217 protein-coding genes, 9 tRNA genes, 3 pseudogenes and 1 riboswitch (2 of these 230 only partly in view) are annotated in these 225,858 nt (G+C 59.8%); of the genes and pseudogenes, 142 read left to right on the top strand and 87 right to left on the bottom strand.

All coding sequences use genetic code 11. The features are described from left to right. Positions 1–162, top strand: the 3' portion of a protein-coding gene (locus LRO94_RS20035; RefSeq protein ID WP_032887983.1) for an MbtH family protein. Its footprint begins 60 nt before the window's first position; 162 of the gene's 222 nt are visible here — the last part of the coding sequence; its start codon lies beyond the left edge, outside the window; it ends in the stop codon at positions 160–162. Positions 163–398: 236 nt separating this feature from the next. On the opposite strand, the gene LRO94_RS20030 is transcribed toward LRO94_RS20035, so the two are convergent. From LRO94_RS20030 to minC, 7 genes are all read right to left on the bottom strand, one after another. Beyond that, on the bottom strand, positions 399–2,567 hold the full coding sequence (locus LRO94_RS20030; protein ID WP_032887985.1) for a mechanosensitive ion channel family protein: 2,169 nt from the start codon (positions 2,565–2,567) through the stop codon (positions 399–401). A gap of 52 nt (positions 2,568–2,619) precedes the next feature. Continuing rightward, positions 2,620–2,796: a hypothetical protein gene (locus LRO94_RS20025; protein ID WP_010208820.1), complete on the bottom strand. Its 177-nt coding sequence runs from the start codon at positions 2,794–2,796 to the stop codon at positions 2,620–2,622. Positions 2,797–3,003: 207 nt separating this feature from the next. Next, positions 3,004–4,293, bottom strand: coding sequence for a M18 family aminopeptidase (locus LRO94_RS20020; protein WP_032887987.1), 1,290 nt, complete (start codon positions 4,291–4,293; stop codon positions 3,004–3,006). A 172-nt stretch (positions 4,294–4,465) separates the two neighbouring features. Then, the gene (locus LRO94_RS20015) at positions 4,466–5,101 is read right to left on the bottom strand and encodes an RluA family pseudouridine synthase (protein ID WP_032887988.1); all 636 of its coding nucleotides are present in this window, start codon (positions 5,099–5,101) and stop codon (positions 4,466–4,468) included. 96 nt (positions 5,102–5,197) lie between these two features. Next, positions 5,198–5,452: a cell division topological specificity factor MinE gene (gene minE / locus LRO94_RS20010; RefSeq protein ID WP_003175252.1), complete on the bottom strand. Its 255-nt coding sequence runs from the start codon at positions 5,450–5,452 to the stop codon at positions 5,198–5,200. Between the two features lie 3 nt (positions 5,453–5,455). Continuing rightward, positions 5,456–6,268 (bottom strand): septum site-determining protein MinD, encoded by an 813-nt coding sequence (gene minD, locus LRO94_RS20005; protein WP_017737535.1) that lies wholly within the window; start codon positions 6,266–6,268, stop codon positions 5,456–5,458. A gap of 200 nt (positions 6,269–6,468) precedes the next feature. Beyond that, the gene (gene minC, locus LRO94_RS20000; RefSeq protein ID WP_032888096.1) at positions 6,469–7,206 is read right to left on the bottom strand and encodes a septum site-determining protein MinC; all 738 of its coding nucleotides are present in this window, start codon (positions 7,204–7,206) and stop codon (positions 6,469–6,471) included. A 119-nt stretch (positions 7,207–7,325) separates the two neighbouring features. On the opposite strand from minC, the gene LRO94_RS19995 reads away from it, so the two are divergent. Together LRO94_RS19995 and LRO94_RS19990 are read left to right on the top strand one after the other, a co-directional pair. Continuing rightward, positions 7,326–8,261: a lipid A biosynthesis lauroyl acyltransferase gene (locus LRO94_RS19995; RefSeq protein ID WP_032887990.1), complete on the top strand. Its 936-nt coding sequence runs from the start codon at positions 7,326–7,328 to the stop codon at positions 8,259–8,261. Positions 8,262–8,291: 30 nt separating this feature from the next. Beyond that, positions 8,292–9,440 (top strand): patatin-like phospholipase family protein, encoded by a 1,149-nt coding sequence (locus LRO94_RS19990; RefSeq protein ID WP_032887992.1) that lies wholly within the window; start codon positions 8,292–8,294, stop codon positions 9,438–9,440. Positions 9,441–9,549: 109 nt separating this feature from the next. Here LRO94_RS19990 and LRO94_RS19985 read toward each other — a convergent pair whose 3' ends face one another. The 8 genes from LRO94_RS19985 to puuE form a co-directional block, all read right to left on the bottom strand. Next, positions 9,550–10,335, bottom strand: a complete 786-nt coding sequence (locus LRO94_RS19985) for an outer membrane protein OmpK (protein WP_032887994.1) — start codon at positions 10,333–10,335, stop codon at positions 9,550–9,552. Then, positions 10,332–10,727, bottom strand: a complete 396-nt coding sequence (locus tag LRO94_RS19980; protein ID WP_179178640.1) for a hypothetical protein — start codon at positions 10,725–10,727, stop codon at positions 10,332–10,334. Before LRO94_RS19980 ends, LRO94_RS19985 begins: the two co-directional genes overlap by 4 nt. Before the next feature lie 47 nt (positions 10,728–10,774). Continuing rightward, positions 10,775–12,121: a nucleobase:cation symporter-2 family protein gene (locus LRO94_RS19975; protein WP_179178641.1), complete on the bottom strand. Its 1,347-nt coding sequence runs from the start codon at positions 12,119–12,121 to the stop codon at positions 10,775–10,777. A 176-nt stretch (positions 12,122–12,297) separates the two neighbouring features. Further along, entirely contained in the window at positions 12,298–13,581 is a 1,284-nt protein-coding gene (locus LRO94_RS19970; protein WP_032887999.1) for a urate hydroxylase PuuD, read from the bottom strand. Positions 13,582–13,632: 51 nt separating this feature from the next. Next, complete coding sequence (locus tag LRO94_RS19965) at positions 13,633–14,136, bottom strand: ureidoglycolate lyase (RefSeq protein ID WP_027603915.1); 504 nt, start codon at positions 14,134–14,136, stop codon at positions 13,633–13,635. Between the two features lie 225 nt (positions 14,137–14,361). Further along, on the bottom strand, positions 14,362–15,357 hold the full coding sequence (gene alc, locus LRO94_RS19960) for an allantoicase (RefSeq protein ID WP_179178642.1): 996 nt from the start codon (positions 15,355–15,357) through the stop codon (positions 14,362–14,364). 41 nt (positions 15,358–15,398) lie between these two features. Next, the gene (uraD, locus tag LRO94_RS19955) at positions 15,399–15,914 is read right to left on the bottom strand and encodes a 2-oxo-4-hydroxy-4-carboxy-5-ureidoimidazoline decarboxylase (RefSeq protein WP_032888003.1); all 516 of its coding nucleotides are present in this window, start codon (positions 15,912–15,914) and stop codon (positions 15,399–15,401) included. Continuing rightward, positions 15,911–16,837 (bottom strand): allantoinase PuuE, encoded by a 927-nt coding sequence (gene puuE / locus LRO94_RS19950; RefSeq protein ID WP_179178643.1) that lies wholly within the window; start codon positions 16,835–16,837, stop codon positions 15,911–15,913. Before puuE ends, uraD begins: the two co-directional genes overlap by 4 nt. Positions 16,838–17,218: 381 nt before the next feature. On the opposite strand from puuE, the gene uraH reads away from it, so the two are divergent. Further along, positions 17,219–17,572 carry a hydroxyisourate hydrolase gene (uraH, locus tag LRO94_RS19945; protein ID WP_032888007.1) on the top strand — a complete coding sequence of 118 codons (354 nt, stop codon included), beginning with the start codon at positions 17,219–17,221 and terminating at the stop codon, positions 17,570–17,572. A gap of 154 nt (positions 17,573–17,726) precedes the next feature. After that, the gene (locus LRO94_RS19940) at positions 17,727–22,904 is read left to right on the top strand and encodes a dermonecrotic toxin domain-containing protein (protein WP_179178644.1); all 5,178 of its coding nucleotides are present in this window, start codon (positions 17,727–17,729) and stop codon (positions 22,902–22,904) included. Here LRO94_RS19940 and LRO94_RS19935 read toward each other — a convergent pair. The 3 genes from LRO94_RS19935 to LRO94_RS19925 all read right to left on the bottom strand — a co-directional run bounded on the left by LRO94_RS19935 (position 22,879) and on the right by LRO94_RS19925 (position 25,552). Then, positions 22,879–23,520, bottom strand: coding sequence for a LysE family translocator (locus LRO94_RS19935; protein ID WP_032888012.1), 642 nt, complete (start codon positions 23,518–23,520; stop codon positions 22,879–22,881). The genes LRO94_RS19940 and LRO94_RS19935 overlap by 26 nt on opposite strands. 13 nt (positions 23,521–23,533) lie before the next feature. Continuing rightward, on the bottom strand, positions 23,534–24,880 hold the full coding sequence (locus LRO94_RS19930) for an NCS2 family permease (RefSeq protein WP_032888014.1): 1,347 nt from the start codon (positions 24,878–24,880) through the stop codon (positions 23,534–23,536). A 237-nt stretch (positions 24,881–25,117) separates the two neighbouring features. Further along, a complete protein-coding gene (locus LRO94_RS19925; RefSeq protein WP_032888098.1) occupies positions 25,118–25,552 on the bottom strand; it encodes a MarR family winged helix-turn-helix transcriptional regulator in 435 nt (144 codons plus the stop codon). A gap of 82 nt (positions 25,553–25,634) precedes the next feature. Between LRO94_RS19925 and LRO94_RS19920 the strand changes: the two genes are divergently transcribed. Then, positions 25,635–26,801, top strand: coding sequence for an aminotransferase-like domain-containing protein (locus LRO94_RS19920; protein ID WP_179178645.1), 1,167 nt, complete (start codon positions 25,635–25,637; stop codon positions 26,799–26,801). 10 nt (positions 26,802–26,811) lie between these two features. Beyond that, on the top strand, positions 26,812–27,414 hold the full coding sequence (locus tag LRO94_RS19915; protein WP_032888018.1) for a glutathione S-transferase family protein: 603 nt from the start codon (positions 26,812–26,814) through the stop codon (positions 27,412–27,414). Here the strand turns inward: LRO94_RS19915 and idi are convergent. Both idi and LRO94_RS19905 read right to left on the bottom strand, forming a co-directional pair. Continuing rightward, positions 27,389–28,993: an isopentenyl-diphosphate Delta-isomerase gene (idi, locus tag LRO94_RS19910; protein ID WP_233896880.1), complete on the bottom strand. Its 1,605-nt coding sequence runs from the start codon at positions 28,991–28,993 to the stop codon at positions 27,389–27,391. The two genes, LRO94_RS19915 and idi, sit on opposite strands and share 26 nt — an antisense overlap. A gap of 100 nt (positions 28,994–29,093) precedes the next feature. After that, positions 29,094–29,978: a LysR family transcriptional regulator gene (locus tag LRO94_RS19905; RefSeq protein WP_032888020.1), complete on the bottom strand. Its 885-nt coding sequence runs from the start codon at positions 29,976–29,978 to the stop codon at positions 29,094–29,096. 125 nt (positions 29,979–30,103) lie between these two features. Here LRO94_RS19905 and LRO94_RS19900 point away from each other — a divergent pair, with 125 nt between their 5' ends. From LRO94_RS19900 to LRO94_RS19890, 3 genes are read left to right on the top strand one after another with little or no spacing between them, the layout of a single operon-like run. Further along, on the top strand, positions 30,104–31,396 hold the full coding sequence (locus tag LRO94_RS19900; protein ID WP_179178646.1) for a CitMHS family transporter: 1,293 nt from the start codon (positions 30,104–30,106) through the stop codon (positions 31,394–31,396). A gap of 1 nt (position 31,397) precedes the next feature. Continuing rightward, the gene (locus tag LRO94_RS19895) at positions 31,398–32,723 is read left to right on the top strand and encodes an acyclic terpene utilization AtuA family protein (RefSeq protein WP_179178647.1); all 1,326 of its coding nucleotides are present in this window, start codon (positions 31,398–31,400) and stop codon (positions 32,721–32,723) included. After that, a complete protein-coding gene (locus tag LRO94_RS19890) occupies positions 32,720–33,040 on the top strand; it encodes an AtuA-related protein (RefSeq protein ID WP_032888025.1) in 321 nt (106 codons plus the stop codon). Before LRO94_RS19895 ends, LRO94_RS19890 begins: the two co-directional genes overlap by 4 nt. Before the next feature lie 110 nt (positions 33,041–33,150). Here the strand turns inward: LRO94_RS19890 and LRO94_RS19885 are convergent, their stop codons facing one another. The 5 genes from LRO94_RS19885 to LRO94_RS19865 form a co-directional block, all read right to left on the bottom strand. Continuing rightward, the gene (locus LRO94_RS19885; protein ID WP_032888027.1) at positions 33,151–33,522 is read right to left on the bottom strand and encodes a glutathione S-transferase N-terminal domain-containing protein; all 372 of its coding nucleotides are present in this window, start codon (positions 33,520–33,522) and stop codon (positions 33,151–33,153) included. 101 nt (positions 33,523–33,623) lie between these two features. Further along, positions 33,624–34,169 carry a GTP cyclohydrolase I FolE gene (folE, locus tag LRO94_RS19880; protein ID WP_003442011.1) on the bottom strand — a complete coding sequence of 182 codons (546 nt, stop codon included), beginning with the start codon at positions 34,167–34,169 and terminating at the stop codon, positions 33,624–33,626. Between the two features lie 78 nt (positions 34,170–34,247). Continuing rightward, positions 34,248–34,805, bottom strand: a complete 558-nt coding sequence (locus LRO94_RS19875; protein WP_032888029.1) for a Smr/MutS family protein — start codon at positions 34,803–34,805, stop codon at positions 34,248–34,250. 74 nt (positions 34,806–34,879) lie between these two features. After that, positions 34,880–35,200, bottom strand: a complete 321-nt coding sequence (locus LRO94_RS19870; RefSeq protein ID WP_179178648.1) for a hypothetical protein — start codon at positions 35,198–35,200, stop codon at positions 34,880–34,882. A 142-nt stretch (positions 35,201–35,342) separates the two neighbouring features. Further along, positions 35,343–35,933 (bottom strand): cysteine hydrolase family protein, encoded by a 591-nt coding sequence (locus LRO94_RS19865; protein WP_095185465.1) that lies wholly within the window; start codon positions 35,931–35,933, stop codon positions 35,343–35,345. 239 nt (positions 35,934–36,172) lie between these two features. Between LRO94_RS19865 and prmB the strand changes: the two genes are divergently transcribed. Next, entirely contained in the window at positions 36,173–37,081 is a 909-nt protein-coding gene (gene prmB / locus LRO94_RS19860) for a 50S ribosomal protein L3 N(5)-glutamine methyltransferase (RefSeq protein ID WP_122681113.1), read from the top strand. Between the two features lie 128 nt (positions 37,082–37,209). On the opposite strand, the gene LRO94_RS19855 is transcribed toward prmB, so the two are convergent. Continuing rightward, entirely contained in the window at positions 37,210–38,016 is an 807-nt protein-coding gene (locus LRO94_RS19855) for a hypothetical protein (RefSeq protein WP_032888036.1), read from the bottom strand. A gap of 99 nt (positions 38,017–38,115) precedes the next feature. Next, complete coding sequence (locus LRO94_RS19850) at positions 38,116–39,078, bottom strand: alpha/beta hydrolase (protein ID WP_032888038.1); 963 nt, start codon at positions 39,076–39,078, stop codon at positions 38,116–38,118. A 142-nt stretch (positions 39,079–39,220) separates the two neighbouring features. On the opposite strand from LRO94_RS19850, the gene aroC reads away from it, so the two are divergent. The 4 genes from aroC (at position 39,221) to LRO94_RS19830 (ending at position 42,487) form a co-directional block, all read left to right on the top strand. Then, positions 39,221–40,312 carry a chorismate synthase gene (gene aroC / locus LRO94_RS19845; protein ID WP_179178649.1) on the top strand — a complete coding sequence of 364 codons (1,092 nt, stop codon included), beginning with the start codon at positions 39,221–39,223 and terminating at the stop codon, positions 40,310–40,312. Positions 40,313–40,316: 4 nt separating this feature from the next. Further along, positions 40,317–41,483, top strand: a complete 1,167-nt coding sequence (locus tag LRO94_RS19840) for an MFS transporter (RefSeq protein WP_179180048.1) — start codon at positions 40,317–40,319, stop codon at positions 41,481–41,483. Then, positions 41,480–42,010 (top strand): 1,2-dihydroxy-3-keto-5-methylthiopentene dioxygenase, encoded by a 531-nt coding sequence (locus LRO94_RS19835; RefSeq protein ID WP_179178650.1) that lies wholly within the window; start codon positions 41,480–41,482, stop codon positions 42,008–42,010. The genes LRO94_RS19840 and LRO94_RS19835 overlap by 4 nt, the downstream gene beginning before the upstream one ends. Before the next feature lie 207 nt (positions 42,011–42,217). Next, complete coding sequence (locus tag LRO94_RS19830) at positions 42,218–42,487, top strand: response regulator transcription factor (RefSeq protein ID WP_032888046.1); 270 nt, start codon at positions 42,218–42,220, stop codon at positions 42,485–42,487. A gap of 60 nt (positions 42,488–42,547) precedes the next feature. Here LRO94_RS19830 and LRO94_RS19825 read toward each other — a convergent pair whose 3' ends face one another. Then, a complete protein-coding gene (locus tag LRO94_RS19825; RefSeq protein WP_032888048.1) occupies positions 42,548–42,826 on the bottom strand; it encodes a DUF3509 domain-containing protein in 279 nt (92 codons plus the stop codon). 395 nt (positions 42,827–43,221) lie between these two features. On the opposite strand from LRO94_RS19825, the gene LRO94_RS19820 reads away from it, so the two are divergent. From LRO94_RS19820 to LRO94_RS19800, 5 genes are all read left to right on the top strand, one after another. Then, the gene (locus LRO94_RS19820) at positions 43,222–45,048 is read left to right on the top strand and encodes a long-chain-acyl-CoA synthetase (RefSeq protein WP_179178651.1); all 1,827 of its coding nucleotides are present in this window, start codon (positions 43,222–43,224) and stop codon (positions 45,046–45,048) included. 94 nt (positions 45,049–45,142) lie between these two features. Continuing rightward, positions 45,143–45,658, top strand: coding sequence for an ankyrin repeat domain-containing protein (locus tag LRO94_RS19815; protein ID WP_032888051.1), 516 nt, complete (start codon positions 45,143–45,145; stop codon positions 45,656–45,658). 41 nt (positions 45,659–45,699) lie between these two features. Next, positions 45,700–46,230 carry a hypothetical protein gene (locus tag LRO94_RS19810; protein WP_032888053.1) on the top strand — a complete coding sequence of 177 codons (531 nt, stop codon included), beginning with the start codon at positions 45,700–45,702 and terminating at the stop codon, positions 46,228–46,230. A 67-nt stretch (positions 46,231–46,297) separates the two neighbouring features. Next, on the top strand, positions 46,298–46,489 hold the full coding sequence (locus tag LRO94_RS19805) for a PLDc N-terminal domain-containing protein (RefSeq protein WP_003172956.1): 192 nt from the start codon (positions 46,298–46,300) through the stop codon (positions 46,487–46,489). A 339-nt stretch (positions 46,490–46,828) separates the two neighbouring features. Continuing rightward, positions 46,829–48,916, top strand: coding sequence for an LTA synthase family protein (locus LRO94_RS19800; RefSeq protein WP_179178652.1), 2,088 nt, complete (start codon positions 46,829–46,831; stop codon positions 48,914–48,916). 52 nt (positions 48,917–48,968) lie between these two features. Here LRO94_RS19800 and LRO94_RS19795 read toward each other — a convergent pair whose 3' ends face one another. After that, positions 48,969–49,121 (bottom strand): DUF3309 family protein, encoded by a 153-nt coding sequence (locus tag LRO94_RS19795; protein ID WP_015885095.1) that lies wholly within the window; start codon positions 49,119–49,121, stop codon positions 48,969–48,971. A 330-nt stretch (positions 49,122–49,451) separates the two neighbouring features. Here LRO94_RS19795 and LRO94_RS19790 point away from each other — a divergent pair, with 330 nt between their 5' ends. Next, complete coding sequence (locus LRO94_RS19790) at positions 49,452–50,267, top strand: SDR family oxidoreductase (protein ID WP_032888057.1); 816 nt, start codon at positions 49,452–49,454, stop codon at positions 50,265–50,267. Between the two features lie 127 nt (positions 50,268–50,394). Next, positions 50,395–50,592 (top strand): carbon storage regulator CsrA, encoded by a 198-nt coding sequence (csrA, locus tag LRO94_RS19785; RefSeq protein ID WP_179178653.1) that lies wholly within the window; start codon positions 50,395–50,397, stop codon positions 50,590–50,592. A gap of 7 nt (positions 50,593–50,599) precedes the next feature. On the opposite strand, the gene LRO94_RS19780 is transcribed toward csrA (LRO94_RS19785), so the two are convergent. The 4 genes from LRO94_RS19780 to LRO94_RS19765 form a co-directional block, all read right to left on the bottom strand. Next, positions 50,600–50,827, bottom strand: a complete 228-nt coding sequence (locus tag LRO94_RS19780) for a YheU family protein (RefSeq protein ID WP_003192759.1) — start codon at positions 50,825–50,827, stop codon at positions 50,600–50,602. Between the two features lie 66 nt (positions 50,828–50,893). Next, positions 50,894–52,087, bottom strand: a complete 1,194-nt coding sequence (locus LRO94_RS19775) for an osmoprotectant NAGGN system M42 family peptidase (RefSeq protein ID WP_032888060.1) — start codon at positions 52,085–52,087, stop codon at positions 50,894–50,896. 193 nt (positions 52,088–52,280) lie between these two features. Then, positions 52,281–54,029 carry an N-acetylglutaminylglutamine synthetase gene (gene ngg / locus LRO94_RS19770; RefSeq protein WP_032888062.1) on the bottom strand — a complete coding sequence of 583 codons (1,749 nt, stop codon included), beginning with the start codon at positions 54,027–54,029 and terminating at the stop codon, positions 52,281–52,283. Between the two features lie 3 nt (positions 54,030–54,032). Beyond that, positions 54,033–55,805: an N-acetylglutaminylglutamine amidotransferase gene (locus LRO94_RS19765; RefSeq protein WP_179178654.1), complete on the bottom strand. Its 1,773-nt coding sequence runs from the start codon at positions 55,803–55,805 to the stop codon at positions 54,033–54,035. A gap of 227 nt (positions 55,806–56,032) precedes the next feature. Between LRO94_RS19765 and LRO94_RS28120 the strand changes: the two are divergent. Continuing rightward, positions 56,033–56,263, top strand: a pseudogene (locus LRO94_RS28120) (NEL-type E3 ubiquitin ligase domain-containing protein); the annotation flags it as partial. Positions 56,264–56,294: 31 nt separating this feature from the next. Here the strand turns inward: LRO94_RS28120 and mnmC are convergent. Beyond that, a complete protein-coding gene (gene mnmC, locus LRO94_RS19760; RefSeq protein WP_179178655.1) occupies positions 56,295–58,292 on the bottom strand; it encodes a bifunctional tRNA (5-methylaminomethyl-2-thiouridine)(34)-methyltransferase MnmD/FAD-dependent 5-carboxymethylaminomethyl-2-thiouridine(34) oxidoreductase MnmC in 1,998 nt (665 codons plus the stop codon). Between the two features lie 208 nt (positions 58,293–58,500). Between mnmC and LRO94_RS19755 the strand changes: the two genes are divergently transcribed. From LRO94_RS19755 to LRO94_RS19695, 13 genes are all read left to right on the top strand, one after another. Next, complete coding sequence (locus LRO94_RS19755; RefSeq protein WP_179178656.1) at positions 58,501–63,339, top strand: NEL-type E3 ubiquitin ligase domain-containing protein; 4,839 nt, start codon at positions 58,501–58,503, stop codon at positions 63,337–63,339. Between the two features lie 102 nt (positions 63,340–63,441). Beyond that, entirely contained in the window at positions 63,442–64,956 is a 1,515-nt protein-coding gene (pap, locus tag LRO94_RS19750) for a polyphosphate:AMP phosphotransferase (RefSeq protein ID WP_032888070.1), read from the top strand. A 614-nt stretch (positions 64,957–65,570) separates the two neighbouring features. Continuing rightward, positions 65,571–66,755: a thiolase family protein gene (locus LRO94_RS19745; protein ID WP_095185477.1), complete on the top strand. Its 1,185-nt coding sequence runs from the start codon at positions 65,571–65,573 to the stop codon at positions 66,753–66,755. A gap of 504 nt (positions 66,756–67,259) precedes the next feature. Then, positions 67,260–67,781 carry a fimbrial protein gene (locus tag LRO94_RS19740; protein WP_032885959.1) on the top strand — a complete coding sequence of 174 codons (522 nt, stop codon included), beginning with the start codon at positions 67,260–67,262 and terminating at the stop codon, positions 67,779–67,781. A gap of 50 nt (positions 67,782–67,831) precedes the next feature. Further along, a complete protein-coding gene (locus LRO94_RS19735; protein WP_032885957.1) occupies positions 67,832–68,392 on the top strand; it encodes a fimbrial protein in 561 nt (186 codons plus the stop codon). Positions 68,393–68,412: 20 nt separating this feature from the next. Next, the gene (locus tag LRO94_RS19730; RefSeq protein WP_179178657.1) at positions 68,413–71,016 is read left to right on the top strand and encodes an outer membrane usher protein; all 2,604 of its coding nucleotides are present in this window, start codon (positions 68,413–68,415) and stop codon (positions 71,014–71,016) included. Then, entirely contained in the window at positions 71,013–71,774 is a 762-nt protein-coding gene (locus LRO94_RS19725) for a fimbria/pilus periplasmic chaperone (protein WP_122680445.1), read from the top strand. Before LRO94_RS19730 ends, LRO94_RS19725 begins: the two co-directional genes overlap by 4 nt. A 17-nt stretch (positions 71,775–71,791) precedes the next feature. After that, positions 71,792–72,373 (top strand): fimbrial protein, encoded by a 582-nt coding sequence (locus tag LRO94_RS19720; RefSeq protein ID WP_032885954.1) that lies wholly within the window; start codon positions 71,792–71,794, stop codon positions 72,371–72,373. A 10-nt stretch (positions 72,374–72,383) separates the two neighbouring features. After that, the gene (locus LRO94_RS19715) at positions 72,384–72,878 is read left to right on the top strand and encodes a fimbrial protein (protein ID WP_233896878.1); all 495 of its coding nucleotides are present in this window, start codon (positions 72,384–72,386) and stop codon (positions 72,876–72,878) included. A 25-nt stretch (positions 72,879–72,903) separates the two neighbouring features. After that, positions 72,904–73,383 (top strand): fimbrial protein, encoded by a 480-nt coding sequence (locus LRO94_RS19710; RefSeq protein ID WP_032885951.1) that lies wholly within the window; start codon positions 72,904–72,906, stop codon positions 73,381–73,383. An 11-nt stretch (positions 73,384–73,394) separates the two neighbouring features. Continuing rightward, positions 73,395–73,931, top strand: a complete 537-nt coding sequence (locus LRO94_RS19705; RefSeq protein WP_032885949.1) for a fimbrial protein — start codon at positions 73,395–73,397, stop codon at positions 73,929–73,931. 280 nt (positions 73,932–74,211) lie between these two features. Next, complete coding sequence (locus tag LRO94_RS19700; protein ID WP_032885948.1) at positions 74,212–75,171, top strand: fimbrial protein; 960 nt, start codon at positions 74,212–74,214, stop codon at positions 75,169–75,171. Positions 75,172–75,263: 92 nt separating this feature from the next. Further along, on the top strand, positions 75,264–76,220 hold the full coding sequence (locus LRO94_RS19695; protein ID WP_179178658.1) for a DMT family transporter: 957 nt from the start codon (positions 75,264–75,266) through the stop codon (positions 76,218–76,220). Here LRO94_RS19695 and LRO94_RS19690 read toward each other — a convergent pair. Next, positions 76,217–77,605: a class II fumarate hydratase gene (locus LRO94_RS19690; RefSeq protein WP_032885945.1), complete on the bottom strand. Its 1,389-nt coding sequence runs from the start codon at positions 77,603–77,605 to the stop codon at positions 76,217–76,219. The two genes, LRO94_RS19695 and LRO94_RS19690, sit on opposite strands and share 4 nt — an antisense overlap. A 179-nt stretch (positions 77,606–77,784) precedes the next feature. On the opposite strand from LRO94_RS19690, the gene LRO94_RS19685 reads away from it, so the two are divergent. The 7 genes from LRO94_RS19685 (at position 77,785) to LRO94_RS19655 (ending at position 85,457) form a co-directional block, all read left to right on the top strand. Then, complete coding sequence (locus tag LRO94_RS19685) at positions 77,785–78,300, top strand: DUF2059 domain-containing protein (protein ID WP_032885944.1); 516 nt, start codon at positions 77,785–77,787, stop codon at positions 78,298–78,300. 6 nt (positions 78,301–78,306) lie between these two features. After that, a complete protein-coding gene (locus LRO94_RS19680; RefSeq protein WP_032885943.1) occupies positions 78,307–78,600 on the top strand; it encodes a BolA family protein in 294 nt (97 codons plus the stop codon). 101 nt (positions 78,601–78,701) lie between these two features. Then, entirely contained in the window at positions 78,702–79,643 is a 942-nt protein-coding gene (gene trhO / locus LRO94_RS19675) for an oxygen-dependent tRNA uridine(34) hydroxylase TrhO (protein ID WP_032885941.1), read from the top strand. 36 nt (positions 79,644–79,679) lie between these two features. Beyond that, positions 79,680–80,285 (top strand): DsbA family protein, encoded by a 606-nt coding sequence (locus tag LRO94_RS19670; RefSeq protein ID WP_179180049.1) that lies wholly within the window; start codon positions 79,680–79,682, stop codon positions 80,283–80,285. Further along, entirely contained in the window at positions 80,275–82,077 is a 1,803-nt protein-coding gene (locus tag LRO94_RS19665) for an ABC transporter ATP-binding protein (protein ID WP_122680451.1), read from the top strand. The genes LRO94_RS19670 and LRO94_RS19665 overlap by 11 nt, the downstream gene beginning before the upstream one ends. Before the next feature lie 71 nt (positions 82,078–82,148). After that, positions 82,149–84,611, top strand: a complete 2,463-nt coding sequence (locus tag LRO94_RS19660) for an EAL domain-containing protein (protein ID WP_099603065.1) — start codon at positions 82,149–82,151, stop codon at positions 84,609–84,611. Positions 84,612–84,689: 78 nt separating this feature from the next. Further along, the gene (locus LRO94_RS19655) at positions 84,690–85,457 is read left to right on the top strand and encodes a TenA family transcriptional regulator (RefSeq protein WP_407692699.1); all 768 of its coding nucleotides are present in this window, start codon (positions 84,690–84,692) and stop codon (positions 85,455–85,457) included. 20 nt (positions 85,458–85,477) lie between these two features. Here LRO94_RS19655 and LRO94_RS19650 read toward each other — a convergent pair whose 3' ends face one another. Then, complete coding sequence (locus LRO94_RS19650; protein ID WP_032885934.1) at positions 85,478–86,404, bottom strand: GGDEF domain-containing protein; 927 nt, start codon at positions 86,402–86,404, stop codon at positions 85,478–85,480. A gap of 281 nt (positions 86,405–86,685) precedes the next feature. Further along, positions 86,686–87,828: an FMN-dependent L-lactate dehydrogenase LldD gene (gene lldD / locus LRO94_RS19645; protein WP_032885933.1), complete on the bottom strand. Its 1,143-nt coding sequence runs from the start codon at positions 87,826–87,828 to the stop codon at positions 86,686–86,688. A 101-nt stretch (positions 87,829–87,929) separates the two neighbouring features. On the opposite strand from lldD, the gene LRO94_RS19640 reads away from it, so the two are divergent. The 3 genes from LRO94_RS19640 (at position 87,930) to LRO94_RS19630 (ending at position 89,681) form a co-directional block, all read left to right on the top strand. After that, positions 87,930–88,826: a LysR family transcriptional regulator gene (locus LRO94_RS19640; RefSeq protein ID WP_122764617.1), complete on the top strand. Its 897-nt coding sequence runs from the start codon at positions 87,930–87,932 to the stop codon at positions 88,824–88,826. A gap of 60 nt (positions 88,827–88,886) precedes the next feature. After that, positions 88,887–88,962, top strand: a tRNA-Asn gene (locus LRO94_RS19635). A 260-nt stretch (positions 88,963–89,222) separates the two neighbouring features. After that, a complete protein-coding gene (locus LRO94_RS19630; protein ID WP_032885931.1) occupies positions 89,223–89,681 on the top strand; it encodes an Hsp20 family protein in 459 nt (152 codons plus the stop codon). A 92-nt stretch (positions 89,682–89,773) separates the two neighbouring features. Here LRO94_RS19630 and LRO94_RS19625 read toward each other — a convergent pair whose 3' ends face one another. After that, the gene (locus LRO94_RS19625) at positions 89,774–90,418 is read right to left on the bottom strand and encodes a TetR/AcrR family transcriptional regulator (protein WP_179178660.1); all 645 of its coding nucleotides are present in this window, start codon (positions 90,416–90,418) and stop codon (positions 89,774–89,776) included. A gap of 122 nt (positions 90,419–90,540) precedes the next feature. Here LRO94_RS19625 and LRO94_RS19620 point away from each other — a divergent pair, with 122 nt between their 5' ends. From LRO94_RS19620 to LRO94_RS19605, 4 genes are all read left to right on the top strand, one after another. Then, positions 90,541–91,752 carry an MFS transporter gene (locus tag LRO94_RS19620; protein WP_179178661.1) on the top strand — a complete coding sequence of 404 codons (1,212 nt, stop codon included), beginning with the start codon at positions 90,541–90,543 and terminating at the stop codon, positions 91,750–91,752. 61 nt (positions 91,753–91,813) lie between these two features. Further along, positions 91,814–92,248 carry a hypothetical protein gene (locus LRO94_RS19615; protein WP_032885926.1) on the top strand — a complete coding sequence of 145 codons (435 nt, stop codon included), beginning with the start codon at positions 91,814–91,816 and terminating at the stop codon, positions 92,246–92,248. Then, positions 92,245–93,699: an ATPase domain-containing protein gene (locus tag LRO94_RS19610; protein WP_032885925.1), complete on the top strand. Its 1,455-nt coding sequence runs from the start codon at positions 92,245–92,247 to the stop codon at positions 93,697–93,699. The genes LRO94_RS19615 and LRO94_RS19610 overlap by 4 nt, the downstream gene beginning before the upstream one ends. Positions 93,700–93,714: 15 nt before the next feature. Next, a complete protein-coding gene (locus LRO94_RS19605; RefSeq protein ID WP_122754093.1) occupies positions 93,715–94,731 on the top strand; it encodes a sensor histidine kinase in 1,017 nt (338 codons plus the stop codon). On the opposite strand, the gene LRO94_RS19600 is transcribed toward LRO94_RS19605, so the two are convergent. Continuing rightward, positions 94,728–95,789 carry an SDR family oxidoreductase gene (locus LRO94_RS19600; RefSeq protein WP_032885923.1) on the bottom strand — a complete coding sequence of 354 codons (1,062 nt, stop codon included), beginning with the start codon at positions 95,787–95,789 and terminating at the stop codon, positions 94,728–94,730. The genes LRO94_RS19605 and LRO94_RS19600 overlap by 4 nt on opposite strands. A gap of 156 nt (positions 95,790–95,945) precedes the next feature. On the opposite strand from LRO94_RS19600, the gene LRO94_RS19595 reads away from it, so the two are divergent. Further along, entirely contained in the window at positions 95,946–96,743 is a 798-nt protein-coding gene (locus LRO94_RS19595) for a DNA/RNA non-specific endonuclease (protein WP_179178662.1), read from the top strand. Between the two features lie 9 nt (positions 96,744–96,752). On the opposite strand, the gene LRO94_RS19590 is transcribed toward LRO94_RS19595, so the two are convergent. From LRO94_RS19590 to LRO94_RS19575, 4 genes are all read right to left on the bottom strand, one after another. Further along, on the bottom strand, positions 96,753–96,932 hold the full coding sequence (locus LRO94_RS19590; RefSeq protein ID WP_032885921.1) for a DUF1289 domain-containing protein: 180 nt from the start codon (positions 96,930–96,932) through the stop codon (positions 96,753–96,755). Positions 96,933–96,966: 34 nt separating this feature from the next. Next, on the bottom strand, positions 96,967–97,890 hold the full coding sequence (gene dmeF / locus LRO94_RS19585; RefSeq protein WP_122756954.1) for a CDF family Co(II)/Ni(II) efflux transporter DmeF: 924 nt from the start codon (positions 97,888–97,890) through the stop codon (positions 96,967–96,969). Then, positions 97,887–98,162, bottom strand: a complete 276-nt coding sequence (locus LRO94_RS19580) for a metal/formaldehyde-sensitive transcriptional repressor (RefSeq protein WP_032885919.1) — start codon at positions 98,160–98,162, stop codon at positions 97,887–97,889. The genes dmeF and LRO94_RS19580 overlap by 4 nt, the downstream gene beginning before the upstream one ends. A 76-nt stretch (positions 98,163–98,238) precedes the next feature. Further along, entirely contained in the window at positions 98,239–99,456 is a 1,218-nt protein-coding gene (locus tag LRO94_RS19575) for an MFS transporter (protein WP_032885918.1), read from the bottom strand. Positions 99,457–99,700: 244 nt separating this feature from the next. Between LRO94_RS19575 and LRO94_RS19570 the strand changes: the two genes are divergently transcribed. After that, positions 99,701–100,912: a YeeE/YedE family protein gene (locus LRO94_RS19570; RefSeq protein WP_095185511.1), complete on the top strand. Its 1,212-nt coding sequence runs from the start codon at positions 99,701–99,703 to the stop codon at positions 100,910–100,912. Position 100,913: 1 nt separating this feature from the next. On the opposite strand, the gene LRO94_RS19565 is transcribed toward LRO94_RS19570, so the two are convergent. The 3 genes from LRO94_RS19565 to LRO94_RS19555 all read right to left on the bottom strand — a co-directional run bounded on the left by LRO94_RS19565 (position 100,914) and on the right by LRO94_RS19555 (position 103,592). Then, positions 100,914–101,075: a DUF2986 domain-containing protein gene (locus tag LRO94_RS19565; RefSeq protein WP_081797666.1), complete on the bottom strand. Its 162-nt coding sequence runs from the start codon at positions 101,073–101,075 to the stop codon at positions 100,914–100,916. A 60-nt stretch (positions 101,076–101,135) separates the two neighbouring features. Further along, entirely contained in the window at positions 101,136–102,362 is a 1,227-nt protein-coding gene (locus LRO94_RS19560) for an MFS transporter (protein ID WP_179178663.1), read from the bottom strand. Between the two features lie 189 nt (positions 102,363–102,551). Next, the gene (locus LRO94_RS19555; protein ID WP_179178664.1) at positions 102,552–103,592 is read right to left on the bottom strand and encodes an alpha/beta hydrolase family protein; all 1,041 of its coding nucleotides are present in this window, start codon (positions 103,590–103,592) and stop codon (positions 102,552–102,554) included. A gap of 216 nt (positions 103,593–103,808) precedes the next feature. Between LRO94_RS19555 and LRO94_RS19550 the strand changes: the two genes are divergently transcribed. From LRO94_RS19550 to LRO94_RS19540, 3 genes are all read left to right on the top strand, one after another. Beyond that, positions 103,809–104,246 carry a hypothetical protein gene (locus tag LRO94_RS19550; protein ID WP_179178665.1) on the top strand — a complete coding sequence of 146 codons (438 nt, stop codon included), beginning with the start codon at positions 103,809–103,811 and terminating at the stop codon, positions 104,244–104,246. Between the two features lie 351 nt (positions 104,247–104,597). Then, positions 104,598–105,764 (top strand): hypothetical protein, encoded by a 1,167-nt coding sequence (locus LRO94_RS19545; protein ID WP_233896875.1) that lies wholly within the window; start codon positions 104,598–104,600, stop codon positions 105,762–105,764. An 826-nt stretch (positions 105,765–106,590) separates the two neighbouring features. Beyond that, positions 106,591–107,940, top strand: a complete 1,350-nt coding sequence (locus tag LRO94_RS19540) for a hypothetical protein (protein ID WP_179178667.1) — start codon at positions 106,591–106,593, stop codon at positions 107,938–107,940. Between the two features lie 87 nt (positions 107,941–108,027). On the opposite strand, the gene LRO94_RS27950 is transcribed toward LRO94_RS19540, so the two are convergent. Next, positions 108,028–110,049: an FIST N-terminal domain-containing protein gene (locus tag LRO94_RS27950; protein ID WP_179178668.1), complete on the bottom strand. Its 2,022-nt coding sequence runs from the start codon at positions 110,047–110,049 to the stop codon at positions 108,028–108,030. A gap of 282 nt (positions 110,050–110,331) precedes the next feature. Here LRO94_RS27950 and LRO94_RS19530 point away from each other — a divergent pair, with 282 nt between their 5' ends. From LRO94_RS19530 to LRO94_RS19510, 5 genes are all read left to right on the top strand, one after another. Further along, on the top strand, positions 110,332–111,324 hold the full coding sequence (locus LRO94_RS19530) for an SIR2 family protein (protein WP_179178669.1): 993 nt from the start codon (positions 110,332–110,334) through the stop codon (positions 111,322–111,324). Between the two features lie 66 nt (positions 111,325–111,390). Next, positions 111,391–111,954: a hypothetical protein gene (locus tag LRO94_RS19525; protein ID WP_179178670.1), complete on the top strand. Its 564-nt coding sequence runs from the start codon at positions 111,391–111,393 to the stop codon at positions 111,952–111,954. 261 nt (positions 111,955–112,215) lie between these two features. After that, positions 112,216–113,685 carry an RES domain-containing protein gene (locus LRO94_RS19520; RefSeq protein WP_179178671.1) on the top strand — a complete coding sequence of 490 codons (1,470 nt, stop codon included), beginning with the start codon at positions 112,216–112,218 and terminating at the stop codon, positions 113,683–113,685. A gap of 147 nt (positions 113,686–113,832) precedes the next feature. Beyond that, complete coding sequence (locus LRO94_RS19515; RefSeq protein WP_179178672.1) at positions 113,833–114,234, top strand: GFA family protein; 402 nt, start codon at positions 113,833–113,835, stop codon at positions 114,232–114,234. A gap of 115 nt (positions 114,235–114,349) precedes the next feature. Then, entirely contained in the window at positions 114,350–114,889 is a 540-nt protein-coding gene (locus tag LRO94_RS19510; RefSeq protein WP_179178673.1) for an AAA family ATPase, read from the top strand. 151 nt (positions 114,890–115,040) lie between these two features. Here the strand turns inward: LRO94_RS19510 and LRO94_RS19505 are convergent, their stop codons facing one another. Together LRO94_RS19505 and LRO94_RS19500 are read right to left on the bottom strand one after the other, a co-directional pair. Further along, the gene (locus tag LRO94_RS19505; RefSeq protein ID WP_233897082.1) at positions 115,041–115,346 is read right to left on the bottom strand and encodes a DUF6124 family protein; all 306 of its coding nucleotides are present in this window, start codon (positions 115,344–115,346) and stop codon (positions 115,041–115,043) included. Between the two features lie 14 nt (positions 115,347–115,360). Next, positions 115,361–115,906: a hypothetical protein gene (locus tag LRO94_RS19500; protein WP_179178674.1), complete on the bottom strand. Its 546-nt coding sequence runs from the start codon at positions 115,904–115,906 to the stop codon at positions 115,361–115,363. 154 nt (positions 115,907–116,060) lie between these two features. Here LRO94_RS19500 and msrA point away from each other — a divergent pair, with 154 nt between their 5' ends. Next, the gene (msrA, locus tag LRO94_RS19495) at positions 116,061–116,585 is read left to right on the top strand and encodes a peptide-methionine (S)-S-oxide reductase MsrA (RefSeq protein WP_099603095.1); all 525 of its coding nucleotides are present in this window, start codon (positions 116,061–116,063) and stop codon (positions 116,583–116,585) included. A gap of 185 nt (positions 116,586–116,770) precedes the next feature. Here msrA and LRO94_RS19490 read toward each other — a convergent pair whose 3' ends face one another. From LRO94_RS19490 to LRO94_RS19470, 5 genes are all read right to left on the bottom strand, one after another. Then, positions 116,771–117,277: a hypothetical protein gene (locus LRO94_RS19490; protein ID WP_179178675.1), complete on the bottom strand. Its 507-nt coding sequence runs from the start codon at positions 117,275–117,277 to the stop codon at positions 116,771–116,773. 128 nt (positions 117,278–117,405) lie between these two features. Beyond that, positions 117,406–118,659 carry a flavin-containing monooxygenase gene (locus tag LRO94_RS19485; protein WP_179178676.1) on the bottom strand — a complete coding sequence of 418 codons (1,254 nt, stop codon included), beginning with the start codon at positions 118,657–118,659 and terminating at the stop codon, positions 117,406–117,408. A 79-nt stretch (positions 118,660–118,738) separates the two neighbouring features. Further along, entirely contained in the window at positions 118,739–119,179 is a 441-nt protein-coding gene (locus tag LRO94_RS19480) for a type II 3-dehydroquinate dehydratase (RefSeq protein WP_032885898.1), read from the bottom strand. Positions 119,180–119,192: 13 nt separating this feature from the next. Continuing rightward, entirely contained in the window at positions 119,193–120,173 is a 981-nt protein-coding gene (locus LRO94_RS19475; RefSeq protein ID WP_179178677.1) for an NAD(P)H-quinone oxidoreductase, read from the bottom strand. After that, the gene (locus LRO94_RS19470) at positions 120,170–120,598 is read right to left on the bottom strand and encodes a RidA family protein (protein ID WP_179178678.1); all 429 of its coding nucleotides are present in this window, start codon (positions 120,596–120,598) and stop codon (positions 120,170–120,172) included. Before LRO94_RS19470 ends, LRO94_RS19475 begins: the two co-directional genes overlap by 4 nt. 183 nt (positions 120,599–120,781) lie before the next feature. Between LRO94_RS19470 and LRO94_RS19465 the strand changes: the two genes are divergently transcribed. The 8 genes and pseudogenes from LRO94_RS19465 to LRO94_RS19430 all read left to right on the top strand — a co-directional run. Next, the gene (locus tag LRO94_RS19465) at positions 120,782–121,756 is read left to right on the top strand and encodes a LysR family transcriptional regulator (RefSeq protein WP_032885896.1); all 975 of its coding nucleotides are present in this window, start codon (positions 120,782–120,784) and stop codon (positions 121,754–121,756) included. A gap of 263 nt (positions 121,757–122,019) precedes the next feature. Further along, positions 122,020–123,537, top strand: a complete 1,518-nt coding sequence (locus tag LRO94_RS19460) for an amino acid ABC transporter permease/ATP-binding protein (protein WP_179178679.1) — start codon at positions 122,020–122,022, stop codon at positions 123,535–123,537. A 27-nt stretch (positions 123,538–123,564) separates the two neighbouring features. Beyond that, the gene (locus LRO94_RS19455; protein ID WP_032885895.1) at positions 123,565–124,437 is read left to right on the top strand and encodes a phytanoyl-CoA dioxygenase family protein; all 873 of its coding nucleotides are present in this window, start codon (positions 123,565–123,567) and stop codon (positions 124,435–124,437) included. Positions 124,438–124,464: 27 nt separating this feature from the next. Then, positions 124,465–125,295, top strand: coding sequence for an ABC transporter substrate-binding protein (locus tag LRO94_RS19450; protein WP_095185651.1), 831 nt, complete (start codon positions 124,465–124,467; stop codon positions 125,293–125,295). Positions 125,296–125,345: 50 nt separating this feature from the next. After that, entirely contained in the window at positions 125,346–126,077 is a 732-nt protein-coding gene (locus LRO94_RS19445; RefSeq protein ID WP_099603098.1) for a class II aldolase and adducin N-terminal domain-containing protein, read from the top strand. Between the two features lie 10 nt (positions 126,078–126,087). Then, entirely contained in the window at positions 126,088–126,765 is a 678-nt protein-coding gene (locus LRO94_RS19440; protein ID WP_032885893.1) for a DUF1028 domain-containing protein, read from the top strand. Beyond that, entirely contained in the window at positions 126,762–127,913 is a 1,152-nt protein-coding gene (gene argE, locus LRO94_RS19435; protein WP_032885892.1) for an acetylornithine deacetylase, read from the top strand. The genes LRO94_RS19440 and argE overlap by 4 nt, the downstream gene beginning before the upstream one ends. Then, positions 127,914–128,105 (top strand): annotated as a pseudogene (locus LRO94_RS19430) (addiction module antidote protein); the annotation flags it as partial. A gap of 173 nt (positions 128,106–128,278) precedes the next feature. Here the strand turns inward: LRO94_RS19430 and gudD are convergent. Further along, positions 128,279–129,604, bottom strand: coding sequence for a glucarate dehydratase (gudD, locus tag LRO94_RS19425; protein ID WP_179178680.1), 1,326 nt, complete (start codon positions 129,602–129,604; stop codon positions 128,279–128,281). 19 nt (positions 129,605–129,623) lie between these two features. Continuing rightward, entirely contained in the window at positions 129,624–130,985 is a 1,362-nt protein-coding gene (locus tag LRO94_RS19420; RefSeq protein ID WP_179178681.1) for an MFS transporter, read from the bottom strand. A 337-nt stretch (positions 130,986–131,322) separates the two neighbouring features. On the opposite strand from LRO94_RS19420, the gene LRO94_RS19415 reads away from it, so the two are divergent. The 4 genes from LRO94_RS19415 to LRO94_RS19400 all read left to right on the top strand — a co-directional run bounded on the left by LRO94_RS19415 (position 131,323) and on the right by LRO94_RS19400 (position 135,462). Continuing rightward, entirely contained in the window at positions 131,323–132,033 is a 711-nt protein-coding gene (locus LRO94_RS19415; RefSeq protein WP_095185533.1) for a FadR/GntR family transcriptional regulator, read from the top strand. Positions 132,034–132,046: 13 nt separating this feature from the next. Next, the gene (locus LRO94_RS19410) at positions 132,047–132,739 is read left to right on the top strand and encodes a tRNA (adenine(22)-N(1))-methyltransferase (protein ID WP_032885887.1); all 693 of its coding nucleotides are present in this window, start codon (positions 132,047–132,049) and stop codon (positions 132,737–132,739) included. Between the two features lie 39 nt (positions 132,740–132,778). Continuing rightward, entirely contained in the window at positions 132,779–133,069 is a 291-nt protein-coding gene (locus LRO94_RS19405; RefSeq protein WP_032885886.1) for a DUF3144 domain-containing protein, read from the top strand. A gap of 335 nt (positions 133,070–133,404) precedes the next feature. Further along, a complete protein-coding gene (locus tag LRO94_RS19400; RefSeq protein ID WP_032885884.1) occupies positions 133,405–135,462 on the top strand; it encodes a methyl-accepting chemotaxis protein in 2,058 nt (685 codons plus the stop codon). Positions 135,463–135,465: 3 nt separating this feature from the next. Here LRO94_RS19400 and LRO94_RS19395 read toward each other — a convergent pair whose 3' ends face one another. Continuing rightward, on the bottom strand, positions 135,466–136,587 hold the full coding sequence (locus tag LRO94_RS19395) for a lactonase family protein (RefSeq protein ID WP_032885883.1): 1,122 nt from the start codon (positions 136,585–136,587) through the stop codon (positions 135,466–135,468). A gap of 214 nt (positions 136,588–136,801) precedes the next feature. Here LRO94_RS19395 and LRO94_RS19390 point away from each other — a divergent pair, with 214 nt between their 5' ends. The 3 genes and pseudogenes from LRO94_RS19390 to LRO94_RS19380 all read left to right on the top strand — a co-directional run bounded on the left by LRO94_RS19390 (position 136,802) and on the right by LRO94_RS19380 (position 139,912). Beyond that, a complete protein-coding gene (locus LRO94_RS19390) occupies positions 136,802–137,260 on the top strand; it encodes an REP-associated tyrosine transposase (protein WP_179178682.1) in 459 nt (152 codons plus the stop codon). Positions 137,261–137,625: 365 nt separating this feature from the next. Then, positions 137,626–137,718 (top strand): annotated as a pseudogene (locus LRO94_RS19385) (REP-associated tyrosine transposase); the annotation flags it as partial. Between the two features lie 457 nt (positions 137,719–138,175). Further along, positions 138,176–139,912: an OPT family oligopeptide transporter gene (locus LRO94_RS19380; RefSeq protein ID WP_179178683.1), complete on the top strand. Its 1,737-nt coding sequence runs from the start codon at positions 138,176–138,178 to the stop codon at positions 139,910–139,912. A gap of 27 nt (positions 139,913–139,939) precedes the next feature. On the opposite strand, the gene LRO94_RS19375 is transcribed toward LRO94_RS19380, so the two are convergent. From LRO94_RS19375 to LRO94_RS19365, 3 genes are all read right to left on the bottom strand, one after another. Beyond that, positions 139,940–140,566, bottom strand: a complete 627-nt coding sequence (locus tag LRO94_RS19375) for a glutathione S-transferase family protein (protein WP_032885879.1) — start codon at positions 140,564–140,566, stop codon at positions 139,940–139,942. Between the two features lie 89 nt (positions 140,567–140,655). Next, a complete protein-coding gene (locus tag LRO94_RS19370; RefSeq protein WP_095185537.1) occupies positions 140,656–141,900 on the bottom strand; it encodes a hypothetical protein in 1,245 nt (414 codons plus the stop codon). A gap of 61 nt (positions 141,901–141,961) precedes the next feature. Next, complete coding sequence (locus LRO94_RS19365) at positions 141,962–142,315, bottom strand: hypothetical protein (protein ID WP_179178684.1); 354 nt, start codon at positions 142,313–142,315, stop codon at positions 141,962–141,964. Positions 142,316–142,425: 110 nt separating this feature from the next. On the opposite strand from LRO94_RS19365, the gene LRO94_RS19360 reads away from it, so the two are divergent. Both LRO94_RS19360 and LRO94_RS19355 read left to right on the top strand, forming a co-directional pair. Then, entirely contained in the window at positions 142,426–142,785 is a 360-nt protein-coding gene (locus LRO94_RS19360; RefSeq protein ID WP_164440520.1) for a hypothetical protein, read from the top strand. A gap of 6 nt (positions 142,786–142,791) precedes the next feature. Further along, positions 142,792–143,100, top strand: coding sequence for a hypothetical protein (locus LRO94_RS19355; protein ID WP_179178685.1), 309 nt, complete (start codon positions 142,792–142,794; stop codon positions 143,098–143,100). On the opposite strand, the gene LRO94_RS19350 is transcribed toward LRO94_RS19355, so the two are convergent. After that, entirely contained in the window at positions 143,088–143,453 is a 366-nt protein-coding gene (locus tag LRO94_RS19350) for a cupin domain-containing protein (RefSeq protein ID WP_032885870.1), read from the bottom strand. The two genes, LRO94_RS19355 and LRO94_RS19350, sit on opposite strands and share 13 nt — an antisense overlap. A gap of 91 nt (positions 143,454–143,544) precedes the next feature. Further along, positions 143,545–144,153, bottom strand: coding sequence for a LysE family translocator (locus tag LRO94_RS19345; protein ID WP_179178686.1), 609 nt, complete (start codon positions 144,151–144,153; stop codon positions 143,545–143,547). A 112-nt stretch (positions 144,154–144,265) separates the two neighbouring features. Between LRO94_RS19345 and LRO94_RS19340 the strand changes: the two genes are divergently transcribed. The 3 genes from LRO94_RS19340 to LRO94_RS19330 all read left to right on the top strand — a co-directional run bounded on the left by LRO94_RS19340 (position 144,266) and on the right by LRO94_RS19330 (position 146,777). Continuing rightward, positions 144,266–145,123, top strand: coding sequence for a LysR family transcriptional regulator (locus LRO94_RS19340; RefSeq protein WP_122756933.1), 858 nt, complete (start codon positions 144,266–144,268; stop codon positions 145,121–145,123). A gap of 74 nt (positions 145,124–145,197) precedes the next feature. Continuing rightward, positions 145,198–145,926 (top strand): hypothetical protein, encoded by a 729-nt coding sequence (locus LRO94_RS19335; RefSeq protein WP_179178687.1) that lies wholly within the window; start codon positions 145,198–145,200, stop codon positions 145,924–145,926. 290 nt (positions 145,927–146,216) lie between these two features. Further along, positions 146,217–146,777 carry a hypothetical protein gene (locus LRO94_RS19330; RefSeq protein WP_179178688.1) on the top strand — a complete coding sequence of 187 codons (561 nt, stop codon included), beginning with the start codon at positions 146,217–146,219 and terminating at the stop codon, positions 146,775–146,777. An 8-nt stretch (positions 146,778–146,785) separates the two neighbouring features. Here LRO94_RS19330 and LRO94_RS19325 read toward each other — a convergent pair whose 3' ends face one another. From LRO94_RS19325 to LRO94_RS19315, 3 genes are all read right to left on the bottom strand, one after another. Beyond that, on the bottom strand, positions 146,786–147,409 hold the full coding sequence (locus LRO94_RS19325; protein ID WP_032885865.1) for an SMI1/KNR4 family protein: 624 nt from the start codon (positions 147,407–147,409) through the stop codon (positions 146,786–146,788). 17 nt (positions 147,410–147,426) lie between these two features. Next, a complete protein-coding gene (locus LRO94_RS19320) occupies positions 147,427–148,122 on the bottom strand; it encodes a DUF1963 domain-containing protein (RefSeq protein ID WP_179178689.1) in 696 nt (231 codons plus the stop codon). 81 nt (positions 148,123–148,203) lie between these two features. After that, positions 148,204–149,142 carry a hypothetical protein gene (locus tag LRO94_RS19315; protein WP_179180050.1) on the bottom strand — a complete coding sequence of 313 codons (939 nt, stop codon included), beginning with the start codon at positions 149,140–149,142 and terminating at the stop codon, positions 148,204–148,206. Between the two features lie 420 nt (positions 149,143–149,562). On the opposite strand from LRO94_RS19315, the gene LRO94_RS19310 reads away from it, so the two are divergent. The 4 genes from LRO94_RS19310 (at position 149,563) to LRO94_RS19295 (ending at position 151,892) form a co-directional block, all read left to right on the top strand. Next, positions 149,563–149,796, top strand: a complete 234-nt coding sequence (locus tag LRO94_RS19310) for a hypothetical protein (RefSeq protein WP_032885861.1) — start codon at positions 149,563–149,565, stop codon at positions 149,794–149,796. Between the two features lie 67 nt (positions 149,797–149,863). After that, positions 149,864–150,427, top strand: coding sequence for a nucleotidyltransferase family protein (locus tag LRO94_RS19305; protein WP_032885860.1), 564 nt, complete (start codon positions 149,864–149,866; stop codon positions 150,425–150,427). A 104-nt stretch (positions 150,428–150,531) separates the two neighbouring features. Further along, positions 150,532–150,972 carry a tryptophan-rich sensory protein TspO gene (gene tspO, locus LRO94_RS19300; protein WP_032885858.1) on the top strand — a complete coding sequence of 147 codons (441 nt, stop codon included), beginning with the start codon at positions 150,532–150,534 and terminating at the stop codon, positions 150,970–150,972. Beyond that, complete coding sequence (locus tag LRO94_RS19295) at positions 150,972–151,892, top strand: alpha/beta hydrolase fold domain-containing protein (RefSeq protein ID WP_179178690.1); 921 nt, start codon at positions 150,972–150,974, stop codon at positions 151,890–151,892. The genes tspO and LRO94_RS19295 overlap by 1 nt, the downstream gene beginning before the upstream one ends. An 89-nt stretch (positions 151,893–151,981) precedes the next feature. Here LRO94_RS19295 and LRO94_RS19290 read toward each other — a convergent pair whose 3' ends face one another. Beyond that, a complete protein-coding gene (locus LRO94_RS19290) occupies positions 151,982–153,034 on the bottom strand; it encodes an alkene reductase (protein WP_179178691.1) in 1,053 nt (350 codons plus the stop codon). A 100-nt stretch (positions 153,035–153,134) separates the two neighbouring features. Between LRO94_RS19290 and LRO94_RS19285 the strand changes: the two genes are divergently transcribed. The 3 genes from LRO94_RS19285 to LRO94_RS19275 all read left to right on the top strand — a co-directional run bounded on the left by LRO94_RS19285 (position 153,135) and on the right by LRO94_RS19275 (position 155,088). Next, on the top strand, positions 153,135–154,016 hold the full coding sequence (locus LRO94_RS19285) for a LysR family transcriptional regulator (RefSeq protein WP_179178692.1): 882 nt from the start codon (positions 153,135–153,137) through the stop codon (positions 154,014–154,016). A gap of 137 nt (positions 154,017–154,153) precedes the next feature. Continuing rightward, a complete protein-coding gene (locus LRO94_RS19280; protein WP_233896873.1) occupies positions 154,154–154,603 on the top strand; it encodes a GNAT family N-acetyltransferase in 450 nt (149 codons plus the stop codon). Beyond that, a complete protein-coding gene (locus LRO94_RS19275; RefSeq protein WP_099603115.1) occupies positions 154,600–155,088 on the top strand; it encodes a GNAT family N-acetyltransferase in 489 nt (162 codons plus the stop codon). Before LRO94_RS19280 ends, LRO94_RS19275 begins: the two co-directional genes overlap by 4 nt. Before the next feature lie 831 nt (positions 155,089–155,919). Here the strand turns inward: LRO94_RS19275 and LRO94_RS19270 are convergent. The 4 genes from LRO94_RS19270 to LRO94_RS19255 form a co-directional block, all read right to left on the bottom strand. Further along, a complete protein-coding gene (locus LRO94_RS19270; RefSeq protein WP_032885852.1) occupies positions 155,920–156,684 on the bottom strand; it encodes an ABC transporter ATP-binding protein in 765 nt (254 codons plus the stop codon). Then, on the bottom strand, positions 156,681–157,697 hold the full coding sequence (locus LRO94_RS19265) for an iron ABC transporter permease (RefSeq protein WP_122756925.1): 1,017 nt from the start codon (positions 157,695–157,697) through the stop codon (positions 156,681–156,683). Before LRO94_RS19265 ends, LRO94_RS19270 begins: the two co-directional genes overlap by 4 nt. After that, positions 157,694–158,704, bottom strand: a complete 1,011-nt coding sequence (locus LRO94_RS19260; RefSeq protein WP_122680513.1) for an ABC transporter substrate-binding protein — start codon at positions 158,702–158,704, stop codon at positions 157,694–157,696. The genes LRO94_RS19265 and LRO94_RS19260 overlap by 4 nt, the downstream gene beginning before the upstream one ends. A gap of 115 nt (positions 158,705–158,819) precedes the next feature. After that, positions 158,820–159,013: riboswitch (cobalamin riboswitch) on the bottom strand. 252 nt (positions 159,014–159,265) lie between these two features. Continuing rightward, entirely contained in the window at positions 159,266–160,648 is a 1,383-nt protein-coding gene (locus LRO94_RS19255) for an aldehyde dehydrogenase family protein (RefSeq protein WP_032885848.1), read from the bottom strand. Positions 160,649–160,753: 105 nt separating this feature from the next. Here LRO94_RS19255 and ptrR point away from each other — a divergent pair, with 105 nt between their 5' ends. Next, positions 160,754–161,626 (top strand): putrescine utilization regulator PtrR, encoded by an 873-nt coding sequence (ptrR, locus tag LRO94_RS19250; protein ID WP_032885963.1) that lies wholly within the window; start codon positions 160,754–160,756, stop codon positions 161,624–161,626. Positions 161,627–161,670: 44 nt separating this feature from the next. On the opposite strand, the gene LRO94_RS19245 is transcribed toward ptrR, so the two are convergent. Further along, positions 161,671–161,880: a hypothetical protein gene (locus LRO94_RS19245; RefSeq protein ID WP_032885847.1), complete on the bottom strand. Its 210-nt coding sequence runs from the start codon at positions 161,878–161,880 to the stop codon at positions 161,671–161,673. A 98-nt stretch (positions 161,881–161,978) separates the two neighbouring features. Next, complete coding sequence (locus LRO94_RS19240) at positions 161,979–163,175, bottom strand: amino acid aminotransferase (protein ID WP_032885846.1); 1,197 nt, start codon at positions 163,173–163,175, stop codon at positions 161,979–161,981. A 343-nt stretch (positions 163,176–163,518) separates the two neighbouring features. On the opposite strand from LRO94_RS19240, the gene uvrB reads away from it, so the two are divergent. From uvrB to LRO94_RS19190, 10 genes are all read left to right on the top strand, one after another. Next, complete coding sequence (gene uvrB, locus LRO94_RS19235) at positions 163,519–165,534, top strand: excinuclease ABC subunit UvrB (RefSeq protein WP_032885845.1); 2,016 nt, start codon at positions 163,519–163,521, stop codon at positions 165,532–165,534. Positions 165,535–165,735: 201 nt separating this feature from the next. Continuing rightward, positions 165,736–167,217: a glutamate--tRNA ligase gene (gltX, locus tag LRO94_RS19230; RefSeq protein WP_032885844.1), complete on the top strand. Its 1,482-nt coding sequence runs from the start codon at positions 165,736–165,738 to the stop codon at positions 167,215–167,217. A 147-nt stretch (positions 167,218–167,364) separates the two neighbouring features. Further along, positions 167,365–167,440 (top strand) — tRNA-Ala (locus tag LRO94_RS19225). Between the two features lie 78 nt (positions 167,441–167,518). Next, a tRNA-Glu gene (locus LRO94_RS19220) sits at positions 167,519–167,594 on the top strand. Positions 167,595–167,644: 50 nt separating this feature from the next. After that, positions 167,645–167,720 (top strand) — tRNA-Ala (locus LRO94_RS19215). A 78-nt stretch (positions 167,721–167,798) separates the two neighbouring features. Then, positions 167,799–167,874, top strand: a tRNA-Glu gene (locus tag LRO94_RS19210). 183 nt (positions 167,875–168,057) lie between these two features. After that, the gene (locus LRO94_RS19205; RefSeq protein ID WP_032888304.1) at positions 168,058–168,597 is read left to right on the top strand and encodes a TetR/AcrR family transcriptional regulator; all 540 of its coding nucleotides are present in this window, start codon (positions 168,058–168,060) and stop codon (positions 168,595–168,597) included. Between the two features lie 16 nt (positions 168,598–168,613). Beyond that, entirely contained in the window at positions 168,614–169,447 is an 834-nt protein-coding gene (locus LRO94_RS19200) for an alpha/beta hydrolase (RefSeq protein WP_179178693.1), read from the top strand. A 41-nt stretch (positions 169,448–169,488) separates the two neighbouring features. Then, positions 169,489–169,923 carry an acyl-CoA thioesterase gene (locus LRO94_RS19195; protein ID WP_032888298.1) on the top strand — a complete coding sequence of 145 codons (435 nt, stop codon included), beginning with the start codon at positions 169,489–169,491 and terminating at the stop codon, positions 169,921–169,923. Positions 169,924–169,978: 55 nt separating this feature from the next. Beyond that, entirely contained in the window at positions 169,979–170,938 is a 960-nt protein-coding gene (locus LRO94_RS19190; RefSeq protein WP_032888297.1) for a tRNA dihydrouridine synthase, read from the top strand. Positions 170,939–171,249: 311 nt separating this feature from the next. On the opposite strand, the gene LRO94_RS19185 is transcribed toward LRO94_RS19190, so the two are convergent. The 3 genes from LRO94_RS19185 to LRO94_RS19175 all read right to left on the bottom strand — a co-directional run bounded on the left by LRO94_RS19185 (position 171,250) and on the right by LRO94_RS19175 (position 175,923). Next, positions 171,250–171,564, bottom strand: a complete 315-nt coding sequence (locus LRO94_RS19185) for a hypothetical protein (RefSeq protein WP_163034994.1) — start codon at positions 171,562–171,564, stop codon at positions 171,250–171,252. 123 nt (positions 171,565–171,687) lie between these two features. Next, a complete protein-coding gene (locus LRO94_RS19180; protein ID WP_179178694.1) occupies positions 171,688–174,966 on the bottom strand; it encodes an EAL domain-containing protein in 3,279 nt (1,092 codons plus the stop codon). 66 nt (positions 174,967–175,032) lie between these two features. Beyond that, a complete protein-coding gene (locus LRO94_RS19175; protein ID WP_032888291.1) occupies positions 175,033–175,923 on the bottom strand; it encodes a LysR family transcriptional regulator in 891 nt (296 codons plus the stop codon). A gap of 139 nt (positions 175,924–176,062) precedes the next feature. Between LRO94_RS19175 and leuC the strand changes: the two genes are divergently transcribed. From leuC to LRO94_RS19080, 19 genes are all read left to right on the top strand, one after another. After that, positions 176,063–177,481, top strand: coding sequence for a 3-isopropylmalate dehydratase large subunit (leuC, locus tag LRO94_RS19170; protein WP_053128838.1), 1,419 nt, complete (start codon positions 176,063–176,065; stop codon positions 177,479–177,481). A 10-nt stretch (positions 177,482–177,491) separates the two neighbouring features. Beyond that, positions 177,492–178,136, top strand: a complete 645-nt coding sequence (gene leuD / locus LRO94_RS19165) for a 3-isopropylmalate dehydratase small subunit (protein WP_032888286.1) — start codon at positions 177,492–177,494, stop codon at positions 178,134–178,136. 129 nt (positions 178,137–178,265) lie between these two features. Further along, positions 178,266–179,030: a class I SAM-dependent methyltransferase gene (locus LRO94_RS19160; protein WP_032888283.1), complete on the top strand. Its 765-nt coding sequence runs from the start codon at positions 178,266–178,268 to the stop codon at positions 179,028–179,030. A gap of 52 nt (positions 179,031–179,082) precedes the next feature. Beyond that, entirely contained in the window at positions 179,083–180,165 is a 1,083-nt protein-coding gene (gene leuB / locus LRO94_RS19155; RefSeq protein WP_179178695.1) for a 3-isopropylmalate dehydrogenase, read from the top strand. Positions 180,166–180,229: 64 nt separating this feature from the next. Then, a complete protein-coding gene (asd, locus tag LRO94_RS19150; RefSeq protein ID WP_032888280.1) occupies positions 180,230–181,342 on the top strand; it encodes an aspartate-semialdehyde dehydrogenase in 1,113 nt (370 codons plus the stop codon). Positions 181,343–181,592: 250 nt separating this feature from the next. Next, a complete protein-coding gene (locus tag LRO94_RS19145) occupies positions 181,593–182,603 on the top strand; it encodes an aspartate-semialdehyde dehydrogenase (protein WP_179178696.1) in 1,011 nt (336 codons plus the stop codon). Positions 182,604–182,765: 162 nt separating this feature from the next. Further along, positions 182,766–185,351, top strand: coding sequence for a FimV family protein (locus LRO94_RS19140; RefSeq protein ID WP_179178697.1), 2,586 nt, complete (start codon positions 182,766–182,768; stop codon positions 185,349–185,351). A 230-nt stretch (positions 185,352–185,581) separates the two neighbouring features. Beyond that, positions 185,582–186,406, top strand: coding sequence for a tRNA pseudouridine(38-40) synthase TruA (gene truA / locus LRO94_RS19135; protein ID WP_053128844.1), 825 nt, complete (start codon positions 185,582–185,584; stop codon positions 186,404–186,406). A gap of 63 nt (positions 186,407–186,469) precedes the next feature. Further along, positions 186,470–187,090: a phosphoribosylanthranilate isomerase gene (locus LRO94_RS19130; protein ID WP_099603136.1), complete on the top strand. Its 621-nt coding sequence runs from the start codon at positions 186,470–186,472 to the stop codon at positions 187,088–187,090. Between the two features lie 244 nt (positions 187,091–187,334). After that, complete coding sequence (gene accD, locus LRO94_RS19125; protein WP_032888267.1) at positions 187,335–188,255, top strand: acetyl-CoA carboxylase, carboxyltransferase subunit beta; 921 nt, start codon at positions 187,335–187,337, stop codon at positions 188,253–188,255. Beyond that, complete coding sequence (gene folC, locus LRO94_RS19120; protein ID WP_179178698.1) at positions 188,252–189,559, top strand: bifunctional tetrahydrofolate synthase/dihydrofolate synthase; 1,308 nt, start codon at positions 188,252–188,254, stop codon at positions 189,557–189,559. Before accD ends, folC begins: the two co-directional genes overlap by 4 nt. Further along, a complete protein-coding gene (locus LRO94_RS19115; protein ID WP_122752901.1) occupies positions 189,543–190,193 on the top strand; it encodes an SPOR domain-containing protein in 651 nt (216 codons plus the stop codon). The genes folC and LRO94_RS19115 overlap by 17 nt, the downstream gene beginning before the upstream one ends. 257 nt (positions 190,194–190,450) lie before the next feature. Further along, positions 190,451–191,008, top strand: coding sequence for a CvpA family protein (locus LRO94_RS19110; protein ID WP_003192538.1), 558 nt, complete (start codon positions 190,451–190,453; stop codon positions 191,006–191,008). Between the two features lie 41 nt (positions 191,009–191,049). Further along, entirely contained in the window at positions 191,050–192,555 is a 1,506-nt protein-coding gene (purF, locus tag LRO94_RS19105; RefSeq protein WP_032888260.1) for an amidophosphoribosyltransferase, read from the top strand. A 65-nt stretch (positions 192,556–192,620) separates the two neighbouring features. Then, complete coding sequence (locus LRO94_RS19100; protein ID WP_032888258.1) at positions 192,621–193,832, top strand: O-succinylhomoserine sulfhydrylase; 1,212 nt, start codon at positions 192,621–192,623, stop codon at positions 193,830–193,832. 11 nt (positions 193,833–193,843) lie between these two features. Further along, positions 193,844–194,608, top strand: a complete 765-nt coding sequence (locus LRO94_RS19095) for an SDR family oxidoreductase (protein WP_032888256.1) — start codon at positions 193,844–193,846, stop codon at positions 194,606–194,608. Between the two features lie 99 nt (positions 194,609–194,707). Further along, positions 194,708–194,783: transfer RNA gene (locus LRO94_RS19090), tRNA-Val, on the top strand. A gap of 55 nt (positions 194,784–194,838) precedes the next feature. After that, positions 194,839–194,915 (top strand) — tRNA-Asp (locus tag LRO94_RS19085). 105 nt (positions 194,916–195,020) lie between these two features. Then, positions 195,021–195,097 (top strand) — tRNA-Asp (locus tag LRO94_RS19080). Positions 195,098–195,262: 165 nt separating this feature from the next. On the opposite strand, the gene LRO94_RS19075 is transcribed toward LRO94_RS19080, so the two are convergent. Continuing rightward, positions 195,263–196,546 carry an NAD(P)/FAD-dependent oxidoreductase gene (locus tag LRO94_RS19075; protein ID WP_032888253.1) on the bottom strand — a complete coding sequence of 428 codons (1,284 nt, stop codon included), beginning with the start codon at positions 196,544–196,546 and terminating at the stop codon, positions 195,263–195,265. Between the two features lie 184 nt (positions 196,547–196,730). On the opposite strand from LRO94_RS19075, the gene LRO94_RS19070 reads away from it, so the two are divergent. The 3 genes from LRO94_RS19070 to LRO94_RS19060 all read left to right on the top strand — a co-directional run bounded on the left by LRO94_RS19070 (position 196,731) and on the right by LRO94_RS19060 (position 198,385). After that, positions 196,731–196,807, top strand: a tRNA-Val gene (locus LRO94_RS19070). Positions 196,808–197,097: 290 nt separating this feature from the next. Next, a complete protein-coding gene (locus LRO94_RS19065; RefSeq protein ID WP_050442833.1) occupies positions 197,098–197,814 on the top strand; it encodes a DUF4339 domain-containing protein in 717 nt (238 codons plus the stop codon). Between the two features lie 139 nt (positions 197,815–197,953). Then, positions 197,954–198,385: a hypothetical protein gene (locus tag LRO94_RS19060; RefSeq protein ID WP_032887002.1), complete on the top strand. Its 432-nt coding sequence runs from the start codon at positions 197,954–197,956 to the stop codon at positions 198,383–198,385. Between the two features lie 29 nt (positions 198,386–198,414). Here the strand turns inward: LRO94_RS19060 and LRO94_RS19055 are convergent, their stop codons facing one another. Then, complete coding sequence (locus LRO94_RS19055) at positions 198,415–199,839, bottom strand: MFS transporter (RefSeq protein WP_155989964.1); 1,425 nt, start codon at positions 199,837–199,839, stop codon at positions 198,415–198,417. 357 nt (positions 199,840–200,196) lie between these two features. On the opposite strand from LRO94_RS19055, the gene LRO94_RS19050 reads away from it, so the two are divergent. Genes LRO94_RS19050 through pcp form a run of 3 tightly spaced genes read left to right on the top strand, consistent with a single transcriptional unit; the run spans position 200,197 to position 202,483 of the window. Beyond that, entirely contained in the window at positions 200,197–200,913 is a 717-nt protein-coding gene (locus LRO94_RS19050) for a DUF969 domain-containing protein (RefSeq protein WP_032887001.1), read from the top strand. Then, entirely contained in the window at positions 200,910–201,860 is a 951-nt protein-coding gene (locus LRO94_RS19045; protein WP_032887000.1) for a DUF979 domain-containing protein, read from the top strand. The genes LRO94_RS19050 and LRO94_RS19045 overlap by 4 nt, the downstream gene beginning before the upstream one ends. An 8-nt stretch (positions 201,861–201,868) precedes the next feature. Then, positions 201,869–202,483, top strand: coding sequence for a pyroglutamyl-peptidase I (gene pcp, locus LRO94_RS19040; RefSeq protein WP_032886999.1), 615 nt, complete (start codon positions 201,869–201,871; stop codon positions 202,481–202,483). A 53-nt stretch (positions 202,484–202,536) separates the two neighbouring features. Here pcp and LRO94_RS19035 read toward each other — a convergent pair whose 3' ends face one another. Both LRO94_RS19035 and LRO94_RS19030 read right to left on the bottom strand, forming a co-directional pair. After that, positions 202,537–203,937, bottom strand: a complete 1,401-nt coding sequence (locus LRO94_RS19035) for a heavy metal sensor histidine kinase (RefSeq protein WP_032886998.1) — start codon at positions 203,935–203,937, stop codon at positions 202,537–202,539. Further along, the gene (locus LRO94_RS19030; protein ID WP_179178699.1) at positions 203,934–204,605 is read right to left on the bottom strand and encodes a heavy metal response regulator transcription factor; all 672 of its coding nucleotides are present in this window, start codon (positions 204,603–204,605) and stop codon (positions 203,934–203,936) included. Before LRO94_RS19030 ends, LRO94_RS19035 begins: the two co-directional genes overlap by 4 nt. 257 nt (positions 204,606–204,862) lie before the next feature. On the opposite strand from LRO94_RS19030, the gene LRO94_RS19025 reads away from it, so the two are divergent. Next, positions 204,863–205,540 carry an HAD family hydrolase gene (locus LRO94_RS19025; protein WP_032886996.1) on the top strand — a complete coding sequence of 226 codons (678 nt, stop codon included), beginning with the start codon at positions 204,863–204,865 and terminating at the stop codon, positions 205,538–205,540. A 46-nt stretch (positions 205,541–205,586) separates the two neighbouring features. Here the strand turns inward: LRO94_RS19025 and LRO94_RS19020 are convergent, their stop codons facing one another. Together LRO94_RS19020 and csrA (LRO94_RS19015) are read right to left on the bottom strand one after the other, a co-directional pair. Then, complete coding sequence (locus tag LRO94_RS19020) at positions 205,587–205,838, bottom strand: hypothetical protein (protein ID WP_032886995.1); 252 nt, start codon at positions 205,836–205,838, stop codon at positions 205,587–205,589. Positions 205,839–206,045: 207 nt separating this feature from the next. Beyond that, the gene (gene csrA / locus LRO94_RS19015) at positions 206,046–206,240 is read right to left on the bottom strand and encodes a carbon storage regulator CsrA (protein WP_003192511.1); all 195 of its coding nucleotides are present in this window, start codon (positions 206,238–206,240) and stop codon (positions 206,046–206,048) included. Between the two features lie 261 nt (positions 206,241–206,501). On the opposite strand from csrA (LRO94_RS19015), the gene LRO94_RS19010 reads away from it, so the two are divergent. Beyond that, positions 206,502–206,867, top strand: a complete 366-nt coding sequence (locus LRO94_RS19010; RefSeq protein ID WP_081797711.1) for a penicillin-binding protein activator LpoB — start codon at positions 206,502–206,504, stop codon at positions 206,865–206,867. A gap of 31 nt (positions 206,868–206,898) precedes the next feature. On the opposite strand, the gene LRO94_RS19005 is transcribed toward LRO94_RS19010, so the two are convergent. The 3 genes from LRO94_RS19005 to LRO94_RS18995 all read right to left on the bottom strand — a co-directional run bounded on the left by LRO94_RS19005 (position 206,899) and on the right by LRO94_RS18995 (position 209,190). Further along, positions 206,899–207,588, bottom strand: a complete 690-nt coding sequence (locus tag LRO94_RS19005; RefSeq protein ID WP_095185574.1) for an endonuclease — start codon at positions 207,586–207,588, stop codon at positions 206,899–206,901. Between the two features lie 4 nt (positions 207,589–207,592). Then, positions 207,593–207,844 (bottom strand): DUF1654 domain-containing protein, encoded by a 252-nt coding sequence (locus tag LRO94_RS19000; RefSeq protein ID WP_179178700.1) that lies wholly within the window; start codon positions 207,842–207,844, stop codon positions 207,593–207,595. 257 nt (positions 207,845–208,101) lie between these two features. Further along, positions 208,102–209,190, bottom strand: coding sequence for an asparaginase (locus LRO94_RS18995; RefSeq protein ID WP_032886990.1), 1,089 nt, complete (start codon positions 209,188–209,190; stop codon positions 208,102–208,104). A 553-nt stretch (positions 209,191–209,743) separates the two neighbouring features. Here LRO94_RS18995 and LRO94_RS18990 point away from each other — a divergent pair. From LRO94_RS18990 to LRO94_RS18960, 7 genes are read left to right on the top strand one after another with little or no spacing between them, the layout of a single operon-like run. After that, entirely contained in the window at positions 209,744–210,703 is a 960-nt protein-coding gene (locus tag LRO94_RS18990) for a sugar ABC transporter substrate-binding protein (RefSeq protein WP_032886989.1), read from the top strand. Between the two features lie 57 nt (positions 210,704–210,760). Further along, complete coding sequence (locus LRO94_RS18985; RefSeq protein WP_095185576.1) at positions 210,761–212,314, top strand: sugar ABC transporter ATP-binding protein; 1,554 nt, start codon at positions 210,761–210,763, stop codon at positions 212,312–212,314. Continuing rightward, entirely contained in the window at positions 212,311–213,288 is a 978-nt protein-coding gene (locus tag LRO94_RS18980) for an ABC transporter permease (RefSeq protein ID WP_032886985.1), read from the top strand. Before LRO94_RS18985 ends, LRO94_RS18980 begins: the two co-directional genes overlap by 4 nt. Positions 213,289–213,291: 3 nt before the next feature. Further along, entirely contained in the window at positions 213,292–214,314 is a 1,023-nt protein-coding gene (locus LRO94_RS18975; protein WP_032886984.1) for a LacI family DNA-binding transcriptional regulator, read from the top strand. Between the two features lie 23 nt (positions 214,315–214,337). Next, positions 214,338–215,255: a ribokinase gene (rbsK, locus tag LRO94_RS18970; RefSeq protein ID WP_099602676.1), complete on the top strand. Its 918-nt coding sequence runs from the start codon at positions 214,338–214,340 to the stop codon at positions 215,253–215,255. After that, positions 215,252–215,656, top strand: coding sequence for a D-ribose pyranase (gene rbsD, locus LRO94_RS18965; protein ID WP_032886981.1), 405 nt, complete (start codon positions 215,252–215,254; stop codon positions 215,654–215,656). The genes rbsK and rbsD overlap by 4 nt, the downstream gene beginning before the upstream one ends. Positions 215,657–215,682: 26 nt before the next feature. After that, on the top strand, positions 215,683–216,711 hold the full coding sequence (locus LRO94_RS18960; RefSeq protein ID WP_032886980.1) for a nucleoside hydrolase: 1,029 nt from the start codon (positions 215,683–215,685) through the stop codon (positions 216,709–216,711). Positions 216,712–216,744: 33 nt separating this feature from the next. On the opposite strand, the gene LRO94_RS18955 is transcribed toward LRO94_RS18960, so the two are convergent. Next, entirely contained in the window at positions 216,745–216,957 is a 213-nt protein-coding gene (locus LRO94_RS18955) for a hypothetical protein (RefSeq protein ID WP_032886978.1), read from the bottom strand. Positions 216,958–217,111: 154 nt separating this feature from the next. On the opposite strand from LRO94_RS18955, the gene LRO94_RS18950 reads away from it, so the two are divergent. Together LRO94_RS18950 and LRO94_RS18945 are read left to right on the top strand one after the other, a co-directional pair. Further along, positions 217,112–217,417, top strand: coding sequence for a hypothetical protein (locus LRO94_RS18950; RefSeq protein WP_032886977.1), 306 nt, complete (start codon positions 217,112–217,114; stop codon positions 217,415–217,417). 143 nt (positions 217,418–217,560) lie between these two features. Further along, a complete protein-coding gene (locus LRO94_RS18945) occupies positions 217,561–217,881 on the top strand; it encodes an I78 family peptidase inhibitor (RefSeq protein ID WP_032886976.1) in 321 nt (106 codons plus the stop codon). A 68-nt stretch (positions 217,882–217,949) separates the two neighbouring features. On the opposite strand, the gene LRO94_RS18940 is transcribed toward LRO94_RS18945, so the two are convergent. Beyond that, positions 217,950–218,162, bottom strand: a complete 213-nt coding sequence (locus LRO94_RS18940; RefSeq protein ID WP_003234260.1) for a cold-shock protein — start codon at positions 218,160–218,162, stop codon at positions 217,950–217,952. Between the two features lie 289 nt (positions 218,163–218,451). Next, on the bottom strand, positions 218,452–218,766 hold the full coding sequence (locus tag LRO94_RS18935) for a hypothetical protein (protein ID WP_081797709.1): 315 nt from the start codon (positions 218,764–218,766) through the stop codon (positions 218,452–218,454). Between the two features lie 365 nt (positions 218,767–219,131). Between LRO94_RS18935 and thrS the strand changes: the two genes are divergently transcribed. The 7 genes from thrS to ihfA all read left to right on the top strand — a co-directional run. After that, entirely contained in the window at positions 219,132–221,054 is a 1,923-nt protein-coding gene (gene thrS / locus LRO94_RS18930; protein WP_032886975.1) for a threonine--tRNA ligase, read from the top strand. Beyond that, positions 221,054–221,605 (top strand): translation initiation factor IF-3, encoded by a 552-nt coding sequence (gene infC / locus LRO94_RS18925; RefSeq protein ID WP_015884933.1) that lies wholly within the window; start codon positions 221,054–221,056, stop codon positions 221,603–221,605. The genes thrS and infC overlap by 1 nt, the downstream gene beginning before the upstream one ends. A gap of 60 nt (positions 221,606–221,665) precedes the next feature. After that, entirely contained in the window at positions 221,666–221,860 is a 195-nt protein-coding gene (gene rpmI, locus LRO94_RS18920) for a 50S ribosomal protein L35 (protein ID WP_002553160.1), read from the top strand. A gap of 29 nt (positions 221,861–221,889) precedes the next feature. Further along, positions 221,890–222,246 (top strand): 50S ribosomal protein L20, encoded by a 357-nt coding sequence (gene rplT, locus LRO94_RS18915; protein WP_003192488.1) that lies wholly within the window; start codon positions 221,890–221,892, stop codon positions 222,244–222,246. Positions 222,247–222,355: 109 nt separating this feature from the next. After that, the gene (gene pheS / locus LRO94_RS18910) at positions 222,356–223,372 is read left to right on the top strand and encodes a phenylalanine--tRNA ligase subunit alpha (RefSeq protein ID WP_032886973.1); all 1,017 of its coding nucleotides are present in this window, start codon (positions 222,356–222,358) and stop codon (positions 223,370–223,372) included. A gap of 26 nt (positions 223,373–223,398) precedes the next feature. Continuing rightward, entirely contained in the window at positions 223,399–225,777 is a 2,379-nt protein-coding gene (gene pheT, locus LRO94_RS18905) for a phenylalanine--tRNA ligase subunit beta (RefSeq protein WP_032886972.1), read from the top strand. 3 nt (positions 225,778–225,780) lie between these two features. Beyond that, positions 225,781–225,858 carry the start of an integration host factor subunit alpha gene (gene ihfA, locus LRO94_RS18900; protein ID WP_002553164.1) on the top strand. 225 nt of this gene lie beyond the right edge of the window, so the window shows 78 of its 303 coding nt (coding positions 1–78); it begins with the start codon at positions 225,781–225,783; its stop codon lies off the right edge, out of view.

Below are 225,858 nucleotides of genomic sequence, written 5' to 3'. Positions count from 1 at the left end.
CAGTATTCCATCTGGCCAGACTACAAGGTCGTGCCGGAAGGCTGGCGCACCGTGGGCAAGAGCGGCATGAAGAAAGAGTGCCTGGCCTACATCGAAGAAACCTGGACTGATATGCGCCCGTTGAGCTTGCGCCAGAAGATGGATGGAGCAGCGCTCGTTTAAACATGGCGGTTTGTGTCTGGTAATCAGGCTCTATGGGGTGAGCGCGCTTATTGTGGCAAGCGGGCCTGGTGCGGTGAGCGGGCTTGCCCCGCGCTGGGCTGCAAAGCAGCCCCACTCCAGCCACTGAGTTGTATCAGATACACCGCATTCCACCCGTTCAGGACCGCTTCGCGCTCCAGCGCGCGGCAGGCCCGCTCACCACAACAAGCCGCTCGGCAAAGGTGGGTGCGGCTGCTTCAAGCGTCCTTCTCTTTCTCCAACCCACCCGAAGCTCCCGTCACCACCTGCACACTCAATCGAGGCGTGGCCAGATCCAACCCGGCCTCGTCCAGATGCCGTTTCAGCGACAGGTTGAACGCCCGTGACACTTCCCATTGCTTGATCGGCGCCGTCTTGAACCGGGCGCGCAGGATCGCGCTGCCTGACTCAAAGCTTTCCACCCCCTGGATCTCCAGCGGCGACCAGATATTGCGGCGCTGCAGCGGGTCATTGCGCATTTTTTGGCCGACATCACGGATCAGCTTGATCGCGTTATCAATGTCCATGTTGTACGGAATTGCCACCCGGAAGATCGCGTAGCCGAACTCTCGCGAGTAGTTCTTGATGCTCTTGATCTCGCTGAACGGAATGGTGTGCACAATCCCGTCGATGTCGCGCAGGCGCACGGTGCGGATGGTCAGGCCCTCGACGGTGCCGAGGTGGCCGCCTACATCCACGTAATCATCAATCGCCAGGGAATCTTCGATGATGATGAACAGGCCGGTGATCAAGTCTGCCACCAGCGACTGCGCACCAAAACCGATGGCCAGGCCGATCACACCGGCACCCGCCAGCAGCGGTGTGACGTTCATGCCCATATTCGCCAGGGCGACGATGGCGGCAATGATGAAGATCGTCACGAACAGCACGTTGCGGATCAACGGCATCATGGTCTGCGCCCGCGCATTGGCCAGGCCTTTGCGCGAGCGGGTGAGGGCGTGGTGGATCGCCGTGTCGCTGAGGATCCAGATCAGCCAGGCGAACAGCAGCGTACCGGCCAGGCCGAACAGTTTGACCGCGATTTCATGCCCCTCGCCTTCGGCAAAGCCAATCAGCGACAGGCCCCAGACCCGCAGGCCCAGCTCGATAAACACCAGCCATACCGCCAGGTGGGCCAGGGTGTAGATGAAGCTTTTCAGGCGCTCGGAGTACAGCGCATGGCGCTTGTGCCCGCGTTGCGGCTTGAGAGCATGGCGGCGTACCAGACCGTTGATGACCATGCACAACACCAGCAACACCGTGCACAGCAGCGATTGGCGCAGGGCGGTGCTGGTGTCGCCGGCAGAGACGAACGTGGCAAACAGCGAAATGCCCACCAGCAGCAAGGCCGGGAGGTACCAGAACGAACCGATGATCGAGAGGGTGTCGCTGAGGGCGCGACGGGTGAGGCGGCGCGACAGTGGTTGGTTGCGTATCAGGTGGGCGATCGGGCGGCGAAACCGCAGGATAAACACGCCGGTGGACAACGCCGCCATCACATTGGCGACGGTTGCGGCGGTGTGAGACAGGTGTTGGCCGAGTGCGGTTACCAGGCGTGGGTCGCTCAGGGCTTCACCAAAAGCGGCAAAGCTGCCGATCCACCACAGCGGACGAAAGGCCTGGTGCCGCAGGATATACAGCGCACGATGGCGGTGCGGGCCGTCGAGCAAAGAGAACGCGATCACGCAGATGGCTGAGAAACAGGTACCGACCACCAGCGCGTAAGCCAACACCATCGCCAGGGATTTACCCAGGGAAGAGGGCAGTGCGTAGCTCATGTACACGGTGATCACCAGCGCGATCAGCCACGGCCCCAGTTTGCGCAGGGCAAAGCGCACCATGTCCCAGGTGCGCGGGTGTTGCGGCAGTTCTTCAGGCAGGCCGAACCGTTCGCGGACGCGGTGGCTGAGCCATATCAGCACGTAGGCCAGCAGGCTCCACACCGCGAGAATAAGCGCAAAGCCAAAAATGATTGGCAGCCATTCGTTGGCTGGCAGCATCAAGGCGTCGAGTTCGTCCTTGGCCTGGTCGATCTCATCGGACCAACGCCCCAGCGGGCTGTCGTTGCCGGAGAACTGTTGCTCCAGGGTCGACAGCGTGCTGCCGATCAGCCCAAGCACGCCCTGTTCGGCGGCCGGCTGGGCTTTTTGTGTGGCGGCGCGGAGTTTTTTCAGATCGCTGAGCAGTTGGGTGCGCTGCTGGTCGTTTTCCAGGGTCTTGATCACCTCGTCCAGCGATTGGCCGAGGGGCACTTCTGCCTGGGGCTGGGACTTGTTAGTGCTGCCGAGCAGGCCGGGCAAACCGACTGCTTGGGCAGAAGTAAGCGGCAGCAGGGTGAACAGGGCGATCAGCAGGTAGCAGGGCAGGGCAAACAGACGGGAAAGCACGAGGCGGTCAACCTTGGAAACGACGGGTTGAGCGAGTGTACGAGTGCACGCGTCATTCGGCCAGTTTGGCGAGGATCTTGTACACCACGGTGCCCAGGATCAGCAGCATACCGATCCACATGCCGAACACGCCGAGGGGCTTGTCGCGAAAGTTGAAGCCGACCGCGAGCATGATCATGCCGATCAGAATAGGGATAAGCATGGCGTGGAAGGAGGACATGGAGATCATGGTGCGACGGCCTTGTCGGAGTGGGAATACTGACAAGTCTAGGTCGGATTGCGGGAAGTGCAGATGATGCAGATCAGGTGTACGCAAAACCAAATGCGGGAGGGGGCTTGCCCTCGATAGCGGTCTGTCAGTCAGCTTGTTTTTAGCTGACCCACCGCATCGGGGGCAAGCCCCCTCCCACATTTCTGGCTGTATTCAGCCTTTGGATCAGGGCAGGTCGCGACTGGCGTAGAACGCACCCAGTACCTTCACCAGATGCGCCAGGTCATGGCTGCCGCACAGTTCACGAATGGAGTGCATGGCAAACGTCGGCAGGCCGATGTCCACGGTACGCACGCCCAGGTGGCTGGCGGTGATCGGGCCGATGGTCGAGCCGCAGCCCATGTCGCTGCGCACCACAAAGCTCTGTACCGGCACTTCTTCGGCCATGCACAGGTGGCGGAAGAACCCGGCGGTTTCGCTGTTGGTCGCGTAGCGCTGGTTGCTGTTGACCTTGATTACCGGGCCGGCATTGAGCTTGGGGCCGTGGTTGGCGTCGTGCTTGTCGGCGTAGTTCGGGTGCACACCGTGGGCATTGTCCGCCGATACCAACAGGGATTTCTGAATGGTACGTACGAATTCATCACCTTCCGGCAACAGGCGTCGCAGGGTCTGTTCCAGCATCGGGCCATCGGCACCGCAGGCCGAGCAGGAACCGACTTCTTCGTGGTCGTTGCACACCAGTACGCAGGTTTCGTCGGTCTCGCTGGTAAGCAGGGCTTGCAGGCCGGCGTAGCACGACAATAGGTTGTCGAGGCGCGCGCCGGCGATGAAGTCGCCATTGAGGCCAATTACAGCTGCACTCTGGGTGTCGTAGAAGCTCAGCTCGTAATCGAGCACCACATCAGCGTTCAACCCGTGCTCGCGCGCCAGTTGCTCGGTGAGCACGGCTCGGAAGTCCACGCGCTCGTCACCGGCAAACTGCGCGAGGATCGGTGGCAGTTCGGTCTGGGCGTTGATTGCCCAGCCCTGGTTGGCTTCGCGGTTCAGGTGAATGGCCAGGTTCGGGATGATGGCGATGGGCAGCTTGAAGTCGATCAGTTGGCTTTCGACTTTGCCGTCGCGGCGGAACGTCACGCGGCCTGCCAGGGACAAGTCGCGGTCAAACCACGGCGCCAGCAAGGCGCCGCCGTAGACTTCCACTCCCAACTGCCAGAAGCCCTGGCGTTGCAGCTCGGGCTGGGGCTTGACCCGCAGGCACGGGCTGTCGGTATGGGCGCCCACCAGGCGAATCCCGCCCTGCAGCGGCGAGTGACGGCCGAGCTTGAAGGCGATGATCGAGGAGTCGTTGCGGGTCACGTAGTAGCGACCGTTGGCTTCGGTGGCCCAGGTTTCGCGCTCGTCGAGACGCTGGTAACCGGCCGCTTCCAGGCGCTGGGCCAGGGCGGCAGTGGCATGAAAAGGAGTAGGGGAGGCCTTGAGGAAGTCGATCAGGCCTTGATTCAACGCTTCGCGCATAAATAGCTCCAGACAGCAATGCGCGGAGTTTACCGTTCGGTGACGGGAAGTGCACAGTACAAATGTGGGAGGGGGCTTGCCCCCGATTGCAGTGGGTCAGTCAACAATACAGTGACTGATTCTCCGCCATCGGGGGCAAGCCCCCTCCCACATTTGTTCTGTGTTCACAGCTTTAGAAGGGCGCTGGGCACTCGAAGCGCAAACGCTCGCCACTCTGCGGATGAGTAAAGCTCAGCATGCTTGCGTGCAAGCACAGGCGCGGCCACGCAGCCAGGGCTTGCTCATGGGCATACAGGCCGTCGCCGAGCAATGGATGACCGATCGACAGCATGTGCACGCGCAACTGGTGTGAGCGCCCGGTGATCGGCGTCAGCTCCACACGGCACCAGTCGCCGCAACGTTCCAGCACCTTCCAGAAGGTCATCGCGTGTTTGCCGAACTCGTGATCCACCACATGCCGTGGTTTGGTCGGCGGGTCGTAGCGCAAGGGCAGATCAATGCTGCCGCTGTCGAGTTCCGGCTGGCCCCAGGCCAATGCGGTGTAGGCCTTCTCGGTTTCACGGTCGTGAAACTGGCGGGACAGTTCGCGATGGGTATCGGCATCCCGGGCGAGCAGGATGATCCCCGAGGTTTCCCAGTCCAGGCGATGGACGATGCGGGCTTCGGGGTAGCCGTTTTCCTGCAGGCGGGTGATCAGGCAGTCCTTGTTGTCGTCGGCGCGGCCAGGCACCGAGAGCAGCAGGGTCGGCTTGTTCACCACCAAGACAGCGTCGTCCTGATGCAGGATATGGATATTGGACAGCGGCATTAAACAGCCTCGTAACAAACGCCAACGGCGGCTCGCCCACCCGGTTCCCGCTATGGGATCAAGGTGTGCGAGCCGCCGTGGCGGCCGCCTGTTCGATCAACGATCAGGCAGGGTGATATTGAGTTCCAGAATCGAGCAGCTGCCGTCATTTTCCAGAGCGACATGCACGTCATCGTTGCCGATGTTGACGTACTTGCGGATCACCTCGACCAGTTCCTTCTGCAAGGCTGGCAGGTAGTCCGGGGTGCTGCGTTGGCCGCGTTCGTGCGCCACGATGATCTGTAGACGCTCTTTCGCGACCGACGCGGTGCTTGGCTTTTTGTTGGCGCGAAAGAAGTCGAGAAATTTCATTGTTTAGTTGCCTCCAAAGATACGCTCGAAGAATCCCTTCTTCTTAACATCGAGGAAGCGATGTTCCACGGTCTTGCCCAGCAAGCGATCAACCGCATCGCTGTACGCCTGGCCGGCGTCGCTCTGGTCGTCAAGAATAACCGGGACACCCTGGTTGGAAGCCTTCAGGACGGCCTGGGATTCCGGGATCACGCCCAGCAGGGTCACCGCGAGGATGTCCTTGACGTCCTCGACACCGAGCATTTCGCCGTTGCTGACGCGCTCAGGGTTGTAGCGGGTGAGCAGCAGGTGCTCCTTGATCGGGTCTTCACCTTTCTCTGCGCGCTGGGACTTGCTGGCCAGCAGGCCGAGCATGCGGTCCGAGTCACGTACGGAGGACACTTCCGGGTTGGTTACCACGATGGCTTCATCGGCGAAGTACATCGCCAAATGAGCACCGGTTTCGATGCCGGCCGGGGAGTCGCAGACGACGTATTCGAAGGTTTCCTTCAGTTCAGCGAGGACTTTGCCTACGCCTTCTTTGGTCAACGCATCTTTGTCACGGGTCTGGCTGGCGGCCAGTACGTACAGGTTCTCAAGGCGCTTGTCCTTGATCAGGGCCTGTTGCAGGTTGGCTTCGCCGTTCACCACGTTGACGAAGTCGTACACCACACGGCGTTCGCAGCCCATGATCAGGTCGAGGTTACGCAAACCGACGTCGAAGTCGACGATGACTGTCTTGTGGCCGCGCAGAGCGAGGCCGGTACCGATAGCGGCGCTGGTGGTGGTCTTACCCACACCACCCTTGCCGGATGTAACCACGAGAATCTTGGCCAAGGTGTTTCACCCCTAAGGAAAAAGGACTTTTCAGTCCCTGAAAAACATCTCTTGGAACTCGCTGCAGGCGGACGGTCTTTGTAGGAAAAAGACGGGTTAGCGTAGGAAAAACGCCAACCTTCAGATGTTCCTACACAAGTATTGCCGGTTTCGCTGTGCTATCAGAGTCTAGAGATGCTTGGAAAATGCGGCAGTATCCGTTAAAGACGGATGATGTTCAACACATCGCCCGACAGGCTGACCTGCACCCCGGCCCCCCACAGCGGATCACGGCGCAAATCTTCGGAAACCTTGTACTGGCCTGCGATGGACACTAGCTCAGCGGTCAACTGCTGGCAAAAAATACGGGCCTTGGTATCACCCTTGATGCCGGCGAGGGCACGTCCGCGCATCGGGCCGTATACATGGATGTTGCCATCGGCGAGAAGTTCCGCGCCGGGACTGACCGAGGAGATGACAACCAAGTCGCCGCCCTGGGCGTAAATTTGCTGCCCACCGCGTACGGGAGAGGTGATGATCTTTGTAGGCTTTATCGTCGGCTCCGGTGGTTTTTCCGGTTTTTTCTTCTCTTCACCGACCAATGGTTCGAGCGGACGCTCGCGTGCGCCGGACGGTGGCAGTACTGGCAGTTCAATGGCGATGGCCGCGGCAATGTCTTCGATACGGCTGGCACGAATGGCCAGAGTGCGCAGGCCATGGGAGCGGCACACGCGCATCAGGCCAGGCAGATCGACAGCGCCCTGGCCGGCCGGCAGTTTGTCCAGGGCCAGCACCAGCGGGGCGTTGTTGAAGAAGTTTGGCGCCAGGGCGACCTTGGCGGCGAGTTGGCGGTCCAGGGCGTCGAGGTCGTTACGGGCGAGTTCCAGCACGGTGATGGCGAGCATGCTGCCTTTCAGCTGGAACACGGGATCTTGGTCTAGCGGTTCGGTTTGGCTCATGGTCGGCATAAAGCGGCTTGTCACGAAAAGTGTCGAGACTTATAACGAGAACATCCACTGGCCGCAAGCCGGGTCGAACCGTTGTAGAATGCGCGGCCCTGTCTTTACCGGAATCTGTAATGGATCGCCCGCGTTTTCGAGCTGCATTTTTTCACCCGCGTTTCTGGCTGCTATGGCTTGGGCTCGGCCTGCTGTGGCTGGTCACCCAATTGCCATACCGCGCGCTGCTGGCCATTGGTCGGTTACTGGGCGCGGGTATGTACCGTGTGGCCAGCGAGCGTCGCCGCATCGCCGCGCGTAACCTGGAACTGTGCTTCCCGGAAAAAACCGCTAAAGAGCGTAAGCAGCTGCTCAAGGAAAACTTTGCCTCCACGGGCATCGCCTTCTTTGAAATGGCCATGAGTTGGTGGTGGTCGCGCCAGCGCCTGTCGCGTCTGGCCCATGTCGAAGGCCTGGAGCACCTCAAGCAGGCCCAACTCGATGGCAAGGGCGTGATCCTCATGGCCCTGCATTTCACCACCCTGGAAATCGGCGCGGCGCTGTTGGGCCAAAAGCACACCATTGATGGGATGTACCGCGAGCACGGCAATCCGTTGTTCGACTTTATCCAGCGCCGTGGCCGCGAGCGCCACAACCTTGATTCCCTGGCCATCGAGCGCGAAGACGTGCGCGGCATGCTTAAGCTGCTGCGCGCCGGCCGCGCCATCTGGTACGCACCTGACCAGGACTATGGCGCCAAGCAAAGTATTTTCGTACCGCTGTTCGGTATCCAGGCCGCCACCGTCACCGCCACCAGCAAGTTCGCCCGCCTGGGCAAGGCGCTGGTGGTGCCGTTCACCCAGGAGCGCCTGGCCGACGGCAGTGGTTACCGCCTGGTGATCCATCCGCCGTTGACCGACTTTCCCGGCGAAAGCGATGAGGTGGACTGCCTGCGCATCAACCAGTGGGTCGAAACCTCTGTACGCGAATGCCCCGAGCAATACCTGTGGACCCACCGCCGTTTCAAGAGCCGGCCACCGGGCGAACCCAAGTTGTACGAAAAAAGCCGCCGATAAGGTGAGATTTTCCCCACACGGAGTGATGCGATGCGCCCAGCTGAACCGGTAACAGGCTTGATTCTTTCCGGCGGCGGGGCGCGAGCGGCGTATCAGGTGGGTGTTTTGGCGGCGATTGCCGAGCTGTTGCCACCAGGGGCACCCAACCCGTTTCCGGTGATCGTCGGCACCTCGGCCGGGGCGATCAATGCGGTGACACTGGCCAGTGGCGCGATGGATTTCACGGCGGCGATCCAGCGTCTTACTGCCTTTTGGCAGGGCTTTCGCAGCCATCTGGTGTTGCGCAGTGATTGGCCGGGGGTTATTCGCCAGGCGAGTCGTTTCCTCATCCACAGCCTGTTGGGCCTGGGCGCGCAAGTGCCGGTAGCGTTGCTTAATAGCTCTCCGCTGCGGGACTTGTTGCAAGAGCGCCTGAACCTGGGCGGCATCGACGAAGCCATCCGAAACAAGCATTTGCACGCGGTGGCGGTCACCGCGTTCGGCTATGAATCCGGGCAGGCGGTGACCTTCTATCAAGGTGGCGGCACCATTGATGCGTGGTTGCGCCATCGGCGTATCGGCGTCCCGACGCAACTGACGGTTGAGCACCTGCTGGCCAGTTCAGCGATCCCTTTGCTGTTTGCCCCGGTGAAACTCGACCAGGAATATTTCGGTGACGGTGCGGTGCGCCAATCAGCCCCGATCAGCCCGGCGCTGCACCTGGGGGCGACCCGCGTGCTGGTGGTGGGCGTCAGCGGCAACCCGCGGGGCAACGAGCCGTCGGTGCAGCGCACCTACACCGGTCAGGAACCGACCCTGGCCCAGATCGGTGGGCACATGCTCAACAGCACGTTCATCGACAGCCTGGAAAGTGATATCGAATTGCTGGAGCGTCTGAACCAGTTCAGCCATCACCAGCCAGCCGACAGCGCGGCCCGAGGCCTGGCACCGGTGGAAGTGCTGGTGATTGCGCCAAGCCAGCCGATCGATGAAATCGCGGCAAGGCATCGGCAGGAATTGCCGGCGGCGTTGCGGTTGTTCTTGCGTGGGCCGGGGGCGACCAAGACGAGCGGGGCGGGGGTGCTGAGTTACTTGCTGTTCGAGGCGGGGTATTGCAGCGAGTTGATTGAGTTGGGCAGAAAAGATGCGCTGGCCAAGCGTGAGGAGATCATGCGGTTTTTGGGCCTGCCGCCTATCTGAATGTGGGAGGGAGCTTGCTCCCGATAGCAGTGTGTCAGTCAACAAATAGAGTGACTGACACTTCGCTATCGGGAGCAAGCCCCCTCCCACATTTGTATTGCATTGGCTTTTAGAAGTGATACTTGACCAGGAAGCTCGCCGTGTCCTGGGTGGTCTTGAATGCACCCGAATCTTCGATCCCGTACTTGTTCTTCCAGTAGTCGTACTCAAAACCCACATACAACTGCTTATCGCCCCAATGCAGCGCTTTACCCAGGTCGTATTTAACCTGCGGGTTGAAGTGCAGGTTGGCGTGGTAAGTGCCACGGGCGTTTTTGTCGTTATCCACCACCCAATCCATGAAGCCGTCGATCAGGATGTCGGAGCTGCCGACGGGAATGGTGTAGGCCCACACCGGGGTGATCTGCCAAACGCCATCACCCGCGCGATTGCCTTCGGTCTGGCGCTGATAGAAGTTCAGTTGGAAGTAGTCGAAACCAGGGATGTTCAAGTCGAACGCCGGGCCGAGCAGGTACGACTCGTTATCGCCTTCGCCGAACTCGTAAGTGAAGGCCAGCAGCACATCCTTGATCGGGCCGAAGGACAGGTCTTTGTCGAGGATTTTACCGAATGACAACCGTGGGCTGATCTCGCCGTAGTAGGTGCTTGGGCCGACGTTGCCGTCTTCCTTGCCGTTGTAGAAGATGCGGTCGACGAACACAAAGTTGTCGCCGTACTTCCACGCGTCGGCGTGTTCGAAGGTGACGGTTTGCTGGATCTGCGGGTTGACGGTAAAGCTCTTGCCCCACAGGTACGTCAGGCTGTTGTTCTGCCACTGCAACAAGTCACCGGCCACGGCCTGACCACCCGCAAGCAGGGATCCTGCCAGCATCAGGCCTTTGAACATAGGTTTCATTCGGTTGCTCCCGAGTTAAGGTTTTGTGGTTTTTCTTCTACGCAGGCGCTCTGGTGTGGCGCCTTTTGGTTCGCTGCAAAAATCGTCTGTTTGGTCAGCTTTAGTGCTTTTAGCAAGAGCTGCGCCAAGGTGTTTGAAACGCCAAAAAATCCCCATCGGCTGCAACAAATGCAGTCGAATACAGAGGCGTTTTGTGCACCGTGGCAGCAGACATTAGGCCGGGATAAGTTGGCCTTGCAGTCAGCTTTTACATTCGCTGTTTTTTTTTGAGTCGATTCGAGCGGGCGCGGAGAATACTGGCTCCCAACCCTTGGCTCAAGTGCGCTCTTACAGAGCGTGTCGGGCATAAATGGGGCACGGCTGATGGCCGCCCCCAGGTGGAGGGTGTGCATGGTGGGGTTCCTTGTTCGTTATTGTTTTTGTTGTTGTAACGAAGGAATCAATGCGTATGAGCGACGGCAGGGCGTTCTGAACCGCCGAGGATGTTGAACAGGATATTCAGTGACAACGCGCTGAGGGTGGCCATGGCGATGCCACTGTGGGTAATCGGGCTCATCCACAACGGCAGTTGGGCGAAGAACTCCGGGCGCACCACGGGGATCAGGCCCATGCCGATGCTCACCGCTACCAGCAACTGGTTACGGCGGTCGGCGATGTCAGCTTCCTGAAGGATCTTGATGCCGGTGGCTGCGACCATGCCGAACATGGCAATCGCCGCACCGCCGAGCACTGCCGGTGGAATCGATGCCACCAGGTACGCCGCTTTGGGCAACAGGCTGAGCACAATCAGGAACGCGCCGGCCATGATCGTCACCGAGCGGCAACGCACGCCGGTCATCTGCACCAGGCCGATGTTCTGGGCGAATGAGGAGTGGGTAAAGGTGTTGAAGAACCCGGCGAAGAACGACGCGCCGGCATCACACAGCAAGCCCCGACGCAGCATCTTGGGGGACACTTCCTGACCGGTGATCTTGCCCAGGGCGAGGAACATCCCGGTGGATTCGACAAAGATAATCACCACGACCAGGCACATCGACAGGATCGGTGCCAACTCGAACTTCGGCATGCCGAAGTGCAGCGGTGTCACCACCTGCACCCACGGCGCCTGGGCCAGGCCGCTGAGGTCGACCATGCCAATGATGCCGCACAAGCCGTAGCCAAGCCCCATACCGATCAGCACCGAAATGTTCACCCAGAAACCGCGCATGAAGCGGTTGATCAGCAGGATGGTAGCCAGTACCAGCGCGGCAATCGCCAGGTAGATCGGCGAGCCAAATGTGGCTGCCGCGCTGCCGCCGCCGGCCCAGTTCACGGCCACGGGGAATAGCGAAAGGCCGATGGCGGTGATCACGGTGCCAGTCACCAACGGAGGGAAAAAGCGCACCACCTTGGACATGAAGGGCGCAATGATTATCCCGAAGAACCCGGCCGCGATGGTCGCGCCGAAGATACCCTGCAAGCCGATACCCGGCATGCCGGCCATGGCGACCATGCTGCCGACGGCGGCAAAACTGGCGCCCATCATCACCGGCATACGAATGCCCACCGGGCCGATGCCGAATGACTGGATCATGGTGGCGATACCGGCCACCAGCAGGTCGGCATTGATCAGGAAAGCGATTTCTTCACGGCTCAAGCCCGCGGCCTGGCCAATGATGAGGGGTACGGCGACGGCGCCGCCGTACATCAGCAAGACGTGTTGCAGGCCTACCAGAATCAGTTGCAAGAGGGGCAGCCGCTCCATGGCAGGGGCGGCAGGAATCTGCGGTTCGACTAACTCGGTCATGCAACACCTCGGATCTTTTTTATTTTTGTGTTGTGTGGAACGCAATCTCTAAATCACTACAAGTCCCCTGTGGGATGGGGGCTTGCCCCCGATTGCGGTGGTTCAGTCACTGATGTTTTGAATGACACACGGCTATCGGGGCCGAGCCCCTCCCACATTGGAACTGTGTGAATCTGTCAGTTGGTACGCGCCCCCTGGTTGATCCACGTGCCAATCAAATCCCGCTCCTGCTGGGTCATCTGGGTGATGTTGCCCAGCGGCATGATCTGGCTCGCCACGGCCTGCGCCTGAATGCGTGCTGCCTGTTGCTGGATCTGCGCCGGGGTATCGAACATCACCCCAGCCGGAGCGGTGCTGAACAGCGGGCTGGTGGGCTTGGCCGAATGGCACACGGCGCAACGCTCCTGGATCACCCCATGCACCTTGTCGAAATCAATCGTCGCCTGGGCGGGTGCCGGCTCGGCGGCGGGAGCTGCTGGAGCCGCGGGTTTCAAACCACCACCCAACGCCGTTTCAGGCAGTGGCTGGTATTCGATGGCCGCAGGTGCCTTGGCAATCGGCTCTGCCGGTTTTGGCCCCGTGACGTATGCCAGGCTGATCATCGCCAACGCGCCGACCGGTAAGGTCCATGCATACTTCTGGCTGTTGTGACGGGTGTTGAAGTAGTGCCGTACCAACACCGCCGCCACCGCGATACCCGCCAGGATCAGCCAGTTGTATTGGCTGCCGTAGGTGCTCGGGAAGTGGTTGCTGATCATGATGAACAGCACCGGCAAGGTGAAGTAGTTGTTATGGCGCGAACGCAGCAATCCCTTGGCCGGCAGGGCCGGATCCGGTGTGCGGTTCTCAGCGATGGCCGCCACCAGCGCGCGCTGCGCCGGCATGATGATGCGGAACACGTTGCCCACCATGATGGTGCCGATCACCGCACCGACGTGCAGGTAGGCGCCACGGCCGCTGAACACTTTGCTGAAGCCATAGGCCGCCGCAATCAACAGCACAAACAGGATGAAACCGAGCAGGGCAGGGCGTTTGCCCAGGGCCGAGTCGCAGAGGAAGGAGTAGATGAACCAGCCGGCGAACAGTGAGCCAATGCCCAGCAATACGCCTTCGGTGCCGCTGAGGCTACTGCCAGGTGCGAGCAGGTACAGCGTCGGGTTGAGGTAGAACACGACGCACAGCAGCGCGACGCCCGACATCCAGGTGAAATAGGCTTCCCATTTGAACCAGTGCAGGTTGTCCGGCATGGTCGGCGGGGCCAGTTTGTATTTTTCCAGGTGGTAGATACCGCCACCGTGGATCGCCCACAAGTCACCGGCGAGGCCGCTCTTGGGGTTGACGCGGTTGAGGTTGTTTTCCAGCCAGACAAAGTAGAACGAAGCGCCGATCCAGGCGACGCCAGTGATCATGTGAACCCAGCGCACGCTAAGGTTCAGCCATTCCAACAGATGTGCTTCCACAGTCTTTACCTCTCGCCTGTCACCCTTGTTGTCGGGTGATCCGGCCTTCTCTTATTGGTGGGGGGCGAGGATCAACCGCTCATCCTCTTTGAAAAAATGCTCATCGCAGTTATTGCCTGTGCCACTGCGATCAACCACCAGGAAGTCATCCCGCTTTTCGATCGTCAGCACCGGGTGGTGCCAGACGCCGCGATGGTAATTAATGCCCTGCCTGCCGTTGGTGACGAAGGCGCGGACCAAGCCCGATACAGGTGCATCGCCAAGTGGCGCGACCACGATCAGAAAGGGGTTGCCGAGCAGCGGTATAAAAGCCTGGCTGCCCAGCGGGTGTCTTTCCAGCATGCACACGGTCAGCGGCATATCCAGCGCGTCGGCGCGGAAGATGCTGATGATGGCGTTGTCTTCAGGCTGTGCGGTTTCTACCGTTGCCAGCTTGTGAAAGCGCATGGTCGACCCGTTGTTGATCATGAAGTGATCGCTGCCGTCGGTTTCGATAACGTCTCCGAAGGGGGCGAAGGCTTCTTTGGTCAGGGGTTCGATCATCAGTGTGCGCATGGCTGTCTTCTTATCCGGATTCTGTGTTGGTTATGCGGTTGCTTGTGGGTGTGATGAACGTGTGTGGTGAGCGGGCTTACCCCGCGCTGGGCTGCGAAGCGGCCCCAACAAGATCACTGCGTTTCTTCTGTGAAAACGCGGTGTCTGCATCCAGGGTCGCTTCGCGCCCCAACGCGGGGCAAGCCCGCTCACCACAACAAGCTACTTTGCCACAGGATTCAGCGTTTACTTGGCGACTTTACCCAGTACACGCAGGCGGCTCACGCCCCCATCCGGGAACACGTTCAGGCGGATGTGAGTGATCGGGCCCAGTGCCTTGATCTGCTCGGCGAAGGTGTGTTCGGCGTGCATTTCCAACTTTTGCGCCGGTAGCAGTTCGCGCCAGAACAGCGATTGGGTTTCGATCTGGCTGTCGGTGCCGCCTTTCACGAAGGCGCCTTGGATCGAGCAGGTGTCCGGGTAGTTGCCCTTGAAGTGCAGGGTGTCGACGATGATCTTCTCGATCTCGCCCGGGTGGCCCAATGCGACGATCACCCAGTCATTGCCTGGTGTACGACGACGAGCGGTTTCCCAGCCATCGCCCATGTTGATGCCACGACCTGGGTTGAGAATGTTGCTCATGCGGCCGAAGTGTTCATCGGAGCACGCCAGTGCGCGGCCGCCGTTCAGGGCAGACGCCAGGTCGACCTGTTCGTTGTCGCCCACCGACGACCAGTCGCGGAACGGAATACCGTACACACGCAGACGGGCTACGCCGCCGTCCGGGTAGATGTTGAAACGCAGGTGGCTGAATGCCTGATCGTTGCTGATCTCGTGGTAGTGGTGGCTGTTGCCTTGCAACTCGACGGCCGACAGCACTTCGGTCCACTGGGTGTTGTCATCCGGGTCGCCCGAGGCCAGGAAGCAGGCTTCCAGGGACGCCGACGGCGGGAAGTTGCCGGTGAAGAATGAAGTGTCGATGTCCAAGCCCTTGATCGAACCCGGTACGCCCAGGCGGATCACTGCGCTGTCGTAGCCTTCGAAGCGCTTGCGGCGTGACTCCCAGCCGTCCATCCACTTGCCGTTGTCATCGAAAACGCCCTCCTTCCACACGGCCGGGGTCGGCTGGAACAGGCGGTTGGCGTCAGCGAACCAGTCATCGGTCACCGAAAGGATCTTGGTGCCCAGACGGGCGTCGGCCAGGTTGACGAACTTCTCGAAAGGTACGGCGTAAGCTTTCATTCTTCTTGTCTGCCTTATATAGAGTGGCTGGGGATGGTCGTTTAGAGGGTCAGTAAACGGAACAACGCGATCTTGTTGATCTCGGCCAGGGCGCATTTGAATTCGGCGTCCGCCGAGTTGTGAATGCGCGTCTCGAATGCGGCCAGGATCTGATGCCGGTTGCTGCCTTTTACCGCCATGATGAAGGGAAACTTGAACGTGGCTTTGTAGGCATCGTTCAGCTCGGTGAAGCGCGAGAACTCTTCGGCCGTGCATTGGTGAATCCCCGCGCCAGCTTGCTCATCAGTGCTGGCTTGGGTGAGTTGGCCCTGGACGGCAGCTTTGCCGGCCAGGTCCGGGTGGGCGTTGATCAGGGCCAGTTGACTGGTGTGATCAGCGCTCAACAGGATGTCGCTCATGCGCTGGTGCAGGGTTTCGATCTGGTCGATCGAAGGGTCCTGGCCCAGGTCGAAGGCCTTTTCGGCCACCCATGGCGAGTGTTCGTAGATATCGGCAAAGGCGGCGACAAACTCATCGCGGCTCAAGGTCGATGGCTTCAGGGTCTTGAATGCAGTCATTTGGCCGCTCCCGTGTACGGGTGGGTTTCATGCCAGTGACGGGCGATATCGACGCGGCGGGTGAACCACACGTGTTCATGGCCCTTGGCGTATTCGATAAAGCGCTTCAGCGCAGCCAGGCGCGCCGGGCGGCCAATCAAACGGCAATGCAGGCCGATGGACAACATCTTCGGCGCCTCGGCGCCTTCGGCGTACAGCACGTCGAACGCATCCTTCAGGTATTCGAAAAAGTCATCGCCCTTGTTGAAACCTTGCACCTGGGTGAAGCGCATGTCGTTGGTGTCCAAGGTGTAGGGGATCACCAGGTGCGGCTTGCCGGTGGAGTTGTTGGGTTCCCAGTAGGGCAGGTCGTCGTCGTAGGTGTCGCAGTCGTACAGGAAACCGCCTTCTTCCATCACCAGGCGACGGGTGTTCGGGCCGGTGCGGCCGGTGTACCAGCCCAGCGGGCGTTCGCCGGTCAGTTCGGTAAGGATGCGGATGGCTTCGAGCATATGCTCGCGCTCTTGGGCCTCGTCCATGTATTGGTAGTCGATCCAGCGGTAGCCGTGGCTGCAGATCTCATGGCCGGCCTCGACCATGGCGCGAATCACGTCCGGGTGGCGTTGGGCGGCCATGGCCACGGCGAAGATGGTCAGCGGGATATCGAATTCTTTGAACAGCTTGAGGATGCGCCACACGCCGGCACGGCTGCCGTATTCGTACAGCGACTCCATGCTCATGTTGCGTGCGCCTTGCAGCGGTTGGGCCGAGACCATTTCCGATAGGAAGGCTTCGGACTCTTTGTCGCCGTGCAAAATATTGCGCTCGCCGCCTTCTTCGTAATTGAGTACGAAAGACAACGCGATGCGTGCCTTGCCCGGCCAGTGGGGGTGAGGAGGGTTACTGCCGTAACCGATCAGGTCGCGTGGGTAGTCAGCGCTCACTGCAGTCTTCCTTCTTGTTCGTGGTAGCAAGTGCGTGGCGACCGGCAGAAAAACCTGGTGGCGTCACAGCGATGAGCTGATTGTATACAACTTGATGATCACTTTGTAAGCCTGTATTTCTGCATTTTTTCCAGGCGGTCGCCGCCGATTAGCTTTGCAAGAAACTTGCCTGGTTGGTCAGTAAATGGATGAAAGGGCGTTTAAAAGCAAGGCTTGCTGTGAATTTGCAGTGAGGATAGCTGCGCGAAGTGGTGAGTAAAACTTTGTAATTTTTATTGTGTACAATTTTTATTAAAAGTGTCTTAATCAGCGCATCGCCGGATTTTGCATGCCCTGTAAAGGTGCGGCCTATTTTCACTCTACTCAAGGGAGCTCCGTTCCATGGGACGACTGACCACACACGTACTCGATGCCGCCCACGGCTGCCCCGGCAGCGCCATCCAGGTTGAACTGTACCGCGTCGAAGGCACGCAGTTGGAGCTGGTCGCCAGCGCCCTGACCAACAGCGACGGTCGTTGCGATGCACCGCTGCTGCAAGGCGATGACTACCGCACGGGTGTTTACCAGCTGCAATTCAGCGCCGGCGATTACTACCGTGCCCGTGGCGTGCAGTTGCCGGAGCCGGCCTTCCTTGATGTCGTCGTACTGCGTTTTGGTATCAGTGCCGAACAGGATCACTACCACGTGCCTCTGCTGATTTCGCCTTACAGCTACTCTACCTATCGCGGTAGCTGAGTCGTCACCTCGCTTCACACCCCCAAAGCTCTTCGTTGGTTTCGCCCGCGCACACTGCGGGCTTTTTTTTGCGCGCAGAAACGTTCAATTATCTAGCGCCTTATTGGCGTGATTGCTCAATAGGCTAGGTGTTTTCCTCGACGAAGACACTGCCGTGACCTCACTTACCGACCCTGATGACGACGCGCTACAGGCCCTGCGTACCCAGCTCACGCTGCGTATCAACAGCAGCCTCCATCCCAGTCGCCTGGTCAATCGACTCGCGCTGGCGGACTTGGGCTGCGCCGAAGCGGCGACTACCCTCAGCCGTCTGATCAGCGCTGCGCCCCGGGTGCTGCGGGTGGTTCGTGCCGAGCTGCGCAAAGCATTCGAACTGGACCCGGATCGCCTGCTCTTTACCGAACCCAAGCCGCCCGCCGCCGCGCAGAAAACCGACAGCCTGACCGACCGCGCCTTGCGCCTGATGGTGTTGCCGTCGGTGTCGATCAACCTCAATCAGTTCACCGCCCTGAGCGACAAGGACGACCCGAACCGCCGCTTCACGTTCACGCCCCTGGAGGCGCTGCGCCGGGTGATCGCCCTCAACCTGTTTGACCGGCTCGCCCAGGCGCACAACGGTTATTGGCAGGGGGTGGCTGCCGGCACCTGGCTGACGCGTCAGGAGCGATGGGTGCAGGTGCATCAGCAACTGTTCGCCCACCAGGCCTTCATCGCCCGTCAATTGGACGAGCTGTCGAGCGCCGGGCGGGTCATGGTCCAGGCGTTGGTGGATGCGCCGACGGTGGAGGCGCGCCAGCGTGCGGGCGAGCGTTGGGCCAGTGTGCAGGCGTGCGAGTTGATGTGGCCTGGCGCCGGGCCGCGGTTGATGCCGATCCCTGGCGCCCTGCATATTTATCGTGAGGGCGACCCGATGGGCATGCCCCATGTGATGTATCTGCCGGGCGTGCAGCGCAACTTTTATGAGTACCCCTCGTTCGACCAATTGCAGTGCGCCCTGGTGGCGCTGATCAACGGCGCGCTGTTCGACGACCTGTGGCAATGCCTGCCCCTGCGACGTCGGCACGAGGTGTGTGAGCCGGCCTCGACCGCTGCCGCGGGTCGCGGCGTAAGGTTGTCGGGCGATGCATTGGCCTACAGCGCGCAGGCGGTACTGGACGCGCAATGGGAAAACGAACTGGCCTGCGCTGTGTCGATCAACCTCAAACAGGTGTTTTCCGCCACGCCCCAGCCTGCGGTGACGAACGCCACACGCTTTCTCGCCTACATTGAACGGGCACGCCGGCACTGGGTCGGTAAACCACGGCTGGAGCGGTTGCGCCGTGAGCTGCTGGATTGGGACCAGCATCGACGACGCCAGGAAATCATCTTCGCCAGCACCGCGTCGGGCCTGGCGATCAACACGGCACTGCGCCAGGTCAAGCGTTACGAAAAGGGCCTGATGGCGCTGCTCGATCACAGCGACCCGGTGGTGGACACGCCAGCCTGGCTGGAATATGTGGCGCTTGAAGCACAACTCAAGGCCCACGAGGACACCCTGGCCGCACAGGTGCAGGACGCGCAACTGCGGCTGTTCGAGGCGGCGTACTGGGGGGAACGCCCCAGCGGCCAACTCAAGCGCGCGAGCGCTTATATCCTCGGCCTGAAGGACCTGTTGCGCGTTGAAGTTCAACTGCAGCACCGGCTCAAGCGTCTGCGCGCGTCCCATCGGGACCTGCTGCTCGAAGTATTGGATGCACCGCTGGCCAGCAAGCGCGAGGGCAGTCTTACCCGTGTGCTGTCGGTGCGGGTGGGCGATGACTGGCCGCTGCACAGCGTGTTTGCGGTTACGCGCCAGGCTGCGCTGGATGCTCCCGAGCGGCGAGAACCGGTGGTGTTGTGTGCACTCGGGCGCGAGGGCGGTGTGGCTGGGTTTTCCTGCCTGGGGGAGTTGTCCCGGAGTGTTGAGGCCAGCCTCGGCAGTCGCGATACGTCGCTGTTATGGGGTTACGTCGAGCGGCAGCAGCGTCAAGCCGTGCGCGCACGAGTTGCCGCGCGCATGCTGAAAGTGAGCTATCACGCCATCGACGGCAACCCCCTGCTGCTGGCACTCAAAAGGCTGCTCAAGAGCTATGTTCTGCTGCAGCACAGCGAGAATATTTTCAATGGAATTGAAGACCCTCAACTCAGCCGCCAATTGCTGGCGGTCGAGCTGCATGAGCACCTGCTTGCCCCGGCCAACCAAGCGTTGATCCAAGCACGCGACCATGTTGATCTGGTCCGCAAAGCCGCAGAAGCGAAAAAAAAGCTGCCATCGTGGCTGACTGACGCGACGGCGGCGCAGGTCAACCGCTTCAAGCGTGTGCAAGGTCGTTACCTGAGCAGCGTATTTGCCTATGAAGAGCGCCTCCAGCAGCGCTTGCCCGATGTGCACGCTTTTGCCCGCGACCTGCTGATCGCGCGTTTGCGGGAAGACGGCCTGTACCCGGAGTTGAACATCGACACGCCATTTATCGAAATGCCCGATCAGGTCGATGGCAGGTTTTGTGGCTGGGAAAGCACCTGCACGGTGGGCGATCGCAACGAAGCCCTTACTCCCAGCGCGACGCGCACGCAGTTCAGTCTGCTGCAACTGGCGCTGCACAACCTGGACCCGAAGATGCGGCCCACCTATTGGCGCTTCCGGCACGCCACCTATCTGCAACCGGCATGGAAGCAACGCCTGAGCGTCAGCTACTTGGTCAATATGGTGTCCTCGCTGGACATCGGCGGCCAGTACGAGGCGTTGATCCAGCGCACGTTCCACTCGCCTGATCCGCGTGAGCACGGGCGCGTCCCGCCACTGTTGAGGCGCGCGTTGGGGGCGGGTATCGACGCCGACCGCTATTCGGCGCTCAGGCAGGGGGTAAGCGAGCAGGGGCTGAGTCTGTTCAATACGGCGATCGGCGCCCGCGCCCCCGAAGATCTGCGCAGAAACGGCCATCACGTGCAGCTCTATGTGGTGCATCTGGCCGGCCACACCCTCCTGCATGATCGCTACATCGCCGGGATCGTGGTCATCCATGACCAGATTTCCCAGGCCTGTGTGGTGTATTGGCCCACCGCGCCGCAGGCAGGCAGCCTTAGCGAATATGCCAGCCTGCAATTGGCGCGCGAGCATCTCAATGGCATGAGTTCGTTGCCCGCGAATGTCACGGCGTTGGCCCGGCACGTCGCGCCCGGTTGGGCGTTCGAAGCGATCGACCACCACGGCCGCAAACCGAGCAAGGGGTCACGGTTACCCGGCCCGTTGGATTTCGTGCCGACTTTCGTCATGTTGCAAGGGCTGTGGCACGTCGCCGAGTTCGTGCGTTCATTCAAGGTCAGGCACCTGGAACCCACGGCGCTTGTCGAGCTGATTGAGCAACAAATCCGTGAGCAGATCGACAGTGATCAGACGAACTGGCTGGTACTGGTGCCGACTGCACACTGGGACGCTCGCGCCCTGTTGTATCAGGCGCGGGTGCTTGAGCAGCAGCGCCGGGCGCAGGCCATCAGCAACTCCGGCAAGACCTTGGAGAAACACCGAGAGCAGCGACTGGAGGAGCGCAGCGATAGCCGTCGGCGTGCCTTGTTGTCGCTTGCCGTGCCGTTCTTCGGCCTGGGTAACCAGTTGTATGAATTGCTGCTGATGTCGCGGCGTTATCACCGCGAGGGCGACCCTCGGGACGCGGTGGCGGTGGCATTTGGTGCGGTGTTCCTGGCAGTTGACCTGCTGCTGACCTTTGTCCCTGGGCCCAAACTCAAACCGGGGAACCTGGCCCGTCCGGGGCTGCGCTCGATAGGCACGGGTCTGCACCGCCTGCATCGCGCAGCGTTCTCGGAGTTTGGCCAGGTCGCGCACGTGCCCAAGTTGCCCGGCGCGGGTACGGCGCTCAAACCCCTGGAACGCTTTCGCGTCCAGGGCCTGCCCCAAGGCGCGATCGCCTTGAAGGGGGCGGGTGAAAAAGGTGTCTACGTGAAGCGCGGCGAGCATTTCGTGGTGGACGGAACGCATCACTACCCGGTGTACCGCCGCGAGGGTGAAGGTTTTTTCCGCCTGAAGAGCAAGGACGCGGCGGGGCAGGATGAATTAATCCTGACGCTGCACGAACCCGGCGAGTGGCTGCTGGGGGCGGACGCGCCGGTCGCCGGTCCGAGCTCGGCAGTACTCAACCCGTGGCGCGCGGCTGCTACGCAGTCGGATTGGCAACCACCGGTGGTACCCACTGCGACCCGGGAACGGATTCACCGCTCAAGCGTGGCGTCCCGTCATTGGTTCGATTGGCGCCTGCATGGCGCCGATGATGTGGGCGTCGGGTCCTCGGTGAACGGCGTGTTTCATGTGCACATGGATCCTCCGGGATTCCCTTACGATGCCATCTATGTCGGGAGCCGCTATGACACGCCGACGCAATCGGCTATTGGCTACTACCGGTTGTTGCATCAGGGTGAGCACGTGCCCGTGAGCGACATGGCCTTTATTTCCAGGAACGAGCCGCTGGTGTCCAGGGCTCGCGTTGATATCGAACACTGGACCAGCAGCGGCCTTGATGAACAGCCGATTCCTGTGTCGCGTACGTCAACGGGCGAATGGCAGCTGCATGCGCCGCTGTTCGATGGGCCATTGGAGCCGTCGGTCGAAAGGGCGTTCCCGACGCTGACGAGCAGCAGCCGAACCTTTGCGGTGGCAAGGCTGATCGAGTTGGCGGACTCATCCCGTTCAGTCACCGCCAGCCATCTGCTTAACGTGCGCGCAACGCTGGACAGCTGGTTAACCCCAAGCCCCGTGCAACTTGGCCAGACCGATGACCTGCTGCGCATGTTGCGACCCACCGAACGGTACGGCGGCTATACCTATATCGGTTTCGAAGGCCGGGCGCCGGGCTTCACACGCGTTGACTTCACGCCCACCATCGCGCTTGACGAGGTGCTCAAGGCCGGCGGCGCGCAGCATTCGGCTCAGAGGCAGATTGCCCAGGGCGCAGCCACCCGCGCGACGCTGGAGCAGCAGGGCTTCAGGGTGCAGGAGTGGAGTGTAAAGCGCGGCACGGTCCGCAGTCCCGAGTGGCTGGTGACCCACCCCCAGTCAAACGCGCTGTACTACATCACCTTCCAGTGGTTGGATCGCGGCAGCATCTTGCTCAGGTCAAAGCTCACCCACGCATGGTTCAATCAAGCCATCAAACAACATCGGACTTCCGCCATGGCCGCGTCGGTCCGGGAGGCGCTGAGCGAACAGCGCCTCGTGCGGATGATGGCCGGCATTCAATGGCCGAGGCATGGCAATCGCCCGCCCACGGTGTATTTCGTCAAAGTGAGCCCGCGCGAGCGTTGACCAGTGAAATAACGCCGGCACCACCGAACAGGCTCGCGCTGATGCGGTTGAACCAGCTCTGGCCCGCGCCGCTGCGCAGGTACCGCGCGGCGCCATGGGCGCCGAGGCCGTAGGCGAGCTTGCAGGCCAGGTCGAGCAGAGTCCACGTGGCGATCATGATCAGCAGTTGCGGGAGGAAGGCGTGCTGGCTGCTGAGAAATTGCGGCAGGAAGGCGGCGAAAAACAGGATGTCCTTGGGGTTGCTGGCCCCGAGCACAAAGGCCCGGCCAAACAGCGCGCGAAAGCGCGGCACTGGCGCAGCCTGGGGCACTGTCGCGCCCTGGGAAGGCTGGCGCGATTGCTGCCAGCTCTGCCACGCCAGGTAGAACAGGTACAGCGCGCCGACGATCTTCAGCGCGTTGAACACCTTTTCCGACGCAAGCAGCAATGCGCCCAGGCCCAGCGCCGAAGCGCTCAGCAGACAGATCGAGGCAAACACCCCGCCCAGAAACGCCGGGTACGAGCGGCGCAGGCCGTAGTTGAGGCTGTTGCTGATCATCAGCAACGACAGCGGCCCCGGGATCAGGATCACTACCAGCGCAGCGCCGCTGAACAGCAGCCAGGTTTCCAGACTCATTGCTTGCTCCTTGTTATAGAAAGACGAACTTGGCGATAAAAATCACGCACAGCACCCAAAGGCTGGCGGAAATCTCGCGGTATTTTCCGGTGCCGGCCTTGAGCGCCACGTAGGTGATAAAGCCCAAGGCGATGCCGTCGGCCACCGAAAATGTCAGCGGCATCATGATCGCGGTGACGATCGCCGGAATGCTGTCGGTGGCCTCATCCCAATTGATGTGCGCCATGCTCGCCATCATCAGCATCGCCACGTAGATCAGCGCACCGGCGGTGGCGTAGGCCGGGATCATACCGGCCAGCGGCGCGAAGAACATCGCCGCCACGAAGAGGACGCCCACGGTCACGGCAGTCAGCCCGGTTCGACCACCTGCGGCCACCCCGGCGGCGCTTTCCACGTAGCTGGTTACCGGTGGCACACCGACCATGGCGCCGAACACGCTGGAGGCGCTGTCGGCCTTGAGGGCGCGGGACAGATTGTCGATCTTGCCGTCAGCCTTCACCAGCCCGGCCCGTTGCGCAACGCCCATCAGCGTGCCGGCGGTGTCGAACATGTGCACAAACAGGAAGGCGAACACCACGCTGATCATGCTCACATTGAACACACCCTTGATGTCCATCGCCATCCAGGTCGGCGCCAGGCTCGGCGGGGTGGAGAGGATGCCGTTGTAGTGCACCAGGCCCAGTCCCCAGCCGGCCAGGGTTACGGCGATGATGCTGATGAGGATCGCGCCGAACACACGGTGGTAACTGAGGATCGCGATGAGCAGGAAACACACGGCCGCCAACAGCGGCGCCGGCTCATGCAGCGAGCCGAGCTTGATCAGCGTGGCCGGGCTTTCGACGATGATGCCTGCGGTTTTCAGGCCGATCACACCGAGAAACAGGCCGACCCCGGCGCCCATGGCATGGCGCAGGCTGACCGGGATGCTGTTGAGCAGCCATTCCCGCACGCGTGAGAGGGTCAGGCCCATAAACAGCACCCCGGAAATAAACACCGCACCCAGCGCGGTTTCCCAGGTGTAGCCCATAGTGCCGACCACGGTGTAGGTGAAAAACGCATTCAAACCCATGCCGGGCGCCAGCCCAACCGGCCAGTTGGCGTACAGGCCCATCAGCAGGCAACCGAGTGCGGCGGCGATGCAGGTAGCAACGAACGCCGCGCCGTGATCGATGCCGGCGTCGGCCATGATGTTGGGGTTGACGAAGATGATGTAGGCCATGGTGATGAAGGTGGTGAGGCCGGCGATCAGCTCGGTCTTCACTGTGGTGCCATGCAGGCGCAGCTTGAACAGGCGTTCCAGCCAGCCGTTCGATGAGGGGGCAAGGTCCAGCGTCGGGGCTTCGGATTTGCGGCTATCCACAGCGAGTACTCCTCAAGAGTTTTATTGTTATTTCCAGCGCCGGTCACATGAGTGGGCAACAGCGCTTTGAGGTACTGGCGGGCTTTGTTGACCAATAGGTCAAGAACTCGCACGAAGCGAATTATGCTTTTGTATACAAAGAAAGCAAATAATGTTTTCTATTTTGTGTGCGAAAGAGATGAAAGGCAACTCGTGAGGCAAGCGGGCTCGCCACAACCGGCCTGTTCGCCACAGGGATTACGGCTGACCAGACAGTGCCTGGTTCACCGCCAACCATCCATTTACAGCCTCTTCCCCGGCTTCATTGAACGCTCGTTGCAACAGCTTCACCTGTTCACGGCGCAATGACTGCTCAAAACGCAGCCCTTCCTCGGTCAATTCCAGCAAGCGTTTGCGCTTGTCGGTCTCGGACGCGACGCTGTCGACCAAGTGCATTTCCTGCAATTGGCGCAGCGGAATGTTCAGCGCCTGTTTGCTCACACCGAGCAACTCCAGCAGCTCTTTCACGCTCAAGGCCGGGTAGCGCGAGATAAAAAACACGATGCGCTGGTGCACTCGACTCAGGCCTCGACGTTCGAGCATTTCGTCGGCCTTGGCGGTAAATGCCTGGTAGCCGAAGAAGAACGCTTCCATGGCCTGTTGCTGGCTGTTTTGGTTTTTAAGGTCAAGCATGTTGACGTATCCGCTCAAGCTGTCGTAATTTCGGTCAACCAGTTTGACGTATTTCCCACAGCCTTCGCTAGCGGTGACCTCCATGGCCTTCTCCGAACGTGTTACGCGCCTTAAAAGCTCCTTGATCCGTGAAATCCTCGCCGCAGCCCAGCGTCCGGAAGTGATGTCGTTCGCCGGTGGCCTGCCGGCCGAAGCCATGCTGCCTGCGCTGAACTGGGATGACATGCCGCTCAATATCGGCCAATACGGCATGAGCGAAGGCGAACCACACTTACGTGAATTACTGGCCGCCGAGGCGCGGGCACTGGGCGTGCCGTGCGAGGCCAGCCAGGTCATGGTGGTCAGTGGCTCCCAGCAAACCCTGGATCTGGCGGCCAAGCTGTATATCGACAAAGGCACGCAGGTTCTGCTGGAAGGCCCGACGTACCTCGCGGCGTTGCAGATCTTCCAACTGTTCGGCGCCGAATGCCTCACTGTCCAGTTGGAAGCCGACGGGCCGAACCTCAGCGCATTGCGCGCCAGCCTCGAACGCCATCGCCCGGCGTTTATCTACCTGATCCCCACGTTCCAGAACCCGTCGGCCGTGCGCTACAGCGAGGCCAAGCGCGAGGCGGTCGCCGCGTTGCTCGATGAGTTCGGTGTGACCCTGATCGAAGACGAGCCTTATCGCGAACTGACCTTCGACGGCGGCAGTGCGCGCCCCATCGTCAGTCGCCTGCAAAAGGCCAGTTGGATCTACACCGGCACCGTGTCCAAAACATTGTTGCCTGGCCTGCGGGTCGGCTACCTGATCGCCAGCCCGGACTTGTTCCCGCACCTGCTCAAGCTCAAGCAATCGGCGGACCTGCACACCAACCGCGTCGGCCAATGGCAGGCGATGCAATGGATCGGCAGCGAAAAATACCAACAACACCTGGTGGAGCTGCGCAGTTTTTACCGCCAGCGCCGCGATGCATTCCAGGCCGCGCTGGAGCGCCATTTTGGCGATCTTGCCGACTGGCAAGTGCCTCAGGGCGGATTATTCTTCTGGCTGACCTTGAAACAGCCGCTGGATACCCGCACCTTATTGGCCCAAGCGCTGGGCCAGAACGTTGCGTTCATGCCCGGTGAACCGTTCTTTTCCGAGCCGGACCAACACCTCGGCTCGTTGCGACTCAACTTCAGCCATATCGACCCGGCCCGCCTGGACGAAGGTCTCAAGCGCCTGGCCGCGGTGGTCCGTCAAGCACAGCACGCGCAAGCGGCATAAGGGGAGCCCCATGTATAAGGTTTATGGCGATTACAAGTCGGGCAACTGCTACAAGATCAAACTGATGCTTAACCTCTTGGGCGTCCCGTACCAATGGGTGGATGTGGACATCCTCAAGGGTGACACCGAAACCCCCGAATTCCTGGCCAAGAACCCCAACGGCAAAATCCCCGTGCTGGAACTGGAAGACGGTACTTGCTTGTGGGAATCCAACGCGATCCTCAACTTCCTCGCCGACGGCAGCGAGTTCTTGCCGATCGAACCGCGTTTGCGCACGCAAGTGTTGCAATGGCAGTTCTTCGAGCAGTACAGCCACGAGCCCTACATTGCGGTAGCGCGGTTTATTCAGCTTTACCTGAACATGCCAGAGGATCGCCTTGAGGAATACAAAACCACCCACAAAGGCGGCTACAAGGCATTGCGGGTGATGGAGCGTCAGCTGCAAACCACACCCTATCTGGTGGGCGAGCAGTATTCGATTGCCGATATCGCGCTGTATGCCTACACCCATGTGGCCCATGAAGGTGGTTTTGATTTAGCGCCGTACCCGGCTGTGCAGGCCTGGTTGAAGCGCGTGGCCAGCCATCCTAAGCACGTGGCAATGCTGGACTGACAGGCAATGGATTTGGGGGCGATGGCTGCTCGGGCGCAAGCGCGGTGAAAGGCAATTGGCGCGCAGCGAGTGTGTAAAGCCATCGCAGGCCTGTGTCAGAGCGCTGGGATAATCGAGTCAGGCCCATGATCCAGGCCACTTCTGCGCGGGATACCTTCGAGGGGGCCTCCGGGTGTGCCTGGACGTTGCGCAGTGTCAGCAACGCCAGGCCGATGGTCCAGACCATGAACCGACGAATACCTGGATGCCTGGCTGGGATCAGCAACGCGAACTGCAGCGCTCGCTGTAAGTGAGCGTTGGCGGTGCCAACCATTTGCCCTACAACTTGGACATGCTTGGGATCACGGGCTCCGGCCTGCAAAACGCAAAGCTGCAGATGATATTCGGCCAGTAGATCCTGCGGCAGCCAACAAACTCCCCGGGAACGATCCTCCCACTGATCCTTGAGAATATTGGTCAACTGCAACCCGGTGCCGAATGAGCGTGCCAGGTGTTTCAGGGTTTCGCGTTGCGTTGACAGTTGCGGCTCAAAGTCGATGAAAAACTCGGTTAGTGTTTCCCCGACAACGCCCGCTACGTAATAGCAGTAGCGGTCCAACTCCGTGCGTGTAGCCAATCCCTGTAGACCGGCCTTGTCCTGAAACTCGGCCATCCCTGCGGTCATTATGTTCAGGCAATCAAGGATCGCCCTTCGCTTGGCCGGATTGAGCGTGTCGTTAACGGCCAATATCAAAGGCATATGTCTGATCAGCTCGCGCTCGGCTGCAAGGGTTCGCTCCGTCAGGTGCTGAGTCAATTCATCGCTCAAGCATTTTGCGTCCCCCTGGCCACTGATCACCTCAAAATACCGACGTTGGTAATAGCGTTTTTGAGCGGACGTGAGACCGGGTTCGTCTTCTATCGTGTCTGCCATTCGGCACAGCAGATAGGCATTAGCTACTGCCGGGCGAAGTTCGGCCGGCAATTGAGGAATGGTCAAAGCAAACGTGCGCGATACCTGGGGAAGGATTTCATCCTGGTACGCGAGAGGCGCGTGGGGATTTTCCATCATGGCCTGCAGTCGCCAGTCTTCCAGCCGACAGGCCGGGTGAGCGAGGATGACGTTGAACCAGGCGGTCAACGCTTCGGGCGCGGTGTCGACCCACTGCTGCAAGGCCGGGATTTCTATCCAGCGCCATTCAGAGGCCTCGGTTGGGTTGGCCTGCGGTTCGCCATCAAACGTGCCGATATAAATATGATCGAACTCATGCTCGATCAATTTCCCTGGGACGCGGGCCTGGTAGGTCAGCGTCATGACCTCACGCAAAGGGCAGGCCAAACCCATCTCTTCACCGAGCCGTCGATGGGCGGCGTGTTCAGTCTCTTCGCCGGGGCGCGGATGCCCGCAGCACGTATTCGTCCATAGGTTCGCGGAGTGATATTTGCCGGCAGCGCGCCGTTGCAGGAGCAGCCGACCTTTGTGGTCGAATATGAAAATGGAAAACGCTCGGTGCAGCAGCCCTTCACGGTGCACCTGCAGCTTTAAACCAGTACCGATTTGACGATCGTTCCCGTCCACCAGTATCAGTGTTTCTTCCATGTCTTAAATCTCGTGTTGTGCGCCGGTGGGGGGCCGATTCAGTTTGCTGAAACGCGCCAGTGCCGGCAGGGAAAATACACGCCATAGCCGTGATAGTGCATCAGCCGGGCAGTGTCTGGCTCAGGAGCTCAAAACACCGCTGCGCCGCCGGGCTCAGCCCCATCCCGCTTCGACTGATCAACCCGATCTCCCTGTTCACTCCGGGATGATCGATGTTGATGCGTTTCAACCCTTCCAGACTGTCCGCCGCCGACTCCGGCAGCACACTGATTCCCAGCCCCTGGCGCACCAACGCCAGCACCGTCGACATGTAGTTGGCCTCCATGCCGGCGTTCAGCGTCAGCCGTGTTTCATCAAACAGCGCATCCACGTGCTCGCGCACACTGCTGTCGCGCCCGGTGAGGATGATCGGCTGGTCTGCCAATTGCTCCAGGGTCAGCTGGCGATGGTGGGCGAGGGGGTGATCCAGCGGTACAAACGCACACAACCGATCATTCAGCACCGGCAGAAAATCCAGTCCATGGCTGAGTCGTGCACGTACGCCGATGCCAAAATCCACTTCCCCTGCGCGCACCTGGGCATGAATGCGGTGGGCGACCAGGTCATGCAACCGTACTTCGATGCCGGCGAAGCGTTCGCGAAACAGGCGCAAGGCCGGCGGCAGGGCGCCAGCGCACACTGAGGGCAGGGCGGCGATGGTGACCACCCCTCGGCGCAGGGCGGCGAGGTCGCGCGAGCCGGTGACAATGTTGTCCAGGTCCAGCAGCAATTTTTCCATGGGGCCACGCGCCTCCTGGCCGGCAGCGGTGATGCTGACATGGCGCGGGCTGCGGTCGAGCAGGGTGACACCCAGCCAATCTTCCAATTGCTGAACTTGAACCGTGAGTGCCGAAGGCGACAGATGCAGCTCATTGGCCGCCTTGGTAAAGCTGCCGGTACGGGCGACTGCGAGGAAGGCTTGAATATGCTGGATGCTATTTTTCATAGGCGCGGCTTCATTTTGTTTTTCCGAACATACGGTGGTGAATATTCCAATTTACAAAGAGTAACGCGCTTCCAATACTCCAGGGAAAACAATAACCGGCCAAAAAGGCCGCTCTGGAGTAACCCATGCTCGCAACCCTGGGTGTCATTACCATCCTGTGCCTGCTCGCTGCCGTCATGAGCAAACGCCTCTCACCACTGGTGGCCCTGATCGCCTTGCCGATCATCGCCGCGCTGCTCGGCGGGTTCGGCCTGCAAACCAGTGCCTTCATCATTACGGGGATCAAGAACGTCGCCCCGGTGGTGGGCATGTTTGTGTTTGCGATTCTATTTTTCGGGATCATGACCGATGCCGGCATGCTCGACCCCATCATTGATCGCATCCTGCGTACGGTCGGGACGCGTCCAACACGCATCGTCGTCGGTACCGCGACCCTGGCCCTGCTGGTGCATCTGGACGGTTCCGGCGCGGTAACGTTTTTGGTCACGGTGCCCGCGATGCTGCCGCTGTACACGCGGCTGGGGATCGACAAACGCATCCTCGCCTGTGTGTGCGCTATGGCCGCCGGCGTCAACTTTTTGCCCTGGACCGGCCCGGTGCTGCGCTCTTCGGCAGCGTTGCATGTGCCCGTGGCGGACCTGTTCCAGCCGCTGATCCCGGTGCAGATCGTCGGCCTGATCTTTGTTTTCGCCTGTGCCTGGTGGCTCGGCCAGCGTGAAGAAAAACGCCTGGGCCTGGGCGTTGGCTCCAGCGTGGATGCGATGCCGCAACGGGTGCTCAGCGACGACGACATCAAGCTGCGTCGGCCGCGCCTGTTCTGGGTCAACCTGATCCTCACTGTGCTGGTGATGGTGGTGATGATTGCCGGTTGGGTCGACCCGGTGGTGATGTTCATGCTCGGCACCGTGGTGGCGCTGTGCATCAACTACCCGAATGTCGACGCCCAGCGCGCCCGCATCGACGCCCATGCGAAAACCGCCCTGACCATGGCCAGCATCCTGCTCGCCGCCGGGGTGTTCACCGGCATCATGCAAGGCACTGGCATGCTCAAGGCGATTGCCGAAGTGGCGGTGTCGCAGATTCCGGCCGGCCACGGAAAGCTGATCCCGGCAGTCGTGGGCTTTCTGTCGATGCCGCTGAGCATGTTGTTTGACCCCGATTCCTACTATTTCGGCGTGATGCCGGTGATCGCCGAAGTCGGCAAGGCCTTGGGCGTCGACCCGCTGCAAGTGGCCCAAGCCTCGTTGCTGGGCGTGCACACCACCGGTTTCCCGGTCAGCCCGTTGACCCCTGCGACCTTCCTGTTGGTGGGCCTGTGCAAGATCGAACTGGCCGATCACCAGCGCTTTACCATCCCTTTTCTGTTTGCCGCGTCAGTGTTGATGACCCTGACTGCGTTGCTCCTGGGAGTGATCTGAGATGAAAACCTTGCGTATCGGTTCCGGCGCCGGCTACTCCGGCGACCGTATCGAACCTGCCGTGGAACTGGCCGAACACGGTGACCTGGATTACCTCGTGTTCGAATGCCTGGCCGAACGCACCATCGCCTTGGCGCAACAGGCCCGTATCAGCGATCCACAGGGTGGCTACGATCCGTTGCTGAGTGAGCGCATGCGCCGCGTGTTGCCGTTTGTTGGAAGGCAGACCGCGCGTCGTCGCTTGCGCGTGATCACCAATATGGGCGCGGCCAACCCGGTGTCGGCGGCGCTTGAAGTGCGGCGGATTGCCAGTGAATTGGGGTTGAGCCTCAACGTTGTAGCTGTGGTGGGTGACGACGTGCTGTCAGTGTTGCAGCCCGATCACGTGCTCGATAACGGACAGACCGTTGGCTCACTGGGTGAGCGGTTGATTTCCGCGAATGCCTACCTGGGTGTCGACGGCATTATCGATGCGTTGCACGCCGAGGCGGACGTGGTGATTACCGGGCGCGTGGCAGATCCGTCGTTGTTCCTGGCCCCGCAGATGTTTGAGTTCGGTTGGGCGGCGGACGATTGGCTGCGCTTGGGCCGTGGCACATTGGTCGGGCATTTGCTGGAGTGTGCAGGGCAGGTCAGCGGTGGTTATTTTGCCGATCCTGGTTTCAAGGATGTGGACGATTTGGCGCGCCTGGGTTTCCCGTTGGCCGAGATCGATGCCGACGGTGAGGCCGTGATCACCAAGGTTGCGGGCTCCGGGGGGCGGGTCAGCCGCGCGACGTGTACCGAACAACTGATCTACGAAGTGCATGATCCGGCGGCGTACCTGACGCCGGACGTGACGGCGGATTTTTCCCAGGTGGGGTTCGTCGAAGAGGGGGTTGATCGCGTGCGTGCCCAAGGGGCCAATGGCCGTGCGCGACCCGAGCAACTGAAGGTCAGCGTCGGTTATCTCGACGGCTGGATCGGTGAGGGGCAGATGTCCTACGGCGGCCCGGGTGCAGTCGCACGGGCGCAACTGGCGCGGGATGTCGTACTCAAGCGTTTGGAACTGATGGGTGTGAAGATGCAAGACCTACGCGTCGAACTGATTGGCATGGACTCGCTCCACGGTCCACGCAGCAGCGTAGAGCCCTGGGAAGTGCGCCTGCGCGTGGCGGCGCGTTGTGAAGACCGAGGGGACGCGGTGCGCGTCGGTAATGAAGTGGAAACCCTTTACACCAACGGCCCGTCCGGCGGCGGCGGTGCCAGTAAAAGCGTACGGCAAGTGGTGGCAGTGGCCTCGTTGCTACTGCCCCGAGACGCGGTCAGCCCGAGGATCGAAGCATGAAACTGCACACGCTGGCCCATTCCCGCACCGGGGATAAGGGCGACACCTCAAACGTCTCAATCATTGCCTATCGCGCCGAGGATTATCCGTTGCTGCGTGAGCAGCTCACGGCCGAGCGTGTGGCTGCGTACTTCGCCGGGCTGTTGGAGCCGGGTGCGGCACCGGTTCGACGCTATGAATTGCCGAACGTGCAGGCGTTGAACTTTGTGCTGCCGGGGATTCTGCGTGGCGGGGTGACTCGCTCGCTGGCGCTGGATGCACACGGCAAGTGCCTGGGCTCGGCGCTGCTGGATCTGGAATTGATAACACTGGACTGAATGTGGGAGGGGGCTTGCCCCCCGATAGCGGAGTGTCAGCCGGCTAATCCAGTGACTGACACTCCCTCATCGGGGGCAAGCCCCCTCCCACATTAGTTTTGCGATGTTTGTCAGATCGCGGCAAACCGCTTATCGAGGTAATCGATGATCACCTTGGAGTCATACATCCAAGTGGTCTGGCCGTTTTCTTCGATGCGCAGGCACGGCACCTTGATCTTGCCGCCTTGCTCCAGCAGGGTCTGGCGGTCCTGCTCGTTGTTCTTCGCATCCTTCAGCGCCACCGGCACATTCAGGCGGTGCAGGGTGCGGCGGGTCTTCACGCAGAACGGGCAGGCGTGGAATTGATACAGGGTCAGGTCCTTGGCCGCTGCGTTCACCTGCGCCTGTTGTTCGGCAGGGCGCTGCTTTTTGCGCGGACGGGTAAGTAAGTCGCCGGCGATGATGACGTGGCCGAGGCCCACTCGAAGTGCTTTGACGAACATGGCTGAAACCTCTTGCCCATGAAGAAGGGGCCGCAGCTTACCTTAATTCTGCAGGCGAAAAAAAACCGGCGATGAACGCCGGTCTTTTTCTGCGCAGCCTATTACTTGATCAGGCTGAGGAACTCGCTGCGAGTGGCCGCGTTTTCGCGGAACTCACCCAGCATCACAGACGTGATCATCGACGAATTCTGTTTCTCCACACCGCGCATCATCATGCACATGTGCTTAGCTTCGATCACCACCGCCACGCCCAGGGCGCCGGTCACTTGCATCACGGCATCAGCGATCTGGCGGCTGAGGTTTTCCTGGATCTGCAGGCGGCGCGCATACATGTCGACAATCCGCGCGACCTTGGACAGGCCCAGCACTTTGCCACTCGGGATGTACGCGACGTGGGCCTTGCCGATAAACGGCAGCAGGTGGTGTTCGCACAGCGAGTACAACTCGATGTCCTTGACCAGCACCATTTCGCTGTTGTCGGAGCTGAACAAGGCACCGTTGGTGACTTCTTCCAGCGTCTGCTCATAACCGCGGCAGAGGTACTGCATCGCCTTGGCGGCACGTTTTGGCGTGTCGAGCAGGCCCTCGCGGGAGACGTCCTCGCCGAGTTGGCCGAGGATCGCGGTGTAATTCTGTTCCAGGGACATGAAACTACCTGTGGGATTTTCGCAAAGCGCAAGGTTACGGTGGCGGACACATCGCTGCAAGCCTGACGATGTCACTTGTTACTCGTCACGGCCTTCCATCATCGTACGCTTGAGCATCACATACACCGCCCCCGCGCCGCCGTGGCGGGCCTGGCAGGAGGTGAAGCCCAGCACTTGAGCGTGTTGGCGCAGCCAGGTGTTGACGTGGCTTTTGATCATCGGTCGCTTACCGTCCAGCCGCACGGCTTTGCCGTGGGTGACGCGTACACAGCGGATTTCGAATTTGGTGGCTTCAGCGAGAAAGGCCCACAGGGTTTCCCGGGCTTTCTCCACGGTCATGCCGTGCAGGTCGAGGCTACCTTCGAAGGGGATCTGGCCGACCTTGAGCTTGCGCATCTGGCTTTCCTGCACGCCATCGCGGGCCCACATCAGCTCGTCTTCGGGGCCGACGTCGATCACGAATTGGTCCGACAGGCCATCCACGGTGGTGGCGTCGGTGCGCACGGTCGCGGCCTGGCGCAGTTTGGCGATTTGCGCCCGATCAGCCTTGGGTTTGCCGGTATCGGCGCGGTCGTGCTTGATCGGCTTGACGCCGCGCAGCTCGTTTTTGAACAGGGAAAAATCGTCGTCTTGCATGTCGGCCTCCGCGAAGGGCGGGCAGTTTACCTAATTCGCGGCGGCCGGGCGCAGGAAACGCTATCCAAGCGCCATCAGTCGTGTTTTTTCATCAGGTGTGCAGCGATATTCAGTGATAACGGCTGGCGCATTTTCCGACGGCTACGACGACACAACCACACGCCCAGCCACAGCACCAGCACGCCGATGCCCAGCAGGAGGGCAGAGCCACCGGGGCTGGCATTCAGTTCGCCAAGGGCCGGTGAATGACCAAACAAGCCGGCGCCACCAGCGCCCGCAAGCAACAAACCTACAATCGCCAGCAACGCGGCAATGCCGGCCACCAGACGCAGACGCCAGTTACTCGGGCCCTTTGGGCGCAAGCGACGAGCGTCAAAACCATCGGATATCTTCATTCCGACCTTTCCTCCAGGGTATCGGCCCTTCGACCGGAAGATACGCGGCTTGTTCCTGTACCCGAGGCAAATGCGCCAAATCAAAAGGCTTAGCGGATGAGCGGGGCAATAAACATTGCCGCGCCGCTCATCAGAAGGGCGATCAGATCAGATCTTTGGTCAGCGCAAGGGTGGCGAAGTTGTCGGCCATGATGGCCATTTCGGTTTGCTGTACGTGCTCGGCAGTCAGGATGCCGCCTTTGTAAGGCAGGTCGCGGGTGGCGCAGGCGTCTTCCACCAGGGTGCAGCGAAAGCCCAGGTTCTTGGCTGCGCGCACGGTGGTGCTGACGCTGGAATGGCTCATGAAACCGCAGACGATCAGGTCCAGGGAACCGAGGTCTTGCAGGTGCTTTTCCAGGCCGGTGCCATGAAAGGCGCTGGGCAGAAGCTTGCCGATAATGGTTTCGTCGCCTTGAGGCTCAAGGCCGGGAATGAACTCACCGCGTTCGCCCTGAGGGTCGAACAGGCCACCGACGGTACCCAGGTGGCGCACATGCACGATCGGACGGCCAGCGTTGCGCGCTGAGGTCACAAGCTGCTTGATATGGTCGACCGCCGCGTCCATGCCCGAGAGGGCGAGTGGACCGCTGAGGTATTCCTTCTGGGCGTCGATGATCACGAGGGTCGCATGGTTCAGGTTGGCTGCTGCGTAACCGCGACCGCTGAGTTGAAACATCGTCTTTGGAACGGACATTCTGGGGCTCCTGTGAGGGGGGCTTTTGCGACATTGTCCACTGGCTGAGCAGTTCTGTGAATCGCTACCATCGTAAGCTACGCCGTTGCTGGCGTGCAGCCATGTCAAGAGGCGGGCTTGTTTAACACAATGCTGGCAAATTGGATGAAATCCGATGGGTGGCGCCAAGTTTTCGTACATCGTCGGTACAGGCGAAGGCTGTTAGAATCGCCAGTCGTTTTTTCCAGGAGTCTGCCCCCGTGATCACTTCCCGCCTGCGCACCTTGCGCGACCATATCCGTTGGGCTGTCAGCCGTTTCCATGGGGAAGACCTGTTTTTCGGCCATGGCACCGACAACGCCTGGGATGAAGCCCGGCAATTGGTGCTCGGCGCCTTGAGCCTGCCGTGGGAAATTGCCGACAGTTACCTGGACTGCAACCTGGAAGAAGAGGAAGTCTCCCATGTGCAACGCCTGCTTCACCGCCGTATCCATGAGCGCGTGCCGACCGCCTACCTGCTGGGTGAGGCCTGGTTCTGCGGCATGTCGTTTATCGTCGACAAGCGTGTGTTGATCCCGCGTTCCCCCATCGGCGAACTGATCGAAAACCGCTTCGAACCGTGGCTGGCCCAACCGCCGGCGCGCATCCTCGATCTGTGCACCGGCTCAGGTTGCATCGGCATCGCCTGCGCCTACGAGTTCCAGGACGCCGAGGTCGTGTTGGGTGACTTGTCCTTCGAAGCATTGGAAGTGGCCAACCAGAACATCGAGCGTCACGGCGTCGACGAGCGCGTATACACCGTGCAGGGTGATGGTTTCGACGGCCTGCCAGGCCAGCGTTTCGACCTGATCGTGTCAAACCCGCCGTATGTGGACGCTGAAGACTTCGCCGACATGCCGGACGAATACCAGCATGAGCCGGAGTTGGGACTGGCCTGTGGCGATGACGGTTTGAACCTGGTGCGCCGGATGCTCGCCGAAGCGGCGGACCATCTGACCGAGAAGGGTTTGCTGATCGTAGAAGTGGGCAACAGCCAGGTGCACGTTGAGGCGTTGTACCCAGAGGTGGACTTTGCTTGGCTGGAGTTCCAGCGGGGCGGGCACGGGGTGTTCATGCTCACGGCCGAGCAGTGCCGGGCGCATCAGGCCGTCTTTGCCGCCAGGGTCTGAGTGGGTCATGCGGTCAGTGTGGGAGGGGGCTTGCCCCCGATGGTAGTGTCTCAGTCAACACATTCATGACTGAATACACCGCTGTTGGGGGCAAGCCCCCTCCCACATTTTTATTGCAGTGCAACCTATTAGCGGTGTGTCGCAATCCAGATCAACAGCCCTGCCTGGAACACCGTAAACGCCACCAGACAGGTGATGGTGAAACGTAGCCCGCTGTCCTCGCGCTTGAACTTGGTGACTTTTTCCTCTTCCTTGCGCAGCTTCACTTCCTGTTCCAACAGGTTCTGTTCGGCCTGTTGCAGCATCTGCGCGGCTTCGAGGATCTCGACGAACTGCACCTTCTCAGTGTTCCAACTGTCCAGCACATCACCGACCTTGCCTGGCTGTACGTTGCCTTTGAGGTGCTGCACATCGGCATACGCCACATCAAAACCCTGAATGCGCAAGAAGTGGTCGCGGCGCAGGCGCGTGGCTTCGTTGAGTGCGTCCTTGTTGGCCAGGTCGACGCCGTCGACGCGGTAGTGCGACCACTTCTTCTTAGCCCAGGCAGCGCCTTGAGCCACGAGGAAACGGCCGATGCCCCGGTTGGCCGGCTCGATTTCCAGGCTGTTGCCCGGACCGAAATGCACGCGATGGGTGTCGTGGTCGACCCATATATCCAAGTGGTTTTGTTCGCGACGCACACGCTGGCCGGGCAACTGAATGACCATGCGCAACAGGCTGTGTTGCTTGTCATTGCGCTCGGCATAGCCGAACTGCACGAACCTCAACGGCCGCAGGCCAGTGGCGCGGTCGGTGGCCAGGGGGGCCAGGCGCAGCATCTTGAAATGTTCGGCCTGGACATCCGCCCACGGCAGAGGCGCCGCGTCGACGGCCTCGGTTTTTTCAGCCGGGGTGTCGGCGGTCGGTTCTGGTGTTGCTTCAGTGGTTGTCATGCGGCGCGATCCTGTCCAAGCCCAGCCAGCCGACAGTCTTTTTGCTGTCGACTCTTGGCTTATCGGCCGTTTTTGCGAGGACTGGAGGCAAATTGTCGCTTAACGGGGTTGAAGTCCGGCGATAAAGCGCACCACGCGGTTACCCAGCTCTGCGGCGAGGGGTAATTGCGGGTCATTGTAGGAGGCCAATTGCTGCTTCACGTCATTGGGCACGATGCGCATGACGTGGTTCATGCCTTCGATCACCGTCAGCTCGGCATCGGGCTTGGCCCTTTTCAGTTGCTGGGCGTCACCGACACCGACCTGTATATCGTTGGTGCCCTGGACGATCAGTGCCGGCATGCGCAGTTTGGCAAAGGCCGCGGACGGATCGGCGCGGAACAGGCTGATCAGGTAAGGCTGCACACTGGGTCGGAAAATAGCCTCCAGCGGGCCAGGTACATCGGCATCCACCTGACCGGCCTTGAGGTGATCGAGGATTTCATTACTGCGCAGCAGCAGGGCAGGGGGCAAGTGATCGGCCAGTTGCTGGCGGATGACCTGGTCCACCGGACGAGCGCTACCTGACAGGGAGATTACACCGGCCGGGTCGAGTTGCGGGGCGGCGAGGGCGGCGACCAGCGCGCCTTCGCTGTGGCCCAGCACAATCAGCGGGCCCATGCGTTTGTCGGCCTTGAGCATGTTGCCCCAGGCCACTGCGTCGGCCACGTAGGCGTCGAGGGTCAGGTTACGCTCGTCAGGTGTGGCGGCGAGGCTTGCCGCCACACCGCGCTTGTCGTAGCGCACGCTGGCGATGTTGTGTCGTGCCAGCACCCACGCCAGGCGCTTGAGACTGTCGTTGCGCGCGCCGTCGGCACTGTTGCCGTTGCGGTCGGTGGGACCGGAGCCCGCGATAATCAGCACCACGGGCACCGGATGGTCGGATTGGGGCAGCAGCAGCGAACCAAACAGCTCGCCGCTGCCGGTGTCCAGGCTGATGGGCCGTTGCAGTACGACGGGGGACGCGGCGTGGGCCACGGCGGTAAACAGGGTGAGGGTAAACAGCAAAACTCGCAGCATCATCGCGCCATCATTGGTGAAGTGTCGGTTGGACCTGTGCCGACCGGTAAGGTTTCGAGGATGAACTAGTCGGTTGGCCCGCGTATACTGGCGCGCTTGGTTATCACCCCCGAGTGATTACAACTGATTTCACGGAGCGCCCTGCATGTCCGGCAATACCTTCGGCAAGCTGTTCACTGTCACCACCGCAGGCGAAAGCCACGGCCCGGCGTTGGTCGCCATTGTCGACGGCTGCCCGCCCGGCCTGGAACTGTCCCTGGAGGACCTGCAGCGCGACCTCGATCGCCGCAAACCCGGTACCAGTCGCCACACTACCCAGCGCCAGGAGCCCGACGAAGTCGAGATCCTCTCCGGCGTCTTCGAAGGTCGTACCACCGGTTGCGCCATCGGCCTGCTGATCCGTAACACCGACCAGAAGTCCAAAGACTACTCGGCGATCAAGGACCTGTTCCGACCGGCCCACGCCGACTACACCTATCACCACAAATACGGCGAACGCGACTACCGTGGCGGTGGCCGCAGTTCCGCGCGCGAAACCGCCATGCGCGTGGCCGCTGGCGCCATCGCCAAGAAATACCTGGTCACCCAGGGCATCGTGATCCGTGGCTACATGAGCCAGTTGGGCCCGATTGAAATCCCGTTCAAGACCTGGGACAGCGTGGATGACAACGCTTTCTTCTGTCCTGACCCGGATAAAGTGCCGGAACTGGAAGCCTATATGGACCAGTTGCGCCGCGACCAGGACTCCGTCGGCGCCAAGATCACTGTGGTCGCCGAGGGCGTCAAGCCAGGCCTGGGCGAGCCGATCTTCGACCGTCTGGATGCAGAACTGGCCCATGCACTGATGAGCATCAACGCCGTAAAAGGCGTGGAAATCGGCGCAGGCTTCGCGTGTGTGTCCCAGCGCGGCACCGAGCACCGCGATGAGATGACCCCACAAGGTTTCCTCAGCAACAATGCCGGTGGCATCCTTGGGGGCATTTCTTCCGGTCAGCCAATCGTTGCGCACCTGGCGCTCAAGGCCACGTCGAGCATCACCACCCCAGGCCGCTCGATTGACGTCAACGGTAACCCGGTGGATGTGATCACCAAGGGCCGCCACGACCCGTGCGTTGGCATCCGGGCTACGCCCATTGCCGAGGCAATGATGGCCATCGTGTTAATGGACCACCTGCTGCGCAACCGTGGGCAAAATGCTGAGGTGCAGGTGAGCACTCCGGTACTGGGCCAGCTGTGACGGGCTGGTTGTGACAGCGCTCCCTTATTGGCGCCTCTCCAGCTTCTACCTGTTCTACTTCGCCCTGCTGGGGGCGACGGCGCCGTTCTTGGCGCTGTACTTCGATCACTTGGGCTTCTCCAGCGCGCGTATCGGCGAGCTGGTGGCCATCCCCATGCTGATGCGCTGCGTGGCGCCCAACCTGTGGGGCTGGCTGGGCGACTATACCGGCCGCCGCCTGGCCATCGTGCGTTTTGGCGCAGTGTGCACCCTGGTCGGTTTTTCGCTGATTTTCGTCAGTAAGACCTACGCCTGGCTGGCTTTGGTGATGGCCCTGCATGCGTTCTTCTGGCACGCGGTGCTGCCGCAGTTTGAAGTGATCACCCTCGCGCACCTGCAAAAACAGACGTCGCGCTACAGTCAGGTACGGTTGTGGGGCTCCATCGGCTTTATCCTCACCGTGGTGATCATGGGCCGGCTGTTCGACTGGCTGAGCCTGGATATCTACCCGGTGGTGGTCGTGGTGATCATGGCCGGGATTATTGGCGCGAGCCTGTGGGTGCCGAATGCGCAGCCTGCCAGCCAGGGTAATCGCCTTGCCGGTGAGGGTTTCCTCAAGCAGCTGCGTAGCCCTGGCGTGTTGGCGTTTTACGCGTGTGTTGCGCTGATGCAGATGAGCCATGGGCCGTATTACACCTTTCTCACGCTCCACCTTGAGCACTTGGGCTACAGCCGTGGCGTGATCGGCATGCTGTGGGCCTTGGGAGTAGTGGCCGAAGTGCTGATGTTCCTGGCCATGAGCCGTATCCTCACGCGCTTCTCGGTACGTCGGGTGTTGATGGCCAGTTTCCTGTTGGCGGCGCTGCGCTGGTTACTGCTGGGCTCGTTTGCCGAATTTCTTTGGGTGCTGCTATTGGCGCAGGTCATGCACGCGGCTACCTTCGGCAGCTTTCATGCAGCGGCGATTGCCTTTGTGCAACGCAGCTTCGGCGATAAACAACAAGGCCAGGGCCAGGCGCTGTACGCCGCTTTGGCCGGCACCGGCGGTGCGCTGGGCGCGCTGTATTCCGGTTATAGCTGGAACCTGTTGGGGCCGACCTTCACCTTTAGTATTGCCAGCGTCGCCGCCCTGGCCGCGGCCGTTATCATGGGTCTTCGATTGCACGAACAGAACCAAGGAACCCTTCAATGAGTTATGTCGCTGTCTACCACGTCGCTTCACCGGATACGCCGAACAAGGTCTTGACCCATGCCGAAGACATCGCTGCGACCCTGGCCGAGCACGGTGTGCGGTTCGAGCGCTGGCAGCCCAGCCCGATCGAGAAGGGCGCCAGCGAGGCTGAAATGATTGCCGCCTATCAGCCGCAGATCGACGCGCTGGGCGACGTTTCGGTGGAGGTGTTCAGTGTCACGAGCGACCACCCTCAGAAGGACGAGCTGCGGGCTCGGTTCCTCTCTGAGCGCCGTAACAGCGAAGATGAAGTGCGTTTTTTCATCGCGGGCCAGGGCCTTTTCAGCCTGCACATAGGCGACTACGTATATGCCGTGCGCTGCGAGAAAAACGACCTGCTGGCGATCCCGGCCGGCATGGCGCACTGGTTTGATATGGGCGAGAACCCCCACTTGGTCACACTGCACTTAGCTAAAACGGTGCAAGGGGCGGTCCCGGCATTCACCGGCGATGATATTGCCAGCCGTTTCCCAGGTTTGGATGATTGAAACCAGGCAGCTGGAATGTTCAATCCCGCCAAGTTGGAAGTTGTTGTGGGAAGAGGCTTAGTTGCTTGTAGGGCTTGGCTGTTTATCGCGGCCAATGCGCACTGAAACCATTCGTTATGTAACTCTTTGCGGCACCAGTTGTATCACCTGTCAATAGGAGGAATCCGAAGGGTGATAGGAGATCAGCCAAAAAGAAGGAGAAATGTAATGAATGGGCCAGAGGAGCCGTGTCCGCCGCCGTATTTCGTGCCCAACGCGCTCAGGAGACGCCTGAGTTTGTCCGGCAAGCCGCTGACCCCAGCGGAATTGGAGATCTTACGCTGGGCTTCCGAGGGCAAGACCGTCTGGGAAATCAGTCAGATCCGTGCGACGTCCGAGGCTACCGTCAAATTTCACCTGCGCAATATCTACGGAAAATTGGAAGTCACCAACCGTGTACAGGCGATGAACGAGGCCGCGCGCCAAGGCCTGTGCTGACCTCAACGAAAAAGGGCCGCGACGCTCAACGGCGTCGCGGCCCTTTTTTATGTGCAGTACTTAAGCCGAATGGTAAGTCGGCAGGGCAAAGCGGTTCTGGCTTTGCAGCATCGAAATTTGCGGCAGGTCACTGGCTTGCTCGGCCAGGTCGCGGCGAATGGCACTGATCACCCAGGTAAGTTGGTCGGCAGTGTGCAACTGCTGGTAGGAGATCGAACGCTTGACCTGTTTGCCCTCACCATTGCGCAGTGTCAGCAGGATGCCGCCGTCTGGACGTGGCTGGGTGGTGACGTCGTAGTTGGAGAATACTGAAGCGAATTTATCTTGGATCAGGCTCATGTCTATCAGCTCCGTTGGCTCAATTTGGCAAGCATGGAGTGATAGGTGCAGTGATTGTGCCAGCTCCTGATTTATTAAAATATCCTTGTAAATCAATGGCTTATAAAAAATTGAGATTTTCAGATTCGTGCAAATTGCATGAAGGGCCATCATGCATCCTGCATTTTGCGTTACTTGGCGCGGCCGGATGGGCATGCCGCTATCCATAAAGACTCCCTTTGCGGGGCTAAATTCCCTTTTTCAGTCGTCGTCTGTTGGGATACAAAACTTTTCAAATCCCGCGTGTACAGTCGAAGAAGGGCTGACGTATTTTCCTTCAATGCACTCGGCCTCCTTCTTACGGAGAAATGGGTGCTTTTGGATCATACGAACAATAAGAAAAAGGATGTTCCACCATGAGCCACCCGCAGAACGACATGATCACCTGGGGCAAGCTGTTGCGTAAGGTGCCCTCCATTGTTCGTGCCCTGCCACGCGTTGTGCGTGGCATGCGTGCCGCCAATGTCACAGACCCCGCGCAGCCTTGCGGATTGGGCTGGCACTTTGAGCAAGCCACCCTGCGCAATCCGGATGGCAACGCTTTGTTGTATGGCGATCAGGTGCTCAGCTATACCGAAGCCAACCAGCGTGCCAACCGTATCGCCCATCACCTGCACGCCCAGGGCATCGGCAAGGGTGACGTGGTGGCTCTGTTTGTTGAAAATCGCCCCGAATTACTTTTGAACGTGCTCGCCGTGGCCAAGCTGGGTGGCATCTGCGCGATGCTCAACACTGCGCAAACCCAGGCGGCGCTGGTGCACAGCCTGAACCTGGTGAGCCCAGTGGCCATTATTGTCGGTGCGGAACTGGTGGCCTCCTATGAAACCGTGCGGGATCAGGTCGCGATCAAGGCTGATCGAACCTGGTTCGTCGCCGATCAGCAATCCACCGAGGTGCCCGACGGTTATATCGACCTGATGGCGGTCAGTGCCGAGTGCCCGCTGGACAATCCGGCCAGCACCGCGCAGGTCTTCTTCAATGACCCGTGCTTCTATATCTACACCTCCGGCACCACCGGCCTGCCCAAGGCCGGGATCATGAAGCATGGCCGCTGGACCAAAACGGCCGTCAGCTTCGGCAGTATCGCCCTGGACATGGGGCCGGATGACGTCCTCTATTGCACCTTGCCGCTCTACCACGCCACCGGATTGTGCGTGTGCTGGGGCTCTGCAATTGTCGGCGCGTCAGGCTTTGCCATCCGCCGCAAGTTCAGCGCCAGCCAGTTCTGGGACGATGCGCGCAGATTCAAGGCAACCACCCTCGGTTATGTCGGCGAGTTGTGCCGTTACCTGCTCGACCAGCCGCCCAGTGGAAACGACCGTGATAACCGCGTCACCAAGATGGTCGGCAACGGCCTGCGCCCTGGCGTGTGGGCGCAGTTCAAGGCGCGCTACGGCGTTGAGCATATCTGCGAGCTGTACGCGGCCAGCGACGGCAATATCGGCTTTACCAACGTATTGAATTTCGACAACACCATCGGCTTTTGCCTGCAGCATTGGGCTCTGGTGGACTATGACCACGAAGGCGGCGAGCCGCTGCGCGGCAGCGATGGCTTTATGCGTAAGGTGCCCTCGGGCGGGCAGGGGCTGTTGCTGGCGAGGATCGATGAAAAATCGCCCTTCGACGGCTACACCGATCCGGAAAAAAATCGCCGGGTGGTGCTCACTGACGTGTTTGAAAAGGGCGATCGCTACTTCAATACCGGCGATTTGTTGCGCAGCATCGGCTTCGGCCATGCGCAATTTGTCGATCGCCTTGGGGACACTTACCGCTGGAAGGGTGAAAACGTCTCCACCACCGAGGTCGAGAATGTCCTGCTGCAACACCCCCAGATCGCCGAAGTGGTGGCGTATGGCGTTGAGATCGAGAACACCAACGGGCGCGCGGGCATGGTCGCCATCACCCCCAGCGAGTCCCTGGCCGCGCTGGACATGCGCGAGCTGCTGCAATTCGCCCACGGCCAGTTGCCAGCCTATGCGGTGCCATTGTTCCTGCGGATCAAGGTCAAGATGGAAACCACCGGTACCTTCAAGTACCAGAAGGTCAAGCTCAAGGAGGAGGCTTTCGATCCGGACAAGGCCGGCAATGACCCGGTGTATGCCTGGCTGCCGGGTTCGGACTGCTACGTGCCGGTCACCGGGCAATTACTCGCGCAGATCCAGGGCGGTCAGTTCCGCTATTGATTGTGGCTATGGGGGCTTTTGACAAAAAAGCCATGACAGGTGGGAACTCCCTCGCGACACTGGCGCCTATTCAGTACCAGATAAGGAGCCCCACATGTCCGACCAGCCTAAACAAATGACCGAAGACGAAGCCGCCGAATTTGCCGAGCAAGTCTTCGACGTGGCCCGCCGCGGCGACGCGGCCATGCTTGCCGCGCTGTTGGCCAAAGGCTTGCCGGCCAATTTCCGCAACCACAATGGCGACACCCTGCTGATGCTCTCGGCCTACCACGGCCACGCCGAGGCGGTGAAAGTGCTCCTGGAGTTCAAGGCCGATCCACTGATCGCGAACGACAAGAACCAACTGCCGATTGCCGGTGCAGCCTTCAAGGGCAACCTGCCGGTGGTCAAGGCGCTGATCGAGGGTGGGACGCCGGTAGAAGCCGCGTCCTCAGACGGTCGCACCGCGCTGATGATGGCGGCGATGTTCAACCGCGTCGACATGGTCGATTACCTGCTTGGTCAGGGCGCCAACCCCAAGGCCACAGATGCCCAGGGCGCGACGGCGCTGGCAGCGGCCCAGACCATGGGCGCGGTGGATACGGCGGCGCAGTTGCAGAAACTGGTGTAGGCTTTGCGCCCTCAAAAACCAGCCCGTTACAGGATCGCCCCATGAAAACCGCCCTCGTCGAACTTATCAGCAAAATCAGCGCCGGGGTCATGGGCGAGGACGAGGTCGCGCGCATCGCCGATGAGGCTGCCCAGGCCTACGCCGATCCTGCTGCATTTCTGGCAGCCAACCCAGACATCAACTACGACGACACCTTCCCGATTCCTTTGGGGGAGTGGGTGGTGGTCGGCAGCCTGCCAGAGACCGTGCTGTTCCAGGCCGACACCTATGGCGATCTGTTTGCGCAGATCGTCGCCTCGTTCGGTCCGGGTGTCGCGTTCAACCTCAAGCCCAAGCAACTGGCCAAGGCTGACGGCCTCACCGCGCTGAACCGCATCCAGATCCAGATGAGCGCCCTGAGCCCGGAGGATGGCGGCTATGTGCTGCTTGATTTCAGCCTGCCCTTGGATGACGAAATCCAGACCGTATTGGTGTTTGGCAACGACCTGCCACGGGTGCTTGAGCTGTGCGCCGAAGTCGGCATCAAGGCGGAGCCGTCCCTGGAAGCGCTGAAGGTGGCGGTCCACGTCTGAAATAAAACGGAACCCCTGCCAGGGCTGACTATCCTACAAGTGCATGCCCTCACTTAGGAGCGACACCATGGGTTCCACATTTAATGGCTTGATTGGGCTGATCATCCTCGCGCTGGATATCTGGGCGATCATCAATGTGTTTAAAAGCGGCGCGAGCACTGGCGCCAAGGTGTTGTGGATCCTGTTGATCCTGCTGCTGCCGGTACTGGGCCTGATCATCTGGGCGATTGCCGGGCCACGGGGTAACGTGCGGATTTGATCGCTTCACTCCGTCTGGAGTGGGCACAGTAAATGTGGGAGGGAGCTTCTCCCGATAGCGGTGTATCAGCCACTCATCTGGCATTGACACATTGCGATCGGGAGCCAGTCCCCTCCCACATTTCGTTTCAGGATGCCTGTGTGATTTTTGTATCGAAATATTCGCTGTACAGAATTTTCACAACCCATCCAAGACAATTCTCCGGCTTTTTCTGCCTGCTATTAAAGGCGGTGCAGCGGTGCACGTTCAGTAATTAATAGCCTTGCTGTGATTGATCGGGCACCATTCGCGCCACCGCGATATTTCGTCACTTAAACTTCCAATGGGTCCTGAAACGACATGGCAAACCCGGACGCCCTGAGTCAGCAGCGAGCTTCTAATCGCCTGCTGCAACCGACCGTCAAATCCCATCTGGCATACACGCTGCTCTGCGCACTGGTCATGATGGTGATGTTCTCCCTGCTGCGCCTGGCGCTGCTGGTGTACAACCGCGAGATGATCCTCGACACCCCGGCCTCGACCTTCCTGGAAGCGTTCGCCAACGGCCTGCGTTTTGACATACGCCTGGTGGTGTATCTGCTGATCCCGCTGCTGCTGGCACTGTTCAGCGTACGGGCCATGGCCGCGCGTGGGTTCTTCCGTTTCTGGCTGACCATTGCGTCCAGCATCGCCCTGTTCCTGGGCTTGATGGAGATGGACTTCTACCGCGAGTTCCACCAGCGCCTCAACGGCCTGGTTTTCCAGTACGTGAAGGAAGACCCGAAAACCGTGATGAGCATGCTCTGGTACGGTTTTCCGGTGGTGCGCTACCTGCTGGCCTGGGCCTTAGGCACGCTGATCCTGAGCATCGCCTTCAAAGGCGCTGATCGCGCGACGCGCCCACGCGGCCCATTCAGCGGTGGCAGTATCGGCACCCGCCAGGTCGCGCCGTGGTACAGCCGCATCGCGGTGTTCGTGGTCTGCCTGCTGATCGCTGTGGTTGCCGCCCGTGGCACTCTGCGTCAGGGCCCGCCGCTGCGCTGGGGCGACGTGTACACCACCGATTCGAACTTCGCCAACCAGTTGGGCCTCAATGGCACCTTGTCGCTGATCGCGGCGGCCAAGGCTCGGTTCGGTGAGGACCGCGCCAATATCTGGAAGGCCACTCTGGATCAGCCGTTGGCGACCCAGACCGTGCGCGACATGCTGGTATTGCCCCAAGAGAAACTGGTCGATACCGACACCGCCGCCGTGCGCCGTGACTACATGCCGCCGGCCGAGAAGACCCTGCCGATCAAGAACGTCGTGGTCATCCTGATGGAAAGCTTCGCCGGTCACTCGGTAGGCGCATTGGGCCGTCCGGGCAACATCACGCCATCCTTCGACAAACTGTCCAAGGAAGGCCTGCTGTTCGACCGCTTCTTCTCCAACGGCACTCACACCCACCAGGGTATGTTCGCCACCATGGCCTGCTTCCCGAACCTGCCAGGCTTTGAATACCTGATGCAGACACCGGAAGGCAGCCACAAGCTGTCGGGCCTGCCGCAGTTGCTCAGCGCGCGTCAGTTTGACGACGTGTATGTCTACAACGGCGACTTCGCCTGGGACAACCAGTCGGGCTTCTTCAGCAACCAGGGCATGACCAACTTCATTGGCCGCAACGACTTCGTCGACCCTGTGTTCTCTGATCCGACGTGGGGCGTGTCCGACCAGGACATGTTCAACCGTGGCCTGCAAGAGTTGAAAGCCCGCGAAGGCGGCAAGCCGTTCTACGCACTGCTGCAAACCCTGTCCAACCACACGCCGTACGCGTTGCCGACGCCATTGCCGGTCGAGAAAGTCACTGACCGTGGCAGCCTCAACGAGCATTTGACGGCCATGCGTTACTCCGACTGGGCCCTGGGCCAGTTCTTTGAAAAGGCCCGCAAGGAGCCGTACTTCAAGGAAACCCTGTTTGTAATCGTGGGCGACCACGGCTTCGGCAACGAACAGCAGATCACCGAGATGGACTTGGGCCGCTTCAACGTGCCAATGCTGATGATTGCACCGGGCATGCAGGAGAAGTTCGGCGAGCGTGACCACACCGTGGGCACCCAGATCGACATCGTGCCGACCATTATGGGCCGCCTCGGTGGCGACACCCTGCACCAATGCTGGGGTCGTGATCTGCTGAACCTGCCGGAAGGCGACAAAGGCTTTGGCGTGATCAAGCCTTCGGGCAGCGACCAGACCGTGGCCTTGGTCACCGCAGACCGCATCCTTGTTCTGCCTAAGGAGATGCCACCGAAGTTGTGGGAATACGAACTGGGCGCTAACCCGACCGGTAAGGTGATTCCTGAATCGCCGGACGAGGCTGCGTTGAAGCAGAAACTTGAGTCTTTCCTGCAGACGGCCACCAAGAGCCTGTTGGATAACACCGCCGGCGTAGTTGACGGCAAGCCGGACTAATTAACCGGCAATAAAAAAGAGGCCTTTTCAGGCCTCTTTTTTTATGCGGTTTTTATATCCGGCCGAGCAACAACAACACCAGCAGGACAACCAGAACAACACCCAGGATACCCGACGGGCCATAGCCCCAGTTGCGGGAGTGCGGGAAGACTGGCAGACCACCGACCAGCAGCAGGATCAGGATGATGATTAGAATGAGGCTCATGGTTTTATTTCCTTATAGGCCTTGTGCAAGGACTGATGATTTAACGTTACGACCGCAGGTTTAATTACGAGCGCCTTAACAACTCCGACTCCTGCGCTTCGCATAAAATTCCGTGTTTTTTTAAAGCATTTTGCAAACACGCTTATTTCTTTTAATGCGCTCGCAGCTGCGTCGTACTAGTTGAAAAAGATTGAACTTAGGCAATGCGCAAGCATCCGACCCGGCCCACGGTTTGCCTGGGGCATTCATCAATCTGATGGTGCGTGGGTGCAGGAAAAACCTTCGCTACACTGCCGATCACTTCTTCTGTGAACCACAAGGCAGCTTCCTATGCAAAATCGCATGATGATCACTGGCGCCGGGTCCGGCCTGGGTCGTGAAATCGCTCTGCGCTGGGCCCGCGAGGGTTGGCAATTGGCCTTGTCGGATGTCAGCGAGCCAGGCTTGCAGGAAACCCTCAAGCTCGTGCGCGAGGCCGGGGGCGATGGCTTTACCCAACGTTGCGACGTGCGCGACTACAGCCAGCTCACCGCGTTTGCCCAGGCGTGCGAAGTGAAGCTGGGGGGCATCGATGTGATCGTCAATAACGCTGGCGTCGCCTCGGGTGGTTTCTTTGCCGAACTGTCCCTGGAGGATTGGGACTGGCAGATTGCGATCAATCTGATGGGCGTGGTCAAAGGCTGCAAAGCGTTCCTGCCGCTGCTGGAAAAGAGCAAGGGCCGCATCATCAACATCGCCTCTATGGCGGCGCTGATGCAAGGGCCGGCCATGAGCAACTACAACGTAGCCAAGGCCGGTGTGGTGGCGCTGTCGGAAAGCCTGCTGGTGGAGCTCAAGCAGCAGGAAGTCGGCGTGCATGTGGTATGCCCGTCGTTCTTCCAGACCAACCTGCTGGACTCGTTCCGTGGGCCGACGCCGGCGATGAAGGCCCAGGTGGGCAAGTTGTTGGAGAGTTCGCCGATCTCGGCGGCGGATATTGCCGATTACATCTATCAGCGTGTCGCCGAAGGGGAATTCATGATCTTGCCCCACGAGCAGGGCCGGATGGCCTGGGCGTTGAAGCAGAAGAATCCGCAATTGCTCTACGACGAAATGACTACCATGGCCGACAAGATGCGCGCCAAGGCACAGGCTGTTAAAGGCTAATCAGGTGTTGGTCTGTCAGGCAAATTACCTACTGGTGTAGGTGTTGCCTGATTTAGCTGCGCGCCATTGTTGCATCAACCTTCTGCGCGCATGGTCGAGGTCCTGTCACTCCAAAAGGACAAACGCCATGCTGGTCTTAAGCCGCGCTGTAGGCGAAATCATCTCCATCGGTGATGAGATTACCGTGCGCATCCTGGAACTGAACGGCGACCAAGTGAAATTCGGCATCGCCGCGCCAGCGGGGATCAATGTGCACCGCGCCGAGGTGCATCAGAAAATGCTCGAACGCCAAGCCACTCAATCCCAACCCGCCACCAACCCCTAAAACACCCTCAGTCGAACAGATGCTTGGGCACATCGTGCTTGAGCATCAACTGGCATTGCTCGCTTTCCGGGTCGAACACGATCAGGGCCTGGCCCTTGGTCAGCGCTTGGCGCACGCGCAGCACGCGGGTTTCCAAGGGCGTGTCGTCGCCATTGTCGGTGCCGTCGCGGGTCACGAAGTCTTCGATCAGGCGGGTCAGGGTGTCGACTTCAAGAGCGTCGTAGGGAATCAGCATACAAGCCTCAGATAGAGAATCCCGGCGATGCTACTGTGCCGGGACCCGGGTTGCCAGCAGTGGCTGTTACTCGCCTGAGGACTTGTTGCCCACCAGACTGTCCACCGACGGCACGCGCGTGTCGCTCTCCATCTGTGTTTCATGCTCGATTTGATGACTGAAGCGGTCCAGTGAACCCTGGGCCGGCTGCGCGTCGCTGGCAAAGACCGGCGGGCTGAGGATGTACGCGCCGAGCAAGCGGCTCAGCGCCGCCAGGCTGTCGATATGGGTGCGCTCGTAGCCGTGGGTCGCGTCACAACCAAACGCCAGCAGCGCTGTACGGATATCGTGCCCGGCCGTCACCGCCGAGTGTGCATCGCTGAAGTAATAACGGAACAGATCGCGGCGCACTGGCAGGTCGTTTTCCGATGCGAGGCGCAGCAGGTGGCGGGACAGGTGATAGTCGTACGGCCCGCCGGAATCCTGCATCGCCACACTCACCGCATGTTCGCTGGAGTGCTGGCCGGGGGCGACCGGGGCGATGTCGATGCCGACAAACTCACTCACATCCCACGGCAGGGCTGCCGCCGCACCGCTGCCGGTTTCTTCGGTGATGGTGAACAGCGGATGGCAGTCGATCAGCAACGGCTCGCCGCTGTCGACGATGGCCTTGAGCGCGGCGAGCAGGGCGGCGACCCCCGCTTTATCGTCCAGGTGGCGTGCGCTGATATGCCCGCTCTCGGTGAACTCGGGCAGCGGGTCAAAGGCGACGTAGTCACCGACGCTGATCCCCAGGGAGTCGCAGTCGGCGCGGGTTGCGCAGTAAGCATCCAGGCGCAGCTCTACGTGGTCCCAGCTCACCGGCATTTCATCCACGGCGGTGTTGAACGCATGCCCGGAGGCCATCAGCGGCAACACGCTGCCGCGAATCACACCGTTGTCGGTGAACAGGCTGACGCGGCTGCCTTCGGCAAAACGGCTGGACCAGCAGCCTACTGGCGCCAGGGTCAGGCGGCCGTTGTCCTTGATCGCACGCACGGCGGCGCCAATGGTGTCCAAGTGCGCCGACACAGCACGGTCGGGGCTGTTTTTCTGGCCCTTGAGGGTTGCGCGGATGGTGCCGCGGCGGGTCATTTCAAACGGGATACCCAGCTCTTCGAGGCGCTCGGCGACGTAGCGCACGATGGTGTCGGTAAAGCCGGTAGGGCTGGGAATGGCGAGCATTTCCAACAGCACTTTTTGCAGGTAGTTGAGATCCGGTTCGGGGATGGTTCGGCTCATAAAGACTCCTGATGAAATAAGGGCAACCCGTGGGGCTGTCGTGGCGAGCGGGCTTTTTGTGGTGAGCGGGCTTGACCCGCGCTGGGCTGCGAAGCAGCCCCTAGTCCAGGCAACGCGCGCTTCGAGTCAACACTCATTGGCAGGTTTTGGGGCTGGTTCGCAGCCCCGCGCGGCAAGCCCGCTCACCACAGGGTTATTGAGCCGTCGGCTGGCTATGGGGAAATAACAGGTCCACAAACTTCTCTGCCGTCGGTTGCGGTTCATGGTTGGCCAATCCGGCCCGCTCGTTGGCTTCGATAAACACGTACTCAGGTTGATCGGCAGCGGGGACCATCAGGTCCAGACCGACCATGGGAATGTCGAGGGCACGGGCGGCGCGCACGGCGGCGTCGACCAGGGTCGGGTGCAGGATCGCGGTGACGTCTTCCAGGCAACCGCCGGTGTGCAGGTTGGCGGTGCGGCGCACGGCGAGTGTCTGGCCACGGGGCAGGACACTGCTGTAGTCATAACCGGCGGCGTGCAGGGTGCGTTCGGTTTCCGCGTCCAGCGGGATTTTGCTCTCGCCGTCGGTCGCCGCTTGACGTCGTCGGCTCTGCGCTTCAATCAGCGCGCCGATGGAGTGCTGGCCGTCACCGGTGACTTCAGCAGGGCGGCGGATAGCGGCGGCGACCACCTCGAAACCGATCACCAGGATGCGCAAATCCAGCCCTTCATGAAAACTTTCCAGCAGCACGCGGCTGTCAAATTGGCGCGCAGCCTCGATGGCCTGCTGCACTTCTTCGATACTGTGCAGATCCACCGCCACGCCCTGGCCTTGCTCGCCATCCAGGGGCTTGACGACGATGCGCTGGTGTTCATCCAGGAATTCCAGATTGTCATCAGCACTGCCCGCTAATTGTTGCGACGGCAGCTTCAAACCGGCGGCTTTAAGCGCCTTGTGGGTCAGGCTCTTGTCCTGGCACAACGTCATGCTGATCGCGCTGGTCAGGTCGCTCAAAGACTCACGACAACGCACGCGCCGCCCGCCATGGCTGAGGGTGAACAAACCGGCGTCGGCGTCATCCACCTGCACATCAATACCGCGCCGGTGTGCTTCTTCGACAATGATCCGCGCATAGGGATTGAACCCCGCCTGCGGGCCAGGGCCGAGGAACAGCGGCTGGTTGATGCCGTTCTTGCGTTTGATCGCAAAGGTGGTCAGCGCGCGGAACCCGAGCTTGGCATAGAGGCTCTTGGCCTGGCGGTTGTTGTGCAGCACCGACAGGTCGAGGTAGCTCAGGCCCCGGCTCATAAAGTGTTCCACCAAGTGGCGTACCAACACCTCGCCCACACCGGGGCGCGTGCACTGCGGGTCGACCGCCAGGCACCACAGGCTGCAGCCGTTTTCCGGGTCGTGAAAAGCCTTTTGATGGTTGAGGCCCATCACGCTGCCGATCACTGCGCCGCTGTCTTCGTCCTCGGCCAGCCAGTACACCGGGCCGCCTTGATGGCGCGGCGTCAGGCGCTCGGCGTCAACCGGCAACATGCCACGGCACTGGTACAACTGGTTGACCGCCAACCAGTCGGCCTCGGTCTGCACGCGGCGAATACGAAAGCCGCGAAACACCCGGGTGGCGGGGCGGTAGTCAGTGAACCACAGGCGCAAAGTGTCCGAGGGATCGAGGAACAACTGCTGCGGATCAATCCCGAGGATCTGCTGCGGCGCGGCCACATACAGCGCGATGTCGCGTTCGCCGGGTTGTTCGTTGAGCAGTTCCCCCGCCAGGCTCGCCGGGTCCGGAAACGTATGGCCGATCAATAGCCGGCCCCAGCCGCAATGCACGGCAATAGGCTCGGCGGCCAGCGGGCTGCCATCTTCGGCGAGTCGGGCTTGCAGGCGCTCGTAGGTTGGCGCCTGGCCCTTCAGCAAGCGTTGGCTGTAAGCCGCTGCGTGGGGTTTCATCAATCAGATTCCTTGTTCGCTGAGCCACAGGTTCAGCGCTGCCAATTGCCACAGCTTGGAGCCGCGCAACGGGGTCAATTGGCCTTGGGGGTCGGTCAGCAAGCGGTCAAGCATGGCCGGGTTGAACAGGCCGCGATCCTGGCTCGGGTCCAGCAGCAATTCACGCACCCAGTTGAGAGTGTCGCCTTGCAGATGCTTGAGGCCGGGCACCGGGAAGTAACCTTTCTTGCGGTCGATGACTTCGCTCGGGATCACCCGGCGTGCCGCCTCTTTGAGCACTTGCTTGCCGCCGTCGGGCAACTTGAACTTGCCCGGGACGCGTGCCGACAGTTCCACCAGGCGGTAATCCAAGAACGGCGTGCGTGCTTCGAGGCCCCAGGCCATGGTCATGTTGTCGACGCGTTTGACCGGGTCGTCCACCAGCATCACCGTGCTGTCCAGGCGTAAAGCCTTGTCCACTGCCGCATCGGCGCCGGGCATGGCGAAATGTTCGCGTACGAAGTCGCCGGCGGCGTCGTTGGCGGTCAGCCATTTGGGCGCGACGGTGGCGGCATAGTCGTCGTAGCTGCGGTCGAAGAACGCCTCGCGGTAGGCGGCATACGGGTCGCTGGCGCCGTCGACATGCGGGTACCAGTGGTAACCGGCGAACAGTTCGTCGGCGCCCTGGCCGCTCTGCACCACTTTGCAATGCTTGGCCACTTCCCGCGACAGCAGGTAGAAGGCGATACAGTCGTGGCTGACCATCGGTTCACTCATGGCGCGGAAGGCGGCCGGGAGTTGATCGATGATCTCGCTTTCGGCGATGCGCAATTGGTGATGACGGGTGCCGTAGTGCTTGGCGATCAGGTCGGAGTATTGGAACTCGTTGCCTGCCTCGCCACCGGCGTCTTCAAAACCGATGGAGAAGGTGGACAGATCCTGCACGCCGACTTCGCGCAGCAGGCCAACGAGCATGCTTGAATCCACACCACCGGAGAGCAATACGCCGACATCCACGGCAGCACGTTGACGGATCGCCACGGCTTCGCGGGTGCTGTCGAGTACGCGGTCGGTCCAGTCTTCCAGCGTGAGGTTTTTCTCGTCCTCATGGGGGCCGTAAAGCAGCGTCCACCAGGTTTTCTGTTCGGTGTTGCCATTGGCGTCGATGCGCATCCAGCTCGCTGGCGGCAGTTTTTCGATGCCTGCCAGCAAGGTGCGCGGCGCCGGCACCACGGCGTGGAAGTTCAGGTAGTGATTGAGCGCTACCGGATCGAGGATCGGGTTGATATCGCCGCCCTTGAGCAGCGCCGGCAATGCTGAGGCAAAGCGCAGGCGTTGACCGGTGCGCGACAGGTACAGGGGTTTTACGCCGAGACGGTCACGGGCGATGAACAGGCGCTGGGCGTCGCGTTCCCAGATGGCGAAGGCGAACATGCCATTGAGCTTGGGCAACAGCGCTTCGCCCCAGGCGTGGTAACCCTTGAGCAGCACTTCGGTGTCACCACCGGAATAGAAGGCGTAGCCAAGGGCTTCCAGCTCTTCACGCAATTCCGGAAAGTTATAAATCGCGCCGTTGAACGCCAGGGACAGGCCCAATTGGGCGTCGACCATCGGTTGGGCGGAGCCGTCCGACAGGTCCATGATTTTCAGGCGTCGATGGCCCAGGGCAATCGGCCCTTGGGCATGGAAGCCCCACGCGTCAGGGCCGCGTGGCGCCAAGTGATGGGTGATTCGCTCCACCGCTGCCAGGTCGGCAGGTTGGTGATCGAAACGTAACTCGCCAGCTAATCCGCACATAAATTCCTTACCGGTTTTTCCGTTGGGGAGAGAAAAGGTCACCGCGCACAAATGGCGGGTACCCAGAAACTGACCGGGGTGCATCGGCGGAGTTTTAGATCAATCTGTTATAAGGCAAAAGGCCGTAGGTCTTGTATCGGCCCGGTGTCTACCCAAAACCGCAGCGCAGCAAGCGGGGTTTTTATACCGCTTTCGTCCGACATCGTCGGTTTAGCGTGGGCGTGGGCATGGGCTACCTGGAAGGCGACATCACCCGCCTCAACGAGCAGAAAGCCCGCCAATTGTGGCTGGACGAGCGCTTGCCGCGCGATTCGCGCAGCACCTCCACCTGGCAGGGACTTAGGGATGAACCGGGTTCGGATGGCCTGTTCAAGCTGCTCTCGGAGCTGGGTGGCACGGCGGACTCCATGAATGCCCGTGAAGACATGACGCACAGGGTCCGGCGCGTGCTGCAGGCGGCCGTTGACGACACGCGCTTGCGCGCGGCGATCAGCGCGCGGGCGTGTTCACGTTGCTGCGCACCAGCGCGCGCACCGCGAAGCGATTGGGGTGACACGCCTCGGCCACGCTGCGCGGCAGTGGCAGCGGTTCGTCGTGCAGCCAGGCGGCGAGCAGCTCGCCGCATAGCGGTGCGGTGATCAACCCGCGCGAACCGTGGCCGCTGTTGACGTACAGGCCGTCGAGCCACGGGCACGGCGCCTGCGGCACGTGGCGGGCGTCCTTGCGCAGCGCGGCGTAGGTGTCGGCGAACGGCGCGCTGTCTGCCAGCGGGCCGACAATCGGCAGGTAGTCGGGGCTGGTGCAGCGGAAGGCGGCGCGACCCTCAAGGTCCTCGGCCGGGAGGGCGTCGGCGTGCAGGCGCTGTACCAGGTCTGGGGAGATCTCGTGCAGCAGCGCCAGGTTGCCCGCGTGCTCGGCGGCGGTGGGCGTGAGGTCCTGGCTTTTGAAATCAAAGCTGGCGCCTAGGGTATGTTCGCCCAGGCGAGCCGGTGCCACGTAGCCTTCGGCGCACACCACGCTGCTCAGCGCTGCGCTGGCGGCGGTTTGCGGCAGGCGTGTGATCTGCCCGCGGATGCGTTTGAGTGGCAGCTCCGCACAGGCGGCAAACCGCGTGACGTCGGCGGCGCCCGCCAGCACCACCACCGGCGCGCTGGCCAGCAGGGTTTCACCGTCCCAGGCCTGCCAGTGGCCGTCGACTTTGCGCAGTTGCAGTACGTCACGATGGGTCAGCAACTCAACACCCGGTTGTGTGGCTTGCCACTGGCACAGTGCGGGCGGATGCACCCAGCCACCTTCAGGGAAAAACAGCCCGCCGGTTTGCAACGCGATGCCGGCCCGGACCTGGGCCTGATCCTTGTCCAGCAGATGCAGCAGGTCTGGTGCAAACGCCTGCGCCAATTGTGCCTGGCGTTCGGCTTCCTTGGCATTGAAGGCCAGTTGCAGCACGCCGCAGCCGTCCCAATCCACCCCGCGTTGCAGCTGTTCCAACAGGCGCCGGGTGTGGCCGAAGCCACTGACGATCATCTGCGACAACGCTGTGCCGTGGGCCGATAGCTTTAGGTACAGCACGCCTTGCGGGTTACCCGATGCCTCTTCGGCCAAGCCGGCGTGGCGTTCCAGCAGGCTGACCTGCCAGCCGCGCGCCGCCAGGCTGGCCGCGCTGGCGCAACCGGCGAGGCCGCCGCCGATCACCAGGGCGCGGCGCTCGCCGTTAAATGCAGGTGGTCGCGCGAACCAGGGTTTGATGGCAGCCGGCGCGGGTGTCTCCGCCGGCCAGCCAAGGAACTCGCCGCGCAGGATTTCCCACTTGTGGCCAATCCCCGGCGTGCGCTTCATCTTGAACCCGGCGGCGTTGATCAGGCGCCGCACCCAGCCGGTGCTGGTGAAGGTGCTAATGGTCGAACCCGGCGCGGCCAGGCGTGCCAGCTCGGCAAACAGCTCGGCGGTCCACATGTCGGGGTTTTTCGCCGGGGCGAAACCGTCGAGAAACCACGCGTCGATCTGCGCATCCAGTTGCGGTAGCTGCTCCAGAGCATCACCGATCAACAGGGTCAGGGTGACGCGGCCATTGTCCAGCACCAGACGCTGGAAGCCCTGGTGGATGGCGACATACTGCGCCAGCAACTGCTCGGCCCAGGGCTTGAGTTCTGGCCACAGGGCCAGAGCACGTTGCAGGTCGGCGTGGCTCAGGGGGTACTTCTCCACGCTGACAAAGTGCAGGCGGGCGCCGGACACGGCGTGCTGATCAAACAACTGCCAGGCACACAGGAAATTCAACCCGGTACCAAAGCCGGTCTCGCCAATCACCAATCGTCCGCCCACGGGAAGCGCGGCAAAGCGCTGTTGCAGGTGGTTCTGTTCAAGGAACACATAACGGGTTTCGTCCAGGCCCGACTGATCGGAGAAGTACACGTCGTCGAAGACCCGCGAACGCGGGCGTCCCTGGTCGTCCCAGTCAAGTTGGGCATGTGGCGATACGGGGTTCATGGGCAACTCGGCAAAGGCAAGGCGGCCATTCTAGCCGATCGTGGCGGTGGCGACCGATCCGGGCTGGGCGGTGGTGGTAGCCCGCTGATACTTGCATGCAAAAAATGCCCGAATCGGTCCGGGTAACGATCAACTATCTGCGTAAATTCAAAGGCTTGCGTCGGGGTATGGTGAATGACTGATTAATGGGCAATAAGGGATATTGCAGATGCCGGACCAGGATGATTTGACCAAGACATGCACCCAATTGACGCAGCGCCAGTTGCAAGCCGCGCTACTGGAAATCACCAGCGACCTGCCCAAGGCCGAGGTCCTGCAAAAGCGCCTGCCGGGCTGGCTGATAAACGCCCCCAAAGGTGTACTGGAGGCACTGGAACGGGACGCGGCGCAGATTGATGAGGCCAGGGCCGCTGTCGCCGGACGCCTGCTCCCATTACGCTCCCTGGATGAGTTTTGCAGTGCGCAATTGAAGGCTTACTGCCAGAAGCACTGGCAGGTCACGATTGAACCGCAGAAGGACCTGTTCGTGCGGGCCTTCTATGAATACCAGAAAGAAGTCCTGCCGCTGGATTATGTCAGGACCATCAAGCTGGAACAGCAGACCCTGCTGCACATGGCCCTGCAGAACTTTACCGAGGACGAGACGCAAGAGGCGCATTTTCCACAGCAGTCGCGGCTGCAATTCGGCTCAGCCTCACGTGGGGTGATCCCCGTCTCCGTGCAGGCATTTGCCAAGGGCTGTCGCGACCTTGATGTAGGCGGCTTGTATCAGCAGCACATCAGTGACGTGTTCAACCTTGACGCTGGCGCGCCGGGCGATGACGCCTACCTCAATGGTGTAGCGCTCGACATCGGTTGGATGAAAACCCTGGATGTGAAAATCGACGCGCACATTGCCTGCATGCGTGGCGATATCACCGGCGAGACCTATGACCTGTTATGCACACTGCTGGATCGGAAGATGGATCCTGAGCAGGCCAGGGGCCTGTTGTTTCAAGGGCGCCAGGTTATCTGGCAGGGCTTGAATGCGCTGGATTGCTGCCTGTGGAGCGTGCTGGTGTTTTCCGGCTGGCCAATTGCCGATTACCCGCAGGAGCCCTGTGTGGTGTACATGCCCAATGAGCCGGGGCGACCGTTTTTTGAGTACCCATCGCTCAACGATTTCAAGGTCTACCTGGACTTGAAGCTGGAAGTCAGCACCTACCGCACGTTCTTTGCGCGTTACCTGGGCGAAATAGACCGAGTCGGTTTTTTCAGTCGTTTTGACCAGCACCGTACCTTGGGCGTGTTGGAGGCCAGGGCCATCACCACTAGCCTGGCGCAGCACTTTTTTGCGACCTATGCGGGCAAACTGCAAATCGACGCCCGCACCCTGGCGGTCCCGGTGGTGGATGTCGACGAGCAGGTGCGCAAACAGCGTCTGCAGGAGTATCTGGACGCCGGGCTGACGTTGCTCAACCTTGCTGGTTTTATAGTCCCGGCATTGGGCCTGTTGATGACCAGCGTGGCGGTGGGACAGATGCTCGGCGAGGTGTACGACGGTATCGAGGACTGGCGCCGTGGCGACAAGGAGGAGGCGCTCGGACAGTTGGTGGCCGTGGCGCAGGACATCACGTCAATGGTGTTGTTCGCCGCGGGGGCCAAGGTGGTGGGCAAGGTATTCAAGCGCACCCGACAAAGCTATGCCGGTTACTTCAAAACGTTGGAAGCGGTGCGTTCGAGGGATGGGCAGCCACGGTTGTGGCGGCCTGACATCGGACAGTATTCCCACGATCATCACCTGATCGACGACGTGGCTGCCGACGCGCAAGGCCTCTACCAGGTGGGCGCTCGCTCATACGTCAAAGTCGGCGACAACCTGCATCAGGTGACCTATGAGCCGCAGCAGGGACTGTGGCGGGCCAGCCACCGTACGCGGCAAACGGCCTATCGTCCGGTGATGCTGCACAACGGTGAGGGGGCCTGGCGTTTTTCATTCGAAGATCCCGAGGAGTGGGAAGACCAGGACTATTTGTTTTCCCGCCTGGAGCCGAGCAGTCGTCACCCCGCATTGGACTCGCGCAAGCTGCGGCTGGTTAACGACATCATCGACAAGCCCCACCGCTGGGGGTATCACCTGGCGCAGGAATGCCTGCCCTTTGCGGCGCGCTTTCGTGATCTGTATGAGCGTTTTCGGTTGGAGCAGTCGATTCGCGACCTGGTGTGGCTGTTGGAGCGCGGGGGGTACCGCAATGGGCAAAGTGCGACCGCGCAAATGCACGCGTTGCCGCTGCTGCCGGGTTGGCCCCAAGGTCGTTATTTTGAGGTGCTGAATGCTCAAGGTGGCGTCACGGCGCGTTATCCCGCCGCCGGCCCGTTTGAGGCGTCTCAGGCATTGCGCCTCAGCGAGCAGGCCCTGGGTGAAGGGCAGGTGTTTGACGTGTTGCTGTCAGGCCTGGATACGCAACAAAAGGTCGGACTGTTGGGTGAAGGCGTGTCCGCCAATGAGGAGCACACAGCGTTGGCGCGTCAATTGCTCGCACAGCTCAAGGCTGATCGAAGACCGTTGTTTGAACAGTTGTATCAGGCCTACGACGGGCCAGTGCCCGAGGAGTGGGCGCCGCTGCGTCAGGCCTGCCCGCAACTGCCCACCCGCGTGATGCGCGAGCTGATGGCCCAGGCATCCTCCGTTGAGCGCCAAGCCCTGCGCGACACTCAGCGGGTGCCAATGGCCCTGGCAGAAGCGGTGCGCTTGAGCGCAGAGACACAGCGCCTGGATCGTGCTTTGGCCGGTTTCGAGCAGCCGGAGTTGGCCGGTCTCGACACCCAGTGTGTGGCGGTGCGCATGCTGCCGCGCGTCGAAGGTTGGGATAGCGCGTTGCAACTGGAATTGCGCCAGGATTCGCCCACCGGGTCACTGTTGGCCCTGGGCGCGAGGGAGGGCGCGAGCGTACGTCGAGTGGTGGTCAGTTCGGCGGCGGGCTTTTCGCCGTTCGACGCCAACGGCGTCAGTATGGGGCCGACCCAGGCCGGTTCCGACGGGCTGTTCGAGGCGATTATACAAACGCTCTCGGACACCCAGCGCAGCGCCCTGGAACTCCCGCTGAACCCGAGCGAAGGTGGATGGAGGTTGCGCCGTAGGGTGGCGGCCCGCGCGCAGAGCGAGCGTGTGGTGGCGGGCGAAGCGTTTTCCGACAAGGCTGGCGAGCCACTGGAACAGGAGGTCTCCTGCCGCATGGCGGACTCTCCGACCAGCCCGCTGCCGCTCGCTTCACCTCTGGTGCGCAAGGTGCGCAAAATCTATCCGCTGTTCAGTGACGTACAGGCAGCAGAGTTGCTGCGCAGCCTGGGGACCGATGCCCTGGCCCAAGCCAAGGCCGTTGCCCGTCTGCAGGCTGACCTGGAACGCCTGCGCACGGTCCTCAAACACTGGAAGAGCAACGTCGGCGACCTGGCGGCGCAGCCGGGCATGGGGGATGTCCGCGAGAGCCGCCAGCAAGTGGCCGAGCGGATTGAAGCCTGCTGGCGCCGCCAGAGCTTTGTCCTCGACGATCAACAAGTGCCCGTGCCGGGGCTGATATTGGATGGCATGCGCGTGGGCGCATTGCCGAACCTGCCCCCCGAAATCCGCTTTGACCATGTTCGGCAACTGTCCCTGAAAAACATGCGTCTGGGCGATGATGTGGCGTATTTCCTCAAGTGCTTCAAGGGGCTGCGGCGCCTCAACCTGGACCGCAACCGCCTGAGCCGGCTCCCGGAATACCTCTCGCGGATGCCCGAACTGAACAGTTTGTCCTTGCCCCACAATCAACTGGCGCTGACGACGTATACCCAGCGAAAACTGGCTGATATGCACACGCTGCGTCTGTTGGACCTGAGCCACAACCCCATCGAGGCGCATCTGGACGTGAGTAACATGCGCGATTTGCAAACCCTGTTACTGCAGGACGCCAGGCTGGTGGACTTGCCCGTCGGGATCGCACGCCTGGCCCATCTGGAACAGGTCGACCTGCGCAGCAACTGGATCACGGTATTGCCCGACTGGTTGTTTGCGTCGACACGCAGGTACAGCCAGGCGATCAATCTGGGTGGCAACCCATTGTCCTCGACGACAATGACGGCGCTGATTCGCTACCGCGATGCAGTGGGCATTGGCATGGGCTATGTGGAGGACGATCAGTCACGTTTCACCGAGTTGAAGGCCAGGCGGACCTGGCTGCCGGACGAGGTAGCGGCCGCCGATGCCGGCAAGCGGGCGATATGGGCCAACCTGCGCGACGATCCGGAATCGGTGCCGCTGATGACGTTGTTGGCGCAACTCTCCGGCGCCGCCGACAGCCGTTACGTGCGTGAGGACATGACCCGGCGTGTCTGGGAGGTCCTGCAGGCGACCCATGACAGCGTCGAGTTGCGCGAGCAGGTGTTTCAACTGGTGGCCCATCCGGCGAACTGTGTCGATGGCGCGACAGAGATTTTCAGCCAGGTCGAAGTGCTCAAGGCCGTGGCGAACGCCACGCGCCAGGCCGGCCGTGGGCAAGGCAACTCCGGGGTGCTGCTGACCCTGGGGCGCGGCTTGTTTCGCCTCAGTGAGCTGGAAAAGATTGCCGCCACTTACGCCGCCGAACATGCCAGCGAAGACCCGCTTGAGGTCAGCCTGGCGTATCGGGTCGGTTTGGCGAAGATCCTGCAGTTGCCGGGGCAACCCAAACACATGCGCTACGGGTCATTGGCTGACTTGACCAGCGAGAACCTGGAGCGGGCGCATGAGCAAGTCCTCATTGCCGAGCTGTCGCCGGTATTTTTGCGGTTTATTGCCCAACTCTCGTTCTGGAAGGCCCATCTCAAACAGCAGTTTCCCGAGACGTTCAGGCGCGCTGCCGAGCCGTTTGACAGTCAACAGCAGGCGCTCTTCGAGAACAGTCAGAACCTCACCGATGGTGAATACCTGGCACAAATGGAAGGCCTGCGCGCGCCGCGCAGGCAGGCGATCAACGAGGTGATGGAGCGGCTGACCCAGCAGATGATGAAGTATCAGGACCTGGATATCTGCCATCTACCTGAAGACTAGCCGGCAGGGTTGCTGATTGATCCATGGCAAGCGCTATTCAATTGCTTGCCCGTGGTGCAGCCCAATCCGCTAGTCTTGATTGATCTTGGAAGGGAGTTGCCCATGTTCGAATCCGCAGAAATTGGTCACGCCGTCGACAAAGACACCTACGACGCCGAAGTGCCGGCCCTGCGTGAAGCGTTGTTGGAAGTGCAGTACGAGCTGCAACAGCAAAAGCGCTTCCCGGTGATCATCCTGATTAATGGCGTAGAAGGTGCTGGCAAAGGCGAGACCGTCAAGCTGCTCAATGAGTGGATGGACCCGCGCCTGATCGAAGTCCGTACCTTCGATCAGCAAACCGATGAGGAACTGGCCCGCCCGCCGGCCTGGCGGTACTGGCGGCAGTTGCCCGCCAAGGGCCGCATGGGTGTCTTTTTCGGCAACTGGTACAGCCAGATGCTGCAAGGCCGCGTACATGGGCAGATCAAGGACGCGCGTCTCGATCAGGCCATCGCCGGTGCCGAGCGCCTGGAAAAAATGCTCTGTGATGAAGGTGCGCTGATCTTCAAATTCTGGTTTCACCTTTCCAAGAAACAGATGAAGGCGCGGCTAAAGGCCTTGGCCGACGACCCACTGCACAGTTGGCGCATCAGCCCGCTGGACTGGCAGCAATCACAGACCTACGACAAGTTCGTGCACTTTGGCGAGCGGGTGCTGCGTCGCACCAGCCGCGACTACGCGCCGTGGCATGTGATCGAAGGTGTCGACAGCAATTACCGCAGCCTCACCGTGGGCAAGCTACTGCTCGAAGGCATGCAAACCGCGTTGAAACTGCCCAAAGGCAAGGCCAGCGGCATGAACCCCGCGCCGCTGATACCGTCGGTGGACAAGAAGGGGCTGCTCGACAGCCTCGACTTGAGCCAGCATCTGGACAAGGACGATTACGAAGAACAACTGATCACCGAACAGGCGCGCTTCTCCGGCCTGATGCGTGACAAACGCATGCGCAAGCACGCCTTGATCACGGTGTTCGAAGGCAATGATGCGGCGGGCAAGGGCGGCGCGATTCGCCGGGTTGCAGCGGCGCTGGACCCACGCCAATACCATATCGTGCCGATTGCCGCGCCCAGTGAGGATGAACGCGCCCAACCGTACCTATGGCGGTTCTGGCAGAAGATCCCGGCGCGCGGCATGTTCACCGTGTTCGACCGCTCGTGGTACGGCCGCGTGCTGGTGGAGCGAGTCGAAGGTTTCTGCTCTGCGGCGGACTGGATGCGCGCCTATGGCGAGATCAATGACTTTGAAGAACAACTGCGTGATGCGGGCGTGATCGTGGTCAAGTTCTGGCTGGCGATTGACAAGGACACGCAGTTGGAACGCTTTCAGGCCCGTGAGGAAATCCCTTTCAAACGCTTCAAAATCACCGAAGACGACTGGCGCAACCGCGACAAGTGGGACGACTACCGCGCGGCGGTGGGCGATATGGTTGACCGTACCAGCACCGAAATCTCGCCCTGGACCCTGGTGGAGGCCAATGACAAGCGCTGGGCGCGGGTCAAGGTGCTTCGCACGATTAACCTTGCTTTAGAAGAAGCGTTCGCCAAGTCCGACAAGCACGATAAAAAGAAGAAGAAATAACTACGCGGTTTGCGCGCCGTGCTGGTTGGGGAGCGCAGACTTTTTTTGGTGAGCTGGCGTTGTGTGGTGCGTTTGCTTTTTGTGGTGAGCAGGCTTTGTATGGTGGGTTCGCTTTTTGTAGTGAGCAGGCTTGCCCTGCGCTGGGGCGCGAAGCGGCCCCAATCCAGTCGCCGCGTTTCTCCAGGCAGAACCCAATGGCCGGTTTTAGGGCCGCTTCGCAGCCCAGCGCAGGGCAAGCCTGCTCACCACAAAGGTTGTGTTCGCCATCAGGTATAGGCTCACCGCAAAGAGCCTATTCACCTCAACAATCGACCCCACCCGTGCGGGTTGAGGAGAGCAGGATTTTTTGCGGTGATTGTGCTTTTTGTGGTGACCCGGCTGTGTGTGGTGATTTTGCTTTTTATGGTGAGCTGCCGTTGTGTGGTGTGTGGTGACTTTGCTTTTCGCAGTGAGCAGGCCTGCCCCGCGCCGGGGCGCGAAGCGGTCCCACCCCAAAGTCCCACTGCTTCAACCAGCCATGGTTTTGTATATGCCGGGTGAATGATCATCGCGGTTGCCTGGGCCTGGATCTATCCTCGATCCATCGCCCAACAACCACAAGATCGAGGTAGCCCATGCGTGAAGTAGTCATCGTCGACAGCGTACGAACCGGCCTGGCCAAGTCCTTTCGCGGCAAGTTCAACCAGACCCGTCCGGATGACATGGCGGCTCATTGCGTCAACGCGCTGCTCACCCGCAACGGCATCGACCCGGCGACGGTTGAAGATTGCATCGTCGGCGCGGGCTCCAATGAGGGGGCCCAGGGCTACAACATCGGGCGTAACGTGGCGGTACTGTCGCAACTGGGCACTGGCACGGCGGGCATGACCCTCAACCGCTTCTGCTCATCGGGCTTGCAGGCGATTGCCATCGCTGCCAACCAGATCGCCTCGGGCTGTAGCGACATCATCGTCGCCGGTGGCGTCGAGTCCATCAGTCTGACCATGAAAAGCGTCAACACCGACAACCTGATCAACCCGCTGCTCAAAGAGCAAGTACCGGGCATTTACTTCCCCATGGGCCAGACCGCCGAAATCGTCGCGCGCCGCTACAACGTCAGCCGCGAAGAACAGGATCTCTACGCCCTGCAAAGCCAGCAACGTACCGCCCAAGCCCAGGCCGATGGTTTGTTCAATGACGAAATCGTGCCGATGGCGGTCAAGTACAAGGTCGAGGACAAAAACACCGGCGCGGTGCAGATTCTCGACGGCGTGGTCGATCGCGACGACTGCAACCGCCCCGACACCACCCTGGCGAGCCTGCAAGGCTTGAAACCAGTGTTCGCCGAGGACGGCTCGGTGACAGCGGGTAACTCGTCGCAACTGTCCGACGGCGCCTCGATGACCCTGGTGATGAGCCTGGAAAAAGCCCTGGAACTGGGGCTCAAGCCCAAGGCGTTTTTCCGTGGCTTCACCGTGGCTGGCTGCGAGCCGGACGAAATGGGCATCGGTCCGGTGTTCTCAGTGCCCAAGCTGCTCAAGGCGCGTGGCTTGCAAGTGGCGGATATCGACCTGTGGGAACTCAACGAAGCGTTTGCCTCGCAGTGCCTGTACGCGCGCAATCGTCTGGAAATCGACAACGCCAAATACAACGTCAACGGCGGATCGATTTCCATCGGCCACCCGTTCGGCATGACCGGTTCGCGGCAAGTGGGGCATCTGGTGCGTGAGTTGCAACGGCGTAACCTGCGTTACGGCGTCGTAACCATGTGCGTGGGCGGAGGCATGGGCGCCACCGGTTTGTTTGAGGTCGCACGCTAGTCACTTGAGTTTCGCGCTTCGGGTCGTTCGTACTCGATCAATGCAGAGGGGGGCTTGTCCTCCCTTTGCGCATCTGCTGTTCAGTTATCTCAAAACCGCACTTTTAGTTGCTTGCTTAGTTGGGGTTTTCCAACGGGAGCGGTGATTTTTTAGTGCCTGTAATCTCATTCTTACAGATGTAATCTTGGTTAAAATATTCTCATTAATCTGCGTGTAGTCTAATTCCTTCAGCACTTTTTAAAGTTTTGGCAGATTGCCATGTTTTTCCTGCGAGTGTTAGTGGCTCACGGCTACTTCGTTAAGGGAAATGGACGGCTTACTTGTTTGTGCGTCATGTACAAACTTTCCCTGTGTTGAGCGGTGTCGCGAATTGCAATGCAATAAGTTGGAAAAACAACTTGGCGGTCACCGACTTAATGGCACGGGTCACACCGTTCGTTTAATCAGTCCTGCGCTGACGCGTTGCAGGACGCCTTATGACATTTGATAAGTGGGAAATTGTGAATGAAAACTAAACTGAAAACTGTGCTCTTGGCTGTCGGCGTTTTGGCGGGGACTGCGTCCGTTGCTCAGGCCGCGGATGGAACGGTCACGTTTCTGGGCTCGGTACATTCGGGCGCCTGCTCCATCAAACCTGACTCCGTCGATCAGACCATCCGACTGGGTGCGATCGCCAAACACCAGTTGGAATCAGGCGGCAAGTCCGAAGCCCGTCGTTTGCTGATCGAGCTTGAAGGCTGCGACTTGTCCAACCTCACCGACAATACCGTCACCACGACCTTCACGGGAGCACCTTCCAGCGTTGTTCCAGGGGCGATCGGCACGGTGGGTGGCGCCGGCGGCGTGGGCATCATGATGACCCACGGCGGTGACGTGGTTGAGCTTGGCGTTCCTACAACTCCGCAGATCATTGCTGCCGGCAATAACACGCTGGAGTTCGGGGCTTACGTCCAAGGTGCCGCCACGGGCGCCATCACTCCTGGCGATTTCAGCGCAGTCACCAATTTCACCTTGGCTTATCAGTAAGTGTTTCCCCCGCCACCGCGGGTGGCGGGGGACGCTGTCGGGAGATCCAGGTGAAAACATTCATGCGTTTCGCTATCGCTTCTTCACTAACGACGTTGGTCTGCCCTTACGTTTTTGCGCAAGAGGCCTCACAGGGCGAGGGCGTTGTCCTGCTTGGGGGACAAGTCGTCGACTCAGCCTGCGGGTTGGAGCTGGCCAGTATCGACCAGACCATCGAGATGCCACCAGAGCCGGTTGGCCGGCTTTTACGTAACACGCGCGGAGAAGACCATCCCTTCCAGTTGCGCCTGATCAATTGCTCGTTGACTCGGCCGGACCCGTTGCGCCCGGGGGTAACTCTGCCTGATTGGGAGCATATGCGAGTGACGTTTGACGGGCCCACCGACAGGCTAGGGCTCTCCTTTGCGGTGTTTGGCGACTCGCAGGGGGTCGCCCTGCACATTGTGGACGCCGCCGGCGAAGAGAGTATTCCGGGTCAGCGGATGGCACCGACACCGTTGGCGGAGGGCGATATGACACTCAACTACAGATTCTATCTGGTCGGCAATGGACTGCCGCTGGTGGCGGGACCCCACAGCGCCGCAGTGCGGTTCAAGTTGGAATATTTTTGAACATTGATGGGCAGGCATGCATGTTGAATACGGCGAAGATCAAAAATACGCTGCGCCCGGGCCTGTTTGGTGGGCTTATATCACTGGCGGGAAGTGCATTGGGCGCCGCAGATATCGAGTTTAATACGGACGTTCTTGACCTGACTGATCGCACTAATATTGACTTGTCTCAGTTTGCGCGCAGCGGGTTTATTTTACCCGGCACTTATTCGATGGTTGTGCAGATAAACGGTCAGCCTATTGCTGAACAACCGGTGGCGTTCTATCCGCCCGATAATGATCCCAAGGGTAGCCAGGCCTGTTTGTCCCACAGTCTTGTGGAACAGTTGGGCCTTAAAGTGTCCGAAGCCGACAAACTGGCATGGTGGAAAGGCGGCGAGTGCCTGGACATTCAAAGTTTGCCTGGCATGGACGTCCAGGGTGATCTGGCCAGCTCCACGCTGAGCATCAACTTGCCCCAGGCATACCTTGAGTACAGCGCCATCAACTGGGATCCGCCTTCACGCTGGGATGAAGGCGTGCCGGGGCTGTTGATCGATTACAGCCTGACGGCGCAGTCCAACTATCAACGAAACGACGGTAACCGCAAAAACCTCAGTGGCAATGGCACCGTGGGGGCTAACGCCGGTGCCTGGCGCCTCAGGGCGGACTGGCAAGGGCGCGTCGAGAGCGGCCGACAAGAAGCCGCAGGGCCTCAAAAGCTGGAGTGGAGCCGCTACTACGCGTATCGCGCTATTCCGGCGTTGAGAGCGCGCCTGTTAGTGGGTGAGAACTACCTGTATTCGGATCTGTTTGACAGCTTCCGCTTTACCGGTGCCGCGCTGAACTCTGATGAAAGCCAGTTACCACCCAACCTGCGTGGTTACGCGCCGGAAGTTGTCGGGGTGGCCAAAACCAATGCGAAAGTCATCATCAGCCAGCAGGGGCGCGTGCTCTACGAAACCCTGGTGGCGGCAGGCCCCTTTCGCATTCAGGACTTGCAGGACGCGGTGACGGGCAAGTTGGACGTGCGGATCGAAGAACAGGATGGCGTGGTAAACAGCTTCCAGATCGACACGGCGGGCGTTCCCTACCTGACGCGTCCGGGCCAAGTGCGTTACAAGCTGGCCGCGGGTCGACCGTCCAATCTGCAATACGGTGCGGATGGCGACTTTTTCGGTACCGGGGAGTTTTCCTGGGGGATCAGCAATGGCTGGTCGTTGTTCGGCGGCGGCATGACCGACAACAACTACCGAGCCGTGTCCGTGGGCGCAGGGCGCGACTTGCTGGCGTTCGGCGCCGTTTCGCTGGACGTGACGCAGTCGCGCGCCCATGTGTGGAACGAGACGCTCTCGGGTAAATCCTACCGCCTTCAATACTCCAAGAACTTTGAAGAGTATGACAGCCAGGTGACCTTCGCCGGTTACCGGTTTTCCGAGAAGAATTTCTTGAGTATGAGTGAGTACCTGGACGCCCGGCATTACGGGTTGAACGGCGAACTCGGCGGGCGCGGCGATTATCGCGATTCAAGCGAGGGCTGGAAGCCGATTGGCGGCAGCAAGGCGCTTTATACGGTGACGGTCAACAAACAGTTTCGTGACCTGGGCGCTACCGTCTACGCCAGTTACCACAAGCAAACCTATTGGGACCGGCCGGACACTCAGCGTTGGAACCTGTCGTTGTCGCGTTACTTCAATGTGGGCACGGTCAAGAATATGAACCTGTCCCTGAATATGTATCGCACCCAGGAATACAACTACAACGACAACGGCATGGCGCTGACGGTCAGCCTGCCGTTTGGACGCACCGGCACCCTGTCGGCGGATGCCAACAGGGCCGCCGGCAAGAACACCTTTGCAACCCGCTACAGCGATCGGATCGATGAGCGCAACAGCTACCAGCTCAGTGCCAGCAATGCCTACGGCAGTGGGTATCTGAGTCATATGGGGGATCAGGCCGACATCGACATCAGCGCCAGTACGCAAGAGGGTGGCTACAGCAGCCTGGGTGTGTCTGCCCGTGGTGGTGGCACGCTCACGGCCCACGGTGCGGCTCTGCACCGTACCACCAGCACCGGCGGCACGCGCCTGATGATCGATACCGGTGGGGTGCCCGATGTACCTGTTCGCGGTTACGGCTCACCGACTCGCAGTAACGGCTTTGGCAAGGCTGTCATCTCCGACATCAGCAGCTACCAGCGTACGGTGGCCAGCGTTGATCTGGAGCGCTTGCCGAGCAATGTCGAAGCGACTGAGTCGGTCACCCAGTTAACGCTCACCGAAGGAGCGATTGGTTACCGCACGCTGGATGTGATTGCCGGCGAAAAAGCCATGGCCATTCTGCGCCTGCCGGATGGCAGTTCACCGCCCTTCGGCGCGACGGTGAAGAACATGAAGCAACAGGACACCGGGATTGTGAATGACAGCGGCAGTGTCTACCTGAGTGGCTTGCGGGCTGGCGAGCAGATGGTCGTCAGTTGGGGCGGCGACGAACAATGCGTCCTTACGCTTCCCGCCATCCTGCCCGTTGATGGTTTGACGGACACCTTGCAACTGGGCTGCCACAGGATCGCCGCAACCCCATCCTTGCCCGGGCCAGCCACGCTGACCGGGGAACTTATCGATACGGAGAACACAGCCTCATGATGCTTGATATGCGCCTCACCCCTCCGGCTTTCGTGCTCCTGGCTCTGGGTTTGAGCCAGAGCGCCGGCGCCGCCGTCGGCCTAGACCGTACCCGCGTTATTTTTGATGGCGGTAAAGATGCCACCAGCGTGAGCATTACCAACAACAATACCCAGCTGCCGTATCTGGCCCAAGGCTGGATTGAGGATGAGGCGGGTAAAAAAATCACCTCGCCCTTGATCGTGCTCCCGCCGGTTCAACGCTTGGAGCCTGGTAAACAAAGCCAGGTGAAAGTTCAGGCTTTACCAGCAGCCAAGTCGTTACCGCAGGATCGGGAGACGGTCTACTACTTCAACTTGAGGGAAATCCCGCCGCGCAGCGATAAATCCAACACCCTGCAAATTGCATTGCAGACCCGCATCAAGTTGTTCTATCGACCACAAGCTATTACGCCAAGCCAGCAAGACCTGTCCAACCCCTGGCAGCAGAAACTGACCCTGACCCGCGAAGGCGATCAATACCGGGTTAACAACCCGACGCCTTATTACGTGACCCTGGTGGATGCGCGCAGCAGCAAGGACGGCAAAACCGCGCCGGGCTTCGCGCCGCTGATGATCCCGCCCAAAGACGCATTGACCTTGGGCCCCACGGCCAGCGCACTGGGTACGGCCCCTTACCTGGCCTATGTGAATGATTACGGCGGCCGTCCGCTTCTGGCCTTCACCTGCAATGGCAACACGTGCCAGGTGAACACGCAGGCCGCATTGCCGAAAGAGTAATGCGGCTGGAGAACGTCATGAAATCGAACAATGTGAAGGTCTTGGGCAGCTTGTTGTGGATCCTGGCGATGGGCGTACACGCCGAGGATGACGAGGATATTGAAGGTATGAGCGGGATGCTGAATGTGCTCGGGTCCATGCATGAATCGCCTTGCAGCCTGGAGATGGCGTCACTGCATCAAACGGTTGATCTGGACGCCGTGTCGAGCAGCCAGCTGCAGCGGCCCGGTGACCAGGCGACTGCTAAGGCTTTTCAACTGCGCTTTACCGATTGCCAGCGCACCGCCGGCCGCGTGCGCAGTGAACGCACCGGCAACCTGGTATGGAGTGCCTACCAACCCGTGCTGTCGGTGGCGTTTTCTGCGCCTGCCGATCCCGATGATCCACGGCTGGTCAAAGTGCAAGGCATCACCGGGATGGGCCTGCAATTGACCGACGCCCTGGGCCGGGACGTCCAGTTGGGTTCAAGGGGCGAAGCTTTGTTTCTGCCCGTGGGACGCAACATTCAGACCTGGCACGTACGGCCCACACGCACCGCTGCGCCACTGACCAGTGGAGCATTCAGGGCCGTGGTGGATTTCAGGCTCAACTATGAGTAAGGGCAGAGCGATGGATAGACCAATCAGCCCACGGGCCATTCTGATCGCTGTTTGCCTGATAGGGGCCGTCAGCCAGAGTGTGCAGGCACAGACCAATTTGACGATTCGCGCGGTCATCATTGCCCCTCCGCCGTGTGTCATTAACAGTGGCAATACGCTGGACGTGCCGTTTGGCAATGACTTGCAGACGTCACGGGTGGACGGGGTGAATTATCGTCGCGATGTGCCGTACACCGTCACCTGCAGCGCTCCCCACAGCAATGCGTTGACCCTGGCGCTCAACGGCACAGGCGCCTCGTTTGACAGCCGCGTGCTCTCTACGCGCAAGGCGGACCTTGGGGTCAAGCTGTTCGTGAACGGCGCTGACTGGCCGCTCAACACCCGGGTGAACTTTACCTATCCCAATTTCCCGGTGGTGCAGGCGGTGCCCGTCAAACGCGCGGGCAGCCAACTGAGCGGCGGGGCGTTCGATGCCGCTGCGACCCTTGTGGTCGATTACCAATGACGGCGACCTATATGAGGAACGACCAATGAAGGTTTGGCCACAGCGAGCATTGCTCGCGCTGTGCTCCATCGGCCTGTGCAATGTTGCATCGGCCAACCTGACGTTCAGCGGTACGTTGAACGAGCCGCCACCCTGCACGATTGAAGGTGGCAAGACCATTGAAGTCGACTTTGGCGACGTCGGGGTCAAGCGCATTGATGGTGTGAAATACCGAAAAGGTATCGGTTACGCGATTAATTGCGGCACCGACACGTTGCCGTGGGCGTTGAAGTTGAGTGTCAACGGCACCCCCACCGCGTTTGATGGCTCTGCCGTGCAGACCAGCGTGCCGGCGTTGGGTATTCGGGTTTTTCAGAACAGCCTGCCATTGCCCCTCAATACGCCAATGGACATCACCCTGTCGTCACCGCCGACATTGGAAGTCGTTCCGGTGCAACAGCCCGGGGCAGTCCTGACGCCGGCCCGGTTTACGGCGGTGGCCACGTTGTTGGCCGAATACCAGTAGGAGCTGAGTCGATGCGATATGAAATTGTGCATAAGGGTGCGTTGGCAGTGCTGCTCGTCCTCGGCCTGACCCCCTTGGGGTATGCGGCGGACAACCTGAGCTTCAAGGGCAACCTGGTTGAAGAGGCCTGCACACTGCGCCCCGGTGATGAGGCCGTAACTCTGGAATTGTGGGACCTGACCAGCAAATACCTCTATCTCAACACGCGATCCGTGGGCAAGCGTTTCAGGCTGCACCTGGAGGATTGTGACACCACGATCGGCGACTCGGTGACCATCATGTTCGGCGGCACGGAAAACACCGCGCTGCCCGGTTTGCTCGCGCTCGATGGCGGCAGTGGTGCCTCGGGGATCGGGGTGGGCATGGAAACGCTGAGTGACAAGCCCTTGCCCTTGAATGCCGTCAGCGACAGGCAACTGCTGAGCGATGGCAGCAATGTCATTGAACTCAAGGCCTACGTACAGGGCGAGCCGAATGCGATCAGGGATCAAACCATCGGGCACGGCGCGTACACGGTGACCTCCACTTTTACATTGGACTATCCGTAATCGTTCACAGCTGAAAGTGGCCTTGGCTAACCTCCAGCGCCTCCGGGGGGGCTGCAAGGCACGGCGTGACGTGCGATGGGTATTCGGATTTTTCACGACAGCTTGCCAGTGCCCCTCATTACGTCAGTGGACATCACCTTTTCGTCACTGCCGACATTGAAGGTGGTGGCAGTGCACATAAAAAGCCTCAGGCGAACCTCAACGCTCTCTCGGGCGGCTTTGACGCACACGGTGAAAGCGCGTTGGGTCACGCGGGGAGACAGGCAAAGAGAGATTAGAAATGAAACGATTATTTGGAACCACGGTGCTTCTCGTCTTGATTGGCGTGACTACAAACTTGCGCGCTGCTGAGTGCCGGGTAGACGGTGGGGCGTGGATAGGCGGAAACCCTAACCTGCAGGTTCCCGTCAGGGTTCAGGCGGATGCTGATAAGACACGTATCATGCTTGAGGGCGCGAATCTGGAGTGCAGGTTTAAACCCTTCCCGGGCTTTCCTCCCTCGAGAGAGGACTACTGGCGAACCTCGACCAGTGTCGGTTCGGCCTGGACTCCAGGCCCAAAGTTTGCCGCCCAAATCACCGGCCTTCGTATAAATGGAGCGTTTTACAACAATCCCGTTCCCAACGGCATTTATATCGCCACGATGCCCAATAACCTCATCGGTTATCCCATCAATGTGACCCCTTACATCATGCTGCGTAACAATCCCAGCAACCCCATCGACATTCGCGTAGGGGACGCCCTCGGCGTGCTGCGTCTGCAGCAGACAAACAATTACGACACATCCTCGGCGAGTCTGACGGTCACTTATTACGCCGCCAACAATTTCACCATCTCGCCCTCAACCTGCACGATCAACAATAACAACCCGATCGAAATCAACTTCGGCGACGTCCACCAACGGGCAATCGGCACCGATCCGCTGTCAACGTCCGTGGTCAGTAACCGCAGACTCACTTACTCCTGCCCTGACGGCGGAATCAACACACCGATCACCATTACTTATAAAGGCACGCGCTCCTCGTTCGACTCGCGGTTGCTGCTCATGAGCAATGCCGACGTGGGCACGGCGCTCGTGCGCGGCGGGGCTGCGGTAGCCGTTAACGGTTCATTCCTCACCCGAATCACCAACAGTGTGGGCGGAGACGATGTGACGTTTTCGCTGGTGCGGCGAACCGGCTCACTGCCGACTCCGGGGGCTATCAGCGGCAGCGGTGTACTGGTGATGGGGGTGCCATGACTCGGTCTGCGGCAGATGAATGATCGATACCCAAAACACACCGCATCGCCCTAGAATGCCAGCTCCTCCACCTCTGGTTTTTTGGGGCACTCATGCACATCTCTTCCGGCCGCTGGGTCTATGGCTTTGGCTTGACCCTGCTGACCGCGTTCCTCTGGGGCATTCTGCCGATCAAACTCAAGCAAGTGCTGCAGGTGATGGACCCGATCACCGTCACCTGGTTTCGCCTGACCGTGGCCGGCGGTTGTCTGTTCGTCTACCTTGCGGCCACCAAGCGTCTGCCCAGCCGCAAAGTGCTCGGCCCCAAGGGCGGTTGGCTGGTGGCGATGGCGGTATGCGGCCTGGTGGGCAACTACGTGTTGTACCTGGTGGGCCTGAAATCGCTCAGCCCCGGCACCGCACAGTTGGTCGTGCAAATGGGGCCTATCTTTTTGATGATCGCCAGCGTGTTTGTGTTCAAGGAACGTTTCAGCCGCGGGCAAGTGGTGGGATTGATCGTCTTGATCGCAGGCTTCGGCCTGTTCTTCAACCAGCGCCTGGAGGAATTGTTGACGTCCCTCGGCACTTACACCGCCGGGGTGCTGACGATCCTGCTCGCTACGTCGATCTGGGTGTTCTATGCCCTGGGTCAGAAGCAATTGCTGACCGTGTGGAATTCGCTGCAAGTCATGATGGTGATCTACCTCACCTGTGCCTTGTTGCTCACGCCCTGGGCCCATCCGCTGGAAGCGCTGCAACTGAGCCCGCTGCAAGGCTGGCTGCTGTTGGCGTGCTGCATGAATACGCTGGTGGCCTACGGCGCGTTTGCCGAAGCCCTGGCCCATTGGGAAGCCTCGCGGGTGAGTGCGACCCTGGCGCTCACGCCGCTGGTGACCTTTGTGGCGGTCGCCTTGGCGGCCTGGCTATGGCCAGACTACGTGCAGGCCGAAGAGATCAACGCCCTGGGCTATGCCGGGGCGCTGGTGGTGGTGCTGGGGTCGGCGACTGTCGCGCTGGCGCCATCGTTGCTCGCCGGGCTCAAGGCCCGGCGGCTGCGTTTGGCGTCTTAATGCCCGGCTTCGAGCATATTTTCCGGGCGTACCCACTGGTCGAACTCTTCGTCAGTGAGGTAGCCCAACTCCAGCGCGGCTTCCCGTAGCGTCAGCCCCTCGGCGTAGGCTTTCTTGGCGATCTCTGCTGATTTGTCGTAGCCGATATGCGGGTTGAGCGCCGTCACCAGCATCAGTCCACGCTCCAGGTGTTCGGCCATTTTCTCGGCGTCGGGCTCCAGGCCGGCAATGCAATGCTCCTGAAAGTTATTGCAGCCATCGGCGAGCAGGCGGATCGACTCCAGCAGGTTGTGGATGATCACCGGCTTGTACACGTTCAACTGCAAGTGTCCCTGGCTCGCGGCGATACCGATGGTCACGTCGTTGCCCAGTACTTGGCAGGCGAGCATCGACAGCGCTTCGCACTGCGTCGGGTTGACCTTGCCCGGCATGATCGAACTGCCCGGCTCGTTGGCCGGCAGCTTCACTTCCGCAAGCCCCGCACGCGGTCCGGAACCGAGCAGGCGCAGGTCGTTGGCGATTTTCATCAGGGCCACGGCCAGGGTTTTCAGGGCGCCGTGCAACGTCACTAGCGGCTCATGGCCGGAGAGGGCGGCGAATTTGTTCGGTGCGGTGACGAACGGCAGCCCCGAGAGCGCTGCCAACTCGGCTGCAATGGCCTCGCCAAAACCATGGGGCGAATTGAGCCCGGTGCCCACGGCCGTGCCGCCCTGGGCCAGTTCACACACTTGGGGCAGGGCGCTGCGGATGGCACGTTCGGCGTAGTCGAGTTGGGCGATAAACGCCGAGAGTTCCTGGCCGAACGTGATCGGCGTGGCGTCCATCATGTGCGTGCGGCCGGTCTTGACCAGCTTCATATGCCGCGCGGCCTGCTCGGCCAGACCGCCGGAAAGCGTAGCGATCGCCGGTAACAAACGTTGATGGACGGCCTGCACCGCCGCAATGCTCATGGCCGTCGGGAAGCAATCATTGGAACTCTGGGAACGGTTCACATGGTCGTTTGGGTGTACCGGGCTCTTGCCGCCGCGTTGATTGCCTGCCAGTTCGTTGGCACGGCCGGCGATCACTTCATTGGCGTTCATGTTGCTCTGGGTGCCGCTGCCGGTCTGCCACACCACTAATGGGAATTGGTCGTCATGGTTGCCGGCGAGGACTTCATCGGCGGCCTGTTCGATCAGGCGGGCGATGTCGGCGGGCAGGTCGCCGTTGCGGTCGTTGACCCGTGCGGCTGCCTTTTTGATCAGGGTCAGGGCGTGCAATACCGGCAAGGGCATGCGCTGGTCGCCGATGGCGAAATTCACCAGCGAGCGTTGGGTCTGGGCGCCCCAGTAAGCGTCATCCGGGACATGCACTTCTCCCAGGCTGTCGGTTTCGATACGGCTCATCGGGCACACTCCTTAGGTTCGTTTGCGCAGTTTAGGCCGTGATTGACCTGGTGGGTTCCCTAAAAGACTTTTCATCGGGCAATCCGCGCCCGGCAAGGCCTGGGGTTGAGCCGCGAGGTTTTTTAGGCGCAGAATGGGCGCCCTTGGGGTCTTACCTCGCCAGCTAGAAAGGAAACTCGATGACTCGTCTTCGTGCCATCTGTACCGCGGTTGCTCTGGTTTGCGCCAGCGGCCAGGTTTTTGCCGATACCGCCAGCCACAACGCCAGTGCCGAAGCCTTCCTTACCCTGGCCCATGCCGACAAGCTGGGTACCCCGGTGTACATGCAAGTGCAGCAAATGTTCGCCCAGCGTTTCGAGCAGACTAAGGCGCCTGCCGCCAAGCAGTCCGTACTGGACAGCTACCAGGCCAAGGCCAACGCCGCCCTGGACCAAGCTATCGGCTGGCCGAAGCTGAAGCCGGACATGGTCAAGCTCTACACCACCAATTTCAGCGAATCCGAGCTCAAGGACCTGGTAGCGTTCTACCAGTCGCCACTGGGCAAGAAAGTCCTGGAAAAAATGCCGCAACTGACCCAGCAATCGGCCCAGATGACTCAGGCCAAGCTGGAAAGCGCCGTTCCGGTGGTCAACAAGCTGTTGGAAGACATGACCAACGAGCTGACGCCTAAAGCCGCTCCGGCCAAGAAGAAGTAAGCAGGAATGATCATGCAACAGCGTATCGAAACGGCGCTCGCCGCCCTGGACCCGCAACACTTGAGCGTGCTGGATGAAAGCCATATGCACAGCCGTGGGTTGCAGACCCACTTCAAGGCCGTGCTGGTCAGTCAGCAGTTCGAAGGGCTCAATCGCGTCAAGCGCCACCAGAAGGTCTACGCCACCCTGGGTGACCTGATGAGCGAGTTTCATGCGCTGGCGCTGCATACCTACACGCCTGAAGAATGGGCGACAATCGACGCAGCCCCGGCCTCGCCGACCTGCGCCGGCGGACATTGACGGGTTATCCCTGATAGAATCCGCAACGCGCCGCTTAGTCGGCGCGTTTTTTTTGCATCCGGTTCACCCTTTACGAGGGTAGCCACCTGGAGAGAACACCCATGACTCAACCGATCGTCGTGGCGGCACTGTATAAGTTCGTCACCCTCGAAGATTACGTCGCTCTGCGCGAGCCCTTGCTGCAGGCTATGGTCGACAACGGCATCAAAGGCACCTTGCTGATCGCCGAAGAAGGCATCAACGGCACCGTTTCCGGTAGCCGCGAAGGCATTGATGGCCTGATGGCCTGGCTGAAGAACGACCCACGCATGGACGACATCGATCACAAAGAGTCGTACTGCGAGGACCAACCGTTCTACCGCACCAAGGTCAAGCTCAAGAAAGAGATCGTGACGCTTGGCGTAGAAGGCGTCGACCCGAACAAGAAGGTCGGCACCTACGTCGACCCGAAAGACTGGAATGCCCTGATCAGCGACCCGGAAGTGCTGCTGATCGACACTCGTAACGACTACGAAGTGTCCATTGGCACCTTTGAAGGCGCAATCGACCCGAAAACCACCAGCTTTCGCGAATTTCCCGACTATATCAAAGCCAACTTCGACCCGGCCAAGCACAAGAAAGTCGCCATGTTCTGCACCGGCGGCATTCGGTGCGAGAAAGCGTCGAGCTACATGCTCAGCGAAGGTTATGGCGAGGTTTACCACCTCAAGGGCGGCATCCTGAAGTACCTCGAAGAGGTGCCTCAGGCAGAAACCAAGTGGCAGGGCGACTGCTTTGTTTTCGATAATCGCGTGACCGTGCGCCACGACTTGAGCGAAGGCGACTACGATCAATGTCATGCCTGCCGCACACCTGTGAGCGTCGAAGACCGCGCCTCCGAGCACTACGTGGCTGGCATTAGCTGCCCTCATTGCTGGGATAAGCTGCCGGAGAAAACCCGCCGCAGCGCGATCGACCGGCAAAAGCAGATTGAACTGGCCAAGGCCCGCAATATGCCGCACCCGATTGGCTTCAACTACAAGCAAACCCCTTCCGAGGCCTGACCTATGTCCGCGCGCCTGCTCTATGTAATGGATCCGATGTGTTCCTGGTGCTGGGGCTTTGCCCCGGTGGCGCAGGCGCTGGTTGAGCAGGCCCAAGCGGCCGGTGTGGACGTGCACCTGGTGGTGGGCGGCTTGCGCACCGGCAGTGGCGCGGCGCTGGAGCCGACGACCCGACGCTACATCCTCGAACACTGGCAGGCCGTCACTGAAGCCACGGGCCAGCCGTTCAAGCGCGAAGGCGCGCTGCCCGACGGTTTTGTGTATGACACCGAGCCGGCCTGCCGCGCCATCGTCACCGCCCGTAGCCTGGCGCCGGATTGTGCCTGGAAACTGCTGGGCCTGATCCAACGTGCGTTTTATGTGGAGGGGCGCGACGTGACCCTTGCCAGCGTGCTGGTTGAGCTGGCCGAGCAGGCGGGCATCCCGCGTATCGAGTTTGCCGGTGCGTTTGACCGCGCCGAGCAGCACGCGGCCACGGCGGCGGACTTTACGTGGGTGCAGGACCTGGGTATCGCCGGTTTCCCGACGTTGTTGGCCGAGCGCAATGGTCAACTGGCATTGCTCACCAACGGCTATCAGCCGCTGACGGAACTGTCGCCATTGCTCGCCCGATGGCTGGAGCGAGCAACCTGTGCAGGATGAGCCTAAACGCATTGACCGCCTGACCTGGGCGGAAATTCGCCGCCTGGCCTTGCGTCACAAGAAATCCCTGTGGATCGCCAATGGCGTTGCCGTGCTGGCGACCTTGTGCAGTGTGCCCATCCCCTTGCTGTTGCCGTTGCTGGTGGACGAAGTGCTGCTGGGCCATGGTGATGCCGCGCTCAAGGTGATGAATCACGCATTGCCCCTGGGTTGGCAGAAGGCCGCCGGTTATATCGGCCTGATGCTGGTGGTCACCCTGGCCCTGCGTTGCGGCGCACTGGTGTTCAACGTGGTACAGGCGCGGCTGTTTGCGCGGTTGGCCAAGGACATTGTGTACCGCATTCGCGTGCGTCTGATCGAGCGGCTCAAGCGCATCTCCCTGGGCGAATACGAAAGCCTGGGCAGCGGCACGGTCACCACTCACCTGGTCACCGACCTGGATACCCTGGATAAATTCGTCGGCGAAACCCTCAGCCGCTTTCTGGTGGCGATGCTGACGCTGATCGGCACTTCGGCGATCCTGGTATGGATGCACTGGCAACTGGCATTGCTGATCCTGCTGTTCAACCCGTTGGTGATCTACGCCACGGTACAGTTGGGCAAGCGCGTCAAACACCTCAAGAAGTTGGAAAACGACAGCACCTCACGCTTCACCCAAGCCCTGACTGAAACCCTCGACGCCATCCAGGAAGTCCGCGCCGGCAACCGCCAGGGCTTTTTCCTCGGGCGCCTGGGCCAGCGCGCCCAGGAAGTGCGTGACTACGCGATCCATTCCCAGTGGAAAACCGACGCGTCCAGCCGCGCCAGCGGGTTGCTGTTCCAGTTCGGCATCGACATCTTCCGCGCAGCGGCAATGCTCACCGTGCTGTTTTCCGACCTGTCCATCGGCCAGATGCTCGCGGTGTTCAGCTACCTGTGGTTCATGATCGGCCCGGTCGAACAATTATTGAACCTGCAATACGCCTATTACGCGGCGGGTGGGGCGCTGACGCGCATCAATGAGCTGCTGGCGCGTGCCGACGAGCCGCAATACGCCGGTGGTGAAGACCCGTTTTCCGGGCGTGAAACCGTCGGCATCGAAGTTCGCGGCCTGGATTTCGGTTATGGCGATGATCTGGTGCTCGATCAACTGAACCTGCAAATTGCTCCCGGCGAAAAAGTCGCGATTGTCGGCGCCAGCGGTGGCGGTAAAAGCACCCTGGTGCAACTGCTGCTCGGGCTGTACACGCCGCAGGCGGGCACTATCCGATTTGGCGGTGCAACCCAGCAGGAGATCGGCCTCGAGACTATCCGCGAGCACGTCGCGGTGGTGCTGCAACACCCGGCGCTGTTCAACGATACCGTGCGTGCCAACCTGACCATGGGCCGCGAGCGCAGTGACCAGGCCTGCTGGCAGGCCCTTGAAATTGCCCAGTTGGAGGCTACGGTTAAAGCGTTGCCTCAGGGTCTGGACAGCGTAGTGGGGCGTTCCGGGGTGCGTTTTTCCGGTGGTCAGCGTCAGCGCCTGGCGATTGCGCGCATGGTGTTGGCCGAACCCAAAGTGGTGATACTCGACGAAGCGACCTCCGCCCTGGATGCCGCCACTGAATACAACCTGCATCAGGCGCTGGCGCGGTTCCTCAGCGGGCGTACTACACTGATCATCGCGCACCGTCTGTCGGCGGTAAAACAAGCCGATCGAGTCTTAGTGTTTGACGGTGGTCATATCGCTGAGGATGGCGACCATCAGCAGTTGATTGCCGATGGTGGTTTGTACGCAAAACTGTATGGGCATTTGCAACAAGTACGTTGATTTAGCCTAGGCTGTGCTATCCGAATGGGTGTTTTGCGTGCGTATCCAGCAGTGCATATGCAAGGGAATTCATGAAGCAAAAGCGGACTCTAGGAACGCCTAGGCTGTTGGGCATTGTCTGGCCCTTTATCGCCGTCGTGCTGTTCCAGGCATTATTGGGCTGCGTCAGTCTCTACATGCTCTCAGCGGTACGAGGCTATGTGGGCGGCGAGAGCTTATGGTCCAAGGGCCAGAAGGACGCCATCTATTATCTGACGCTCTATGCCGACAACCGCGACCAAGCCACCTACCTCAAATACCAGCAAGCCATCGCCGTGCCTCAGGGCGGGCACGAACTGCGCATTGCCCTGGACCGCCCCACGCCTGACTTGGAGGCCGCACGTCTGGGCATTCTCAAGGGCGGCAACCATCCGGATGACGTCAACAGCCTGATCTGGCTGTACCTCAACTTCCGACATTTCAGCTACCTGGAAAAAGCCATCGAACTGTGGACAGTAGGGGATGGCTACCTGGTTCAGCTGGATGAGCTGGCCCGCGAGATGCACAGCGCAATCAGGGCCGATCAAGTCAACCCTAACGATGTGCGGCAGTGGAAGGCCCATATCACGGCCATCAACGAAGGCGTGACGCCGGCTGCCAAGGCCTTCAGCGATGCTCTGGGCGAAGGCTCGCGCATGATTCTGCGGTTGCTGCTGATCACCAACCTGGCAACCGCCCTGGGCCTGATCGTGCTGGCGCTGTTGCGTACCCATAAGCTGCTGACGCAGCGTCATGCCTTCGCCGATGCCTTGCAGGCCGAGAAGGAGCGGGCGCAGATCACCCTGGAGTCAATTGGCGACGGGGTGATTACCACCGATGTAGACGGTGCAATCACCTATATGAACCCCGCCGCCGAGGCCATGACCCACTGGAACTCTGGCCAGGCTCAGGGCCTGCCCCTGGCGGCGCTGTTCAACCTGCTGGATGACGACGCCCAACCCGATGGATTTACCCTGATCGAGCACATCGTCAAGGGGCAGTTTAAGGGGGGCAGCGAGCATTCAAAAACCATCCAGCGCCTGGACGGCAGTACGGTATCCGTCACCCTGGTGGGCGCACCGATCAGAAGCGCCGGCAAAATCAGCGGTGCGGTGCTGGTGCTGCACGATATGACCCAGGAGCGCCAATACATTGCCAACCTGTCGTGGCAGGCCACGCATGACGCCTTGACCGGCCTGGCCAACCGCCGCGAATTTGAATACCGGCTGGAACAGGTCCTGCACATGGCGCAGCAACCTGAGGGCGGGCGGCATGCGTTGATGTTCCTCGACCTCGACCAGTTCAAGCTGGTCAACGACACCTGCGGCCATGCGGCGGGAGATGAGTTGCTGCGGCATATCTGCGCGCTGCTGCAATCGGACCTGCGTGAGGGCGACACCCTGGCGCGCCTAGGCGGCGACGAATTCGGCATCCTGCTGGAGAATTGCCCGGCGGCTGCGGCGGAAAAAATCGCCGAGAGCCTGCGCCACACGGTGCAGAGCCTGCATTTTGTGTGGAAGGGCCGGCCGTTCATGACCTCCGTGAGCATTGGCCTGGTGCATATCTCGCAAACCCCGACCACCTTGGAGACTTCGCTGCGCGCCGCCGATATGGCCTGCTACATGGCTAAGGAAAAAGGCCGCAACCGCGTGCAGGTTTACCACGCTGACGACTCGGAGCTGTCCGTGCGTTTTGGCGAGATGGCCTGGGTGCAGCGCCTGCACATGGCACTGGAGGAGAACCGGTTTTGCCTGTACGCCCAGGAAATCTCACCGCTGGGAAATACCGATGCTGGCAACGGGCATATCGAAATCCTGCTTCGCCTGCATGATGAGGCGGGTCGGACCATCCTCCCCGACAGCTTTATCCCTGCCGCCGAGCGTTACGGTTTGATGACGTCCCTCGACCGTTGGGTGGTCGAGAACGTGTTCAAGATCATCGCCCGTTGCATGCACGAGCGTCCGGGCCGGCCTATGGCCATGTGTGCGATAAATCTGTCAGGAATCACCATTGGCGATGATGATTTTCTCGGGTTTTTACATGAAAAATTCGGTACTTACGGCATCCCGCCAGAAATGATTTGTTTTGAAATAACTGAAACCAGCGCAATAGCAAATTTAGGCAGCGCCATTCGCTTTATTAATGAACTCAAGGCCTTAGGTTGCCATTTCTCCCTGGATGATTTTTGCGCCGGGATGTCCTCGTTCGCGTATCTGAAACATTTACCTGTAGACTTCCTGAAGATCGATGGAAGTTTCGTAAAGGATATGCTGGACGACCCGATTAACCGCGCAATGGTCGAAGTGATCAATCACATCGGCCACGTCATGGGTAAGCGCACAATTGCCGAGTTTGTTGAAACACCGCACATCGAACAGGCGTTACTCGATATTGGTGTGGATTACGCTCAGGGCTACCTGATTGAACGACCGCAATTGTTTACCTTTGATAGTTTGCAGTGTCGACCTGTGCGGCCGCAGCCTCTGTTATTGAAGGCGCCCGGCACATTCCGCTGAAACATTTGCTGGTCTGTAAATCACACTTAAAAAGGAGCCTTAACAGTGATCGACACCTTCAACAGAACCGGCCCGCTTATGGAAGCCTCAAGCTACCCCGTCTGGGCTCAGCAATTGATCCAGGACTGTAGTGAGAGCAAGCGCCGAGTTGTCGAGCACGAACTGTACCAACGCATGCGTGACAACACGCTCAGCGCCAAGACCATGCGTCACTACCTCATTGGTGGCTGGCCTGTGGTGGAACAGTTTGCCTTGTACATGGCACAGAACCTCACCAAGACCAAATTTGCGCGCCATCCAGGAGAGGACATGGCGCGACGTTGGCTGATGCGCAATATCCGCGTGGAGCTGAACCACGCCGACTATTGGGTGCATTGGGCCCGCGCCCACGGAGTCAGCCTCGAAGAGCTGCAGGCCCAGAATGTACCGCCGGAGCTGCATGCGCTGAGTCATTGGTGCTGGCACACCAGCTCATCCGATTCGTTGATCGTGGCCGTGGCTGCGACTAACTATGCCATCGAGGGGGCGACTGGGGAGTGGTCGGCCGTGGTCTGTTCCACCGGCGTGTACGCGGCGGCGTTCCCCGAGGAAGACCGCAAGCGTGCGATGAAGTGGCTGAAGATGCACGCCCAGTACGACGACGCTCACCCTTGGGAAGCCCTGGAAATCATCTGCACCCTGGCCGGCATGAACCCGACCAAGGCGTTGCAGGTAGAGCTGCGCCAGGCCGTGTGCAAGAGCTATGACTACATGTACCTGTTCCTGGAAAGCTGCATGCGCTTGGAAAAAGACAAGCCAGCCACCGCCGTGCGTGAACGCCCGCTGCGCGTCGCCAGCGAAGCTTGATGTAACGCGATGGCGGGGTTCTACCCCGCCATTGCCAAGCGGTTACGGCCTTCGCGCTTGGCCACGTACAACGCGTTGTCGGCCCGGCGCAACAGGCTTTCGACCGACTCGGCGGCCAGCAAGGTCGAACAACCGAGGCTTACCGTCAATTCGATCCGCTTTCCATCCGCCCAGTAATCCTGAGCCTGTGCTGCCTGCCGCAGGCGCTCGCCCACCATCGCCGCCGCATCCCGGCCGGTGTTGGAGAGCAGGATCAGAAACTCCTCTCCGCCAAACCGAAACACCATGTCCACGTTACGCAACTGGGCCTTGATGGCCGCTGCGACGGTGCGCAGTACGGTATCGCCGGCCGCGTGACCGTGGGTGTCGTTGATTACCTTGAAGTGGTCGATGTCCAGCATCAGCAAGGACAATGGGTGCAGGTGCCGGCGCGCCATGTCTATTTCCCGTTGCAGAGTCTGGTCCATGGCAATGCGATTGCCCGTCTCGGTCAGGGGGTCACGCAGCGCGCTACGGGTCGCGGCGCGATAGAGCAGGGCATTGCGCATCGGGTAGAGCAGGGTGGCCAGCAGTGACTCAAGCTGACCTAGTTCGTCTTCGGCGAGGCGTTGGTTGCGACGGAAGATCAGCTCACCCAAGTGTTCGCCTTCATGGCTGAGGCTGTAATTCACCGAGTGGTGGCCGCGCTGGCCGAACTCCAGCCGCAGATCACTGGCCTGATGGCGATAGTGCAGGGCATCAAGGGGCACCAAGCGCTGGATCTCACGGAAGAACAACCCGAGGATGCGATCCGGCTCCAGGCTGGTCTGCAATTGCATTCCCAGTTGCTGGCGAAGTTGCGCGACGGTCGTCGGGCGGCGAGGCAGGAGCGATGGCTGGCCAAATCCCAGGCGTTGCAATTTGGCACTGTCGAAGTCAATTGCGTTGGTCTGGGTAGGTGTTTTCATAAGCGATCGGCCTCTAAGCTCTTAGCTGTCTTACAGGCTCGATGAGAGTGGCGAGTGCCAAGCGTCTAACTGTTCCTTCAGTTCCGTAAAACATTGGGAACAGTTTAGACCGCTTTGCAAAGCGTTATAACCCTTGGGTGCCCCCGCACGTCATGTCATCGCTTAGCCTGCTTGAACGTGGTTAGAGCGAGATTCATGCCATTTCGTTTACTTTAAAAATAATCCTTATGAATCAACGGCCTTTTTTCACGCAGCAAAAGGCCATCGGCGCATGACGTCAGTTATTTGGCTGATTGAACCAAAGTGGTGTGGTCAATCTGGTCAATTGACGTGACGCCAGTGAGTGTCATCGCCACGCGCATTTCCTTGGCAAAGATGTCCAGCAGGTTCTCCACGCCATGCTGCCCGTCGGCGGCCAACGCGTAGGCGGTGGCACGCCCCAGCAGGCAGGCCTTGGCACCCAGGGCCAGCATGCGCACCACGTCGAGCCCGGAGCGGATGCCTGAGTCCACCAGCACCGTCAGCTCATCGCCCACGGCTTCGGCAATCGGTGGCAACGCTTTGGCAGTGGACAACACGCCGTCCAACTGGCGGCCGCCATGGTTGGAGACCACGATGGCATCGGCGCCAAAACTCACGGCGTCCTTGGCGTCCTGGGGGTCGAGGATGCCCTTGATGATCATCGGTCCTTTCCAGAACTCGCGGATCCACTCCAGGTCTTTCCAGCTGATGGACGGGTCGAAATTGTTCGCCAGCCAGCCGATGTAGTCTTCCAGGTGGGTAGGCTTGCCGAGGTATTTGGAGATATTGCCCAGGTCGTGTGGACGGCCCATCAAACCCACGTCGAAGGCCCATTGCGGCTTTGTGACCGCCTGTAGCATGCGCCGTTGCGCCGCAAACGGCCCGGACATGCCCGAGTGGGCATCACGGTAGCGTGCGCCCGGCGTGGGCATGTCGACGGTGAACACCAGCGTGGTGACGCCGGCCGCCTGGGCGCGCTCCAGCGCATTACGCATAAATCCGCGGTCCTTGAGCACGTAGAGCTGGAACCAGATCGACTGCGAGCTCTGGGAGGCCACTTCTTCGATCGGGCACACCGACACCGTCGACAAACAGAACGGAATACCCTTGTTGGCCGCCGCCTTCGCCGCCTGCACTTCGCCGCGCCGCGCGTACATGCCGGTCAGGCCCACGGGGCTGAGGATCACCGGCATGTCCAGTTCCTGGCCGAATAGCGTGGTCTTGAGGCTGAGGTTGTCGACATTGCGCAGGATGCGCTGGCGCAGGCTGATCTCGGCCAGGTCCGAACTGTTCGCGCGCATCGTGTGCTCGGCGTAGGCGCCGCCGTCGATGTAGTCGAACAGGAAGCGCGGGAGCTTGCGCTTGGCGGCAGCGCGGTAGTCAGAGGCGGACGAAATGATCATGCACGGAATCTCGGCAAGGCAAGGTGCCTCCAAGATAGGCAAACTTCTGTCATGATAAAAACAACTTTTATCGCTAGTAGTCAGTCGAAAAAGGAATACTGATGAACCTGAGAACACTGCGTGCCTTTGTCGAAGTGGTTCGCCAAGGCGGTTTCTCTCAAGCCGCTGAAGTGGTGTCCCTGACCCAGTCGAGTGTGAGCAAGGCGATCAAAACCCTGGAGGACGAACTGGGCATGCCACTGCTCAACCGCCTTGGCCATCGCAATCAACTCACCGCCGCTGGCGAAATCGCCTACAGCCGCGCCCTGGTTTTGCTGGCCGAACACAACGATCTGGTCGCCGAGATCAATGACTTGCGTGGTCTCAGACGCGGTGTATTGCGCATCGGCCTGCCGCCGGTGGGCTGTGGCGTGTTGTTTGCGACGATGTTTGCCACCTATCGCACACGCTACCCCGATATCGACATCGAACTGACCGAGTACGGCAGTAAACGACTGCGTGAATGCCTGGAAGCAGGTGAGGTCGACCTGGCGGCCCTCTTGCTGCCCATAGACGAAGGTTTCGACTACCAACCCGTGCGCAACGAACCGCTGATGGCCGTCCTGCCGATCAGCCACCCCCTGGCCCAGCGCAAACGAATCGACTTCACCGACCTGGCAGATTCGCCGTTTATCCTGTTCGAAGCCGGCTTCGCCCTCAACGCCAAAATCCTCGCCGCGTGCGAGCGCAAAGGCGTGCAACCGCGTGTGGCAGCGCGCAGCGGCCAGATCGACTTTATCGTCGACTTAGTATCCGCCGGCCTCGGCGCGGCCTTCCTGCCGCGCATGCTCGCGCACAAGCACCAACACCCCGGCATCGCCCTGATCCCCCTGGACGAACCTCATACCGACTGGCACATCGCCCTGGCTTGGCGCGCCAGCGCCCACTTGCCACCCGCCGCTCGGGCCTGGTTGGAATTGGCCAAGGAGTCACAGCTTTCAACCGGCCATCCGGATTAATCGCCCAAAATGTCATGGAAAGCTTGACTTCTCCTTTTCAATCAGTAACATACGGCGCATTCCGCGATAGCTCAGTTGGTAGAGCAAATGACTGTTAATCATTGGGTCCCTGGTTCGAGTCCAGGTCGTGGAGCCAGATAGAGAAAGCCTGCAGAGATGCAGGCTTTTTTTTGCCTTGGATTTCTCCGGGGCGATAGAAGCGCACAGCATGAGTGCATCTCGCGATGGCCTTGGCGCGCCGGTGCGTCAGCCGGTCTTCACGCAATCTTCGGTGCGAGTAAAATTTTTTTGTGGTCGCCGCTTGAAATTTTTTCCCCTGATCCTACTTAGGTTTTACGCGATGCCGAATGCGGGTCGCGTATCAAATCACTTGGAGAAAACTCAGGAGATTTTGCAATGGCTACTACTCTCTCGTTGGCCCCTCTGTTCCGTCATTCCGTTGGTTTTGACCGGTTCAACGACCTTTTTGAATCGGCGCTTCGCAGCGAGGCCGGTACCACCTATCCACCTCACAACGTCGAAAAGCACGGTGATGATCATTACCGGATCGTCATCGCGGCCGCAGGACTGGTTGAGGATGACTTGGAGATCCAGGTGGAAAAAGGCGTGTTGACCGTCGCCGGTGGCAAGCGTGAACACGATGAGGGCATCACTTACCTGCACCAAGGCATTGCCCAGCGCGCGTTCCGTCTGTCGTTCCGCCTGGTCGACCACATTGAAGTGCAGGGCGCGCAACTCGCCAATGGGTTGCTGAGCATTGATCTGCTCAGGGTGGTCCCGGAGGAAGCGAAGCCTAAGCGCATTGCGATTGGCGGTGCGGCCAAGGCTGACGTGAAATCCATCAGCGAGCAGTAAGGCTGGAATGAATAAAGGCGCTCTTCGGAGCGCCTTTATTCGTATGGGCTAAAGATGGGGCAGGTGGGCTGCGACTTTTACCGGTGGTTGTTTTAGTGCCCGCCCCGGTGCCGAATGGGCGGCGCGATGGACGCGGCAATATCCCATGTCAGCATGAGCTGGCTGATCGCCCCATCGATCGTTGCATGCGGCACGCCATCGCGCGCCAATAGCGACACGCCCTGCAAAAAGCTGTCAAACACACTCGCCATCACCGCCGCCTCCGTCGTTTCGGGTAGCTGGCCTTCACGCTTTGCCCGCTCAACACACGCCACAATCCCCGCCCGTGTGCGCAGGCGCGACTGGGTCAACCCATCCGCCACCCGTGCATTCTCCGGGCTCGGTGCGCTCATCACACCCAGTGCCACCATGCAGCCCTTGGGGTGGCCGTCTTCACACTGCATGCGCGCCGATTGGCGCAGCGCCGTCTCGACGGCCTGACGCGGTGGCAGGGCTTGGTCCCACAGGCATTCGGTGACCTGGGCGTAGGTCGCGAGGTAACGCTGCACGCACTCATCGAACAGCGCCTCCTTGGAGCCGAATGCAGCATAGAAACTCGGCGCGGAGATCCCACCGCCCAGGCCAGCCTTGAGCTGGGCCAGGGAGGTGGCGTCGTAGCCGTGCTGCCAGAACAGGTGCAGGGCCTGTTCCACGGCCTGTTCGCGGTCGAAATTACGGGGGCGGCCCATTTGTGCCATGTCAGGTCTCCGATGGGGAAAACGAGATAAATACTAGTCGATACATAAGTCGTTGACAACGCGCACCGATCGCCCGCAACATCTATATCGATCAGTATCTAAGTCTTGCCTAGGAGTTTCTCTTGACCCCCTCACTCACTTTATCGGCCGCATCCGAGCGTTTGCCCATCGGGGCCTTGCTCGCCCTGGCGATGACCGGTTTTATCTGCATCGTCACCGAAACCTTGCCCGCCGGCCTGTTGCCGTTGATCAGCGACGATCTGGGCATTTCGCCGTCCATGGCCGGGCAAATGGTCACGGCGTACGCGCTGGGTTCGGTATTGGCGGTGATTCCCATGACCATCGCCACCCGTGGCTGGCGCCGACGCAACGTGCTGCTGCTGACCATCGTCGGCTTTCTGCTGTTCAATTCGATCACCGCGTTGTCGTCCCACTACGGCGTGACGCTGGTGGCGCGCTTCTTCGCCGGGGTGGCGGCGGGGTTGGCTTGGAGCCTGCTGGCCGGTTACGCCCGGCGCATGGTCGCGCCGCATCAACAAGGTCGAGCGTTGGCGCTGGCGATGGTCGGCACGCCGATTGCGCTGTCGCTGGGGGTGCCGCTGGGTACCTGGCTGGGTGGGCTGGTGGGGTGGCGGACCACGTTCGGCCTGATGTCGGCCGTGAGCCTGGTGCTGATTGCCTGGGTGCTGGTGAAAGTACCGGATTATGCGCCCCAGCCCGCGCATCAACGTCTGTCGCTGGGCAAGGTGCTGACCACTCCAGGCGTGCGCCCGGTGCTGGCGGTGGTCATCAGTTGGATGCTCGCGCATAACATCCTCTACACCTACATAGCCCCGTTTGTGGCCCAAGCCGGGTTAGCTGAGCGCGTGGACCTGGTACTGCTGGTATTTGGCATCGCCGCGTTGGCGGGGATCTGGATCACCGCCAAATTGGTTGAGCCGTTACTGCGCAATACCGTTTTAGTGAGCCTGGTGATGTTTGCGGCAGTGAGCCTGGTATTCGGTGTTCTTGGCGCAGTGCCCGCGGTGATCTACCTCGGCGTGGCGGTATGGGGCTTGAGCTTCGGCGGTGCGGCAACGCTGCTGCAAACCGCCCTGGCCGACGCGGCGGGCGAGGGGGCGGATGTGGCGTTATCGCTGAACGTGGTGGCGTGGAACAGCGCAATCGCCGGCAGTGGTGTGGTGGGCGGTGTGCTGCTGGATACCTGGGGCGTGGCCTCGTTTGCGTGGGCGATGCTCGTGTTGATCGGCGTGGCGCTGGCAATTGTCTGGGCGGCGCGTGCCCATGGTTTCAGGCCGGGGCGAAGGGCTGGTGTTGAGACAGCGACTCAATAAACCTTCGGTCGAGCGCCATAGGGTGTACGCTGGGTCTCAATTCATCGGATATAAGCCCGTCATGTCCACGCTAAGCGAAGAGAGCCGCCGGATCGTAGCTTCTCTGGCGCACCGTGTTGGTCCCAGCGCTGATACCGCGCGTATCGCCGAAGTGATCGTGTCGATACTGCAAGGCATGGATGCCGCACTGACGCCGATCATCGGCCAGCAGGGCGTTGTTGCGTTGACACGCCGCAGCATCCACCTGAGCGCCTCCATTCATCCCCACCTGGCCAGCACGTTTGAACGTGCGCAGGCGGCGCCGGATCTGCTCGGCCTCAAATCCGTGCTGGTTGAGCAAAGTGAAGCGGATGCCCTGCTTTTCGGTGAAGGGCTGCTGATCACCTTTTACACGCTGCTGACCACGCTGATTGGGCCTTCGCTGACTGCCCGTTTGCTGCGCGACGTATGGAAACCTTCTTTGAGCGACACCCCTTCGCAGGAAAATTCGCCATGAGCACCAAAGTAACTATCAACCGCCTGGCTACCGGCGTGCCAGGGCTGGACGAGGTGCTGGGCGGAGGATTGCCGGAGTTTTCGTTCAACCTGATCGCCGGCCCCCCCGGCTGCGGCAAGACCACGCTGGCGCATCAGATGATGTTCGCCCTAGCGACACCTGAGCGGCCCGCGCTGTTTTTCACTGTCTTGGGTGAGCCGCCGTTGAAGATGTTGCGTTATCAGCAGCAGTTCGACTTTTTCGACAACGATGCGATCAACCACTCGATTCGCTACATCAACCTGGCTGACGACACGCTGGCAGGTGACCTGGATGAAGTGCTCCGGCGCATCGTCAGCGAAGTGGAGGCGCATTCACCGTCGCTGGTGTTTGTCGATTCCTTTCGTTCGGTGGTGCTGGCCAGCCAGACTCAGCACAACCCCAACAACAACCTGCCGCAGTTCGTTCAACAACTGGGCATGTTGATGACCACTTGGCAGGCGACCACCTTCCTGATTGGTGAGTACTTCACCGAAACCGACACCAACCCGATATTCACCGTAGCTGACGGGTTGATCTGGCTGCGCCAGAGTGTTGAGCGCAATTCCATGGTGCGCAAGATGGAAGTCATGAAGATGCGCGGCCAACCGACTTTGCCGGGTTTGCATACCTTCCGCATCGCCAGTTCCGGCATCAATGTGTTCGCACCTGCGCCGCTCAACCCGGTCGAGATACCGATGACGCTGCCGATGCAGCGCTTGAAAATGGGCGTGCCACGCCTCGACGAAATGCTTGGCGGCGGTTTGCCTCGCGGCTATTCGCTGCTGGTGGCGGGGCCTTCTGGGTCGGGTAAGAGCATCCTGGCGGCGACCTTTCTGGCCGAGGGTGCGCGCAATGGCGAAACCGGCGTTATCGCGGTGTTCGAGCAACGGCCCAACCGCTCGCAAAACGCTACCCTGGCAGACCTGATCCAAAGCGGAAGGGTCAGCCTGGTGGACAGCCGGGCGCCGGATTTGTCCATCGACGAAATCGTCCAACTGTTGCTGAGCGAGATCAGCCGCTTGAACGCCACGCGGGTGGTCATCGATTCGCTGTCGGGCTTTGAGCTGGCCCTGGCGCCGACCTTTCGTGCGGACTTCCGCGAGTCGCTGTCACGCATGGTCACCGCGTTGACCCGCGCCGGGGTCAGTGTATTGATGACCTCGGAGCTGGAAGACCGCTACACCGATCTGCGCTTCAGCCCCTACGGCACGGCGTTCCTGACCGATGCGATCATCGTGCAGCGCTACATCGAAGTGCGCAGCCGCCTGTTGCGCATCATGGCCGTGGTCAAGGTGCGTGCCAGTGCCCACAGCGATGAGCTGCGCCAATATCACATCAATGACGATGGCCTGCAGATCGGCGAGATGCTCGCTGACCAGGAAGGGCTGCTCGGTGGTCGTCCGACTAGCCAGCCAATTAAGGAACGATAATGTCTGAGTTGACCCATGAGTAAACGCGCTGGAGAGGACGAGCGTGAAGCAGCCAATGCTGCCCACGAACTCTTCCTGCTCGGCCAGAAAACCGTTGAAGCCCGAGCGGTACTGGCCGCATTGCAGCAGCAACTGAGTGACGCCAACAGTCGCCTGGAGGATTCCCAGCACGTCGAGCAGTTGATCGAGGCCAACCAGCAGTTGGTGCTCGCCATACTCCTGGCCCAATCCGTACCGGTCGCCATGCCGGGCATGGAAGAGCAACTGTTTCAGGAACTGCGTGAGGCCAACGCGCAACTGGTCATCGCAGCGCTCGGCGCCCAGGACCTGCAGGCGACAGCGGAGCGAGCGTTGGACCAGCAGAAAGGCATCCTTGCGATGGTCGCCCATGAACTGCGTAATCCGCTGACCCCCATCAAGCTGATTGCCGAGCGAATGGTACGGCTGCCCAGTGATCAACTGCCGCGCATGCGCGAGTTGATCGAGGGCCAAGTCCAACATATTTCCCAACTGGTCGACGACTTGCTGGATGTCTCGCGCGCCAGCACCGGCAAGCTGCGTATCAACTGCAGTGAAGTGGACATGCTGCGTATTCTGAATGCCGCCGTCGATGCCTGTAGCCCAGTGATGATTGCGCGAAAGCAACAGTTTGATGTCGAGCTGCCTGACGCTGCTCTGATCGTCAACGGCGACCCGGGCCGACTCGCGCAGATTTTGCACAACCTGCTGGCCAACGCTGCCAAGTACACGCCCGTAGGCGGCACCATCAGCATGACGGCCACCGTGACCGCCAAAGTGCTGCGGATCAGTATTGCCGACAATGGCATCGGTGTTACCGCCAAGGCACTGCCGTTCATTTTTGACCCGTACGTGCAAGACACGCATGCCATCGGCTTCAACGTGACGGGCCTGGGCATTGGCTTGACGGTAGTGCGTGAATTGGTCGAAGCCCACGGCGGTAAGGTGACGGGGATGAGTGATGGGCATGGCAAGGGCAGCGAATTTGTGGTGACGCTGCCCCTGGTGCGTTAAGGGATCAACCGCGCTTCGCGCAACTTATCGAACACCTCGAAAAATGCCTGGTCGCTCGCCTGGTAGGCGGTGAACCCCATCTTCCGGCTCTTGGACATGTCCGTGACCACCTCGATCGGGCGCCCCAAGTCGGCATCGGTGTGCCAGGGCGAGGCGAGGCGGCTGATGTCCGTTTCCTTCAGCCCATGCTCCGCAGCGAGCTGGCTCCAGGCGGCCTGATCGTCGGCCATCTGACTCTCAAGCGGCGAGGGCTGGGCCGGGAAGTCTGCGGGTACAAGGCCAAAATAATCGGCAATCTGCCCCCACATCCATTTCCATCGGAACACGTCGCCGTTAGTGATGTTGAACGCCTGGTTGGCCGCCGCCGGCGTGGTGGCGGCCCACAGCTGTTGTTGTGCCAATTGCCGCGCATCGGTCATGTCGGTGAGGCTGTCCCATTGCACGCGGGAACCTGGGAATACAAATGGGCGCCCAGTGTGTTTGCAGACGCTGGCGTAGACGGCGAGGGTGGTCGCCATGTTCATCGCATTGCCCACGGCCACGCCGGTGACTGTGTGCGGGCGATGCACGCTCCAGGTGAAGCCGTCCTTTTTGGCGGCGGCGAACACTTCGTCTTCCTGGGCGTAATAGAAGTTCTCCACATCCAGGCGGCCTTGCTCTTCGCGGAAGGGGGTTTGCGGCAGGCTGCCCTTGCCATAGTTTTCGAACGGCCCGAGGTAGTGCTTCAAGCCGGTGACCAAGGCCACATGCTGCACGCTGCCGGCGGGGCGCACGGCATCCAGCACGTTGCGCACCATGGCGGCGTTGACGCGGATGTTCTCGGCTTCGGTGGCCTGGCGCGACCAAGTGGTGATGAATACGTGGGTGGGTTTCAGATCGGCCAAGGCCTGTTGCAGCGATGCCGGGTCCTGCAAGTCGGCGGCGACTGGAATCACGCCCGGCACCTGTGATGGCTGGCGGGACAGCGCGGCGACCTGCCATTGTTGTTCAAGCAGTAGCTGGGTGATAGCGCTGCCAACGATGCCGCTGGCGCCTACGACGAGTGCTGTCTGGGTCATAAAATTCTCCCGAGGATGTAGGCTTCTGAGCCCCAGCGTGTAGGAGAGGTTCAACCTTATCCGTGAGTCTCGCGGCACCAAACAGACGAATCAGGGTCCATAAGCCCCGCACGAACATTCGCGCTTCTCCGTTACCCTCACCATAAGATTTAAAGCATGTACCTACGCACTATCGCTGTCGGGCTGTCGGCCCTTGTTTTGTTTTCTACCGCTGTAGATGCCCGCAGTCTGGCAAACCCCTACACCCCCACCGAACAACGCGCCTCATTCGATGGCTGTGCCGATCTCTTCCCTGCCGCCGCCCCAATTAAGACGGCCACCGTTCCGGCGTCGATGAAACCCCTGGCGCTGTGTTCCGAGACGTTTGCGGTGCTCTACTCACAGACCAGCAAGACCCCGTTGGTGGTGGTCGAACGCCTGAACGCTGCGCAGTTGAAAGATGCCAAAGGCGAGGAGCGCACCAACCAGTTCTATGCCGACCCGCGCATTCCAAAAGGCGGCCGCGCGGAGCTGAGCGACTACCGCAGCCAGCACCCGGCCGTTGACCGCGGCCACCAGGCTCCGGCCGCCGATGCTCCCAACGCCCGCGCCATGGCGCAGTCGTTTGCGCTGTCGAACATGGTGCCCCAAGACCCCACCAACAACCGCAAGATCTGGAGCAAGGTCGAGGCGGACGTGCGCAAGTTTGCCAAGCGCGCCGGCGGTGATGTGTATGTGTTTACCGGGCCGCTGTTTGACCAGGGTTACAGCACCATCGGCGACAACAAGGTCTGGGTGCCGACGCGCCTGTTCAAGCTGGTGTACGACGCCTCCAGCCAGCGCGCCTGGGCCTACGTGCTGCCCAACGCCGAAACGCGCATCCAGAAGCCGATGGATTACGACACCTTCGTGAAAAGCACCGGGCTCAAACTGCTGGGTAATCTTCCGGTGTCGGGGTCGATTGGGCGCTCCTGAATACGCGGCTTACTTGGCTTTTTTCAACGCCTTCAAGCGTTGGGTTGCACGTTGCACCGCGGCCATTTTCTCGGGGCGTTTCATGCGTTTCCACTTGCGGATGTCGTCCTTGCTGCGTCCACAGCTGACGCACAGGTCGCCGCTGAGCTGACAGGTGGAGACGCAGGGGTTTTCGATGTCTTTAGCCAAGAGGTCACCTGGAGATGGGGTAAAGGGGGCGCACTCACGCCAAACGAAACTCAACGGTGAGGTGGCTCACTTCATGCACCGGCTTGAGGCGCTCGCGAATGCTGTCGGCATCCGTGCTCGCCTGGCCGACCACGCTCACAATCGCCGCGTGGGCGTCGGGGCCGACGCGCCACACGTGCAGGTCGGTAATCCTGGCGTCGCCGGGTTGCTCGACCAGCTCGCGGATTTCGGCGGCGACGTGCTCATCGGTTTGATCCAGCAGCACGCCGGCGGTTACGCCCATCAGGCTCCAGGCCCAACGCGCAATCACGATGGCGCCGACGATACCCATCACCGGGTCCAGCCACACCCAGCCCAGGTAGCGCCCGGCCAATAGCGCCGCAATGGCGAGGACGGAGGTCAGCGCATCGGCGAGCACATGCACATAGGCGGATTTCAGGTTGTTGTCGTTGCTGTGGTGATGATGCTCGTGGTCATGCTCGTGGTTGTGGTCATGCCCGTGGCTGTGGCCGTGCCCCAGCAACAGCGCACTGACGATGTTCACCACCAGGCCCACGATGGCAATCAGGGTCGCGGTACCGAACTGCACCGCGGTGGGTTCAAGCAAGCGGATCACCGACTCGACGCCAATGCCCAGGGCCACCAGCGCCAGGATCAGCGCCGAGGCGAAGCCACCCAGGTCGCCCACTTTGCCGGTGCCGAAGCTGTAGCGCGGGCTGCGCGCGTGGCGTTTGGCATAGGCATAGGCTGCGGCGGCAATGCCCAAGGCACCGGCATGGGTCGCCATATGAAAACCATCAGCCAGCAAGGCCATGGAGCCGGTGACGTAGCCGGCGGCAATTTCCGCCACCATCATTACCACTGTCAGCATCACCACCCACAGGGTGCGCCTGGCGTTCTCTTCGTGGGCAGCGCCGAGGAACACATGCTCGTGGGCGTGGTTTGTCATGAGCGTCATTTGGCGTAACGCCGGATGGCTTCGAGCAGTTCTTCGACACCTTTGTTGCGTTCTTCCTCGCTGAGGGAGGGATCCGCCACGTGCGCCCTGGCGTGCTCTTCGATGATCTCTTCCATCAAGCCGTTGATGGCGCCGCGCGTAGCGGCCACCAAGTGCAGGGTCTTGGCGCAGTCAGCGTCCGACTCCAGGGCTTTTTCCACCGCCTGAATCTGCCCGGCGATGCGTTTAACCCGTTTTATCAGGCTGTCTTTGTTGGCTGCGATATGGCTCACGATATACCCCCCCTACCTATAGTGGGGCGGATGGTGTCATACCCCACCCCCCTATACAAGGACGCCGAAGCGAGGGTTACTTGGGCCGATCCAACCGATGCCGCAGGGTGTAGACCGCCACACCCACTGCCAGGATGCCCGACAACGCGCCGACACCCAGTGCCCAGCGCGGGCCCAGGTGGTCCGCGACCCAGCCGACGATAGGCGCACCGATCGGTGTGCCGCCCAAGGCCACGCCGACGCGCAGGGCAATCACTCGGCCGCGCATGGCGGGTTCGGTGGTGAGTTGCATCAGGCTGTTGGTGGTGTTGCTGAAGGTCATGGCACCGACGCCGATGATCACCAGCGCCACGGCGAACAACCAATAGTTCGGCGCCAGGGCCGCCAGCGTGCAGCCAATGCCGAAGATCGCCGCACCGTTGAGCAACGACTTGAACTGTGGCCGCTCGCGTCCGGCGGCCAGCAGGGCGCCGGCAATGGTGCCGATGGCCAGCGTCGAGGAAAGCAGGCCAAAGGCGCGCGCATCGGTATGGAACGCAGTTACCGCCATGGTCGAGATAAAAATCGGGAAGTTCATGCCGAAGGTGCCGATCAGAAACAACATCAGCAGGATCGCCTTCAAGTCCGGCCGTGCCCACACATAGCGCAGGCCCTCGGTCAGGCTGCCCTTGGTGCGCAGTGCCCGCACCTTGGCGTGCTGTCCCGACACCCGCAGGAAGAAAAGCGAAACCAGCACCGCAAAGAAACTGCTGCCATTGAGCAGGAATGCCCAGCCGGTGCCCACCGAGGCGATGGTCAGGCCCGCCACGGCCGGGCCGATCATGCGCGCCATATTGAACGACGTGGAATTGAGTGCGATGGCGTTGGACAAATCCTTCTCGGCCACCAGTTCCGCGACGAAAACCTGCCGCACCGGCGCATCGAACGCCGACGCGCAGCCGGACAGAAACGCGAACACATACACGTGCCACAGTTCGACAAACCCAGTGACGGTGAACACCCCCAGCGTCAGTGCCAGCAGACCCATGAGCGCCTGAGTGACCATCAGCAATTTGCGCTGGTCGTAGTGGTCGGCGGCAAAGCCGGTCCATGGCAGCAACAGCAACTGCGGCCCGAACTGCAACGACATGACGATGCCAACCGCCGCAGCGTTGTGCGGGGTCAACTGGGTCAGCACCAGCCAGTCCTGCGCGGTGCGCTGCATCCAGGTGCCGACATTAGAGACCAACGCCCCGGCGGCCCAGATGCGGTAGTTGGGGCTGCGCAGGGAGCGGAAGGTACCGAGGAAACTCATAGCGGTATTCGTGACTCCTCAAACAGGACGAGGTGATTTGAACAGGCGCTGCCGGCGCAGTACTCAGCCACAGTGACGGTCAATGTGGGAGTTGTCGAGCCCTGGCGAGGCTGCGATGGCGGCGGCATTGCCAACCTCTACGTTGCCTGACACTCCGCTATCGCAGCCTAGCTAAAGCTCCACAACTCCCACAGGCTATACTCGCCCGTTCGAAATCCCCCCTTCAAACAAACCGAGATACCCCATGAGCACCTCTCTCCCTATCACCCCCGCGCGCAAGCCAGTCGCGCCGTTGGTGGCCTTTGTCATCCTGGTGCTGGGCGCCTTGTTCCTGCAAAACAGCGTCGGTTCGCGCCAGGTGCTGTTGCTGGTGGTCGGCGCGGCACTGGGCTTGACCCTTTACCACGCTGCCTTCGGCTTCACCTCCGCTTGGCGCGTGTTCATCAATGAGCGCCGTGGCGCTGGCTTGCGGGCGCAGATGGTGATGCTCGCGCTGGCAGTGCTGCTGTTTTTCCCGGCGCTGGGGGCGGGCACGTTGTTCGGGCAGCCAGTGGTCGGGCTGGTGGCGCCGGCCGGGGTGTCGGTGGTGTTTGGTGCGTTTATTTTCGGCATCGGCATGCAGTTGGGTGGCGGGTGTGCCTCGGGCACGCTGTTCACCGTGGGCGGCGGTAATGCGCGGATGCTGGTGACGTTGTTGTTCTTTATCTGCGGCTCGCTGATCGCCACACACCATGTGGACTGGTGGTTTGCGTTGCCGGCGTTCCCGGCGGTGTCCATCGTCAAGAGCTTCGGCGTAGTGCCCGCGTTGCTCGCCAGCTTAGCGATGTTTGCGCTCATCGCGGCCGTCACCGTGCGTCTGGAGAAGCGCCGCCACGGCCAGCTTGAAGAAGGCGTGACCAGCGAACATCAGGGCTTGCGCCGCTTCCTGCGTGGGCCATGGCCATTGGTGTGGGGCGCGATTGGTTTGGCGTTGCTCAACTACGCCACCCTCGCACTGGCCGGGCGGCCGTGGGGCATCACTTCGGCGTTCGCCCTGTGGGGCGCCAAGGTGGCGAGCGGTTTGGGTGTGGACGTAAGCGCTTGGGCGTTCTGGCAGATGCCGGGCAATGCCAAGGCCCTGGCGGCGCCGGTGTGGGAGGACATTACCAGCGTCATGGACATCGGCATCGTCCTCGGTGCGCTGTTGGCCGCCGGGCTGGCTGGGCGTTTCGCCCCCAGCCTGAAGATCCCGGCCCGCTCGCTGATCGCTGCGGTGATCGGCGGCCTGCTGCTCGGTTACGGTTCGCGCCTGGCGTACGGCTGCAACATCGGCGCGTACTTCAGCGGCATCGCCTCGGGCAGCCTGCATGGCTGGGTGTGGCTGGTGGCGGCGTTTATCGGTAACAGCGTAGGCGTGCGCCTGCGGCCGTTTTTCTTTGTGGGCGAGCGCCGTCAGGTGGCGCTGAGCGGCTGCTGAGTCAGTCTTGCGGGGAAACGCTTGGCGCCTGATCCGCTTCAGCCGCCAGTTTTTCCCGCTCTGCTTTGCTGATGTACCTGTCCTTGGATTTGGGCGCCAATTTGGCGCTGGCCTTTTTGGCCTTGGCCTTGAACAGTTGCTGCAGTTTTTTCTGGCGATTCATGGGTGTCTACCTGGGTTAAACGTGCCCGGATGATACCAGCTTAAAAATCGCAGCCAATGGCTAGCAAGGCTGCGCCGCCAAGCTGTTGCTGACCCTGCGTCCCAACACCAGCACCGTCACAAACCCGCAACCTACCAGCGCCGTGGCCAGGCTCAACAGCACCGCGCTGCCCATCTGGTCGACGATCTGCCCGCCAAAGAACGAGCCCAGGGCAATGATCACTTGGAACAACGCCACGAACAGCGGCATGCCGCGCTCGACATCCTTGGGCGCCACCACAAACATCCAGATACTCGCGCACGCCGGGAAGGCGCCAAAGGCAAAGCCCCACAGCGCGATCAGCATCGCCGCGCCGGTCATGCCGGTGGCGAAGTACGGGAACAGCGCGGTGCTGGTGCCGATCATCAACGCCACCAGCAGCAAGGTATTGCGCACGCTGCGGTTAGCCGCGAACCCGGCAAAAATATTGCCCATCACGCCTGCGACGCCATACAGCAGCAACAGCGAACCAATGGTCGGCCCGTCGAAGCCAGAGCTGTGTTTGAAGAACGGCGCGACATAGGTGTAGGCCGCAAAGTGCGCCAGCCCGATCAGCAACACCGCGATCAATCCGACCCGCGCTTGTGGGTTGATAAATAAAGCCGGCAGATCACTGATGCGAATGGCCTTCTCCGGCGTGAGTCTTGGCAGCAGGAACATCTGCGCCAACAGTACCGGAATGCCCACCAGCGCGGTCACCAGGAACGTCATGCGCCAGCCCATCAGGCCACTGAGCCAGGTGCCGACGGGCACGCCGAGTACGGTGGCCAGGGTCACGCCCATCATGATGATCGAAGTCGCCTTCGCTACGCCCACACCCTTGGGCGCCAGGCGACCGCTCAGGGCAATGGCCGTGGCCCAGAAACCGCCGATGCTGATGCCCAGCAATACACGGCCGAACAGCAGCAGGTTGAAGTCGCTGGCAAAGGCCACGACCGAGTTGGCGATGATCATGATCAGCGTCAGGCCGATCAGCAGATAACGACGGTCCATCGTGCCAATGCTCACCGACAGAAACGGTGCAGCGAGGGCGGCCATGATGCCGGGCAGCGTCACCATCAAACCCGCGTGGCCGGCACTGATACCGAGGTCGGTGGCGACATCGTTGAGCACGCCCACCGGCAGGAATTCACTGGTCACCAGGGCAAAGGCACCTACCGCGACCGAGAGAATCGCCAGCCACTGCTGTTTGACACTTTGTTGATTATGTTCGGGACGGCCGCTGGGGGCCTGGAGGGCGCTTGGCATGATGCTGGGTTCCAAGGGGGGATGTCGCCTGAGGCCAGGCGCATGGGAAGAAGAAGTGGGAAGCGATTATAGGAAGGGCCGTTGGTCGGCCTATAGGCGAGCGGTTCGATAGTAATCATCAGTGGTATCGATGTGAGGACCTTGGGCCGCTCCCATCCATACCACTTTGAGTTGAGTGTTCCGCCTTAATCAGTTCCGAAACGACCGACTCAAAAACCCAGTAATCAGCCCCACAACCTGCTGCTGAATCACTCCCCGCGCCCGAGCGCCTTCGCCATCCCGGCAAATCATGCCATCCCCCGGCGAGCTCTCTTCAATCAACGCAATCGCCCCCGGCTTGCAGATCGACATAAAGCTGAAGTGGGTAGCGTCGGCGATCTCCACATACTGCGTCGAAGCTTTTGCCATCCGCCGGACCATATCGGCGGACTCCAATTCAGGCGCCATATCTTCCGTTGGCACACCCCCCGCAATCACCAGCGCCGGCACCGGCAATGCGGCGAGGCTGGCGTCGGTAAAGCCGCGCGACAGGCCCAGGTCCAACGACACAATGGCGGTGACGCGTTTGTCGCTCAAGTCAGCGGCCAGCTTGGCCTTGCCCTCTGGCGTGGCAGCGGGATTCATCTCGTGGTAGCCAATGCAACCGCCCAGCTTGGGATAGGTGCTGCACTCCTTGGCGAACAGGTCAGGATCGAAGCGTGCACCGGCGATTTCCAGCACGGTCCAGCCGCCGAGGGAATGGCCTACAGCGGCGATCTGTTTGTTCGCCACCGCGCCGAATTGCGTGGGCTGATCCAACACTGCATCGATAGCACGGCTCAAGTCCGCCGGGCGCTGCCATAACTGCGCGGCGGCTTGCGGGCTGCGGTCCTTGGTGGTGGTGCCGGGGTGATTGACCGCCGCGACGATATAGCCCTGATGGGCCAACGCACTGGCCAGCCATGTCTGTTTACCCCAATTACCGCCGTAGCCGTGGGAGAGCACGACCAGTGGATGTTCGCCGCTGGCGGGTGGTGCATCGGGTACGGCGAGGGCGCCGATGAAGACTGCGTTGTCGGCGATCAGCTTGGGTTGGGTGGTGGTGGTAGCGGGGTACCAGACGACCAGTTCGAGTGGTCGGTTGTTTTGCGCATCGGGCAGGGTGGTGGTCTTGAAGCCGACGAGGTTTTCGGCGGCGAAGGCGGGAGCGGTGAGGCAAATCAGGAACAGGGCGCGTAGAGCGGTTTTCATTGTTGTTATCGTCCTTGAAATGAGCGGCGAAGCATGACCTGAAACAAGCGGTTTTGGTAGAGGGGAGGCGGGACTAGGACGTTACCGACGCATTCCTACTTATTAGTATTACAGATTGCTCTTTCGTGAATTTAGGACGTTGCTATCTTACTTCGGTTAAAAAAGCGTGCGACGGTAGTGCCGTACTTCCTACCGTTGATTAATAAGGTGAGGGTTATGAAGATTCCAATCGAGATGTTGACTTTAATGCTTGGTTTGAATGTTCGTAAGTTCATGCTCGTTTTGTTTGCGCTCTTGCTATTTGTGTCTGCTAGTTTGGCGTTGGCTGAAGAGCGATCTTTCACTAAAGATGATGCGCCAAGTCCTGTGCTGGTTTTGTCCAATGAGGGTGTTGGATTAGCCAATTTCTACGCGAATTCGTTGGACTTTCCCAGTGGTACTTTGCCTGATCCGAAAGAGTTACTAGAGATCGCGTGGCGTACAACGTACTACCCTGAAAGTGCCAATTCAAAGGTCGAACTCTGTTACTTTCGCCCCTATAGTTCTCAACCTAATTGCGTGGATATCGCTCCTAACTCATCTGGCGTTACTATGAATTTAATGCCCAGAGTTTCAATCACGAATCACGTGTTGTCATCAAGCATTATGTCTTAGGGGGCACACCACCCTACAGTCGTCCTGCTGGCGTTGATACAGTGACTTTTCGATATAGGTACTAACTCGTAATACCGTGCAAGGGTCACTTATTACGGTGACCTCTGCTCTGATAAATAAAAACGTGCAGTTGGTAAGATTTTAGCCGCCTCTACAGGGTGAATTCTCATGGCAACTATCCACGCTTATTCCTCAGTGCCTAACAATCGCTTGGCTAGCAGTCCGGTTAATGCCGCAACCTCACCAGCAATGCAGACAACGGCAGACACGGCTGGTGCATCTACCGCTACACACACTGATAGTGCGCCCCACACCGTATCGGTTTTGGCTCGTCAGTTGAGCGAAGCCTCAGTGCGCGCCGACACCCGCACCGCAGAGGCACCCGCCGATCCGCCGGACTCGATCATCGGCGACAGCTACCTTACGGATAAAGCGCAGCATGACGCCGAGGTGCCAGACACCGATCTTCCAGAGCTCCTGGCCCGCGCCCGACAGGCAACCGCCTTCATCAACGGTTCCGACAGCAACCCCTTCAAGGGCTTGGGACGTGATCAGTTGATCCTGATCGCCCATGACGACAGCGGCGCATTCACCACCAACGAACGCCGTGCCGCATGGCAAGAGATGGAATCTACGGCACCCGCCCAGGCGAGCAGCGCGAGTCAGGCATCGATTGACGGCCATGCTCTGATGGTCGCTCGCGTGTTCGGCAACTACGAACCGCCGGTGGCCCAGCCACCATTGACCTCCTACAACCTAACTCAGAGCTCTTATCATTTCCTCAACCGCGATGATCGTGCCGTGATCTCGCAGATGTACGCTTACGCGCAGGCTGAAGGTGCTGATCTGGCCTTCGTCGATGACTTGGCCTGGCAGCTCGGCCATTATCGACATCTCTGCGACGGCGGTCAGCAACTGAGCCACAACAATGGCTATACCTCGGAGGGTTATCGCATCACCTTCCACTTCAAGGAGCAGGACGCGGCTATTGCCTCGCGCATTCTTAATGGTTCGGCCATCAACAGCACCCGTATCGACCCAGGCTTCTTAAGGCATATTCTGAACCCGGACTACGGATCTCTCTCCAACATCGGCGGAATACCGTTCCTTGAACAGATGGTGCTCAAGTTCTCTGCTGAAGGTGCTTCACAAGCCGCGCTCGGCAGCGAATTCGCCACCTTCAACCGGATCGAAAACAAGGACAACGTCCTGGTCACGACGAACACGGACACCAAACTGCCGCCCTCAAAGGTAGTTGCCACCAACGTTAATGGCGTGTGGAGTTTGACCGAACTGGGTAAGTCCGCTGGCTACACGCTGGACACCGCTACCGGCAAGCTGCATCGACCAACAATGCCTCCAGAGGATGAAGCTCAGCAGGGCTTCATCCTGGAAACCTCTGTTGGTTCCGCGCAGAGTCGCTCCCTTATGGATGCCCTTGCCGACAGCGACGATCCGCCCCCCAAGCGAGCGATCTGGATGAACAATCTGTTCAGCCTGCTTGACTCGCCTGAGTAGCCTTACAAAGCCCAAATTAAATAGCGGGCATGCGGGATTAGGAAAATACCTGCGTATTCCTACTTATTAGTATTACAGAGCTGTCCTTCAATGTTTTAGGAAGTGCGTGGGTTTCTACGGTTAATGAATCGTGCAATGGTAGAAGTGTGATTCTTACCGCTGGATCCATTGGGCTCTTACGTATTAACTCCTCAAGCGATGGTGGTGATTATGAGTGGCTCGATAGTGATTCGTTGCTCCGTAAATGCAAACAAGCCTGTGCGTGCCCTTGTTACTGCTCTGCTGGTATTGGCTAGTGGGGTGGTCGTTGCGGAGGAAAGGTCTATTTCAAAGTCTGGGGACCCCAGTCCCGTATTGGTGTTATCCAATTCCGATACTCATCCGGGTGTAGGGTTTGCGAGTTTCAGTGTTGTTAGCTCGGACTTTACCCCAGGAACGCTCATTGATCCCAAACAGTTAGTGGAAATTCAATGGAGTACAACGTTTTACCCTGACAGCATCAGGGAGGACGTGAGGCTTTGCTATTCAAGGCCCTTCAGCTCTCAAGAGGATTGCAGGAGAATCACTCCGCGTTCGTCTGGCACAGTGCAGGATTTTAACACTCAGTCGTTTGGTAATGGCTCGCGAGTTAGAATCTATCATGATGTATACGGGGGCACACCTCGCTATACGCGTCCTGCTGGCGTCGATTCAGTCGTATTAAAATATAGCTATTAATCAACTGAAAAGTATTTTGTCCGTTTGGGTTTTTGGCTCTTTTACATGGAAAACAATGATATTAATGATGTGGCAGCGGCGCTGTCCTCCTATTTAGGAAGAGTGATCCATGATATCTATTAATCTTCATGCGTCGTCAGCCACTAATCGTATGGCAACAAGTAGTACTTCCAACGCCGAGCCCGTGTTTGCGGTTTCGTCAGATAAAGAAGAGCCCATTGCCGCGTCAACTTTGAACGGTGAAGTTACCAACAGCACCGTCTCAATCCTGGCTCACCAGTTGAGCGAAGCGGCAGCGCGTGCTGAAAAACGCGCGGGCTCGGAGAGCGAAAACCCGTTCCACTCGATTACCGGCGATAACTACATTGCCAACAAAAAACAACACGGTGCAGCGCTTCCCAATACCGATAACCCGGAGCTCCTGGCTCGGGCCCGGCAGGCCAACGGCTTCGTCGATGGCATTGACAGCAACCCTTTCAAAGGGCTTGCGCGCGATCAGCTCAGCCTGATTGCGAAGGACGTTGGCGGTGCCTTCACGCTCAATGAGCGACGTTCAGCGTGGGAAGAGTTGCAAGCAACCGCAACCCCAATGGTTGCCAACCCGAAACTGCAACCTGCAAATGGGCGTGATCACCTGGTTTCGCGTTTGTACGGGGGGGGTGAACCGCCGGTCGCCAAGCCACCTGCCACCGTCTATAACGGCACTCAAAACCACGCCGATTTCCTCAACCCTGAGGATCGTGCCTTGATCTCGGATATGTACTCTTACGCCGCAGCGGAGGGTGCTGACCTGCGTTTTGTAGATCACGTGGCCATAGCACTCGGTACCTATCGTCATTACAGCGACGGCCTTCAATTCGGGGGGAGTAACGTTCGCTATGACGGGGAAGGGTATCAGGTGACGTTCGATTTCAAGCCAGAGGACGCCGCAATCGCGTCAAGCGTCCTGGAGGGTTCGGCGATCAACAGCACCCGTATCGACCAGGGTTTCTTGCGACACATTCTGGACCCGGCCCAAGGTGCGTTTACAAACATTGGTGGCATACCGTTCCTGGAGAAGATGGTAAAAAAATTCTCTAATGAAGGGGCTGATCAGCCCCCACTCGCCAGCCAGTTCGCCACCTACCACAAAGTCAGGTACGAGGACCATATTGTCCAAACCACCAACAAGGACGTCAGGCTACCGCCCTTCAAGGCACTCACGGATAACGTCAACGGCGTTTGGACCCTCACCGAACACGGCAAGGCAGAAGGCTACACACTGGACAAAACCACTGGCCGGATAAGCAAGCCGGTCGCCTCTTTCGACAGTCAGACATCACAACGCTCAGTCTTGGACGACATTGTCCGCCAATCGCCCAAAAGCTACTTCGCGGACTGTGTTGTCGGTGACCGTGAGGCGTTCGCCATGCGAAGAGTCTGGCCCGGCCATTTTTTCATGCTGATGAAAAACCAATAATTATGAGGACTTGATAAGCGATGCCCTAAGGCACCGCACAGTCCTCATGCCTCAATGAGATTTCAAAGCTGACGATTTCAATAACGCCTACGCGTGCGTCAACCCCGTCAACGTATCCGCAATCGTCTTCGTCCGCTGCGCCGTGCCCTCGGTCGCACGGCTGGACGCTTCCAACGCGTCCAGCATCTCTCGCAGTGCGCCCACACCGGTGGACTGGTCTTCAATCTGCTGGGCTACCCGCTGGATCTCACTCGACAGCAGGTCAATATCCACGCCAATTTCCGCCGCATTCTTACGCGTGATTTCCGCCAGCTTGCGCACCTCGTCTGCCACTACTGCAAAGCCCCGGCCCAAGTCGCCCGCGCGCGCCGCTTCAATGGCCGCGTTGAGCGCCAGCAAGTTGGTCTGCCCGGCGATCTGCTGGATTACCTGCACAATCGACTGGATCCGTAAACTCGACCCGGCCAGCGTGCGCGCACCTTCCACCGCCACATCCGCCTGGCTCGACAACCCCTCCACCGTGGCCCCGGCCTGGGCCGATACGCTGTTCTGCTGGTCGATGGTGCTGACCAAGTCATCCATCGACGCGTGCAACTCACCGGAGTAATGCTTGAGCTGCGCCGCGATTTCTTCCTGCTGTTGCTCAGCCTGGGCCAGCACCTGGCCCAAGTCCGCCAGGCCTTCGAATACCGGCAGGATATTGTTGTCCAGCCCACGGGTGTTCAGGGTGTTGGAGAAATCATTGTTCTTGAACGCCGCAATCTGCTTGACCACCACATGGTTCAATCCCGCCAGCTTCTTCACCTGACGGCGTAGGAAAAATGCCTTGAACTCGCCGTAATGAGCGATGAAATTGTCCACATACTCGTCACTGAAACTTGCGCCCTTGGCCACCCGAAAGAAGAAAATCGCGGTCAGCGTCTGGTTCAGGTTCAACCCCAGAATCTCCCCAAAGGTCGAGAATCCCGCCAACGGCACATCGCCAAACGTCCCCGCCATGCTGCCCAACTCGGCGCCGTTGTTCAGCCGACGCAAGATGCAGTCATTCAAAATCCCCGCCACCGGTTGGCCACCCTTGCCACGCAGGAACTGTTCATAGTCCAGGCGCGTCGCCTCACGCAACGGCGTACGCCGCACCATCACCAACTCCTCGCCCGGCGCCACGTCGCAAAACAACTGCACGATCTGCTGCTCGAAGTCGATACGCGCGATGGACCGCACAAACAACTCACTGCCCACCCGAATCGCAAACGAATAATCCGCCAGCTTCGACTCCAATGCCTGCGGCGCACAATTAAACGCATCACACAGTGCCTGCACCATGCTCTTGATATTGCCGGCGCTGTCGATCACCTGGTCAATCGTGCGGTCCTCCACCGAGGCCGTCAGCACACTGAAGGTCAAATCCGCCGGTTTGAAATTCTGGCTTTTGAACACCCCAAATCGCACCTGCGCCGCCGTCTTCACAAACACAATCTGCGCATGATTCTGATAACTGCGTTGACCGTCATGAATCAGCGTCTTCTGGAAATCCGACTTACCCCCGGCCGATCCCCCTACAAACAAACACGGAAACCGCCCCGACTCATACAGCGCCTCCATAAAAAACGACTCCGACGCCGACAACCCGTCGAACACCACATACGCCAACGTATCGCGATGATCGATCGGCGTGCGCACCTGCACCCGCTTGATATGCCCCACCAACTTGGCAATGCGCTCCTGCATCCCCAACCGCTTACCGCCGCCACGAATGTCCTCACACTCCAGCGGCACCATCACCACCTCGGCCGAGGCGATCAGACTGTCGTCGAACAGCTGCAACACCACCCGGTCCCAGCGCTCGCCGGTGGCGCAATACAGCGAATTGGGCGCATTGCAGAGTTCGCCGGAAGTGGTGCACAGGCTGATGGTGGATTGGGGGAAACGGCGCTTGAGCTTGGCGGCGATGGCGTCGATGTCCAGATGCGGCGAGATAAAGCCGGTGATCAGGGTGGGGGCGATGCGCAGGGCGGTGAGGGCGGCGTCCAGGTCGTTGGCAGTGCTGGTGAGCGTGGCGGTGCCTTGACGATCGGCCCGGGCTTTTTTTAGAAGGGAGAGTGGGTTCATGTGGTGGACTCGATCGAGTGGTGATGCAGGGGTAGGCATGCGGTTAGTAGGGTTATCGGCAGGTTGGGTGGGGACTGGAGGGTGGGGGATGCGACGGATGGACGCGGGGGTGGGGAGTTTTCCTATTACTGACAGGGTGCTTTCGGCCAAAAGGAGCCAGTCAGATGCGTCTATAAAATCAGAGACGTTTCAGTCTTCTCCGCCCTTCCCTAAACGCGGCAATGGATGGCAACATGCCTCTACTGCCCAAAACACATGACGAACGAAGCAGAGAGGGTAAGGATGCCTAGAAAGACTTTAGTTTTCGGAAACGGGCTAGGAATGGCATTGGATCCACGCCATTTTTCACTCACAAATGCAATGGCTGACGTATGGAATGATCCATTTGCTATATCAGACATCCATAAAGACTTAATCAGTCAGTGCATGGGGGCCGTCGGCGCAATACCTCAAAGAGAAGACCAACTCGACCCTCTGCACCTGGTAATTTCTGCCTGTAAAACTCTTAGCAGTATAAATAGATCTCAGAGAATGAATGTGCATTGGCTTTCACAAGAAGGCCTTCAATTTCCTATTGCAGTCGGAAATTACATACACAAAGTTGCTACTAGATTGCATTTATATCATGGCGAACTGCCTCGACCATTCTTAGAGCCTTTAATTCGTTTTGTCCGAAATACAAAATCCCACATAGCAACCCTCAATTACGACAAACTGTTATATGGTGCATTTTTAGATGCTAATTTAATGGGCGCCTACAACACTACCACGTTGGTAGATGGCATGGTCGGGGCTGGCTTTAGCTCTGACGCACTTGTACGACTATATAACAATAATTTTGGATACTACTTGCACCTTCATGGTTCCCCCTTATTTTTCGATCACCATGGGCTAGCGCGAAAAAGAGACCGTAATGAACTTGACCCCCATTCTCCCGAGGGCTCGGACCATATAGTTCTCACACATGTACGCCATAAGCGATCGGTAATCGGCTCATCAATTGTGTTGTCGACATACTGGAATTATCTAAACTTTAGTCTTAACGAGTCGCAGGAAATTATTGTTTTCGGCTACTCTGGCGAAGACAGTCATTTGAATGATGTGATCGCGGCACACGCCCAATCCAAGCACATTGTAATCGTCGAATGGTCGGGCATAGGCCAGACCCAGCAGCAACGACTTGATTACTGGGCTCAAAAATTTAAGACGACAAACTTTCACCATTACTACTTGGCGAATATTTTGACATTCACACAGTGGGATCAAGCATACTAAGCTAAAATTTTAATTTTTAGAAAAAAATACGACTGCAAACAATTAAAATGGAATCCGGAAGTGCTTATGGAATTAGGTCCGTGGAGTTGGTTGGAAATTGCAAAGCTCACCTCAAGCCTCTTGGTGCCAGGTGCTTTAGCTATTTTCGGTGTTTACATCCATCGCGTTACGAAAAAATTTGAACATCTGCAGTGGCGCAGTCAGAAGCTGACTGAAAAGCGTCTTGCTATATATGATGATCTTGCCCCTCAGCTCAATGATCTACTTTGCTACTACACATACGTTGGCAATTGGCGAGATATCCCCCCACCCGATATAATTGCAATGAAGCGCATCATCGACAAGAAGATTCACCTTGCCGCTCCGTTGTTCAGCGATGAGTTTTTTGCTTCATGCATCGAGTTTCAGAACCTTTGCTTCGAGACAAATACTGGTTGGGGCCGCGATAGCTGTCTTCGAACACCTTTCGAGCGTCGCAGAGACGCTTGGCTCAAAGAGTGGAATACCGAATGGGAGAGTTGCTTTAGCAAAGCAGCAGTCGACCCGACTCTTGTGCGCAAATCGCATCAACGTCTAATGGACACGTTCTCGAAGGATATTGGCGTGCACCCTTTGGCAACCGCACGTTGAATGAAATAATGTAAAATTGATTATAGTAAATTCTTTTTACAGGCTGAAAACGAACAATTAGTGCCTTGGGTCGAAGGCGGACGTTGGCTAGTGGCTGCTGTCCGCCCTAAGTGAATGTCATCAGCAGCGTACTTCCGGTGAGAAATATTAACTTGCTGCCGATCCATACAGTCTTAGCTAATACCCTACGAGGGCACTGGTGCAGGACTGAGCGGTTTCGTACTGTGGAGCAGAATAGATCTACTCCGAGGAAGGGCTGAAATGAAAAATAATTTTTACGACGATGAATCGAAAAGGGTTTGTGTGGGTTGCATTGGCGAAAGTTTTTTGCAGGGAAAAATCGCAGTTGAAGTTGCCGGGAAGTGTTCCTACTGTGATGAAACTAGTTCTCCGTGCATTGAAGTTGAAGAACTTGCGACTCAGGTCGAATCGGCTTTCGAAGCCCACTACGAGCGCACCGCTGAAGAGCCGAATGCCTTCGAGTCCGCGATGCATAGAGACAGCGAGATTGATTATGACTGGGATCGGGAAGGCGATCCCATCTTAGATGTGATAGCAGATATATTAGGGTGTGAAGAAAACATTGCATCCGACGTGCTTGAGATTCTCAACGTAAAATACGATAACCGAGACCCAAGCGACTCGCATGATGAATGCGAGTTCGCCTTTGATTCCTACTACATACGGAAGAGTTCTTCCGCTGGAGATTGGGATGAATTATGGTTGCGACTAGAGCACGCGCTGAAGCATGAAAGTAGGCTTTTCAATCAGGAAGCTTTGACAATCCTGAACTCAGTCTTCGCCGATTTGCACAAAACGCGCTCACGCACTAATGGGTTGGCACTAATCAAAGCAGGTCTCGGCGAGAATATTTCTGCGCTTTATCGTGCGCGTGAATTCTACTCAGCTGAATCGTTGCAAAGCGCGCTAGTTAAGCCGGTTGAGGAACTCGGACCACCTCCAGGACGGCTTGCCAAACCAGGCAGGATGAACTCATCCGGAATTGCGGTCTTCTATGGTGCTCTTGATTTAGGATCTGCTTTAGCCGAGGTTCGCCCGGTAGTTGGAAGTAATGTAGTAACGGCAAAGTTCAACATCATTCGTCCAGTCACATTGCTTGATCTACGCGCATTGGAAGGTCTTCGCTGTGAAGGAAGCATTTTTAATCCGCTCTATGCAAAGGAGTTAGCGCGTCACGACTTTCTGCAAACACTCAGCAAACGCTTGGTACTCCCGGTGATGCCAAACGAACAGGATCACGAGTATTTGATCACCCAAGCGGTGGCCGACTATCTGGCTTCGCTTCAAACACCTAATGTGGACGGCATCATTTTCCCCTCTGTACAGGATGGGGTCGGAGTTAACGTTGTCTTGTTTCACAAGGCGGCGTGCGTGGAGTCGCTGGGCTATCCACCTTCGACTGAGTTCAATGCTCAGGTGGTGGATTATGATCCAGACACCGGAGATGTGTACCCTTGTTATACCCTTCAAATAAATCAGCCGGCTGTACCAACTGAAAAAGCTGAATTCGATTTCCCTTTTCTGGATTCCTACGACTCGAGCCAGATCCATGCCAAGCATCGAGAACCTTTCCTGAGGCTCGACCTGCAAACCTTGCAAGTCCATGCCATCAAAGCGGTAGAGGTGAAAGCGGAAGCAAAAGCAGTCATGGTGAGGGTAGACACTGCAAGTCCAAATCGAAAGTTACATTTCAGCGCCGACGATTTTTAACTATTTTGAGGGCGTTTGCTTTGTTGTCACCGTCCGCCTCTGGCCGATAGCTGCCCTTCATGATAGCCAGTTACTAGCCACTACCTGTCAGTCGACTGATTAGACCGGTACGGTTACGCTGGCGTTTTAGCATGCACGGAAGAGCGTATGACAGAGGTGTACCAAGGAAGCTGTTTATGTGCCGCTGTCCGTTATGAGCTATCCACCACACCGCAAGCAGTGAGTCATTGTCATTGCAGCCAGTGTCGCAAAGGTCATGGGGCGGCATTTGCTTCTTACGGCAGCGTTCCGCGTAGCGCGCTGCAAATACTTAGCGGCGCCATCCATATCAAAACCTATGCATCTTCAACGACGGTATCACGCGAGTTCTGCGTGCAGTGTGGTTCGGCCTTGTTCTGGTCACGGTCTCAAGGCGAGTTTGCCAGTTGGGTTTCAATAGCATTGGGTACGCTCGATTCGCCGTTCTTCCCTCGAAAGCAGAAACACGTTCATCTCGACTCCGCAGCTCACTGGTACATTCCAACCACCCCATGCCCTCCAGTTGATTGAGGTCTTCTGGGCGAAAGCTGCCTGTCGCTCTGACCCCTTGTTGTTGACCGATATAGGCATTGACGTAAAATCGCCACCCCCAAAAAATCAGCTTGCATAGCGAGAAGGAGCTTCGATGCAACGGGTGATGATTGTTGGTCAACCTGGGTCTGGCAAAAGCACTTTGGCGCGCGAGCTTGGCCAGCGCACGGGCTTGCCGGTCGTTCATATCGACACTATTCACTGGCAGCCAGGTTGGATAGAACGAAGCCGGGACGAGAAAACGCAGCTTTGCCTCGATGTCGAGGCCCGTGATTGCTGGATATTCGAAGGGGGCCATTCGGCCACTTGGGAAAATCGGATGGCCCGTGCAGATCTTTTAATTTGGATTGATCGTTCGGCGACGCTTCGATTCTTGCGCGTACTGCGCAGAACGCTGCTCCAACGGGGTCAATCTCGGCCTGACTTGCCCGAGAACTGCCCCGAACTGCTGGCGAACCTGCCGGAGTTTTTTAGATTCATGTGGCGGACGAAAAAAACAGCGCGAGCAAAGATGCAGCAACTCGTGGCAACTGCACCATCAACCTGCCGCGTGGTTTATCTGCGGTCTAATCGAGAGGCCAGGATGTTTATCGCGAGTATTGAAAATTCGGCTGGTCAGGGTCCGCGAGATTGATCGACGGCTGACTGCTTCTCTACGGAAGCTGCCGATCACGAACTCGCGTTGAGACGGGTTAGGGGAGGGGTCTATTTATTCCTAAAGAAAATCGTCGAGTCTTCGTAAAGAGAGTCACAAAGACTCAGCGATCTATCGAGTTGGTAGAAGGTTAGCTGCCCGCTCCAGCTCCCTCTCGTTCCATCAACTTACCCGCCAACAAAACCCCCAATTCACTCAACGGGTGAATCGCCAACGCCACATCTCGTTGCTTCCCGGTCAGCTCATCTGATAGGTCCAGCAACAACGCAGTAATCGAAGAAAAAGTCTCATAGCTATCAGCAATCAACACTTCACTGCTGGCATCGTCAGCAACGCTGAACAGCGTCGTCGTGTGCGGGGGAGGCGTCTCCAGCGGTTCTGCCCCCGCGTTGAGGTAGTGATCAATCGCACGATGCGCCGCTTGATTCAGTTTCAGGTCGGGACCGTTCCTCAGCCTTGCACCCGTGGTGGTGTGGAGTCGGATACTGGCGTTTCTGGTTCGTCAGCGAGTTGCATGGCCGACAGCGCTTTCAGCTTGTGATGGGGGCCGATGAAGCGTGTGTCGCCATCCAGTACCGTGAGCGTGATCCGTTCTGAAACGCACCGATGGAATGGGGTGAACATGCTTTTTTTTGGGTAGTAAACGCCTTCCGACGTCTCGGAATATTTTAAGGCGAGCATCGCTTTTTGCAGTGCAGCGGGGCTGATACGACTGGCAACGCGCCACTCGGCAAGTGCGGCGTCGCGGTACATGCTGTAAGTCCGCCCTATGCATGCGCCCAGGGTGCCGCCGTAAAGGACGTTGCTCTTGAATGTGTCGGTTATGCCCATGATGTGTGCAGCAAACAGCAGAATGGCCGTCGCTACAAAACAGAGGAGGATGCTTTCCAGTAGTGCCAATGCCTTGTAAGGGTCAGCGGCCAGTTGGTCTTTGAGCTTAAGTCGGGTGATGGCAGTGTCGGCGTGTTTTGGCGCGTGGGTGTTAAGCGGTTTCAAGCGTTACCCCTCCTGGGTTGAGTTTTCCTGATCGAGAACAACTCGCATTCTACGTAAAGTGAAGCGGCCATCCCCGTTTTTGCTCGATTCAACTTGGTATTTCCCAACATCCCCCCATAACTACCCCTGTCTCCATTAACAGCAAGGACAAACCATGACCAACCCAACCGAAACCGCCATCCTCGCCGGCGGCTGCTTCTGGGGCATGCAAGACCTGTTGCGCCGCTACCCCGGTGTGCTGCACACGCGAGTCGGCTACACCGGTGGCGATGTGCCGAATGCCACCTATCGCAACCATGGCAACCATGCTGAGGCGATTGAAATCGTGTTTGACCCGGCGGTGATTTCCTACCGGCAGATTCTTGAGTTCTTTTTCCAGATCCATGACCCCAGCACGCCGAATCGGCAGGGCAATGATCTTGGGCCGAGCTATCGTTCGGCGATTTACTACCTGAGCGAACAGCAAAGGGATATTGCCGAAGATACCGCGGCTGATGTGGATGCCTCCAAGCTGTGGCCAGGGCGTGTGGTCACGGAAATTGAACCCGCCAGGGAGTTTTGGGAGGCGGAGCCGGAGCATCAGGATTATCTGGAGCGGATACCGAACGGGTATACCTGCCATTTCATCCGTCCGAATTGGAAGTTGCCCAAGCGGGCTTCATCGGGGTCAGCTCCCTGAGCGCCTGCGCCCAGCCAAGGACGAAGATGTCCAAGCCTCAAATGGCGCAAAAAACGCACACAGGGCATGCAGGATGGCCGGCGTGGTCATCACTGCCTACGTCCTTGTCGTCAGAAAAGTCGCCATTTCAGTGCTTCGGCCAAGTGCCATCGCTCGTTAGGTAGGAATGGCCAAGTCCGGTTGATTCAAATCCCTTCCTGCTCCATCAGCCTGGCCGACAGCGCTTTCAGCTTGAAATAGGGGCCTGCGAAGCGCGTGCCCCCATCCAGTGTGGTGAGCGTGATCCGCTCTGAATCGCACCGATGGAATGGGGTGAACATGCGTTTTTTCGGGTAGTAAACGCCTTCCTGCGTCTCGGAATACTTCAAGGCGAGCATCGCGTTTTGCAGTGCAGTGGGGCTGATATGCCGGGCAATGCTCCACTCGGAAAGTGCCGCGTCGTGGTACATCCAGTACGTCGCGCCTATACATGCGCCCAGTGTGCCGCTATAGAGGACGTTGCTCTTGAATGTGTCGGTTATGCCGACGCTTTGTGCAACGAACAGCATAAGGGCCGTCGTTACCAAACAGAGGAGGGTGCTTTCCAGCAATGCCAATCCCTTGTAAGGGTCTACGGCCAGTTGGTCTTTGAGCTTAAGTCGTGTGATGGCCTTGTCGGCGTGTTTTGGCGCGTGGGTGTCAAGCGGTTTCAAGCGTTACCCATCCTGGGTTGAGTTTTCCTGATCGAGAACGGCTCGCATTTTACGCAAAGTGAAGCGGCTGTGTAGGACGTTTTCCTTGGGCCCCATCTCTATCGTTTGCCGCCTCACCGGCTCCCCCTTCACTCCGGCTTCTTGTAGGCCTTGTACTCGTTCTGCAGCACGATATGGTCCGCCACGTATTTCGCGTCGTGCCACACCCCATAGATAAACGACGACGCACGGTTCACCAGATTCGGCAGGCCCAAAAAGTAAACGCCGCTTTGCGCCGAGATTCCGCGTTTGTGGAACGGCTCGCCTTTCTCATCAAACGCATCCACCTTCAACCAGCTGAAATCGAACTTGAAGCCGGTTGCCCAGAGAATGGTGGTTACACCGGCTTCAGCCAGGTTGAGGCTGAGGATCGGATCAAGCAGGCACTCCGGGTCGGGCAGCAGTTCCCAGGCTTGCGGTTCCAGCGGGAATGGCAGGCCGTTGGCTTCGATATACGCATCCGCATCACGCAGTACATCAAAATACGCACGATCCCCTTCGGCCACGTTTTCGGCCAGGCCCGGTTGGAAGGTCATGACGCCGTCCTCCCAATTCTGGGTAACGCCTACCAGGTGAATGCCTTGGTGCGCCAGTCGGCGGAAGTCGACGGTCTTGCCGCCTTCATAGCCACTCACTGCAAACGCCACGTGCTTTTTCTTCGGCTGGATTTTGACTTCGTCCCACAAACCCAATGCGCCCAGCCACCAGCAGTAGTCGCGGCTGCGGTAGGCGCGGGGTGGGCGATAGTGTTCGCCGACGGAGAGGTACACGGTTTTGCCGGCCTTTTGCAGTTCTTCGGCGATTTGTGAGCCTGAGGCGCCGGCGCCCACTACGAGTACGGCGCCTTCGGGGAGTTGGCCGGGGTTTTTGTAGGTGGACGAGTGCAGTTGGTAAATCGGTGCGGTGGTGGGGACGATGTTGGGGATTGAGGGGCGTTGGAACGGGCCGGTGGCGGCGACGACGTTGGTGGCTTCGATCACGCCGGCCGAGGTCGTGACTTTGAAGCCGGGGCGGCCGAGGTGGCGCTCTACTTGTTGCACTTCTACGCCAGTGCGCACCGGAGCCTGGAGTTTGTCGACGTAGGCTTCGAAGTAGTCGGCCATGCGTTCTTTGGGCGGGAAGGCTTCGGGGGAGAGGCCTTCGAAGGTCAGGCCGGGGAAGCGGTCGTGCCAGGCGGGGCCGTTGGCGACCAGGGAGTCCCAGCGTTCGGAGCGCCAGCGTTCGGCGATGCGGTGGCGTTCGAGCACGATGTGGGGCACGCCCATCAGGGACAGGTGTTCGCTCATGGCGACGCCGGCCTGGCCTGCGCCGACTACTAGGGTGTTGATGGTTTCGACGGTCATTGGCGTTTCCTGGAAAGTAAGAGGTTTATTAGCAACACCGAGGGTCCACATTGGGTCTGCTGTGTTTTCGAGTTCGCATTTAAGGCTTGAGCAACTCGGCCACCGCCGTCAGCGCCAATTCATATCCCAACGCCCCCAGCCCGGCGATCACACCGGTGGCGGCCCTGGACACGTAGGAGTGATGCCGAAAGCGCTCGCGCTTCCAGATATTGCTCATGTGCGCTTCGATGATCGGGCCGCCGAAGGCCAGCAGCGCGTCAAGGATCGGCACTGAGCTGTAGCTGAGGCCGGCGGCATTGATCACCAGGGCGTCGCTGTTCAGGCGCGCCTCTTGAATCCAGTCCACCAGCACGCCTTCGTGGTTGCTTTGGCGAAAGTCCAGGGTCAGGCCCAACTCGCCGGCGTGGCGTTGGCAGCGGGCTTCGATGCTGGCGAAGCTTTCGTTGCCGTAGGTGCCGTGCTTGTCCAGCCCGTAGAGGTTGGCATTAGGGCCATTGAGGAAGTACACGCGGTGGGGCATGACGGGCTCCAGGTTATTCGGCGACGGTCAGCACGACTTTGCCGACGTTGGCGTTGGCTTCCAGCAGGCGATGGGCATCGGCCGCTTGAGACAGGGGCAACTGCGCGTGGATCTGTGGGCGCACCACACCGGCCGCCAGCCAGGGCAACACGCGCGAGCGGATACACGCCGCCAGGCGGGCTTTTTCAGCGTGGCTTTTGGGGCGCAGGGTGGAGGAGGTGAGGCTGAGGTTTTTGCGCATCAGCACCTGCAAGTCCAACTCGATGTTCGCGCCTTGCAGGAATGACAGGCTCACATGCCGCCCGCCCATGGCCATGGCCGCCAGATTGCGCGCGACATAGGGGCCGCCGACGTTATCCAGCACCACGTCGACGCCGCGTCCTTGGGTGCAGTCGTGCACCACCGCGACGAAGTCTTCCAAATGGCGGTCAATCGCACGCCATACACCCAGCGGTTGCAGCATCGCGACCTTTTGCGGGCCGCCTGCGGTGGCGATCACCCGCGCCCCCGCAGCCTGCGCACACTGCACGGCAAAGCTGCCGACGCCACTGGCGGCGCCGTGGATCAGCACGCTGTCGCCGCTGCGCAGGCGCCCGAGCTCAAACAGGGTGTGCCACACCGTGAACGCCGCTTCCGGAACCGCAGTGGCAGCGTGCAGCGATAATCCCGCCGGCACCGGCAGGCAGTGCGCCGCCTGGGCCACGCAGTACTCGGCGTAGCCGCCGCCGTTGAGCAAGGCCATCACGCGATCGCCCACCGCACATTCATCCACGCGGCTGCCCACCGCGACCACAATGCCCGCCGCTTCCAGGCCCAGCACATCGGTAACGCCGGGTGGGATTGCTGAGCCGCTGCGTTGCATCAGGTCGGGGCGATTGACCCCGGCCGCCACGACGCGAATCAGCACCTCACCGGGTTGCAAAGCCGGCACAGGGCGTTCCACCACCTGCAGCACTTCAGGGCCACCGGGCTCACGGGCAATCACCGCTTTCATACGGATACGGTCCAGTCGTCCGGCACCACGGCGATCACATCGATCTCCATCAGCCACTCCGGTTGGCCCAGGCCTGAAATCACCAGGCCGGTGGAAATCGGGAACACACCTTTGAGCCATTTACCGACCTCCTGGTACACCGGCTCGCGGTAGCGCGGGTCGATCAAATAAGTGGTGGTCTTGACGATGTGCGACAGGTCCGAGCCCGCCTCTTCGAGCAGTTGCTTGACGTTCTTCATCGCCTGTTCGGCCTGGGCGCGCGGGTCGCCGATGCCGATCAGGTTGCCGTCGAAATCGGTACCGATCTGGCCGCGCACATAGATGGTGTTGCCGGCGCGCACGGCCTGGCACAGGTCGTTGTCCAGCGCCTGGTTGGGATAAGTCTGTTTGGTGTTGAACATGCGGATGCGGGTGTGGGTAGGCATATCGAAGGGCTCGTCGTAAGCGGGATGAAACCAGCTTCACATCGCCCCCTCTCGGGCGAAACCAGCATTTGCGCGGGGTAGTGCTTAGGAAAAACCGAAGCCCCTGTAACTCATCGGCTCGCCCATGACCCGGCACGAACCCTGCAACGCTCGCCGTACAGTCATTGTTGAGGGGCAGGCGTCATGCTCAGTCGTATTACTCAGCGTCAACTGGAGTATTTCGTCGCGTCGGGAGAGGCGGGCAGCATCAGTGCTGCGGCCGAACGCATTCATGTGTCGTCGCCGTCGATCTCGGCGGCGATCACCCATATGGAAGCTGAGTTGGGCATCCAGTTGTTTATCCGCCACCACGCCCAGGGCATTTCCCTCACGGCGGTGGGGCGTCTGGTGATGCTGGAGGCCAAGCAGATCCTGGAGCAGATGAGCAACCTCTACACCATCGCTTCGGAGTCACTGAACACCGTGCGCGGGCCATTGCGGGTCGGATGCCTGGAGTCGCTGGCGCCGATGATCACGCCGGAATTGGTATTCGGTTTCGGCCGTGCGTTCCCCGGTGTGCGCTTGACCCAGGCCGAAGGCAATCATGAGGAACTGCTGGAAAAACTGCGCAGTGGCGAACTGGATATCGCCCTGACCTACGACCTGGTGACCAGTCCGGATATCGACTTCCAACCCCTCGCGCACCTGCCGCCGTATGTGATGGTGGGCGAGTATCACCCGCTGGCGAGCTTGCCCGCGGTCAGCATGCAAGACCTCGAGGCCTACCCGGTGGTGCTGCTGGATACGCCCTGGAGCCGCGACTATTTCCTCAGCCTGTTCATCCAGGCGGGCACCACGCCGAACATCATCATGCGTTCCACCAACCTCGAAACGGTGCGCGCCATGGTCGGCAATGGCATTGGCTATTCGTTTGCGAACGCGCGGCCCAAATCGAATATGTCCCAGGACGGCAAACGCGTGATCCGCCTGCGCCTGGCCGGTACACATCGGCCGATGAAGCTGGGTTACGCCACGGCGAGCAACACCCAGTTGTCCCGTGTGGTGTCGGCGTTTGCCGAACGCTGCCGCATGTTTGTCTCCGACCAGTACATCCCCGGCATGGCGCCGCCGAGCTTTTTTGACCCGCATGCGGTGCGGGTGTTGAGTGATGTGAGCTGAGATTGCACCAATAGATGGCGTGGGCGGGGAGGCGAATTCAGACGCGCACCATTTCGGCCAGTGCATGCTCTCTCCAGAACACAGCAGGGCAAATGTGGGAGCGGGCTTGCCCTCTCCCACAGTGGATTTTTGCTTCGCTCAGGACTGCATAGGTTCTGCCTACCCAGTGCCCCGGCTTTTACGAATTGACCCCAAGACCCCGCCGCCACGACTCTCATCCCATCGAGGCAGACCCACTTCATTTTTTGCAAGGCGCAGCGACGATGACATTCGACTGGAATTACATGTTTGGTTTGCTGGCTGATGCCGAGTTCTGGCGTGCGACGTGGACGGTGATCAAGCTCAGTACCCTGACCTGGGTGTTGAGCATCGGCCTGGGCTTTCTGCTGGCGCTGGCCAAGCAGTCCAAGCATGGCCTGCTGAGCGTGCCGGCGCGGGGGTATATCTGGTTGTTCCGCAGCCTGCCGCTGTTGGTGCTGCTGATCTTTATCTACAACTTGCCCCAGGCATTGCCGGGCACCTCGGCGGTGCTGGCCGACCCGTTCTGGTCCGGCTTGTTGGCGCTGGTGATCTGCGAAACGGCGTATGTGGCCGAGATCCATCGCGGTGGCTTGCTCTCGATTCCCAAGGGCCAAGGCGAAGCGGCGCGGGCGTTGGGGCTGAGGTTTTTCGGTACCCAATGGCGCGTGGTGATCCCCCAGGCGCTGCGTGTGGCGTTGCCGTCGCTGGCCAACGAATACATTTCCATCGTCAAGCTCACCTCGTTGGTGTCGGTGATCTCTCTGACCGAGATCCTGATGGTCGGCCAGCGCCTGTACTCGCAGAACTTCCTGGTGATCGAAACCATGGCGGCGGTGGCGTTCTTCTATGTGTTTATCGTCACGGTGTTCGACTTTTTGCTCAAACGCCTGGAGCGCTTTCTCGACGTCAACCAGCGCAATGTCTCCCGCGTGCCGGATGCACATGTGCTGGCCTTGGCTACCCAACAGCGCACCGCCCTGCAACGCCCGGAAAGTAACGGCGCTGCGGCGCTGCAAGCCTCGCGGTTGCACAAGGCCTACAACGACATCGAGGTGCTGGGTTCGGTCAACCTGCTGATTCAGCCGGGTGAAGTGGTGTCGGTAATCGGCCCGTCGGGCTCCGGCAAGACCACGCTGATCCGCCTGCTCAACGGCCTCGAGCAACTGGACAATGGTGAGGTTCATATCAATGGCCTGCCGTTCATTCACCTGAACAAGGTGGGCGCGCAAAAGCCCCAGTACATCGAGCACGCCGAGCATCGCCTGAACATCGGCATGGTGTTCCAGAGCTTCAACCTGTTCCCGCATTTGAGCGTGCTCGACAACCTGCTGATGGCGCCGAAGTACCACCGCCTGGGTCGCACCGACGCGCTCAAGCAACAGGCATACGCGCTGCTGCACAAGGTCGGCATGCTCGACTATGCCTGGAAGTACCCGCACCAGTTGTCCGGCGGCCAGCAGCAACGCGTGGCCATCGCCCGCGCCTTGATGATGCGCCCGCAAATCATGCTGTTCGACGAGCCCACCTCGGCCCTTGACCCGGAGAAAGTCAATGAAGTGCTGCAGGTGATCGAAGCCCTGGCCGGGGAGGGCATCACCATGGTGATCGTCACGCACGAGATGAATTTCGCGTTCAAGGTCTCTGATCGGATCGTGTTTATGGAGAAGGGGCGTGTGGTCTGCGATGACACGCCCGAGGTGTTGCGCCGCGGCCAGAACCCACGCGTGGAGGCGTTCCTCAAGGACGTCTCGCTGGCGTGATCTCTTTAACGTTCAGGAAAAAACAACATGATTGAGCAAGCACACATCGAACAATTCCAGCGCGACGGCTTCCTGGTGGTAGAAGGCGTGTTGTCGCTGGACGAAGTGGCCGCGCTGCAGCATGACTTCGACCAGTGGGTAGAAGAGAGCCGCAGCCATGACCAAGGCTGGGGCGCCACCGTGGATGGCCGCGCGCGCTTTGACCTGGAGGGTGACCACCGCGCCGATCACCCGTCGTTGCGCCGGGTGAGTTCGCCCACCGAGATTTCCCCGGCGTATCAGCGCGTGGCGTTGCACTCGCGCATGGCGGCGATTTCCGCGCAATTGGTCGGCGCCAGCGGCGCGCGTTTTCACCATAGCAAGATCAACTCGAAACTGCCCCACACCGCCACACAGGTGAAGTGGCACCAGGACTTCCTGTTCACGCCCCACAGCAACGACGACATCGTCACCGCGTTGCTGATGGTCAGTGAAGTGACCCCGCAGAACGGCCCGCTGAATGTGATCCCCGGTAGCCACAAAGGCCCGCTGTGGTCGCACTGGCAGGATCAGCGTTTCACCGGTTCGGTGGACGATGCCGTGGTCGCGCAACACTGCCAGCATCCGGTCGCCTGCTACGGCCCGGCCGGTTCCGTGTGCTTTATGCACACGCGTCTTTTGCATGCTTCCAGCCCTAATGAGACCGAACTGCCGCGCACCCTGTTCATCAGCGTCTATGCCGCTGAAGACGCGCTGCCATTCGGCGAAAACCCGTTGCCCAGTACACACGCCGGCCTGCTGGTGGCCGGTGAAGAAAGTGGCTTGGTGCGTTCCACCAACAACCATATGCGCCTGCCACAGAAACCCCGTGGTGCGTCGTTCTTCGTGCAACAGGCCGGACAAGATTCTGCCACTGCCTAACCTCCTAAAACCTTGCGGGTAATGACCATGACAGCGTTTCGTAACAGTGTTCGTCCCCTTGCCGTGTGCCTGCTGGGCGCTGCGGTTGCAATGACCTCGTTGGCGGCCTCGGCGTTCCAGCAGGAAGGCAAGATCATCGCCGGTTCCGACGTGACCTTCTTCCCCTATGAGTACATGGATAACAACAAGCCTGCGGGCTTTGATATCGAGTTCATGGACGGCCTGGGCAAGGTCATGGGCCGCAAGGTCGAGACCCTCGACACGCGCTTCCCCAACTTGATCACCGGCCTGCAAGCCGGGCGTTTCGATGTGACCAACTCGTCGATGTACATCACCGCCGAGCGGGTCAAGGTCATCGACATGATCCCTTACCTCAAGAGCGGCGAATCGATCCTGGCCCTCAAGGACAGCGCCTTCCAGCCCAAGACTCCGGAAGAGTTCTGCGGCCACAAGATCGGCTCCATGGGCGCTACCTCGTGGCTGGCGCAGATGAACAAGCTGTCGGCCGAGTACTGCGTGGCCAAGGGCTTGAAGCCGATCCTGATCAGCGAATACAGCACTGACCCACAAACCACCCAGGCCCTGTTGGCCCACGCGGTGGAAGCGCAAATTACCGACGCCGCCGTGGCCCGCGGTGTGATCGACAAGCTCGGTAGCCGCGTGGTGATTTCCTCCGACACCCTGATCTATCCGGTGCTGAACGGCTTCGGTGTGAAGAAGGGCAATGACACGGTGAAGCAAGCCTTGCTCGACGGTCTGGAGAAATATCGCGCCACGCCTGAATACGCGGCCTTGCTGAAGAAGTACAACTTCGAGGCGCCGACTGAGGCCGACCTCGCGGCGCTGATGCCGAAGTAACCCTACCGCGCGGCCGCAGCCTTGCGGTCGCGCTCTGAGGAGTCCGATCCATGGCGTTATCCCTCGAAGAACAGACACGCATCGACCTGGCGGCGACCTTTCGCATCATCGCCCACCTAGGCATGCATGAAGCGGTGGCCAACCACTTCAGCGCCGCGGTGTCGGCCGATGGCAAACAGTTTTTGCTCAACCCGAAGTGGAAGCACTTCTCGCGTATTCGCGCCAGCGACCTGGTGTTGTTGAACGCGGACGATCCCGCCTGTGCCGACAACCAAAATGTGGATTCGACGGCCTGGTCGATCCATGGGCAGATCCATCGGCTGCTGCCGCACACCCGCGCCGTGTTGCATTTGCACCCGGTGTACACCACCGCGGTGGCGTGCCTGGCCACGCCGCATATCCCGCCGATCGACCAGAACACCGCACGCTATTTCAACCGCGTGGCGGTGGATGAACTCTACGGCGGCATGGCCGATACGGAGGCGGAAGGCGCGCGCCTGGCCGGCCTGCTTGATGGCAAAACCCGGCTGTTGATGGGTAACCACGGCGTGATGGTGACCGCTGCGTCCATCGGTGAAGCCTTTGACGATATCTGGACCCTGGAACGCTCTTGCCAGATCCTCGTGACGGCCTGGTCCACCGGGCAGCCGCTGCGGTTGTTGTCCGATGAAGTGGCGGAGAAAACTGCGCGGAGCTGGGAAGGCATCGCGGATTTCTCACGTCGGCATTTTGAAGAAATGAAGCAAATGATGATCGACGCCGACCCCTCGGTACTCGATTGAGGAACGCCCCATGACCTTTTCCGTTGTCGCCCGCTGCGCCGAGACCGGCCAGTTGGGCATTGCGATCAGCTCGTCGAGCATTGCCGTGGGGGCGCGTTGCCCCTGGCTGCGTGCGGGTGTGGGCGCGGTAGCGTCGCAGAACATCACCTTGCCGAGCCTGGGGCCGCAAGTGCTGGATTTATTGGAGCAGGGCATGGCGCCGAGTGAGGCGCTGGCGGCAGTGTTCGCAGGGCAGGAGCACAGTGATTATCGCCAGGTGACGGTGATTGACCGCCAAGGCCGTACCGCGCACTTCAGCGGTGCGCAGACCTTGGGGATTCACGCGGCGGTCAGTGGTGAACAGTGTGTGGCGGCGGGGAATATGCTGGCCAATCCAGGCGTGATTGGCGCCATGGTGCGGGCTTTCGAACAGGCCTCGGGGCACCTTGCCGACCGACTGCTGGCGGCGATGCACACGGCGGTGGCTGAAGGCGGCGAGGCGGGGCCAGTGCATTCGGCGGCGCTGCTGGTGGTCGACGACGTGCTCTGGCCCATCGTCAACCTGCGCGTCGATTGGGCGGATAAAGACCCTATCGGCACGCTCGACAAACTCTGGCAGGCCTATCGCCCGCAATTGCAGGACTACATCGACCGCGCCCTCAACCCGCACATTGCTCCCGGCTATGCGGTACCAGGGGATGACCGATGACCAGCAGTCGCGACCTGCTGGCGCAACTGGTGCGCTTCGACACCACCAGTCGCGAATCCAACCTGGCCTTGATCGACTGTGTTCGCACCTATTTGCAGGACCACGGTGTGACCTGCGAGCTGGTCTACAACGAACACAAGAGCAAGGCCAACCTGCTGGCGACCATCGGCCCGGCTGATGTGCCCGGCATCGTGTTGTCCGGGCATACCGATGTGGTGCCGGTGGACGGCCAGCGCTGGAGCGTGGCGCCGTTCGAGCTGACGGAGAAAGGCGGCAAGTTGTACGGGCGTGGTACCGCCGATATGAAGGGCTATATCGCCTGCGTGTTGGCGTTGGTGCCGGCGTTGGTACAGGCGCCGCTGCGTATGCCGGTGCATATCGCGCTGTCCTATGACGAAGAGGTGGGTTGCCTCGGCGTGCGTTCGTTGCTTGAGCGTTTTCATGGGCAGGCGGTCAAGCCGTTGCTGTGTGTGATCGGCGAACCCACCGAACTCAAGCCGGTGCTCGGCCACAAGGGCAAGTTGGCGATGCGTTGTGACGTGCATGGCGCGGCCTGCCATTCGGCGTATGCGCCGTCCGGGGTGAATGCCATCGAATATGCCGCGCGGTTGATCGGTGAGCTGGTGCGGCTCGGCGAGTCACTCAAGGCACCGCGGCATCTGGATGAACGTTTTGATCCGCCGTTTTCCACGGTTCAGACCGGACTGGTCAACGGCGGCAAGGCGTTGAATATCGTCCCGCAGAATTGCACGTTTGATTTTGAAGTGCGCGCGCTGCCGGCCCAGGATCCCTGGCAGGTGGCGCAGCAGTTACGCGCCTATGCCGAACAGACTCTGCTGCCCGCGATGCAGGCGGTGAACGGGCAGTGCGCGATCAGTATCAGCGAGCTGTCCAGCTACCCGGGGCTGGCGACTTCTCTGGACAGCCAGGCCGCCGGATGGATCGCGCAGTTTTGTGGCTCGCGAGACTTCGGCACGGTTGCGTTTGGCACCGAGGGCGGGTTGTTTGATCAAGCTGGCATTCCCACCGTGGTGTGCGGGCCGGGGAGCATGGAGCAGGGGCATAAGCCGGATGAATTTATCAGCGTGGAACAACTGGAGGCCTGTGACCGAATGCTGGAGCGGGTGCTTGCGTTCGTGCGCCCGTAGGCGGCGGGGGGAAATCGCGAGAGCCTGTATAAAACGCTGAAAGGCGGTTCTAAAACGCGCTATGAGACGATTCAGAAACTGATGCTGTCGTTAGGCGTGGAACTGACGGTTCAGCCGATTGCGGCGGTGGCAAGCAAGAAAACCGCCAGAGCAAAGCGGGCTGCGGCCGGTAAACCCTGCCACGTGGTTTAGCGAGCGACCACAACCCTGAAAACACCAAGGCCTCCTGTGGGAGGGGGCTTGCTCCCGATAGCGGAGTTTAAGTCGATACATTTCTGGCTGACACACCGCAATCGGGAGCAAGCCCCCTCCCACATTGGATTGATTGTGTTTTGGAGGTCGGGCCTCCCTTAGAACCCAGCTCTTCAGCGCACCAGGCAAGGCTGCTTGTTGTTAAAACTCCACCCCGGAATCAAAAATTGCATCGCCACGCTGTCATCCCGCGCGCCAAGGCCCATGCCTTTGTACACCTCGTGCGCCTTGGCCACGGCGTCCATGTCGATGTCCACGCCCAGGCCAGGCTTGGCGGGTACCTTCACATAACCGCCTTCGATTTTCAGCGGCTCCTTGGTCAGGCGCTGGCCGTCCTGCCAGATCCAGTGGGTGTCGATGGCGGTGATATCGCCCGGTGCGGCGGCGGCCACTTGGGTGAACATCGCCAGGGAAATGTCGAAGTGGTTGTTGGAGTGCGATCCCCAAGTCAGGCCCCAGTCGTTACACATCTGCGCCACGCGCACGGAGCCCTGCATCGTCCAGAAGTGTGGATCGGCCAGGGGGATGTCCACCGATTGCAACTGGATCGCGTGGCCCATTTCGCGCCAGTCGGTGGCGATCATGTTGGTGGCGGTTTTCAGGCCCGTGGCGCGACGGAATTCAGCCATGACTTCGCGGCCCGAGTAACCATTTTCGGCGCCGCAGGGGTCTTCGGCGTAGGCGAGCACGTGGTGTTGATCGCGGCATAGGCGGATGGCTTCTTTGAGCGACCAAGCGCCGTTTGGGTCCAGCGTGATGCGTGCATCGGGGAAGCGTTCGGCGAGGGCGGTGACGGCTTCGATTTCTTCGTCGCCGCTTAAAACGCCGCCCTTGAGTTTGAAGTCGTTAAAGCCGTATTTGGCTTTGGCGGCTTCGGCCAGGCGCACCACGGCTTCGGCCGTCAGGGCTTTTTCATGGCGCAGGCGGAACCACTCGTCGTCACTGTCGGCCTCGTTGCGGTAGGCCAGGTCGGTGGCGTTGCGGTCGCCCACATAGAACAGATAGCCGAGCATCTTCACCGCGTCGCGCTGCTGGCCCTCGCCGAGCAATGCGGCCACCGGCACTTCGAGGAACTGCCCCAGCAGGTCGAGCAGGGCGGCCTCCATCGCGGTGACGGCATGGATGGTGATGCGCAGGTCAAAGGTTTGCAGGCCACGACCAGCCGAATCCCGTGAGGCAAACGTGCTGCGCATTTGGTTGAGGATGCGTTGGTACTGGCCGATGGGTTGGCCGATCACCAGGCTGCGGGCGTCTTCCAGGGTTTCGCGGATGCGTTCGCCACCGGGCACTTCACCAACGCCGGTGTTGCCCGAGCTGTCCTTGAGAATCACGACGTTGCGGGTAAAAAACGGCCCGTGGGCGCCGCTGAGGTTGAGCAGCATGCTGTCGTGGCCGGCGACGGGGATGACCTGGAAGTGGGTGACGACTGGAGTATTCATGGCAAATTCCTAAAGAGGCTCAAAGAGGTTTGCTGAGGGCCGCGCCGGTTGGCGCCACGCCTGGCGACGTCAATGGGGCAGAGGGCGTGGTCTTGGCGAAAAACACCAGGATCGCCGCCAGCACTGAGGTACCGGCCAGGCCGTAGAGGCCGCCTTGGATCGAGCCGGTGGTCTGCTCCAGAAAGCCGAAAGTGGTCGGCGCAACGAAGCCGCCCAGGTTGCCGATGGAGTTGATTAGCGCGATCACGGCAGCGGCAATGCGTACGTCCAGATAACCCTGGGGGATCGGCCAGAACAGCGAAGACGCCGACTTGAACCCGATGGCCGCAAAGCAGATCGCCACAAAGGCAAACACTGGCCCGCCGGTGGTGGACATGAACATGCCGGCCGCTGCAATCAACAGCGCCGCCGCTACCCAGGCCTGTTGGAACTTGAACTTGCCCGACAGCGATGCGAAGGCATACATGGCGATGATCGAGATCAGCCACGGAATCGAGTTGAAGAAGCCCACCTGCACATCACTCAAGTCACCCATCTTTTTGATGATGCTCGGCAGCCAGAATGTCGCCGCGTAAATGGTCAGTTGGATGCAGAAGTACAGGGCGCAGAACAGCAGGATCTGGCGGTCCTTGAGCAGCTTGCCAAGGGTCGGTTTGACGCTGGTCAGCGCCTCACGCTGGCGTTGCTCCTCGTCGATGGCGCCGACCAGTGCGTCCTGTTCTTCGCGAGTCATCCATTTGGCGTCGTGGGGCTTGGAGTCCAGCCAGAACCACACGAAGAAACCGATCACCACCGAGGCCAGGCCTTCGATGGCGAACATCCATTGCCAGCCGTGGAAGCCAAAGCCTTCGATCTGCAATAGCACACCCGACAGCGGGCCAGAGATCAACGAGGCCACCGCCGAGCCGCTAAGGAAAATCGCAATGGCTTTACCGCGCTCCGCGCCCGGCAACCAGCGTGTGAAGTAGTAGATCACTCCTGGGAAGAAGCCGGCTTCGGCCACGCCCAGCAGAAAGCGCAGGATGTAGAAGTGGGTTTCGTTTTGGATGAAGGCCATCATCGTCGCGACGATGCCCCAGGTGAACATGATGCGGGTCAGCCAGATACGCGCGCCGACCTTTTGCAGCAGCATGTTGGAGGGCACTTCGAACAGGGCATAACCGATGAAGAACAGCCCGGCACCGAACCCATAGGCCGCTGCGCCGATGCCCAAGTCGTGCTCCATGTGCGTGCGCACAAAACCGATATTGACCCGGTCGATGTAGTTGAGGATGAACATGATCACGAACAGTGGGAGCACATGGCTCTTCACTTTGCGCACGGCGCGCGCGAGGACCGGATCACTGTGTGGTGCGGCAGATGCATGGCTTGAATTGTTCACAATTCAAAACTCCCCCTGATTATTTTTATGCGGGTTTGCGTGTTTTGTTGATAGACATCATACAAGTTGATTTCTGGAATTCGCAATCCAGTGATTGATGTTTTTGTGTTTATAAGGTCGTTGTTGGAATGATTTTTTGTTATTGGCCAATGTTTATTGGGGTTTTTACCGGTTGGAGGGGTTGAAATGACTCCGTATCTAAGGTGCCGGTCACCGTGGCGCGATCCTGTCATCAGATTGGTTGTCATACAAGCTGGATGGTTTTTCAATCAACCTCGGCGGCGTCCTTTGTCTGGGTGTTAAGCTCGCTCCAGCCCAACCCCGTGGACTTGCAGTAATGCCCAATGAAACCCCAACCCCCGTGCGTAAACGCTCCACCAACCTGGCCCAGGGCGTGGTCGACGCCCTGACCCAGCGCATCCTGCTCGGCCAGTTGAAACCCGGCGAAAAGCTGCCGTCGGAATCCACCATCGTGCTGGAGCATGGCGTCAGCCGGACGGTGGTGCGCGAGGCGCTCTCCAAGTTGCAGGCTTCGGGGCTGGTAGAGACGCGTCACGGCATCGGCACCTTTGTGCTGGAGCAGAGCGCCCAACAAGGCTTGCGCCTGCATGTGGATACGGTCGCCAGCGTGCGCAACATGTTGGAACTGCGCCTGGGCCTGGAGGTGCAAGCGGTGGCGCTGGCTGCACTGCGTCGCACCGATGCTCAACTGGCACGCATGCGCGAAGCACTGGACGACTACCAGGCCTCTCTCGCCAACAACGACAGCTGCGTGGAAGAGGACAAACGCTTCCACCAACAGATCGCCGAAGCCACCGGCAATACCTTCTTCACCGAAATCATGTTGCACCTGGGTAATGCGATGATTCCGCGCACTCAGGTGAAGGTGGACGAACGTGGCGGGGCGGACTTTGCCAAACTCGGGCAATTGGCGAACCTGGAGCATGAGGCCATTTTCAATGCGATCAAACGCCAGGATCCGGACGCCGCACGCGCCGCCATGGTGTTGCATCTGACTAACAGCCGGGATCGATTTTCCGGGGAATGATAAGGAACACAGGTTGAACGAACACACCTTGTCCATGCGCCTGGAGCGCGTGGCAGCGCATGTGCCGAATGGCGCGCGTCTGGCCGATATCGGCTCGGACCATGCCTATCTGCCGGTGGCGTTAGTGCGCCGTGGCGTGATCGACGCGGCGCTGGCGGGAGAGGTCGCGACCACACCGTTCCAGGCGGCCGAACGGACCGTGCGTGACAATGGCCTGGAGCAGCAGATTACTGTGCGCCTGGCCGATGGCTTGGCGGCCATCGAAGCGCGTGACGGCATCACGGCCATCAGCCTCTGCGGCATGGGCGGCGAGACGATCCGCGACATCCTTGAGGCCGGCAAAGCCCACCTGAGCGGCGCTGAGCGGCTGATCCTGCAACCCAATGGCGGTGAGCAACCGCTGCGCCTTTGGTTAATGCGCAATGGCTATCGCATCGTCAGCGAAGAGCTGTTGCATGAAAACCGCTTTTACTACGAAATCATCGTCGCTGAGCGCGCAGACCCTGTGGTGTATACCGCCGAACAACTGTTCTTCGGCCCGTTACTGATGCAGGCCCGTAGCCCGGTGTTTTTGGCCAAGTGGCAGCGCGCGTTACGCCTGAGGCAGAAGACCTTGGCTGCCTTTGAGCGTGCGCAGGCGGTGCCCGAGGCGAAGCTCCAAGAGATTAGCCAGCAGATCCGGTGGATGCTCACACTGCTGGCTTGATACATACCCATTCAACCGTGATAAATCAGGAACCCCGCAATGGCAGACGCTACCGACCACGCCTTCTACGATCGCGCCGACGCGCACATCGAACTGTCGAACGAACAACTGAAAACCTTCGAAGACCTCGGCCAAGTCAGCGCTTCAATGATGTTCGGCACGACGCGGTTCAACGCCTGGGCGTGCGCACGCAACTTCAAGTCCGGTGAGCACATGGCCGAGGAGCGCGAGGCGATGCTCAAGTATTTTTGTGATCAGTATCGGTTGATGCTTGAGGACAATCTGGACGATCACATCAAGAACTTCAGTCGCTACATGCAGGCCAAATAGTCATTGCTCACTGCCTCTCACATAAAGCGCGGCGCCCTTCAAGTTTGGCTGGTTTGCTGCCGATAGGATGCCTGTGAATAAAGGTGTTCTGGACTGCACCTGGGCCAGTCGTCTCCGGCGGTTACAGCAGTCTTGCCAACACTGAGTGCTTTTGCCCCATTTTCGAGCACTCCATCGGCTCCAAAAGCGTGCCGCCCGCCCTGTTTCAGGGCTGTTGTTCGGCGGCCCGTATCTTGCTAGAGCCAAGCTAATCAATGACATGGCACTTTGCCGTTAGTCATTTCACGGCTTGGCCCACCGTGCACCACGTGGGTTGTTTGAGGGAGTAGTCGGACATGCACAGCTTGTTATCACCCGGTATCCGCCTGCTCGGACGTATGGGGTTTGCGCGCAAATTCCAAGTGTTGTTTTTCCTGTTCATGCTGCCCCTGGCTGGGAGCCTCTGGATGATCGGCCAGGACTATCGCGATAAATTAGGCGTGATTTCCACCGAGCAGTCCGGCGTGCGCCAACTGTTGGCCCTGGATGCACTGGACGGTCAATTGACGGCTCAGCGCAACCTGGCTGCGCGTTGGAAAGCGGCGGACATCCTGCACGCGCCGACGCCGGCGGCGAAGGCGGCGATGGACAAGGTCGATACGAATTTCCCGCTGATCCAGCAAAGCCTGCAAGCCTTGGGCGATGAGCTCAAAGCGCAGAACGCCAGCGCCGACATCCTCGCGCGCTACGAGGCGTTGCAGGCCACCGTCAAAGGCATGGACTCCGCTTCGCTGCGCACCGTGGGTTGGTGGCCGGATGGCTACGACCGTTTCACCTCGGCGCTGAGCGCTATGCAAACCCTGCGCGAACAGATCACCCTGGACGCCGGGCTGATCCTCGATCCCTGGCTGGAAACCTACATGCTCATGCAGATGGGCACACAGCAGACGCCAGACCTGATCGAGCGTATCGGTCGTATGGCGGGCGTCGGGCAGTCGTCCATTGCTTCGGGGCAGTTCACCTTGCAAAGCCGTTTGCAGATGCGCGACCTGCGCAGCCGCATTGGCGACGCGCGCGACCAGTTGGCCAAGGCGGCGGCTGCGCTCAAGGCCAAGCAATTCGACGGCATGGAGCCCTGGACGGCGCAGTACGACAACAGCCTGCAACTGTTGGATAACGAGCTTAAAGTGCTCGACGACGGCGTATTCGGCGGCACCATCAAGCTCGATACCGCCGGTTTCGAGCGCAGTGTCGACGCCATGCTCGGTTCGCTCAGCGCACTGCGCGTGCAGTCGCTGACCTCCCTTGACGAGCGCTTGAGCTACTACCACCGCAACGCGAACGAGCGCTTCATTCCTCTGGCGATGACCTTCGGCGTGCTGGCCCTGGCCGCGCTGTACCTGTTCATGTGCCTGCAAGCCTCCATACAGCGCAGCGCAAGAGGCATCACCACCCTGGCCGAATCCTTGCGCGACGGTAACCTGTGCGTCGAAGTGGCGGTGGAAGGGCGGGACGAGCTGGCACTGATCAGCACCGCGCTGAACGTGGCGGTGGTGCAATTGCGCACCAGCCTGCTGGGGGTCAACCACGAAACCCAGCAGCTCGGCTCAGCGGTCCTCACCCTCAATTCGCAATCGGGCAGCACCCTCAGCGAAGTCGAAGACCAGCAGCATCAAATCAGCCAGATCGCCGCCGCCGCTACGCAGTTGGCCGCGACGTCCATGGGCGTCGCCAGAAGCTGTGAACAAGCGTCGGGCAGTGCCCAGCAAACACGACGCATCGCCGAAGACAGCAGCCGCGACAGCCAACGCACCACGGCCAGCATCCAGCAACTCAACCAACGCCTTACCGATACGGCTGATGCTTTGCAGCAAGTCAGTCAGCAGGGGCAGCAGATTCAGTCGGTGGTCGACACCATTCGCGGCATTGCCGAGCAGACCAACCTGCTCGCACTCAACGCGGCCATCGAAGCGGCCCGCGCCGGCGAGCAGGGCAGGGGCTTTGCGGTGGTGGCCGATGAAGTGCGCAGTCTGTCCCAACGCACCCAGGCCTCCACGGCGCAGATCGCCGGCACCGTCGACAGCCTGCGCGCGACCGTGAGCCAGGCCGTTACGCTGATGGGCGCTGCGTGCGAGCAAGCATTGACCGACGCCGAGTCCGTCACCGGCCTGGGTACGCGCTTGGGCGAGATTGCCGGCGCGGTGCAGAACGTCACCGACACCCTGGCGCAGATCGCCACAGCGGTGGAAGAGCAAGCGGCGACGGCGGACGAAGTGAGCGGCAACATCCAGCAAGTCGATCAGGCGGCAGGACGTTTGCTGGATGGCGCGCGAGCGGTCAACCGGGCGGCGGACACCTTGAGCAAGGGCAGCCAGGCGTTGAGTGACAACACCGCGCGGTTTCGTTTGAGCTGAGTGCTATTTGGCTGCGGTGCGCAGGACTTCAATCCACAGCGCACCTTTGCCTGAAGCCGCCTCACCCACGCGCTTCAACGCACCTGCGCCGCTGACCGCGTAGGTACCGACCTTGTCGCTTTTCTCGCCGGTCACCAGCAACCATTGGCCATTGGGAGAGAAGGCGATATTGCGCGGTTGTTTCTCTTCGACCGGGTAGTTGTCGAGAAACATCAGGCCACCTGTAGCCGCATCCACCGCAAACGCCGACACCGAGCTGCTGGTGCGCTCGCTCATCAGCAGTAGGGTGCCATCCGGGGACAAACGCAGGTCGGCGGCCCAGATGCGTGGCGTCGGGTCGTCCTTCAAATCATTGTTGCGCGCGTCCCGCACTTCGCCGTGGGCCAGTTTCAAACGCGCGGGAATGCCGTTGGCTACGCCGATCTGCGTCAGCGCGCCGGTGCTGTCGTCAATGGAAAATGCAGTGACGGTGCCGCTCATTTCGCCGACCACATACAGGTATTTACCGTTGGCTGAAAACGCCAAGTGCCGAGGCCCGGTGTTGGCCGGCACGCTCACGTAGCCGGTGCCGATCGGCGTGAGTGCGCCGGTGTTTGCCTCGAAGCGATATTGCAGCACGTGGTCGTTGCCCAAGTTGCCGGCGTAGGCAAAGCGATTGCTGGGGTCGGTGCGCAGGGAGTGCGCGTGAGGGCCGGTCTTGTAGGTGAGGATCGGCTCGGGCTTATCGACGGGCTGCACACTGAGGGTGTCGGCCCCATAAGAGGCCGCGAGCAGGTAACGTCCGGCGCGGTCGGTGGCCAGGTAGGCCATGCTTTCTGCCAGCGGGGCCTTGGAGCGTGGCGTCAACCGCCCGCTGGCTGGATCAATGCTGAAGCTCTGCACTTGAAACGGCTTGACCCGCAACGCGGCATACAAGGTTTTACCGTCGGGGCTCAGGGCCATGGGGTTGACCTGATCACCGGCTGTTACCTGGTCAACCAGGCTCAACGCGCCGTTGCTCTCGTCCAGCCGGTATTGGGAAATCAAGCCATCGCCGGGGCTGGAAATGTACGCGAAGGTCGCAGCGTTGGCGTGTGCACTGAGTCCGCAGGCAATGGCGGCGGCCATGAGGAGGGGTTTATTCACGAGTGAGCCTTTATTGTTATGTTTGTGATCAGTCATCGTATGACTGTATTTCTGTCTCCGCAATAGTTGGTTTTTGGGCTCACTTGGCTGTGTCTCTTGCGACGCACCGGTATGCCTGACCCACAGGATTACATGTGGTCAACAAGTGACAGTTGCTCGTCCCCTGAGGCGCGCTAGCGTTAAGGCTCTTCAGGCATTTCACGTAGAGCACCGGATGCGCCCCGCACCTCAATCACACCGTCTGTGTCACGGCCGTTACTCGGAACACGGTCGCAGCTACCTCATCACCGCCGTGGTTCATCAGCGCCAGCGCTTATTCACTGACCTTTACCTGGGTCGCCTGCTGGTTGCCGAATTCCGGCAGGCTCATGAACTGGGACTGGTCGGTTCACTGGCCTGGGTCGTCATGTCTGACCACATTCACTGGTTGTTTGAGTTGAAGCAAAAGGCGTTGGCAGACGTGGTGCGACGTATTAAGTCGCGCAGTACGCTGGTCATTAACCAGCGTCGTCAAAGTAAAGAGCGTGTTTGGCAACCCGGCTATCACGATAGGGCAGTGCGTGCGGACGATGATCTTCGCAAGATGGCGCGTTACATCATTGCCAACCCTATACGAGCCGGCCTGGTGGAGCGGGTGGGGGATTATTCGTTGTGGGATGCGGCGTGGCTATGAATAAGAGGGGCGAACTCCTGTGTTTGGCAGACTTCCCTGGTGAGCAGGTTTTTGTGGTGAGCAGGCTTCTCTGGTGAGCCGGTTTCTGTAGTGAGCAGGCTTCTTATTGAGTGGTTTTTGTAGTGAGCAGGCTTCTTACAGTGAGCAGTGGCTTTTGTGGTGAGCGGGCTTGCCCCGCGCTGGGCTGCGAAGCAGCCCCAAAACCTGCCAGCGCGATCTATCTGACGAAACGCGGTGTTCTTGATGGGGCCGCTTCGCAGCCCTAAAACCTGCCAGCGCGATCTACCTGACGAAACGCGGTGTTCTTGATGGGGCCGCTTCGCGGCCCAGCGCGGGGCAAGCCCGCTCACCACAAAAAAAGCTTGCCTGCCACGCGTTACATCATTGCCAACCCTTTACGAGCCGGTCTGGTGGAGCGGGTGGGGGATTATTTGTTGTGGGATGCGGCGTGGCTATGAAGAAGAGGGGCGAACTCCTGTGTTTGGCAGACTTCCCTGGTGAGCAGGTTTTTGTGGTGAGCAGGCTTCTCTGGTGAGCAGGTTTCTGTAGTGAGCAGGCTTCTTACGGTGAGCAGTGGCTTTTGTGGTGAGCGGGCTTGCCCCGCGCTGGGCTGCGAAGCAGCCCCAAAACCTGCCAGCGCGATCTACCTGACGAAACGCGGTGCTCTTGATGGGGCCGCTTCGCAGCCCAGCGCGGGGCAAGCCCGCTCACTACAGAAAGCTTATTTGCTACCTACAGCAGGCTGACCACAAAAAGCTTATGTGCCACCTACACGCAGGCTGACCAAAAAAAGCCCGCACATCACAAGAGCGGACGTGCTTTGCGCTGCTGTTCCTTCTTGCCGATTCAGGAACCTTCAGGGCCCACAGGGCTCACTTGTTAGGTCGCCCTGTTTCATTGCCGAAAGGAATCCGCATGCTGTCAGCCTCGCCAGCCATTCCCCAGTACGCCCCCGTCGAACGCGAACTCAGCCTGCGTGCCGTCGTCACCGGCACCGTGCTCGGTATTTTGCTCACACCATCCAATGTGTACGCCGGCTTGAAGATCGGCTGGTCGTTCAACATGTCGATCATCGCCCTGCTGGCGGGTTATGCGATCTGGCAAGGCTTGGCTAAGCGTTCCACCGAGCAACTGCCGTGGACCTTGCATGAGAGCAATATCAACCAGACCGTCGCCTCGGCCGCCGCTTCGATCATCTCTGGCGGTTTGGTGGCGCCGATTCCGGCCTACACCTTGTTGACCGGCAACCAGTTAGACGCGTTGCCGATGATCGCCTGGGTGTTCTCGGTGAGTTTCCTGGGCATTTGGATCGCCTGGTACCTGCGCCCCTCGTTGCTCAATGACAAGGCGCTGAAGTTCCCCGAAGGCATGGCCACCCTGGAAACCCTGCTGCACATCTACAACCACGGACGCGAAGCCGCGACACGTTTGAAGGTGCTGCTCAGCGCCGCTTTGCTGTCCGGATTGGTGAAGTGGGTGGACACCTTCATGTGGGCCTTTCCGCGCTGGTCGCCGACAGCCTCTTGGGAGCGTCTGACCTTTACCGCCGATCCTTCGCTGTTGCTGCTGGGGTTCGGCGGCATTATCGGTATTCGCGTCGGCCTGACTCTGCTGCTCGGCGCCTTGATTGCGTGGGGTGGCCTGGGCCCGTGGCTGCTGGCACAAAACCTGGTGACGTTGCCGGCAGACAGCAGCGGCCCGCAATTCGCTGCATTGGTGGAATGGTTGCTGTGGCCCGGTGTGAGCCTGATGGTGTGTTCCACCTTGGCCTCGCTGACGATTCGTTTGTGGGCGTTGCGCTCCTCCACTAAAGCTGACGGCGGCAAGATGTGGAGCGTGCCCAAGCCCGGACCGGCCGCTGGTTTTATCCTGTCGATAGGCTTAGTAGTCAGTCTGCAAGCGCTGTTGTTCGGCATCAATCTGTGGATGGCATTGCTGACCATTCCCCTGGCGATCTGCCTGGCGGCCGTCGCCGCCCGCGTGGTAGGTGCCACCGGTATTCCGCCGATTGGCGCCATCGGGCAATTGTCCCAACTGAGCTTCGGCATCGTTGCTCCCGGCCAGGTGCCGATCAACCTGATGAGCGCCAACACCGCTGGCGGCTCGGCGGGGCAATGTACGGACTTGATGAACGATTTCAAGGTGGGCAAAGCGATTGGTGCTACGCCGCACAAACAAGTGATCGCGCAGATCCTGGGGATTTTCATCGGCAGCATCGTTGGCGTGTTTGCGTACCTGGCGCTGATTCCGGATCCGCAGTCCATGCTGCTTACCGAAGAATGGCCGGCGCCCGCGGTGGCGACGTGGAAAGCCGTGGCGCAAACCCTGACCCATGGGCTGGATTCATTGTCGACGAGCATCCGCTGGGCGATTGCCATTGGCGGCGGTGCAGGCGTGTTGTTGGGCGTGCTCGACAGCCTGTTGCCGGCCCATCGTTCCCGCTACTTGCCGAGTGCCGCCGCGCTGGGGTTGGCTTTTGTCCTGCCGGCTTCGGTGTCGTTGATGATGGCGATGGGCGCGGTGCTCACCTGGTTGGTGAGCTGCCGTTGGCCAAGTATCACCGAGCGCTTCGCGATTACCGCAGCGGCGGGGTTGATTGCCGGGGAGAGCATTACCGGGGTGGGCGCATCGTTGTGGCAGATGGTGGGCTAGTCGCACACCCACCGTGCCCGGGTTTACTTAGTTGGCAAATGCATACTCGCCGCCCTGTTCCAGCGCCTGGCGATACGCCGGCCGCGCCTGGAACCGCTGCACCCACGCTGACAGGTGCGGGTACGCCTGCAACTTGCCCTGGGCCTTGGCGATTTCGCCGATGAAACTCATCTGGATGTCTGCACCGCTCAGCTCATCACCCAGCAGATACGGTGCGTGCCCCAGCGCATCGTTCAGATAGCCCAAATAGTTGGCGACCTCGGATTCGATGCGTGGATGCAACGGTGCACCGGCATCCCCCAGGCGTCCCACGTAGAGGTTAAGCATCAGCGGCAACATGGCCGAACCTTCGGCGAAATGCAGCCATTGCACGTATTTATCGTAGTCGGCCGAGGCAGGATCGGGTTGCAGGCGGCCGTCGCCATGGCGGCGGATCAGGTAGTCGACGATGGCGCCGGATTCGATCACCACATTGGCACCGTCTTCAATCACCGGGGACTTGCCCAGGGCGTTGATTGCCTTGAGTTCAGGCGGTGCGAGGTTGGTCTTTGGGTCGCGCTGGTAACGTTTGATTTCGTAGGGCAGGCCAAGCTCTTCCAGCAGCCACAGGATGCGCTGCGAGCGTGAGTTGTTGAGGTGGTGAACAATGATCATGGGAACTCCACGGGGCAGGGGGTGTGCATCAACAGACCGCTGGGCTGGCGCAGAGTGCCCCAGATCCCAGCGTCCTGGCGTTGGGCTGATCAGCGCACGACATCCAGCGCGGTGTATTGATTCACGTAGTGGAACTGGCTCGACGTCGACTCCAGCGTCAGGGCCACGCCCAAGTCCTCGATAAACGCACGCGAGGTCTTGTAGTCGCCCTGGTCGCACTCAAGCTTGATGGCGTCGCCGGTCAAGGAGGCAAACACCTGGCGCGCCGGGAAGCGCTCACCCACCTTGCAGATCAATGAGGTGTCGGTGGGGGTGTCGGTGGGCTTGGCGGGGACGTTCAGCATCTGCATGTCTGCGCGCAGGATCTGGCCAGGGGCCCAACTGCTCGGCACTTTCAACTCGACTGCGAGGGTTTGCAGCACTCGCCCATCGCCGACGCCGTTCATCTTCGACTTCAACTGGATCAAGTCGGCGAGCACCAGGCGATCGACGTTGAAGGCGTTGCCGTACACCTCATTCTTCTTCAGCAAGCCGCCGTCGGCGGTGAAGGTGACCGAGGTCGGACTGTCCTGGCTGCCGTCGCCTTTCTTGGACAGGTAGGAGTAGCTCAACCTCTTGAATTTCGGCTGCAACAGCGGCGAATCGAGGCGTTGGAGCACGCTGGCAGGTACGTCGACATCGTTGATGCTGGTTTCTACCACGGTACGCGGGTAGTCAACCGGTGCAATGTCCGGCCGCAGCCAGGCCAGCAGCGCAGCATCGACGCCGCCCTGTACCGAGCAACTGACGCGTGTTTGCTCGCCATCGGGTTCGACGATCAGCACGCGCTCAACGTTGCGTGTGCCCGGTGCCTTGCCCGGTTGCGGTTTGATCGCCTGCCAGCGGTCGCCGACCTTGAGTTCACTGCGAATATAAGACCCGTCGATTTTTTGCAGCCGCGCGGGCACGTCCAGCAGTGGTGCCAGGTGCTGGGCCACCTCGTCCACACCGCCTTGCACGACAAAACCCCAGTAATAGTAGCGTCCCAACTGATCAAGGTCGGCGGCCTCGTCGGCGTACGACAACAGCTTCAAGCCTGCGATGGGCGGCGCGCTGACGGGCACCTGATTGGCTTGGCGGTCGGCACGGTTTTTAACGGCGATCCAGGTGAAGTCCTTGTCCTGCTTGAGCGGCGCATAGGCCTGCCACGCGGCGCGGTGCGTGTTCAGGCTGCTGAAGAAGGTTGCGTCGCAGCGCGTGAAGGCCTTGAGCGTCTCGGTCAATGCGGCGTCGTCGGCGTGGGCGATGGCGGGCAGCAAGAGGGCAGAAGCGAGAAGCAGGGCGGGCGACTTCATTGAGCGGGATTTCCGTATCGGGGCGGGAGGAGGGCATTATCCAGAGATTACGAGGCAGCCACTAGCGTTGCAGACGCACACGCCAATCGCCACCGTGCTGGCGCTGGCATTCCTCTTCAGAGTCAAAACGCACACAGCGGTCAACCTGTACGGGCGCTACCTCGGCGTCATCTAGCGCCGCAGCGGTCAATTCACGCATGCGCTGGTCGACACCGGTCGCAAGGGCGTGGTCCTTGTTTGCGCGCGTATCGAACACCCAGATCACCCGCAGGCTTTGGGGAAAGGCTGTGTAATCGACAGTGTGGGTCAACCATTCGAAGCCGGGGATTTCGGCTTTGGCGGTTTCGCAGGCGTCGGTCAGGGTGGCGACGAGTCGGCGCTCAATGCGGGCGCTGTCGCGTTTGGTCGATGGCATAAGGGCTCCGGGGGCGCAGGGAAAACAAACAACGGCGCGACAATGGCAGAACCCCGGGCCCTTTTCCACGTCCAACCTCGCGACATTCACGCCTGAATGATATGGAATCCGTGACCAAAGCTTTTGCCGCACTTGCCTTTCTCCTCCTCGGCGCTTGCACGCAGTACCGCTACATCCACCCTGAAACCCCACAGGGCCAGCAGTGCGTGGCCGAGCTGGATGCCAACGTCAACGCCTGCGAACAGCGCGCAAAAGACAGCGCCGAGGGCCAGCGCGTGTTGGATGAGGCGCAAAGAAACAGCTACCAAACGTGCACTCATCAATTTTCGTCGAGCGCCTCGAACCCCGATCCGTGCTCCGGTTTGAAGCCGAGCAGCGTGGCGTCCGTGCAGAGCAACACCTGTCGTGAAGGCTATACCGACAAGTTCATCGCCTGCGGCGGACGGCTGGAAGAGATCAAGGACAAATAACCCGCAATGGACCAAAAAACCCAACTGATCCTACTCGCAGAGCAGGCCACCGAGGACCTGTTCCGCTGGAGTCGTTTTGTCGCCCATACCGAGTTTCTGTGGCAGGACATCACCCTGGTCACCGACGCTGACGCTTGGCAACGCCAGTGGTTTGAGCTGGAAATCGTCAACGGCCTGGCGCTATCTGAGTGGGAAGAAGACGGCCAACCGAATAATTGGTCGGCGCGCTGGCGTGAAGGCTATCAGCAGGAGGCGGTTGAGTTGGTGAATGAGCTGCTGGGGTTGCTGGGGGCTGCGACGTTTCAGATCCACTGATCATTCTCGGCAGTGCGCTCACCCCCTTCATGCCCGGTGTTCAGGATGCCGCGTGGTTCGATCATCATCAGCTTGGCTTCGCCGTCGGCCGCCGTCCTGTGTTCGACGCCACGCGGCACCACGTACAGCTCGCCCGGAGCCACATACACCGGGCCGTCCGGGAGGTCGATACGCAAAGTGCCTTCAAGCACCAGAAAGGCCTCATCGGTTTCCGGATGCGAGTGCCAGATGAATTCGCCTTCGATCCGCACGACCTTGAACTGGTAGTCGTTCATTTGCGCGACCACTCGCGGGCTCCACAGTTGATCGATGAGCGAGGCTTTTTGGGTGAGATTTACCGGGTGCTGGGCCATGGTGGATCCTCGGGTGGGGTGAGAGATCCAAGGCTACTCACGTTGCGGGTCAGTGGGCTTGTACGATCCTGCAAGGGCAACCATGAAGCTGTCAGGCACGAATGGGGAGCGCCAAGCCAAACAGCACAAAAAAACCACCACAGACTTTATTGAACCGGCGCCCGGTCCTCGCCAACCAAGGCCTGACCCGGTGCGCCGCGCTGGCGACCAGATACTCAACCCCAAACTCCACCCCGGCGTAGGTCAGTGCGATGGCGGCCGTCTGGGCGATCAGGCTCCTGTGCGGATCCAGGAACGGTGGGATAAACGCGGTAAACAGCAGCAACGCCTTGGGATTTGAAAGGGCCGATACCAGGCCTTGGCGCAACAGTGACCAACCGCTGAAGCCAGCCGTATCGGCAGTCTCAAGCGTCATCGGCGCAGCCCGCCACAGTCCGAAGCCCAGCCAGATCAGGTACAGACCCCCGGCCACCTTCAGCGCGTTGAACCACGCGGACGACGCCTGAATCAGTGTGCCCAGGCCCAGCGCGCAAAACGAAAGCACCACCGCAAAACCGAGCACTCCGCCGGTGATGGTGAACAGCGTTTTGCGGCGCCCGTGAATGGCACCATGGGTCAGCACCAATAACGCATTGGGCCCCGGCACGACCGCGATACCGCAGCAGGTAAACACATAGAGCAACCAGGTCTCGAATGGCATGTTCAAATCCCGCAGTGGTGATTCAGGCGAATCATCATTAGGGCTGGGCGGTTATCCTGAAAAGCGCATAATTCACATCGCAGTCATTCGATTAACGCATAGAGGTAGCCCCATGCTCGCCAGCGATCTGCAGATTGATTGGCTCAAGTGCTTCGTGGCGGTGGTGGATGCTGGTTCGCTGTCGGGCGCAGCGCACGAGGTGAACCGATCCCAGTCCGCCGTCAGTATGCAGATGAAAAAGCTTGAAGCCGCGCTTGGACGGCAACTGCTGAACCGTGGTCCGCGCCACCTGCAACTGACCGCTGATGGCCAGACGCTGCTGGGCTATGCCCGCCGCCTGCTCGCCCTGCATGCTGAAACCCAGGCGGCTTTTCATGGGGAAGCACTGACCGGTCGCATCCGCCTGGGCGTCGCCGAGGACTACGCGGCCAAGTACCTCACACCGCTGCTCAAGCGCTTTGCACCGCGCTACGCAGGCGTGGACATAGAGCTGACCTGTGAACAGTCGACCACCTTGATCCCGCGTGTGCGAAGCGGCGATCTTGACCTTGCACTGGTGTCCAGGGACTCGCCGCAAAGCGGCACGTTTCTGTTCAAGGAACCCATGGTGTGGGTGGGCTCACCGCAGTTCGAACTGTGGCGTCGAGAGCCGGTGCCCATCGCTGTTTACGAAAGTGAAAGCCTGGCTCGGCGTTATGCGGTGGACTCACTGACCCGCCAGGGCCGCCAATTCAAAGTGGTCTACAACAGCTCAAGCCTCGCTGGCCAAGTGGCCGCCGTCGAAGGTGGACTGGCAATTGCCGCGATCACTCAGTGCAGCGTGCCGGCATCGCTGCAGGTCTTGGGCAGTGAGCAGGGGTTGGGGAACATTGCGCCGATGGAGGTTTCGATCTTGCGCAGCCGAGCTTCTCGCGGGTCCAAAGCCGTCAATGGTCTTCACGCGTTCATCATCAGTGCGCTGAGAGGCTAGGCGGGTCATTGAGCTAAAGGTTGCTCCAGCACCGTCGATAACCTTGAGGAACCCGCCAATCATGGACCGATTAAATGGCTCTCTCCGTCAGTTCCGCCTATCCCTCGCCGGCCAATGTCACCCTTGCGCCTTCCAATCAGACGCTTACGCCCCAGCCGCTGACGGATGTCGCCAAGGAAGCCCTGGCAAACGCCGCGCCAGCCGCCATCTACCATCCCAGTGAAGACACCAGCACCACGTCGAAACCACTGGAGGTCGTCGACGTCTGGGTGGGTCGCTCTGAATCGCCGGAGTACCCTCGGTTCGCCGAAATCTTCAAAGGTGCGCACAACACGTTGAAAGCCTCTTTCCAGGCCTTCCAGTCAACTCTGTCGACTACAGCTCCCGACCTTGCCAGCAAAAAATACGGCTTCACCGTCGACGCTGACGGCAGTCTGAAAGTGCTCAATACCGCCGGCCAGCTCAACAGCTCGGACACCCAGCGGCTCACGGATCTGCTCAACAAATCCCTGGGTCTCAAAACCGCAGCCGTCGCCTACCGAGATGCTGCCATCGACATGACAGACGCCAGCTCGCCCTGGTCCGGCAGCGTCATGGGTTACTACAGCCTGACCCAGGAAAACTTCGCCAGCTCCATTGATCTGGCGCCGCTGTTCAAAGACACGCATAGCATGGTCCCAGCAGAGTTCAGGGATGCGAAGTTTTTGACGCAGTTGGCCTATAAGGGTGAGCGGGCGACTCAGGAGACGGAAGCGGCGATGTATGAGCGGCGTGCGGCGCAGCGGTTCAGTGCGCAGGCGTGAGTCGCTTGGGGTTTTTTTGGTGAGGTGCTTTCTGTGGTGAGCGAACTTTGTGTGTTGAGTAGGCTTTCTGTGGTGAGCGGGCTTGCCCCGCGCTGGGCTGCGAAGCAGCCCTAAAACCAGGCACTGCGGTTTTTCTGAGAAATTGGGGTGGCCTTATTGGGGCCGCTTCGCAGCCCAGCGCGGGGCAAGCCCGCTCACTACAAGAAACCTGCACACCACAGGAGAGCCCGCTCACCCTCCTGACCGACTTGGATGAAGTCGGCCCAATTCATAGCCAGGGAAAACCCAAGATGCGTGGCGCACTCGTTAACAGTCTGATGCTTCTCACCATGGCGATATCCGGCGCCGGATGCACCACCTACGCGTCCAGGCCAATCATCAACGACCGCGTTGAAGCCGCCAAAACCGAAAGCATCCCAAGCTTCACTTATGAAGTTGACGCGCCCTGGAAGGACAGCCGCTTCGGCAAGCGCGCCTACCAGGCCACACAAGAAATAATCCCGGCGGCGCAAGACATCAGCTCAGCACCGCTCGCGTCGTCGGGCGCTGTATTAGCCATAAAAATCTCGGAGTTTTCATCGGGCGGCGCGTGTACGCAGGAGTACCTGACGGGCTTGAGTCTTGGCTTGATTCCCAGCTGGTGTACCCGGCCTACACTGTTCACGTTTCAGTTCATGCTCAATGGCAATCACGGCGTGTGCAGGCAGAAAACCTATTCAATCAGTGCCCAGACGTTTTCACATATCACCGCGATTCCATTTGCCATGCTCGATACCCGGGACCAGCCACTCACGCTGTATCAGGCAGCGCTGAAAGACTTCCTCCAGCCAGCACAATGCGCGACGCCCTGACACCGGCTTCAAATCGGCCTGTCCACCACCCGCGCATTCCACAGGTCCCGATAGCGCTCCCGCCAACCGGGACTGCTTTGATCCAGCCACGTCAGCGTCGCGTCAATGGTGTCGTCGCTGATGACGAAGTGATTGATGTGCTCCGCGATCCGTTCCTGCGACACGTGCAGCAAGTCCAGGTAGGCATTGAACGAGTCCGCCAGCACCACGTACTCATCGCCTTGCTGGCGACGCCCCGTCCAGGCGGGTAAACCTGCGACCATCGCCCCCACATCCTGGCGCCCCTCGCGCAGGTCAAGTAGCAACACGCTGGCGCCGCCATCGCGGCCGATCGGCAATAACCCTGTCGCGGGGAAGCCAGGTTGCTTGCGCAGTTGCTCCAGTTCAAAGGGGTTGGATTCATACTGCTCGCTGGGGTCCAGGCCATACAGCAAGAAACTCAGCAGCTCTTTATCGCCATTGCTCATGGTCGCCAGCACGTCGTATTCCACGGTGGCGCCGTTGCAGGTCTTGAGAAACTGCCGGTAATCGTCCGGCAGGCGGGCGCCGAGGGTGGCTTCCAATTGCGCGAGGGCGTGGTCGGATGCGCTTTCTCGGGTGTCGTCGAAGATCAATCCACGGTAGTCAGTCATTCGGGCCTCCCAGCACCTTAGTAAAAATCATAATAGAGCGCCCATTCCCCGGTTTGGTTGTGCTTCCAGAACATCAGGCTGCCACTGTCGATCACGTTGAGGTTGATCTTCGGGTCCGACGAAATCTGGAACACAAACTCGAAACCTTCACCCGGATCCACCCCCGACTGGCAGAACGAGGGGTAACCGCCGATCTTGTGTTCGTAAGCATGGGTGATCAAGTCGTAATAGCTCTGTATCTCGCCCGCGCGCTCCAGCGTGAGAATGGCTTGCTCAAGGTCCGCGGGGACACCGCCGCCATCCCACAGAGGGAAGTCCTCCGGCACCGCTTCTGCCTTCAACGGGAAAGGTTTGAGAAATGTGCCCGGTACCGGCAGCGCCTTGCGCACCAATACGTCATCGGGACCATATTCGCGGATCACCCAGTTATTTCCCATCGGCTCAAAGTCTTCAGGAAACGGGTCCGAGATAAACACCGTCAGCACACGAACCCCCGCCAGCAGCGGGCTGTTGAAGGGCAGGGCGGGCAGGTAAAACTGCGCGTAGGGCAGCAAGGGTTGTCCGGCCTGATTGGTGGGTACGCCTTCATCCGGGCGGAACAGGAAGACATTCCCCAGCCAGCTTTCTTCATCGGTGCCGAGAGGGCGAAAGCCGCCGGCCATGAACTTCACGGCTGGGCGGGCCAGGCGTTGCTTGATTTGTTGAATGTCCATGTCGCTGTAAACCTTCCTTTTGCTACAGGCACAAAGGCCGCAGATTAGCAGTGCGCGGGCGCGGTGCCCAATTGGCCTCCTTCACGAGTTGGATTTCAGCCGCCCCAGAATCGCCGTACGCAAACACCCCCAGGCGATCACGCCGATAATCAGCACCTCGGCGACACCCACCAGCACATTGAATGAAAACACCAGAGGTTGCTCGGCCCAATAGAAGTTCGTCGAACCCGATCGAATGCCACTGACCCGCAGCCGCCCGGTAAACAGCGCGCGCACCAACGCGATCACATGCTTCAGCTCCAGCACCGCCAGGAAAACACCCAGCAGGGACAGCAGGGCGCGTGCGGGCCTGCCGAGTTTGTCGGTGGACTCAGCCATGGGTGCCGGCCCCTCGGATTTGCGCCGCCGGGCGACCTTCGCCGGTGATGGCGCAGGCCTGTAGGGCGCCTCGGCCGCCGACCCAACGTGCACCTCAGTGGGCACGGCCACGTTCAGATAGTCAGCCAGTTCTCGCAGCCACATATCGGTGCGTGTGCTCCCCGGTATCACGGGCACGTTGTCGGTGGTCAAGCGCTGCTCGGTGCCGTCGCGCATCACCAGCCACAACTGGGTGTTGGCCGGCTCTGCCTTTAGACGGCGGCGCAGTTCGAGGTGGTGGGCTTTATCGATGCTGAAGGTTGACTGCACACGCTCGCGGCCACCGAAAAAGTTTCGAGTGCGGCGCTTGCCTTCGCCGTTAGCCCGCGACAACAACAAGCTCTCGCGGATGCCGGTGTACACCATCAGCAGCAGGCCAAGGGCAGGAATGAGCAGCAGGCCGAGCACGATCAGCAGCGAGGTCAGCGGGTCCATGTCCGCCCACTGCGAGCTGCTATCGGTGAGCCAAAACACGACGAAGGCCTGTGGCAGGGTGAACGCCATTGCGCCTGTCAGCAGTACCAATGCGCTTTGCACCCCGTTGCGCGAGTGGATGTGCAAGTCACCCTGCGCGGTGCGCTCGAAGCGATGCCCAATCAATATGCAAATCTCCTGAAGCGCCTTGAGGGGCAGCGATTGGCGGCCGAGGTCGGCATTAACGCCATGGAGAATACCTTAAGCCGAGACGCCACGCGTTTCCCGGCCCGGAATGCCAGGTAGCGGTCATATTCAAGGGTGAACGCTGGGTTCGGTGTGTCGTTGGCGTGGGTGTAACGCACCACACGTATCGTGTCGCGCATTTGCCGTGCGTCTTCGCCCTTGAGTCCTCACAAGATGCCTGCTCAGGCGCGCGGTGATGCGGTGCCGAGCGCTGCATGACAATGAAATGCCATGATGAAGGCATCTTGAGTTTTAAACCGGATGACTCGCAAACACCCCTTTGCAGGGCATATCGGTCTACCATGCCATCCCCCGGCAGTGGTTCCACGCGCTACCGACCTCTCTCTCGCAAGGTATCGCCTCATGTCCATCGACCAAATCAGCCTCCCCAAGGGCGTCGGCCCGCATGCCACCAAGCTACTCGACGCCATCACCGGCGCGTCCACCCATGAAGAACTCAACCGCGCAGGCGGTAAGGCGGAAGGGTTTGTGTTGGGTCTGGAGGCTTCCAAGGCCATCAAGAGCCAGATCGCTGAGTCGCTGTATGTGGCTTATGACGATGCGGCGAGTCATCGGGCCAGTGAGTTGAAGGGGTAAACCTCAACGCCCTCCCTGATGTTGTACAGTCGACTTCCACCAAAGGGCTGATTAACTCAGGGATCCCATGACATTGACCGTCGACACCTTGCTCAACCTGGCCATGGCCAACCCCATCAACGCCGAAATCACCGCGCGTCTGCCCGACCTCGGTGTGGAGCAATGCATGCTCACGGCGGGATGTCTATTCCAGGCGGTGTGGAATCATCAGTCCAATCTCCCTGCCGCGCAGGGCGTAAAGGACTACGACGTTTTCTACTTCGACACCGACTTGTCCTATGAGGCCGAGGACGCTGTGATTCGCAGGGCCGAGCAGTTGTTCCAGGATTTGGGCGTGAATGTTGAGGTCAAGAACCAGGCGCGGGTTCACCTCTGGTATGGGCAGCGGTTTGGCCGACCATATCCGCAGTTGCACTCGGCTAAACAGGGGGTGGACCGTTACCTGGTGGCGGGGACGTGCATCGGGTTGGAGATCGCCACCGGTGAGGTGTATGCGCCCTATGGGCTGGCGGATGTGGAGCAGGGGATTCTTCGGATTAACCCACTGCACCCGGAGCCGGAATTGTTTGCGCGCAAAGCCAGGAGTTATCAGGTGCGGTGGCCGTGGCTGAGGATTGTGGAGCCGGTTTGAGCACCGTGCAGTCCATTTTTGTGTGGTTGATTGAATTTATCTGCGGCGGTTTGAGTCACTGATGCTATGCGTGGATTTCTTTCAACCGACCTCAAGGACCGACCATGACCTTCTTCATCTTCCTGCTCGCCTGCGCCGCCGCCGCCAGCACCGGCATCCTTTTCAAACCTGGCGCCTGGTATGAATCCCTCGTCAAACCCAGCTTCACCCCGCCCAATTGGCTGTTCCCGGTCGCGTGGACGATTATCTACCTGCTGCTGGCCTGGGCCGGTTATCGCCTCACACTGATCCCAGGCAGCGAAATGGTATTGGCGCTGTGGGCTGCGCAGATCGCATTGAATACATTGTGGACCCCGGTGTTCTTCGGCGCCCATCGCATCTTTGCGGGGATGGTGATTATTGCGGTGCTGTGGGTAACGGTGGCGACAATGGTGGTGATGGCGGTGCGTCTGGACCTGATCACCGGCTTGATCCTGTTCCCGTATTTGGCGTGGCTGTGCGTAGCGGCGGCGTTGAATTTCTCGATCCTGCGGAATAACCGTTGATGGCCCACCAACCTTGGCCGGCCAGCGAGTCGGATTTGGCCCAGATGCGCCGCTTCAATCAAAAGCTCGCCTGGATGCCGCGCTTCAAGATCCGTAACCGCGTGACGCCGCGTTTGATCCAGGGGTTGTTGCGCGTCAGCCAAACGCTCAAGAAGGCGCCAGCGGCGCAGTGCAAGATCTTCGACAACGTCCCCGTACGCATCCTGCGGCCAGTCGGCAAGCCTAAAGGCGTGGTGCTGGATATCCACGGCGGCGGCTGGGTGATTGGCAATGCGCAGATGGACGACGATCTTAACCTCGGCATGGTTAACGCATGCGACGTGGCGGTTGTGTCGGTGGATTACCGGCTGGCGGTGGATACGCCGGTGGAAGGGCTGATGGAGGATTGCCTGGCGGCGGCGCGCTGGTTGCTCTGTGAGGATGAGTTCAAACAGCTGCCGGTCATCGTCGTCGGCGAATCGGCCGGCGGGCACCTTGCGGCGGCGACGTTGTTGGCGCTCAAGCAATGGCCGGAGTTGCTCCAGCGTGTGAGCGGCGCAGTGCTGTATTACGGTGTTTACGATTTGACCGGTACGCCGAGTGTGCGCAACGCCGGGCCTGAGACCTTGTTGCTGGACGGACCAGGAATGGTCGATGCGCTGCGCATGCTGACGCCTGATATCAGCGATGACGAGCGCAGACAGGCGCCGTTGTCGCCGCTGTATGGCGACTTCGACGGCCTGCCACCGGCGTTGATGTTTGTGGGTGAGTTGGACCCGCTCAAAGACGACACACTGTTAATCGCTGAACGGTGGCCACAGGCAGAGGCCCATCTGCTGCCGGAGTCGGCCCATGGATTTATCCATTTTCCGGTGGCGATGGGCGAGGCGGTGTTGGCGTATAGCCGACGGTGGATCTCGACGAGGATCAGTGGTGAATAGGTGTTTTGGTGGGGCAGCCCTGCTCACCACAACTGGACCCCCATTCACCAACCGTCCCGTATCAGACAAGTGACTGAAGGTTCTACGCTTCAGAGTGCTGGGTAGTCGATGTAACCCTCGGCACCTGGCGTGTAGAAGGTGTCTTTGTCGGGCACATTCAAAGCGGCACCACTGAGAAAGCGCGCGGGCAGGTCCGGATTGGCCAGGAACGCGCCGCCGAACACCGCCGCATCGGCTTTGCCCTCGGCGATCAAGGTGTCGGCGCTTTCCCGTGTAAGGCCGCCTCCGATCAGGTAGCGGCCCTCGAACAATTCTCGCAACGCAGCGTGATAGTCGAAGCTCGCCCCGAACAGTGCCACATGCAAGTAGGCCAGTTTCAGCTCGCGCAGTTGCTTGACCAGGTAGGTGAAGGTTTCCTGCGGGTTGGCATCGCTGATGTCGTTGAAGTTCATCTCCGGGGAAATTTTGATGCCCACGCGATCACTGCCTACTTCATCGACCATCGCGGCGAGCACTTCCAGTACGAAGCGGCTACGGTTTTCCACCGAACCACCGTACTGATCTTCGCGTTGGTTGCTGCTGCTGGAGAGGAATTGCTCGGGCAGGTAACCGGAGGCGGCGTGCAACTCCACCCCGTCAAAGCCTGCCTCGATTGCCCGGCGTGCGGCATGACGGTAGCTGTCGACCACGCCACCGATCTGCGTGACGCTCAAAGCATGGGGCGTGACGAAATCCTGCAGGCCGGTCGCGGTCCAGGTCTGGCCCGCCGGTTTGATCGCAGAAGGGGCCAGCGGCAGCGCGCCGTCGGGCAGCAGTGAAGGGTGAGAGACTCGCCCGCAATGCATCAGTTGCATGAAGATGTGCCCGCCCTGGGCGTGCACGGCTTGGGTGACAGATTTCCAGGCGGCCACGTGTTCGGCGGTTTCGATACCTGGAGTGCGGACGTAGCCTTTGCCCGACGCGTCGGGAAATACGCCTTCCGAGATGATCAAACCGGCGGTGGCGCGTTGGGCGTAGTAAGTGGTCACAAGGTCGGAAGGCACACCGGCGTCGTTGGCGCGCGAGCGTGTCATCGGCGCCATGATCAGGCGGTTGGCGAGGGTGTAGCGACCAAGGGAAAGGGGAGAGAAAAGAGCATTCATGGCGGTGTTCCTCATCAGTGATGGGGTTATGATTGATCAATCCGATTTCGGGATAAATGCCTGAAATACGAAATGACTAATCCACTGATGGGATAATACTGTGGAATTTCTCAACGATATGGCGCTGTTTGTCGAGGTGGTGAAGGCACGCAGTTTCAGTCGCGCGGCCGAAAGCCTGGGCATGCCGAACTCGACGCTGTCCCGGCGCATCAGCGAATTGGAAAAAGGTATCGGCCTGCGGCTGTTGCACCGCACTACGCGCAAGATTGAGCCCACTGAGGCGGGTCAGTTGTACTTTGAGCGGTGCAAGCGCATCGTCGACGAGGCCCGCCTGGCCCATGAACAACTCGGCGAAATGCTCGCCCAACCCAACGGCGTGCTGCGCGCTTCGTTGCCGGTGGATTTCGCGATGGTCTACCTGGCGCCGTTGATTGCCGAGTTTTCCCGGTTGTATCCGGACATCACGTTCGAACTCGACTTAACGCCGCGCCAGGTCGACTTGATCAGCGATCCAGTGGACGTGGTCATTCGCATGGGCGAGCCCGCCAATTCCCACCTGATCGCGCGCAAACTCGCGAATATGCGGCGAGCGTTTTACGCCTCGCCCCAGTACCTGGAACGCGCCGGACTGCCAGCTCAGCCAGCAGATCTGGCGCATCACGAATGTTTGCGCATGCGCGGGTCAAGGGCGCATCGATGGGGCTTGGAGTCGGGGTCGGAGAAGGTGGACGTCGACGTGAGCGGGCGGTTTGAGCTCAACAGCGTGGGCATGCTCAGACGCCTGGCCGCGTTGAACCTGGGGATTGCGCTGCTGCCCGAAGGCATTGCCGAGCAGGATGTGGTCAGCGGGACACTGTGCAGAGTACTGCCCGACTGGCATGGCTCGTCGGTTTCAGTCTATGCCCTGACCGAAACGCGGCTGCTGCCCGCGAAGACCCAGCGGTTTATCGAGTTTTTGCGCGACAAGCTGGAGGATGCATGACTGGCCGGGTAACCTTTCGCCTCCCACTCAAACGAAGGGATGTACATGAGATTCTTCAACCCGGCCTCAAGCGCTCAGCCCCATCCGGCCTGTCCGCCTGCAGCCCTGAAGGGCACTTCATTCTGCGAGTTGCTTGAGTGAACGAGCTGACGCTACGGCCGGCCAGGATCACCGACCTGCCCGCGGTTTACCGGGGCGAGCGGGGATACATCCAGCGTTGGGAGCCTGCACACGAAGTGGCCTGGCAAGAACAGTTGGAACGGCACCTCGCACGTTGGGTCAACAACGTTGAGCGATTGACGGTGGCCATGCTCGACGGACAGTTCGCCGGTTATTCGATGTGGATGCTCGAGGACGGTCTTGCCGAGTTGTGCACGATCAACGTCGGCGAGGCATATCGGCGCAAGGGTATTGGGCGTGCATTGCTGGAGGCCTACCGGGCGGCGGCGGGGCAGGCTGGTTATGCGCGGTTGAGCTTGTGCGTGCGTGCGGACAACCCGGCCCGGTTAATGTATGAGGCGGCTGGGTTCGTGTGTGTGGGAACAGCCGCCAACGGGTATTTGCGGTACGAGCGAGTGAGTGAATGATCAATATCCAGACGGTCACGGTTGCCGACATTCCAGAGGTTCTGGCCTTCGTCCTGGCAGCCCGTGCCGAGCTGTTCCCCAAGCTCAGCGATACCAGCATGCCCGCCGACCTGGCGCAATTCGAGGCCACTTACCTTCACGGCGATGGGCACTTCCTGATCGCTCGCCAGGACCACCAGATCATTGCCGCCATCGGTTATTTGCCCTACGACGATCGTTTCCCCCAATTGAATTACCAAGGCCGCAAGACTGTGGAAGTGGTGCGCCTGTTCGTCCTTCCGGCCTTTCGCCGCTTCGGTCTGGCGGGGGAGTTATACCGCGCGTTGGAGGGCAGGGCGCGGGCGGATGGCGTGGATGTGGTGTATCTGCATACCCACCCATTCCTGCCTGGGGCGATTGATTTTTGGGGGCGGCAGGGGTTTGAGATTGTGGATGTCGAGGCCGACCCGGTGTGGCAGACGACGCATATGCAGCGGAGTTTATAGGTTTGCGGTGAGCGCGCTCGTTGTGGTCAGAGGGCTTCTTGTGGTGGAAGTATTTCCTGTGGTGAAAGTACGTCCTGTGCTGAACGTATGTCCTTTGGTGAAAGTGCTTTCTGTAGTGAGCGGGCTTGCCCCGCGCTGGGCTGCGCAGCAGCCCCAAAACCAAGCACTGCGGTTTTTCTGAGGAATTGCGGTGGCCTTATTGGGGCCGCTGCGCAGCCCCCAAACCAGGCACTGCGGTTTTTCTGAGAAATTGGGGTGGCCTTATCGTGGCCGCTTCGCAGCCCAGCGCGGGGCAAGCCCGCTCACCACAAAAGGCTCATCGGTCACATAACGCCCGGCCGCGTGGAAGTGCTGTCTGTGGTGAAAGTGCTTTCTGTAGTGAGCGGGCTTGCCCCGCGCTGGGCTGCGCAGCGGCCCTAAAACCAGGCACTGCGGTTTTTCTGAGCAATTGCGGTGGCCTTATCGGGGCCGCTTCGCAGCCCAGCGCGGGGCAAGCCCGCTCACCACAAAAGGCTCATCGGTCACATAACGCCCATTCGCGTGGAAGTGCTGTCTGTGGTGAAAGTACTTGCTATGGAGGAAGTGTTTTATGTGCTGAAAGTGCTTTTTTTTTGTAGTGAAAGTACTTCCTGTACTGAAAGTGCTTTCTGTGGTGAGCGGGCTTGCCCCGCGCTGGGCTGCGCAGCGGCCCTAAAACCAGGCACCGCGGTTTTTCTGAGGAATTGCGGTGGCCTTATTGGGGCCGCTTCGCAGCCCAGCGCGGGGCAAGCCCGCTCACCACAAAAGGCTCATCGGTCACTTAACGTCCATCTGCGGTGCTCACCGAGCGCCTCAGTTGGAACGCAACCGCAGTATCTGCGCCCCATCAAACGGGTCCGTCAGGTAATGCCCCTGCACACCGAACGTCTCCTGCAACCGCTGCGGTGTCAGCACGTCCAGCGGTGTGCCCAGCGCCACCAATTGTCCGTGATCGAGCACCGCCAATCGATCACAGGTCAGGGCCTGATTAAGGTCATGCAGCGCGATCAGCGTCGTCACCGGTAACCCTTGCACACCCTTCAAGATTGCCAGTTGATGTTGAATATCCAGGTGATTGGTCGGCTCATCCAACAGCAGAATCTGTGGCCGTTGCGCCAAGGCGCGGGCGATGTGCACACGTTGGCGTTCGCCGCCGGAGAGGCTGCGCCAGGCGCGTTGGCTCAGGTGGGTGGCGTCCACATCGTGCAGGGCCTGGCACACGATGGCGTCGTCCTCGCGTGACCACGGGCTCAGCGCCGACAACCATGGCGTGCGCCCCAACGCCACGGCGTCGAATACGCGGATGGCGTCGTCGGTGTCGGCCTGTTGCTCCACCACTGCCAGCTGTTGCGCGATGGCGCGGCGGGACAGGTCGCCCAAACGCGTGCCCCCAAGCCGTACCTCACCAGAGGCGGGTGTTCGCAACCCCGCCAGCAGTTTGAGCAAGGTGGATTTACCGGAGCCGTTCGGGCCGACAATCCCCAAGGTTTCCCCCAACTGCACCTCAAGATGAATATCCCGTAGCAACTCGGCATCGCGCACCTTGAAACCCAGGCCCGTACAACTGAGCACTTTCATCGCGCATTCCTCCGCCCGATCAGGATCAACGCGAACACCGGCGCGCCGACCAGGGCAGTGACCACGCCCACAGGAATCACTTGGCCTTTGATCAAGGTGCGCGACAGCACATCCGCCGCGATCAAAAACAGCGCGCCGCCCAAGGCGCTGGCTGGCAGCAACCGCGAGTGCCCGGTGCCCAGCAACAGGCGCACTGCATGGGGGATCACCAGGCCGACAAAGCCGATGGAGCCGACAATCGACACCATCACCGCCGTCACCAACGCCGCGCAGCCCACCAGCACAAATTGCACGCGGCGCACCGGAATGCCGAGGGACGCCGCCGAGTCACTGCCGAAGGTAAACGCATCCAGCGCACGCCGATGCCACAAGCACACCGCCAAGCCGGCAACCGCCACCGGCACCGCCAGCCACACCGAAGGCCAGCGTACACCGCTGAGGTTGCCCAACAGCCAGAACATGATGCCGCGGGCCTGCTCGGAACTGGCCGACTTGGTAATGAGAAACGCGGTCAGGGCATTGAACATCTGCGAACCGGCAATGCCCGCGAGGATGATCTGGCCGGTACCGCTCATAGAGCCGCTGGCCCGCGCGAGCAAGATCACCAGGGCAAACGCCGCCATGGCCCCGACAAACGCGCCGGCCGACAGTGAAATCAACCCGCCGCCCACGCCCATCAGCGCCACCAACACCGCGCCGGTGGAGGCGCCGGCGCTGATACCCAGCAGATAGGGATCGGCCAGCGGGTTGCGCAGCAACGACTGCAAGATCACCCCACAGGTGGCCAGCCCCGCACCGCACGCGGCAGCGACCAGGGCGCGCGTCAGGCGGTAGTTCCACACCACGCCTTCGTCGATTGGATCGAGCAGATAGCCGGCGTTCCACAGCTTATTGGCGAGCACTTGAAGCACCACCTGCGGCTCGATGGACGTTTCGCCGATGGCCACGCCCGCGAGTAGGGCGGCTAAAAGCAGGGTCAGGGCGAGCAGGGTGCGGATCACGCTTTTACTCATTTGCGCAGGTCGTAGCCGTCGATGGCGCCGGCCAGCTGTTCAAGGCCATCGAACGTGCGGAGGCTGGCCTGCAGCGCCAAGGCGTCGAGGATGATGATGCGGTTGTGTTTGACGGCGTCCATGTTGCGCGTGACCGGGTCGCTGCGCAGGAAGGCGAGTTTCTTTTCATGGTCGTCGGCAGGGTAGCGGCGACGGTCCATGCGGGCGATCACCAGGAACGTCGGGTTGGCCTTGGCGATGGTTTCCCAGCCAACGGCGGGCCACTCTTCATCGGACTGCACCACGTTGTGCAGGCCGAGGGTTTCGAGCATGAATTCGGGGATGCCCTTGTGGCCCGCCACGTACGGGTCGCTGGCTATCTCGGAACTGGAGAACCACACCAGCGCGCTGGCTTGCTTGAGGCCTTTACTCTGCGCCGTGGCAACGGACTTGGCCAGGCGCGCCTTGAGGTCGTCGTTCAGCTGTTGGCCGCGCGCCTGCACGTCGAAAATCTCGGCCAGTTGGCTGATGCTCTTGTAAAGGGTCTCGATGCGGAACGGCTCTAGCCGCGTGCCGTCGGCGCCCACCAGATTGTCCTTGCCTTCGCAGTCGGAAGGCAGCAGGTAGGTGGGGATCTTCAATTCGTGGAATTGCTCACGGGTGCCCACCACGCCTTGCGGGCCGACCACCCATTCCAGCTCGGCAGCCACCAGTTGCGGGCGTTTGGCGATCACGGCTTCAAAGCTTGGCTCGTTGTTGGCCAGGCGTTCGATTTTGTCGTTCTGCGCCTGGTACTGGGGCAGCACACTGTTGAACCACAGCGAGGTGCCGACCACTTTGTCGCCGACGCCCAGGGCATACAGCATTTCGGTGGCGGCCTGGCCGATGGTCACGCTGCGTGCGGGGGCTTGCGGGAAGGTCACGGCGCTGCCGCAGTTTTGGATCGTCAGCGGGTAGTGAGTGGGCGCCGCTTGAGCCAGGGCACAGAAACCCAGACCGGTGATCAGGGCAGTAACGCGTGGCAGCATGGGGCGATCTCCGTGTGAACCGTAGGTGAAGCAGGGGCAGTACGGCTCGGAAATACGCCCTTGAACGCTGCCGGTCGGGCAGGCAAGGATGTCCTTCCCGGACACCCCGCCGGTTAGTGATTGTGCTGGGCCGGCAGGTCTCCTGACTGATGCGTCTTCGCCACGCTCCAGCCTTCCCGGACGAGGTCCAGTGGCGTTAAGGAGCAGGCTCGGCACCTACAGTTGCGGGGGCAGTTTCGATTGACGCCGCGGGCGGCGTTTCGAATTCCCTATTAGTCCCATGGGGGAACCGGCGGCGCTATGGTAGTTGATTCAGCCTCGCAGAGGGAGGCTGAGCTTCAGTTCGCGTGCCGGTGGCGCGATCTTCGATGTCGCGCCAAGTCATGGCGCCTATCGTTAAAAAGTCGCTAGGACGTTCGCGCCTCGCAAAAAGGAGACGGCCAATGTGTGTTCGTCAGTAGCTTCGCAATCTGTTTTTTGCTTGATCCCGCCTAAATGCGCGATCAGATCGCTCACCACAACACGGCCGCCTGCCATGAAAGGCCCGCTGCGCAGCCGGGGTTATTTTCGATCCAGCCACACCGTCTGCGCATTGCAGAACTCGCGAACGCCGAAGTGCGACAGCTCGCGACCGAATCCACTTTTCTTCACGCCGCCAAACGCCACCCGTGGGTCGGAGACGCTGAAGGCGTTGACGAAGATCCCGCCGGTTTCCAGCTGATTGGCGATATCCCGTGCTTTCGCTGCGTCAGTGGTGAAGATGCTCGCGGTGAGGCCAAATTCGCTGTCATTGGCCAGGGCCACCGCGTGGTCGGCGTCGCGGGCGGTGATGATCGAGGCCACGGGGCCGAACAGTTCCTGTTTGAACGAGGTCATCTGGTCGGTGACGTTGGCGAGTACGGTCGGCTCGTAGTAGTTGCCGTCGCCTGTGACTTTATGGCCGCCGAGCAACAGGGTCGCGCCTTCCTCCAGGGTGGCCTGGACCTGACCGTGCAGCTCGTCGCGCAGGTCGAAGCGGGCCATTGGGCCAATGTAGGTGGCAGCTGATGTGGGATCGCCCATCACCAAGGCACGGCTGGCGTCGACGAACTTGGCCGTGAAGGCTTCCACAACACCGGCTTCGATGATCAGGCGCTTGGCGGCGGCGCAGACTTGGCCACTGTTCTGGAAGCGGCCGATGAGCGCGGCTTGCACGGCGGCGTCGAGGTCGGCGTCGTTGAGCACGATGAACGGGTCGGAGCCGCCCAGTTCCAGCACGCATTTTTTCAACGCGGCACCGGCCTGGGAGCCGATAGCGATGCCGGCGCGCACGCTGCCGGTGAGGGTCACGGCGGCAATACGTGGGTCCGCGATGGCTTTGGACACGCCCTCGGGGGTGACGTTGATCACTTCGAATAAGCCTTCAGCAAAGCCGGCTTTACGGAACGCTTGTTGGATCAGGTAGGCGCTGCCCATCACATTCGGCGCGTGTTTGAGCACGTAAGTGTTGCCGGCGAGCATGGTTGGCACGGCGCCGCGCAGTACCTGCCATACCGGGAAGTTCCACGGCATTACGGCGAGAATCGGGCCCAGCGGGCGGTATTCGATGTGGGCGGTGCCGTTGTCGACCAGGGTCGGTTCCGGGGCGAGCATGGCCGGGCCTTGGGCTGCGTACCATTCACTCAGTTGCGCGCATTTTTCGACTTCGGCACGTGCCTGGGCGATGGGTTTGCCCATTTCCAGAGTGATCATCTGCGCCATGGCTTCGGCTTGCTCGCGCAAGGCGGCGGCCAGGGCTAACAGCAGCTCGGCGCGCTGGCTCACCGGCTGGCGGCGCCATGTGCGGAAGGCGCTGGTGGCGCGGTCGAGGGCGGCATCCAGCTGCGCTGTTGTTTCGTAGGGATAGTTGCCGACGGTTTGGCCGTTGGCGGGGTTGATCGATAAGGCGTGGGTGTTCGCGTTCATGGCACCGTCCTGCGTGTACGTTGGGAATGGAGGTCAGCGTACGGGGCTGGATCTTTTCTGGAAACTGAATAATATTAAGCAATACGTTCACAAATGGAGAATGAATTGGATCTCGTGCAACTGGAAATCTTCAAGGCCGTCGCCGAACAAGGCAGCATCAGCGCCGCCGCGCAGTTGATTCATCGGGTGCCGTCAAACTTGACCACGCGGATCAAGCAACTGGAGCAGGATCTGGGCGTGGAGCTGTTTATCCGCGAGAAGAGCCGACTGCGCCTGTCGCCGGCGGGTTGGAATTTCCTCGGTTACGCGCGGCGCATTCTCGATCTGGTGCAAGAGGCCCGCGCGACGGTGGCGGGGGAAGAACCTCAGGGGGCGTTTGCCCTCGGCTCCCTGGAAAGCACGGCGGCGGTGCGTATCCCGGCGTTGCTGGCGGCGTATAACCAGAAGCACACCAAGGTCGAACTGGACCTGAGCACCGGGCCGTCGGGCACCATGATCGAGGGGGTATTGTCGGGGCGCCTGACCGCCGCGTTTGTCGACGGGCCGGTGCTGCATTCGACCCTGGAGGGCGTGGCGGTGTTTGAGGAGGAGATGGTGGTGATCGCGCCACTGCACCATGCGCCGATCAGCCGGGGGCAGGACGTAAATGGCGAGAACATCTATACGTTCCGCTCGAACTGCTCGTACCGGCATCACTTTGAACGCTGGTTCTCACAGGATGGCGCGGTGCCGGGCAAGATCTTCGAGATTGAGTCCTACCACGGCATGCTCGCCTGCGTCAGCGCCGGTGCTGGGCTGGCGCTGATGCCGCGCAGTATGTTGGAAAGCATGCCCGGGTTCGCTGCGGTGAGTGTGTGGCCACTGATGGACAGCTTTCGCTTGCTGAACACTTGGTTGATCTGGCGGCGGGGGACTGTTTCGCAGAGTTTGAACAGCTTTGTGAAGTTGCTGGAAGAGCGCGGGCTGGTAGCCGCCTGAATCCACTGTGGGAGGGGATAAGTCCCGTCCCACCTGTTTTTTTATCAGCCGCCGAACTGGAAGGTGCCCATGGCGAGTTTCGCCATGATTGCTGTCGCACCCAACTGCACCAGCCACAACGCCAAACCACCAAGGAATACACCGAGGGCCACCTGCAACACCAAACTCTTCTGCCGCTTCACCTGCGGCGCGCGTGGGGTGTAGTCGTGCAGTTCGTCGCGGTCGGCGCGCAGGTCCAAGTCGTCGTTTCTCATAGAGCTCTCACAGCAAAGGGGCGGTCAGGGTTCAGTCTAGGGGCTGGACACAAAAAAGGGGAAACCATGGCTTCCCCTTCTGTGCAACGCTAGCAGGTTTACAGCACCTGAACGATTGCCTGTGTGACCGCAGCAATGTTCGACTGGTTCAACGCCGCCACACAGATACGCCCGGTATCCAGCGCGTAGATACCAAACTCGCTGCGCAGGCGGGTGACTTGCTCAACGGTCAGACCGGAGTAGGAGAACATCCCACGCTGGCGACCGACGAAGCTGAAGTCGTGGCCCGGCGCAGCCTTGGCCAGTTCGGCAACCATCTGCTCACGCATGCCACGGATGCGCAGGCGCATCTCGGCCAGTTCGGCTTCCCACTGGGCGCGCAGTTCAGGGCTGTTCAACACGGCGGCAACGATCGCTGCGCCGTGGGTTGGCGGGTTGGAGTAGTTGGTGCGGATCACACGCTTGACCTGGGACAGGATGCGCGCGCTTTCTTCCTTGGAGTCGCCGACGATGGACAGCGCGCCCACACGTTCGCCGTACAGAGAGAACGACTTGGAGAACGAGCTGGAGACAAAGAAGGTCAAGCCCGATTCCGCGAACAGGCGCACAGCGGCTGCGTCTTCGTGGATGCCATCGCCAAAGCCCTGGTAGGCCATGTCGAGGAACGGCACCAGGTTCTTGGCCTTGACCACGTCCAGCACGTTTTGCCAGTCGGCCGGGCTCAGGTCGACGCCGGTCGGGTTGTGGCAGCAGGCGTGCAGCACCACGATGGACTGCGGCGGCAGGGCGTTGAGGTCTTCGAGCAGGCCGGCGCGGTTCACGTCGTGGGTGGCGGCGTCGTAGTAGCGGTAGTTCTGCACCGGGAAACCAGCGGTTTCGAACAGCGCACGGTGGTTTTCCCAGCTCGGGTCGCTGATGGCGACGACGGCGTCTGGCAGCAGTTGCTTGAGGAAATCAGCGCCGATCTTCAGGGCGCCAGTGCCACCAACGGCCTGGACGGTCACGACACGACCAGCTTCGAGCAGTGGCGAGTCGTTCCCGAACAGCAGGGTTTGAACGGCCTTGTCATAGGCGGCGATACCGTCGATCGGCAAGTAGCCACGGGCGGCGTGTTGCGCCACGCGAATGGCTTCCGCTTCGGCAACGGCACGCAAGAGTGGAATCTTCCCCTCCTCGTTGCAGTAAACGCCTACGCCAAGGTTGACCTTGGTGGTTCGTGTGTCGGCGTTGAATGCTTCGTTGAGGCCCAGGATAGGATCGCGTGGTGCCATTTCGACAGCGGAGAACAGGCTCATTTTTGCGGCAGCTCTATGGGGGAAGGGAGGGACGTGTCGCGCTCCAGCCGAATGCACTAGAGCGGTGCACAAACGGGGAGCTAGTATAGAGGCCATCACGGCTGAGGGCGACAACCGAAACGGCTTTTCGGCCAAGTTTTTCGGTTTATTTGCTGACCGTTAGTCTTATTGCAACGTCGATCCCAGATGGCAGGCAGGACGATTGCCTTGAAACCCGTCACATTCGCCACCACTTCTATGGCTATCATGGTTTTTTCCTACTGCTCGCTCTGAAAGTTCGCGGGTGGTGGTCTATTTATTCCCCGACGGGTTTACAGTCCGGGGTGACTTCAAGAGGTACGTTATGTCGGATTTCCAACTAGTCACCCGCTTTGAACCCGCTGGCGATCAGCCAGAAGCCATTCGCCAGATGGTCGAAGGCATCGAGGCCGGCCTGGCTCACCAGACGCTGCTCGGGGTGACCGGTTCAGGCAAGACTTTCAGCATTGCCAACGTGATCGCACAGATCAACCGGCCCACCTTGGTGCTGGCGCCAAACAAGACCCTGGCCGCGCAGCTCTACGGCGAGTTCAAGGCGTTCTTCCCGAATAACGCAGTGGAATACTTCGTTTCCTACTACGACTACTACCAGCCTGAAGCTTATGTGCCGTCTTCCGACACCTTTATCGAGAAGGATGCGTCGATCAATGACCATATCGAGCAGATGCGGCTGTCGGCGACCAAGGCGCTGCTGGAGCGCAAGGACGCGATCATTGTCACCACGGTGTCGTGTATCTACGGCCTGGGCAGCCCGGAAGCGTATTTGAAGATGGTGCTGCACGTGGACCGTGGCGACAAACTCGACCAGCGGGAGTTGTTGCGCCGCCTGACGAGTTTGCAGTACACCCGCAACGACATGGACTTTGCCCGCGCCACCTTCCGCGTGCGCGGCGACGTGATCGATATTTACCCGGCCGAATCCGATCTGGAAGCGATCCGCATCGAGCTGTTCGACGATGAAGTGGAGAGCCTCTCAGCCTTCGACCCGTTGACCGGCGAGGTTATCCGCAAGCTGCCGCGCTTCACCTTCTATCCGAAAAGTCACTACGTGACCCCGCGTGAAACCCTGATGGGTGCCATCGAGGGCATCAAGGTGGAGTTGGCCGAGCGCCTGGAATACCTGCGGGCCAATAACAAGCTGGTGGAAGCCCAGCGTCTTGAGCAGCGCACCCGGTTTGACTTGGAGATGATCCTGGAGCTGGGCTACTGCAACGGCATTGAAAACTACTCGCGCTACCTCTCGGGTCGCGAATCCGGCGCGCCGCCGCCGACGCTCTATGACTACCTGCCCGATGACGCGCTGCTGGTGATCGACGAATCCCATGTCAGCGTGCCGCAAGTGGGCGCTATGTATAAGGGCGACCGCTCACGTAAAGAGACGTTGGTGGAGTACGGTTTCCGGCTGCCGTCGGCACTGGATAACCGACCGATGCGCTTCGACGAGTGGGAGGCTATTAGCCCGCAGACCATTTTTGTGTCGGCCACACCGGGTAACTATGAGGCCGAGCATGCCGGCCGCGTTATTGAGCAACTGGTGCGTCCGACCGGCCTGGTGGACCCGGAAATTGAAATCCGCCCGGCGCTGACCCAGGTCGATGACCTGCTGTCCGAGATCAATAAGCGTGTCGCTTTGGAAGAGCGGGTGCTGGTCACCACGCTGACCAAGCGCATGTCCGAAGACTTGACCGACTATCTGGCCGACCACGGCGTGCGGGTGCGCTATCTGCACTCGGATATCGACACGGTGGAGCGCGTTGAGATCATCCGTGATCTGCGCCTGGGTACCTTTGATGTGTTGGTAGGCATCAACCTGCTGCGCGAAGGTTTGGACATGCCGGAAGTGTCGCTGGTGGCGATCCTCGATGCGGACAAGGAGGGCTTTCTGCGCTCCGAACGCTCGCTGATCCAGACCATCGGGCGGGCGGCGCGAAACCTTAATGGCAGGGCGATTCTCTACGCGGACCGCATCACCGGTTCTATGGAACGGGCGATTGGCGAGACTCAGCGTCGTCGCGACAAGCAGATCGCGTTCAACCTGGAAAATGGCATCACGCCCAAAGGCGTGTTCAAGGACGTCGCCGACATCATGGAAGGCGCCACCGTGCCCGGTTCGCGCAGCAAGAAGCGCAAGGGCATGGCCAAGGCCGCAGAGGAAAGCGCCAAGTACGAGAACGAACTGCGCTCGCCGAGTGAGATCACCAAGCGGATCCGCCAGTTGGAAGAGAAGATGTACCAGTTGGCGCGGGATCTGGAGTTCGAGGCGGCGGCGCAGACGCGGGATGAGATTGGCAAGTTGCGCGAGCGCTTGCTGGCTGTCTGATCTGCGGTGGCTGGGCGGGCCTCATCGGGGGCAAGCCTCCTCCCACGCTTTGACTTGTGAACACCGTCAAATGTGGGAGGGGCGGTGCGACGATTCGACTTGCCCTCGATGGTTACGCCTCGGTTTTCCAGAAATCACCCAGGCTGTTACCATTCGCCCCTTGTTTCAATTTTAAGTTTTATCGCCCATTCGAGACCCGCCATGACCACCGTCCGCACGCGCATTGCGCCATCGCCTACTGGGGATCCCCACGTCGGCACCGCCTACATCGCCTTGTTCAACTACTGTTTTGCCAAGCAGCACGGCGGTGAATTCATCCTGCGGATCGAAGACACCGATCAACTGCGCTCCACTCGCGAGTCTGAACAGCAGATTTTCGATGCCCTGCGCTGGCTGGGCATTACCTGGGCTGAAGGCCCGGACGTCGGCGGGCCGCACGGTCCGTATCGCCAAAGCGAGCGCAGCGACATTTACAAGCAATACACACAGCAGCTGGTCGACATGGGCCATGCGTTCCCGTGCTTCTGCACCGCCGAAGAACTGGACCAGATGCGCGCCGAGCAACAGGCCCGTGGCGAAACCCCGCGCTACGATGGCCGCGCGCTGCTGCTGTCCAAGGAAGAAGTGGCTCGGCGCCTGGCTGCTGGCGAACCGCACGTTATCCGCATGAAAGTGCCGAGCGAAGGCGTGTGCGTGGTGCCGGATATGCTGCGCGGTGACGTCGAGATCCCATGGGATCGCATGGACATGCAAGTGCTGATGAAGACCGACGGCCTGCCGACGTACTTCCTGGCCAATGTGGTCGACGACCACCTGATGGGCATCACCCACGTACTGCGTGGCGAAGAGTGGCTGCCGTCGGCGCCGAAACTGATCCTGCTTTACGAATACTTCGGTTGGGAACAGCCGCAGCTGTGCTACATGCCGCTGCTGCGTAACCCGGACAAGAGCAAGCTGTCCAAGCGCAAGAACCCGACTTCGGTGACCTTCTACGAGCGCATGGGCTTCATGCCGGAAGCGATGCTTAACTACCTGGGCCGTATGGGCTGGTCGATGCCGGACGAGCGTGAGAAGTTCTCGTTGCAGGAAATGGTCGACAACTTCGACCTGTCACGCGTGTCCCTGGGCGGTCCGATTTTCGATGTCGAGAAACTGTCCTGGCTCAACGGCCAATGGTTGCGCGATCTGCCGGTGGAAGAGTTTGCCAGCCGCGTGCAGCAGTGGGCGTTGAACCCCGAGTACATGATGAAGATCGCGCCGCTGGTGCAGGGCAGGGTGGAAACGTTCAGCCAGGTTGCACCGTTGGCTAGTTTCTTCTTTGCCGGGGGCGTTAACCCGGATGCCAAGCTGTTCGAGTCCAAGAAGCTCTCTGGTGACCAGGTTCGTCAGTTGATGCAGTTGATCCTGTGGAAGCTGGAAAGCCTGCGTCAGTGGGAGAAGGATGCGATCACTGCGACGATTCAGGCGGTGGTTGAATCCCTGGAACTGAAGTTGCGTGATGCCATGCCGCTGATGTTTGCTGCGATTACCGGGCAGGCCAGTTCGGTGTCGGTGCTCGATGCGATGGAAATTCTCGGTCCGGATCTCACCCGTTTCCGTCTGCGCCAAGCCCTTGATTTGCTTGGTGGTGTCTCGAAGAAAGAAAACAAAGAGTGGGAAAAGCTGCTGGGCGCTATCGCCTAAGCAGGCCGTTGCAGTGACGAAACCCCGGTTTTCCGGGGTTTCGTCGGTAAGTGATTGTTATCCCGGCAAAAAAATTTGGAAAATGTTGAAAATAAATTTGACACACTTCCAAGCCGCCATTAAGATTCGCCCCGTCATCACCGATGAGGGGCTATAGCTCAGCTGGGAGAGCGCTTGCATGGCATGCAAGAGGTCAACGGTTCGATCCCGTTTAGCTCCACCAATTTACAGTTTCAAGGTCTGGCCACACCGTCCTTGAATAGATCAGGTCTCAGCTCTGATCGGTTGTACAGAAGGTTTTGTCCCCTTCGTCTAGTGGCCTAGGACACCGCCCTTTCACGGCGGTAACAGGGGTTCGAGTCCCCTAGGGGACGCCATTTTCAACAAGCAGCTCGAAAGGTCTGCTGCGCCGCGAGGCGAAAAATCTGGGGCTATAGCTCAGCTGGGAGAGCGCTTGCATGGCATGCAAGAGGTCAACGGTTCGATCCCGTTTAGCTCCACCAATTTACAGGTTCAAGGTTCCGGCCACACCGTCCTTGAATCGACCGATCTCAGCTCGGTCAGTTGTATAGAAGGTTTGTGTCCCCTTCGTCTAGTGGCCTAGGACACCGCCCTTTCACGGCGGTAACAGGGGTTCGAGTCCCCTAGGGGACGCCACGATTACCCGCTCTGCGGGATTTTTAAGGGTCATTCAATTATTGAATGGCCCTTTTGTTTGTCTGGCGTTTGACCACTTCTCTCATCATCTCCTTTCTTCCTGTTCTGACCAGTGGTCATGACTGTCGCTTGCTAAATATTATTATGGTAATAATATTCAGCCCATGAGAGTCGGAGGCTTTGATGAACGATAAAAAAGCGCAAACCCGCGAACGCATTCTGCAGGCCGCCAGCGCCGCGTTGATCCAGCGCGGCCCGGCCGAGCCGAGTGTCGGTGAAGTCATGGGCGCGGCGGGGCTGACCGTCGGCGGCTTCTACGCGCACTTTGAAAGCAAGGATGCGTTGATGCTGGAGGCCTTTACGCAACTGCTGGCACGGCGTCGCGCCTCCATTGACGATATGGACGCGCAGTTGACCGGAGAAGAGCGCAGGGGGTTGGTTGCGGCGTTTTACCTCTCGCGCAAGCATCGCGACTCCACCGCTCAGGCCTGCCCGATTCCAGCGACTGTAGGGGAGATGGCTCGCCTGCCGGACGCCTTTCGCGACGCGCTGAGCGAACATGTCGAGTTGATGGCTGCTCAGCTTGCCGCAAGCCCTGAAGACACCGACAAGGCCTTAGCCGATATGGCATTAATGATCGGTGGCCTGGCCTTGGCCCGCGCCTTGGGGCCGGGTGAGCTGTCGGACCGAGTGTTGCGCGCTGCCAAGTCGGCTGTGCGATAGGAAGAGGGCTCGCAAAATGGGCGCGTTAACCTGGATTCGTCGCTTCAACGGCACGCTGGGGTACCTGGCGCCGCACACGGTGGCCAACAAGATGCGTCGAGCCTTCATGACGCCCCGCGACCTGCCGCCCCGTGACTGGGAGTTACCGCTGCTGGCGCAATCGGAGCGCATCACCTTGCGCTTTGGCTTGTCGGCCCTGCGCTGGGGGCAGGGTCCGGCAGTTTTGTTGATGCACGGCTGGGAAGGCCGGCCAACCCAGTTTGCCAGTCTGATCACCGCCTTAGTCGACAACGGTTACTCCGTGATTGCTCTGGACGGCCCTGCCCATGGCCGCTCACCGGGGCGTGAGGCTCATGTGCTGCTGTTTGCTCGCGCCATGCTGGAGGCGGCGGCCGAGTTGCCGCCCCTGCATGCAGTGGTCGGCCATTCCATGGGGGGCGCCAGTGCAATGTTGGCGGTGCAGTTGGGGTTGCGTACCCAGGCGTTGGTCAGTATCGCTGCACCGTCGCGTTTCCTGGATGTACTGCGTGGTTTTACCCAAATGGTCGGTTTGCCAGCGAAGGCGCGTTCGGTGTTTATTCAGGAGGTGGAGCAAACATTCGGAATGCCACTCAAGCATTTGGATGTGGCCCACTATCAAATGAATATTCCCGGGCTGATCGTGCACGCTGAAGACGATACCTTTGTCCCCGTCAACGCCTCCCAAGCCATTCACGAAGCCTGGTTCGACAGCCGCCTGCTGCGCCTGGAACAAGGCGGCCACCAGAAAGTACTGGCCGATCCGCGGGTGATCGATGGTGTGCTGGAGCTGTTGGCGGGTTGTCGTCTACAGGCGCGGCAAAGCGCCTGATACACTGCCTCCCGCCGCCATTAATCGACTGGGAGCAAGGCATGGGCTGGGATTTGGCAACGCCGTTTATCATTGACCTGCAGGTCGCCCCTGAGGATATCGACGGCCTGGGGCACGCAAATAATGCGGTGTACGTGTCCTGGCTGGAGCGCTGTGCCTGGCGTCATTCCCAGCGTTTGGGGCTGGACCTGACCGAGTATCGCCGTCTGGACCGCGCCATGGCGGTGGTGCGCCATGAGATCGATTACCTGGCGGCAGGCTACGAAGGTGACGAGCTGCAACTGGCCACCTGGATCGTCGATTGGGACCAGCGTCTGAAGATGACCCGCCGCTTTCAACTGGTCCGCCCGCGTGACGGTGCAACCCTTCTGCGCGCGCAAACCACCTTCGTCTGCATCGAATTGTCCACGGGCAAGCCCAAGCGCATGCCGAGCGAGTTTCTCGATGGCTATGGCCCCGCCCTGACAGGGGGTTAACGGTTGCCGTAGGAAACCCAGTAAACTGCGCCACGATTTTTGTTGAGTGTTTTCCATGCAAATTGCTTTGGCGCCCATGGAAGGGTTGGTCGACAACATCCTGCGGGACGTGTTGACCCGTGTGGGCGGTATTGACTGGTGCGTGACCGAGTTTATCCGCGTCAACGACCGCCTGCTGACCCCGGCGTACTTCCACAAACTTGCTCCAGAGCTGCTGCACGGTGCCCACACCGCTGCGGGCGTGCCCTTGCGCGTGCAATTGCTCGGTTCCGACCCCGTGTGCCTTGCGGAGAATGCCGCACTGGCCTGTGAGCTGGGTTCGCAAGTGATCGATCTGAACTTTGGCTGCCCGGCCAAGACCGTCAACAAGTCCCGAGGCGGTGCCGTGCTGCTCAAGGAGCCGGAGTTGCTCAACCAGATCGTTGAACACGTGCGGCGTGCGGTGCCTGCCCATATCCCGGTGACTGCCAAGATGCGCCTGGGCTTCGATAGCCCGGATGGCGCGCTGGTGTGCGCCACGGCCCTGGCCGAAGGCGGTGCGGCGCATATCGTGGTGCATGCGCGTACCAAGGCCGATGGTTACAAGCCGCCGGCTCATTGGGAGTGGATCCCGCGGGTCCAGGACGTGGTCAAGGTGCCGGTGTTCGCTAATGGCGATATCTGGAGCGTCGAAGACTGGCGCCGCTGTCGGGAGATCAGCGGCGTAGAGGACATCATGCTTGGCCGTGGCCTGGTGGCGCGCCCTGACCTGGCGCGGCAGATTGCAGCAGCGCGCGCAGGCGAGGAAGTGGTCGAAATGACGTGGGCAGAGATGCAGCCCATGCTCCGCGAGTTCTGGACCCAGTCGGTAGCGCAACTGACTGAAAAACAGGCGCCTGGGCGATTGAAACAATGGTTGGCGATGTTAACGCGTAATTACCCGCAGGCGGTGGAACTGTTTACCGCCCTTCGTCGCGAGACGGATGTGCGGCAGGTAAGTTGTCTATTGGGTATGAGTCATCCTGACGTGCTTTAAATGTTGATGTAAGTCGTTCGGGCTGTATGACAAATTCAACGTGAGCGGTTGGCATTGATCAAGGAACTTTTTGGGGGGGATGGCCACGTAAGGGTTGGGCGTCAGGTAGTTAGTGCGTAAAAAATACTGGTCTTCTGTATTGCTGCTATCTGCCGTCTTAACTCGGATAAATATAGGACTAAAATTCTTATGCGTGATCCAGTTGTGAGCCGTACCTATGGCGTTAATTCCGTTTACTCCCCTAACTGCGGTTCCAGTGCGACGTTGCCCATCCGTGCCTCAGGCCCTGGTTGCGGCATCCGGTTTGGGTGTTATAACCCGCCCCCGCCAACATACTGTGTACCCTGCAAGCCAGCCCCGCCAAAGCTTTGCAGGCCTTGTAAGCCAGCCCCGAAGAAGCAGAGTTTTTTTTCCAAGATTGGCAGCTTTTTCGGAAAAGTCTTTGACAAAGTCGGCAGTGTTTTCAGTGGAATTGGTAAGGTGTTGGGGGGAGTGGTAAAAGCACTTAGTCCGCTGATAAGTCTGGCGGCGCCGTTATTAGGTCCGGTCGGGTTGGCGATTTCCGGTGCGGTTAGTATCGGTGGTTCACTTGCTGCTTCGATGTTTGAAAAGGTGGGTGGGGCCATGAGCGGATTGAAGTCGTTTTTTAAAGCGTAATGTTTTAGCAATTGATTAATGTATTGGCGTTGGCCTGAAAAATAATCGACTGTCGCTGTTCGTCATGAAAGTAGCAGTCGACTATTTAATAGTTATATCAGCAATTGCCTGAACTCTTTCAGCGGTAGCGGCCTGCTGTAAATGAACCCTTGATACAGATGACACCCCAACGCTTGCAGGAATGCCAGTTGCTCGGGGGTCTCCACACCCTCGGCAATCACCTCCAGATTCAAACTGCGAGCCATCGCCACGATCGCCCTGATGATTTCCGCGTCGTTTGGATCATGGGTCGCGTCTCGCACAAACGACTGATCGATCTTCAGCGCGTCCACCGGCAGGCGCTTGAGGTATGTCAGTGAAGAGTAACCGGTGCCAAAGTCATCCATCGCAAAGCTCACGCCGAGCTTCTTCAGGCGGCGCATCTTGTTGACGGTGTCATCCAGGTTCTGGATCACGATACCTTCGGTGATTTCCAGTTTCAGAAGGCTGCAGGGCAAGGAATGCTGCTTAAGGCTGTGTTCCACCCGTTCCACGAAATCGTTCTGGCGAAACTGCCGGGGGCTGATATTCACGCATAGACTGAAATTCAGCGGGTCCACCAAGCCTTCTTTGATCAGTTGCCCAAAGGCGGCGCAGGCCTCATCAAGGATCCAGGTGCCCACTTCAAGGATCAGGCCGCTGTCTTCCAGCACCTTGATAAATTCCGACGGTGACTGCGCACCCAATTGTGGATGCTGCCAACGCACCAGTGCCTCCGCACCGACGATCTTGTTACCGCGCGCATCCACCTGGGGTTGGTAATGAACGCTGAATTCGCCGCGCGCCAGGGCCAGGCGCAGGTCGGTTTCCATGCGCAGGCGTTCGCTGGCGGCTTTTTGCATGCTGTTGTGAAACATCTGCGTGGTGTTGCGCCCTGAGTCCTTGGCGCGGTAAAGGGCAATGTCGGCTCGCTTGAGCAGGTCGGCCGGTGTGGAGCCGTGATCGGGAATCAACGCCACGCCAATGCTCGGCGTGACCTGCAATCTGTGCCCGTCCAGGAACATCGGCTCCGAAAGCAATTCACGCAGGGTGTCGGCCAGTTCCTGCACCTGGCTGCTGACTTCCTGGCGCGAGCCATCCAGGCCGCTGAGCAGCACCACGAATTCATCGCCACCCAGGCGCGCCACGGTGTCTTCCATGCGCACGCTGGCTTCCAGCCGCGCGGTGACGATTTTCAGCACGGTGTCGCCGACCGGATGGCCCAAGGAGTCATTGATGTGCTTGAAGTGGTCAAGATCGAGGAACAGCAGCGCGCCGCGTAGGTTATGGCGTTTGAGCAGGGCGATCTGCTGGCTCAGGCGGTCCATCAACAGCGCACGGTTGGGCAGGTTGGTCAGCGGGTCGTGGTAGGCCAGATGGCGGATCTGCGCCTGGGCGTTTTTCAGCAGGCTCACGTCCCGCGCGGTCAGCAGCAGGCACGGGGTTTCATTCAGGGTGATGGGCTCGACCGAGACTTCTACTGCCAGCACTTCACCGCGTTTGTTGTGCCAGAGCATTTCCAGATGGTGAATGCGGCCCTTGATCTGCAACTCGGCCAATAGCGCCGAGCGTTGGTTCTCATCGGCCCAGATGCCGATCTGGTAAAAAGTCAGGCCAATAGCTTCTTCAGCTCGCAAGCCGGTCAGGCGGCAGAAGCCATCGTTGACCTCCACATAGCGGCCAGTGTCGCGCTCGGTGATGGAAATCGCGTCAGGGCTGGAATGGAAGGCCTTGGCGAATTTCTCCTCGCTGGCCTTCAGCGCGGCCTCGGAGCGCTGTTGTTGGGTGATATCGCGCAACGTCGTAACGATGCACGCTTGATCTCCGACCTTGATCAGGCGGCTGGAAATCATGCAGGTCAGGCTGTGGCCATTCTTGTGATGCACTACCACGGCCACGTTGCTCAACGACTGCTCGCGAATGACCCGCTCGATACGCTCCAGGCGCTGGCTGGAATCATCCCATAGGCCGATCTGGTCAGCGCTCTTGTCGATTACCTCGGCAGCGCTCCAGCCAAAGGTTTGGGTAAAGGCCGGATTGATCTCGATAAAGGCGCCACTCTCCAGGCCTGTGACGCAGATCGGGTCGGGGCTGGCCTGGAACAGGCTGGCGAATTTTTCTTCGGAGGCGCTCAGGCGTTGTTCGCGCTCCACTTGGTCTGTGATATCGAGCAGCGTGCCGGCCATGCGCAGGGGTAAACCTCGCTCGTCGCGGTACAGGCGAGCACGGCTTTCCAAGTAGCGCGAGCTGCCATCTTCCATGGCCACGCGGTAGGTCAGTTGGTAGTTTCCGGCAGGGCCTTCGCGCAGGGTGCGGTAGGCGTTGCGCATGTTGTCCCGTTCCTCGTTGGGCATGCCTTCGAAAAAGGCGTCGAAGGATTCGTGGAACGGTTCGGACGGCAGACCGTGCAATTGGGCTGCGCGCGCCGAGCCATAGAGCATGCCGCTGGGAATGTGCCAGTCCCAAGTGCCCAGTTGTGCCGAGTCCAGTGCCAGGTCGAGGCGCTCCTGACTGTCCTTGAGCGCCTGCTCTGCATTTTTGCGTTCGGTGGTGTCGAGGAAGGTGCTGATCAGATAGGCCTCACCCTCCAACTCGACTTTTTGCGCGCTGAGCGTGCCATTGTGGACTTGGCCGTTGCTGGCGCAAAACTGCACCTCCATGGTAATGGGCTCGCCCTTGCGCTGCGTGGCCTTGACCAATTGTGCGCGTTGTTCCGGGTGGCGCCACAGGCCCAGTTCCAGGGTCGTGCGGCCGATGGCATCGCCCAAGGGCCAGCCGAAGAGCATCTCGAAATACTGGTTGGCTTCGCTGATCAGGCCGTCGGCCCGGCGCGTCAGCAGTACCATGTTCGGGCACAGGTGAAACAGCGTGGCGAAGCGTTTTTCGGAGTGCCCGAGGGCGTTTTCACGTTCACGCTGGTGGGTAACCTCGCGGATCACCCCGATCATGCGGCGCCGACCGGTTTTGTCCGGCTGCAGGCTGCCGTTGATTTCCAGCCAGTGAAAGCTGCCGTCAGGCCATTGGATGCGGTGATGCATGGCCTGCTCAAGCGGCTCGCCGGCCAGTACGGCGTGAAAAGCCCGTACCACTCGGGCGCGATCCGACTGGGCCAGCAAATCAAGGTAGTCCAGGTCCTGGGGCAGCGGTTGGCGCGGATCAAAACCAAACAACGCCTGGGTGCCCCGTGACCAACTTATGCGGCCGGTGTCTATTTCCCAGCACCATGCGCCCAGCCGCGCAGCGTTAAGGGCTGCCAGCAGTTGTGGCGCGCTCTCCCAGCTTTGTTCCGCCTGTTGAGGGTCCAGCGCGTAAATGCGGGGTAGGGGTGGCACGGGGTCGACGGGGTTGCGCATTATCAAAGGGCCTTGATTCGATGGGCAAACAGCACGGTTTTACTCAGAACCCGAGGCCGCACAGTGTCATGCCGGTATCCCTGGCAAATCCATCTGTGCGTCCAATAGGCTCATGAAAGCCCGCGCAGCATTCGACAGCGTCCTTTCGGTGTGCACGATATAGCCTAGCTGGCGACTGAGTTGTATGCCTGGCAAAGCGATACTTGCCACCTGATCGTCGAGCATGGTGCGCGGCAACACGCTCCAGGCCAGGCCGATAGACACCATCATTTTGATAGTTTCCAAGTAGTTAGTACTCATCGCGATGTTCGGGGTAAGGCCTTGGGCCTCGAACAACCGGCTGACAATATGGTGGGTAAACGTGTTGCCGCCAGGGAAAACCGCCGGATGGCCGGCAATATCAGCCAGGCTGATGGAGCCGTTACTGATCAGGCTATGCTCCGGCGCCACCACAAAGTCCAGCGGGTCGTCCCACACTGGCGTGGCGCGCACCAGGTTGTGGGGATCGGGCGCCAGGGTGATCACTGCCACTTCAGCGCGGCCATGGAGGATTTCTTCGTAGGCCACTTCAGAATCGAGAAATTGAATATCCAGCGCCACGTTCGGGTATTCCCGTGTAAAGGTTCGCAGGATAGGCGGCAGGCGATGCAGGCCTATATGGTGGCTGGTGGCTAATGTGAGTCGCCCGCTGACCTCGCCGGTAAGGTTGGTGAGGGCGCGGCGGGTGTCGTCCAGCACATTGAGAATCTGGTAAGCGCGCGGCAGCAAGGCGCGTCCGGCCTCGGTCAGGCCGACTTCACGGCCCAGGCGATCAAACAGTCGCACCTTCAATTGCTGTTCCAGGCCGGCGATACGTTTGCTGATGGCCGGTTGGGTCAAGTGCAGGCGTTCTCCAGCGCCGGAGAAGCTGCCGATCTCGGCGATGGCGATAAAGGCATTGAGGTTGGCCAAGTCCATTGTGGTATTCCAGTTGGTAATCCAAAGCATAAAAAATATGAATTTGAGTTATTTAATGTAGCGCCATACCATCAGCCTCACAAGCCAAAGGGTTATTGAAAAGCCCGGCGAATGAAATACCGCTGATGAGGACCGACTGATGGCCGGCAAAACGCTTTACGACAAGCTTTGGGATTCCCATGAAGTGAAACGGCGCGATGATGGGTCGTCGCTGATCTATATCGACCGTCACATCATCCATGAAGTGACCTCGCCACAAGCGTTCGAAGGCCTGCGACTGGCCGGGCGCAAGCCTTGGCGCGTCGACTCGATCATCGCCACCCCGGACCACAACGTACCGACCACCCCGGAGCGCAAGGGCGGCATCGACGCCATCGTCGACACTGTGTCGCGGTTGCAGGTGCAGACCCTCGATGATTACTGCGATGAATATGGCATCACCGAATTCAAGATGAATGATGTGCGTCAAGGCATCGTCCATGTGATCGGCCCGGAGCAGGGCGCCACCTTGCCAGGCATGACCGTGGTTTGCGGTGACTCCCACACGTCGACCCACGGTGCCTTCGGCGCCCTGGCTCACGGTATCGGCACCTCGGAGGTCGAGCACGTGTTCGCCACCCAGTGCCTGGTTGCCAAGAAAATGAAGAACATGCTGGTGCGCGTCGAAGGCAAGTTGCCGTTTGGCGTCACCGCCAAGGACATCGTCCTCGCTGTGATCGGCAAGATCGGCACCGCTGGCGGTAACGGCCATGCCATCGAATTTGCCGGCAGCGCCATTCGCGACCTCTCCATCGAAGGCCGCATGACCATCTGCAACATGTCCATCGAAGCCGGTGCCCGCGTGGGCATGGTGGCGGCGGATGAAAAGACCGTCGAATACGTCAAGGGTCGTCCTTTCGCACCGGCTGGTGCCGATTGGGATGCCGCCGTCGAAGCCTGGAAAGACCTGGTCTCCGACGCTGATGCGGTGTTCGATACCGTGGTCGAACTCGACGCTGCCCAGATCAAGCCGCAAGTCAGCTGGGGTACTTCGCCGGAAATGGTCCTGGCCGTCGACCAGAACGTGCCGGACCCGGCTCAGGAAGCCGACCTGGTCAAGCGCGGTTCCATCGAGCGCGCCTTGAAGTACATGGGCTTGAAGGCCAACCAGGCAATCACTGACATCCAGTTGGATCGCGTGTTTATCGGTTCCTGCACCAACTCGCGGATCGAAGACCTGCGCGCTGCGGCGGTGATCGCCAAGGGACGCAAAGTCGCCTCGACCATCAAGCAGGCCATTGTGGTTCCGGGCTCAGGCTTGGTTAAAGCCCAGGCTGAAGCCGAAGGCCTGGACAAGATCTTCCTCGAAGCCGGTTTTGAATGGCGTGAGCCGGGCTGCTCGATGTGCCTGGCGATGAACCCGGACCGCCTGGAGTCGGGCGAGCATTGCGCGTCGACCTCCAACCGTAACTTCGAAGGGCGTCAGGGCGCCGGTGGCCGTACCCACCTGGTGAGCCCGGCCATGGCCGCCGCCGCTGCCGTCAACGGTCGTTTCATCGACGTTCGCGAATTGATCTGAGGAATACCCGATGAGAGCTTTTACCCAACACACAGGTCTTGTCGCGCCGTTGGACCGTGCCAACGTGGACACCGACCAGATCATCCCCAAGCAGTTTTTGAAGTCGATCAAGCGCACCGGTTTCGGCCCTAACCTGTTCGACGAGTGGCGCTACCTGGACGTGGGCTACGCCTACCAGGACAACTCCAAGCGCCCTCTGAACAAGGACTTCGTGCTTAACGCCGAACGCTACCAAGGCGCCAGCGTGTTGCTGGCCCGGGAAAACTTCGGGTGCGGTTCCAGCCGCGAGCACGCGCCGTGGGCCCTCGAAGAATATGGCTTTCGCAGCATCATCGCGCCGAGCTATGCCGACATCTTCTTCAACAACAGCTTCAAGAACGGCCTGTTGCCGATCATCTTGACTGACGAAGAAGTCGACGAGCTGTTCAAGCAAGTGGAAGCCGATGTGGGCTACCAGTTGACCGTCGACCTCGCTGCGCAAACCGTGACCCGTCCGGACGGCAAGGTGTACCACTTTGAGGTGGACGCCTTCCGTAAACACTGCCTGATCAACGGCCTGGACGATATCGGCCTGACCTTGCAGGACGGTGATGCGATTGCGGCGTTTGAAGCCAAGCACCGAGCGAGCCAGCCTTGGCTGTTTCGCGACGCCTAAATTGATATAGGCAGGACCGGCCTCATCGGGGGCAAGCCCCCTCCCACATTTGGAATGCGTTCCCCTGTGGGAGGGGGTTTGCCCCCGATAGGGCCGGTACTAGCAACGCAACCCTTGAAGGATGCCACCATGACCAACACCGCCCACACCCAAGTCGTGCAAAAACAATTCGGCGAACAGGCGTCTGCCTACCTGAGCAGTGCCGTGCACGCCCAGGGCACAGAATTCGCGCTGCTGCAGGCAGAACTGGCCGGGCAGGGCAGTGCGCGACTGCTGGATCTCGGTTGCGGTGCCGGTCATGTGAGCTTCAATGTGGCGCCGCTGGTCAAGGAAGTGGTGGCCTATGACCTGTCCCAGCAGATGCTTGATGTGGTGGCTGCCGCTGCGCAAGATCGCGGCTTCACCAATATCAGCACCGTAAATGGCGCCGCCGAGCGCCTGCCGTTCGCCGATGGCGAGTTCGACTTCGTGTTCAGCCGCTACTCGGCCCACCACTGGAGCGACCTTGGCCTGGCCCTGCGTGAAGTGCGCCGCGTGCTCAAGCCGGGCGGCGTGGCGGCCTTTGTTGACGTGTTGTCACCGGGTAGTCCGCTGTTGGACACTTACCTGCAGACCGTCGAGGTGCTGCGCGACACCAGTCACGTGCGCGATTACTCCGCCGCCGAGTGGATGCGTCAGCTCAGCGAAGCCGGTTTGCATGTACGCAACAGCAGCCGCCAGCGCCTGCGCCTGGAATACACCTCGTGGGTCGAACGTATGCGTACACCGCAAGTGCTGCGCGCCGCGATCCTGGAGTTGCAGCAGGCGATGGGCCAGGAAGTGCGCGATTACTACGAGATTCAAGCCGACGGCACCTTCAGCACCGATGTGCTCGTGGTATGGGCCGAACGCTGATTAATTTTCCCGACCTGCCCACGGGCAGGTCGCTCGATGAAATGAGGAACCCATGAGCAAGCAGATTCTGATTCTCCCTGGCGACGGTATTGGTCCGGAAATCATGGCCGAAGCGGTCAAAGTCCTGGAACTCGCCAACAGCAAGTACAGCCTGGGGTTCGAGCTGAGCCACGACGTGATCGGCGGCGCCGCCATCGACAAACACGGCGTGCCACTGGCCGATGAAACCCTGGACCGCGCCCGTGCTGCCGATGCTGTGCTGCTCGGCGCCGTGGGTGGTCCGAAGTGGGACAAAATCGAACGTGACATCCGCCCTGAGCGCGGCCTGCTGAAGATCCGCGCGCAACTGGGCCTGTTCGGCAATCTGCGCCCGGCGATCCTCTACCCGCAACTGGCCGACGCGTCGAGCCTGAAGCCGGAAGTGGTGGCTGGTCTCGATATTCTGATCGTGCGTGAGTTGACCGGCGGCATCTACTTCGGCTCCCCACGCGGCGTGCGCGAACTGGAAAGTGGCGAGCGCCAGGCCTACGACACCCTGCCGTATAGCGAGAGCGAAATCCGCCGTATCGCCCGTGTCGGTTTCGACATGGCCCGCGTGCGCGGCAAGAAAGTCTGCTCGGTGGATAAGGCCAACGTACTGGCCTCCAGCCAACTGTGGCGCGAAATCGTCGAGGAAGTGGCCAAGGACTACCCGGATGTCGAACTGAGCCACATGTACGTGGACAACGCCGCCATGCAACTGGTGCGCGCGCCGAAGCAATTCGACGTGATCGTCACCGACAACCTGTTCGGCGACATCCTGTCCGACCAGGCGTCGATGCTCACGGGCTCTATCGGCATGCTGCCTTCGGCGTCGCTGGACACCAACAACAAGGGCATGTACGAGCCTTGCCACGGTTCGGCGCCGGACATTGCGGGCCAGGGCATTGCCAACCCGCTGGCGACCATTTTGTCGGTCTCGATGATGCTGCGTTACAGCTTCAACCTGAGCGATGCGGCGGACGCGATCGAGAAGGCCGTGAGTCTGGTGCTGGATCAGGGTTTGCGCACCGGTGACATCTGGTCGCAGGGTTGCACCAAAGTCGGTACGCAAGAAATGGGCGACGCAGTAGTCGCCGCGCTGCGGAATCTGTAATCTCTCGGGCCCGCTTGCAGTTGTTGCTGCAAGACGGCCCACTTTTTAACAAGGTGTAGTTGCGATGAAACGTGTAGGTCTGATCGGTTGGCGCGGTATGGTCGGTTCCGTGCTCATGCAGCGGATGCTGGAAGAGCAGGATTTCGATCTTATTGAGCCGGTGTTTTTCACCACCTCGAACGTGGGTGGCCAAGGGCCGTCCGTGGGCAAGGATATTGCCCCGCTCAAGGATGCCTACAGCATTGACGAGTTGAAGACACTCGACGTGATCGTGACCTGCCAGGGTGGCGACTACACCAGCGAAGTCTTCCCGAAACTGCGCGAAGCGGGCTGGCAGGGTTACTGGATCGACGCCGCGTCGAGCCTGCGTATGCAGGACGATGCCGTGATCATCCTCGACCCGGTCAACCGCAAGGTCATCGACCAGCAACTGGATGCCGGCACCAAGAACTACGTCGGTGGCAACTGCACCGTCAGCCTGATGCTGATGGGCCTGGGTGGCCTGTTCGAAGCGGGTCTGGTCGAGTGGATGAGCGCCATGACCTATCAGGCGGCCTCCGGTGCCGGCGCGCAGAACATGCGTGAGCTGATCAAGCAGATGGGCGCCACCCACGCGGCCGTCGCCGATCAACTGGCCGACCCGGCCAGTGCAATCCTCGACATTGACCGTCGTGTGGCCGAAGCCATGCGCAGCGATGCTTACCCGACCGAGAACTTCGGCGTGCCATTGGCCGGTAGCTTGATCCCATGGATCGACAAAGAGCTGCCGAACGGCCAGAGCCGCGAAGAGTGGAAGGCCCAGGCCGAGACCAACAAGATTCTCGGCCGTTTCAAGAGCCCGATCCCGGTTGACGGTATCTGCGTGCGCATCGGCGCCATGCGCTGCCACAGCCAGGCGCTGACCATCAAGCTGAACAAAGACGTGCCAATCGCCGATATCGAAGGGTTGATCAGCCAGCACAACCCGTGGGTCAAGCTGGTGCCGAACAACCGCGACATCAGCATGCAGGAGCTGAGCCCGACCAAGGTCACTGGCACCCTGAATGTACCGGTGGGCCGTCTGCGCAAGCTGAACATGGGCAGCCAGTTCCTCGGCGCGTTTACCGTCGGCGACCAACTGCTGTGGGGCGCGGCTGAGCCGTTGCGTCGCATGCTGCGGATTTTGCTGGAGCGTTGATCGCTTGAAGCAATAACAGAAACCCGCGTTCTGGTGACAGGCGCGGGTTTTTTTATTGTTCTTTTGGGGCCTTTCGTGGGCAAGCCGCCTCCCACATTCGACCGAATTCCAACATTGAAATGCTGTTCATCGTGGGCGGGGGGCTTGCCCCGATAGCGCCGTCAGCCATGGCCCCACCCCCAGGTTAATTGCCTCACCTCCAGCCACCCGGTAAAGTGCCGCTCCCCCCGCAATGCCCGAGGCAGCCCCCATGACCCAGACCTTTGAAATTGCCGTGATCGGCGCCACCGGCACTGTTGGCGAAGCCCTGGTGCAGATTCTCGAAGAGTTGGCATTCCCGGTCGGCACCCTGTACTTGTTGGCCGGCAATAATTCCGCCGGTGCGTCGGTACCGTTTCGCGGCAAGAACGTGCGGGTCAGGGAAGTTGATGAATTCGATTTCAGCAAGGTGCAACTGGCGTTCTTTGCCGCCGGTCCAGCCGTCACCCTGAGCTTCGCCCCACGTGCCACGGCGGCGGGTTGTTCGGTGATCGACCTGTCCGGTGCATTGCCCGCCGAACAGGCGCCACAGGTCGTGCCGGAGGCCAATGCCCACGTCCTGAAGAGCTTGAAAAAGCCGTTCCAGCTCGGCAGTCCGAGCCCGTCCGCGACCAACCTGGCGGTATTGCTGGCGCCGTTGCGTGGGCTGCTGGATATCCAGCGCGTCAGCGTCACGGCTAACCTGGCGGTGTCTGCTCAAGGACGTGAAGCCGTCAGCGAACTGGCCCGTCAGACCGCCGAGCTGCTAAACGTGCGCCCGCTGGAGCCGAAATTCTTCGACCGGCAAATGGCCTTCAACCTGTTGGCACAAGTCGGCACGTCAGATGCCCAAGGTCATACAGCCCTTGAGAAGCGTCTCGTACACGAACTGCGTGCTGTGCTTGAATTACCGTCACTAAAGATTTCTGCGGCCTGCGTTCAAGCTCCGGTGTTTTTTGGCGATAGCCTGACGGTGTCGTTGCAATTGGCTGCGCCGGTCGACCTTGCTGCGGTCAACCGTGCGCTCGACGCTGCGCCGGGTATAGAACTCGTGGAGGAGGGGGATTACCCAACAGCCGTTGGTGATGCGGTAGGCCAGGACGTGGTCTATGTCGGCAGGGTTCGCGCCGGTGTGGATGACCCGGCGGAACTAAATCTGTGGCTGACGTCAGATAACGTACGCAAAGGCGCTGCACTTAACGCCGTGCAACTGGCGCAGTTGTTGATAAAAGGCCTTGCGTAAAAGATACTTGGCCGCAATTTGTAGATTGATTCTAGCCAGGCGCTATGCTTGGCCCGAAGTGCAACAGAAGCGTGTCGGTAACCTATCGGCTCGCCATGCCTTATGGCAAGCGGTTACCAACCTTCTCGCAGGCCGGGGAGTGTTCAAACAAAGGATGAGGCTATGGTTCAAGTTCGCAAACTGGTGTTAGCAATAGCGGCCGCCTCGGCGCTGTCCTCCGGTATGGCGCAGGCGCTGCAGCTGGGGGAAATGACCCTCAAGTCGAAGTTGAACCAGCCGCTGTCGGTGGAAATCGAATTGCTCGATGTCGGTGGCCTCACCGCGTCCGAGATCACTCCTAGCCTGGCGTCCTCGCAGGCGTTTGTGGATGCCGGCGTCGATCGCCAGGCATTCCTCAATGACCTGACATTTACCCCAGTGATCAACCCCAACGGTCGCAGCGTGGTGCGTGTCACCTCCAGCAAGCCGCTGCCTGACTCTTACGTTCGCTTTCTGCTGCAAGTGCAATGGCCCAATGGTCGTTTGATGCGCGACTACAGCGTATTGCTTGATCCGTCCAAGTTCGACCGGTCGACACCGGCCGCTGTGGCGCCAGCCCCACGCTTGGGCGCACCTGCCAGCGCCGCGCCTGCCGCAAGCAAACCGGCCCAGCACACCACCACCTCCCGCGACACCCTATGGGAAATCGCCGAGAAACACCGCAATGGCGGTTCGGTGCAGCAGACCATGCTTGCGATTCAGGCGCTTAACCCTGGCGCCTTTATCGACGGCAATATCAACCGTTTGAAAACCGGCCAGGTGCTGCGCCTGCCGGACACTGTCCAAAGCACCGCACTGCCGCAACCCCAGGCGATTGCCGAAGTTCGCGCGCAGAATGATGCCTGGCGCCAGGGGCGTCGCACGGCAGCCAACCAGGCCGCCGGCAAGCAACAACTGGACGCCACCAAGCGTACCCAGGCGGGCAGTGCGCCGTCGACCACCAATGCCCAGGACAACTTGAGCCTGGTTTCGGCCGAGGCGGCCAAGAAGGGCGGCAAGGGCAAGGCGGGCGACAGCCAGGGTCTGAGCGACAAGCTGGCGATGACCCAGGAACAGCTGGATACCACTCGCCGCGATAACGACGAACTCAAGAGCCGTGCAGCTGACCTGCAAAGCCAGCTGGATAAACTGCAAAAACTGATTCAATTGAAGAATGATCAGTTGGCCCGTTTGCAGGCGGAAAAAGGCGACCCGGCGACGCAGGCAACGGCTGCAACGACTGCAGCGGCGATGCCCGCGCAGTTGGCCAGCGAACCGGCAGCCACTCCGGCAACCCCCGCCGAACAGGCGGCAACACCAGCACCAACGCCGGCCGTTCCGGTAGCTGCTCCCGCACCGGAAGCGGCTACACCGGTTGCCGCAGCTGACGCTCCCGAAGGCAAGTTCAATGACCTGCTGACCAACCCGGTTGTCCTCTCTGTGATCGGTGGTGCGGCGGGCCTGGTGGTGTTGTTGCTCCTGCTGCTGTGGCTGCGCCATCGCAATGCCCGTCGCGAAGAGGAAAAACACCTGCGGATGGCGCGTGCATTGGCCGAAGAGCCGCAATTTACCTCTGATATCGAACACGACCTTCCTTCGGATAGTTTCGAGGGGCTTGAAGTCCCGCCGCCGAACGTCAAGCTGTCCGCCGCTCCGGCGCCCGCTCCAGTGGTTGAGCCTGCAGTGGTAGTGCCGACGGTCGCCTCCGTGCTCGCGCCGCTGGCCGTTGCCGTTGCGCCGCAAAACGCCAACGACGCACTGGTGCAAGCCCAGTCCCATATCGACCGTGGTCATCTGAACCAGGCCGCTGATGTGCTCGAACAAGCCATCAAGCACGAGCCCAAGCGCAGTGACCTACGTTTGAAGTTAATGGAGGTCTACGGCCTGCAAAGTGACAAAGACGGTTTCGTGACCCAGGAGCGTCAACTGGTGGCCAATGGTGAAAACCACGCCCAGGTCGAGCAACTGAAGTCGCGCTTTCCGGCGATGGCGGTGTTGGCGGCAGGCGTCAGTGCGGCGGTTGCTGCCGCTGCGCTGGATGCTCAGTACGTCAAGGATTTGCTCGAAGACAAACCGGCAGCACCCAAGCCAGAGGCTTTTGACACCGATTTTGATTTGAGCCTGGATGATCTGGAGGCTGCTTCACCGGCCGAGATCAAGGACGATCAGCAGACATTCGAGTCGCTGCTGCGAGAGCAAACCGCCACTAAGCCGGCCTCGGATGACCTGTCTGACTTTGATTTGGGCCTGCAGTTGGATGCGCCGACGTCAGCTCAGTCCGATGATGACTTCCTGTCCGGCCTTGAAGATCAGATGAACGACGTGCCTGCCGTTGAGCCGCCTACGCTGACGCCTGCGCCCGTGGATGACTTCGACCTGCCGGAAGATTTTGATCTGTCCCTTGCCGATGAGCCGGACGCAGTCGTCAAGCCTGACGCGTTTGCATCGGAGCTGGACGATGTCAACGCCGAGCTGGATCGCCTGTCCCAGAGCCTTGAGCATCCACCCATCGAGCCATCTTTCACTGCTGAAGACGCAGCCTTGGGTGGTGATGAGCCTGAGTTCGACTTCCTGTCCGGCACTGACGAGGTCGCTACCAAGCTCGACTTGGCCCAGGCCTATATCGACATGGGCGATGCGGACGGCGCTCGGGACATCCTGTCCGAAGTACTGACCGAGGGCGACGAGTCCCAGCGCGGCGAAGCCAAGGAAATGCTCGGCAAAATCTGAAGGTCGATACCGCTCTGATGTGGGAGGGGGCTTGCTCCCGATAGCAGTGGATCAGCCCAGCAGGTGCTGATTGACACGGCGCTATCGGGAGCAAGCCCCCTCTCGCATGTGGTCTGCGTCAATCTCCAATAAAAGCGCCCGTCACACGGCTGCCGCATTTATAATGGCCGCCTTTGCGCAACTCATCAGGCTCTCAGTTCTTGGCAAATATAGATAACGCGGCCGCCGAAATGGCGGCCGCAGGCTTTTACCGCATCGCCCTGGGCGTGGAATACAAAGGTTCGCGCTATCGCGGCTGGCAGCGCCAGGCGTCTGGCGTGCTGACGGTACAGGAAACCCTGGAAAAGGCCCTGTCCAAGGTCGCCGATTCGCCCGTTTCGCTGATGTGCGCCGGACGTACCGACGCCGGTGTGCATGCCTGTGGCCAAGTGGTCCACTTCGATACTCAGGCCGAGCGCACGATGAAGGCTTGGGTGATGGGCGCCAACATCAATTTGCCCCACGACGTCAGCGTCAGCTGGGCCAAGGTCATGCCAGCGCATTTTCATGCGCGCTTCAAGGCGATTGCGCGGCGTTACCGCTACGTGATCTACAACGACCAGATCCGCCCAGCGCACCTTAACGAAGAAATCACCTGGAACCACCGTCCGCTGGATGCCGAGCGCATGGCCGAGGCCGCGCAGCATCTGGTGGGTGTGCATGATTTCAGCGCCTTCCGTGCCGGCCAGTGCCAGGCCAAGTCGCCGATCAAGGAAGTCCACCACCTGCGTGTGACCCGCCACGGCAAGATGATCGTGCTGGATATACGCGCTGGCGCGTTTTTGCACCATATGGTGCGCAATATCGCCGGCGTGCTGATGACTATCGGTACCGGCGAACGCCCGGTCGAATGGGCCAGGGAAGTGCTGGAGAGCAGGGTTCGCCGTACCGGCGGGGTAACTGCGCATCCATTTGGCCTATATCTGGTGGATGTGGAGTACCGCGACGAGTTCGAACTGCCCCAGCGATTTATCGGGCCGCACTTCCTTACCGGATTCAGCGAACTTGGCGGCTGACGCCCGGAAAAGCTTTTGTTACCATCCGGGACTTTCTCGGTACAACCCTGAGGTTTCTACGATATGCCCGTCGTTCGCAGCAAGATTTGCGGGATTACCCGCATAGAAGATGCGCTTGCGGCAGTCGAGGCGGGCGCAGACGCCATTGGTTTCGTGTTTTATGCCAGGAGCCCGCGGGCGGTGAATGTGTTGCAGGCGCGGGCGATTATTGCCGCATTGCCACCGTTCGTGACTACCGTGGGTTTGTTCGTCAATGCCAGTCGTTGTGAACTCAATGAAACCCTGGATGCCGTGCAACTGGACATGTTGCAGTTTCATGGCGACGAAACCCCGGACGAATGTGAAAGCTATCAGCGTCCGTATATCAAGGCGCTGCGCGTGAAGTCTGGGGACGATATCGCCAGCGCGTGTGCCGCCTACGGTGGCGCCCGCGGGATTTTGCTGGATACGTATGTCGAAGGCGTGCCCGGTGGCACCGGCGAAGCGTTCGATTGGTCGCTGATTCCTGAGGGATTAAGCAAGCCGATCATCCTGGCAGGTGGGCTCAATCCCGCGAACGTTGCGGCAGCCATTGAGCAGGTTCGCCCTTACGCCGTGGATGTCAGCGGTGGCGTGGAGCAGGGCAAGGGTCTCAAGGATCACGACAAGATTCGCGCATTTATGCAGGCTGTGCGCGGGATGTGACGGCTGGCAGTCTGCCGCCGTCCATAACTACCACTGTGTAAAACAGCCCGGTGCCGTCTGAGGATGGTCCGGAAATGAAGTGGCAACCCTGCGCTGGCAGGTTGTCTGGAAGGCTGAGGATGCAGGCTGGAAATGGCAGGTCGAACGTCTGACCCCGTCCAGCCGGCGTCATCGCCACATATGAATTTAGCTCAAGGGCATACGCGGGGCTGTGTTCAAGCCACCGGTACTGGAGAAAGAAAGCATGAGCAACTGGTTAGTAGACAAACTGATCCCTTCGATCATGCGTTCCGAGGTGAAAAAAAGCTCGGTTCCTGAAGGTCTGTGGCACAAGTGCCCTTCCTGCGACGCGGTGCTGTACCGTCCGGAGCTGGAAAAGACCCTGGACGTTTGCCCAAAGTGCAACCACCACATGCGTATCGGCGCCCGCGCCCGCATCGACATCTTCCTGGACGCTGACGGCCGTAACGAGCTGGGTGCTGACCTGGAGCCAGTGGATCGCCTGAAGTTTCGCGACGGCAAGAAGTACAAGGACCGCCTGACCGCTGCACAAAAGCAGACCGGTGAGAAGGACGCGCTGATTTCGGTTAGCGGCAAGCTGCTGGGTATGCCGGTGGTGGTCTCGGCGTTCGAGTTCTCCTTCATGGGCGGCTCCATGGGTGCCATCGTCGGCGAGCGCTTCGTGCGCGCCGCCAACTACGCCCTGGAAAACCGTTGCCCGATGATCTGCTTCGCCGCCTCCGGTGGTGCGCGTATGCAGGAAGCCCTGATTTCTCTAATGCAAATGGCCAAGACCTCAGCGGTGCTGGCGCGTCTGCGCGAAGAAGGTATTCCGTTCATCTCCGTGCTGACCGACCCGGTCTACGGTGGTGTTTCTGCCAGCCTGGCGATGCTGGGCGATGTGATCGTCGGCGAGCCCAAAGCCCTGATCGGCTTTGCCGGCCCGCGCGTGATCGAGCAGACCGTTCGCGAGAAATTGCCGGAAGGTTTCCAGCGCAGCGAGTTTTTGCTGGAGCACGGCGCAATCGACTTGATCATCCCGCGTGGTGAACTGCGTCCACGTCTGGGTAACCTGTTGGCGCAAATGATGGGCCTGCCGACACCTGTGTACGTCGCGCCTAAAGTCGAGCCTATCGTCGTACCGCCAGTGCCTGCGAACCTATGACCCAACGTACCCTGGGCGAGTGGCTCGCCTACCTTGAGCAGTTGCATCCGTCCGCCATCGACATGGGCCTGGAGCGCTCGCAACAGGTAGCGGCCCGCCTCGGGTTGGGCCGTCCGGCATCGCGTGTGATCACGGTGACCGGCACCAACGGCAAAGGCTCTACCTGCGCCTTTGTCGCCGCGCTGCTGCAAGCCCAAGGGCTGAAGGTAGGCGTGTACAGCTCACCGCACCTGCTGCGCTACAACGAGCGGGTGCAACTCAATGGCCTTGAGGCCACTGACGAGCAACTCTGCGAAGCCTTCGCCGCACTGGATGCCGGCCGGGGCGAGACTTCCCTGACTTACTTCGAGATGGGCACCCTCGCGGCGTTCTGGTTGTTCGAGCGTGCGCAGTTGGATGTGGTGGTTCTGGAAGTCGGTCTGGGTGGGCGTCTGGACACAGTCAACGTGGTGGATGCCGACCTGGCGCTGGTGACCAGTATTGGTGTTGACCATGCTGACTACCTAGGGGATACCCGCGAGTCGGTGTCTTACGAAAAGGCCGGAATTTTCCGCCAGGGCAAGCCCGCGCTGTGTGGTGATCTGGATCCGCCGCAGCCCTTGCTGGACAAGGTGCGCGAGCTGGATTGCCCGTTCTACCTGCGTGGCCGCGAATTTAATCTTGAAATCGGCGCGCAGCACTGGCAGTGGCAAGGGCGGGATGCCCGTGGCCAAGTTGTAGAGCTGCGCGATCTGCCGCTGCTGAACCTGCCGATGGAAAACGCCGCGCTCGCCTTGCAAGCCTATCTGCTGCTGGATCTGCCTTGGCATGCCGAGCAGATTGCTGCGACTTTGCTGGCAACCCGAATGGTGGGCCGCTTGGATCGTCGCGCATTCGAGTGGCAGGGCAAACGCCTCAACTTGTTGCTGGATGTAGGTCATAACCCTCATGCGGCCGAGTACCTGGCGCAGCGCCTGGCGCTTACGCCGCCGGTGGGGCGTCGTCTGGCCGTCTTTGGCTTGCTTGCCGATAAGGATCTGGACGGCGTGATTGCACCGTTGCGGGGCAGTGTTCAGGCGTGGGCGGTGGCGCCGCTGGATACCCCGCGCAGTCGTCCGGCCGCAGAGCTTAAAGTTGCGTTGCAGAACCTTGGTGCGCCCGTGACGTCGTATGCAAGCGTGACCGCTGCCCTTGAGGCGCAGTGCGCGTTAGCGACGGCCGAGGACGAGATTCTGTTGTTCGGATCATTTTATTGTGTTGCCGAGGCGCTTGAGTGGTTGGCCCGGCGCTCCACGGAGGAAGCTGCACATGGCATTACTGGATAGCGCATACAAGCAGCGAATGGTCGGCGCCCTGGTATTGGTGGCATTGGCGGTGATTTTCCTGCCGATGCTGTTTTCCCGTCAGGACGAACAGCGCCAAGTGGTCGTCGAGGCCCCGGCTGCGCCCGAGGCACCGTCATTGCCGCAGGTGCAGGTTGAGCCGGTTGTGGTCCCTGAGCCCCAGGCCTTGCCTGAGGAAGAGCCTGTGCCGACCGATGAGGAAATGGCGGCGCCCTCTACGCCGGTGCAGCCGAGCGTGCCGGTGGTCAAGCCCGCTCCGGCTCCAGTCGTAGCCGCCAAGCCTGCCGCACCGGTGCCTGCGCCCAAGCCGGTAGCGCCGCAACCTGCCGCGCCGGGCAAGCCGGACGTGGGTCAGAGCCGTATCGATCCTAACGGTTTGCCGATCAGTTGGTCGATCCAGGTGGCTAGCCTGGGCAATCGCGAAGGTGCCGATGCCTTGCAGAAGAAGCTGCGCAGCCAGGGTTACAACGCCTATATCCGCAGTGCCGATGGCAAGAATCGCGTGTTTATCGGGCCGCTGATCGAGCGTGCCGAGGCCGACCGCCTGCGTGACTTGCTGGATCGCCAGCAAAACCTGAAGGGGTTCGTTACGCGTTTCCAGCCTGAGCGCGGCTGAGTTCGTATCGATTTTGGCTTGGAATGCGATCAAATGTGGGAGGGGGCTTGCTCTCGATGGCGGTGTGACAGTCAACGGATGAATTGACTGATCCACCGCCATCGGGAGCAAGCCCTCTCCCACATTGGTTTTTCAATGGGTTGAAATGGTGCTGGCTCGCCACAAACTATTGATTTGCAAAGCAGCTGCAATCACAGCTTACCGATAGCCCGGCGCTCTGCTAAAATGCGCCGCCTTATCTGTCCGTAGGCTCAAACGTGCCATTTACCTGGGTTGATTGGGCGATTGTTGCAATCGTCGCCATCTCCGCTTTGATCAGTCTAAGCCGCGGCTTCGTAAAAGAAGCACTGTCGTTGCTGACCTGGATCATCGCAGGAGTCGTAGCCTGGATGTTCGGTGGTTCACTGTCGGTCTACCTGGCCGGATACATAGAGACACCCTCGGCTCGCGTCATCGCGGGCTGCGCCATCATGTTCATCGCCACGCTGCTGGTGGGAGCAATGGTCAACTATCTTATTGGCGAATTGATACGTGTCACCGGCCTCTCCGGGACCGATCGATTTCTCGGCATGGCCTTTGGTGCCGCGCGTGGCGCGTTGCTGGTGGTCGTGGCGGTCGGGCTGTTGAGCCTGGGGCCGGTACAGCAGGATTCGTGGTGGCAGGAGTCGGTACTCGTGCCAAAATTTCTATTAGTTGCAGATTGGTCCAAGAACCTCATCTTGGGGTGGAGCAGTCAGTGGCTGGCCAGCGGGATCAGCGTACCCGCTGATCTTCCGTTCAAGGAACACCTCTTACCGGCCAAAACGCCTCAGTAAGCTGTGTTCAGTCAAGATTCATTAAGTAGGGGTTGCGTCGCATGTGTGGCATCGTCGGTATCGTCGGTAAGTCGAACGTCAATCAGGCGCTGTATGACGCGCTAACCGTCCTCCAGCACCGCGGCCAGGATGCTGCCGGTATTGTGACCAGCCACGACGGCCGGTTATTCCTGCGCAAGGATAATGGGCTGGTACGTGACGTGTTTCATCAGCGTCACATGCAGCGCCTGGTCGGACACATGGGCATTGGCCATGTGCGTTACCCGACTGCTGGTAGCTCGACCTCGGCTGAGGCTCAACCGTTTTACGTCAACTCGCCTTATGGCATCACCCTGGCGCACAACGGTAACCTGACCAACGTTGAGCAACTGGCCAAAGAGATTTACGAGTCTGACCTGCGCCACGTCAACACCAGCTCCGATTCGGAAGTGCTGCTCAACGTGTTTGCCCACGAGCTGGCCCAGCGCGGCAAGCTGCAGCCCACCGAAGAAGACGTGTTCGCCGCCGTGATCGACGTGCATAACCGCTGCGTCGGCGGTTATGCCGTCGTGGCGATGATCACCGGATACGGCATCGTTGGTTTCCGTGACCCGCACGGTATTCGCCCAATCGTGTTCGGCCAGCGTCACACCGACGAAGGCGTCGAGTACATGATCGCGTCCGAAAGCGTGTCCCTCGACGTGCTGGGCTTCACCCTGATCCGCGACCTCGCGCCGGGCGAAGCGGTGTACATCACCGAAGACGGCAAGTTGCACACCCGTCAGTGCGCCGTAGCGCCGAAACTCACCCCGTGCATCTTCGAGCACGTCTACTTGGCGCGTCCGGATTCGATCATCGACGGCGTTTCGGTATACAAGGCACGCCTGCGCATGGGCGAGAAACTGGCCGACAAGATCCTGCGTGAGCGTCCTGAACACGACATCGACGTTGTGATCCCGATCCCGGATACCAGTCGTACTGCGGCGCTGGAGTTGGCGAACCATTTGGGCGTCAAGTTCCGCGAAGGCTTCGTGAAGAACCGCTACATCGGCCGTACCTTCATCATGCCGGGCCAGGCAGCGCGCAAGAAGTCGGTACGCCAGAAGCTCAACGCCATCGAGCTGGAATTTCGCGGCAAGAACGTGATGTTGGTGGATGACTCCATCGTGCGCGGCACCACCTGCAAGCAGATCATCCAGATGGCCCGCGAAGCCGGTGCTAAGAACGTGTATTTCTGTTCCGCAGCGCCTGCCGTGCGTTACCCGAACGTGTACGGTATCGACATGCCGAGCGCTCACGAATTGATCGCACACAACCGCACGACCCAGGACGTGGCCGACCTGATCGGCGCCGATTGGCTGATCTACCAGGATCTGCCGGACCTGATCGAGGCTGTCGGCGGTGGCAAGATCAAGATCGACCAGTTCGATTGCGCTGTGTTCGACGGCAAGTACGTGACCGGTGACGTCGACGAGGCTTATCTGAACAAGATCGAACAGGCGCGTAACGACTCGTCGAAGATCAAGACCCAGGCGGTGAGCGCGATCATCGATCTGTACAACAACTGAGTAAACACCGGCCCTGAGGGGCCGGTTTTGTATCTTAAATAAAGAATTGAGTAAGGAGTCGCAGCATGAGTCAGGAATGGGATGCCGGTCGGTTGGACAGCGACCTCGACGGCGTAGCTTTCGATACCCTGGCTGTGCGCGCTGGCCAGCACCGTACGCCAGAGGGCGAACACGGTGATCCGATGTTCTTCACCTCCAGCTACGTGTTCCGCACTGCCGCCGATGCGGCTGCGCGGTTTGCGGGCGAAGTGCCAGGCAATGTGTATTCCCGCTACACCAACCCGACCGTGCGCGCGTTCGAAGAGCGCATTGCGGCCCTGGAAGGCGCTGAGCAAGCGGTGGCCACGGCCACCGGCATGGCGGCCATCCTGTCGGTGGTGATGAGTCTGTGCAGCGCTGGTGACCACGTGTTGGTGTCGCGCAGTGTGTTTGGTTCGACCATCAGCCTGTTCGAGAAGTACTTCAAGCGCTTCGGTATCGAAGTGGACTATGTGCCCCTGGCAGATTTGTCCGGCTGGGACGCTGCAATCAAGGCCAACACCAAGTTGCTGTTCGTCGAGTCCCCGTCCAATCCGCTGGCCGAGTTGGTGGATATCGCCGCGCTGTCCGAAGTGGCTCACGCCAAGGGCGCGATGCTGATAGTCGACAACTGCTTCTGCACGCCGGCCTTGCAGCAGCCGCTCAAGCTGGGCGCGGACATCGTCGTGCACTCGGCTACCAAGTTCATCGACGGCCAGGGTCGTTGCATGGGTGGCGTGGTCGCCGGTCGCGGCGAGCAGATGAAGGAAGTGGTGGGTTTCTTGCGTACTGCCGGCCCAACCCTGAGCCCGTTCAACGCATGGATCTTCCTCAAAGGCCTGGAAACCCTCAGCCTGCGCATGAAAGCTCATTGCGCCAACGCTCAGGCTCTGGCCGAGTGGCTGGAGCAGCAGGACGGTATCGAGAAAGTGCACTACGCCGGCCTCAAGAGCCATCCGCAACACGAGTTGGCCCAGCGCCAGCAGCGTGGTTTCGGTGCCGTGGTGAGCTTTGAGGTGAAGGGTGGCAAAGAGGGCGCCTGGCGCTTTATCGACGCGACGCGTCTGATCTCCATCACGGCCAACCTGGGGGATAGCAAAACCACCATTACCCATCCGAGCACCACCTCCCACGGGCGCCTGGCGCCGCAGGAGCGTGAAGCGGCCGGCATTCGGGACAGCCTGATCCGCATCGCGGTAGGCCTGGAAGACGTGGCCGACTTGCAGGCAGACCTGGCCCGCGGGCTGGCTGCCTTGTGATCGAATGGTCCATGGAGGCTGCAGCGGCCAGTAATGGGCGCGTCGCACTGGTGACTGGCGCGGCGCGAGGTATTGGCCTCGGGATTGCCGCGTGGCTGATCAGCGAAGGTTGGCAAGTGGTATTGACCGACCTGGATCGCGAGCGCGGCTCCAAGGTGTCTAAGGTGCTGGGCGAGAACGCTTGGTTTATCACCATGGACGTGGCTGACGAGAAGCAGGTTGCCCAAGGGGTTGCTGAAGTGCTCGGGCAATTCGGCCGCCTGGACGCGTTGGTGTGTAATGCGGCGGTGGCCGACCCGCGCAATATCACCCTGGAAAGCCTGGACCTGGCTTACTGGAACCGCGTGCTGGCGGTGAACCTAAGCGGGCCGATGTTGCTGGCCAAGCACTGTGCGCCTTACCTGCGTGCTCACGGCGGGTCCATCGTCAACCTGGCGTCGACTCGGGCCCGTCAATCGGAACCCGATACCGAGGCTTACGCGGCGAGCAAGGGCGGCCTGCTGGCCTTGACTCATGCCTTGGCAATGAGTCTTGGGCCGGAAGTGCGGGTGAATGCGGTCAGCCCTGGCTGGATCGATGCCCGTGACCCCGCTGCGCGCCGTGCCGAGCCGTTGACTGACGCCGATCATGCCCAGCATCCGGCGGGCAGGGTGGGGGTAGTGGAGGATGTGGCGGCAATGGTGGCGTGGCTGCTGTCGCGCCAGGCCGGGTTTGTCACTGGCCAGGAGTTCGTGGTGGACGGTGGTATGAGCAAGAAGATGATCTACAGCGAGTAGTGGGTCTTGAAGCAATTTTGTCTTTTTCAGAAAAACTTCAAGCAGGCTATTGACTTAGGTCCGCTACCTGCGTAAATTTCGCGGCCTCAACGAAGCAAAGGGTGATTAGCTCAGCTGGGAGAGCATCTGCCTTACAAGCAGAGGGTCGGCGGTTCGATCCCGTCATCACCCACCACTTCTTGAGAGTTTTACCTTCGGGTAAAACGCAACGTTAAAAGTTGCACCGACGCGCAGCGGTAGTTCAGTCGGTTAGAATACCGGCCTGTCACGCCGGGGGTCGCGGGTTCGAGTCCCGTCCGCTGCGCCATATTTTCCAGGTCTGACTTGTCCGGCTTGAGATTGAACAGCCAAGGCTGATTGATCAGATGTTTAAAGACAGTTGAGGTGTTTTGCTCAACTGATCAAGCGATACGCAGCGGTAGTTCAGTCGGTTAGAATACCGGCCTGTCACGCCGGGGGTCGCGGGTTCGAGTCCCGTCCGCTGCGCCATATCTGCCTCAAGGCCCACTGAACGCCTTGAAGCACAAAGTAAGCCTTTGGCTACTTTGATCCGATAGCAAAGACCCTGGTCGAAAGACCGGGGTTTTTTGTGTCTGCGATTTGGTGGTGTGTTGCTAGAGCCGGCGAGCCGGCGAGCCGGCTCCTGCGGCATTGTTAGAATCCCAGTTTGTCGCGCAAGCCGTAGTACCACGCCCCCAGCGCCGCAAACGGCGTGCGCAACAGTTGCCCGCCCGGGAACGGGTAATGCGGCAGGTCGGCAAACGCATCAAAACGCTCTGCCTGGCCTCTCAATGCCTCCGCCAGTACCTTGCCCGCCAAGTGGGTGTACGTCACGCCATGGCCGCTGCAGCCCTGTGAGTAGTAGATGTTGTCGCCAAGGCGCCCCACCTGCGGCAAGCGCGACAGGGTCAGCAGGAAGTTGCCGGTCCAGGCGTAGTCGATCTTCACATCCTTGAGTTGCGGGAAGGCCTTAAGCATCTTTGGGCGGATGATCGCTTCGATATTCGCCGGGTCGCGCGCGCCATATACCACGCCGCCGCCGAAGATCAGGCGTTTGTCGCTGGTGAGGCGGTAGTAGTCGAGGAGGTAATTGCAGTCCTCTACGCAGTAATCCTGCGGCAGAAGGGTCTTGGCCAATTCATCCCCCAGCGGTGCAGTGGTGATCACTTGCGTACCGCAGGGCATCGACTTGGCTGCAAGCTCCGGTACCAGGTTGCCCAGATAGGCATTACCCGCGACGATGATGAACTTGGCCCTGACCTTGCCCTGGGCTGTGTGCACGACCGGATTGGCGCCACGCTCGATACGCACTGCCGCCGATTGCTCGTAGATCGTGCCGCCCAGGGATTCTACGGCCGCGGCTTCGCCGAGTGCCAGGTTGAGCGGATGGATGTGGCCCCCGCTCATGTCCAACAGGCCGCCTACGTAGTTGTCACAGGCCACCACCTCACGGATGCGACGCTCGTCCAGCAACTCCAGCTGAGTATGGCCGTAGCGCTCCCACAGGCGCTTCTGCGATTCCAAGTGGCCCATGTGCTTGCTGTTGAGTGCGGCGAACACGCCGCCGTCCTTCAAGTCGCACTGGATCTGGTACTTGGCTACCCGCTCGCGAATGATCCTGCCGCCCTCGAACGCCATCTGCCCCAGCAACTGAGCTTGCTGAGGACCTACGCTGCGCTCGATCACATCGATGTCGCGGCTGTAGCTGTTGACGATCTGCCCGCCATTGCGGCCCGACGCGCCAAAGCCTACCTTGGCAGCTTCAAGCACCGTCACGCGAAAGCCGTTCTCTAGGAGAAACAGCGCACTTGAGAGTCCGGTATAGCCGGCACCAATGACGCACACATCGGTTTCGACTTCACCCTGCAGCATCGGGCGCGGCGGAACGGCATTCGCGGAAGCGGCGTAATACGACTGTGGGTAGGGGGTGTTCGCCATCCTGGAACCTCTGTTTTATATTTTTTACGAGTGCGCCGATCCTACCTGAGTTGAAAATTGCCTGCCAGCCACCTAAAAAATGCAGGTAGGTTGGTCGCAAATAAAAAATTCGCATATTCATAGGCTTAGCTGCAAAAAAGATGTTGACACCCCTCCGGAATTCCGTAGAATGCCGCCTCACAGCAGGCACGTAGCTCAGTTGGTTAGAGCACCACCTTGACATGGTGGGGGTCGTTGGTTCGAGTCCAATCGCGCCTACCAAACAAAATCCGCTCTGCTGGGCGGTCTAGAAGGGCTCACCGAAAGGTGGGCCCTTTTTTGTTGTCTGCGATTTGAAAAGTATCATTTCGTTGCCTGCCTCTCACTAGATGGTCTTCTTCATTCCCTCATCCGTGCCAATCCAGCCAGTTCGGGCTTGGATTCCTTTTTTGCAATGCCAGCCCTTGCGCGTTCACTTTCTACAGCTGAAATCTCAAGATCTTTGACGGGGTGTCGATACTGTCGTAGTGCCATCTTTTTGGGTGGGTGATGTTAAAACAGGGAGAAGCAACATGTCGGGTGTAGAGTGGTATTACGCGCTGAGCGGTTCGCGACAGGGACCTTTTACGTTTGAGCAAATGCAAGGTTTCTTGAGTTCGAACACTATCAGCGCGCAAACAAAAGTATGGCCGGGCGAGGGCGATTGGGTCGCGTTGAAAGACACTGACTTGGCCCAAAGCATTCCACGCCCCTCGGGCCCACCACCTCTTGCAGCAACAGAAATAGACAACCGATTTGTATGGGCGTTGGCGGGCGTCCAGTTGGCGGGTGGGTTGATCGAATACTTTTCCGGTATGAGTATTTGGTGGGTTTTTGTGATCTTCAACGTAGCCCTGTGTGTTGTCGACGAAAAGCGTTTGAAAGCAGCCGGTCATGCCGCGCCACAAAGCTGGTGGGCGTTGATTGTTCCTGTTTATCTTTGGAAGCGAGCGGCGCTTTTGAAGCAGGAAAAGCACTATTTTTACGGTTGGGTGGCGGCGTTCGTTGTATCGGTCGTGCTGGGAATGTTCGGTGGCCAGTCCGCTATCGAAGAAGCGGCATGCCCAATTGTCACCGACATCATTCATAAGCAGTTTTACCAAACGTCATCGTGCGTTGCCGTGACGATTGACGACGAGATTAAAAGTGGTCTCTATCGTGCGAGCGCCTTGCTCGATAACGGAAATGAGATCGACATCACCATCGAGGAAAAGGGCAAGCAGATCCTTGTTCGGATTCCTCGCCAGTGATCGCATTGGCGTGACCAGTAAAAGCCCAACATTGTGTTGGGCTTTTTTTTGCTGCTGCGACTAAACGTGCAAGGCTTGTCTAAAGTAATTGCCTGGCAGGCCGATGCATTCTCAAATCTCTGAACGTCGGATATTTGGCATGCTTATCAACATTAGCACTACCGTTTCCGTAGCAAGCACTCCAAGTACTGTCACGTCGACGGATACCGCCACCACCGAAAGTACACGTACCGCCAGCAGTTCCTCCGCTGGCGCGAGCGCTGAGACTAAAGGTGCGGCCGGCGCGGGCGGCGGCCAGGCCTCATCGAGCTCGCAGGAGTCCGATCGGGTCAAAGAGTTGAAAAAACAGATCGAGCAGTTGCAGCAGCAGCTTCAAGAACAGCAGCAGGCCCTTCAGAAGGCTCAGTCCAGTAGCCAGAGTGCAGACGCCAAGGCTGCCGCTATAGCCGCGGCTCAAACGCAAATTGCAGGCACTGCTGCCGCATTGCAGACGGCAACTTCGGCGCTATTGCAGGCCGTCACGGATGAGGGGGGCAGCGCGTCCGGCTCGATGGTCAGCACCACCGCCTGATCGCAGAAAAGTGTGTTGAACCGCCGTTTTTATCCGCGGTTCAGCACACTTTCTCCTGCACCCTTGGGCAATCGATACACATCCACCAGCGCCCACACCCCCAGCAACGCCACCCCGATGAACGCCACGTGGAAATCCCCCGCCTGCGCCTGAACCTCATGGCCTTGCACGGTCATGGATGCGCGCAACAACAGCGCAGCCACTGTCACGCCCATGCCCATTGCCAGTTGGAATGACAGGCTGAACAACGCCGACGCTTCGCTCATGCGTGCTTTGGGCACATCTGCGAAGCCAATCGAGTTGTAACAAGTGAACTGCATTGAACGTGACAGCCCGCCCACAAACAACACGGCCGCAATCAGCGAAAACGGCGTCTGTGCCGTGAACAGCGCGCACGCCATTATGGACACCACGCCGATTACCCCATTGACCAGCAACACTCTGCGAAAGCCGTAGCGTTGCATGATGGCGGTGGTGAAGGGTTTCATCGCCAGGTTGCCGGCAAACACCGCAAGTACCAACAGCCCCGCGTCCACTGGCGACAGGCCAAATGCCACCTGAAACAGCAGGGGCAGCAGGAAAGGCAGGGCGCTGATGGCAAGGCGAAACAGTGAGCCGCCGTAGATGCTCACGCGGAAGGTGTTGATGGACAGTGTATCGAGCGGCAACAGGGGAGCGCTGTAGTGCCGACAATGGCGCACGGCCCATACCGTCAGCAGTAAACCTGCCGCAACCAGCGCTGCGCCCGGGATGAGCATTTCGCCTGCCTGGTTGCCCAGCCATTCCAGCCCGCCCAAGAGGGCCACGCAGGCGCCTGCCAGCAGTAAAAAACCCTTCGTATCGAACTTGCGCACATCCGCCTCGCGGCCTTCCGGTACCAGCCACAGTGCCGCGACCAAGGCCAGGGCGCCCAATGGAAGGTTCACGTAGAAGATCCATGGCCACGATGCATGAGTCACGATCAGTCCACCCGCCAGCGGCCCAAGAATCGGCGCCACCAAGCCGGGCCAGGTAATCACTGCGACCATCTTCACCAAGTCTTTTTTATCGGTATTGCGCAGCACCGCTAGACGCCCGACCGGCACCATCAGTGCGCCACCGATGCCTTGCAGGACGCGGGCAAATACGAACATTTCGAGGCTTTGGCTGAGCCCGCAGAGCAGCGAGGCGAGGGTGAAAACAATGATCGCGCCAGCAAATACCCGGCGTGCACCGTAGCGGTCGGCGATCCAGCTGGACAGCGGAATGAAGATCGCCACGGCAAGAATGTAGGCGGTGATGCCAATGTTCATGTCGACCGGCGTCACGCCGAATGCCGCGGCCATGGTTGGCAGCGCGGTGGCGATCACCGTGGCGTCGAGGTTCTCCATAAAAAAAGTCACGGCGACCACCAGGGCGATCAGGTGGGTTTGCGTGCTGAGGCCGGTGTCGGCTGTGGATGAGGTCACCGGTATTTCCCCTTGTTGGATGAGGGATGGCTGCTTGGCGTCGGTCTCAGCCGTTCCATATTTAAAGTTGTAATGAAGGCGCCATAAGCACGCGGCGCCACGATGCGCGAATCTGTCGCCGACTGTCTACAGGTTGTTAACGGTGTGGGCTCCAGTCGCCGACAAAATTTATTGGTTCGCAGCAACAATTTTTCTTGTTGGACACCTTCCGCTTTCAGGCAGCACAGTTGCTGCCACTGACGCTCGCCCTGACGGGTCAACAATAAAAAAACCGAGCCGACTGCACGCCACTTCCTGCTGTGAACCCTTTGTTCACATCCTGCTGTAATGGCGCCGCAGCGCGCACTTAAGGACCTCTCCGCCATGCAAACTGTTGTGAACTTATGGCCGTTGATCGGCGTACTTGTGATCGTGGTTGGCTTTGTTTTACGTTTCAATCCGCTGTTGGTGGTCACCGCTGCGGCTATTGCCACCGGGCTTGCTGCCCACTTCCCGCTGGAAAAAATCCTCGCCACCATGGGTGATGGCTTCCTTCAGACCCGTGCCCTGCAATTGATCCTGTTGTTGCCTCTGGCCGTCATCGGCTTGCTGGAGCGCCATGGCTTGCGCTTGCATGCGCAAAACTGGATTGCACGGTTTGAGCGTGCCACTGTCGGGCGTCTGCTGATCATCTATCTGTTCGTGCGTGAATCCACCGCCGCCATGGGCTTGACCAGTCTGGGCGGGCACCCGCAGATGGTGCGCCCGCTGTTGGCACCGATGGCCGAAGGTGCGGCGGAAAAGCGCTACGGCAAGCTGCCGGACAAGTTGCGGCATAAAGTGCTGGCCATGTGCGCGGCGACGGACAACGTCGGGCTGTTTTTTGGCGAAGACATTTTCGTTGCGTTTGGCGCCATTGCATTGATGCACACGTTCCTGCTGGGCTCTGGGATTGATGTCGAGCCGCTGCACATCGCGGTGTGGGGTATCCCGACGGCGATCTGCGCCTTCATCATCCATGCGATCCGCTTGCATCGGTTTGATCGACGATTGACGCGTGAGATGACTCCCGTCGCCACGCCGGCAGGGGCCTCCCAATGATTATTTCCATTCAATACCTCTACTGGCTGGCTGGTGTGTTGTTGCTGATCACCGCAGGCATGATTCTGTTGGACCGAACCCATCCCAAGCGCTGGTCCAGCGCCTTGTTCTGGCTGCTGTTTGCCATACCGTTTCTGGTGGGCGAGCGCCTGCCATCGGTGGTGATCGGTGCGGGTGTGGTGGTGATGGCATTGATAGCAGGGTTCGGCGGCGTGGGCCGTGGCACTCATGTCGAGCTGCACGATAAGGCCTCGCGCGCCAGTGCTGGCCGCCTGGGCCACAAGCTGTTTATACCGGCGCTGGCCATTCCCCTGACCACGGTAATCGGCTCGGTATTGCTCAAGCACACCGAGATCGGCGGTATACCGTTGCTGGATCCGAAAAACACCACCTTCGTGTCTCTCGGTATCGGCTGTCTGATCGCTCTCGGCCTGGCCTGCTGGCTGACCCGCGATACGCCGGTGCAGGCCTTGCGCGAATCACGCCGCCTCACCGAAGCCCTGGGCTGGGCCATGGTGTTGCCGCAGATGCTGGCGATGCTCGGGCTGCTGTTCAATGAAGCGGGCGTCGGCACGGCTGTCGCCCACGTCACCACCACTTACATCAACCTGGATTTCAAGTTGGTCGCGGTGATGGTGTATGTGTTGGGCATGGCACTGTTTACGGTGATCATGGGCAATGGCTTCGCCGCTTTCCCGGTGATGACTGGCGGCGTCGGTGTGCCGGTGTTAGTGGGCATTTACGGCGGCAACCCGGCAGTGATGGCCGCCATCGGCATGTTCTCCGGTTACTGCGGGACCCTGATGACGCCAATGGCCGCCAACTTCAACATCGTGCCGGCGGCGTTGCTGGAATTGCCGGACAAGAACGCAGTGATCAAGGCCCAGTTGCCGACGGCGCTGATGATGCTGGTGGTCAATATTGTGCTGCTCTACCTGTTGATGTGAGGTCTTGTATGCGTACCGTACTGCTGACGGGCTTTGAGCCCTTTGATCAAGATTCGGTTAATCCGTCCTGGGAGGCCGCACGCCAATTGGACGGCGTGCAGCTCGCCGAGGATGTGCAGATTGTTGCGCGTCGGCTGCCCTGTGCCTTCACCACCGCCCCTGAGTGTCTGGTGCAACTGATCAATGAACTGCGTCCAGTCATGGTTATCGCCACTGGTCTGGCGCCGGGGCGCGGCGAGATTTCCATCGAGCGGGTGGCGATCAATATCAACGACGCGCGTATCCCCGACAACCTGGGGTATCAGCCCATCGATACGGCAGTTGTCGTGGATGGCCCGGCGGCCTATTTTTCGACGCTACCGATCAAGGCCATGGTCAAGGCGGTGCGTGGGGCGGGGATAGCCGCGGCGGTGTCCCAGACGGCGGGCACGTTTGTCTGCAATCAGGTGTTCTACCGTTTGCAGCACGTGCTTGCGGGCACGGATGTGCGCAGTGGTTTTATTCACGTTCCCAACCAGCCATTGATGGCGCTGTCGAGCTTGGTCGATGGGTTGCGCGTCGCAGTAGCTACGGCGTGGAACACGCCGGTAGACGTGGTGGAAGTGGGCGGTCAGGTCAGTTGACGCCGCCCCAGGGATGACACTTCGGCTTGCCGGTGGCGGCAAGAGGCGATTGTTTACGCCTCGCGGCCAGGGAAAAACAGTTCGAAACAGGTCACGCCGTCCTTGCTGCTGACGCTGTACCGGCCGTGATGCAACTGCATGATGGTCGCCACAATCGACAGGCCCAGGCCATTGGACTGGGCCGAACGTTCCCTTGATTCATCCACCCGATAGAACCGCTCAAACAGTCGCGATAAATGCACGGCAGGGATGGTTTCCCCCTGGTTGCTGACTCGCAGGTGGATGCCCTCGGCGTCTGCAATCGCCTGGATCAACAACTCGGAACCCGGTTCGCCGTATTTGATGGCGTTGGCGCACAGGTTCGCCAGGGCCCTGCGCAGCAGCATCGGTTCGGCCCAGATCACGCCTTCACCCTCGGCACGAATGCTGATGTCCGCATCGCCTGCCAAGCCTTCAAAGTAATCGGCAATGCGGGCCACTTCATCGGTGGCGCTGAGTGCCTGGCGCTGGCGCAGGGCGCTGGCCGGGTCGGTGCGGGCCAAGAACAGCATGTTGTCGAGCATTCGCGCCAGGCGCTCAAGCTCTTCGACATTGGAGGCCAAGAGCTGCTGATAACTTTCGATGCTGCGGTTCTGTTGCAGGGCAACCTGGGTTTCCCCCAGCAGGTTGTTGATCGGCGTGCGCAGTTCGTGGGCCATGTCGGTGGATACTTGGCCCAGTTGCGCAAAACCCTTGGCCAGGCGCTCAAGCATGGTGTTGAACGACTCGATCATCGGCAGCAGTTCTTTTGGTACTCCCTGGCTGTCGATGCGTTCGGCCAGGTTGCCGACGCCGATCCCTTGAGCGTGTCGGGCCAGTCGACGTAACGGTAGCAGGCCGCGATGCACCAGCAGGTAGCCCACCAGTGCGAGGAAGATCGCGGCGATGCTCGCCAGTACGTACACGCTCAACCGATAGCTGGCGAGCATGGCGGTACGCTCGGTCATCAGGCGCCCGCTGGTGACTTGCAGGCTCCCCAGGTCGCCGGAGTCTATGGATGCGGCCAAGGTGGAAAAGGGCACGCCATTTACGCCCGGCAAATGCTGCACATCGCTCAGCGTGAGGATGTGGCCTTTGGGGACCGGCTCGACTGCTGGCAGATCGATGTTGGCGGGGTTTACCAGCAGCAGCGGTTTTTGGCCGGGTGCGGCGATGCTCAGCACCGATTCGCGGTTGCCCAACATATTCTGGAACAGTTCCGGCTTGGTCTTGATCAAGTCCAGTGTATTGCTGTCGTTAAGCAGGTTGCGTAGTTGATCCACGCGGGAAATCAATTGCACATCGTCGCGGCGGATCAGCTCGCGCTCCAACTCGCGGTACAGCGCCACGCCGACGGTAGCGAGCAGTGCAAAGGCGAGCAGGGCGAAGATCAGGGCCAGGCGTAGTGTCAGGGAATAATGGCGACGGTGGGTCATGGTTGGGTATCGAAACGGTAGCCAATGCCCCGCACGCTGTGGATCAACTTGAGCGTGAACGGGTCGTCGATTTTCAGGCGCAGGCGCCGTACGGCCACGTCCACCACGTTGGTGTCGCTGTCGAAGTTCATGTCCCATACCCGCGAGGCGATCAGCGAGCGCGACAGCACTTGGTCCTGATGGGTGGCGAACAGGTGCAACAGTGCGAACTCCTTATTGGTCAGGGTGATGCGTGTACCGGCGCGAGTGACGCGGCGTTTCAGTACGTCGATGTGCAAATCTGCGATTTGCAGGTGTTCTTCTTCCCTGATCGGGCCGCGACGGGTCAGGGTACGTAAGCGTGCTACCAGCTCGGCGAAAGAGAAGGGCTTGATCAGGTAATCATCGGCACCCAGCTCCAGGCCCTTGATGCGATCGGCAATATCGTCGCGAGCTGTCAGAAAAAGCACTGGGGTGTCGGAGTCTTTACGCAGGCGGCGCAGTACTTCCCAGCCGTCCATTTTCGGCATCATCACATCCAGCACGATCACGTCGAACGGCGTTTCCAGTGCTTGGTGCAGGCCGTCCACGCCGTCCTGTGCCAGGCTTACGGAGTAGCCCAGTTCCTGCAGACCGTTGAGGAGGTAATTACCGGCCTTGGGTTCGTCTTCGACAACGAGGATGTTCATGTGAAATGCCTTGATTCAATACGTGGCGCCAGTGTAGCTCGATCAATTGTCACTGGCGCAGGCCATGGCCTGCACTGGGTAGTTGAGTCGTGTCAGTGCGCTCACGGTAACCCCGTACTTCAAACAGCCAGCCAACAGGATGATGACAAATTCGTAATGATTGGCTGGCTGTTGGGCGTCAGCGTTTACAACCCAGTAGGTGATCCGTAGATTGCACCGGGCCGATTATTCGTTTCAGCTTACGAGGAAACCCCGCAGTGTCTATCCGAGGTTCAGCTGTATCAGCCCGCCCTTACCGCGCCTTCCTGTTCGATATGGATGGAACCCTGCTCAACTCCATTGCCGCTGCCGAACGAGTGTGGGGCATCTGGGCTGAACGCCATGGGCTGGACGTGGCGGCCTTCCTGACCACCATTCATGGTGCGCGGGCGATTGACACTATCACGCGCCAGGCATTGCCCGGCGTCGACCCGCAAGTTGAAGCGCAGTGGATTACCGAGGCTGAAATCAACGATGTGGAAGGCGTCGTGGCGATTCCCGGTGCCGTCGAGTTTCTCAATAGCGTGCCTGGTGATCAGTGGGCATTGGTCACCTCTGCGCCGAAGGCGTTGGCATTGCGTCGGTTGCAGGCAGCGGGTATCGCGCCACCGGCGGTGTTGGTAACGGCCGAGGATGTGGCCATCGGCAAACCGAACCCCGCCTGTTATGAGCTGGGTGCGCAACGCCTGGGCGTGCCGGTGCAGGATTGTCTGGTGTTTGAGGATGCGACGGTGGGTATCCGTGCGGGGAAGGCGGCGGGTGCGGATGTGCTGGTCGTAACATCGACGCACCTCAAGCCCATGCCCACGGAGCATCCATCGATTGAAGGGTATGAACAGTTGCAGGTGCATCGCAGCGCTGATGGCTTGTTGTACCTGCAGAGCGCAGTGGACTGACACAAAAAAGCCGAGTCCGTATCCGGTCTCGGCTTGGTTCGCTTGGTCAGCCGCCTGTTTTATTTTCGGCCCGCCGGCACAGCTGACGCTGCAATGCTTTCTGGATAGGCTTGAGGCAGAACATGAACAGGTACGCACACAGCAGCAGTGCCAAATCAAACCAGGACTTAGGATAGGCGGGGTCCGAACCTTCGACTTCCAGCCGCAGGCCATATTCTACGCCCACAAAGGCCAGCCCAATCAGCAGGGCAATCATCCAGGATCTGGAAAAAAATGGCTGCGCGGTAATAGGCCTCATCGACGTGCTCCTGAGTCCACACGGATGGAAGTATGTCAGTCAGGAGATTCGGCTTTGGATAGTGGAACAAGTTCCAGACGCGAGGATAATTTCATCTTTGGGGCGCATGGACTTTGGACGACGCTAATCACTCATTCAGCCCAAGAACAGTCCAATAGGCTTTCGCCAGCCGTTACATGAACGAAAGGGCTGGCTACTGAGTGCGCCTCAAGGCGTCTGGTTTTTATCCGGAGCGGTCAGGCCGGCCTGGATGCGCTGGTAGATCTCCTCGCGATGCACGGCAACATCCTTGGGGGCGTTGATGCCGATTCTTACTTGCTGGCCGCTGACGCCCAGGATGGTGATCGTGATGTCATCACCGATGTTTATGCTTTCACCGACTTTGCGGGTGAGTATAAGCATGGACTTCTCCTTGATTGCTTTTAGGACACATGTTTCAGACAGGGCAGGTGTCGGATGTGTGTAGCTTACTGCTAAGCGCTTCCCTGTGACTGCCTCTTTTAGGACGCATAGAGGCGACATTAATTCCCATGGCGGCATCATACAGGTCTGGGATACATCATTCGCATTGTTTAAGCCAACGTTTATGACGGCCAGAATAGACAGTGAATGATAAAGTTGCCTCTTTATCCTTAGAGGAGCAGGGCAGTGCGTAAAGTAGCGATGGCAATTGCGGTGTTGGCACTGGCCGGTTGCGGTGAAGGCAAACGCGTCGACGCCCCCAAGGCCAAGCCTGCCGTGACCGAAAGCCAGCCACAAACCGGCGCGATTGCCGCCCAAGAGTGGGACCTGCGAGTAGGTCCGCCGGACCACAAACTGCAGGCGATCACCGACCTGACCGCCTGGTTGCTCGAACATGGTTTCAATTTTTATATCGTTAAGGTCGACGGCAAGGACGAAGTGCTGTTGGGGCCGTTCGCAACTAAGGCCGAAGCCGAGGCAAAGCAGACCCTGCTTAACGAAAAGATGGCTCGTGCCAAGAAAACTGACACGGTGTCTGAGATCATCGAACACCAGCCTGCGCAGTAACGGGCCGATTGGGCGGCAGTGCCGCCCATCTTCAACCGCAGGCTTTCAGGTTGACCGGGCCGACAAACTCATTGCCACGCCCCATCACACACGCCACCGTCTGGTTACGCTGGCGCTCCCAGGCTTGGACCGGGTAGGTTTTGTTCCAGGCTTCGTACAACTGGCGATCCTGTTTCGACAGGCGCAAGCCGTATTGTTTGCTCATGTAGAAGTAGGTTCGCGCGATCATCCCGCGTACGGAAGGTCGCGGCATCACCTTCTTGGCCTTGAAATCCACTTGGGTCAGGCATGAACCGTACTGCCCGCGTTGCACTGGCAGCCAGCCAAAGCTGAAGTTGCTTCGGTCTCCATTGACCTCGCCGATACTCGGCACCAAATTGTGCAGGTCTGCTTCGGCACGCTTGAACACGTCATCATGGCGCGTGCAGTTCTTGCGCCCGCCATTCTGCCAGCACTGGCGCTGATGTCCGATCTGCCAGGCCGGAACAATGTGTTCCCACTCGATGCGTGCGGCGCGGTTGGCGTTTTTGCGTGGGATATATCCGCAGGCTTTCAAGTCAACGCGGTTGCCGCTGTACTTGCAGCCGCAATAGAACTCGGTGGATTGCGGGGCGTAGAGTGTCCAGGCAACTTTTTTGGCTTCACTGAAGGTTCGGGGCGCCTGAGCGTGAGCGGTAACGGCAAAAAACAGGCAACATACAGCAATAAAACGGGCACTCATTCAATCAATCTTCCTTCGGCACAACCCAGAAAATCTGCACGCCACCGTCATCCCGGTAGGCTAGGGTGACGTTGTCGTTCTCCGCAATCTCCTCCAACAAGCGCTGCCAATCGTCCTCTGGTTCCTCCGGCAAGCGGAAGATCAGGGCTGCCTTGGCTTTTTGGGCATTGGTGGAGTTGATGATTTTTTGCACGCGAATGGCCAGGCGTGTGTAGGCATTGGGCGGGGTAGGTACTGCGGAAGATGACTTTGCCACGGAGCATTCCTTAATAAGCTGTACGTGCATACAGTATTTAAGTGTAGGCAATTTCGCAACTGCTTAAAATTTAAGAGATTCGTCTGGCGGCGAGTTAGGGGGTTGGGTGTAGGGCGGGGGGAGAGGGATAGGTAGGTTGTTGTGGCGAGGGAAGTTGTTCCCGCTGGTCCGCGAAGCGGCCCAAAAAAGAAGCTTTCGGGCGCTGCGTACATGAGCGGGAGCAAGCTCCCTCGCCACATACAAGGTTCAGTCAGGAATCAATATTCCCAGAAAATCCGTTGAAGCTCTTTGCTGTCTTGGGTCTTGGTCAGGGCAACCATTGCCAGAATCCGCGCTTTCTGCGGGTTCAGGTCGAGGGCAGCAACCCAGTCGTATTTGTCGTCAGGCTGTTCAGCGTTACGCAACACCATGCCGCCGGCATTCACGTGGGAGGAGCGAATGATCTGCACGCCTTGCTTGCGCAGTTCCACCAGGGCAGGCACCACTTTGGAAGATACCGAACCATTGCCAGTACCCGCGTGGATGATTGCTTTGGCACCAGCCTGGGCCAGGGCTTTGTAGGCTGTGTCGCTTACGTTGCCGTAGCCGTAGGCGATTTCGACGTCCGGCAGGCTTTTGATGTTCTTGATGTCGAATTCCGAATCCATGGTATGGCGCTTGGCAGGCAGGCGGAACCAGTAGGATTTGCCTTCAACCACCATGCCCATTGGGCCCCATGGGCTCTTGAAGGCTTCGGTCTTGATATTGATCATCTTGCTTACGTCGCGACCCGATTGGATCTCGTCGTTCATGGTCACCAGCACCCCTTTACCGCGCGCGTCCTTGCTGCCGGCTACAGCCACGGCGTTGTAGAGGTTGAGCATGCCGTCGGCCGACATGGCGGTGCCTGGGCGCATGGAACCAACTACCACGATTGGCTTGTCAGTTTTTTCCACCAGGTTCAGGAAGTAGGCGGTCTCTTCCAGGGTGTCGGTACCGTGGGTGATCACGATGCCATCCACGTCTTTGTTGTCAGCCAGTTCGGCGACGCGTCGACCCAGTTGCAGCAGGTTTTCGTTGTTGATGCTTTCGGATGCAATTTGCATCACTTGCTCGCCACGCACATTGGCAATCTGGCTAAGTTCAGGAACACCGGCGATCAATTGCTCGATACCGACTTTGGCCGCCTGGTAGGTAGCGCTGTTGGCCGCACTGGCGCCAGCGCCGGCAATGGTGCCACCGGTGGCGAGAATTACCACGTTGGCCAGTTTGGTCTTGGATTCAACTTCCTTTGCCTGAGCGGCAACAGGGAACAGCAGCAGAAGGGCTAACGCGCCCGGAACAAAGTTCTTCAGTGCAGATTTCATTGTTTTTCTCTCTGGTTTTTGATGAGTGCTGTAGCAGGTTCATCTAGAGCGCCCGGGCGGTTCTGAATGCCACGAGGTGCTGGGTAGGAGCAGGATTTGTACCAGGCTGATTAAGTTCTTGGATATAAATTAACTAGCTGATTTATAACAATAATTGTCGTTCTTATGGCGGGTCCCGCAATGCTTCTGTCCGGCTTTCCGAACACGCTGCATGATTGCGTTCGGTTGTCCGAAGATGATCATCGGGAAATACTGACTCGCATGAAGAGGTCTGTCGTTTCAGAGAACGAAGCGTTGGGGGGAATGTTTAATAACGTCCTTTCGCTGGACGGGAGGACAGAGGCTAGAGGCCTTAGATGAAAGGCTGTGTTCTACCGTTGACAAATCTCGACAAGGTTCTCATAGTTTGATTAACGCAAACGTTTGCGAGATGTTTCACGCGGTGCTCCCTGAGTGCTCTGAAACATCGAATCAGCCACCCGTGTGGGATGGCTGCCGAAGGACTCTTCGGTGCAAGCGTTGCTCACAATAATCATAAGATCGGAGTGAACCCATGAAGCTGCCATTCGCTGGACGTCTTCTTGCTGTCGCTGTGCTTGCTGCCGCATCCGCCGCTTTACCTCTGTCCTCTGCCTTTGCTGACGACGCCGCCGCCAAACCCAAGGTCGGCCTGGTGATGAAATCTCTCGCCAATGAATTCTTCGTCACCATGCAGGACGGTGCCAAGGCTTACCAGAAAGACCATGCCGCCGATTTCGACATGATCACCAACGGCATCAAGAACGAAACTGATACCAGCGCGCAGATCGATATCGTCAACCAAATGATCCTCGCCAAGGTTAACGCCATCGTCATCGCGCCTGCTGACTCCAAGGCACTGGTCACCGTACTGAAGAAAGCCTCCGACGCCGGTATCAAGGTCGTCAACATCGACAACCGCCTGGACCCCGGTGTACTGAAAAGCAAAAATCTCGATATTCCCTTCGTTGGCCCCGACAACCGCAAGGGCTCCAAGCTCGTGGGCGACTACCTGGCCAAGCAACTGGCAGCAGGTGACAAAGTCGGCATCATCGAAGGCGTACCGACTACCACCAACGCCCAGCAGCGCACCGCCGGCTACAAAGATGCGATGGACGCTGCCGGTATGAAGATCGTTTCCACTCAATCCGGCAACTGGGAAATCGACCAGGGCCAGAAAGTCGCCTCGGCCATGCTGAGCGAATACCCGGACCTCAAGGCCTTGTTGGCCGGTAACGATAACATGGCCCTGGGCGCTGTCTCCGCGGTGCGTGCGGCAGGCAAGGCGGGCAAGGTAATGGTCGTGGGTTACGACAATATCGAAGCGATCAAGCCGATGTTGCAGGACGGCCGCGTACTGGCTACCGCCGACCAGGCAGCTGCCCAGCAAGCGGTATTCGGTATCCAGAACGCCCTTAAGCTGGTCAAGGGTGAGAAAGTCGATGCCAAAGACGGCGTGATCGAAACCCCGGTCGAACTCGTCCTCAAGAAGTAATTCTGGCGGCACCCAACAGCGCCCGCTCGTCCTGAGCGGGCGCCTGGAGATTTTCCTATGTCATCTTCCGCCCCGAACGCTGTCCTCTCGGTCAGCGGTATCGGTAAGACCTATGCCCAACCGGTTCTGTCCGACATCACCCTCACGCTCAACCGTGGGGAAGTGCTGGCGCTGACCGGCGAGAATGGCGCAGGCAAAAGCACCCTGTCCAAGATCATCGGCGGGCTGGTCACGCCGACCACCGGGCACATGCAATTCAATGGTCAGGATTACTGTCCTGCCAGCCGTACCCAGGCTGAAGCGTTGGGTGTGCGCATGGTCATGCAGGAACTCAACCTGCTGCCGACGCTGACCGTGGCCGAAAACCTGTTCCTGGATAACCTGCCCAGCCACTGTGGCTGGATCAGCCGCAAGCAACTGCGCAAAGCCGCGATCGAGGCCATGGCCCAAGTCGGCCTGGACGCCATCGACCCTGACACGCTGGTCGGCAGCCTGGGCATCGGTCACCAGCAAATGGTTGAGATCGCCCGCAACCTGATTGGCGACTGCCATGTACTGATCCTCGACGAACCCACGGCCATGCTCACCGCGCGTGAAGTCGAGATGCTGTTTGAGCAAATCACCCGCCTGCAGGCTCGGGGCGTGGCGATTATTTACATTTCGCACCGGCTGGAAGAGTTGGCCCGTGTTGCCCAGCGCATTGCGGTATTGCGCGACGGCAAGCTGGTCTGCGTCGAACCGATGGCCAATTACAACAGTGAGCAATTGGTCACCTTGATGGTGGGGCGCGAGCTGGGTGAACACATCGACCTGGGGCCGCGCAGCATCGGCGGCCCGGCCCTGACTGTGAAAGGCCTGAGCCGCTCGGACAAAGTCCGTGACGTGTCCTTTGAAGTGCGTGCCGGCGAGATCTATGGCATTTCCGGCCTGATCGGCGCTGGCCGTACCGAATTGCTGCGTCTGATCTTTGGTGCCGATCTGGCCGACAGCGGCACCGTGGCCCTGGGCTCACCGGCCAAGGTGGTGAGCATTCGCTCTCCCGTGGATGCGGTGGGGCATGGTATCGCCCTGATCACTGAAGATCGCAAGGGTGAAGGCCTGCTGCTGACTCAGTCCATCAGTGCCAATATTGCCCTGGGCAACATGCCGGAAATCTCTGGCGGCGGCGTGGTAAACAGCCGCGATGAAACCGCGTTGGCCAAGCGCCAGATCGACGCGATGCGCATCCGCAGTTCCAGCCCGGCGCAACTGGTGTCGGAACTGTCTGGCGGCAATCAGCAGAAAGTGGTGATTGGCCGCTGGCTGGAGCGCGACTGCTCGGTGATGTTGTTCGACGAACCCACCCGCGGAATTGATGTAGGTGCCAAGTTCGACATTTATGCCTTGCTCGGCGAATTGACCCGCCAGGGCAAAGCGCTGGTGGTGGTATCGAGCGACCTGCGTGAGCTCATGCTGATCTGCGACCGCATCGGCGTGCTGTCTGCCGGGCGTCTGATCGAGACCTTTGAGCGTGACAGCTGGACCCAGGACGAATTGCTCGCCGCCGCCTTTGCCGGCTATCAGAAACGTGATGCGCTGCTCAATGACGCAGTGCTTAGGGATACCCCATGAAAACCACAACTACCTCCGGTAAAGCGGGCGGCAACTTCTACGGACTGGGCACCTACCTGGGGCTAGCGGGCGCCTTGCTCGCGATGATTGCGCTGTTTTCGGTGCTCAGTGACCACTTCCTGTCCTATGACACCTTCAGCACCCTGGCCAACCAGATCCCGGACCTGATGGTGCTGGCGGTGGGCATGACGTTCATCCTGATCATCGGCGGTATCGACTTGTCGGTGGGCTCGGTGCTGGCCCTGGCGGCGTCGGCAGTCAGCGTGGCGATTCTCGGGTGGGGCTGGAGCGTGTTGCCGGCCGCTCTGCTCGGCATGGGCTGCGCCGCGTTGGCCGGCACCATCACCGGCTCGATCACCGTGGCCTGGCGGATCCCGTCGTTTATCGTGTCACTCGGTGTGTTGGAAATGGCACGGGGCGTTGCGTACCAAATGACCGGTTCGCGCACCGCCTACATCGGTGATTCGTTTGCCTGGCTGTCCAACCCGATTGCGTTTGGTATCTCGCCGTCGTTCATCATTGCCTTGCTGGTGATCATCGCTGCGCAGCTAGTATTGACCCGCACCGTGTTCGGTCGTTACCTGATCGGTATCGGCACCAACGAAGAGGCCGTGCGCCTGGCCGGTATCAATCCCAAGCCTTACAAGATTCTGGTGTTCAGTCTCATGGGCCTGCTGGCCGGTGTCGCGGCGTTATTCCAGATCTCGCGTTTGGAAGCCGCGGACCCGAACGCTGGCTCCGGTCTGGAGCTGCAAGTGATCGCCGCGGTGGTGATCGGCGGCACCAGCCTGATGGGCGGGCGCGGTTCGGTAATCAGTACCTTCTTTGGCGTGTTGATTATCTCGGTATTGGCCGCTGGCCTGGCACAGATCGGCGCCACGGAGCCCACGAAGCGCATCATCACCGGTGCTGTGATCGTGATTGCAGTGGTTCTCGATACGTACCGCAGCCAACGTGCTAGTCGGCGGGGCTGAACCATGGCAACGATCAAGGATGTGGCGGCGCTTGCAGGGATTTCCTACACCACCGTGTCCCATGTGGTGAACAAGACGCGCCCAGTGAGTGAGCCGGTACGGGTCAAGGTCGAAGCGGCCATCAAGCAGCTCGACTATGTGCCCAGCGCCGTCGCGCGCTCGCTCAAGGCCAAGACCACGGCCACCATCGGTTTGCTGGTACCCAACAGCCTCAACCCGTATTTCGCGGAGCTGGCACGAGGCATCGAGGATTACTGCGAGCGTAACGGCTACTGCGTGATCCTCTGCAACTCCGACGACAATGCTGAAAAACAGCGCAGCTATTTGCGGGTGTTGTTGGAAAAGCGCATCGACGGCTTGATCGTGACCTCGGTGGGTGGTGATGACAGCGGCCTCGCCGCTGGGTTGAGCGCGGTGCGCACGCCCATGGTGATTGTCGACCGGGCGCTGGACGGCATTGATGTCGATCTGGTGCGCATCGATCATGAAGAGGGCGCCTACCTGGCGACCCGGCATTTGCTTGAGCTGGGGCATCGGGACATCGCCTGTATCGGCGGCCCGGCCCACACCCGTGTCGCGCAAATGCGCCTGGCGGGATACCAGCGCGCGCTCCGCGAGGCCGGTGTGGACGTTGCGCCCAATCGCACCCGGGAAAGCGACTTCACCAGCACCGGCGGTTATGCTGCTGCCGTGCAATTGCTGGCGCAGAACCCGCCCAGCGCGATTTTTGCCAGTAACGACATGATCGGCTTCGGCGTATTGCGTGCTGCAGCTGAGCGTAATATCCGCGTGCCCGGCGAGCTGTCGGTGATCGGATTTGATGATATTCAAATGGGCCGCTATGTGTACCCGGCCCTGACCACGGTCGGCCAGTCGATCCTGCAACTGGGCGAGACGGCCGCCGAGCTTTTACTGCGACGAATTGCAACACCCCAACTGCCGATCGATCAACGCATCGTGACGCCGAGCATCGTATTGCGCGAGTCGACGGCGCCCGTCGCCGGTGTGTTCGCGCAATACCGCTGAACCGAATTGATGAGTACTGATGTATGCCAGCAAAAGTAGTGGTAGTAGGCAGCTTGAACATGGACCTGGTCACCCGCGCCAGCCGGCTGCCCCGTGCCGGTGAGACCCTGATTGGCCAAACTTTTTCCACGGTGCCGGGCGGCAAGGGTGCCAACCAGGCCGTTGCATCGGCGCGACTGGGTGCGAGTGTGGCGATGATTGGCTGTGTCGGCACCGATGCCTACGGCACTGAGTTGCGTGACGCATTGCTGGTGGAAGGTATCGATTGCCAGGCCGTCAGTACCGTGGACGGTTCCAGTGGCGTGGCGTTGATCGTGGTGGATGACAGCAGCCAGAATGCGATTGTGATTGTTGCCGGCAGCAACGGCGAGCTGACGCCCGCGTCACTGCAGGCGTCTGATGCGGTGCTGCAGGCCGCCGATGTGATCATCTGCCAGCTGGAAGTGCCGATGGCTACCGTGGCCTATGCGCTCAAGCGCGGTCGTGAACTGGGCAAGACCGTGATCCTCAACCCTGCGCCGGCCAGCGCACCGTTGCCCGCCGAGTGGTATGCCTCGGTCGATTATCTGATTCCCAACGAAAGCGAGGCCACCGCATTGAGCGGTGTGACAGTCGACTCTCTGGACAGTGCCAAAGTGGCTGCCACGCAACTGATTAAAGCCGGTGCCGGCAAAGTCATCATCACTCTGGGCGCCCAAGGTGCATTGTTTGCGGATGGCAGTGGCTTTGAGCACTTGGTGGCGCCCAAGGTCAAGGCGTTGGATACCACGGCTGCTGGCGATACCTTTGTCGGTGGTTTTGCGGCGGCCCTTGCCAGCGGTAAAAGCGAAGCCGAGGCCATACGTTTTGGTCAGGTCGCTGCAGCATTGTCAGTCACACGTGCGGGTGCGCAACCTTCCATTCCTACGCTGCATGACGTTCAAGGTTTTGTACCTTTATGAAAAAGACCCCTCTGCTCAATATCGCTCTGTCGCGGCTGATAGCTTCCCTGGGCCATGGCGACATTCTGGTGATCGGCGATGCTGGTTTGCCGGTGCCGCCCGGCGTCGAGTTGATCGACCTGGCGCTTACAAAAGGTATTCCTGATTTCATCAGCACTTTGCGTATCGTGCTCAGTGAGATGCAGGTGGAAAGCCACGTGCTGGCGGAAGAAATCCTGCTCAAGCAGCCACCTGCGCTGGCGCAGTTGAACGTGCTGAGTGAACAGGCCGCCCTCGGCGAGCGACGTCTGCTCAGTCATGAAGCGTTCAAGCAACTGAGTCGCCAGGCGCGCGCGGTTGTGCGCACCGGCGAATGCCAGCCTTACTGCAATATTGCGCTGGTGTCCGGCGTAACGTTCTAGAGTTCCCCAACGACAAGGAGTGTTTTATGCAACGTGGTCTTCCAATCCTGAGAAATCTGTTTCGGAGTGTCCTGCTTTTGTCCGCGCTCACTGCTGCAAGCGCCCACGCGGCGGAAAAAATCGACCTCATCATCGACACTGATCCAGGTGCCGACGATGTAGTGGCCTTGCTCTTCGCCATGGCTTCCCCGGACGAATTGAACATCCGTGCGCTGACCACCGTCGCCGGTAACGTGCGCCTGGACAAGACCTCGCGTAACGCACGCCTGGCCCGCGAGTGGGCGGGGCGTGAGGACATTCCGGTCTACGCCGGTGCACCAGCGCCGATGCTGCGCAAACCGATCTATGCCGAAAACATCCATGGCAAGGAGGGCATTTCCGGCGTCACCGTGCATGAGCCTAAAAAGGGCCTGGCCGAAGGCAATGCCGTTGATTACCTGATCAAGACCCTTCGTGCTGCCAAGCCTCACAGCATCACTATCGCCATGCTGGGTCCGCAGACCAACCTGGCGCTGGCACTGACTCAGGATCCGGAAATCACCCAGGGCATCAAAGAAGTGGTAGTGATGGGCGGCGCGCACTTCAATGGAGGCAATATCACGCCGGTTGCCGAGTTCAACCTGTTCGCCGATCCGATTGCTGCAGAGATCGTGCTCAAGAGTGGCGTCAAGCTGACTTACCTGCCGCTGGATGTGACCCACAAGGTACTGACCAGTGAGGCGCGTCTGAAAAAGATTGCCGACCTCAAGAACAACGCCAGCAAGGTCGTCGGCGATATTCTCAACGAATACGTCAAAGGCGATATGGAGCACTATGGCATCCCGGGCGGCCCGGTACATGACGCCACCGTTGTTGCGTACCTGCTCAAGCCTTCGCTGTTCAGTGGTCGCGAGGTCAATGTGGTGGTGGACAGCCGTGAAGGCCCGACATTCGGGCAGACCATCGTCGATTGGTACGACGGTCTGAAACAACCAAAGAATGCGTTCTGGGTTGAGAACGGCGACGCTCAGGGCTTCTTCGATCTGCTGACTGAGCGCCTTGCGCGGCTGAAGTAAACCGATTGCCGGTCGACGTTCGTCGGCCGGTTCTTATTCTCGCTCGGGGTTGTGTGCCCCCATGTGATCGGCCGGGTATTTCTCGAATACCTGGCCAATGAAGGCTTGTGCCGCCTGAGTGCCGAGTTCCTTGACCAGCAGGTCTATACCGATGATTGCCAGTTCCTCTGGGCTTCCGGGGCTGTAGGAGCTTTGTCCTTGGGGCCACTTGGCTTTGATGTCGGCTTGGAGCGTTACGGTGGTCATGGAGGTCTCACGAGCTGAAATACTGGGTAATGCGCTGGGGCGCGGCTTTACCGGGCGCAGTTAAGCATTTTGCGCGGCGTTTGGCACTGCTACTTAGGCATGAAGCAAGTGCTGTGCGACACTGTGCTCCTGTTTAATTGCCGGGGAATACCGCGTGCAGATCGATTTGAATGACCCCGAGAATCTCACCCTGGCCGCCGTGCGCCAATTGATCGCCAGTGCCAGTGATGACGAACATACTCAACTGCGTGTGACCAAGGCCGGTATCGCCTACCTATCATCTGGGGTAGTCGGGGGCACTGACATAGATGGCCTGTTGTTTCGTCTTGAGACCTGGGCAAAGGGCTCCGGTTACGTCGGAAATGTCGCTGCCAGCGACGAGGTCTGGGTCACACAGGTTTTCAACGCGCTGAAGCAAAACTGGCCCAAGCCACCTTTTGACTACATCGACATCTACTGATTATGTTCATATCTGGTCACGATTGATCGGGCGAATGCCTGCTGATAGTCAGGCAGACTTGCCCGACTGCGATTTACGTCTTGAAACCAATCTGCAAGACGGTTGTCGCACGATCTCTGTTCATTTTTTCAATAGGAGGCTTCATGCCTTGGAAGCTCGCATCATTCGGTACTTTGTTGGCAGCACTCGCGTTGGCGGGTTGCAGCACCCCGGGTACCTCTGAGCCAGCCAAAGACGCCGCAGTGACCGATGCAGGTCATAGCCGCTGTGAGTCAAAGGCTGCCGAGTTCACAATCGGCCAGAAAGCTTCGCCTCAGTTGCTGGAGCAAGCCCGGGCCCGTGCCGGTGCGCAGAATGCTCGCATCCTCAAGCCCAACGATATGATCACTTTGGAATACCGCTCCGACCGCTTGAACCTAAACGCTGACGACAACTTGGTGATCACTCGCGTCAATTGCGGCTGATCACTGCTTTTGCAGCGCCCATAAAAAACCCCGCCACATGGACGGGGTTTTTTTAGCTCAGCGGAGAATTACTCGCCGCGAACCTGTGCAGCTTGCATACCCTTTTGGCCTTTCTCAGCCACGAAGGAAACGGTTTGGCCTTCTTTCAGGCTTTTGAAACCGTCGCTTTCGATAGCTTTGAAGTGTACGAACAGGTCGTCACCGCCACCTTGAGGAGTGATGAAGCCGAAGCCTTTTTCATCGTTGAACCATTTAACGGTGCCGGTTTGGCGATTAGACATGGTGTATCTCCAAGAAACATATATTTTCAGTAGTGCTGTGCTGCTCAGGCCAACTGGGCACACCGGGCTATCATAGTCGAAATGTTCGGCTTGGGAGCCCCCCCAAGGCATTGTTTGCCAATCAATAGCGTTGCATTTAGTGCTTAGGTCGGCTGAAAGCCCCGGTCTACGGGGCTTTGGCGCGAAATATCAGCTGTTAAAAAAAGCCGTAAAAGCTGCGTAATTTGTGAGAAATGGCAGTTTTCGGGCGATTTTTCCAGCAGAGCGGCCGTCTGATCTGGCGCCGATCTTACTTTTTCTTCACGACTTTGCAGGATGAAATTGCAGCCACCGCTTTGTTTTTAAGTGGTGCGCTGGCGTTCGGATTGGTCATCAATTCCTTGATTTCGGAACTGCTCAATTCGGCGTTGATCTTGTCGGCGCCACATTCGCAGTGGGCTTTGGCCGTTTTGACGTCAACGTTCTGGCTGGCGGCCGCGCTGCAGTCGTTGATGAAACTGTCACGGGCACCGGCTGGCCAGTTGGAGGGCGCAGCAGCCTGCGCGCCGATGGAAAGGAGGCTCAGGGTAGCGGCGAGAGCGAGGGTAGAAGTAAAACGCATCATGGGATGCTCCTTTGGGTCGAGGACAAACAGCGATTCTCAGTGGGTTTGAGGTAGTGCGTACAGCTCAAGTTCCGTTTTGCAGCTATAAAGGCTGGAATTAGTAGTTACCTGGCCTGGCGCCGGCGCGATGACCGTTCATCTGTGCTAGCATCGCTCCCCTGGCTATTCCCGGGCGCGCCATTTGCCGCCTCGCCATGTTCTTTTTGTTCACTCCAGTCACTCTGGTTCGATTATCGGTTGGCCGAAAGGCTCCTGCCGCTGTAAGGCAGGCGTTCATCACTGAACGGCCTGGTATTGGATCTTGTACTGGCTCATCCCAACCCACGTGACCTTTGGTAGGGGTCACCACTAGGAGAGGAGGCGCCATGCCAACTATTACTCTTCCCGATGGCAGTCAACGTTCATTCGATCATGCTGTATCCGTATCCGAGGTCGCCGCATCCATTGGTGCCGGTCTGGCAAAGGCGACTGTGGCCGGCAAGGTCGACGGCAAACTGGTTGATGCCAGTGACCTGATCACCTCTGACGCCAGTCTGCAAATCATCACGCCCAAGGATCAAGAGGGGCTGGAGATCATTCGCCACTCTTGCGCGCACTTGATTGGTCATGCGGTCAAGCAGTTGTACCCAACCGCGAAGATGGTAATCGGTCCGGTTATCGAAGAAGGCTTCTATTACGACATCGCCTACGAGCGTCCTTTCACTCCGGACGACATGGCTGCCATTGAGCAGCGCATGCACGCGCTGATCGAGAAAGATTACGACGTCATCAAGAAAGTCACCCCGCGCGCCGAAGTGATCGAAGTGTTCACTGCTCGTGGTGAGGACTACAAGCTGCGTTTGGTGGAAGACATGCCGGACGAGCAGGCCATGGGCCTGTACTACCACGAAGAATACGTCGACATGTGCCGTGGTCCGCACGTGCCGAACACACGCTTCCTCAAGTCATTCAAGCTGACCAAGCTGTCCGGCGCCTACTGGCGCGGCGACGCTAAGAATGAGCAGTTGCAACGTATCTACGGCACTGCCTGGGCTGACAAGAAGCAGCTGGCCGCCTATGTCCAGCGCATCGAAGAAGCTGAAAAGCGCGATCACCGTAAGATCGGCAAGCGCCTGAATCTGTTCCACCTCCAGGAAGAAGCGCCGGGTATGGTGTTCTGGCATCCGAACGGCTGGACCCTGTATCAGGTGCTTGAGCAGTACATGCGTAAGGTGCAGCGTGATAACGGTTACCTGGAGATCAAGACCCCGCAGGTCGTTGATCGCAGCCTGTGGGAGAAATCCGGGCACTGGGCCAACTACGCCGACAATATGTTCACCACCCAGTCGGAAAACCGCGACTACGCCATTAAGCCAATGAACTGCCCATGCCATGTGCAGGTGTTCAACCAGGGCTTGAAGAGCTACCGCGAGTTGCCGATGCGCCTGGCCGAGTTCGGTGCTTGCCACCGTAACGAGCCGTCGGGTGCGCTGCACGGCATCATGCGCGTGCGCGGTTTCACTCAAGACGACGCCCACATCTTCTGCACAGAAGAGCAGATGCAGGCTGAATCCGCTGCGTTTATCAAGCTGACCATGGACGTTTATCGCGATTTCGGTTTCACCGACGTCGAGATGAAGCTGTCCACTCGTCCGGAAAAGCGTGTCGGTTCCGACGAACTGTGGGATCGCGCCGAAGCGGCACTGGCCGCAGCGCTTGATAGTGCGGGGCTTGCGTACGACCTGCAGCCGGGCGAGGGCGCGTTTTACGGTCCGAAGATCGAGTTCTCGCTGAAAGATTGCCTTGGCCGCGTCTGGCAGTGTGGTACTCTGCAGCTCGATTTTAACCTGCCGATCCGTCTGGGAGCCGAATACGTCTCCGAAGACAACAGTCGTAAGCACCCGGTTATGCTGCACAGGGCGATCCTCGGCTCGTTCGAACGGTTCGTCGGGATCCTGATCGAGCACTACGAGGGTGCATTCCCCGCGTGGCTGGCTCCGACCCAGGCAGTGATCATGAATATCACTGATAAACAGGCAGAATTTGCCGCTGAAGTTGAAAAAACTCTCAACGAAAGCGGATTTCGTGCCAAGTCCGACTTGAGAAATGAAAAGATCGGCTTTAAAATCCGCGAGCATACTTTGCTCAAGGTCCCCTATCTTTTGGTTATTGGAGATCGGGAAGTCGAGATGCAGACTGTCGCTGTGCGTACTCGTGAAGGTGCTGACCTGGGCTCTATGCCCGTCGCCCAGTTCGCTGAGTTCCTCGCGCAAGCGGTTTCCCGGCGTGGTCGCCCAGATTCGGAGTAATTATTATTAAGCGTGAAATGAGACAAGATAAACGAGCTGCACCGAAAGCCCCGATCAACGAGAATATCTCGGCACGCGAGGTTCGGTTAATTGGCGCTGACGGCGAGCAGATTGGCATCGTCTCGATTGATGAAGCGCTTCGTATTGCAGAAGAGTCCAAGCTGGACTTGGTGGAAATCTCCGCCGATGCAATCCCACCTGTTTGTCGGGTGATGGACTACGGCAAGTCGATCTTCGAAAAGAAGAAGCAGGTTGCCGCGGCGAAGAAGAACCAAAAGCAGATTCAAGTAAAAGAAATCAAGTTTCGTCCAGGGACGGAGGAAGGGGATTACCAGGTAAAACTGCGCAACCTGGTACGTTTCCTGAGTGATGGGGACAGGGCCAAGGTATCCTTGCGATTCCGCGGCCGTGAGATGGCCCACCAGGAGCTGGGGATGGAACTCCTCAAGCGGGTTGAAGCTGACTTGCTTGAGTACGGTTCGGTCGAACAGCATCCTAAGATGGAAGGACGCCAACTGATCATGGTCATCGCCCCGAAAAAGAAGAAGTAATCAACAGGGCACGGCAGGCCTTCTGATTATGTTTATCAACTGAATGCGGAGTATCCGAACATGCCAAAGATGAAGACTAAAAGTGGTGCTGCTAAGCGGTTTCTGAAAACTGCTAACGGTATCAAGCATAAGCACGCTTTCAAGAGCCACATCCTGACCAAAATGTCGACCAAGCGTAAGCGTCAACTGCGCGGTAGCAGCTTGCTGCATCCGTCTGACGTGGCAAAAGTCGAGCGCATGCTGCGCCTTCGTTAATTTTGGATCAAGAATAGAGGAAGTAACTCATGGCTCGTGTAAAGCGTGGCGTCATGGCCCGTAAGCGTCACAAAAAAATTCTGAAACTTGCTAAAGGCTACTACGGCGCGCGTTCACGCGTATTCCGTGTTGCCAAACAAGCGGTAATCAAGGCAGGCCAATACGCCTACCGTGACCGTCGTCAGAAAAAACGTCAGTTCCGCGCTCTGTGGATCGCTCGTATCAACGCCGGTGCGCGTGTTAACGGTCTGTCCTACAGCCGTTTCATCGCTGGCCTGAAAAAAGCGTCCATCGAAATCGACCGTAAGGTTCTGGCTGAACTGGCCGTGAACGAAAAAGCGGTGTTTGCTGCGATTGTCGAGAAAGCTAAAGCCTCCTTGGCTTAAGTACCCCCGACAGTCACCTTGGGCTGCTCCTGTAGCCCAAGGTGGTAAACGTCATAAATAGGGGAAGAGCCTTCAAGCTCTTCCCCTATTTTGTATCTGGAGTCTGTACATGGAAAACCTGGACGCGCTCGTCGCTCAAGCTCTTGAGGCTGTGCAAAGCGCTGAAGATATCAATGCCCTGGAGCAAATCCGGGTTCACTACCTTGGCAAAAAGGGTGAATTGACTCAGGTGATGAAGACCCTGGGGAATTTGCCAGCCGAAGAGCGCCCGCAAGTCGGCGCGCTGATTAACGTTGCCAAGGAGCGCGTCACAGAGGTTCTCAATGCGCGCAAGGCGTCGATGGAGGAGGCCGATCTCGCGGCCAAACTCGCCGCCGAGTCTATTGATGTAACTTTGCCTGGCCGTGGCCAAGCCTCGGGCGGTCTACATCCGATCACCCGGACTCTGGAACGTATCGAGCAGTTCTTCACCCATATAGGCTATGGCATTGCCGAAGGCCCTGAGGTCGAAGACGACTATCACAACTTTGAGGCGCTCAACATCCCAGGCCATCACCCGGCCAGGTCGATGCACGACACCTTCTATTTCAACGCGAACATGCTGTTGCGCACCCATACCTCACCGGTACAGGTCCGCACCATGGAAGCGAACAAACCGCCGATCCGCATCGTCTGCCCAGGTCGCGTTTATCGTAGCGACTCCGATATCACCCACTCGCCGATGTTCCATCAGGTCGAAGGCCTGCTGGTTGATCGCGATATCAACTTCGCCGACCTCAAAGGCACCATCGAAGAGTTCCTGCGAGTGTTCTTCGAGAAAGAGCTGGCGGTACGTTTCCGTCCATCGTTCTTCCCGTTCACCGAGCCTTCCGCTGAAGTCGACATGGAATGCGTGATGTGCAGCGGTAAAGGCTGCCGAGTCTGCAAACAGACTGGTTGGCTGGAAGTGATGGGCTGCGGCATGGTTCACCCCAACGTGCTGCGCATGTCCGGGATCGATCCGGAAGAGTTCTCGGGCTTTGCCTTCGGCATGGGCGTTGAGCGTCTGGCCATGCTGCGTTACGGCGTGAACGACTTGCGTCTGTTCTTCGACAACGACTTGCGGTTCCTCGCGCAATTTCGCTAGTCGTAACGAATCTTTAGGAGAGCAGGATGAAATTCAGTGAACAATGGCTGCGCGGCTGGGTAAGCCCGCAGGTAGATCGCGACGCGCTGGTTGCTCGTCTGTCGATGGCCGGTCTTGAGGTCGATAGCGTAACGCCGGCCGCCGGTGTTTTCAGTGGCGTGGTTGTGGGCGAGGTGCTTAGCACCGAGCAGCACCCGGATGCCGACAAACTGCGTGTGTGCCAGGTCAGCAACGGCGCGGAAACTTTCCAGGTGGTGTGCGGAGCGCCCAACGTGCGCCCGGGTCTGAAGATTCCGTTTGCCATGATCGGTGCCGAACTGCCAGGCGATTTCAAGATCAAGAAGGCTAAGCTGCGCGGCGTTGAGTCCAACGGTATGCTGTGCTCCCAGGCGGAGCTGCAGGTAGGCGAAGGTAACGACGGCTTGATGGAGCTGCCGGCGGATGCGCCTGTTGGCCAGGACATTCGTGTCTACCTGGAACTGGAAGACGCCAGCATCGAGGTCGACCTGACCCCAAACCGTGGCGACTGCCTGTCCCTGGCTGGGCTGGCCCGTGAAGTGGGCGCGCTGTACAACGCCCCGGTTACCCGTCCAGTAGTTGCCGCCGTGCCTGCGGTACACGATGAAGTGCGTCCGATTGAGGTGCTAGCGCCAGCTGCCTGCCCACGTTACCTGGGCCGCGTAATTCGCAACGTCGACCTGTCCAAGCCAACTCCACTGTGGATGGTTGAGCGCCTGCGCCGCGCCGACGTGCGCAGCATCGACGCTGCCGTCGACATCACCAACTACGTGATGCTGGAACTGGGCCAACCGCTGCACGCATTCGATCTCTCCGAAATCAACGGTGGCATCCGCGTACGCATGGCTGAAGAAGGCGAGAAGCTGGTTCTGCTCGACGGCCAGGAAGTCAGCCTGCGCGCCGACACCCTGGTGATCGCTGACCATTCCCGCGCTCTTGCGATCGCCGGCGTAATGGGTGGCGAGCACAGCGGTGTTTCCGCGACCACTCGCGACATCTTCCTTGAAAGCGCATTCTTTGACCAAATCGCCATCGCTGGCAAGGCCCGTTCCTATGGCTTGCACACCGATGCGTCGCACCGTTACGAGCGTGGCGTAGACTGGAAGCTGGCCCGTGAAGCCATGGAGCGCGCCACTGGCCTGCTGCTGGATATTACCGGTGGCGAAGCCGGTCCGATCACCGAGACTGTCAGCCAACAGTACCTGCCATCTGTGGCACCGATCACCCTGCGCGCTAAAAGCGTTGAGCAAATGCTCGGCCTGGTCATCGCACCGGCTGAAATCGAGCAACTGTTGTCGGCCCTCGGGTTGAATATTTCTGCAGGTGGGGAAGGGCAGTGGCATGTTGAAGTGCCAAGCCATCGCTTCGATATCAGCCTGGAAGTCGATCTAATCGAAGAGTTGGCTCGTCTGTACGGTTACAACCGCCTGCCGGTTCGTTATCCGCAAGCGCGCCTGGCACCGCAACCCAAGGCCGAGGCGCGTGCGCACTTGCCAGAGTTGCGTCGTCTGCTGGTTGCCCGTGGTTACCAGGAAGCGGTGACCTACAGCTTCATCGATCCGAGACAGTTCGAACTGTTCAACCCTGGTGTCCAGCCCCTGTTGCTGGCCAACCCGATCTCCAACGACATGGCCGCGATGCGCTCGTCTCTATGGCCTGGTCTGGTGAAGGCCCTTTCCCACAACTTGAACCGCCAGCAAGACCGCGTGCGCATGTTTGAAAGTGGTCTGCGTTTCGTTGGTCAGTTGGACGGTTTGAAGCAAGAGCCGATGCTGGCCGGTGTTGTCTGCGGCAGTCGCTTGCCGGAGGGCTGGGCGCAGGGCCGCGATGCTGTGGACTTCTTCGACGTCAAGGCTGACGTGGAAGCCGTCCTTGGCTTTGCGGGTGCATTGGATGCGTTCACCTTCGTTCCTGGCAGCCACCCGGCGCTGCATCCAGGGCAGACTGCACGTATTGAACGTGAAGGTCGCTTGGTAGGCTTTGTCGGTGCTATCCACCCAGAATTGTCGAAAACCCTCGGTCTCGACCGTCCAGTATTCGTTTTCGAGTTGGTCCTGGCTGAAGTCGCCTCGGGCAAGATGCCTAAATTCAGCGAGCTGTCGCGCTTCCCAGAAGTGCGCCGCGACCTGGCACTGATCGCTGACCGTGAAGTTGCCGCCACTGCCGTTTTGGATGTTATCCGTGAAAATGCAGGGGAATGGCTGACAGACCTCAGGCTATTTGACGTCTATCAAGGTAAAGGCATTGATCCGCATAGAAAAAGCCTTGCAGTTGGCTTGACCTGGCAGCATCCATCGCGCACTCTTAATGACGATGAGGTGAATACCACGACACAAAATATCCTCACCTCGCTCGAACAAAGGTTGAACGCCACGTTAAGGAAGTGACGTATGGGGGCTTTGACGAAAGCTGAGATGGCGGAACGTCTGTACGAAGAGTTGGGTCTGAACAAGCGCGAGGCCAAGGAA

The organism is Pseudomonas sivasensis (assembly GCF_021391435.1).
In the GTDB taxonomy this organism is placed as follows: domain Bacteria; phylum Pseudomonadota; class Gammaproteobacteria; order Pseudomonadales; family Pseudomonadaceae; genus Aquipseudomonas; species Aquipseudomonas sivasensis.
The sequence above is the reverse complement of the archived record's forward strand: the minus strand, read 5'-3'. Positions and strand labels throughout refer to the sequence as shown.

What these genes read in the sequence shown, in the direction of transcription:
- LRO94_RS19260 (WP_122680513.1), bottom strand. Translation starts at nt 158,704, where the DNA reads ATGCTGCCACGCGTTACTGCCCTGATCACCGGTCTGGGTTTCTGTGCC.
- LRO94_RS19765 (WP_179178654.1), bottom strand. Translation starts at nt 55,805, where the DNA reads ATGTGCGGATTAGCTGGCGAGTTACGTTTCGATCACCAACCTGCCGAC.
- uvrB (WP_032885845.1), top strand. Translation starts at nt 163,519, where the DNA reads ATGTCGGATTTCCAACTAGTCACCCGCTTTGAACCCGCTGGCGATCAG.
- tspO (WP_032885858.1), top strand. Translation starts at nt 150,532, where the DNA reads ATGACCTTCTTCATCTTCCTGCTCGCCTGCGCCGCCGCCGCCAGCACC.
- aroC (WP_179178649.1), top strand. Translation starts at nt 39,221, where the DNA reads ATGTCCGGCAATACCTTCGGCAAGCTGTTCACTGTCACCACCGCAGGC.
- LRO94_RS19320 (WP_179178689.1), bottom strand. Translation starts at nt 148,122, where the DNA reads ATGGACATTCAACAAATCAAGCAACGCCTGGCCCGCCCAGCCGTGAAG.
- LRO94_RS18955 (WP_032886978.1), bottom strand. Translation starts at nt 216,957, where the DNA reads ATGACCACCGTAACGCTCCAAGCCGACATCAAAGCCAAGTGGCCCCAA.
- LRO94_RS19240 (WP_032885846.1), bottom strand. Translation starts at nt 163,175, where the DNA reads ATGAGCCTGTTCTCCGCTGTCGAAATGGCACCACGCGATCCTATCCTG.
- LRO94_RS19355 (WP_179178685.1), top strand. Translation starts at nt 142,792, where the DNA reads ATGGACCAAAAAACCCAACTGATCCTACTCGCAGAGCAGGCCACCGAG.
- LRO94_RS18940 (WP_003234260.1), bottom strand. Translation starts at nt 218,162, where the DNA reads ATGTCTAATCGCCAAACCGGCACCGTTAAATGGTTCAACGATGAAAAA.
- LRO94_RS19115 (WP_122752901.1), top strand. Translation starts at nt 189,543, where the DNA reads ATGGCATTACTGGATAGCGCATACAAGCAGCGAATGGTCGGCGCCCTG.
- leuC (WP_053128838.1), top strand. Translation starts at nt 176,063, where the DNA reads ATGGCCGGCAAAACGCTTTACGACAAGCTTTGGGATTCCCATGAAGTG.
- LRO94_RS19145 (WP_179178696.1), top strand. Translation starts at nt 181,593, where the DNA reads ATGACCCAGACCTTTGAAATTGCCGTGATCGGCGCCACCGGCACTGTT.
- LRO94_RS19885 (WP_032888027.1), bottom strand. Translation starts at nt 33,522, where the DNA reads ATGTTCGTCAAAGCACTTCGAGTGGGCCTCGGCCACGTCATCATCGCC.
- trhO (WP_032885941.1), top strand. Translation starts at nt 78,702, where the DNA reads ATGACTCAACCGATCGTCGTGGCGGCACTGTATAAGTTCGTCACCCTC.
- LRO94_RS19790 (WP_032888057.1), top strand. Translation starts at nt 49,452, where the DNA reads ATGCAAAATCGCATGATGATCACTGGCGCCGGGTCCGGCCTGGGTCGT.
- leuB (WP_179178695.1), top strand. Translation starts at nt 179,083, where the DNA reads ATGAGCAAGCAGATTCTGATTCTCCCTGGCGACGGTATTGGTCCGGAA.
- mnmC (WP_179178655.1), bottom strand. Translation starts at nt 58,292, where the DNA reads ATGAACCCCGTATCGCCACATGCCCAACTTGACTGGGACGACCAGGGA.
- LRO94_RS19650 (WP_032885934.1), bottom strand. Translation starts at nt 86,404, where the DNA reads ATGAAAACACCTACCCAGACCAACGCAATTGACTTCGACAGTGCCAAA.
- LRO94_RS19190 (WP_032888297.1), top strand. Translation starts at nt 169,979, where the DNA reads ATGCAAATTGCTTTGGCGCCCATGGAAGGGTTGGTCGACAACATCCTG.
- LRO94_RS19470 (WP_179178678.1), bottom strand. Translation starts at nt 120,598, where the DNA reads ATGCCTACCCACACCCGCATCCGCATGTTCAACACCAAACAGACTTAT.
- LRO94_RS19775 (WP_032888060.1), bottom strand. Translation starts at nt 52,087, where the DNA reads ATGAGCCGAACCATCCCCGAACCGGATCTCAACTACCTGCAAAAAGTG.
- LRO94_RS19005 (WP_095185574.1), bottom strand. Translation starts at nt 207,588, where the DNA reads ATGAGTGCCCGTTTTATTGCTGTATGTTGCCTGTTTTTTGCCGTTACC.
- LRO94_RS19780 (WP_003192759.1), bottom strand. Translation starts at nt 50,827, where the DNA reads ATGCTGATTCCCTACGACGCTCTTGAAGTCGACACCCTGACCCGCCTG.
- pcp (WP_032886999.1), top strand. Translation starts at nt 201,869, where the DNA reads ATGCGTACCGTACTGCTGACGGGCTTTGAGCCCTTTGATCAAGATTCG.
- LRO94_RS19295 (WP_179178690.1), top strand. Translation starts at nt 150,972, where the DNA reads ATGGCCCACCAACCTTGGCCGGCCAGCGAGTCGGATTTGGCCCAGATG.
- LRO94_RS19100 (WP_032888258.1), top strand. Translation starts at nt 192,621, where the DNA reads ATGAGTCAGGAATGGGATGCCGGTCGGTTGGACAGCGACCTCGACGGC.
- LRO94_RS19480 (WP_032885898.1), bottom strand. Translation starts at nt 119,179, where the DNA reads ATGCCCCACCGCGTGTACTTCCTCAATGGCCCTAATGCCAACCTCTAC.
- LRO94_RS19700 (WP_032885948.1), top strand. Translation starts at nt 74,212, where the DNA reads ATGAAACGATTATTTGGAACCACGGTGCTTCTCGTCTTGATTGGCGTG.
- LRO94_RS19510 (WP_179178673.1), top strand. Translation starts at nt 114,350, where the DNA reads ATGCAACGGGTGATGATTGTTGGTCAACCTGGGTCTGGCAAAAGCACT.
- LRO94_RS19920 (WP_179178645.1), top strand. Translation starts at nt 25,635, where the DNA reads ATGGCCTTCTCCGAACGTGTTACGCGCCTTAAAAGCTCCTTGATCCGT.
- purF (WP_032888260.1), top strand. Translation starts at nt 191,050, where the DNA reads ATGTGTGGCATCGTCGGTATCGTCGGTAAGTCGAACGTCAATCAGGCG.
- LRO94_RS19890 (WP_032888025.1), top strand. Translation starts at nt 32,720, where the DNA reads ATGAAACTGCACACGCTGGCCCATTCCCGCACCGGGGATAAGGGCGAC.
- LRO94_RS19460 (WP_179178679.1), top strand. Translation starts at nt 122,020, where the DNA reads ATGACATTCGACTGGAATTACATGTTTGGTTTGCTGGCTGATGCCGAG.
- LRO94_RS19695 (WP_179178658.1), top strand. Translation starts at nt 75,264, where the DNA reads ATGCACATCTCTTCCGGCCGCTGGGTCTATGGCTTTGGCTTGACCCTG.
- LRO94_RS19705 (WP_032885949.1), top strand. Translation starts at nt 73,395, where the DNA reads ATGCGATATGAAATTGTGCATAAGGGTGCGTTGGCAGTGCTGCTCGTC.
- LRO94_RS19740 (WP_032885959.1), top strand. Translation starts at nt 67,260, where the DNA reads ATGAAAACTAAACTGAAAACTGTGCTCTTGGCTGTCGGCGTTTTGGCG.
- LRO94_RS19715 (WP_233896878.1), top strand. Translation starts at nt 72,384, where the DNA reads ATGGATAGACCAATCAGCCCACGGGCCATTCTGATCGCTGTTTGCCTG.
- LRO94_RS19185 (WP_163034994.1), bottom strand. Translation starts at nt 171,564, where the DNA reads ATGGCCCCACCCACCTTTTCAAACATCGAAGCAGCAAGTGAACCACCG.
- LRO94_RS19485 (WP_179178676.1), bottom strand. Translation starts at nt 118,659, where the DNA reads ATGACCGTCGAAACCATCAACACCCTAGTAGTCGGCGCAGGCCAGGCC.
- LRO94_RS19605 (WP_122754093.1), top strand. Translation starts at nt 93,715, where the DNA reads ATGAGTAAACGCGCTGGAGAGGACGAGCGTGAAGCAGCCAATGCTGCC.
- csrA (WP_179178653.1), top strand. Translation starts at nt 50,395, where the DNA reads ATGCTGGTCTTAAGCCGCGCTGTAGGCGAAATCATCTCCATCGGTGAT.
- LRO94_RS19345 (WP_179178686.1), bottom strand. Translation starts at nt 144,153, where the DNA reads ATGCCATTCGAGACCTGGTTGCTCTATGTGTTTACCTGCTGCGGTATC.
- LRO94_RS19655 (WP_407692699.1), top strand. Translation starts at nt 84,690, where the DNA reads ATGGAAGCCTCAAGCTACCCCGTCTGGGCTCAGCAATTGATCCAGGAC.
- LRO94_RS19550 (WP_179178665.1), top strand. Translation starts at nt 103,809, where the DNA reads ATGAAGATTCCAATCGAGATGTTGACTTTAATGCTTGGTTTGAATGTT.
- LRO94_RS19555 (WP_179178664.1), bottom strand. Translation starts at nt 103,592, where the DNA reads ATGAAAACCGCTCTACGCGCCCTGTTCCTGATTTGCCTCACCGCTCCC.
- LRO94_RS19270 (WP_032885852.1), bottom strand. Translation starts at nt 156,684, where the DNA reads ATGAAAGTGCTCAGTTGTACGGGCCTGGGTTTCAAGGTGCGCGATGCC.
- LRO94_RS19990 (WP_032887992.1), top strand. Translation starts at nt 8,292, where the DNA reads ATGCGCCCAGCTGAACCGGTAACAGGCTTGATTCTTTCCGGCGGCGGG.
- LRO94_RS19815 (WP_032888051.1), top strand. Translation starts at nt 45,143, where the DNA reads ATGTCCGACCAGCCTAAACAAATGACCGAAGACGAAGCCGCCGAATTT.
- LRO94_RS19095 (WP_032888256.1), top strand. Translation starts at nt 193,844, where the DNA reads ATGGAGGCTGCAGCGGCCAGTAATGGGCGCGTCGCACTGGTGACTGGC.
- LRO94_RS19530 (WP_179178669.1), top strand. Translation starts at nt 110,332, where the DNA reads ATGCCTAGAAAGACTTTAGTTTTCGGAAACGGGCTAGGAATGGCATTG.
- LRO94_RS19565 (WP_081797666.1), bottom strand. Translation starts at nt 101,075, where the DNA reads ATGAATCGCCAGAAAAAACTGCAGCAACTGTTCAAGGCCAAGGCCAAA.
- LRO94_RS19400 (WP_032885884.1), top strand. Translation starts at nt 133,405, where the DNA reads ATGCACAGCTTGTTATCACCCGGTATCCGCCTGCTCGGACGTATGGGG.
- LRO94_RS19670 (WP_179180049.1), top strand. Translation starts at nt 79,680, where the DNA reads ATGTGTTCCTGGTGCTGGGGCTTTGCCCCGGTGGCGCAGGCGCTGGTT.
- LRO94_RS19075 (WP_032888253.1), bottom strand. Translation starts at nt 196,546, where the DNA reads ATGGCGAACACCCCCTACCCACAGTCGTATTACGCCGCTTCCGCGAAT.
- truA (WP_053128844.1), top strand. Translation starts at nt 185,582, where the DNA reads ATGGCGGCCGCAGGCTTTTACCGCATCGCCCTGGGCGTGGAATACAAA.
- LRO94_RS19805 (WP_003172956.1), top strand. Translation starts at nt 46,298, where the DNA reads ATGGGTTCCACATTTAATGGCTTGATTGGGCTGATCATCCTCGCGCTG.
- LRO94_RS18985 (WP_095185576.1), top strand. Translation starts at nt 210,761, where the DNA reads ATGTCATCTTCCGCCCCGAACGCTGTCCTCTCGGTCAGCGGTATCGGT.
- LRO94_RS19870 (WP_179178648.1), bottom strand. Translation starts at nt 35,200, where the DNA reads ATGAAGATATCCGATGGTTTTGACGCTCGTCGCTTGCGCCCAAAGGGC.
- LRO94_RS19640 (WP_122764617.1), top strand. Translation starts at nt 87,930, where the DNA reads ATGAACCTGAGAACACTGCGTGCCTTTGTCGAAGTGGTTCGCCAAGGC.
- LRO94_RS18975 (WP_032886984.1), top strand. Translation starts at nt 213,292, where the DNA reads ATGGCAACGATCAAGGATGTGGCGGCGCTTGCAGGGATTTCCTACACC.
- csrA (WP_003192511.1), bottom strand. Translation starts at nt 206,240, where the DNA reads ATGCTTATACTCACCCGCAAAGTCGGTGAAAGCATAAACATCGGTGAT.
- accD (WP_032888267.1), top strand. Translation starts at nt 187,335, where the DNA reads ATGAGCAACTGGTTAGTAGACAAACTGATCCCTTCGATCATGCGTTCC.
- folE (WP_003442011.1), bottom strand. Translation starts at nt 34,169, where the DNA reads ATGTCCCTGGAACAGAATTACACCGCGATCCTCGGCCAACTCGGCGAG.
- LRO94_RS19630 (WP_032885931.1), top strand. Translation starts at nt 89,223, where the DNA reads ATGGCTACTACTCTCTCGTTGGCCCCTCTGTTCCGTCATTCCGTTGGT.
- LRO94_RS19975 (WP_179178641.1), bottom strand. Translation starts at nt 12,121, where the DNA reads ATGACCGAGTTAGTCGAACCGCAGATTCCTGCCGCCCCTGCCATGGAG.
- LRO94_RS18990 (WP_032886989.1), top strand. Translation starts at nt 209,744, where the DNA reads ATGAAGCTGCCATTCGCTGGACGTCTTCTTGCTGTCGCTGTGCTTGCT.
- LRO94_RS19730 (WP_179178657.1), top strand. Translation starts at nt 68,413, where the DNA reads ATGTTGAATACGGCGAAGATCAAAAATACGCTGCGCCCGGGCCTGTTT.
- LRO94_RS18980 (WP_032886985.1), top strand. Translation starts at nt 212,311, where the DNA reads ATGAAAACCACAACTACCTCCGGTAAAGCGGGCGGCAACTTCTACGGA.
- msrA (WP_099603095.1), top strand. Translation starts at nt 116,061, where the DNA reads ATGACCAACCCAACCGAAACCGCCATCCTCGCCGGCGGCTGCTTCTGG.
- dmeF (WP_122756954.1), bottom strand. Translation starts at nt 97,890, where the DNA reads ATGACGCTCATGACAAACCACGCCCACGAGCATGTGTTCCTCGGCGCT.
- LRO94_RS19010 (WP_081797711.1), top strand. Translation starts at nt 206,502, where the DNA reads ATGGCAATTGCGGTGTTGGCACTGGCCGGTTGCGGTGAAGGCAAACGC.
- pheS (WP_032886973.1), top strand. Translation starts at nt 222,356, where the DNA reads ATGGAAAACCTGGACGCGCTCGTCGCTCAAGCTCTTGAGGCTGTGCAA.
- LRO94_RS19455 (WP_032885895.1), top strand. Translation starts at nt 123,565, where the DNA reads ATGATTGAGCAAGCACACATCGAACAATTCCAGCGCGACGGCTTCCTG.
- LRO94_RS19175 (WP_032888291.1), bottom strand. Translation starts at nt 175,923, where the DNA reads ATGGACTTGGCCAACCTCAATGCCTTTATCGCCATCGCCGAGATCGGC.
- pap (WP_032888070.1), top strand. Translation starts at nt 63,442, where the DNA reads ATGTTCGAATCCGCAGAAATTGGTCACGCCGTCGACAAAGACACCTAC.
- LRO94_RS19995 (WP_032887990.1), top strand. Translation starts at nt 7,326, where the DNA reads ATGGATCGCCCGCGTTTTCGAGCTGCATTTTTTCACCCGCGTTTCTGG.
- LRO94_RS19980 (WP_179178640.1), bottom strand. Translation starts at nt 10,727, where the DNA reads ATGCACACCCTCCACCTGGGGGCGGCCATCAGCCGTGCCCCATTTATG.
- LRO94_RS19035 (WP_032886998.1), bottom strand. Translation starts at nt 203,937, where the DNA reads ATGACCCACCGTCGCCATTATTCCCTGACACTACGCCTGGCCCTGATC.
- LRO94_RS20015 (WP_032887988.1), bottom strand. Translation starts at nt 5,101, where the DNA reads ATGCCGCTGTCCAATATCCATATCCTGCATCAGGACGACGCTGTCTTG.
- LRO94_RS19865 (WP_095185465.1), bottom strand. Translation starts at nt 35,933, where the DNA reads ATGTCCGTTCCAAAGACGATGTTTCAACTCAGCGGTCGCGGTTACGCA.
- LRO94_RS19310 (WP_032885861.1), top strand. Translation starts at nt 149,563, where the DNA reads ATGTCCATCGACCAAATCAGCCTCCCCAAGGGCGTCGGCCCGCATGCC.
- LRO94_RS19755 (WP_179178656.1), top strand. Translation starts at nt 58,501, where the DNA reads ATGCCGGACCAGGATGATTTGACCAAGACATGCACCCAATTGACGCAG.
- LRO94_RS20020 (WP_032887987.1), bottom strand. Translation starts at nt 4,293, where the DNA reads ATGCGCGAAGCGTTGAATCAAGGCCTGATCGACTTCCTCAAGGCCTCC.
- LRO94_RS19405 (WP_032885886.1), top strand. Translation starts at nt 132,779, where the DNA reads ATGGCAGACGCTACCGACCACGCCTTCTACGATCGCGCCGACGCGCAC.
- LRO94_RS19200 (WP_179178693.1), top strand. Translation starts at nt 168,614, where the DNA reads ATGGGCGCGTTAACCTGGATTCGTCGCTTCAACGGCACGCTGGGGTAC.
- gudD (WP_179178680.1), bottom strand. Translation starts at nt 129,604, where the DNA reads ATGAATACTCCAGTCGTCACCCACTTCCAGGTCATCCCCGTCGCCGGC.
- LRO94_RS19810 (WP_032888053.1), top strand. Translation starts at nt 45,700, where the DNA reads ATGAAAACCGCCCTCGTCGAACTTATCAGCAAAATCAGCGCCGGGGTC.
- LRO94_RS19850 (WP_032888038.1), bottom strand. Translation starts at nt 39,078, where the DNA reads ATGATGCTGCGAGTTTTGCTGTTTACCCTCACCCTGTTTACCGCCGTG.
- LRO94_RS19205 (WP_032888304.1), top strand. Translation starts at nt 168,058, where the DNA reads ATGAACGATAAAAAAGCGCAAACCCGCGAACGCATTCTGCAGGCCGCC.
- LRO94_RS19340 (WP_122756933.1), top strand. Translation starts at nt 144,266, where the DNA reads ATGCTCGCCAGCGATCTGCAGATTGATTGGCTCAAGTGCTTCGTGGCG.
- LRO94_RS19415 (WP_095185533.1), top strand. Translation starts at nt 131,323, where the DNA reads ATGCCCAATGAAACCCCAACCCCCGTGCGTAAACGCTCCACCAACCTG.
- LRO94_RS19475 (WP_179178677.1), bottom strand. Translation starts at nt 120,173, where the DNA reads ATGAAAGCGGTGATTGCCCGTGAGCCCGGTGGCCCTGAAGTGCTGCAG.
- folC (WP_179178698.1), top strand. Translation starts at nt 188,252, where the DNA reads ATGACCCAACGTACCCTGGGCGAGTGGCTCGCCTACCTTGAGCAGTTG.
- LRO94_RS19390 (WP_179178682.1), top strand. Translation starts at nt 136,802, where the DNA reads ATGCGCCCCGCACCTCAATCACACCGTCTGTGTCACGGCCGTTACTCG.
- LRO94_RS19380 (WP_179178683.1), top strand. Translation starts at nt 138,176, where the DNA reads ATGCTGTCAGCCTCGCCAGCCATTCCCCAGTACGCCCCCGTCGAACGC.
- argE (WP_032885892.1), top strand. Translation starts at nt 126,762, where the DNA reads ATGACCAGCAGTCGCGACCTGCTGGCGCAACTGGTGCGCTTCGACACC.
- ngg (WP_032888062.1), bottom strand. Translation starts at nt 54,029, where the DNA reads ATGAAACCCCACGCAGCGGCTTACAGCCAACGCTTGCTGAAGGGCCAG.
- LRO94_RS20025 (WP_010208820.1), bottom strand. Translation starts at nt 2,796, where the DNA reads ATGATCTCCATGTCCTCCTTCCACGCCATGCTTATCCCTATTCTGATC.
- LRO94_RS19370 (WP_095185537.1), bottom strand. Translation starts at nt 141,900, where the DNA reads ATGAAGTCGCCCGCCCTGCTTCTCGCTTCTGCCCTCTTGCTGCCCGCC.
- LRO94_RS19925 (WP_032888098.1), bottom strand. Translation starts at nt 25,552, where the DNA reads ATGCTTGACCTTAAAAACCAAAACAGCCAGCAACAGGCCATGGAAGCG.
- rpmI (WP_002553160.1), top strand. Translation starts at nt 221,666, where the DNA reads ATGCCAAAGATGAAGACTAAAAGTGGTGCTGCTAAGCGGTTTCTGAAA.
- LRO94_RS19660 (WP_099603065.1), top strand. Translation starts at nt 82,149, where the DNA reads ATGAAGCAAAAGCGGACTCTAGGAACGCCTAGGCTGTTGGGCATTGTC.
- LRO94_RS19305 (WP_032885860.1), top strand. Translation starts at nt 149,864, where the DNA reads ATGACATTGACCGTCGACACCTTGCTCAACCTGGCCATGGCCAACCCC.
- minC (WP_032888096.1), bottom strand. Translation starts at nt 7,206, where the DNA reads ATGAGCCAAACCGAACCGCTAGACCAAGATCCCGTGTTCCAGCTGAAA.
- LRO94_RS19685 (WP_032885944.1), top strand. Translation starts at nt 77,785, where the DNA reads ATGACTCGTCTTCGTGCCATCTGTACCGCGGTTGCTCTGGTTTGCGCC.
- LRO94_RS19030 (WP_179178699.1), bottom strand. Translation starts at nt 204,605, where the DNA reads ATGAACATCCTCGTTGTCGAAGACGAACCCAAGGCCGGTAATTACCTC.
- LRO94_RS19610 (WP_032885925.1), top strand. Translation starts at nt 92,245, where the DNA reads ATGAGCACCAAAGTAACTATCAACCGCCTGGCTACCGGCGTGCCAGGG.
- LRO94_RS19595 (WP_179178662.1), top strand. Translation starts at nt 95,946, where the DNA reads ATGTACCTACGCACTATCGCTGTCGGGCTGTCGGCCCTTGTTTTGTTT.
- LRO94_RS19575 (WP_032885918.1), bottom strand. Translation starts at nt 99,456, where the DNA reads ATGAGTTTCCTCGGTACCTTCCGCTCCCTGCGCAGCCCCAACTACCGC.
- LRO94_RS19330 (WP_179178688.1), top strand. Translation starts at nt 146,217, where the DNA reads ATGCGTGGCGCACTCGTTAACAGTCTGATGCTTCTCACCATGGCGATA.
- LRO94_RS19745 (WP_095185477.1), top strand. Translation starts at nt 65,571, where the DNA reads ATGCGTGAAGTAGTCATCGTCGACAGCGTACGAACCGGCCTGGCCAAG.
- LRO94_RS19160 (WP_032888283.1), top strand. Translation starts at nt 178,266, where the DNA reads ATGACCAACACCGCCCACACCCAAGTCGTGCAAAAACAATTCGGCGAA.
- LRO94_RS19690 (WP_032885945.1), bottom strand. Translation starts at nt 77,605, where the DNA reads ATGAGCCGTATCGAAACCGACAGCCTGGGAGAAGTGCATGTCCCGGAT.
- LRO94_RS18960 (WP_032886980.1), top strand. Translation starts at nt 215,683, where the DNA reads ATGCAACGTGGTCTTCCAATCCTGAGAAATCTGTTTCGGAGTGTCCTG.
- LRO94_RS19560 (WP_179178663.1), bottom strand. Translation starts at nt 102,362, where the DNA reads ATGCCAAGCGCCCTCCAGGCCCCCAGCGGCCGTCCCGAACATAATCAA.
- thrS (WP_032886975.1), top strand. Translation starts at nt 219,132, where the DNA reads ATGCCAACTATTACTCTTCCCGATGGCAGTCAACGTTCATTCGATCAT.
- LRO94_RS19325 (WP_032885865.1), bottom strand. Translation starts at nt 147,409, where the DNA reads ATGACTGACTACCGTGGATTGATCTTCGACGACACCCGAGAAAGCGCA.
- LRO94_RS19020 (WP_032886995.1), bottom strand. Translation starts at nt 205,838, where the DNA reads ATGAGGCCTATTACCGCGCAGCCATTTTTTTCCAGATCCTGGATGATT.
- LRO94_RS19180 (WP_179178694.1), bottom strand. Translation starts at nt 174,966, where the DNA reads ATGCGCAACCCCGTCGACCCCGTGCCACCCCTACCCCGCATTTACGCG.
- LRO94_RS19615 (WP_032885926.1), top strand. Translation starts at nt 91,814, where the DNA reads ATGTCCACGCTAAGCGAAGAGAGCCGCCGGATCGTAGCTTCTCTGGCG.
- rbsK (WP_099602676.1), top strand. Translation starts at nt 214,338, where the DNA reads ATGCCAGCAAAAGTAGTGGTAGTAGGCAGCTTGAACATGGACCTGGTC.
- LRO94_RS19835 (WP_179178650.1), top strand. Translation starts at nt 41,480, where the DNA reads ATGAGTTATGTCGCTGTCTACCACGTCGCTTCACCGGATACGCCGAAC.
- LRO94_RS19140 (WP_179178697.1), top strand. Translation starts at nt 182,766, where the DNA reads ATGGTTCAAGTTCGCAAACTGGTGTTAGCAATAGCGGCCGCCTCGGCG.
- LRO94_RS19680 (WP_032885943.1), top strand. Translation starts at nt 78,307, where the DNA reads ATGATCATGCAACAGCGTATCGAAACGGCGCTCGCCGCCCTGGACCCG.
- LRO94_RS19275 (WP_099603115.1), top strand. Translation starts at nt 154,600, where the DNA reads ATGATCAATATCCAGACGGTCACGGTTGCCGACATTCCAGAGGTTCTG.
- LRO94_RS19600 (WP_032885923.1), bottom strand. Translation starts at nt 95,789, where the DNA reads ATGACCCAGACAGCACTCGTCGTAGGCGCCAGCGGCATCGTTGGCAGC.
- LRO94_RS19450 (WP_095185651.1), top strand. Translation starts at nt 124,465, where the DNA reads ATGACAGCGTTTCGTAACAGTGTTCGTCCCCTTGCCGTGTGCCTGCTG.
- LRO94_RS19050 (WP_032887001.1), top strand. Translation starts at nt 200,197, where the DNA reads ATGCAAACTGTTGTGAACTTATGGCCGTTGATCGGCGTACTTGTGATC.
- minE (WP_003175252.1), bottom strand. Translation starts at nt 5,452, where the DNA reads ATGAAATTTCTCGACTTCTTTCGCGCCAACAAAAAGCCAAGCACCGCG.
- uraD (WP_032888003.1), bottom strand. Translation starts at nt 15,914, where the DNA reads ATGACTGCATTCAAGACCCTGAAGCCATCGACCTTGAGCCGCGATGAG.
- LRO94_RS19440 (WP_032885893.1), top strand. Translation starts at nt 126,088, where the DNA reads ATGACCTTTTCCGTTGTCGCCCGCTGCGCCGAGACCGGCCAGTTGGGC.
- alc (WP_179178642.1), bottom strand. Translation starts at nt 15,357, where the DNA reads ATGAAAGCTTACGCCGTACCTTTCGAGAAGTTCGTCAACCTGGCCGAC.
- LRO94_RS19800 (WP_179178652.1), top strand. Translation starts at nt 46,829, where the DNA reads ATGGCAAACCCGGACGCCCTGAGTCAGCAGCGAGCTTCTAATCGCCTG.
- LRO94_RS18995 (WP_032886990.1), bottom strand. Translation starts at nt 209,190, where the DNA reads ATGAAATCTGCACTGAAGAACTTTGTTCCGGGCGCGTTAGCCCTTCTG.
- LRO94_RS19195 (WP_032888298.1), top strand. Translation starts at nt 169,489, where the DNA reads ATGGGCTGGGATTTGGCAACGCCGTTTATCATTGACCTGCAGGTCGCC.
- leuD (WP_032888286.1), top strand. Translation starts at nt 177,492, where the DNA reads ATGAGAGCTTTTACCCAACACACAGGTCTTGTCGCGCCGTTGGACCGT.
- LRO94_RS19060 (WP_032887002.1), top strand. Translation starts at nt 197,954, where the DNA reads ATGCTTATCAACATTAGCACTACCGTTTCCGTAGCAAGCACTCCAAGT.
- LRO94_RS19625 (WP_179178660.1), bottom strand. Translation starts at nt 90,418, where the DNA reads ATGGCACAAATGGGCCGCCCCCGTAATTTCGACCGCGAACAGGCCGTG.
- LRO94_RS19255 (WP_032885848.1), bottom strand. Translation starts at nt 160,648, where the DNA reads ATGAACGCGAACACCCACGCCTTATCGATCAACCCCGCCAACGGCCAA.
- LRO94_RS19365 (WP_179178684.1), bottom strand. Translation starts at nt 142,315, where the DNA reads ATGCCATCGACCAAACGCGACAGCGCCCGCATTGAGCGCCGACTCGTC.
- LRO94_RS19130 (WP_099603136.1), top strand. Translation starts at nt 186,470, where the DNA reads ATGCCCGTCGTTCGCAGCAAGATTTGCGGGATTACCCGCATAGAAGAT.
- LRO94_RS19825 (WP_032888048.1), bottom strand. Translation starts at nt 42,826, where the DNA reads ATGAGCCTGATCCAAGATAAATTCGCTTCAGTATTCTCCAACTACGAC.
- LRO94_RS19570 (WP_095185511.1), top strand. Translation starts at nt 99,701, where the DNA reads ATGAGCACCTCTCTCCCTATCACCCCCGCGCGCAAGCCAGTCGCGCCG.
- LRO94_RS19265 (WP_122756925.1), bottom strand. Translation starts at nt 157,697, where the DNA reads ATGAGTAAAAGCGTGATCCGCACCCTGCTCGCCCTGACCCTGCTTTTA.
- LRO94_RS19540 (WP_179178667.1), top strand. Translation starts at nt 106,591, where the DNA reads ATGATATCTATTAATCTTCATGCGTCGTCAGCCACTAATCGTATGGCA.
- uraH (WP_032888007.1), top strand. Translation starts at nt 17,219, where the DNA reads ATGGGACGACTGACCACACACGTACTCGATGCCGCCCACGGCTGCCCC.
- lldD (WP_032885933.1), bottom strand. Translation starts at nt 87,828, where the DNA reads ATGATCATTTCGTCCGCCTCTGACTACCGCGCTGCCGCCAAGCGCAAG.
- LRO94_RS19290 (WP_179178691.1), bottom strand. Translation starts at nt 153,034, where the DNA reads ATGAATGCTCTTTTCTCTCCCCTTTCCCTTGGTCGCTACACCCTCGCC.
- LRO94_RS19820 (WP_179178651.1), top strand. Translation starts at nt 43,222, where the DNA reads ATGAGCCACCCGCAGAACGACATGATCACCTGGGGCAAGCTGTTGCGT.
- asd (WP_032888280.1), top strand. Translation starts at nt 180,230, where the DNA reads ATGAAACGTGTAGGTCTGATCGGTTGGCGCGGTATGGTCGGTTCCGTG.
- LRO94_RS19465 (WP_032885896.1), top strand. Translation starts at nt 120,782, where the DNA reads ATGCTCAGTCGTATTACTCAGCGTCAACTGGAGTATTTCGTCGCGTCG.
- rbsD (WP_032886981.1), top strand. Translation starts at nt 215,252, where the DNA reads ATGAAAAAGACCCCTCTGCTCAATATCGCTCTGTCGCGGCTGATAGCT.
- LRO94_RS19520 (WP_179178671.1), top strand. Translation starts at nt 112,216, where the DNA reads ATGAAAAATAATTTTTACGACGATGAATCGAAAAGGGTTTGTGTGGGT.
- LRO94_RS19725 (WP_122680445.1), top strand. Translation starts at nt 71,013, where the DNA reads ATGATGCTTGATATGCGCCTCACCCCTCCGGCTTTCGTGCTCCTGGCT.
- LRO94_RS19830 (WP_032888046.1), top strand. Translation starts at nt 42,218, where the DNA reads ATGAATGGGCCAGAGGAGCCGTGTCCGCCGCCGTATTTCGTGCCCAAC.
- LRO94_RS27950 (WP_179178668.1), bottom strand. Translation starts at nt 110,049, where the DNA reads ATGAACCCACTCTCCCTTCTAAAAAAAGCCCGGGCCGATCGTCAAGGC.
- LRO94_RS18935 (WP_081797709.1), bottom strand. Translation starts at nt 218,766, where the DNA reads ATGATGCGTTTTACTTCTACCCTCGCTCTCGCCGCTACCCTGAGCCTC.
- LRO94_RS19905 (WP_032888020.1), bottom strand. Translation starts at nt 29,978, where the DNA reads ATGAAAAATAGCATCCAGCATATTCAAGCCTTCCTCGCAGTCGCCCGT.
- LRO94_RS19900 (WP_179178646.1), top strand. Translation starts at nt 30,104, where the DNA reads ATGCTCGCAACCCTGGGTGTCATTACCATCCTGTGCCTGCTCGCTGCC.
- LRO94_RS19795 (WP_015885095.1), bottom strand. Translation starts at nt 49,121, where the DNA reads ATGAGCCTCATTCTAATCATCATCCTGATCCTGCTGCTGGTCGGTGGT.
- LRO94_RS19710 (WP_032885951.1), top strand. Translation starts at nt 72,904, where the DNA reads ATGAAGGTTTGGCCACAGCGAGCATTGCTCGCGCTGTGCTCCATCGGC.
- LRO94_RS19875 (WP_032888029.1), bottom strand. Translation starts at nt 34,805, where the DNA reads ATGCAAGACGACGATTTTTCCCTGTTCAAAAACGAGCTGCGCGGCGTC.
- LRO94_RS19855 (WP_032888036.1), bottom strand. Translation starts at nt 38,016, where the DNA reads ATGACAACCACTGAAGCAACACCAGAACCGACCGCCGACACCCCGGCT.
- LRO94_RS19935 (WP_032888012.1), bottom strand. Translation starts at nt 23,520, where the DNA reads ATGAGTCTGGAAACCTGGCTGCTGTTCAGCGGCGCTGCGCTGGTAGTG.
- LRO94_RS19335 (WP_179178687.1), top strand. Translation starts at nt 145,198, where the DNA reads ATGGCTCTCTCCGTCAGTTCCGCCTATCCCTCGCCGGCCAATGTCACC.
- rplT (WP_003192488.1), top strand. Translation starts at nt 221,890, where the DNA reads ATGGCTCGTGTAAAGCGTGGCGTCATGGCCCGTAAGCGTCACAAAAAA.
- LRO94_RS19720 (WP_032885954.1), top strand. Translation starts at nt 71,792, where the DNA reads ATGAAATCGAACAATGTGAAGGTCTTGGGCAGCTTGTTGTGGATCCTG.
- LRO94_RS19045 (WP_032887000.1), top strand. Translation starts at nt 200,910, where the DNA reads ATGATTATTTCCATTCAATACCTCTACTGGCTGGCTGGTGTGTTGTTG.
- LRO94_RS19245 (WP_032885847.1), bottom strand. Translation starts at nt 161,880, where the DNA reads ATGAGAAACGACGACTTGGACCTGCGCGCCGACCGCGACGAACTGCAC.
- LRO94_RS19895 (WP_179178647.1), top strand. Translation starts at nt 31,398, where the DNA reads ATGAAAACCTTGCGTATCGGTTCCGGCGCCGGCTACTCCGGCGACCGT.
- gltX (WP_032885844.1), top strand. Translation starts at nt 165,736, where the DNA reads ATGACCACCGTCCGCACGCGCATTGCGCCATCGCCTACTGGGGATCCC.
- LRO94_RS19515 (WP_179178672.1), top strand. Translation starts at nt 113,833, where the DNA reads ATGACAGAGGTGTACCAAGGAAGCTGTTTATGTGCCGCTGTCCGTTAT.
- LRO94_RS19065 (WP_050442833.1), top strand. Translation starts at nt 197,098, where the DNA reads ATGTCGGGTGTAGAGTGGTATTACGCGCTGAGCGGTTCGCGACAGGGA.
- LRO94_RS18945 (WP_032886976.1), top strand. Translation starts at nt 217,561, where the DNA reads ATGCCTTGGAAGCTCGCATCATTCGGTACTTTGTTGGCAGCACTCGCG.
- LRO94_RS19985 (WP_032887994.1), bottom strand. Translation starts at nt 10,335, where the DNA reads ATGAAACCTATGTTCAAAGGCCTGATGCTGGCAGGATCCCTGCTTGCG.
- pheT (WP_032886972.1), top strand. Translation starts at nt 223,399, where the DNA reads ATGAAATTCAGTGAACAATGGCTGCGCGGCTGGGTAAGCCCGCAGGTA.
- idi (WP_233896880.1), bottom strand. Translation starts at nt 28,993, where the DNA reads ATGGAAGAAACACTGATACTGGTGGACGGGAACGATCGTCAAATCGGT.
- LRO94_RS19350 (WP_032885870.1), bottom strand. Translation starts at nt 143,453, where the DNA reads ATGGCCCAGCACCCGGTAAATCTCACCCAAAAAGCCTCGCTCATCGAT.
- LRO94_RS19445 (WP_099603098.1), top strand. Translation starts at nt 125,346, where the DNA reads ATGGCGTTATCCCTCGAAGAACAGACACGCATCGACCTGGCGGCGACC.
- LRO94_RS19915 (WP_032888018.1), top strand. Translation starts at nt 26,812, where the DNA reads ATGTATAAGGTTTATGGCGATTACAAGTCGGGCAACTGCTACAAGATC.
- LRO94_RS19375 (WP_032885879.1), bottom strand. Translation starts at nt 140,566, where the DNA reads ATGATCATTGTTCACCACCTCAACAACTCACGCTCGCAGCGCATCCTG.
- LRO94_RS19525 (WP_179178670.1), top strand. Translation starts at nt 111,391, where the DNA reads ATGGAATTAGGTCCGTGGAGTTGGTTGGAAATTGCAAAGCTCACCTCA.
- LRO94_RS19965 (WP_027603915.1), bottom strand. Translation starts at nt 14,136, where the DNA reads ATGCGCACACTGATGATCGAACCCCTGACCAAAGAAGCCTTCGCCCCC.